Annotated in this window: 213 protein-coding genes, 2 tRNA genes and 1 pseudogene (2 of these 216 only partly in view); 131 read left to right on the top strand and 85 right to left on the bottom strand. The window is 61.3% G+C overall.

The window, feature by feature from the left end:
* Window positions 1-296: the 5' portion of a leucyl aminopeptidase gene (locus QRN70_RS10660; protein ID WP_285417547.1), read on the bottom strand. 1,195 nt of this gene lie to the left of the window's left edge; the window shows 296 of its 1,491 coding nt (coding positions 1-296); its start codon is at window positions 294-296; the stop codon falls past the left edge of the window.
* Between the two features lie 308 nt (window positions 297-604).
* On the opposite strand from QRN70_RS10660, the gene lptF (QRN70_RS10655) reads away from it, so the two are divergent.
* The 8 genes from lptF (QRN70_RS10655) to pdxJ all read left to right on the top strand — a co-directional run bounded on the left by lptF (QRN70_RS10655) (window position 605) and on the right by pdxJ (window position 9,023).
* On the top strand, window positions 605-1,726 hold the full coding sequence (gene lptF, locus QRN70_RS10655; RefSeq protein WP_285417545.1) for an LPS export ABC transporter permease LptF: 1,122 nt from the start codon (window positions 605-607) through the stop codon (window positions 1,724-1,726).
* On the top strand, window positions 1,719-2,780 hold the full coding sequence (lptG, locus tag QRN70_RS10650) for an LPS export ABC transporter permease LptG (protein ID WP_285417543.1): 1,062 nt from the start codon (window positions 1,719-1,721) through the stop codon (window positions 2,778-2,780). Before lptF (QRN70_RS10655) ends, lptG begins: the two co-directional genes overlap by 8 nt.
* 172 nt (window positions 2,781-2,952) lie before the next feature.
* On the top strand, window positions 2,953-4,749 hold the full coding sequence (lepA, locus tag QRN70_RS10645; RefSeq protein WP_085729729.1) for a translation elongation factor 4: 1,797 nt from the start codon (window positions 2,953-2,955) through the stop codon (window positions 4,747-4,749).
* A 9-nt stretch (window positions 4,750-4,758) separates the two neighbouring features.
* Window positions 4,759-5,613 (top strand): signal peptidase I, encoded by an 855-nt coding sequence (gene lepB / locus QRN70_RS10640; protein WP_285417542.1) that lies wholly within the window; start codon window positions 4,759-4,761, stop codon window positions 5,611-5,613.
* Between the two features lie 185 nt (window positions 5,614-5,798).
* A complete protein-coding gene (gene rnc / locus QRN70_RS10635; RefSeq protein WP_285417541.1) occupies window positions 5,799-6,488 on the top strand; it encodes a ribonuclease III in 690 nt (229 codons plus the stop codon).
* Window positions 6,481-7,383 (top strand): GTPase Era, encoded by a 903-nt coding sequence (gene era / locus QRN70_RS10630; RefSeq protein ID WP_285417540.1) that lies wholly within the window; start codon window positions 6,481-6,483, stop codon window positions 7,381-7,383. The genes rnc and era overlap by 8 nt, the downstream gene beginning before the upstream one ends.
* A 165-nt stretch (window positions 7,384-7,548) precedes the next feature.
* Window positions 7,549-8,238 (top strand): DNA repair protein RecO, encoded by a 690-nt coding sequence (gene recO, locus QRN70_RS10625; RefSeq protein WP_285417539.1) that lies wholly within the window; start codon window positions 7,549-7,551, stop codon window positions 8,236-8,238.
* 41 nt (window positions 8,239-8,279) lie between these two features.
* Window positions 8,280-9,023 carry a pyridoxine 5'-phosphate synthase gene (pdxJ, locus tag QRN70_RS10620; RefSeq protein ID WP_285417538.1) on the top strand — a complete coding sequence of 248 codons (744 nt, stop codon included), beginning with the start codon at window positions 8,280-8,282 and terminating at the stop codon, window positions 9,021-9,023.
* Window positions 9,024-9,150: 127 nt separating this feature from the next.
* Here the strand turns inward: pdxJ and mltF are convergent, their stop codons facing one another.
* Window positions 9,151-10,611: a membrane-bound lytic murein transglycosylase MltF gene (mltF, locus tag QRN70_RS10615; protein ID WP_285417537.1), complete on the bottom strand. Its 1,461-nt coding sequence runs from the start codon at window positions 10,609-10,611 to the stop codon at window positions 9,151-9,153.
* Between the two features lie 285 nt (window positions 10,612-10,896).
* Here mltF and purL point away from each other — a divergent pair, with 285 nt between their 5' ends.
* From purL to QRN70_RS10595, 4 genes are all read left to right on the top strand, one after another.
* Entirely contained in the window at window positions 10,897-14,793 is a 3,897-nt protein-coding gene (gene purL / locus QRN70_RS10610; RefSeq protein WP_285417535.1) for a phosphoribosylformylglycinamidine synthase, read from the top strand.
* 5 nt (window positions 14,794-14,798) lie between these two features.
* Complete coding sequence (locus tag QRN70_RS10605; RefSeq protein WP_285417534.1) at window positions 14,799-15,110, top strand: YqfO family protein; 312 nt, start codon at window positions 14,799-14,801, stop codon at window positions 15,108-15,110.
* A 305-nt stretch (window positions 15,111-15,415) separates the two neighbouring features.
* The gene (locus QRN70_RS10600) at window positions 15,416-16,054 is read left to right on the top strand and encodes a DUF6036 family nucleotidyltransferase (RefSeq protein ID WP_285417533.1); all 639 of its coding nucleotides are present in this window, start codon (window positions 15,416-15,418) and stop codon (window positions 16,052-16,054) included.
* Window positions 16,038-16,490, top strand: a complete 453-nt coding sequence (locus QRN70_RS10595; RefSeq protein ID WP_285417531.1) for a hypothetical protein — start codon at window positions 16,038-16,040, stop codon at window positions 16,488-16,490. Before QRN70_RS10600 ends, QRN70_RS10595 begins: the two co-directional genes overlap by 17 nt.
* A 76-nt stretch (window positions 16,491-16,566) precedes the next feature.
* Here QRN70_RS10595 and nagE read toward each other — a convergent pair whose 3' ends face one another.
* From nagE to QRN70_RS10560, 7 genes are all read right to left on the bottom strand, one after another.
* Window positions 16,567-18,288, bottom strand: a complete 1,722-nt coding sequence (nagE, locus tag QRN70_RS10590) for an N-acetylglucosamine-specific PTS transporter subunit IIBC (RefSeq protein ID WP_285417530.1) — start codon at window positions 18,286-18,288, stop codon at window positions 16,567-16,569.
* A gap of 35 nt (window positions 18,289-18,323) precedes the next feature.
* Window positions 18,324-20,837 (bottom strand): phosphoenolpyruvate--protein phosphotransferase, encoded by a 2,514-nt coding sequence (gene ptsP / locus QRN70_RS10585; protein WP_285417529.1) that lies wholly within the window; start codon window positions 20,835-20,837, stop codon window positions 18,324-18,326.
* Between the two features lie 35 nt (window positions 20,838-20,872).
* Window positions 20,873-21,895 (bottom strand): SIS domain-containing protein, encoded by a 1,023-nt coding sequence (locus QRN70_RS10580; RefSeq protein ID WP_285417528.1) that lies wholly within the window; start codon window positions 21,893-21,895, stop codon window positions 20,873-20,875.
* The gene (nagA, locus tag QRN70_RS10575; protein ID WP_285417527.1) at window positions 21,876-22,982 is read right to left on the bottom strand and encodes an N-acetylglucosamine-6-phosphate deacetylase; all 1,107 of its coding nucleotides are present in this window, start codon (window positions 22,980-22,982) and stop codon (window positions 21,876-21,878) included. The genes QRN70_RS10580 and nagA overlap by 20 nt, the downstream gene beginning before the upstream one ends.
* Window positions 22,983-23,012: 30 nt before the next feature.
* Window positions 23,013-23,744 carry a GntR family transcriptional regulator gene (locus QRN70_RS10570; protein ID WP_502941555.1) on the bottom strand — a complete coding sequence of 244 codons (732 nt, stop codon included), beginning with the start codon at window positions 23,742-23,744 and terminating at the stop codon, window positions 23,013-23,015.
* A 284-nt stretch (window positions 23,745-24,028) separates the two neighbouring features.
* Window positions 24,029-24,544 (bottom strand): L,D-transpeptidase family protein, encoded by a 516-nt coding sequence (locus QRN70_RS10565; protein ID WP_285417524.1) that lies wholly within the window; start codon window positions 24,542-24,544, stop codon window positions 24,029-24,031.
* Window positions 24,545-24,656: 112 nt separating this feature from the next.
* The gene (locus tag QRN70_RS10560; protein ID WP_285417522.1) at window positions 24,657-25,208 is read right to left on the bottom strand and encodes an NUDIX hydrolase; all 552 of its coding nucleotides are present in this window, start codon (window positions 25,206-25,208) and stop codon (window positions 24,657-24,659) included.
* A 147-nt stretch (window positions 25,209-25,355) separates the two neighbouring features.
* On the opposite strand from QRN70_RS10560, the gene QRN70_RS10555 reads away from it, so the two are divergent.
* The 5 genes from QRN70_RS10555 to purT all read left to right on the top strand — a co-directional run bounded on the left by QRN70_RS10555 (window position 25,356) and on the right by purT (window position 28,707).
* A complete protein-coding gene (locus QRN70_RS10555; RefSeq protein ID WP_285417520.1) occupies window positions 25,356-25,955 on the top strand; it encodes a CoA pyrophosphatase in 600 nt (199 codons plus the stop codon).
* Between the two features lie 47 nt (window positions 25,956-26,002).
* Window positions 26,003-26,527, top strand: a complete 525-nt coding sequence (locus QRN70_RS10550; RefSeq protein WP_285417518.1) for a gamma carbonic anhydrase family protein — start codon at window positions 26,003-26,005, stop codon at window positions 26,525-26,527.
* On the top strand, window positions 26,524-26,733 hold the full coding sequence (locus QRN70_RS10545; protein ID WP_285417516.1) for a DUF1289 domain-containing protein: 210 nt from the start codon (window positions 26,524-26,526) through the stop codon (window positions 26,731-26,733). The genes QRN70_RS10550 and QRN70_RS10545 overlap by 4 nt, the downstream gene beginning before the upstream one ends.
* 224 nt (window positions 26,734-26,957) lie before the next feature.
* A complete protein-coding gene (locus tag QRN70_RS10540) occupies window positions 26,958-27,425 on the top strand; it encodes a VUT family protein (RefSeq protein ID WP_285417514.1) in 468 nt (155 codons plus the stop codon).
* A gap of 100 nt (window positions 27,426-27,525) precedes the next feature.
* Window positions 27,526-28,707, top strand: a complete 1,182-nt coding sequence (gene purT, locus QRN70_RS10535) for a formate-dependent phosphoribosylglycinamide formyltransferase (protein WP_003221968.1) — start codon at window positions 27,526-27,528, stop codon at window positions 28,705-28,707.
* A 118-nt stretch (window positions 28,708-28,825) separates the two neighbouring features.
* Here purT and QRN70_RS10530 read toward each other — a convergent pair whose 3' ends face one another.
* The 3 genes from QRN70_RS10530 to QRN70_RS10520 all read right to left on the bottom strand — a co-directional run bounded on the left by QRN70_RS10530 (window position 28,826) and on the right by QRN70_RS10520 (window position 32,514).
* The gene (locus QRN70_RS10530) at window positions 28,826-30,142 is read right to left on the bottom strand and encodes an MFS transporter (RefSeq protein ID WP_285417512.1); all 1,317 of its coding nucleotides are present in this window, start codon (window positions 30,140-30,142) and stop codon (window positions 28,826-28,828) included.
* Window positions 30,143-30,444: 302 nt separating this feature from the next.
* Complete coding sequence (locus QRN70_RS10525) at window positions 30,445-31,689, bottom strand: transporter associated domain-containing protein (RefSeq protein ID WP_285417510.1); 1,245 nt, start codon at window positions 31,687-31,689, stop codon at window positions 30,445-30,447.
* A 12-nt stretch (window positions 31,690-31,701) separates the two neighbouring features.
* Window positions 31,702-32,514 carry a cytochrome C assembly family protein gene (locus QRN70_RS10520; protein WP_285417508.1) on the bottom strand — a complete coding sequence of 271 codons (813 nt, stop codon included), beginning with the start codon at window positions 32,512-32,514 and terminating at the stop codon, window positions 31,702-31,704.
* Window positions 32,515-32,709: 195 nt separating this feature from the next.
* On the opposite strand from QRN70_RS10520, the gene ffh reads away from it, so the two are divergent.
* The 13 genes from ffh to QRN70_RS10455 all read left to right on the top strand — a co-directional run bounded on the left by ffh (window position 32,710) and on the right by QRN70_RS10455 (window position 44,266).
* Window positions 32,710-34,086, top strand: a complete 1,377-nt coding sequence (ffh, locus tag QRN70_RS10515; RefSeq protein ID WP_102357592.1) for a signal recognition particle protein — start codon at window positions 32,710-32,712, stop codon at window positions 34,084-34,086.
* Window positions 34,087-34,396: 310 nt separating this feature from the next.
* Window positions 34,397-34,648, top strand: a complete 252-nt coding sequence (gene rpsP, locus QRN70_RS10510) for a 30S ribosomal protein S16 (protein WP_003185073.1) — start codon at window positions 34,397-34,399, stop codon at window positions 34,646-34,648.
* A 5-nt stretch (window positions 34,649-34,653) separates the two neighbouring features.
* Window positions 34,654-35,190 carry a ribosome maturation factor RimM gene (gene rimM / locus QRN70_RS10505; protein ID WP_285417506.1) on the top strand — a complete coding sequence of 179 codons (537 nt, stop codon included), beginning with the start codon at window positions 34,654-34,656 and terminating at the stop codon, window positions 35,188-35,190.
* Window positions 35,191-35,193: 3 nt separating this feature from the next.
* Window positions 35,194-35,946, top strand: a complete 753-nt coding sequence (trmD, locus tag QRN70_RS10500; protein WP_285417504.1) for a tRNA (guanosine(37)-N1)-methyltransferase TrmD — start codon at window positions 35,194-35,196, stop codon at window positions 35,944-35,946.
* Between the two features lie 45 nt (window positions 35,947-35,991).
* Complete coding sequence (rplS, locus tag QRN70_RS10495; protein WP_003175895.1) at window positions 35,992-36,342, top strand: 50S ribosomal protein L19; 351 nt, start codon at window positions 35,992-35,994, stop codon at window positions 36,340-36,342.
* A gap of 146 nt (window positions 36,343-36,488) precedes the next feature.
* A complete protein-coding gene (locus QRN70_RS10490; protein WP_285417503.1) occupies window positions 36,489-36,902 on the top strand; it encodes an acyl-CoA thioesterase in 414 nt (137 codons plus the stop codon).
* Window positions 36,903-36,973: 71 nt separating this feature from the next.
* A complete protein-coding gene (gene xerD / locus QRN70_RS10485; protein WP_285417502.1) occupies window positions 36,974-37,870 on the top strand; it encodes a site-specific tyrosine recombinase XerD in 897 nt (298 codons plus the stop codon).
* A 254-nt stretch (window positions 37,871-38,124) separates the two neighbouring features.
* Entirely contained in the window at window positions 38,125-38,856 is a 732-nt protein-coding gene (gene dsbC, locus QRN70_RS10480) for a bifunctional protein-disulfide isomerase/oxidoreductase DsbC (protein ID WP_236178272.1), read from the top strand.
* 133 nt (window positions 38,857-38,989) lie between these two features.
* Window positions 38,990-40,294 (top strand): homoserine dehydrogenase, encoded by a 1,305-nt coding sequence (locus QRN70_RS10475; RefSeq protein WP_018926703.1) that lies wholly within the window; start codon window positions 38,990-38,992, stop codon window positions 40,292-40,294.
* A 103-nt stretch (window positions 40,295-40,397) separates the two neighbouring features.
* Window positions 40,398-41,807, top strand: coding sequence for a threonine synthase (gene thrC, locus QRN70_RS10470; RefSeq protein ID WP_285417499.1), 1,410 nt, complete (start codon window positions 40,398-40,400; stop codon window positions 41,805-41,807).
* A gap of 120 nt (window positions 41,808-41,927) precedes the next feature.
* Entirely contained in the window at window positions 41,928-43,298 is a 1,371-nt protein-coding gene (locus QRN70_RS10465) for a transporter substrate-binding domain-containing protein (RefSeq protein ID WP_285417497.1), read from the top strand.
* Window positions 43,299-43,414: 116 nt separating this feature from the next.
* Window positions 43,415-43,822: a response regulator gene (locus QRN70_RS10460; protein ID WP_285417496.1), complete on the top strand. Its 408-nt coding sequence runs from the start codon at window positions 43,415-43,417 to the stop codon at window positions 43,820-43,822.
* Window positions 43,823-43,984: 162 nt separating this feature from the next.
* Window positions 43,985-44,266, top strand: a complete 282-nt coding sequence (locus QRN70_RS10455) for a DUF3509 domain-containing protein (RefSeq protein WP_285417495.1) — start codon at window positions 43,985-43,987, stop codon at window positions 44,264-44,266.
* A gap of 174 nt (window positions 44,267-44,440) precedes the next feature.
* On the opposite strand, the gene QRN70_RS10450 is transcribed toward QRN70_RS10455, so the two are convergent.
* Together QRN70_RS10450 and QRN70_RS10445 are read right to left on the bottom strand one after the other, a co-directional pair.
* Window positions 44,441-45,400: a TIGR02285 family protein gene (locus QRN70_RS10450; protein WP_285417494.1), complete on the bottom strand. Its 960-nt coding sequence runs from the start codon at window positions 45,398-45,400 to the stop codon at window positions 44,441-44,443.
* Window positions 45,348-46,547: a CaiB/BaiF CoA transferase family protein gene (locus tag QRN70_RS10445; protein WP_285417492.1), complete on the bottom strand. Its 1,200-nt coding sequence runs from the start codon at window positions 46,545-46,547 to the stop codon at window positions 45,348-45,350. The genes QRN70_RS10450 and QRN70_RS10445 overlap by 53 nt, the downstream gene beginning before the upstream one ends.
* A gap of 146 nt (window positions 46,548-46,693) precedes the next feature.
* Here QRN70_RS10445 and QRN70_RS10440 point away from each other — a divergent pair, with 146 nt between their 5' ends.
* The 4 genes from QRN70_RS10440 (at window position 46,694) to QRN70_RS10425 (ending at window position 50,993) form a co-directional block, all read left to right on the top strand.
* Entirely contained in the window at window positions 46,694-47,236 is a 543-nt protein-coding gene (locus QRN70_RS10440) for a YaeQ family protein (protein ID WP_285417490.1), read from the top strand.
* Between the two features lie 55 nt (window positions 47,237-47,291).
* Window positions 47,292-49,001, top strand: coding sequence for a single-stranded-DNA-specific exonuclease RecJ (gene recJ, locus QRN70_RS10435; protein WP_285417488.1), 1,710 nt, complete (start codon window positions 47,292-47,294; stop codon window positions 48,999-49,001).
* A gap of 267 nt (window positions 49,002-49,268) precedes the next feature.
* Window positions 49,269-50,375, top strand: coding sequence for an NADH:flavin oxidoreductase/NADH oxidase (locus tag QRN70_RS10430; RefSeq protein ID WP_285417486.1), 1,107 nt, complete (start codon window positions 49,269-49,271; stop codon window positions 50,373-50,375).
* An 84-nt stretch (window positions 50,376-50,459) separates the two neighbouring features.
* Window positions 50,460-50,993, top strand: coding sequence for a GNAT family N-acetyltransferase (locus QRN70_RS10425; RefSeq protein ID WP_285417484.1), 534 nt, complete (start codon window positions 50,460-50,462; stop codon window positions 50,991-50,993).
* 124 nt (window positions 50,994-51,117) lie between these two features.
* Here QRN70_RS10425 and QRN70_RS10420 read toward each other — a convergent pair whose 3' ends face one another.
* On the bottom strand, window positions 51,118-52,746 hold the full coding sequence (locus QRN70_RS10420; RefSeq protein ID WP_285417483.1) for a glucan biosynthesis protein D: 1,629 nt from the start codon (window positions 52,744-52,746) through the stop codon (window positions 51,118-51,120).
* A 403-nt stretch (window positions 52,747-53,149) separates the two neighbouring features.
* On the opposite strand from QRN70_RS10420, the gene QRN70_RS10415 reads away from it, so the two are divergent.
* Window positions 53,150-53,335, top strand: coding sequence for a hypothetical protein (locus QRN70_RS10415; RefSeq protein ID WP_285417481.1), 186 nt, complete (start codon window positions 53,150-53,152; stop codon window positions 53,333-53,335).
* Between the two features lie 36 nt (window positions 53,336-53,371).
* Here the strand turns inward: QRN70_RS10415 and QRN70_RS10410 are convergent, their stop codons facing one another.
* The 3 genes from QRN70_RS10410 to QRN70_RS10400 all read right to left on the bottom strand — a co-directional run bounded on the left by QRN70_RS10410 (window position 53,372) and on the right by QRN70_RS10400 (window position 54,599).
* Window positions 53,372-53,662 carry a type II toxin-antitoxin system RelE/ParE family toxin gene (locus QRN70_RS10410; RefSeq protein WP_108559753.1) on the bottom strand — a complete coding sequence of 97 codons (291 nt, stop codon included), beginning with the start codon at window positions 53,660-53,662 and terminating at the stop codon, window positions 53,372-53,374.
* Window positions 53,640-53,888: a CopG family ribbon-helix-helix protein gene (locus tag QRN70_RS10405; RefSeq protein WP_039769579.1), complete on the bottom strand. Its 249-nt coding sequence runs from the start codon at window positions 53,886-53,888 to the stop codon at window positions 53,640-53,642. The genes QRN70_RS10410 and QRN70_RS10405 overlap by 23 nt, the downstream gene beginning before the upstream one ends.
* A 204-nt stretch (window positions 53,889-54,092) precedes the next feature.
* The gene (locus tag QRN70_RS10400) at window positions 54,093-54,599 is read right to left on the bottom strand and encodes a BRO-N domain-containing protein (RefSeq protein ID WP_285418076.1); all 507 of its coding nucleotides are present in this window, start codon (window positions 54,597-54,599) and stop codon (window positions 54,093-54,095) included.
* Window positions 54,600-55,046: 447 nt separating this feature from the next.
* On the opposite strand from QRN70_RS10400, the gene QRN70_RS10395 reads away from it, so the two are divergent.
* Complete coding sequence (locus tag QRN70_RS10395; protein WP_285417480.1) at window positions 55,047-55,226, top strand: hypothetical protein; 180 nt, start codon at window positions 55,047-55,049, stop codon at window positions 55,224-55,226.
* Here the strand turns inward: QRN70_RS10395 and QRN70_RS10390 are convergent.
* The 8 genes from QRN70_RS10390 to QRN70_RS10355 form a co-directional block, all read right to left on the bottom strand.
* A complete protein-coding gene (locus QRN70_RS10390) occupies window positions 55,216-56,700 on the bottom strand; it encodes an APC family permease (protein WP_285417478.1) in 1,485 nt (494 codons plus the stop codon). The two genes, QRN70_RS10395 and QRN70_RS10390, sit on opposite strands and share 11 nt — an antisense overlap.
* Window positions 56,701-56,913: 213 nt before the next feature.
* Window positions 56,914-58,338 (bottom strand): gamma-aminobutyraldehyde dehydrogenase, encoded by a 1,425-nt coding sequence (locus QRN70_RS10385; protein WP_285417477.1) that lies wholly within the window; start codon window positions 58,336-58,338, stop codon window positions 56,914-56,916.
* Between the two features lie 166 nt (window positions 58,339-58,504).
* Complete coding sequence (locus QRN70_RS10380) at window positions 58,505-59,314, bottom strand: ABC transporter permease (RefSeq protein ID WP_285417476.1); 810 nt, start codon at window positions 59,312-59,314, stop codon at window positions 58,505-58,507.
* A complete protein-coding gene (locus QRN70_RS10375; protein ID WP_285417474.1) occupies window positions 59,304-60,251 on the bottom strand; it encodes an ABC transporter permease in 948 nt (315 codons plus the stop codon). Before QRN70_RS10375 ends, QRN70_RS10380 begins: the two co-directional genes overlap by 11 nt.
* Window position 60,252: 1 nt before the next feature.
* Window positions 60,253-61,290: an ABC transporter ATP-binding protein gene (locus QRN70_RS10370; RefSeq protein ID WP_285417472.1), complete on the bottom strand. Its 1,038-nt coding sequence runs from the start codon at window positions 61,288-61,290 to the stop codon at window positions 60,253-60,255.
* A gap of 219 nt (window positions 61,291-61,509) precedes the next feature.
* Entirely contained in the window at window positions 61,510-62,661 is a 1,152-nt protein-coding gene (ydcS, locus tag QRN70_RS10365; RefSeq protein WP_285417471.1) for a putative ABC transporter substrate-binding protein YdcS, read from the bottom strand.
* Window positions 62,662-62,744: 83 nt separating this feature from the next.
* A complete protein-coding gene (locus QRN70_RS10360) occupies window positions 62,745-64,202 on the bottom strand; it encodes a gamma-aminobutyraldehyde dehydrogenase (protein ID WP_285418074.1) in 1,458 nt (485 codons plus the stop codon).
* A gap of 130 nt (window positions 64,203-64,332) precedes the next feature.
* Window positions 64,333-65,247 (bottom strand): LysR family transcriptional regulator, encoded by a 915-nt coding sequence (locus QRN70_RS10355; protein WP_285417469.1) that lies wholly within the window; start codon window positions 65,245-65,247, stop codon window positions 64,333-64,335.
* A gap of 177 nt (window positions 65,248-65,424) precedes the next feature.
* Between QRN70_RS10355 and QRN70_RS10350 the strand changes: the two genes are divergently transcribed.
* Window positions 65,425-66,147 (top strand): tellurite resistance TerB family protein, encoded by a 723-nt coding sequence (locus QRN70_RS10350; RefSeq protein ID WP_285417467.1) that lies wholly within the window; start codon window positions 65,425-65,427, stop codon window positions 66,145-66,147.
* A gap of 225 nt (window positions 66,148-66,372) precedes the next feature.
* Here QRN70_RS10350 and QRN70_RS10345 read toward each other — a convergent pair whose 3' ends face one another.
* From QRN70_RS10345 to QRN70_RS27765, 5 genes and pseudogenes are all read right to left on the bottom strand, one after another.
* Complete coding sequence (locus QRN70_RS10345) at window positions 66,373-66,711, bottom strand: hypothetical protein (RefSeq protein ID WP_285417466.1); 339 nt, start codon at window positions 66,709-66,711, stop codon at window positions 66,373-66,375.
* 157 nt (window positions 66,712-66,868) lie between these two features.
* Window positions 66,869-67,945 (bottom strand): hypothetical protein, encoded by a 1,077-nt coding sequence (locus QRN70_RS10340; RefSeq protein WP_285417465.1) that lies wholly within the window; start codon window positions 67,943-67,945, stop codon window positions 66,869-66,871.
* Window positions 67,946-67,979: 34 nt separating this feature from the next.
* Complete coding sequence (locus QRN70_RS10335) at window positions 67,980-69,017, bottom strand: hypothetical protein (protein WP_285417464.1); 1,038 nt, start codon at window positions 69,015-69,017, stop codon at window positions 67,980-67,982.
* A 251-nt stretch (window positions 69,018-69,268) separates the two neighbouring features.
* Window positions 69,269-70,309, bottom strand: coding sequence for a hypothetical protein (locus QRN70_RS10330; RefSeq protein ID WP_285417463.1), 1,041 nt, complete (start codon window positions 70,307-70,309; stop codon window positions 69,269-69,271).
* 89 nt (window positions 70,310-70,398) lie between these two features.
* Window positions 70,399-70,587, bottom strand: a pseudogene (locus tag QRN70_RS27765) (hypothetical protein); the annotation flags it as partial.
* 115 nt (window positions 70,588-70,702) lie between these two features.
* On the opposite strand from QRN70_RS27765, the gene QRN70_RS10325 reads away from it, so the two are divergent.
* Window positions 70,703-71,695: a formylglycine-generating enzyme family protein gene (locus QRN70_RS10325; RefSeq protein WP_285417462.1), complete on the top strand. Its 993-nt coding sequence runs from the start codon at window positions 70,703-70,705 to the stop codon at window positions 71,693-71,695.
* A gap of 81 nt (window positions 71,696-71,776) precedes the next feature.
* Here QRN70_RS10325 and QRN70_RS10320 read toward each other — a convergent pair whose 3' ends face one another.
* The 4 genes from QRN70_RS10320 to QRN70_RS10305 form a co-directional block, all read right to left on the bottom strand.
* On the bottom strand, window positions 71,777-74,287 hold the full coding sequence (locus QRN70_RS10320; protein WP_285417461.1) for a muramidase family protein: 2,511 nt from the start codon (window positions 74,285-74,287) through the stop codon (window positions 71,777-71,779).
* Between the two features lie 18 nt (window positions 74,288-74,305).
* Window positions 74,306-75,139, bottom strand: a complete 834-nt coding sequence (locus QRN70_RS10315) for a DUF4123 domain-containing protein (protein WP_285417460.1) — start codon at window positions 75,137-75,139, stop codon at window positions 74,306-74,308.
* Window positions 75,136-77,211, bottom strand: coding sequence for a type VI secretion system Vgr family protein (locus QRN70_RS10310; RefSeq protein WP_285417458.1), 2,076 nt, complete (start codon window positions 77,209-77,211; stop codon window positions 75,136-75,138). The genes QRN70_RS10315 and QRN70_RS10310 overlap by 4 nt, the downstream gene beginning before the upstream one ends.
* A 131-nt stretch (window positions 77,212-77,342) precedes the next feature.
* A complete protein-coding gene (locus QRN70_RS10305) occupies window positions 77,343-77,858 on the bottom strand; it encodes an Hcp family type VI secretion system effector (protein ID WP_047601845.1) in 516 nt (171 codons plus the stop codon).
* 525 nt (window positions 77,859-78,383) lie between these two features.
* Between QRN70_RS10305 and QRN70_RS10300 the strand changes: the two genes are divergently transcribed.
* The 14 genes from QRN70_RS10300 (at window position 78,384) to QRN70_RS10235 (ending at window position 94,017) form a co-directional block, all read left to right on the top strand.
* Entirely contained in the window at window positions 78,384-80,006 is a 1,623-nt protein-coding gene (locus tag QRN70_RS10300; protein ID WP_285417457.1) for a methyl-accepting chemotaxis protein, read from the top strand.
* Window positions 80,006-80,542, top strand: coding sequence for a chemotaxis protein CheW (locus tag QRN70_RS10295; protein WP_285417456.1), 537 nt, complete (start codon window positions 80,006-80,008; stop codon window positions 80,540-80,542). Before QRN70_RS10300 ends, QRN70_RS10295 begins: the two co-directional genes overlap by 1 nt.
* Window positions 80,539-81,831 (top strand): CheR family methyltransferase, encoded by a 1,293-nt coding sequence (locus QRN70_RS10290; RefSeq protein ID WP_285417455.1) that lies wholly within the window; start codon window positions 80,539-80,541, stop codon window positions 81,829-81,831. The genes QRN70_RS10295 and QRN70_RS10290 overlap by 4 nt, the downstream gene beginning before the upstream one ends.
* Window positions 81,828-82,511: a chemotaxis protein CheW gene (locus tag QRN70_RS10285; RefSeq protein WP_285417454.1), complete on the top strand. Its 684-nt coding sequence runs from the start codon at window positions 81,828-81,830 to the stop codon at window positions 82,509-82,511. Before QRN70_RS10290 ends, QRN70_RS10285 begins: the two co-directional genes overlap by 4 nt.
* On the top strand, window positions 82,508-84,805 hold the full coding sequence (locus tag QRN70_RS10280; RefSeq protein ID WP_285417453.1) for a hybrid sensor histidine kinase/response regulator: 2,298 nt from the start codon (window positions 82,508-82,510) through the stop codon (window positions 84,803-84,805). Before QRN70_RS10285 ends, QRN70_RS10280 begins: the two co-directional genes overlap by 4 nt.
* The gene (locus QRN70_RS10275) at window positions 84,802-85,812 is read left to right on the top strand and encodes a chemotaxis response regulator protein-glutamate methylesterase (protein ID WP_285417452.1); all 1,011 of its coding nucleotides are present in this window, start codon (window positions 84,802-84,804) and stop codon (window positions 85,810-85,812) included. Before QRN70_RS10280 ends, QRN70_RS10275 begins: the two co-directional genes overlap by 4 nt.
* 48 nt (window positions 85,813-85,860) lie before the next feature.
* On the top strand, window positions 85,861-86,862 hold the full coding sequence (locus QRN70_RS10270) for a response regulator (protein WP_285417451.1): 1,002 nt from the start codon (window positions 85,861-85,863) through the stop codon (window positions 86,860-86,862).
* Between the two features lie 217 nt (window positions 86,863-87,079).
* Window positions 87,080-88,175, top strand: a protein-coding gene (prfB, locus tag QRN70_RS10265; protein WP_285417450.1) for a peptide chain release factor 2 whose coding sequence is annotated in 2 segments (ribosomal slippage) — window positions 87,080-87,151 and window positions 87,153-88,175 — 1,095 coding nt in all. Because the reading frame shifts where the segments join, the coding sequence is not laid out codon by codon here.
* A 110-nt stretch (window positions 88,176-88,285) separates the two neighbouring features.
* Window positions 88,286-89,788: a lysine--tRNA ligase gene (gene lysS / locus QRN70_RS10260; protein ID WP_285417449.1), complete on the top strand. Its 1,503-nt coding sequence runs from the start codon at window positions 88,286-88,288 to the stop codon at window positions 89,786-89,788.
* A gap of 118 nt (window positions 89,789-89,906) precedes the next feature.
* Window positions 89,907-90,611: a TetR/AcrR family transcriptional regulator gene (locus tag QRN70_RS10255; RefSeq protein WP_285417448.1), complete on the top strand. Its 705-nt coding sequence runs from the start codon at window positions 89,907-89,909 to the stop codon at window positions 90,609-90,611.
* Window positions 90,612-90,760: 149 nt separating this feature from the next.
* Window positions 90,761-91,315 (top strand): hypothetical protein, encoded by a 555-nt coding sequence (locus tag QRN70_RS10250; protein ID WP_285417447.1) that lies wholly within the window; start codon window positions 90,761-90,763, stop codon window positions 91,313-91,315.
* A gap of 33 nt (window positions 91,316-91,348) precedes the next feature.
* Entirely contained in the window at window positions 91,349-92,626 is a 1,278-nt protein-coding gene (locus QRN70_RS10245; RefSeq protein WP_285417446.1) for a flavohemoglobin expression-modulating QEGLA motif protein, read from the top strand.
* Between the two features lie 150 nt (window positions 92,627-92,776).
* The gene (locus QRN70_RS10240; RefSeq protein WP_285417444.1) at window positions 92,777-93,691 is read left to right on the top strand and encodes an alpha/beta hydrolase; all 915 of its coding nucleotides are present in this window, start codon (window positions 92,777-92,779) and stop codon (window positions 93,689-93,691) included.
* On the top strand, window positions 93,688-94,017 hold the full coding sequence (locus QRN70_RS10235) for a PA3694 family proteiin (protein ID WP_285417442.1): 330 nt from the start codon (window positions 93,688-93,690) through the stop codon (window positions 94,015-94,017). The genes QRN70_RS10240 and QRN70_RS10235 overlap by 4 nt, the downstream gene beginning before the upstream one ends.
* 245 nt (window positions 94,018-94,262) lie before the next feature.
* Here the strand turns inward: QRN70_RS10235 and lptF (QRN70_RS10230) are convergent, their stop codons facing one another.
* The 3 genes from lptF (QRN70_RS10230) to QRN70_RS10220 all read right to left on the bottom strand — a co-directional run bounded on the left by lptF (QRN70_RS10230) (window position 94,263) and on the right by QRN70_RS10220 (window position 96,218).
* A complete protein-coding gene (gene lptF, locus QRN70_RS10230; protein ID WP_285417441.1) occupies window positions 94,263-95,051 on the bottom strand; it encodes a lipotoxin F family OmpA-related lipoprotein LptF in 789 nt (262 codons plus the stop codon).
* Between the two features lie 55 nt (window positions 95,052-95,106).
* A complete protein-coding gene (locus QRN70_RS10225; protein ID WP_285417440.1) occupies window positions 95,107-95,511 on the bottom strand; it encodes a DUF4398 domain-containing protein in 405 nt (134 codons plus the stop codon).
* Window positions 95,512-95,873: 362 nt separating this feature from the next.
* Window positions 95,874-96,218, bottom strand: a complete 345-nt coding sequence (locus QRN70_RS10220) for a pilin assembly protein (protein WP_103303065.1) — start codon at window positions 96,216-96,218, stop codon at window positions 95,874-95,876.
* Window positions 96,219-96,433: 215 nt separating this feature from the next.
* Between QRN70_RS10220 and ppc the strand changes: the two genes are divergently transcribed.
* The 7 genes from ppc to QRN70_RS10185 all read left to right on the top strand — a co-directional run bounded on the left by ppc (window position 96,434) and on the right by QRN70_RS10185 (window position 103,709).
* Window positions 96,434-99,064 (top strand): phosphoenolpyruvate carboxylase, encoded by a 2,631-nt coding sequence (gene ppc, locus QRN70_RS10215; protein WP_285417439.1) that lies wholly within the window; start codon window positions 96,434-96,436, stop codon window positions 99,062-99,064.
* 299 nt (window positions 99,065-99,363) lie between these two features.
* Complete coding sequence (adk, locus tag QRN70_RS10210; protein ID WP_285417437.1) at window positions 99,364-100,011, top strand: adenylate kinase; 648 nt, start codon at window positions 99,364-99,366, stop codon at window positions 100,009-100,011.
* A gap of 92 nt (window positions 100,012-100,103) precedes the next feature.
* Window positions 100,104-100,778 carry a tRNA (adenosine(37)-N6)-threonylcarbamoyltransferase complex dimerization subunit type 1 TsaB gene (tsaB, locus tag QRN70_RS10205; RefSeq protein WP_285417436.1) on the top strand — a complete coding sequence of 225 codons (675 nt, stop codon included), beginning with the start codon at window positions 100,104-100,106 and terminating at the stop codon, window positions 100,776-100,778.
* Window positions 100,779-100,994: 216 nt separating this feature from the next.
* The gene (locus QRN70_RS10200; protein ID WP_285417435.1) at window positions 100,995-101,303 is read left to right on the top strand and encodes a hypothetical protein; all 309 of its coding nucleotides are present in this window, start codon (window positions 100,995-100,997) and stop codon (window positions 101,301-101,303) included.
* Window positions 101,303-102,163, top strand: a complete 861-nt coding sequence (locus QRN70_RS10195; protein ID WP_285417433.1) for a DUF72 domain-containing protein — start codon at window positions 101,303-101,305, stop codon at window positions 102,161-102,163. The genes QRN70_RS10200 and QRN70_RS10195 overlap by 1 nt, the downstream gene beginning before the upstream one ends.
* Window positions 102,164-102,195: 32 nt before the next feature.
* Window positions 102,196-103,014: an isocitrate lyase/PEP mutase family protein gene (locus tag QRN70_RS10190; RefSeq protein WP_285417431.1), complete on the top strand. Its 819-nt coding sequence runs from the start codon at window positions 102,196-102,198 to the stop codon at window positions 103,012-103,014.
* A complete protein-coding gene (locus tag QRN70_RS10185) occupies window positions 103,011-103,709 on the top strand; it encodes an extensin-like domain-containing protein (protein ID WP_285417430.1) in 699 nt (232 codons plus the stop codon). The genes QRN70_RS10190 and QRN70_RS10185 overlap by 4 nt, the downstream gene beginning before the upstream one ends.
* 4 nt (window positions 103,710-103,713) lie before the next feature.
* Here the strand turns inward: QRN70_RS10185 and QRN70_RS10180 are convergent, their stop codons facing one another.
* A complete protein-coding gene (locus QRN70_RS10180; RefSeq protein WP_285417429.1) occupies window positions 103,714-104,334 on the bottom strand; it encodes an energy transducer TonB in 621 nt (206 codons plus the stop codon).
* Window positions 104,335-104,427: 93 nt separating this feature from the next.
* On the opposite strand from QRN70_RS10180, the gene QRN70_RS10175 reads away from it, so the two are divergent.
* The gene (locus tag QRN70_RS10175) at window positions 104,428-105,210 is read left to right on the top strand and encodes a class I SAM-dependent methyltransferase (protein WP_502941553.1); all 783 of its coding nucleotides are present in this window, start codon (window positions 104,428-104,430) and stop codon (window positions 105,208-105,210) included.
* Between the two features lie 105 nt (window positions 105,211-105,315).
* On the opposite strand, the gene QRN70_RS10170 is transcribed toward QRN70_RS10175, so the two are convergent.
* On the bottom strand, window positions 105,316-105,951 hold the full coding sequence (locus tag QRN70_RS10170) for a TetR/AcrR family transcriptional regulator (protein ID WP_285417428.1): 636 nt from the start codon (window positions 105,949-105,951) through the stop codon (window positions 105,316-105,318).
* A gap of 94 nt (window positions 105,952-106,045) precedes the next feature.
* On the opposite strand from QRN70_RS10170, the gene QRN70_RS10165 reads away from it, so the two are divergent.
* On the top strand, window positions 106,046-107,146 hold the full coding sequence (locus tag QRN70_RS10165) for an efflux RND transporter periplasmic adaptor subunit (RefSeq protein ID WP_285417426.1): 1,101 nt from the start codon (window positions 106,046-106,048) through the stop codon (window positions 107,144-107,146).
* 6 nt (window positions 107,147-107,152) lie between these two features.
* Window positions 107,153-110,224, top strand: coding sequence for an efflux RND transporter permease subunit (locus tag QRN70_RS10160; protein WP_285417424.1), 3,072 nt, complete (start codon window positions 107,153-107,155; stop codon window positions 110,222-110,224).
* A 161-nt stretch (window positions 110,225-110,385) separates the two neighbouring features.
* On the opposite strand, the gene QRN70_RS10155 is transcribed toward QRN70_RS10160, so the two are convergent.
* The 3 genes from QRN70_RS10155 to plsB are packed head-to-tail and all read right to left on the bottom strand — an operon-like array spanning window position 110,386 to window position 114,056.
* Window positions 110,386-111,075 carry a DUF4197 domain-containing protein gene (locus tag QRN70_RS10155; RefSeq protein WP_285417422.1) on the bottom strand — a complete coding sequence of 230 codons (690 nt, stop codon included), beginning with the start codon at window positions 111,073-111,075 and terminating at the stop codon, window positions 110,386-110,388.
* Between the two features lie 26 nt (window positions 111,076-111,101).
* The gene (locus QRN70_RS10150; RefSeq protein WP_285417421.1) at window positions 111,102-111,500 is read right to left on the bottom strand and encodes a YbaY family lipoprotein; all 399 of its coding nucleotides are present in this window, start codon (window positions 111,498-111,500) and stop codon (window positions 111,102-111,104) included.
* 51 nt (window positions 111,501-111,551) lie between these two features.
* Complete coding sequence (plsB, locus tag QRN70_RS10145) at window positions 111,552-114,056, bottom strand: glycerol-3-phosphate 1-O-acyltransferase PlsB (RefSeq protein WP_285417419.1); 2,505 nt, start codon at window positions 114,054-114,056, stop codon at window positions 111,552-111,554.
* A 237-nt stretch (window positions 114,057-114,293) separates the two neighbouring features.
* Between plsB and QRN70_RS10140 the strand changes: the two genes are divergently transcribed.
* Both QRN70_RS10140 and QRN70_RS10135 read left to right on the top strand, forming a co-directional pair.
* Window positions 114,294-114,503 (top strand): cold-shock protein, encoded by a 210-nt coding sequence (locus tag QRN70_RS10140; RefSeq protein ID WP_007964248.1) that lies wholly within the window; start codon window positions 114,294-114,296, stop codon window positions 114,501-114,503.
* Window positions 114,504-114,713: 210 nt separating this feature from the next.
* Entirely contained in the window at window positions 114,714-116,642 is a 1,929-nt protein-coding gene (locus QRN70_RS10135) for a hypothetical protein (protein WP_285417417.1), read from the top strand.
* A 61-nt stretch (window positions 116,643-116,703) separates the two neighbouring features.
* Here the strand turns inward: QRN70_RS10135 and QRN70_RS10130 are convergent, their stop codons facing one another.
* The 4 genes from QRN70_RS10130 to QRN70_RS10115 form a co-directional block, all read right to left on the bottom strand.
* Window positions 116,704-117,081, bottom strand: coding sequence for a hypothetical protein (locus QRN70_RS10130; RefSeq protein WP_285417415.1), 378 nt, complete (start codon window positions 117,079-117,081; stop codon window positions 116,704-116,706).
* Between the two features lie 76 nt (window positions 117,082-117,157).
* Window positions 117,158-117,967, bottom strand: a complete 810-nt coding sequence (locus QRN70_RS10125) for a putative RNA methyltransferase (protein ID WP_285417413.1) — start codon at window positions 117,965-117,967, stop codon at window positions 117,158-117,160.
* Window positions 117,967-119,118, bottom strand: coding sequence for a succinyl-diaminopimelate desuccinylase (gene dapE, locus QRN70_RS10120; RefSeq protein ID WP_285417411.1), 1,152 nt, complete (start codon window positions 119,116-119,118; stop codon window positions 117,967-117,969). The genes QRN70_RS10125 and dapE overlap by 1 nt, the downstream gene beginning before the upstream one ends.
* A gap of 238 nt (window positions 119,119-119,356) precedes the next feature.
* On the bottom strand, window positions 119,357-121,948 hold the full coding sequence (locus QRN70_RS10115; protein WP_285417410.1) for a glycosyltransferase: 2,592 nt from the start codon (window positions 121,946-121,948) through the stop codon (window positions 119,357-119,359).
* A gap of 214 nt (window positions 121,949-122,162) precedes the next feature.
* Between QRN70_RS10115 and tcdA the strand changes: the two genes are divergently transcribed.
* A complete protein-coding gene (tcdA, locus tag QRN70_RS10110) occupies window positions 122,163-122,981 on the top strand; it encodes a tRNA cyclic N6-threonylcarbamoyladenosine(37) synthase TcdA (RefSeq protein ID WP_285417408.1) in 819 nt (272 codons plus the stop codon).
* A gap of 88 nt (window positions 122,982-123,069) precedes the next feature.
* Here tcdA and QRN70_RS10105 read toward each other — a convergent pair whose 3' ends face one another.
* The 4 genes from QRN70_RS10105 to QRN70_RS10090 all read right to left on the bottom strand — a co-directional run bounded on the left by QRN70_RS10105 (window position 123,070) and on the right by QRN70_RS10090 (window position 126,237).
* Window positions 123,070-123,474 (bottom strand): SufE family protein, encoded by a 405-nt coding sequence (locus QRN70_RS10105; RefSeq protein ID WP_285417407.1) that lies wholly within the window; start codon window positions 123,472-123,474, stop codon window positions 123,070-123,072.
* Complete coding sequence (locus QRN70_RS10100; RefSeq protein WP_285417406.1) at window positions 123,471-124,676, bottom strand: aminotransferase class V-fold PLP-dependent enzyme; 1,206 nt, start codon at window positions 124,674-124,676, stop codon at window positions 123,471-123,473. The genes QRN70_RS10105 and QRN70_RS10100 overlap by 4 nt, the downstream gene beginning before the upstream one ends.
* Before the next feature lie 131 nt (window positions 124,677-124,807).
* Window positions 124,808-125,842 (bottom strand): 2,3,4,5-tetrahydropyridine-2,6-dicarboxylate N-succinyltransferase, encoded by a 1,035-nt coding sequence (gene dapD, locus QRN70_RS10095; RefSeq protein WP_285417404.1) that lies wholly within the window; start codon window positions 125,840-125,842, stop codon window positions 124,808-124,810.
* A 32-nt stretch (window positions 125,843-125,874) separates the two neighbouring features.
* On the bottom strand, window positions 125,875-126,237 hold the full coding sequence (locus QRN70_RS10090; protein ID WP_285417402.1) for an ArsC family reductase: 363 nt from the start codon (window positions 126,235-126,237) through the stop codon (window positions 125,875-125,877).
* Between the two features lie 290 nt (window positions 126,238-126,527).
* Here QRN70_RS10090 and QRN70_RS10085 point away from each other — a divergent pair, with 290 nt between their 5' ends.
* Window positions 126,528-128,159, top strand: coding sequence for a Na+/H+ antiporter (locus QRN70_RS10085; protein ID WP_285417400.1), 1,632 nt, complete (start codon window positions 126,528-126,530; stop codon window positions 128,157-128,159).
* 12 nt (window positions 128,160-128,171) lie between these two features.
* On the opposite strand, the gene QRN70_RS10080 is transcribed toward QRN70_RS10085, so the two are convergent.
* From QRN70_RS10080 to map, 5 genes are all read right to left on the bottom strand, one after another.
* Window positions 128,172-128,924, bottom strand: a complete 753-nt coding sequence (locus QRN70_RS10080; RefSeq protein ID WP_285417398.1) for a zinc metalloprotease — start codon at window positions 128,922-128,924, stop codon at window positions 128,172-128,174.
* 168 nt (window positions 128,925-129,092) lie between these two features.
* The gene (locus QRN70_RS10075) at window positions 129,093-129,818 is read right to left on the bottom strand and encodes a M12 family metallopeptidase (protein ID WP_285417397.1); all 726 of its coding nucleotides are present in this window, start codon (window positions 129,816-129,818) and stop codon (window positions 129,093-129,095) included.
* Between the two features lie 168 nt (window positions 129,819-129,986).
* Entirely contained in the window at window positions 129,987-131,186 is a 1,200-nt protein-coding gene (gene dapC / locus QRN70_RS10070; RefSeq protein WP_285417396.1) for a succinyldiaminopimelate transaminase, read from the bottom strand.
* A gap of 61 nt (window positions 131,187-131,247) precedes the next feature.
* Complete coding sequence (locus tag QRN70_RS10065) at window positions 131,248-133,950, bottom strand: [protein-PII] uridylyltransferase (protein WP_285417395.1); 2,703 nt, start codon at window positions 133,948-133,950, stop codon at window positions 131,248-131,250.
* Window positions 133,951-133,996: 46 nt separating this feature from the next.
* Window positions 133,997-134,779: a type I methionyl aminopeptidase gene (map, locus tag QRN70_RS10060; protein ID WP_285417394.1), complete on the bottom strand. Its 783-nt coding sequence runs from the start codon at window positions 134,777-134,779 to the stop codon at window positions 133,997-133,999.
* A 375-nt stretch (window positions 134,780-135,154) separates the two neighbouring features.
* Here map and rpsB point away from each other — a divergent pair, with 375 nt between their 5' ends.
* From rpsB to ispD, 23 genes are all read left to right on the top strand, one after another.
* Window positions 135,155-135,892, top strand: a complete 738-nt coding sequence (gene rpsB, locus QRN70_RS10055; protein WP_008052780.1) for a 30S ribosomal protein S2 — start codon at window positions 135,155-135,157, stop codon at window positions 135,890-135,892.
* A 190-nt stretch (window positions 135,893-136,082) separates the two neighbouring features.
* Window positions 136,083-136,946 carry a translation elongation factor Ts gene (gene tsf / locus QRN70_RS10050; RefSeq protein ID WP_285417392.1) on the top strand — a complete coding sequence of 288 codons (864 nt, stop codon included), beginning with the start codon at window positions 136,083-136,085 and terminating at the stop codon, window positions 136,944-136,946.
* A 210-nt stretch (window positions 136,947-137,156) separates the two neighbouring features.
* Window positions 137,157-137,900, top strand: a complete 744-nt coding sequence (gene pyrH, locus QRN70_RS10045) for a UMP kinase (RefSeq protein ID WP_011332683.1) — start codon at window positions 137,157-137,159, stop codon at window positions 137,898-137,900.
* Entirely contained in the window at window positions 137,897-138,454 is a 558-nt protein-coding gene (gene frr, locus QRN70_RS10040) for a ribosome recycling factor (RefSeq protein ID WP_285417390.1), read from the top strand. Before pyrH ends, frr begins: the two co-directional genes overlap by 4 nt.
* A gap of 14 nt (window positions 138,455-138,468) precedes the next feature.
* Window positions 138,469-139,224, top strand: a complete 756-nt coding sequence (uppS, locus tag QRN70_RS10035) for a polyprenyl diphosphate synthase (protein ID WP_007908854.1) — start codon at window positions 138,469-138,471, stop codon at window positions 139,222-139,224.
* Entirely contained in the window at window positions 139,224-140,030 is an 807-nt protein-coding gene (locus QRN70_RS10030) for a phosphatidate cytidylyltransferase (RefSeq protein WP_285417387.1), read from the top strand. Before uppS ends, QRN70_RS10030 begins: the two co-directional genes overlap by 1 nt.
* Window positions 140,027-141,217, top strand: coding sequence for a 1-deoxy-D-xylulose-5-phosphate reductoisomerase (gene ispC / locus QRN70_RS10025; RefSeq protein ID WP_285417386.1), 1,191 nt, complete (start codon window positions 140,027-140,029; stop codon window positions 141,215-141,217). The genes QRN70_RS10030 and ispC overlap by 4 nt, the downstream gene beginning before the upstream one ends.
* Window positions 141,218-141,271: 54 nt before the next feature.
* Window positions 141,272-142,624, top strand: coding sequence for a sigma E protease regulator RseP (gene rseP, locus QRN70_RS10020; RefSeq protein WP_285417384.1), 1,353 nt, complete (start codon window positions 141,272-141,274; stop codon window positions 142,622-142,624).
* Between the two features lie 74 nt (window positions 142,625-142,698).
* Window positions 142,699-145,089, top strand: coding sequence for an outer membrane protein assembly factor BamA (gene bamA / locus QRN70_RS10015; protein ID WP_285417382.1), 2,391 nt, complete (start codon window positions 142,699-142,701; stop codon window positions 145,087-145,089).
* A gap of 45 nt (window positions 145,090-145,134) precedes the next feature.
* Window positions 145,135-145,638: an OmpH/Skp family outer membrane protein gene (locus tag QRN70_RS10010; RefSeq protein ID WP_003222140.1), complete on the top strand. Its 504-nt coding sequence runs from the start codon at window positions 145,135-145,137 to the stop codon at window positions 145,636-145,638.
* A gap of 3 nt (window positions 145,639-145,641) precedes the next feature.
* Window positions 145,642-146,697: a UDP-3-O-(3-hydroxymyristoyl)glucosamine N-acyltransferase gene (lpxD, locus tag QRN70_RS10005; protein ID WP_285417381.1), complete on the top strand. Its 1,056-nt coding sequence runs from the start codon at window positions 145,642-145,644 to the stop codon at window positions 146,695-146,697.
* Between the two features lie 106 nt (window positions 146,698-146,803).
* Window positions 146,804-147,244, top strand: a complete 441-nt coding sequence (gene fabZ / locus QRN70_RS10000; RefSeq protein ID WP_003222142.1) for a 3-hydroxyacyl-ACP dehydratase FabZ — start codon at window positions 146,804-146,806, stop codon at window positions 147,242-147,244.
* The gene (gene lpxA / locus QRN70_RS09995; RefSeq protein ID WP_285417379.1) at window positions 147,241-148,017 is read left to right on the top strand and encodes an acyl-ACP--UDP-N-acetylglucosamine O-acyltransferase; all 777 of its coding nucleotides are present in this window, start codon (window positions 147,241-147,243) and stop codon (window positions 148,015-148,017) included. The genes fabZ and lpxA overlap by 4 nt, the downstream gene beginning before the upstream one ends.
* A gap of 2 nt (window positions 148,018-148,019) precedes the next feature.
* Window positions 148,020-149,150 carry a lipid-A-disaccharide synthase gene (gene lpxB, locus QRN70_RS09990; RefSeq protein WP_502941552.1) on the top strand — a complete coding sequence of 377 codons (1,131 nt, stop codon included), beginning with the start codon at window positions 148,020-148,022 and terminating at the stop codon, window positions 149,148-149,150.
* 11 nt (window positions 149,151-149,161) lie between these two features.
* A complete protein-coding gene (gene rnhB, locus QRN70_RS09985) occupies window positions 149,162-149,788 on the top strand; it encodes a ribonuclease HII (protein WP_285418069.1) in 627 nt (208 codons plus the stop codon).
* A gap of 76 nt (window positions 149,789-149,864) precedes the next feature.
* Window positions 149,865-153,386 carry a DNA polymerase III subunit alpha gene (dnaE, locus tag QRN70_RS09980; RefSeq protein WP_285417378.1) on the top strand — a complete coding sequence of 1,174 codons (3,522 nt, stop codon included), beginning with the start codon at window positions 149,865-149,867 and terminating at the stop codon, window positions 153,384-153,386.
* A gap of 139 nt (window positions 153,387-153,525) precedes the next feature.
* Complete coding sequence (locus tag QRN70_RS09975) at window positions 153,526-154,473, top strand: acetyl-CoA carboxylase carboxyltransferase subunit alpha (protein WP_285417377.1); 948 nt, start codon at window positions 153,526-153,528, stop codon at window positions 154,471-154,473.
* 146 nt (window positions 154,474-154,619) lie between these two features.
* Window positions 154,620-155,948 (top strand): tRNA lysidine(34) synthetase TilS, encoded by a 1,329-nt coding sequence (gene tilS / locus QRN70_RS09970; protein WP_285417376.1) that lies wholly within the window; start codon window positions 154,620-154,622, stop codon window positions 155,946-155,948.
* A 274-nt stretch (window positions 155,949-156,222) separates the two neighbouring features.
* Window positions 156,223-157,854 (top strand): CTP synthase, encoded by a 1,632-nt coding sequence (gene pyrG / locus QRN70_RS09965; protein ID WP_095138363.1) that lies wholly within the window; start codon window positions 156,223-156,225, stop codon window positions 157,852-157,854.
* Window positions 157,855-157,858: 4 nt separating this feature from the next.
* On the top strand, window positions 157,859-158,704 hold the full coding sequence (gene kdsA, locus QRN70_RS09960; protein ID WP_285417374.1) for a 3-deoxy-8-phosphooctulonate synthase: 846 nt from the start codon (window positions 157,859-157,861) through the stop codon (window positions 158,702-158,704).
* A 156-nt stretch (window positions 158,705-158,860) separates the two neighbouring features.
* Entirely contained in the window at window positions 158,861-160,150 is a 1,290-nt protein-coding gene (gene eno, locus QRN70_RS09955) for a phosphopyruvate hydratase (protein ID WP_007964291.1), read from the top strand.
* 170 nt (window positions 160,151-160,320) lie between these two features.
* A complete protein-coding gene (gene ftsB, locus QRN70_RS09950; protein ID WP_003222158.1) occupies window positions 160,321-160,599 on the top strand; it encodes a cell division protein FtsB in 279 nt (92 codons plus the stop codon).
* Window positions 160,596-161,303 (top strand): 2-C-methyl-D-erythritol 4-phosphate cytidylyltransferase, encoded by a 708-nt coding sequence (gene ispD, locus QRN70_RS09945; RefSeq protein ID WP_285417372.1) that lies wholly within the window; start codon window positions 160,596-160,598, stop codon window positions 161,301-161,303. The genes ftsB and ispD overlap by 4 nt, the downstream gene beginning before the upstream one ends.
* A 143-nt stretch (window positions 161,304-161,446) precedes the next feature.
* Here the strand turns inward: ispD and QRN70_RS09940 are convergent, their stop codons facing one another.
* Complete coding sequence (locus QRN70_RS09940) at window positions 161,447-162,343, bottom strand: LysR family transcriptional regulator (protein ID WP_285417370.1); 897 nt, start codon at window positions 162,341-162,343, stop codon at window positions 161,447-161,449.
* A 106-nt stretch (window positions 162,344-162,449) separates the two neighbouring features.
* Here QRN70_RS09940 and QRN70_RS09935 point away from each other — a divergent pair, with 106 nt between their 5' ends.
* The 8 genes from QRN70_RS09935 to rpoS all read left to right on the top strand — a co-directional run bounded on the left by QRN70_RS09935 (window position 162,450) and on the right by rpoS (window position 169,700).
* Window positions 162,450-163,562 carry an S-(hydroxymethyl)glutathione dehydrogenase/class III alcohol dehydrogenase gene (locus QRN70_RS09935; protein WP_285417369.1) on the top strand — a complete coding sequence of 371 codons (1,113 nt, stop codon included), beginning with the start codon at window positions 162,450-162,452 and terminating at the stop codon, window positions 163,560-163,562.
* Window positions 163,563-163,652: 90 nt separating this feature from the next.
* Complete coding sequence (fghA, locus tag QRN70_RS09930) at window positions 163,653-164,504, top strand: S-formylglutathione hydrolase (RefSeq protein ID WP_285418068.1); 852 nt, start codon at window positions 163,653-163,655, stop codon at window positions 164,502-164,504.
* Between the two features lie 44 nt (window positions 164,505-164,548).
* Entirely contained in the window at window positions 164,549-165,022 is a 474-nt protein-coding gene (ispF, locus tag QRN70_RS09925) for a 2-C-methyl-D-erythritol 2,4-cyclodiphosphate synthase (protein WP_285417367.1), read from the top strand.
* Window positions 165,019-166,077, top strand: coding sequence for a tRNA pseudouridine(13) synthase TruD (gene truD, locus QRN70_RS09920; protein ID WP_285417365.1), 1,059 nt, complete (start codon window positions 165,019-165,021; stop codon window positions 166,075-166,077). The genes ispF and truD overlap by 4 nt, the downstream gene beginning before the upstream one ends.
* Complete coding sequence (gene surE / locus QRN70_RS09915) at window positions 166,065-166,814, top strand: 5'/3'-nucleotidase SurE (protein ID WP_285417363.1); 750 nt, start codon at window positions 166,065-166,067, stop codon at window positions 166,812-166,814. Before truD ends, surE begins: the two co-directional genes overlap by 13 nt.
* A 41-nt stretch (window positions 166,815-166,855) precedes the next feature.
* On the top strand, window positions 166,856-167,491 hold the full coding sequence (locus QRN70_RS09910) for a protein-L-isoaspartate(D-aspartate) O-methyltransferase (protein WP_285418067.1): 636 nt from the start codon (window positions 166,856-166,858) through the stop codon (window positions 167,489-167,491).
* 213 nt (window positions 167,492-167,704) lie between these two features.
* Window positions 167,705-168,586 carry a peptidoglycan DD-metalloendopeptidase family protein gene (locus QRN70_RS09905; RefSeq protein WP_285417362.1) on the top strand — a complete coding sequence of 294 codons (882 nt, stop codon included), beginning with the start codon at window positions 167,705-167,707 and terminating at the stop codon, window positions 168,584-168,586.
* A 106-nt stretch (window positions 168,587-168,692) separates the two neighbouring features.
* A complete protein-coding gene (gene rpoS / locus QRN70_RS09900; RefSeq protein WP_025110864.1) occupies window positions 168,693-169,700 on the top strand; it encodes an RNA polymerase sigma factor RpoS in 1,008 nt (335 codons plus the stop codon).
* Between the two features lie 602 nt (window positions 169,701-170,302).
* Here rpoS and fdxA read toward each other — a convergent pair.
* Entirely contained in the window at window positions 170,303-170,626 is a 324-nt protein-coding gene (fdxA, locus tag QRN70_RS09895; protein ID WP_007908827.1) for a ferredoxin FdxA, read from the bottom strand.
* Between the two features lie 164 nt (window positions 170,627-170,790).
* Window positions 170,791-173,370 (bottom strand): DNA mismatch repair protein MutS, encoded by a 2,580-nt coding sequence (gene mutS, locus QRN70_RS09890; protein WP_285417359.1) that lies wholly within the window; start codon window positions 173,368-173,370, stop codon window positions 170,791-170,793.
* 210 nt (window positions 173,371-173,580) lie between these two features.
* Between mutS and QRN70_RS09885 the strand changes: the two genes are divergently transcribed.
* The 4 genes from QRN70_RS09885 (at window position 173,581) to QRN70_RS09870 (ending at window position 177,237) form a co-directional block, all read left to right on the top strand.
* On the top strand, window positions 173,581-174,315 hold the full coding sequence (locus tag QRN70_RS09885) for a LexA family transcriptional regulator (RefSeq protein WP_285417358.1): 735 nt from the start codon (window positions 173,581-173,583) through the stop codon (window positions 174,313-174,315).
* A 527-nt stretch (window positions 174,316-174,842) separates the two neighbouring features.
* Entirely contained in the window at window positions 174,843-175,268 is a 426-nt protein-coding gene (locus QRN70_RS09880) for a tail fiber assembly protein (RefSeq protein WP_285417356.1), read from the top strand.
* A gap of 272 nt (window positions 175,269-175,540) precedes the next feature.
* On the top strand, window positions 175,541-175,879 hold the full coding sequence (locus QRN70_RS09875; RefSeq protein ID WP_285417355.1) for a phage holin family protein: 339 nt from the start codon (window positions 175,541-175,543) through the stop codon (window positions 175,877-175,879).
* Window positions 175,880-176,097: 218 nt separating this feature from the next.
* Window positions 176,098-177,237, top strand: coding sequence for a colicin-like pore-forming protein (locus QRN70_RS09870; RefSeq protein ID WP_285417354.1), 1,140 nt, complete (start codon window positions 176,098-176,100; stop codon window positions 177,235-177,237).
* On the opposite strand, the gene QRN70_RS27715 is transcribed toward QRN70_RS09870, so the two are convergent.
* Window positions 177,234-177,602, bottom strand: a complete 369-nt coding sequence (locus QRN70_RS27715; protein WP_502941551.1) for a colicin E1 family microcin immunity protein — start codon at window positions 177,600-177,602, stop codon at window positions 177,234-177,236. The genes QRN70_RS09870 and QRN70_RS27715 overlap by 4 nt on opposite strands.
* Before the next feature lie 159 nt (window positions 177,603-177,761).
* Between QRN70_RS27715 and QRN70_RS09865 the strand changes: the two genes are divergently transcribed.
* From QRN70_RS09865 to recX, 19 genes are all read left to right on the top strand, one after another.
* Window positions 177,762-178,346, top strand: coding sequence for a phage tail terminator protein (locus tag QRN70_RS09865; RefSeq protein WP_285417352.1), 585 nt, complete (start codon window positions 177,762-177,764; stop codon window positions 178,344-178,346).
* Window positions 178,343-178,522: a DUF2635 domain-containing protein gene (locus tag QRN70_RS09860; RefSeq protein ID WP_285417351.1), complete on the top strand. Its 180-nt coding sequence runs from the start codon at window positions 178,343-178,345 to the stop codon at window positions 178,520-178,522. The genes QRN70_RS09865 and QRN70_RS09860 overlap by 4 nt, the downstream gene beginning before the upstream one ends.
* The gene (locus QRN70_RS09855; protein WP_285417349.1) at window positions 178,522-180,018 is read left to right on the top strand and encodes a phage tail sheath subtilisin-like domain-containing protein; all 1,497 of its coding nucleotides are present in this window, start codon (window positions 178,522-178,524) and stop codon (window positions 180,016-180,018) included. The genes QRN70_RS09860 and QRN70_RS09855 overlap by 1 nt, the downstream gene beginning before the upstream one ends.
* Before the next feature lie 66 nt (window positions 180,019-180,084).
* Window positions 180,085-180,432 (top strand): phage tail tube protein, encoded by a 348-nt coding sequence (locus tag QRN70_RS09850; protein ID WP_047601245.1) that lies wholly within the window; start codon window positions 180,085-180,087, stop codon window positions 180,430-180,432.
* Window positions 180,429-180,725 (top strand): phage tail assembly protein, encoded by a 297-nt coding sequence (locus QRN70_RS09845; protein ID WP_285417347.1) that lies wholly within the window; start codon window positions 180,429-180,431, stop codon window positions 180,723-180,725. The genes QRN70_RS09850 and QRN70_RS09845 overlap by 4 nt, the downstream gene beginning before the upstream one ends.
* Before the next feature lie 130 nt (window positions 180,726-180,855).
* A complete protein-coding gene (locus tag QRN70_RS09840) occupies window positions 180,856-182,346 on the top strand; it encodes a phage tail tape measure protein (RefSeq protein WP_285417345.1) in 1,491 nt (496 codons plus the stop codon).
* Complete coding sequence (locus QRN70_RS09835) at window positions 182,333-183,568, top strand: DNA circularization protein (RefSeq protein WP_285417343.1); 1,236 nt, start codon at window positions 182,333-182,335, stop codon at window positions 183,566-183,568. The genes QRN70_RS09840 and QRN70_RS09835 overlap by 14 nt, the downstream gene beginning before the upstream one ends.
* Before the next feature lie 3 nt (window positions 183,569-183,571).
* Window positions 183,572-184,615, top strand: coding sequence for a phage baseplate assembly protein (locus QRN70_RS09830; protein ID WP_285417342.1), 1,044 nt, complete (start codon window positions 183,572-183,574; stop codon window positions 184,613-184,615).
* 159 nt (window positions 184,616-184,774) lie between these two features.
* Entirely contained in the window at window positions 184,775-185,284 is a 510-nt protein-coding gene (locus QRN70_RS09825; RefSeq protein ID WP_285417340.1) for a phage baseplate assembly protein V, read from the top strand.
* Window positions 185,284-185,682, top strand: a complete 399-nt coding sequence (locus QRN70_RS09820) for a phage GP46 family protein (protein ID WP_285417339.1) — start codon at window positions 185,284-185,286, stop codon at window positions 185,680-185,682. The genes QRN70_RS09825 and QRN70_RS09820 overlap by 1 nt, the downstream gene beginning before the upstream one ends.
* Complete coding sequence (locus tag QRN70_RS09815) at window positions 185,672-186,715, top strand: baseplate J/gp47 family protein (RefSeq protein WP_285417337.1); 1,044 nt, start codon at window positions 185,672-185,674, stop codon at window positions 186,713-186,715. The genes QRN70_RS09820 and QRN70_RS09815 overlap by 11 nt, the downstream gene beginning before the upstream one ends.
* Complete coding sequence (locus QRN70_RS09810; RefSeq protein WP_285417335.1) at window positions 186,703-187,302, top strand: YmfQ family protein; 600 nt, start codon at window positions 186,703-186,705, stop codon at window positions 187,300-187,302. Before QRN70_RS09815 ends, QRN70_RS09810 begins: the two co-directional genes overlap by 13 nt.
* Window positions 187,303-187,313: 11 nt before the next feature.
* Window positions 187,314-188,393: a hypothetical protein gene (locus QRN70_RS09805; protein WP_285417333.1), complete on the top strand. Its 1,080-nt coding sequence runs from the start codon at window positions 187,314-187,316 to the stop codon at window positions 188,391-188,393.
* A gap of 12 nt (window positions 188,394-188,405) precedes the next feature.
* The gene (locus tag QRN70_RS09800; RefSeq protein WP_285417331.1) at window positions 188,406-188,588 is read left to right on the top strand and encodes a hypothetical protein; all 183 of its coding nucleotides are present in this window, start codon (window positions 188,406-188,408) and stop codon (window positions 188,586-188,588) included.
* Between the two features lie 68 nt (window positions 188,589-188,656).
* Window positions 188,657-189,205 carry a glycoside hydrolase family 19 protein gene (locus tag QRN70_RS09795; protein ID WP_285418065.1) on the top strand — a complete coding sequence of 183 codons (549 nt, stop codon included), beginning with the start codon at window positions 188,657-188,659 and terminating at the stop codon, window positions 189,203-189,205.
* On the top strand, window positions 189,184-189,702 hold the full coding sequence (locus QRN70_RS09790) for a lysis system i-spanin subunit Rz (protein WP_285417330.1): 519 nt from the start codon (window positions 189,184-189,186) through the stop codon (window positions 189,700-189,702). The genes QRN70_RS09795 and QRN70_RS09790 overlap by 22 nt, the downstream gene beginning before the upstream one ends.
* A 68-nt stretch (window positions 189,703-189,770) precedes the next feature.
* Entirely contained in the window at window positions 189,771-190,271 is a 501-nt protein-coding gene (locus QRN70_RS09785) for a CinA family protein (protein WP_285417328.1), read from the top strand.
* A gap of 83 nt (window positions 190,272-190,354) precedes the next feature.
* Complete coding sequence (recA, locus tag QRN70_RS09780) at window positions 190,355-191,413, top strand: recombinase RecA (RefSeq protein ID WP_285417327.1); 1,059 nt, start codon at window positions 190,355-190,357, stop codon at window positions 191,411-191,413.
* An 8-nt stretch (window positions 191,414-191,421) separates the two neighbouring features.
* Window positions 191,422-191,892 carry a recombination regulator RecX gene (gene recX, locus QRN70_RS09775; protein ID WP_285417326.1) on the top strand — a complete coding sequence of 157 codons (471 nt, stop codon included), beginning with the start codon at window positions 191,422-191,424 and terminating at the stop codon, window positions 191,890-191,892.
* 46 nt (window positions 191,893-191,938) lie between these two features.
* On the opposite strand, the gene QRN70_RS09770 is transcribed toward recX, so the two are convergent.
* Entirely contained in the window at window positions 191,939-193,057 is a 1,119-nt protein-coding gene (locus QRN70_RS09770; protein ID WP_285417325.1) for an LOG family protein, read from the bottom strand.
* A 354-nt stretch (window positions 193,058-193,411) separates the two neighbouring features.
* Between QRN70_RS09770 and QRN70_RS09765 the strand changes: the two genes are divergently transcribed.
* Window positions 193,412-193,606, top strand: a complete 195-nt coding sequence (locus tag QRN70_RS09765) for a hypothetical protein (RefSeq protein WP_285417323.1) — start codon at window positions 193,412-193,414, stop codon at window positions 193,604-193,606.
* Here QRN70_RS09765 and QRN70_RS09760 read toward each other — a convergent pair whose 3' ends face one another.
* Complete coding sequence (locus QRN70_RS09760; RefSeq protein ID WP_285417322.1) at window positions 193,607-194,032, bottom strand: PA3611 family quorum-sensing-regulated virulence factor; 426 nt, start codon at window positions 194,030-194,032, stop codon at window positions 193,607-193,609.
* 189 nt (window positions 194,033-194,221) lie between these two features.
* On the opposite strand from QRN70_RS09760, the gene QRN70_RS09755 reads away from it, so the two are divergent.
* The 3 genes from QRN70_RS09755 to QRN70_RS09745 all read left to right on the top strand — a co-directional run bounded on the left by QRN70_RS09755 (window position 194,222) and on the right by QRN70_RS09745 (window position 196,277).
* Window positions 194,222-194,965: a tRNA-uridine aminocarboxypropyltransferase gene (locus QRN70_RS09755; protein WP_285417321.1), complete on the top strand. Its 744-nt coding sequence runs from the start codon at window positions 194,222-194,224 to the stop codon at window positions 194,963-194,965.
* A gap of 223 nt (window positions 194,966-195,188) precedes the next feature.
* Complete coding sequence (gene erdR, locus QRN70_RS09750; protein ID WP_285417320.1) at window positions 195,189-195,839, top strand: response regulator transcription factor ErdR; 651 nt, start codon at window positions 195,189-195,191, stop codon at window positions 195,837-195,839.
* A 75-nt stretch (window positions 195,840-195,914) separates the two neighbouring features.
* Window positions 195,915-196,277, top strand: coding sequence for a diacylglycerol kinase (locus QRN70_RS09745; protein WP_285417319.1), 363 nt, complete (start codon window positions 195,915-195,917; stop codon window positions 196,275-196,277).
* On the opposite strand, the gene QRN70_RS09740 is transcribed toward QRN70_RS09745, so the two are convergent.
* Window positions 196,274-197,200, bottom strand: coding sequence for a LysR family transcriptional regulator (locus QRN70_RS09740; RefSeq protein WP_285417318.1), 927 nt, complete (start codon window positions 197,198-197,200; stop codon window positions 196,274-196,276). The two genes, QRN70_RS09745 and QRN70_RS09740, sit on opposite strands and share 4 nt — an antisense overlap.
* Window positions 197,201-197,333: 133 nt before the next feature.
* Here QRN70_RS09740 and fpr point away from each other — a divergent pair, with 133 nt between their 5' ends.
* The gene (fpr, locus tag QRN70_RS09735) at window positions 197,334-198,113 is read left to right on the top strand and encodes a ferredoxin-NADP reductase (RefSeq protein ID WP_003222277.1); all 780 of its coding nucleotides are present in this window, start codon (window positions 197,334-197,336) and stop codon (window positions 198,111-198,113) included.
* A gap of 171 nt (window positions 198,114-198,284) precedes the next feature.
* On the opposite strand, the gene tsaA is transcribed toward fpr, so the two are convergent.
* The 6 genes from tsaA to rimO all read right to left on the bottom strand — a co-directional run bounded on the left by tsaA (window position 198,285) and on the right by rimO (window position 203,429).
* A complete protein-coding gene (gene tsaA / locus QRN70_RS09730) occupies window positions 198,285-198,983 on the bottom strand; it encodes a tRNA (N6-threonylcarbamoyladenosine(37)-N6)-methyltransferase TrmO (protein ID WP_285417316.1) in 699 nt (232 codons plus the stop codon).
* Between the two features lie 153 nt (window positions 198,984-199,136).
* On the bottom strand, window positions 199,137-199,907 hold the full coding sequence (locus tag QRN70_RS09725) for an SDR family oxidoreductase (RefSeq protein WP_285417315.1): 771 nt from the start codon (window positions 199,905-199,907) through the stop codon (window positions 199,137-199,139).
* 155 nt (window positions 199,908-200,062) lie between these two features.
* Complete coding sequence (locus tag QRN70_RS09720; RefSeq protein WP_285417314.1) at window positions 200,063-200,530, bottom strand: YehS family protein; 468 nt, start codon at window positions 200,528-200,530, stop codon at window positions 200,063-200,065.
* A gap of 72 nt (window positions 200,531-200,602) precedes the next feature.
* Window positions 200,603-201,313, bottom strand: a complete 711-nt coding sequence (locus QRN70_RS09715) for an rRNA pseudouridine synthase (protein ID WP_285417311.1) — start codon at window positions 201,311-201,313, stop codon at window positions 200,603-200,605.
* Window positions 201,314-201,507: 194 nt separating this feature from the next.
* Entirely contained in the window at window positions 201,508-201,981 is a 474-nt protein-coding gene (locus QRN70_RS09710) for a GNAT family N-acetyltransferase (RefSeq protein ID WP_285417309.1), read from the bottom strand.
* Between the two features lie 110 nt (window positions 201,982-202,091).
* A complete protein-coding gene (gene rimO, locus QRN70_RS09705) occupies window positions 202,092-203,429 on the bottom strand; it encodes a 30S ribosomal protein S12 methylthiotransferase RimO (protein WP_102686585.1) in 1,338 nt (445 codons plus the stop codon).
* A gap of 349 nt (window positions 203,430-203,778) precedes the next feature.
* On the opposite strand from rimO, the gene QRN70_RS09700 reads away from it, so the two are divergent.
* The gene (locus QRN70_RS09700) at window positions 203,779-205,620 is read left to right on the top strand and encodes a potassium transporter Kup (protein ID WP_502941571.1); all 1,842 of its coding nucleotides are present in this window, start codon (window positions 203,779-203,781) and stop codon (window positions 205,618-205,620) included.
* A 339-nt stretch (window positions 205,621-205,959) separates the two neighbouring features.
* Here the strand turns inward: QRN70_RS09700 and QRN70_RS09695 are convergent, their stop codons facing one another.
* The 4 genes from QRN70_RS09695 to QRN70_RS09680 form a co-directional block, all read right to left on the bottom strand.
* Window positions 205,960-207,252 carry a virulence factor family protein gene (locus tag QRN70_RS09695; protein ID WP_285417306.1) on the bottom strand — a complete coding sequence of 431 codons (1,293 nt, stop codon included), beginning with the start codon at window positions 207,250-207,252 and terminating at the stop codon, window positions 205,960-205,962.
* The gene (gene mprF, locus QRN70_RS09690) at window positions 207,252-209,891 is read right to left on the bottom strand and encodes a bifunctional lysylphosphatidylglycerol flippase/synthetase MprF (RefSeq protein ID WP_285417304.1); all 2,640 of its coding nucleotides are present in this window, start codon (window positions 209,889-209,891) and stop codon (window positions 207,252-207,254) included. The genes QRN70_RS09695 and mprF overlap by 1 nt, the downstream gene beginning before the upstream one ends.
* A 279-nt stretch (window positions 209,892-210,170) precedes the next feature.
* Window positions 210,171-210,247, bottom strand: a tRNA-Met gene (locus tag QRN70_RS09685).
* 218 nt (window positions 210,248-210,465) lie between these two features.
* Window positions 210,466-210,542: transfer RNA gene (locus QRN70_RS09680), tRNA-Met, on the bottom strand.
* Between the two features lie 281 nt (window positions 210,543-210,823).
* Between QRN70_RS09680 and dinB the strand changes: the two genes are divergently transcribed.
* Window positions 210,824-211,885: a DNA polymerase IV gene (gene dinB / locus QRN70_RS09675; RefSeq protein WP_285417303.1), complete on the top strand. Its 1,062-nt coding sequence runs from the start codon at window positions 210,824-210,826 to the stop codon at window positions 211,883-211,885.
* A gap of 98 nt (window positions 211,886-211,983) precedes the next feature.
* On the opposite strand, the gene QRN70_RS09670 is transcribed toward dinB, so the two are convergent.
* The 4 genes from QRN70_RS09670 to QRN70_RS09655 form a co-directional block, all read right to left on the bottom strand.
* Window positions 211,984-212,937, bottom strand: a complete 954-nt coding sequence (locus tag QRN70_RS09670) for a hypothetical protein (RefSeq protein ID WP_285417302.1) — start codon at window positions 212,935-212,937, stop codon at window positions 211,984-211,986.
* Window positions 212,938-212,954: 17 nt separating this feature from the next.
* On the bottom strand, window positions 212,955-214,670 hold the full coding sequence (locus QRN70_RS09665) for a proline--tRNA ligase (RefSeq protein ID WP_285417301.1): 1,716 nt from the start codon (window positions 214,668-214,670) through the stop codon (window positions 212,955-212,957).
* 129 nt (window positions 214,671-214,799) lie between these two features.
* The gene (locus QRN70_RS09660) at window positions 214,800-216,359 is read right to left on the bottom strand and encodes an AmpG family muropeptide MFS transporter (protein ID WP_285417299.1); all 1,560 of its coding nucleotides are present in this window, start codon (window positions 216,357-216,359) and stop codon (window positions 214,800-214,802) included.
* Window positions 216,360-216,402: 43 nt separating this feature from the next.
* Entirely contained in the window at window positions 216,403-216,783 is a 381-nt protein-coding gene (locus tag QRN70_RS09655; protein WP_502941570.1) for an MGMT family protein, read from the bottom strand.
* A gap of 137 nt (window positions 216,784-216,920) precedes the next feature.
* Between QRN70_RS09655 and QRN70_RS09650 the strand changes: the two genes are divergently transcribed.
* Window positions 216,921-217,928, top strand: coding sequence for a DUF481 domain-containing protein (locus tag QRN70_RS09650; protein WP_285417296.1), 1,008 nt, complete (start codon window positions 216,921-216,923; stop codon window positions 217,926-217,928).
* Window positions 217,929-218,046: 118 nt separating this feature from the next.
* On the opposite strand, the gene QRN70_RS09645 is transcribed toward QRN70_RS09650, so the two are convergent.
* Entirely contained in the window at window positions 218,047-218,256 is a 210-nt protein-coding gene (locus tag QRN70_RS09645) for a cold-shock protein (protein WP_002554837.1), read from the bottom strand.
* 353 nt (window positions 218,257-218,609) lie between these two features.
* Here QRN70_RS09645 and dcd point away from each other — a divergent pair, with 353 nt between their 5' ends.
* A complete protein-coding gene (dcd, locus tag QRN70_RS09640; RefSeq protein ID WP_007940589.1) occupies window positions 218,610-219,176 on the top strand; it encodes a dCTP deaminase in 567 nt (188 codons plus the stop codon).
* A 107-nt stretch (window positions 219,177-219,283) separates the two neighbouring features.
* Window positions 219,284-219,493, top strand: coding sequence for a hypothetical protein (locus QRN70_RS09635; RefSeq protein WP_285417295.1), 210 nt, complete (start codon window positions 219,284-219,286; stop codon window positions 219,491-219,493).
* 44 nt (window positions 219,494-219,537) lie between these two features.
* On the opposite strand, the gene pdeM is transcribed toward QRN70_RS09635, so the two are convergent.
* Complete coding sequence (pdeM, locus tag QRN70_RS09630; RefSeq protein ID WP_285417293.1) at window positions 219,538-220,194, bottom strand: ligase-associated DNA damage response endonuclease PdeM; 657 nt, start codon at window positions 220,192-220,194, stop codon at window positions 219,538-219,540.
* Window positions 220,194-222,680 carry a ligase-associated DNA damage response DEXH box helicase gene (locus QRN70_RS09625; RefSeq protein ID WP_285417292.1) on the bottom strand — a complete coding sequence of 829 codons (2,487 nt, stop codon included), beginning with the start codon at window positions 222,678-222,680 and terminating at the stop codon, window positions 220,194-220,196. Before QRN70_RS09625 ends, pdeM begins: the two co-directional genes overlap by 1 nt.
* 285 nt (window positions 222,681-222,965) lie before the next feature.
* Between QRN70_RS09625 and QRN70_RS09620 the strand changes: the two genes are divergently transcribed.
* Window positions 222,966-223,415 carry a hypothetical protein gene (locus QRN70_RS09620; protein WP_285417291.1) on the top strand — a complete coding sequence of 150 codons (450 nt, stop codon included), beginning with the start codon at window positions 222,966-222,968 and terminating at the stop codon, window positions 223,413-223,415.
* 58 nt (window positions 223,416-223,473) lie between these two features.
* Here the strand turns inward: QRN70_RS09620 and QRN70_RS09615 are convergent, their stop codons facing one another.
* The 5 genes in view from QRN70_RS09615 to QRN70_RS09595 are tightly spaced (at most 57 nt apart) and all read right to left on the bottom strand, a layout consistent with a single transcriptional unit that may run on beyond the window.
* Window positions 223,474-224,238: an ABC transporter ATP-binding protein gene (locus QRN70_RS09615; RefSeq protein ID WP_285417290.1), complete on the bottom strand. Its 765-nt coding sequence runs from the start codon at window positions 224,236-224,238 to the stop codon at window positions 223,474-223,476.
* A gap of 13 nt (window positions 224,239-224,251) precedes the next feature.
* On the bottom strand, window positions 224,252-225,370 hold the full coding sequence (locus tag QRN70_RS09610; RefSeq protein WP_285417289.1) for a succinylglutamate desuccinylase/aspartoacylase family protein: 1,119 nt from the start codon (window positions 225,368-225,370) through the stop codon (window positions 224,252-224,254).
* A gap of 13 nt (window positions 225,371-225,383) precedes the next feature.
* A complete protein-coding gene (locus QRN70_RS09605; protein WP_285417288.1) occupies window positions 225,384-226,094 on the bottom strand; it encodes an ABC transporter permease in 711 nt (236 codons plus the stop codon).
* On the bottom strand, window positions 226,091-226,819 hold the full coding sequence (locus tag QRN70_RS09600; protein WP_003222319.1) for an ABC transporter permease: 729 nt from the start codon (window positions 226,817-226,819) through the stop codon (window positions 226,091-226,093). Before QRN70_RS09600 ends, QRN70_RS09605 begins: the two co-directional genes overlap by 4 nt.
* Before the next feature lie 57 nt (window positions 226,820-226,876).
* Window positions 226,877-227,261 carry the end of a transporter substrate-binding domain-containing protein gene (locus QRN70_RS09595; protein ID WP_285417287.1) on the bottom strand. It continues 398 nt past the right edge of the window, so 385 of the gene's 783 nt are visible here — the last part of the coding sequence; its start codon lies beyond the right edge, outside the window — the gene reads right to left on this strand; its stop codon occupies window positions 226,877-226,879.

The raw sequence follows: 227,261 nt of genomic DNA, 5'->3' as shown, positions 1-227,261 counted from the left end.
GTATTGAGGATGCCGGCGACGATCTTGCGGAACGGGCGGTCGCCCAGTTCTTCGTCCTTGCCCACGCCGACCAGCAGCACGCGCTCGGCTTTCAGGTTCGGCAGGCTGTGCAGCAGCAGGCTCTGGCCGACCTTGCCGGCCAGGTCGCCACGCTTGAGCACGGCGCTGATCGCGCCGCCGCTCAGTTCGTCGACCTGACTGGCGGCGACGCCGAGTTTGCGGCCTTCGCCGACGGCAACCACCAGGGTGGCGGTTTTCAACGTTTCTGGGCTAACGCTTTTTACAACCAGTTCCATGTCCGGATCCCTGAATGAATGGGTCAACACGCAGGCGTCCGACGCTGTGCGCAGGCGCCTGCTTATAAATGGAGAGACGCAGGCCAGCGCCTGCGACAAAGGCGGCAGTTTGAACCTCGCCGGCCGCGCCTGACAACCCTCGGTTGGCCGATCTGCAACCGATTACGCGCCTGGATGAGTGTGCGCAGTGACAGGCGCCCTCAATCACAGGATAATGCCGCATCTTTTTTCGGCGGCTCTGCCTTGCGGGCCGGCTGATACGTTTGCTTGTTTGGCCGCCTTAGCCTGACAACCCTGGAGTGTCTGGTTTGATCGTCTTCCGTTATCTGTCCCGCGAAGTCCTGTTGACCCTGAGTGCCGTGAGTGCGGTGCTGCTGGTCATCATCATGAGCGGTCGCTTCATCAAATACCTTGCCCAGGCCGCTGCCGGCCAGCTCGATCCGGGATCGCTGTTCCTGATCATGGGCTTCCGTCTGCCGGGCTTCCTGCAACTGATCCTGCCGCTGGGCCTGTTCCTCGGGATCCTGCTGGCGTATGGCCGGTTGTACCTGGAAAGCGAAATGACCGTGCTGTCGGCCACCGGCATGAGCCAGCAGCGTCTGTTTCGCATGACCCTGTTCCCGGCGACCCTGGTGGCGCTGGTGGTGGCCTGGCTGAGCCTGAGCCTGGCCCCGCAGGGTGCCAATCAGTTCCAGCTGCTGCTGAACAAGCAGGACGCCCTGACCGAATTCGACACCCTCGAGCCCGGCCGCTTCCAGGCTTTGCGCGACGGCACGCGGGTGACCTACACCGAGACCCTGAGCGACGACCGGGTCAATCTCGGCAGTGTGTTCATTTCGCAGAAGAACCTCGGCGCCAACCAGAAGGACCGCGGGATTTCCGTGCTGGTGGCGGAAAAGGGCCGTCAGGAAATCCACCCCGATGGCAACCGCTACCTGATTCTCGCCAATGGCTATCGCTATGACGGCAGCCCGGGCCAGGCCGACTATCGCGCGATCCACTACGAAACCTACGGCGTACTGCTGCCCAAGCCCGACGTCAGCGACGAAGTGACCGATCGCGACGCCGTGCCGACTTCAACCCTGCTCGCCAGTGACGACATTCGTTCGCGGGCCGAGCTGCAATGGCGCCTGTCGCTGCCGTTGCTGGTGTTCATCGTGACCTTGATGGCGGTGCCGCTGTCGCGGGTCAATCCGCGTCAGGGGCGTTTCCTCAAGCTGCTGCCGGCGATTCTTCTTTATATGGCTTACCTGACCATCCTGATTGCGTCCCGCGGCGCCCTTGAAAAAGGCAAGATTCCTGCGGCCCTCGGCTTGTGGTGGGTGCACGCGATCTTCCTGGTCATCGGCCTCGCCCTGCTGTATTGGGAGCCGCTGCGCCTGAAGCTGGCCAGCCGTCGCAGCGCTGCGCCGGAGGTGGCTCGTGGTTAAACTCGACCGCTACATCGGCAGCAGCGTGTTCATCGCGATCATCGCGGTGCTGGCGATCATTCTGGGTCTGGCGACACTGTTTGCCTTCATCGATGAGATGGGCGACGTCAGCGACACCTACACCCTGGCCGACGTGCTCAGCTTTGTATTGCTCACCGCGCCGCGGCGGCTCTACGAAATGCTGCCGATGGCAGCGCTGATCGGCTGCCTGATCGGCCTCGGCAGCCTGGCCAGCAGCAGTGAGCTGACCGTGATGCGGGCAGCGGGTGTGTCGATCGGACGTATCGTCTGGGCGGTCATGAAGCCGATGCTGGTGCTGATGCTGGCCGGTGTGCTGATCGGCGAATACGTCGCCCCGGCCACCGAAAGCATGGCCCAGGCCAACCGCTCGCTGGCCCAGGGCAGCGGCGATGCGCAAAGTGCCAAGCACGGCATGTGGCACCGTCAGGGCGATGAATTCATCCATATCAACGCCGTTCAGCCCAATGGCCTGCTGTATGGCGTGACCCGCTACCACTTCGACAAGGAACGCCACCTGCTGAGCTCCAGCTTCGCCAAGCGTGCCGAATTCAGTGTCGACCACTGGCAGCTGACGGACGTCACCACCACCGTGTTCCATGAGCGCAGCACGCAAGTGGTCAACACGCCGGAAGAGCGCTGGGATGTATCCCTTAGCCCGCAACTGCTGAGCACCGTGGTGATGGCGCCGGAATCGCTGTCGATCAGCGGCCTGTGGGGCTACATCCACTATCTGGCCGATCAGGGCCTGAGCAACGGCCGCTACTGGCTGGCGTTTTGGGTCAAGGTGTTGCAGCCACTGGTCACGGCAGCGCTGGTGTTGATGGCGATCTCCTTCATCTTCGGGCCACTGCGTTCGGTGACCCTCGGTCAGCGCGTGTTCACCGGTGTGCTGGTGGGCTTCACCTTCCGCATCGTCCAGGATCTGCTGGGGCCGTCGAGCCTGGTGTTCGGTTTCTCGCCGCTGTTCGCGGTGCTGGTGCCGGCCGGGGTGTGCGCCTTGCTGGGTGTCTGGCTGCTGCGTCGAGCCGGTTGATGAACAAGCTTTCACCCGTGCTTTAACCGCGAAAACGCCCCGGTCGACAGATCGGGGCGTTTTTGCATGCAATCCGGGTGACAGGCGAACGTGACGCTTGCGCCGTGTATCAGGTACAATTCCCGGCTATTTTTCGGCGGGCCAAGCCTGCAGCCTTTTTGAGTGTTGATCCGTGAGTGATTTGAGTCATATCCGCAATTTCTCCATCATCGCCCACATTGACCATGGCAAGTCGACGCTGGCCGACCGTTTCATCCAGATGTGCGGCGGCCTGGCCGAGCGTGAAATGGAAGCCCAGGTACTGGACTCCATGGAGCTGGAGCGTGAACGCGGGATCACCATCAAGGCCCACAGCGTCACTCTTTACTACAAGGCCAAAGACGGCGTTACCTACCAGCTGAACTTCATTGATACCCCGGGTCACGTTGACTTCACCTATGAAGTCAGCCGTTCCCTGGCGGCCTGTGAAGGTGCCTTGCTGGTGGTCGATGCCGGCCAGGGCGTTGAAGCGCAGTCCGTTGCCAACTGCTACACCGCCATCGAGCAGGGCCTCGAGGTCATGCCGGTGCTGAACAAGATCGACCTGCCGCAGGCCGAGCCTGATCGCGTCAAGGACGAGATCGAGAAGATCATCGGCATCGACGCCACCGACGCGGTCACCTGCAGCGCCAAGACCGGCCTGGGTGTCGACGAAGTGCTCGAGCGCCTGGTCGCGACCATTCCCGCGCCGACCGGCAACATCGAGGATCCGCTGCAAGCGTTGATCATCGACTCCTGGTTCGACAACTACCTGGGCGTTGTCTCCCTGGTGCGCGTGCGTCACGGTCGCGTGAAGAAGGGCGACAAGATCCTGGTGAAATCCACCGGCAAGGTGCACCTGGTCGACAGCGTCGGCGTGTTCAACCCGAAACACACCGCCACCGCCGACCTGAAGGCCGGCGAAGTGGGCTTCATCATCGCCAGCATCAAGGACATTCACGGTGCGCCGGTCGGTGACACCCTGACCCTCAGCTCGACCCCGGATGTACCGGTATTGCCGGGTTTCAAACGCATCCAGCCACAGGTTTACGCCGGTCTGTTCCCGGTCAGCTCCGACGACTTCGAGGATTTCCGCGAGGCGCTGCAGAAACTGACCCTCAACGACTCGTCGCTGCAGTACACCCCGGAAAGCTCCGACGCCCTGGGCTTCGGCTTCCGTTGCGGCTTCCTCGGCATGCTGCACATGGAAATCATCCAGGAGCGCCTGGAGCGCGAGTACGACCTGGACCTGATCACCACCGCGCCAACGGTAATTTTCGAGCTGGTGCTGAAAACCGGTGAAACGATTTACGTCGACAACCCGTCGAAGTTGCCGGACGTGTCGTCGATCGAAGACATGCGCGAGCCGATCGTGCGGGCCAACATCCTGGTCCCGCAGGAGCACCTGGGCAACGTCATCACCCTGTGCATCGAAAAGCGCGGCGTTCAGGTCGACATGCTGTTCCTCGGCAATCAGGTCCAGGTGACCTACGACCTGCCGATGAACGAAGTGGTCCTCGACTTCTTCGATCGTCTGAAATCCACCAGCCGCGGCTATGCTTCGCTGGACTACCATTTCGATCGCTACCAATCGGCTAATCTGGTGAAACTGGACGTGCTGATCAACGGTGACAAGGTCGACGCTCTGGCGCTGATCGTGCACCGCGACAACTCGCACTTCAAAGGTCGCCAGTTGACCGAGAAGATGAAGGAACTGATCCCGCGGCAGATGTTCGACGTGGCGATCCAGGCGGCCATTGGCGGTCAGATCGTTGCCCGGACAACCGTCAAGGCGCTCAGAAAGAACGTATTGGCCAAGTGCTACGGCGGCGACGTCAGCCGTAAGAAAAAGCTGCTTGAAAAGCAGAAGGCCGGTAAGAAACGCATGAAACAGGTCGGCAACGTGGAAATCCCGCAAGAAGCCTTCCTCGCCGTGCTCAGGTTGGAATAGTCAGGTCCTATGTCACTAAATTTCCCGCTGTTGCTGGTTATCGCCGTGTTCGTCTGCGGCCTGTTGGCGTTGCTCGATCTGTTGATCCTGGCACCGCGTCGGCGTGCCGCCATCGCTTCCTATCAGGGCAGCGTCAGCCAGCCGGATGTGCTGGTGGTGGAAAAGCTCAACAAGGAGCCGCTGCTGGTCGAGTACGGCAAGTCGTTCTTCCCGGTGCTGTTCATCGTGCTGGTGCTGCGTTCGTTTCTGGTCGAGCCGTTCCAGATTCCGTCCGGCTCGATGAAACCGACCCTGGACGTCGGCGACTTCATTCTGGTGAACAAGTTTTCCTACGGGATCCGCCTGCCGGTGATCGACAGGAAAGTCATCGAAGTCGGTGACCCGCAACGCGGCGATGTCATGGTGTTCCGCTACCCGAGCGACCCGAACGTCAACTACATCAAGCGTGTGGTCGGCCTGCCGGGTGACACGGTGCGCTACACCGCCGACAAGCGCCTGTTCGTCAACGGCGAATCGATTGCCGAGCAACTGGTTGGCTCCGAGCCGGGCACGCTGGGCAGTGCGGAGCTGTACAAGGAAAAACTCGGCGCCGCCGAGCACCTGATCCGCAAGGAAATGAGCCGTTATCGCGCCACCCCGGACCATACCTGGACCGTGCCGGCCGGGCACTACTTCATGATGGGCGACAACCGCGACAACTCGAACGACAGTCGCTACTGGGATGACCCGAACATTCCCAAGGATCTGCTGGGCATGGTTCCCGACCAGAATATCGTCGGCAAGGCCTTCGCGGTCTGGATGAGCTGGCCGGAACCGAAACTCAGCCACCTGCCGAACTTCTCGCGGGTCGGCCTGATCAAGTAATCAAACACGGCGCTGTTACCACAGCGCCGAATGCATTTCTGGAGCCGGCACAACCGGCGGCCCCGGGGCTTGAAGCCAACGATATTCAGGATGTTATTTTTGAACACAGCGTTAATTGTCCCAGGCCTGCGCCGTACCCCGGCGATGGCAGTGGAATCCAGCCACGAACTCAGCGTGGGTAAACCGTGAGCGTTTCTCTAAGCCGTCTCGAGCGTCAGCTCGGCTACACCTTCAAGGACCAGGAACTGATGGTCCTGGCCCTCACGCATCGCAGCTTTGCCGGGCGCAACAACGAGCGTCTGGAATTCCTCGGCGATGCGATCCTCAATTTCGTCGCCGGCGAGGCGCTCTTCGACCGTTTCCCGCTGGCCCGCGAAGGCCAGTTGTCGCGTTTGCGCGCACGCCTGGTCAAAGGTGAGACGCTGGCGGTACTGGCTCGTGGTTTCGACCTCGGCGACTACCTGCGCCTGGGCTCGGGCGAGCTGAAAAGCGGCGGTTTCCGTCGCGAGTCGATCCTGGCCGATGCCCTCGAAGCGCTGATCGGCGCGATCTACCTCGACGCCGGCATGGAAATGGCCCGCGAGCGGGTACTGGCCTGGCTGGCCGGCGAGTTCGAAGGCCTGACGCTGGTCGACACCAACAAGGATCCGAAGACCCGCCTGCAGGAATTCCTGCAATCGCGCAGCTGCGAACTGCCGCGCTACGAGGTCGTGGACATCCAGGGCGAGCCGCACTGCCGAACCTTCTTCGTCGAGTGCGAAGTTGTCTTACTGAATGAAAAAAGCCGGGGTCAGGGTGTGAGTCGTCGTATTGCCGAACAGGTAGCGGCCGCCGCAGCACTGATTGCCCTGGGCGTGGAGAATGGCAATGACTGATACAAACGCAACTCGCTGTGGCTACGTTGCCATCGTCGGCCGTCCCAACGTCGGTAAGTCGACGCTGCTCAACCACATCCTCGGGCAGAAGCTGGCGATCACCTCGCGCAAGCCGCAGACCACCCGCCACAACATGCTCGGGATCAAGACCGAGGGTGACGTGCAGGCCATCTACGTCGATACCCCGGGCATGCACAAGGGCGGCGAAAAGGCCCTGAACCGCTACATGAACAAGACCGCTTCGGCGGCGTTGAAAGACGTCGACGTGGTGATCTTCGTGGTCGACCGCACCAAGTGGACCGAAGAAGACCAGATGGTCCTGGAGCGTGTGCAGTACGTCACCGGCCCGTTGATCGTCGCGCTGAACAAGACCGACCGCATCGAAGACAAGGCCGAGCTGATGCCGCACCTGTCGTGGTTGCAGGAACAGCTGCCGAATGCGCAGATCATCCCGATCTCTGCGCAGCACGGGCACAACCTCGATGCGCTGGAAAAAGTCATCGCCGAGCATCTGCCGGAGAACGATCACTTCTTCCCGGAAGACCAGATTACCGACCGTAGCAGCCGTTTCCTCGCCGCCGAACTGGTGCGCGAGAAAATCATGCGCCAGATGGGCGCCGAGCTGCCGTACCAGATCACCGTGGAAATCGAAGAGTTCAAGCAGCAGGGCAAGACCCTGCATATCCACGCGCTGATCCTGGTCGAACGTGACGGCCAGAAGAAAATCATCATTGGCGACAAGGGCGAGCGCATCAAGCGCATCGGCACCGAGGCGCGCAAGGACATGGAGCTGCTGTTCGACTCCAAGATCATGCTCAACCTGTGGGTCAAGGTGAAGGGCGGCTGGTCCGACGACGAGCGTGCTTTGCGTTCGCTGGGTTACGGCGACCTGTAATCACCGCGCCAGAAACACCGATACCCACTGTGGGAGCGAGCCTGCTCGCGAAGAGGATGTAACATTCAGCCTTGCGGTTGACTGTCACTCCGCCTTCGCGAGCAGGCTCGCTCCCACAGTGGTTTTGGGTGGTGTGTAAAACTGCGTTTCTTCATCGAGAACTCAATGTCGCAAAACCCGCCTCCCGCTCAGGCCGCCTACGTCCTGCACAGTCGTGCCTACCGCGAAACCAGCGCCTTGGTGGATTTCCTCACGCCGCAGGGCCGGCTGCGCGCGGTGCTGCGCAGTGCGCGGGGCAAGGCCGGAACGCTGGCGCGACCGTTCGTGCCGCTGGAAGTGGAGTTCCGCGGCAAGGGCGAGCTGAAGAATGTCGGGCGCATGGAGAGTGCCGGTAACGCGACCTGGATGGTTGGAGAGGCACTGTTCAGTGGCCTCTACCTCAATGAATTGCTGATTCGTCTTTTGCCCGCCGAAGACCCGCACCCGGCGGTGTTCGATCATTACGCCGCCACCTTGCTTGCCCTGGCTGAGGGCCGGCCGCTGGAGCCGCTTTTACGCTCTTTCGAATGGCGCCTGCTGGATGATCTGGGCTACGGCTTTGCCATGAACACCGATATCCATGGCGAACCGGTCGCGCCGGACGGTCTCTATCGTCTGCAAGTCGATGCAGGCCTCGAGCGGGTCTACCTGTTGCAGCCGGGGTTGTTCAACGGCGTCGAATTGCTGGCCATGGCCGACGCCGACTGGTCGGCGCCCGGGGCGCTGGCGGCGGCCAAGCGCTTGATGCGCCAGGCGCTGGCCGTCCATCTGGGTGGGCGGCCTCTGGTCAGTCGCGAGCTGTTTCGCAAACCCTAAGGTATGCTGTGCGCCGAATCTTTCCCTTCAGGAGCGCATCCGTGACCACCAGCAATCGCATTCTTCTTGGCGTGAACATCGACCACGTCGCCACCCTGCGTCAGGCCCGCGGTACGCGCTACCCGGATCCGGTCAAGGCTGCGCTGGACGCGGAAGAGGCGGGCGCCGATGGCATCACCGTGCACCTGCGCGAAGACCGCCGGCACATCCAGGAGCGCGATGTGCTGCTGCTCAAGGACGTGCTGCAAACCCGCATGAACTTCGAGATGGGTGTCACCGAAGAGATGATGGCGTTCGCCGAGCGCATCCGTCCGGCGCACATCTGCCTGGTGCCGGAAACCCGTCAGGAGCTGACCACCGAGGGTGGCCTCGATGTGGCGGGGCAGGAAGCGCGGATCAAGGCTGCGGTGGAGCGCCTGTCGAAGATCGGCAGCGAAGTGTCGCTGTTCATCGATGCGGACGAGCGCCAGATTGCAGCGTCGAAGCGTGTCGGGGCGCCGGCCATCGAGCTGCACACCGGGCGTTATGCCGATGCCGAAACGCCGACGGATGTCGCCGAAGAGCTCAAGCGCGTCGCCGATGGCGTGGCATTCGGTCTGGCCCAGGGCCTGATCGTCAATGCCGGCCATGGCCTGCATTACCACAACGTCGAGGCCGTGGCGGCGATCAAGGGCATCAATGAGCTGAACATCGGCCACGCGCTGGTCGCTCACGCGCTGTTCGTGGGCTTCAAGTCGGCGGTGTCGGAAATGAAGGCGTTGATCCTGGCTGCCGCCAAGCACTAAGCAACACCCCAAAACCAAATGTGGGAGCGAGCTTGCTCGCGAAGGCGCTGTATCAGTCAAAGAATATGTCGACTGACACACCGCCTTCGCGAGCAAGCCCGCTCCCACATTGGATTTATGCTGTTGGTTAGAGCGGGGCAGGCTCCTGCGCCGGCTTGGACTTGTCGATCCCCGGCACATGCAGGTTGCCTTCGGCCACCTGGTCGCCTTCAAGCTGCGGCTGGGTCACCCAGGTCAGGATGTCGTAGTAGCGGCGGATGTTCGCCACGAAGTGCACCGGCTCGCCGCCTCGGGCGTAGCCGTAGCGGGTCTTGCTGTACCACTGCTTCTGCGACAGGCGCGGCAGCATCTTCTTCACGTCCAGCCACTTGTCGGGATTCAGGCCTTCGCGCGAGGCCAGTTTGCGCGCGTCATCAAGGTGGCCGCTGCCGACGTTATAGGCGGCCAGGGCGAACCAGGTGCGATCCGGCTCCTGGATCGAGTCGTCGAGCTGATCCTTCATGTAGGCCAGGTACTTGGCGCCGCCCATGATGCTCTGCTTCGGATCGAGGCGGTTGGACACGCCCATGGCCTGGGCGGTGTTCTGGGTCAGCATCATCAGGCCGCGCACGCCGGTCTTGGAGGTGACGGCCGGTTGCCACAGGGATTCCTGGTAACCGATGGCGGCGAGCAGGCGCCAGTCGACTTTTTCTTTCTTGGCGTAGGTCTTGAAGTGCTGCTCGTACTTGGGCAGGCGCTGCTGCAAGTGCTGGGCGAAGGTGGTTGCCCCCATGTAGCCGAGGACGTCGACGTGACCGTAATAGCGGTCCTTCAGGCGTTGCAGGGTGCCGTTCTTCTGCACCTTGTCCAGGTAGCTGTTGATCTCGTTGAGCAGGCTGTTGTCTTCGCCGGCGGCCACCGCCCAGCTCTGGCTGCGGGCGTCACCGAGGTCGAAGGCGACGCGGATGTTGCTGAAGTACACCTGGTTCATCGCCACTTCGTTGGAGTCGACCAGGGTCAGGTCGATCTGGCCTTCGTCGACCATGCGCAACAGGTCGACCACTTCCACCGCGTCGGACTCTTCGTATTCGATACCCGGAAATTTCTGTTTCAGTTCCGCCAGTTGTTCGGCGTGGGTGCTGCCCTTGAGCACCATGATCTTCTTGCCGACCAGGTCACCGGCGTCGGTCGGCCGCGACTGGCCGTTGCGATAGATGATCTGCGGGGTGACTTCGAGGTAGGAGTGGGAGAACCGCACCTGCTTCTTGCGTTGCTCGCTGCTGACCAGGCCGGCAGCCGCCAGGACCGGGCCGTTCGGTTTGCCGATCTGGTTGAACAGGTCGTCGAGGTTGTCGGCCGTCTCGATTTTCAGCTCGACCCCCAAATCGTCGGCGAAGCGCTTCACCAGCTCGTATTCGAAGCCGGTTTCACCGCTGCGATCCTGGAAGTAGGTGGCGGGGCTGTTACGGGTAACCACCCGCAGCACACCATCCTCCTTTACGCGCTCGAGTGTGTTGGGTTTGTCAACACAGCCACTGAGCATCAGGAAGAGTCCGGTAGCGAACAGCCATTTGGCATATCGCGGACGCAAAGCCGTTGGGGAAAACATGTGCGCAGTATACGCAAAGGACCGTGAGCGCCATATCTCGACAGTTGCAGGGTTGTCTGCTAGAGATCACAAAACCGCGCGAAACCCCGCAGGAATGGGCGCCAAAGGCATTTTGTGACAGAAAAAATATGCGCTGGTCCGACACCCGTGGAATTTGACCCTCGAGGCAGGAACACAGGGCGACGTCCGGGTGCAACCGTGCGTAGCGTTTCGGGTGATGTTGAGGGCGGTTTAGGCTAGAATGCACGGCCTCAAAGCACACCCCTTCCCGAGGCTGTCCCGAAGATGTTGATCCTGCGCGGCGCTCCTGCCCTTTCTGCCTTTCGCCACAGCAAACTCCTTGAGCAACTGAGCCAGAAGGTTCCAGCTGTCAGTGGCCTGTATGCTGAATTCGCTCACTTCGCCGAAGTCACCGGCGTCCTGACCGGCGACGAACAGCAGGTGCTCGCGCGCCTTCTGAAGTACGGTCCAAGCGTTCCGGTTCAAGAGCCGACCGGCCGTCTGTTCCTGGTGTTGCCGCGTTTCGGCACCATCTCGCCGTGGTCGAGCAAGGCCAGCGACATCGCCCGCAACTGCGGCCTGAGCAAGATCCAGCGCCTGGAACGCGGTATTGCGTTCTACGTGGCCGGCCAGTTCAGCGATGCCCAGGCGCAGCAGATCGCCGACGTCCTGCATGACCGCATGACCCAGATCGTTCTCGGCAACCTGGAAGAGGCCGCCGGCCTGTTCAGCCACGCCGAACCGAAGCCGCTGACCGCGATCGACATCCTCGGTGGCGGCCGCGCCGCGCTGGAAAAAGCCAACACCGAGCTGGGCCTGGCCCTGGCCGAAGACGAGATCGACTACCTGGTCAACGCCTTCAACGGTCTCAAGCGCAACCCGCACGACATCGAACTGATGATGTTCGCCCAGGCCAACTCCGAGCACTGCCGCCACAAGATCTTCAACGCCAGTTGGGATATCGATGGCCAGAGCCAGGAAAAAAGCCTGTTCGGCATGATCAAGAACACCTATCAGATGCACAGCGAAGGCGTGCTGTCCGCTTACAAGGACAACGCCTCGGTGATCGTCGGCAACGTTGCCGGGCGCTTCTTCCCGGATCCGCAAACCCGCCAGTACGGCGCGGTGCAGGAGCCGGTGCACATCCTGATGAAGGTCGAGACCCACAACCACCCGACCGCGATTGCACCGTTCCCGGGCGCGTCCACCGGTTCCGGTGGCGAGATCCGCGACGAAGGTGCAACCGGCCGTGGCGCCAAGCCGAAGGCCGGCCTGACCGGTTTCACCGTATCCAACCTGCAGATCCCGGGCTTCGAACAGCCGTGGGAAGTGCCGTACGGCAAGCCTGAGCGCATCGTCAACGCCCTGGACATCATGATCGAAGGCCCGCTCGGCGGCGCCGCGTTCAACAACGAATTCGGCCGTCCGGCCCTGACCGGTTATTTCCGTACCTTCGAACAATCGATCAGCACCCCGCACGGCGACGAAGTGCGCGGTTACCACAAGCCGATCATGCTCGCCGGCGGCATGGGCAACATCCGTGAAGAACACGTCAAGAAGGGCGAGATCGTCGTCGGCTCCAAGCTGATCGTGCTCGGTGGCCCGGCGATGCTGATCGGTCTGGGCGGCGGTGCCGCTTCCTCGATGGCCACCGGCACCAGCTCGGCGGACCTCGACTTCGCTTCCGTGCAGCGGGAAAACCCGGAAATGGAGCGTCGTTGCCAGGAAGTCATCGACCGTTGCTGGCAGCTGGGCGACAAGAACCCGATCAGCTTCATCCACGACGTGGGTGCCGGTGGTCTGTCCAACGCCTTCCCGGAACTGGTCAACGACGGCGACCGCGGTGGCCGTTTCGAACTGCGCAACATTCCCAACGACGAGCCGGGCATGGCCCCGCACGAAATCTGGTCCAACGAATCCCAGGAGCGTTACGTCCTGGCGGTCGGCCCGGCCGATTTCGAGCGTTTCCAGGGGATCTGCGAGCGTGAGCGTTGCCCGTTCGCCGTGGTCGGCGAAGCCACTGCCGAGCCGCAACTGACCGTGACCGACAGCCACTTCGGCAACAACCCGGTGGACATGCCACTGGAAGTGTTGCTGGGCAAGGCGCCGCGAATGCACCGTTCGGTGGTGCGCGAAGCCGAGCTGGGCGACGATTTCGATCCGTCCAACCTCGACATCGGCGAAAGCATCGAGCGCGTCCTGCATCACCCGGCCGTGGCCAGCAAGAGCTTCCTGATCACCATCGGCGACCGCACCATCACCGGCCTCGTGGCCCGTGACCAGATGGTCGGCCCGTGGCAGGTGCCGGTGGCCGACGTGGCCGTGACCGCCACCAGTTTCGACGTCTACACCGGTGAAGCGATGGCCATGGGCGAGCGCACGCCGCTGGCGCTGCTGGACGCTCCGGCGTCGGGCCGCATGGCCATTGGCGAAACCCTGACCAACATCGCCGCTTCGCGCATCAACAAGATCTCCGACATCAAGCTGTCGGCGAACTGGATGTCCGCGGCCGGCCACCCGGGCGAAGACGCACGTCTGTACGACACCGTGAAAGCGGTCGGCATGGAGTTGTGCCCGGAGCTGGGCATCACCATTCCGGTCGGCAAGGACTCGATGTCCATGGCCACCCGCTGGAACGACAACGGCGAAGAAAAAACCGTGACCTCGCCGATGTCGCTGATCGTGACCGGTTTCGCGCCAGTGGCTGACATCCGTCAGACCCTGACCCCGGAACTGCGCATGGACAAGGGCACCACCGACCTGATCCTGATCGACCTCGGCCGCGGCCAGAACCGCATGGGCGCCTCGATCCTCGCCCAGGTGCACGGCAAGCTCGGCAAACAGGCGCCGGACGTCGACGACGCGGAAGACCTCAAAGCCTTCTTCGCCGTGATCCAGGGCCTCAACGCCGACGGTCACCTGCTGGCCTACCACGACCGTTCCGACGGTGGTCTGCTGACCTCCGTGGTGGAAATGGCCTTCGCCGGCCACTGTGGCCTGAGCCTGAACCTTGACAGCGTTGCCGAGTCCTCGGCGGAAATCGCCGCGATCCTGTTCAACGAAGAACTCGGTGCGGTGATCCAGGTACGCCAGGACGCGACCCCGGACATCCTCGCGCAATTCAGCGCCGCCGGTCTGGGCGACTGCGTGTCGGTGATCGGTCAGCCGATCAACAACGGCCAGATCAACATCACCTTCAACGGTGACACCGTGTTCGAAGGCCAGCGTCGTCTGCTGCAGCGTCAGTGGGCCGAAACCAGCTACCAGATCCAGCGTCTGCGCGACAACGCCGACTGCGCCGAGCAGGAATTCGACGCGCTGCTGGAAGAAGACAACCCGGGCCTGAGCGTCAAGCTCAGCTACGACGTCAACCAGGACATCGCCGCGCCTTACATCAAGAAAGGCATCCGCCCACAGGTGGCCGTGCTGCGTGAGCAGGGCGTCAACGGTCAGGTGGAAATGGCTGCCGCGTTCGACCGCGCCGGTTTCAACGCGATCGACGTGCACATGAGCGACATTCTCGCTGGCCGCGTCGACCTGAACGAGTTCAAGGGGCTGGTGGCGTGCGGTGGTTTCTCCTACGGCGACGTCCTCGGCGCCGGTGAAGGCTGGGCCAAGTCGGCACTGTTCAACAGCCGCGCCCGCGATGCGTTCCAGGGCTTCTTCGAGCGTAACGACAGCTTCACCCTCGGCGTGTGCAACGGTTGCCAGATGATGTCCAACCTGCACGAGCTGATCCCGGGCAGCGAGTTCTGGCCGCACTTCGTACGCAACCGCTCCGAGCAGTTCGAAGCACGTGTGGCGATGGTGCAGATTCAGGAATCGAACTCGATCTTCCTGCAGGGCATGGCCGGTTCGCGCATGCCGATCGCCATCGCTCACGGTGAAGGCCATGCCGAATTCGAAAGCGAAGAGGCGTTGCTGGAAGCCGATCTGTCCGGTTGCGTGGCGATGCGTTTCGTCGACAACCACGGCAAGGTCACCGAAGCCTACCCGGCCAACCCGAACGGCTCGCCGCGCGGGATCACCGGCCTCACCAGCCGTGACGGTCGCGTAACGATCATGATGCCGCACCCGGAGCGGGTATTCCGCGCGGTGCAGAACTCGTGGCGTTCGGAAGACTGGAACGAAGACGCGCCGTGGATGCGTATGTTCCGCAACGCCCGCGTCTGGGTTAACTAAGCGCCGTGTACAAGCTCTGCTTTTTTGTCCCCGACAGTCATGTCGAGTTGGTCAAAAACGCCGTGTTCGCCGCCGGTGGCGGACGCATCGGCGCCTATGACCACTGCGCGTGGCAAGTGCCTGGCACTGGCCAGTTCCGGCCTTTGGACGGCAGTCAGCCGTTCATTGGAAAGACGGGGCAGGTCGAGCGGGTCGAGGAGTGGAAGGTTGAGCTGGTGGTGGCGGATGAGTTGATTGGCGCTGTGGTGGCGGCTCTCAAGTTGAGCCATCCCTACGAGACACCGGCGTATGAGGTGTGGCGGCTGGAAGATTTCTGATCTTCTGATCGCTGACATGAAAAGCCCGCTGAGCGTGAGTTCAGCGGGTTTTTTGTTGCCTGCGATTTATCGGCGGTACGCCTCGACTCTGTGGGCTCGAGCTCGCTCTCCATGACGCTGTGATGTAGTAAGACAGTGCCCCGAATACCAGAAAATAAGCGGATTTTCCTACCCGCTTTTCAGGTTGTCCCTCGGAAGTCACCTCCCTAACTTGAGCGCTTCGCTGGCCATTCAGCGATAGAGGTCAGTCGCCATGGCTGACTTGGCCGCTCATGGCGGGATAGGACATGACTCAGAGGTTCAGAATGAAGTTGCCTGACGCGATCACGCCTCGCATCAATACGAATACCGCATTGGGGCAGGCGCTGATTTCCATGTTCAAATCGGTGGAAGCGGAATTGATCCAGGAAAAGGCTGGGCCAGGTGCAGTCAAAATCATTGTCTTCGGTGGCTGCGCCGTTCATCTCTATACCCATCACCGAATTTCCCTGGATGTTGATGCCGAGATCTACCAGGCTTGCGTGCCGCTTGGACTCGACCTTCAAAGTCTGCTCGCGCAGGTCCCGGAACTGTTCGTTGATGAACGCTCCGCGCGGATGATGGAGTTGAACTACGACCTGCAATACAACACGAGTCTTGGTCCGATTCACGAGGATTACTGGACACGCAGTATTGCGCTAAAAGAGTTTCCCGAGACGTCGCCGCTGCATATCCATATTGCAGCACCGGTGGATATTGCCATTACCAAACTGGGCAGAGCCACTGACCACGATATTGGCGATATCAACGCGCTGCTACGATCCGGTTTTATTCTGACGGAGGATTTTCGGCGTCTGGCATTACAGGCAATTGATGTATATGTTGGCAACAAAGAGCCGCCCACCTCGGTGCTGTCCAATATTTTGCACGATTACCTGGAGGAATCAGATGTCGAAGTCTTTTGACAACCACGTCCTTTCATCCGCATTGGACACCTTGGTCAGAAGTCCTCTGGATCAAGCCGATGGTGTTGCGCTGGTGAATGCTGCCAAAGAGGTCTGGTATACAGAGTCGAATCTTGAGAATGAGGTCAAAGCATTTCTTGCTTGTCACCAAGATGAAACCGAACGCCGTCGCGCAGCTTATCTACTGGAGCGATTCACTCGTTTTGCCTGCGTATCGGATAACCGCGTATCGGAAACGCTTCATGCGCTTGAGCTTTTCATTCCGACAACGCCCAAGCAAAACGTCATGCCTCAGCAGTCGGTTTCCTTACGCAATCGCTGGGATGAATTGGCCGTTGCGTGGGGGTTGAAGGAAAGTCTGGGTTTGAAGATTCAGGCGCTCATGCCTTTCCAGACACGGCACTACGAGGCTGAACTGCGCTCAAGCATTTCTTGAGTTGCAGAGGCTTACGAAAGAGAAACCCGGCCAAGGCCGGGTTGCTTTTTTTCGGTTCAAACCATTCAGTCGACAGTCAAACCTTCGCCCCCACCTCGCGGCGATCGACCAACAATTCCAACGCCGCACTCAAGCTCTGCGCTCGCTCGCCCACCAGCAAGTGCCACACACCATCCTCCAGTGCGCTCACACCCAGGCATCCCAGCTGCTTCAAGCGTGGTTCCGACAGCGCCTTGCCGTCGGCCAGTTGCAGGCGGATGCGGGTCATGGCGATGCAGTCGAGTTGCCGGACATTGGCGCTGCCGCCCAGGGCGGTCAGCCATTGCTGTGCGTCGGCACCGGCAACCACAACCCCAGGCGCTTTCGGTTCATCGGCGACCGCAGCGGTTTCAACCAGAACGGCACGTCCGAGTGAAGGCATCGCCAGGCGAATCTCATCGGCAATGCTGTCGGCCATCGGCCCGACCACCACTTGCAGACTGCCACCCTTGCCCGGACGCACCACCGCCATCGCACCCAGTGCTTTGAGATCCGCATCAGACGCCTTGTTGCGGTCGACCATCTCCAGGCGCAACCGAGTGGTGCAGGCGCCGACCGTCAGCAGATTTTCCGCGCCACCGAGTGCCTTGATGTAGGCACTGGCGCGCTCGTTCTCAGTCAACACGGCTTTCTCACTGACCGCGACGTCCTCACGCCCCGGCGTCTTCAGGTTGAAGCGACGAATGCAGAAATCAAACACCGCGTAATACACCACGGCATAGGCCAGCCCGACCGGAATCACCAGCCAGCCATTGGTCGAGCGCCCCCAGCCCAGCACCATATCGATGAAGCCGCCGGAGAAGGTGAAACCCAGGTGGATGTTCAAAGCGTTGGTAATCGCCATCGACAACCCGGTCAACAGCGCATGCACCAGATACAGCAAGGGTGCGAGGAACATGAAGGCGAATTCGATCGGTTCGGTCACGCCGGTGAGGAACGACGTCAGCGCCATCGACAGGAAGATCCCGCCCATGACCTTGCGCCGCTCCGGCAGGGCATTGCGGTACATCGCCAGGCACGCGGCAGGCAGGCCGAAGATCATCATCGGGAACATGCCGGTCATGAACTGGCCGCCCTTCGGATCGCCGGCGAAGTAGCGTGAAAGATCACCCGTGACCAGGGCGCCGGTAGTCGGGTCGGTGAAATTGCCGAACACGAACCACGCCATGTTGTTGAGGATGTGGTGCAGGCCGGTGACGATCAGCAGGCGGTTGAACACGCCGAAGACGAAGGCGCCGATGCTGCCGCTTTCCATCATCAGGCTGCCGAAGGCATTGATGCCGTGCTGGATCGGCGGCCAGATATAACCGAACACCACGCCCAGGCCGACCGCCGCGAACCCGGTGACAATCGGTACAAACCGTCGGCCACCGAAGAACGCCAGGTACTCCGGCAGCTTGATGTCCTTGAAGCGGTTGTACAGCGCGCCGGCCATCAGGCCGCTGACGATCCCGGCGAGCATGCCCATGTTGATGCTCGAATCGAGCACCTTCAGCGTCGAGATCATCACCAGGTAACCGATCACCCCGGCAAGACCGGCGGTGCCGTTGTTGTCCTTGGCGAAACCGACTGCAATGCCGATGGCGAAGATCATCGCCAGGTTGGCGAAGATCACCTGACCGGCGTCGTGGATGATCGCGATGTTCAAAAGGTCGGTGTCACCCAGGCGCAGCAGCAGACCGGCAATCGGCAGGATCGCGATCGGCAGCATCAGCGCGCGGCCGAGGCGTTGCAGGCCTTCGATGAAGAGTTGGTACATGGTGTTTCTCCCTGCTCTTTATAGAGAGCTTGTTGTTAGTGCAGAGGCCAATGCTGGTGGCAGGCGTGACGCACCGCCGCGGCGCTGTGCAGTTTCAGCAGCTCGAGGCTCAGGCGTTGGCATTCGGCCCCGTGCAACTGGCGCACGCGATCCTTGATTTCACCGATCTGCACCGGGCTCACCGACAGTTCGGTCACGCCCAGGCCGATCAGCACTGGCGTCGCCAGCGGGTCGGAGGCGAGGGCGCCGCAGACGCCGACCCAGCGCTTGTGCACGGCCGCGCCGGCGCAGGTCATGGCGATCAGGCGCAACAGCGCCGGGTGCAGCGCGTCGACCCGCGCCGCGAGGCCGGCGTGATCGCGGTCCATGGCCAGGGTGTATTGCGACAGGTCGTTGGTGCCGATGGAGAGGAAATCGGCATGCTCGGCCAGTTGTTCGGCCTGCAGAGCGGCGGCCGGTACTTCGATCATCACGCCGATTTCCGGGCGCTGGCTGATGTTCAGTTCAAGGCACAGCGCGTCGACGCGTTGGCGGATGTGCAGCAGTTCGTCGACCTCGGTGACCATCGGCAAGAGGATCCGGCAACGCTGCAACGGACGCAATTGCAGCAGGGCGCGCAATTGCTGGTCGAGGATTTCCGGACGGGCCTGGGCCAGGCGAATACCGCGCAGGCCGAGCACCGGGTTGGCTTCGGCGGGCAGCGGCAGGTAGTCGAGTTGCTTGTCGCCACCGACGTCGATGGTTCGGATGATCACCGGGTGCTCACCCATGGCATCGAGCACGGCTTGATAGGCCGCACGCTGTTCTTCGACGTCCGGCGCGGTTTGCCGGTCGACGAACAGAAACTCGGTGCGCAGCAGGCCGACACCGTCGGCGCCGTTGGCAAAGGCGTCCGCCGCTTCATGGCTGGATGCAACGTTGGCGACCACTTCGATGGCCACGCCGTTGCGGGTTTCGGCAGGCAGATGCGCCTTGGCGTGTTGCGCATCGCGGCGTTGCCGGCGGTCGATTTGCGCCTGCTGCACGTCGGCCAGGCGTGCAGCGCTCGGCGTCAGTTCGAGGCGGCCGCCATCGGCATCCAGCACCACCGATTGACCTTGCGGCTGATCGAGCAAAGCTGCGCCTAACGCCACCAGGCACGGCAGACCTTTGCCACGCGCCAGAATCGCCACGTGCGAGGTCGCGCCGCCTTCGGCCATGCACAGCCCGGCGACGCCCTGTGCGCTCAGTTGCAGCAGATCCGATGGCGTCAGTTCATGCGCAGCGACGATGGCGCCGGCCGGTACATCGTACTGCCAGGCTTCACCGAGCAACGCGCGCAGGACGCGCTGCTTGAGGTCGCGCAGGTCGTTGGCGCGTTCGGCCAGCAGCGCGCTGCCGGTCTGTTGCAGCACTTCGCATTGCACCTCGATCGACTGGCTCCAGGCATGCGTCGCCGCCGAGCCTTGCGTGATGGAGTGCTGTGCGGCGTCGAGCAGGGCCGGGTCTTCGAGCAGCGCCAGGTGCGCGGCGAAGATCGCTTCTTCGTCGGCGTTGCGCTGTTTTTTCGCTTGCGCAAGGGTGGCGTGGATGTCACGGCGAACCTGATTCAGCGCCGACTCCAAAGTCTGCTGTTGCACCCGCGGATCATGATTGCCCGCGTCTGCCGGCAGGCTGATCGCATTCAGGCGAAACAGCGGCCCGCCCACCAGGCCCGGTGCGGCGCACACACCGGGCAGCACGCCGGCCTCGGTCGGGCGATTGCGTGGCGGGGCGGCCACCGGTGCGGCGGCATGATGATCTTCGGGCAGGGCGGTGGCCAGTGCGGTGAGCAAGGCTTGCAGCGCCGCTTCGGCGTCGGGTCCCTGACAGCTGACTTGCACCTCGTCCTGCTCGCCGATAGCCAGGCCCATCAAACCGATGAGACTGTTGCACGGCGCCGATTTGCCGGCGAAGTGCAGCTGCGCCTGGCTCTGGAATCCTTGCGCCGTCTGACGGATCAACGCCGCCGGGCGTGCATGCAGACCGCCGCGATGGGCGACCCGCACGTGACCGTGAACTTCAGGGCCGCCGAGCGCTTCTGTAGTCGCCGCCGCACCGTGGCGAGCGACGATGTGCAACAACGGCTCGCCGACCTTGACCGTTTTCAGGGTAATCGGCCGCGCCTGGAAGTCCGCGCTGTTGGTCAGAATCAGCAGGCTGACCAGGCTTTTGCACTGGCGCCCGACCTTGTCCAGGTCATAGCGCAACAAGGGCTGGCCATTGCTGACCCGCGCGCCTTCCTTGACCAGCATGGAAAACCCTTCGCCCTGCAGCTCGACCGTGTCGAGGCCCAGGTGCAGGAGGATTTCCGCGCCGTTGTCGGCCCGCACGGTCAGCGCATGGCCGGTGCGGGCGACATGGATCACTACCCCGGCGCAGGGCGAATACAGGGTGTCGTTCAATGGATCGATGGCAATGCCATCGCCCATCGCGCCGCTGGCGAACACCGCGTCCGGGACTTTGGCGAGCGTGAGCACCGGGCCGCTGAGCGGGGCGCTTAAAGTCAGCTCTTTATTGTTGTTGTGCATGGCTCGGTCTCATCAGGAAAACGTTCGGTTCGGACTCAGTGCGTGCGGGTGACTTTGCTCAGGTGACGCGGCTGATCCGGGTCCATGCCACGGGCGACGGCCAGACCGGCCGCCATCACATAGAAACTCTGGATCGCCAGGATCGGGTCCAGCGCCGGGTGATCGGCGCGGCTGAGGGTCAGGTCGCGCTCGAGGACGTCGTCCGGCGCGGCCAGCAGCACGCGGGCACCGCGCTGGCGCATTTCCGCCGCCAGGCTCAGCAGACCGGCCTGCTCGGCACCGCGCGGGGCGAACACCAGCAGCGGGTAATGCTCGTCGATCAGCGCCATCGGGCCGTGCCGGACTTCGGCACTGCTGAAGGCCTCGGCCTGGATCGCCGAGGTCTCCTTGAATTTCAGCGCCGCTTCCTGAGCGATGGCGAACCCGGCGCCACGGCCGATGACCATCAACCGTTCGCAGTCGCGCAGGGCAGCGATGGCCACGCTCCAGTCCTGCTGTGCGGCTTCGCGCAAACCGTCGGGCAAGGCGTTGTGCGCCTCGAGCAGTTCAGCGTCTTCTTTCCAGTGGCCGATCAGACGGGCGCTGGCGCTGAGGGTGGCGATGAAACTCTTGGTCGCGGCGACGCTGCTTTCGGTGCCGGCCAGCAATGGCAGGCTGAATTCACAGGCGGCTTCCAGCGGCGAATCGGCAGCGTTGACCAGCGACACGCTGAGCGCGCCGCGCTTGCGCAGCAGACGCAGGCTGTTGACCAGATCCGGGCTCTGCCCCGACTGCGAAAACGCGAACGCGACCTGGCCGCTGACCTTCAGCGGCGCCTGCTGCATGGTCACCACCGACATCGGCAGCGACGCCACGGGAATCCCCAGTTGCTGCATGGTCAGGTAGGCGAAGTAGCTCGCCGCGTGGTCGGAACTGCCGCGCGCGACCGTCATCGCCACTTGCGGCGGCTGACGGCGCAGGCGCCCGGCGATCTCGCTCAGTTGCGGGTCGAGCTGTTGCAGTTGCGCCTGCACGGCCTCGAACGAGGACAGCGCCTCTTCAAGCATTTTTGAAGTCAATGTCTTCTCCTTCGACCATGACGGCGGTCAGTGTGAGTGAGCGATCCAGCCGCACGCAGTCGGCCCAGGCACCCGGTTCGAGGCGCCCGCGTTCGGTGATGCCGAGGTAGTCGGCGGGAAACTGCGACAGACGCTGCGAGGCCTCGGCGATCGGCAGGCCGATCTTCACCAGGTTGCGCAGGGCCTGATCCATGGTCAGGGTGCTGCCGGCCAGCGTGCCGTCGGGCAGGCGCACGCCGCCCAGGCACTTGGTCACGGTGTGGCTGCCGAGCTTGTATTCACCGTCGGGCATGCCGGCGGCGGCCGTGGAATCGGTCACGCAATACAGGCACGGGATCGAGCGCAGCGCGACGCGAATGGCACCGGGATGCACGTGCAGCAAGTCGGGAATCAGCTCGGCGTATGTGGCGTGGGCCAGGGCCGCGCCGACGATCCCCGGTTCGCGGTGATGCAGCGGGCTCATGGCGTTGTACAGGTGAGTGAAACTGCTGGCGCCGGCCTCCAGCGCGGCGACGCCTTCCTCGTAGCTGCCCAGGGTGTGGCCGATCTGCATGCGGATGCCGCGGCGGCTGAGCTCACGGATCAGTCCGTCGTGACCGGCAATTTCCGGAGCGATGGTGATGACCCGGATCGGCGCCAGCGCCAGGTAGTCTTCGACTTCGGCCATCAGCGCGGTGTGGGCGAAGTTCGGCTGTGCACCGAGTTTGCCGGGGTTGATGTACGGGCCTTCGAGGTGCACGCCGAGGACCCGGGCGCTGTTGGCCGGGCGCTGTTCGCAGAACGCGCCGATGTCCTTGAGCACGCTGGTGATCTCGGCGCTCGGCGCGGTCATGGTCGTGGCCAGCAGCGAGGTGGTGCCGAAGCGCACGTGGGTCCTGGTAATCGTCGCGAAGGCGCTGGCGCCCTCCATGATGTCCTTGCCGCCGCCGCCGTGAACGTGCAGGTCGATGAAACCCGGCAGCAGGTAGGGCAGGTCATTGCTGGCCGGATCGCAGGGCACGCCTTCGATGGACACGACTTTGCCGTGGGCGTGGATCAGCCGGCCGCGAACCCAGCCGTGGGCGGTGAGGATGTTGTCTTCGGACATTTCGCTTCTCTCGTTTGGCGGCGCGCCTGTTCAGCGGCGCAGCTCGGCAACAAAGTCGTAGTAGTCGTTGCGGCAATAGGTGTCGGTGACTTCAATCGGCGTGTTGTCTTCCAGATAGCCGACGCGGGTCATCAGCAACATGGCGGTGCCGGGGGCGATGCCGACCAGTGCGGCGAATTCGTCCGAGGCGTTGATCGCCTGGATGTGCTGCAAGGCGCGGACGATCGGTTTGCCGATGCCGTCGAGGTATTCATAAAGTGAATCGCCCACCGCTTGCGGCTTGGGCATGATCGAGGCGGGCAGGGTACTCATCTCGATGGCCATCACGGTGTCGTCGGCCTTGCGCAGACGTTTCATGCGCGCGACCTTGTCGTTCGGTGACAGGCACAGGCGAATCAGTTCTTCGTGGGTCGGCAGGGTGATTTCCCGTTCCAGCCATTGCGAGCTGGGCACGAAACCCTTGAGGCGGAGCATTTCGCTGAAGCCCGACAGGCGCGACAGCGGTTGTTCCAGGCGCGGCGTGATAAAGGTGCCGGAGCCTTGCAGTCGGCGGATCAGCCCTTGATCGAGCAGCACTTCCAGGGCCTTGCGCGCGGTGACGCGGGAGATGCCGAGCATTTCGCTGAGGTTGCGCTCGGACGGCATCGCCTGTTCGGACTTCCACTGGCCGGCATGGATCGCCGCTTCCAGATTGCGCGCCAGTTGCAGGTACAGCGGCGTCGGCTGGGAGTCATCTGGGCGTAGGGCGTGGAGGTCGTTCATGTGGGTCATTTCCGACGCGAGTATAGGATTGTTGTTGCTCGCTTGTGCGGCGGAAATTAATACCACTTCAATACCATGTCAACGCGTCAAATCGGGCTGTGGCCCAATGAAATGGCGGGTTACAGGGGGTGTGGTTTCAAGTGGTATTAGGTGTTGGCTCTGAAAAGCAAAAGATCGCGGTCTGCGGCAGCCCCTACAAGTCAGAGTGGTATCACCCGAGTAGGCGCCGGCGCAGGCTGCGATCTGTTGATTTATTTTTTTCGAAGGTGACCAGTGGTCAGTCGTTACGGGCGAATCTCGATCATCGTGCCATCCGGTACCAGGCCCCAGACTTCGCGCATGTCCATGTTGCGCATGGCGATGCAGCCGTCGGTCCAGTCCAGGGTATGGAACAGGTCTTCGGGGGTTTCTTCGGTATCCGGTGTGCCGTGGATCATGATCATCCCGCCGGGTTCGACGCCTTCGCGACGGGCTCGGGCCGAATCGCTGATGTTCGGGTAGGAGATATGCATCGCCAGGTTGAATTTTTCACTGACCTTGCGCCAGTCGATCCAGTAGAAACCTTCCGGTGTGCGTTTGTCGCCTTCAATCAGCTTCGGACCTTTTTTCGCGCCCTTGCCCAGGGAAATGCGATAGGTCTTGATCGGCTTGCCATCAGCGATCAGCTGCAGTTGATGCGCCGACTTGAGCACCAGGACCTTTTCGATCATCGGCGTATTCGACGGCGTCACGGTGGTCACGAAGGACGCTTGGGAGACTGAGACGAACGACAGGCAAAACAGAGCAAGCAACCAGCGCATTGAAACAATTCCCCAGGAATGAAGCAGATAGCTATTGTTTAGTTTAGGAGCTGCCGAAGGTTCGGGCCGCTTGCGGACGATCTGTTTGTCGGCCGTCACGCCATTCTCTTGATCAGACGATGACCGCCTGCGCCAACGGCGGAATCGATTCGGAGCGAACCGGGTAGGTTTCGGCGCGCCGGTCAGCGAAGAAGCATTCTAAGGTACGCCCCACCGTGCGGAAAGCCAGCTCGTCCCACGGGATCTGGGCTTCGTCGAACAGCTGCACTTCGAGGCTCTCGGGCCCGGCGGCGAAATCCAGGTCGGCCAGTTCGGCGCGGAAGAACACGTGAACCTGACTGATGTGCGGCACATCGATCAAGGTATAGATGCTCAGGTTGCGCACGCGCGCGCAGGCTTCTTCGGCGGTTTCGCGAATCGCCGCCTGTTCGATGGTTTCACCGTTCTCCATGAACCCGGCCGGCAGGGTCCAGTAGCCGAGGCGCGGTTCGATGGCGCGGCGGCAGAGCAACACCTGGCGGCCCCACGTCGCCACGCAGCCGGCGACGATATTGGGATTCTGGTAGTGAATGGTCTGACAGCTGTCGCAGACGAATCGCAGCCGCGAATCGCCTTCGGGAATACGCTGGGACACCGGGTTGCCGCACTGGCTGCAAAATTTCATGCTGGGGTTCCTGAATGCTGCGCCTATCTTGGCGTGCGGCGGTGGCAGTCGGCAAGTTGTCGTTTCGCGACATGGCGTCCGTGCGGGGCTTGGGCGGTCGCCATGATTGGTGCATGATGCAGGGTAAGGCACAGATCGAGAACACTTATGCTGGATGAGCTACTGCACCGGGTAAGCAATCACACGCCGCGCACGCTGGAGACCGACAAGCGTTTCCCCGAGGCCGCTGTCCTGGTGCCGATTACTCGCAGCGACGAACCGGAGCTTGTCCTGACCCTGCGCGCCAGCGGGCTCTCGACCCACGGCGGCGAAGTCGCCTTTCCCGGCGGGCGCCGCGATCCCGAGGACCCGGACCTGGTGTTCACCGCATTGCGCGAAGCCGAAGAGGAAATCGGTCTGCCGCCGGGGCTGGTCGAAGTGATCGGGCCGCTCAGTCCGCTGATCTCCCTGCATGGCATCAAGGTCACGCCGTATGTCGGAGTGATTCCGGACTTCGTCGAATATCAGGCCAACGATGCCGAGATCGCCGCAGTGTTCAGTGTGCCGCTGGAATTCTTCCGCAAGGACCCGCGTGAGCACACCCACCGCATCGACTATCAGGGCCGCAGTTGGTATGTGCCAAGCTACCGCTTCGGCGAATACAAGATCTGGGGGCTGACGGCGATCATGATCGTCGAGTTGATCAATCTGCTCTATGACGCAAAAATCAGCCTGCACCAGCCGCCGAAAAGCTTTATCAACACCTGAAGCCATCGTTCGAATGGCCATTCACCGTCAGCCCTGAGGAAAACTTGATGAAATACCGCCTGGGCGACGCCCGTGTCGAAACCCACCCCCACAGCTGGGTCGCCCCCAATGCCGTGCTGGTGGGCAAGGTCAGACTGGAAGAGGGCGCCAACGTCTGGTTCAACGCCGTGCTGCGCGGTGACAACGAACTGATCCTGATCGGCAAGAACAGCAACGTCCAGGATGGCACGGTGATGCACACCGACATGGGTTATCCGCTGACCATCGGCACGGGTGTGACCATCGGCCATAACGCCATGCTGCATGGCTGCACCGTCGGCGATTACAGCCTGATCGGCATCAACGCGGTGATTCTCAACGGCGCGAAGATCGGCAAGAACTGCATCATCGGCGCCAATTCGCTGATCGGCGAGGGCAAGGAAATCCCTGATGGCTCGCTGGTGATGGGCTCGCCGGGCAAGGTCGTGCGTGAGCTGACCGAGCCGCAGAAGAAAATGCTCGAAGCCAGCGCCGCGCACTATGTGCATAACTCGCAGCGCTATGCGCGTGATCTGGTAGAGCAAGAGTCATGAACACGCCTGAAAGACCCGTCGCCTCGCCGTGCGTGAATATCTGCGCGCTGGATGAGGACGACATCTGTACTGGCTGCCAGCGCACGGTGGCGGAAATCACCCGCTGGGGGCGCATGACCAATGACGAGCGCCGCGTGGTGCTGGGGCTGTGCCATGAGCGGGCCAAAGCCAGTGGCCTGGTGTGGATGATCCCTGCGAAACCGTGATCGACTTCGGAATGCCCTCACCCTAACCCGCTGCCAGTGGCAGAGGGGAGCTGACGGTATTGTTTGTTCGAGCTGCGCCGACCTGAGCTGGCGGGGCGAACTCAAGTTTGAAAAGTCGCCGATCTGCGCCCTTTCGCCCTCTCTCTCAGAGAGAGGCTGGGGTGAGGGGTAGCCCTTGACCTATCGCTCCAGTAACCTGTGCGCCAAATTCAAAGGCCGCCTCCATGCTCTTCCTCATCGCCTACATCAGCAGCGTCGTGCTGATCAACTTCGCGTTCTCCACCGCACCGCACCTGGACATCATCTGGTCGGCGTGGGGCGGGCTGGTGTTCGTGTTGCGCGACATGGTGCAAACCCGCTTCGGTCATGGTGCGCTGGTGGCGATGCTGGCGGCGCTGGTGCTGTCGTATGTCACCTCCGATCCGTCCATCGCGCTGGCCAGCGCCACGGCGTTCGCGGTGTCCGAGATCATCGACTGGCTGGTGTTCAGCGTCACCAAACGGCCCTTGCGTGATCGTTTGTGGATCAGCTCGGCGCTGAGCATTCCGCTCGATACTTTCATCTTCTTCGGCATGATCGACTTGCTCACCCCGCCGGTGATCATCACCGCGCTGGCGTCGAAATTCGCCGGTGTCACCGCCGTCTGGCTGATCATGGCCTGGCGCGAGCGCAAACAGGCCGTCGCCGGCTGAAGCCAAAGCCTCAGGTTCATGTAAAATGCCGCGCTTTCTCCCCATGGAAAGCGCGTCCGGCGTTGCTTTCCTCGATGATCCGCTTCTTTGAGGACCTGAGATGACCCGTATCGGAACTCCATTGTCGCCGACCGCGACCCGCGTATTGCTGTGTGGCTGTGGTGAGTTGGGCAAGGAAGTGGTGATCGAGCTGCAACGCCTGGGCGTTGAAGTGATCGCTGTTGACCGTTACGCCAACGCGCCGGCCATGCAGGTCGCCCATCGCAGCCACGTGATCAACATGCTCGACGGCGCTGCGTTGCGCGCAGTGATCGAAGCCGAGAAGCCGCACTTCATCGTGCCGGAAATCGAAGCCATCGCCACCGCCACCCTGGTCGAGCTGGAAGCCGAAGGCTTTACCGTGATCCCGACCGCGCGTGCCGCGCAACTGACCATGAACCGTGAAGGCATTCGGCGCCTGGCGGCGGAAGAACTGGATCTGCCGACCTCGCCGTATCACTTTGCCGATACCTTCGAGGACTACAGCAAGGCTGTCCAGGACCTGGGCTTCCCATGCGTGGTCAAGCCGGTGATGAGTTCTTCGGGCAAGGGCCAGAGCCTGCTGCGCAGCGCCGATGATGTGCAGAAAGCCTGGGATTACGCGCAGGAGGGCGGTCGCGCCGGCAAGGGTCGGGTGATCATCGAAGGTTTCATCGATTTCGATTACGAAATCACCCTGCTGACCGTACGTCACATTGGTGGCACCACGTTCTGCGCGCCGGTCGGTCACCGTCAGGAGAAGGGCGATTACCAGGAATCCTGGCAGCCACAGGCCATGAGCCCGATTGCTCTGGCGGAATCCGAGCGCGTGGCCAAAGCGGTCACCGAAGCACTGGGCGGCCGCGGTCTGTTCGGCGTCGAGCTGTTCATCAAGGGCGATCAGGTGTGGTTCAGCGAAGTGTCGCCGCGCCCGCATGATACTGGCCTGGTGACGCTGATTTCCCAGGATCTGTCGCAGTTCGCCCTGCACGCCCGGGCGATCCTCGGTCTGCCGGTGCCGCTGATCCGTCAGTTCGGCCCATCGGCTTCGGCAGTGATCCTGGTGGAGGGTCAGTCGACCCAGACCGCTTTCGCCAACCTCGGCGCAGCGTTGAGCGAACCGGACACGGCACTGCGTCTGTTCGGCAAGCCGGAAGTCAACGGCCAGCGCCGGATGGGCGTGGCCCTGGCGCGGGATGAGTCGATTGAAGCTGCGCGTGCCAAGGCGACCCGGGCTGCTCAGGCTGTTGTTGTAGAGCTGTAAACCGCGGCGCGGCATTCGCGAGCAGGCTCGCTCCCACAGGTTCGGCGGTGTTCACAAATTTTGTGTACTGCACGGACACTGTGGGAGCGAGCCTGCTCGCGAAGCTTTTGATCTTCTGTCAGGCAATCTGATTCAGGTCGTTATTGCGCGTTTCCTTCAGGCACAGCACAGCGATCAGGCTGAGCACCGCTGCCGCCGACACATACCCGCCGACATAACTCAAACCGCCCATCGCCACCAGTTTCTGCGCGAAGAACGGCGCCGCCGAGGCTCCGACAATGCCGCCGAGGTTGTAGGCCGCCGATGCGCCGGTGTAGCGCACATGCGTGGGAAACAATTCCGGCAGCAGCGCTCCCATCGGGGCGAAGGTCACGCCCATCAGGAACAGCTCGATACACAGAAACAGCGCCACGCCCCAGGTCGAGCCCTGCGTCAGTAACGGTTCCATGAGAAAGCCGGACAGAGTCGCCAGCACGCCGCCAACGATCAGTACCGGTTTGCGCCCGTAACGGTCGCTGGCCCAGGCTGACAGCGGTGTTGCCGCGGCCATGAACAGCACGGCAAAACACAGCAGGCCGAGGAAGGTCTCGCGACTGTAGCCCAGAGTGGAAACGCCATAGCTCAGGGAAAACACCGTGGAGATATAGAACAGCGCATAGCACACCACCATTGCCGCCGCGCCCAGCAAAGTCGGCGCCCAATACTGGCTGAACAGCTCGACCAGCGGCACCTTGACTCGCGCCTGGCGTGCGATGGCGTTGGCGAACACCGGGGTTTCGTGGAGCTTGAGGCGCACATACAGGCCGACCATCACCAGCACCGCGCTGAGCAGGAATGGAATCCGCCAGCCCCAGCTGCGGAATTGCTCGTCATCGAGGGTCATGGCCAGGCTGAGGAACAGGCCGTTGGCCGCCAGGAAGCCGATCGACGGGCCGAGTTGCGGGAACATGCCGAACCACGCCCGCTTGCCTTTCGGTGCGTTCTCCGTGGCCAGCAACGCCGCGCCACCCCATTCCCCGCCAAGGCCCAGGCCTTGGCCGAAGCGCAGCACGCAAAGCAGAATGGGCGCCCATGCACCGATGCTGGCGTAACCCGGGAGCACGCCGATCAGCGTGGTGCAGACCCCCATCAGCAGCAGCGAGGCAACCAGGGTCGACTTGCGTCCGATGCGATCGCCGAAGTGGCCGAACAGCGCCGAGCCCAGCGGCCGGGCGAGGAAGGCGATGCCGAAGGTGAGGAACGCCGAGAGCATCTGCGCAGTGCCGGACGTCTGTGGAAAGAACACCGGCCCGATCACCAGCGCGGCGGCGGTGGCGTACACGTAGAAGTCGTAGAACTCGATGGCCGTGCCGATGAAACTCGCCGTGGCCACGCGGGTGGCGGAGTTGGCCGGTTGGGCAGGCGCGGTGGCGCTGTAGGCAGTACTGGTCGTCATGCGGTGATCCCTGACAGTCATGAGCTCCATTGGAGCGAATTATTATGGTCGAGCACCCAGGGATGTGGGATGAGACGCGAGCGCTGTTTCGAGTAGGAACAGTCGTCGGGGTCGTGCGGAAAATTGCCGAAACCGTTGGCGTGCGGGGTAAGCACAGGGCTCGGCGGCGCTTGGGTAAGCGCCTCGATTATAGGAAGGAGGCTAACCATCAAACAAGAGCAAAAACTCGCCGCCTGCAGCCGCTCCTGCAGAGAAAGCGCATAGCCTGCAGAGGCGGGTGCAGGCGGCGATCTTATGACTTTCTAACGGGCGGGAACGACGGCGGGCACCGAAGAGGTGTGCCAGATCAACACCTTGCTCACCCGGTTTTCCTCGGTCTCGAGAATCTCCAGGCGATAGCGACCGATCTTCAGGCAGACCGCGCTTTCCGGAATGGTTTCCAGCGCTTCGGTCACCAGGCCGTTGAGGGTTTTCGGGCCGTCGCTGGGCAGGTGCCAGCCCAGGCATTTGTTCAGCTCGCGGATCGACGCGGCGCCGTCGATCACCATGCGCCCGTCGGCCTGCGGGTGGATGTGTGGGTTGTCGAGGCTGTGTTCGCTTTCGAATTCGCCGACGATCTCTTCGAGAATGTCTTCCAGGGTCACGATCCCCAGCACTTCACCGTACTCGTCCACCACCATGCCCAGCCGCCGCTGCTGCTTGTGAAAGTTGAGCAGCTGCAGTTGCAGCGGGGTGCTTTCCGGGACGAAGTACGGCTCGTAGCTGGCGGCCAGCAGCGCCTCGCGTGTCAGGCCGCCGTTGTTCAGCAAGTGGCGGATCTGCCGGGTGTTGAGTACGGCTTCGACCTGATTGATATCGCTGTGGAACACCGGCAGGCGCGTGCGCTTGTTATGGCGCAGTTGCTCGATGATGTCCTCGATCGGATCGTCGAGATTGATGCCGTCGACTTCGCTGCGCGGCACCAGAATGTCGTTGACCGTGATGTTGTCCAGCGCATGGATCCCCGACACCGGGTGCTGGCGACTGACCGGGTGCTCGGCATCGTCATGCCGCTCGGCGGGTATTTCATCCTCGCTCTGTTGCACCACCAGCGCCTTGCGCGCGAACGGGCGCAGCAACGAGCGGCTGAGACTGCTGAGCAGCCACGCGGCGGGGTAGACGAGTTTCAGCGGTATGGCCAGCAGGGTGTTGCCGAACGACAGCACGGCATCGGGGTAGCGCTGGGCGAGGCTGCGCGGGAAGTAGTCGGCGAACACCAGCAGGATTGCGCCGGCCCCGAGGCAGGCGGCCCATGGCCCGTTCTCTTCGCACAGGAAGATCGCCAGCAGCGTGGCCAGGATCACCGCGAGGGCGCGGCACAGGGTGTTGCACAGGATCAGGCTGTCGAGCGGGAAGCTCAACTGCGCCAGCGGTTTGTCACTGGCGCGCGACGCGGTGCGTTGCGCCAGCAGGTGCTGCTGCGCGACTTCGACGGCGGTGAACAGCCCCGACCATAAAATCAGCAGGACAAATACCGCGAGCATCGGCCCTATGGGCAAACCGTCCATTTATGCCGCCCGTCAGATGTGCAGGATGTATTCGCGGACCAGTTTGCTGCCGAAGTACGCCAACATCAGCAGGCAGAAACCGGCGAGGGTCCAGCGAATCGCTTTGTGGCCGCGCCAGCCGAGGCGGTTGCGACCCCACAACAGCACGCTGAACACCACCCAGGCCAGGCAGGCCAGCAGGGTTTTGTGCACCAGGTGCTGGGCAAACAGGTTCTCGACGAACAGCCAGCCGGAAATCAGCGACAGCGACAGCAGTGTCCAGCCGGCCCAGAGGAAACCGAACAGCAGGCTTTCCATGGTTTGCAGCGGCGGGAAGTTCTTGATCAGTCCTGACGGATGCTTGTGCTTGAGCTGGTGATCCTGGACGAGCAGCAGCAAGGCCTGGAACACGGCGATGGTGAACATGCCGTAGGCCAGGATCGACAGCAGGATGTGGGCGAGGATACCCGGCTCTTCATCGATGATCTGCACGGTGCCGGTCGGGGCGAATTGCGCCAGCAGCACCGTGGCGGCGCCGAGCGGGAACAGCAGCACCAGCAGGTTTTCCACCGGGATCCGCGAGCAGGCCAGCAACGTCAGGGCGATGACGGCGGCGGCGATCAGGCTGGCGGCACTGAAGAAGTCCAGGCCGAGGCCGATCGGGGTCAGCAGATGGGTGAGCAGGCTGGCGCTGTGGGCCAGCACGGCGAGGATGCCGAGCGTGACCAGCAGGCGCTTGTTCGCCTTGGCGCCAGTGGCCAGACGGGTGCCTTGATAAAGGGTCGCAGCGGCATAGAGAAGGGCGGCGGCGAGGGTGGTCAGCAAACTGGGTGACAAGGGGAGCATAAATCCTGTTAGGCAAGCCCGAAAGGCGCTGAGTTTGGCATAGAACGGCCACCGCACGAAAGTGCGAGGTGTCCGCCAGACGCAGTCTTCGCTATAATCCGCGACCTGCCCACGCCACAGGCTCGCCGAGCACCTGTTGATTGCGGTCTGGGCCGCCATTATCCCGGTCTACACAGGGCCTGAAAGGATTGCGCAATGTTTGAAAACTTAACCGACCGTCTCTCGCAGACGCTGCGCCATGTCACCGGCAAGGCGAAGCTGACCGAAGACAATATCAAAGACACCCTGCGCGAAGTGCGCATGGCGTTGCTCGAAGCCGACGTCGCCCTGCCGGTGGTCAAGGACTTCGTCAATTCGGTCAAGGAACGCGCTGTCGGCACCGAGGTGTCGCGCAGCCTGACGCCGGGCCAGGCGTTCGTGAAGATCGTCCAGGCCGAACTTGAAAGCCTGATGGGCGCGGCCAACGAAGACTTGAACCTGAGCGCCGTGCCGCCAGCGGTCATTCTGATGGCCGGTCTGCAGGGTGCGGGTAAGACCACCACCGCCGGCAAACTGGCGCGTTTCCTCAAAGAGCGCAAGAAGAAGTCGGTGATGGTCGTGTCGGCGGACATCTACCGTCCCGCTGCGATCAAACAGCTGGAAACCCTGGCCAACGACATCGGCGTGACGTTCTTCCCGTCCGACCTGAGCCAGAAGCCGGTCGACATCGCCAATGCGGCTATTAAAGAAGCGAAACTGAAATTCATCGACGTGGTCATCGTCGATACCGCCGGTCGCCTGCACATCGACGAAGAGATGATGGGTGAGATCAAGGCGCTGCACGCCGCGATCAACCCGGTCGAGACCCTGTTCGTGGTTGACGCCATGACCGGTCAGGACGCCGCCAACACGGCCAAGGCCTTCGGCGATGCGCTGCCGCTGACCGGTGTGATCCTGACCAAGGTCGACGGCGACGCCCGTGGCGGTGCCGCCCTGTCGGTACGCGCCATCACCGGCAAGCCGATCAAGTTCATCGGTATGGGCGAGAAGAGCGAAGCGCTCGATCCGTTCCACCCGGAGCGTATCGCCTCGCGCATCCTCGGCATGGGCGACGTGCTCAGCCTGATAGAACAGGCCGAAGCGACCCTCGACAAGGACAAGGCCGACAAACTGGCCAAGAAGCTGAAGAAGGGCAAGGGCTTCGACCTCGAAGACTTCCGCGATCAGCTGCAACAAATGAAGAACATGGGCGGCCTCGGTGGCCTCATGGACAAGCTGCCGAGCATCGGCGGCGTCAACCTGTCGCAGATGGGCAATGCCCAGAACGCGGCGGAGAAGCAGTTCAAACAGATGGAAGCCATCATCAACTCCATGACGCCGGCCGAGCGCCGCGACCCTGAGCTGATCAGCGGTTCGCGCAAGCGTCGGATCGCCATGGGCTCCGGCACCCAGGTGCAGGACATCGGTCGCTTGATCAAGCAGCACAAGCAGATGCAGAAGATGATGAAGAAGTTCTCCGCCAAGGGCGGGATGGCGAAAATGATGCGCGGCATGGGCGGTATGTTGCCCGGCGGCGGCATGCCAAAGATGTAAGGTGTCCCGTCTGACCCATTCCGCTCCCTTTATGGCGAGTGAAATGGATGAGACGGAACGCTGGAACTTCGCCGGTCGTCGCACCGGCGCAGTCCCGCAAGGAAGCGGGATTACCAGCAAACCCGCATTCGGCGGGAGCTGACTGGCCGTTTTCATCGACGGCTCTCGCGCAAATCTGCACGGCATGCCATAGGCGCCGGAAAAAGTCATTTGCAAAAGTCCGGATATTCCTTAGAATATGCGGCCTTTCGGGCACCCATGCCCGCTGTGCATTTAGATTTGCAGCACCGACTACAGGAACGATGTTCACATGCTAACAATCCGTCTTGCCCTTGGCGGCTCCAAAAAGCGCCCGTTTTACCACCTGACCGTAACCGACTCGCGCAACCCGCGTGACGGCTCCCACAAAGAACAGGTTGGCTTCTTCAACCCTGTTGCCCGTGGTCAGGAAATCCGTCTGTCCGTGAACCAAGAGCGCGTAGCCTACTGGCTGAGCGTTGGTGCACAGCCATCTGAGCGTGTTGCTCAGTTGCTGAAGGAATCTGCCAAGGCTGCAGCCTGAGCAGTATGAGCGCGACGCCAGAAAAAGCTGATGACCTGATCGTCGTCGGCAAGATTTTTTCGGTTCACGGCGTTCGCGGCGAGGTGAAGGTCTTTTCCTTTACCGATCCGATTGAAAACCTGTTGGACTACCGCAACTGGACGCTTCGGCGCGAAGGCGTGGTGAAACAGGTCGAGCTGGTCAGCGGCCGATCCACTCAAAAGGATCTGGTTGCCAAGCTCAAAGGCCTCGACGATCGCGATGAAGCGCGTCTTCTGAGCGGTTACGAGATTTGCATCTCGCGAAGCCTTTTGCCCAACCTGACTGACGACGAGTACTACTGGTACCAGTTGCAGGGTCTGAGCGTCATCAACCAGGACGAACAATTGTTCGGCAAGGTTGATCACCTGTTGGAGACCGGCGCGAACGATGTGTTGGTGGTCAAGCCCTGCGCGGGTAGCCTGGATGATCGCGAGCGGTTGTTGCCCTATACGGAGCAATGCGTGCTGGCAATCGACCTGGATGCAGGCGTGATGAGGGTGGAATGGGACGCGGACTTCTAAGCAATGGCCAGCCTGCGCGTAGACGTCATTACGCTGTTCCCCGAGATGTTCTCGGCCATCAGTGAGTACGGCATTACCAGTCGTGCGGTCAAACAGGGGCTGTTGCAGCTGACCTGTTGGAATCCGCGGGATTACACGACGGATCGGCATCACACTGTGGACGATCGCCCGTTTGGCGGTGGTCCGGGCATGGTGATGAAGATCAAGCCCCTGGAAGATGCTCTGGTTCAGGCCAAGGCAGCAGCCGGGGAGGCGGCGAAGGTGATTTACCTGTCCCCCCAAGGCCGTCAACTGACTCAGTCGGCGGTACGCGAACTGGCGAAAGAGGATGCATTGATCCTGATTGCCGGTCGTTATGAAGGCATTGACGAGCGTTTCATTGAAGCTCATGTCGATGAAGAGTGGTCGATTGGTGACTATGTGTTGTCTGGCGGCGAGCTGCCGGCCATGGTCATGATCGATGCGGTTACACGACTGCTGCCCGGAGCTTTAGGGCATGCGGATTCCGCTGAGGAAGATTCCTTTACGGATGGTCTGCTGGATTGCCCGCACTACACCCGACCTGAGGTGTATGCGGATCAGCGTGTTCCCGACGTGTTGCTGAGTGGCAATCACGCGCATATCCGGCGTTGGCGTTTACAGCAGTCCCTTGGTCGGACCTATGAACGACGCGCCGATCTTCTGGAAAGCCGCTCGCTTTCTGGAGAAGAGAAGAAGCTGCTCGAGGAATACATCCGCGAGCGGGACGATAGTTAACAACGTATCGATGGTAGATCCGACGATTTACCTTAGGAGCACAGCATGACCAACAAAATCATCCTTGCACTCGAAGCAGAGCAGATGACCAAAGAAATCCCTACCTTTGCCCCGGGCGACACCATTGTCGTTCAGGTGAAAGTGAAGGAAGGCGATCGTTCCCGTCTGCAAGCGTTCGAAGGCGTTGTCATCGCCAAGCGTAACCGCGGCGTGAACAGTGCGTTCACCGTTCGTAAAATCTCCAACGGTGTTGGCGTAGAACGTACTTTCCAGACCTACTCCCCGCAGATCGACAGCATGGCTGTTAAACGTCGCGGTGACGTACGTAAAGCCAAGCTGTACTACCTGCGCGACCTGTCGGGTAAAGCAGCTCGCATCAAGGAAAAACTGGCTTAAGTCCAGCTTCCGATGCAGAAAAAAGCAGCCTACGGGCTGCTTTTTTGTTGTCCGCCATTTACTGCCTTCACCCTGCAGGCGCTGCCGAGGCTGCGATCTTGTGATCTTGCCTGCAGGTCGGCAGCCAGCAACCAGAGCCATTTTTCATGACCACCCGTGACCAGGAAATCCAGCGCCGCACCGAACTCTCGGTGACCCGCGTAACCAAAGCCGTATTCCCGCCGACCACCAACCACCACAACACCCTGTTCGGTGGTACCGCCCTGGCGTGGATGGACGAAGTGTCGTTCATCACGGCCACGCGCTTCTGCCGCTTGCCGCTGGTGACCGTGTCCACCGATCGCATCGACTTCAACCACGCGATCCCGGCCGGTTCCATCGTTGAACTGGTGGGGCGTGTCGTCAAGGTCGGCAACACCAGCCTCAAGGTCGAAGTGCAGGTATTCGTTGAAAGCATGAGCTGCGATGGTCGCGAGCAAGCGATCCACGGCCAGTTCAGCTTCGTCGCCATCGATGACGACAAGCGCCCGGTGCCGGTGCTGCCGGGGTTTGCCGCCTGAGTGTTCCGTGAGCGCGCGGGCTGTGAAAGACTGTTCACCCTTTCGTTGTAATGCGCACTGCCTGAGCCTCTATGCCTGCCATTGACCATCCGCTGATTGACCAGTTTCTCGACGCTTTGTGGCTGGAGAAAGGCCTGTCCGACAACACCCGCGACGCCTATCGCAGCGACCTTGCGCTGTTCAACGGCTGGTTGCAGGAGCAGCACCTGGAGCTGATCAACGCCGGTCGCGAGTTGATCCTCGATCACCTGGCCTGGCGCCTGGAGCAGAACTACAAGCCACGCTCCACGGCGCGATTTCTCTCCGGTGTGCGTGGCTTTTATCGCTATCTGCTGCGGGAAAAACTGATTGCCGTTGACCCGACCTTGCGCATCGACATGCCGCAACTGGGTAGGCCGTTGCCCAAATCCTTGTCGGAAGCTGACGTCGAAGCGCTGCTCAAAGCACCGGATCTGAGCGAGGCCATCGGCCAGCGTGACCGCGCGATGCTCGAAGTCCTGTACGCCTGCGGCTTGCGCGTCACCGAGCTGATCAGCCTGACGCTGGAGCAGGTCAACCTGCGGCAGGGCGTATTGCGGGTGATGGGCAAGGGCAGCAAGGAGCGGCTGGTGCCGATGGGGGAGGAGGCGATTGTCTGGGTCGAGCGCTACCTGCGCGACGGTCGCGGCGAACTGCTCGGTGGCCGCCCCAGCGATGTGCTGTTCCCCAGTCAGCGCGGTGAGCAGATGACGCGCCAGACGTTCTGGCACCGCATCAAGCACCAGGCCAAAGTGGCCGGGATCGGCAAGTCGCTGTCGCCGCATACCTTGCGTCACGCGTTTGCCACACACCTGCTCAACCACGGCGCTGACCTGCGTGTGGTACAGATGCTGCTGGGCCACAGCGACCTGTCGACCACGCAGATCTATACCCACGTGGCCAGGGCTCGCCTGCAAGACCTGCACGCCAAACACCACCCGCGCGGCTGAAAAAGGTCCGTGTGGGAGCGAGCCTGCTCGCGAAGAGGGAGTGTCAGTCTGCGTTCATTCAGCTGACACACCGCTTTCGCGAGCAGGCTCGCTCCCACAAGGATCTGCGCAGTCCTGAAAGTGTGGCGACAGGCGCATTCGGCCACGCCGGCCTTATGTGGTAGGCTTTGCCGGTTTGCACGATGGGCGGTTATGACCCGGTGTTCCGCCACGGGCGTTCTGATCGTTCCATTTGTCCGCCTTCAGGAGTTCTCATGCGTCTGACCCAGATTTTCGCCGCCGCAGCCATTGCGTTGGTCAGCACCTTTGCCGTCGCCGATGACGCGGCCGACAAAGCCATCCGCCAGAGCCTGGAAAACCTCCAGCTCGACGTGCCGGTGGACACCATCACCGCCAGTCCGCTGCCGGGCCTGTACGAAGTCAAGCTCAAGGGCAGCCGCGTGCTCTACGCCAGCGCCGACGGCCAGTACATCGTTCAGGGCTACATGTTCCAGCTCAAGGACGGCAAACCGGTCAACCTGACCGAGAAGACCGAGCGCCTGGGCATTTCCAAACTGATCAATGCCATTCCGGTGGCCGAGACCGTGGTCTATCCGGCCGTGGGTGAAACCAAGTCGCACATCACCGTCTTCACCGACACCACCTGCCCGTACTGCCACAAGCTGCACGCCGAAGTCCCAGAGCTGAACAAGCGCGGCATCGAAGTGCGCTACGTGGCGTTCCCGCGTCAGGGCCTGGGCTCGCCGGGTGACGAGCAACTGCAAGCCGTGTGGTGCTCGAAAGACAAGAAAGCCGCCATGGACAAAATGGTCGATGGCAAGGAAATCAAGGCCGCCAAGTGCGATAACCCGGTTTCCAAACAGTTCGCCCTCGGTCAGTCGATCGGCGTGAACGGTACACCGGCCATCGTTTTGGCTGACGGTCAGGTCATTCCGGGCTACCAGCCTGCGCCACAAGTCGCCAAACTGGCGTTGGGCGCGAAGTAAATTCGCATCGTCACGCTCAGGCGTTGACGAGCGTGGTCCGGCGGCAGGATTGCCGGGCCATCAACAGAGAGCCGCGAACCTGCGGTTGTTTTCACGGCCGGCCTCGCGTCGGCCGTTTTATGGGGAGTTCACAGTGAAACCGGTCAAAGTAGGCATCTGTGGGTTAGGGACCGTCGGTGGCGGAACCTTCAACGTACTTCAGCGCAACGCCGAGGAAATTGCTCGTCGTGCCGGGCGTGGAATCGAAGTGGCACAAATTGCCATGCGCACGCCAAAGCCTCAGTTCCAGACGACCGGTATTGCGATTACCAACGATGTCTTCGAAGTGGCCACGAACCCTGAGATCGACATCGTCATAGAGCTGATGGGCGGCTATACCGTTGCCCGCGAGCTGGTACTCAAGGCCATCGAGAATGGCAAGCATGTGGTCACCGCGAACAAGGCACTGATTGCCGTTCACGGTAATGAAATTTTCGCCAAGGCACGCGAGAAAGGCGTGATCGTGGCGTTCGAAGCGGCGGTGGCCGGCGGCATTCCGGTGATCAAGGCGATCCGTGAAGGCCTCTCTGCCAACCGCATCAACTGGGTGGCCGGGATCATCAACGGCACCGGCAATTTCATCCTCACCGAAATGCGCGAGAAGGGTCGCACCTTCGAAGACGTGCTGGCCGAGGCGCAGGCGCTGGGTTATGCCGAAGCCGATCCGACCTTCGACGTCGAAGGCATCGATGCGGCGCACAAGCTGACGATTCTGGCTTCGATCGCGTTCGGCATTCCGCTGCAATTCGACAAGGCTTACACCGAAGGCATCACCAAGCTGACCACCGCCGACGTCAACTACGCCGAAGCGCTGGGCTACCGCATCAAGCACCTTGGCGTGGCCCGCAGCACCGCTGCCGGTATCGAGCTGCGCGTGCACCCGACGCTGATCCCGGCCGATCGTCTGATCGCCAACGTCAACGGCGTGATGAACGCGGTGATGGTCAACGGTGATGCGGCCGGTTCGACGCTGTTCTACGGCGCTGGCGCCGGCATGGAGCCGACCGCGTCGTCGGTGATCGCCGACCTGGTGGACGTGGTGCGCGCCATGACCTCCGATCCGGAGAACCGCGTTCCGCACCTGGCCTTCCAGCCGGACTCGCTGTCGGCCCATCCGATCCTGCCGATCGAAGCCTGCGAAAGCGCCTACTACCTGCGCATCCAGGCCAAGGACCATCCGGGCGTACTGGCCCAGGTGGCGAGCATCCTGTCGGAGCGTGGGATCAACATCGAGTCGATCATGCAGAAGGAAGTCGAGGAACATGACGGCCTGGTGCCAATGATCCTGCTGACCCATCGTGTGCTGGAACAGCACATCAACGATGCGATCGCCGCCCTCGAAGCGCTGGCGGGTGTGGTCGGACCGGTTGTGCGAATCCGCGTCGAGCACCTTAACTAAGCAGCGGCAAGCCACCAGCGGCAAGCTGCAAGCCAGAGGCCAGTGACACTCTGCTTGCAGCTTGAAGCTCGAGGCTCGCAGCTCAAACGGAAGGTTTGAAAATATGCGTTATATCAGTACTCGCGGCCAGGCCCCGGCCCTGAATTTCGAAGACGTCCTGCTCGCCGGTCTGGCGACCGACGGCGGTCTGTATGTCCCGGAAAACCTGCCACGTTTCACCCAGGAAGAAATCGCTTCCTGGGCCGGCCTGCCGTATCACGAGCTGGCTTTCCGGGTGATGCGCCCGTTCGTCACCGGCAGCATTCCGGATGCCGACTTCAAGAAAATCCTCGAAGAAACCTACGGCGTGTTCGCGCACAGCGCGGTGGCGCCGCTGCGTCAGCTCAACGGCAACGAATGGGTGCTGGAGCTGTTCCACGGCCCGACCCTGGCGTTCAAGGACTTCGCCCTGCAACTGCTCGGCCGCCTGCTCGACTACGTGTTGGAAAAGCGCGGCGAGCGCGTGGTCATCGTCGGCGCCACTTCCGGTGACACCGGTTCGGCTGCCATCGAAGGCTGCAAGCATTGCGAAAACGTCGACATCTTCATCCTGCACCCGCACAACCGCGTATCGGAAGTGCAGCGCCGGCAGATGACCACGATCCTCGGCGAGAACATCCACAACATCGCCATCGAAGGCAACTTCGATGACTGCCAGGAAATGGTCAAGGCCAGCTTCGCCGACCAGAGCTTCCTCAAGGGCACGCGCCTGGTGGCGGTGAACTCGATCAACTGGGCGCGGATCATGGCCCAGATCGTTTACTACTTCCACGCGGCGCTGCAATTGGGCGGCCCGGCGCGTTCGGTGGCGTTCTCGGTGCCGACCGGCAACTTCGGCGACATCTTCGCCGGTTACCTGGCCCGCAACATGGGCCTGCCGATCAACCAGTTGATCGTCGCCACCAACCGCAACGACATCCTGCACCGCTTCATGAGCGGCAACCAGTACGTCAAGGAAACCCTGCACGCCACGCTGTCGCCGTCGATGGACATCATGGTCTCGTCGAACTTCGAACGCCTGCTGTTCGACCTGCACGGTCGCAACGGGGCGGCCATCGCCGGGCTGATGGACTCGTTCCGCCAGGGCGGCGGTTTCAGTGTCGAGCAGGAGCGCTGGACCGAAGCACGCAAGCTGTTCGACTCGCTGGCCGTGGATGATGCGCAAACCTGCGAAACCATCGCCGACGTCTACGCGCAGACCGGTGAAGTGCTGGATCCGCACACTGCCATCGGCGTCAAGGCCGCGCGCGAATGCCGGCGCAGCCTGGACATTCCGATGGTGATCCTGGGTACGGCTCATCCGGTCAAATTCCCCGACGCAGTGGAACAGGCCGGTGTAGGAAAAGCTCTCGAGCTGCCTGCACATCTTTCTGATTTGTTTGCCAGAGATGAGCGCTGCACCGTGCTGCCGAACGAGCTGAAAGCCGTGCAGGCCTTTGTCAGCCAGCATGGCAATCGCGGCAAGCCGCTGTAAGCCGGCAGAAGCTGTCACATTTTGAAGCCCGTCTCCTGACGGGCTTTTTTGTTTCTGCTGCCACACTGCTCGGGTTTTCACCCTTGAAGGACGGGTGAGTCGATCACGAAGGAAGTGGCAATGCTGTTTGAAAGAGCAATGAAGGCGGCCCTCGGCCGGATGTTTTGGCTGGTGGCGCTGTTGGTCATCGGGCGCAGCGAGGCGGCGCAACTGGCGCTGCATGACCCGGCCCCGCCGAACGTCGCGCCCATCGAACTGGACGCGGCGGAGCGACAGTGGATCCGTGACCATCCCGAGGTCACCGTCGCGTCGGTGCAGTACCCGTTATACCTGTTCCAGGACGAACACGGTCACTGGAGCGGCCTGAACAACGATGTGCTGCGGCGCATCAGCGCGATGACCGGTCTGCAGTTCGTCTATCAGGAATCGTTTTCCACCGATCAGATGCTCGAACGCCTGGAAAGCGGCGCGGCGGACATCAGCACGACGCTGGCGATGAATGACGAGCGCAAGGCGTTCCTCGATTTCAGCCATGCCTTCGGCGGTGCCGGTTGGGTGTTTGTCGGCCGCGAGAGCGCGCCGCAGGTGCAGTCGCTCGAGCAACTGGCCCGGCGGGTGCTGGTCCTGCCGGCGCGGCATGCCCTGGAAGACACCATTCGCCGCGATTACCCGTCAATCGAACTGCGTTCGGTGAAGACCTACGCCGAGGCACGGGCGCTGGTCGAAAGCGGCGAGGCCGATGCGACCATTGAAAACGAGACCGGTGCCCAGCTCTATCCCTCGGGTCGGCTCAAGGTCGGGGCGCTGGTGGAGGGCAAGTGGGAGGCCGATCATCTGGCGGTGCGCAAGGGCCAGCCCGAGCTGCTGAGCATCCTCAACAAGGCCCTCGAAGCGTTTCCCGCCCGCGAGCTGCGCGCCATCCGCCTGAAGTGGCTGAGCGGGGTAGTGCCGGTGGCGGTGCCGACGTTCTGGCAGCGGCTCGCCCACTGGGGCTGCTGGGGCGTGTTGCTGCTCAGTGCATTCGGCCTGCTCTCGTTGCTGTGGAATCGCCGTCTGACCGCCGAGGTCAGACAGCGCTGCGCGGTCGAGCGACATCTGAGCGATCAGCTGGCGTTCCAGCGGGCGCTGGTCGATGCGATGCCCGATCCGTTGTTCGTTCGCGATCTGCAAGGGCGCCTGATCCTCTGCAACCGAAGCTACGAAGATGCCTTGTCGGTGCGTTTCGATCAGGTCCAGGGGCGTCTGCTGATCGAGGTCGACGCGTTGCCGGAGGCCACTGCGCGGTTGATCCACGGTGAGTTCATGAGCCAGTTGCGCACGCGCAAGACGCGTTTCACCAAGCGGCAGTTGCTGTTCAAGAGCGGGCCGCGCGAGGTGTATCAGTGGACGGTGCCGTTCTTCAGTGCCGACGGCGAGTTGCGCGGCCTGCTGGGTGGCTGGACGGATATCACCCAGCGCCGGACGGAAAGCGGCTGCCAATGTTCGCTCTGAAGTTCGGAAATATCCTATGCGCAGCGAGTCCTTTTCCGATGGGAGCCTAGGGCGGGCTGCCCTACAGTGGTCGGCAACTGCGGTGAGAGACCGCGATTGTCGCTGCAGAGGTCGCCATGCGCTCGCTCAAAGTCCTGATTCTTGAACCCAACCCCTTCCAGCTGATGGCCCTGCATCAGATGCTCAATGCGATCGGCATCTACGACGTGCTGACGGCGCCGTCGCTGCACGCGGCGCTGGCCTCGCTGGCGCGCCGCGGCACGATCGACATCGTGATCTGCGATCCGCAGGCCAGGGACGGCGAGGGCAGGGCGCTGATCCGCCATCTGGCGCTCGAGCAGCAGGCACAGGCGCTGATATTGCTGGGCAACGTGGCGGCGTGCCTGCCGGAGGAGCTGCGCGTATTGCTGCAGGATCACCCGCTGCGCCTGCTCGGGTGGCTGCACACGCCGGTCTCGGCGGTGCTGATGCGCGGATTGCTGGACGCGTACCTGCAGCAGCGCGATCAGCGCGTCGATGCCTGAACGCGTGGTGCTTTTTCTGTCATCTTTACCCGGCATGCTCTGAAAGACCGGTGACACTTCAGGGAGAAGCCCGAGGCGCAGAACTTTCTTCTCGGGCCGGTGGTCATTTACTGTGGACACGCCCCAGGCACTTCGTTTTCGGACTAATGAGTGGAGATCGAGATGGAAAGTATCAGTCTATTGCTCGGTGAGGCTCTAAGCCCGTATCAGGTGACGTTGACCCCTTGCGGTGCCCACGGCGAATGCCTGGTCACGCTGAAGAACAGCAACGGCGCCATTGTGGTGGAACGTGAATTCAACCAGACGCAGTTGACCGACAAACGCCAGCTGACCGATGTGGTCGATGGCTTGCATCGTGACGTGCTGATCGCCGAAGGCCGGCTTGAGCCTTGTGTGATCGCGGCATTGCGCAACGCGGCGGCTGACAAACTGCTGTCCGTCTGAACCTGATTTGTTTTTTGTGGGAACCTTCCTGCATCCCTGTCAGTCAGACCCCATAACAGCAGGATCAAGCATTGTGCTCCGGTGCTTGTCGCTTGCTGCTACGGGTCTTTGATATAGGCCACGTTTAACCCCGAGTCGTCTCCCCACTTCTCGGGGTTTCTTTTTGCCCGGCGTTCAGTGCGTGGCTTGCTGCTCGAAGAAGATTCGCGACTGTTCCAGGTAGTCGGCGCGCATCGGCGGGTCGAGCCAGTCGGCATACAGCTGATCCAGGTGTTGATGGGGCAAGGTACGCAGCACCTGGTTGATTTCGCTGATCGCCTGTCGCCCCTGTGGGGTATCGGAACAGCCGATGTAGCCGGACAGGTATTTGCCGGTGCCACGAATCGGCAGGAACGCCAACTCGTCTTCGCCGATCTGCGCCTGCTGTGCCTGGTAGCGGATTTCCGGCCAGTAACCCAACACCACCTGGAGTCGGCCCAGGCGCTGCATCTGCAACAGGCTGGCCAGGGCGTCGTTGCCATAGTGCGGGGTCAGCGCGTCGTCTGGGGCGTCCCGGAGCAACTGGTCGAGGTATTCGCCGTAACTGCGCTCGGCCACCACGCCGATCCTGTGGTCGCCGTGGGCCAGCAGCGCCGCCAGGTCGACCTCACCGTCGACCAGGAACGGCGCCAGCACCTCACGATCTTTCTGACGTATCACCAGGCCGTTACTGACCGCGCGAAAGGCCGGGGTGGAAAACGCGATCCATTGCGTGCGCTCCTTGCTCCAGATCAGCGAGGGGTCGCAGGTGAAAGAGCTTTCGTGAAGCATCTGCATGCCACGGGCGCGGTTGACGCGCATCAGGCTGTGTTCGTACTGGGGCATGCCGGCAATCAGCAGGGGCAGCATCTGGTCGATGACGCCCTGGCCTTTCTTCGGGCCTTCGAAAATCGTCAGGGGCGGCAGGTCGCGCAGCAGCCAGATCAGCGTCGGTTTTGCATCGACCCAGGCCGGCAGGACAAGCAGAAACAGCAGGCCGAACAGCCGCCACGTCCACCAGTGGTGGGCGCGGTTGCTGGCCGATGTCGGGTGCTGCTTCAGCTTAGATGGCTCCGTCTTCGCGCAACCGGGCGATCTGCTGTTCGTCGTAGCCAAGATCGTGGAGTACCTGCGCGTTGTGCTCACCCAGCTGCGGTCCGACCCATTCGGACGTGCCCGGTGTCTCAGAGAGTTTCGGCACGATGCCCGGCATCTTGAAGGGCTTGCCGTCCGGCAGTCTGGCGTGCAGGAACATTTCCCGCGCCAGGTACTGCGGGTCGTTGAACATGTCTTCGGCGCTGAAGATCCGGCTGGCCGGCACGTCAGCCTGATTGAGCCGTTCGAGCAGCGTTTGCAGCGGCAGCGAATTGACCCAGCGATCGATCACGCCGTACAGCTCGTCGCGGCGCGCGTCACGCCCGTCGTTGCTGGCCAGGCTCGGGTCGTTGGCCAGATCCTCGCGGCCGATGATCAGCATGAAACGCTTGAAGATCGCATCGCCATTGGCGCCGATCTGCACATGCTTGCCGTCGGCGCTGGTGTGGATCGATGACGGCGTGATGCCGGGCATGATGTTGCCGGTGCGCTCGCGGACAAAACCGAACACGTCGAATTCCGGCACCATGCTTTCCATCATGGCGAAGATCGCCTCATACAGCGCCACATCGACCACCTGGCCGAGACCGCCGTTGACCTCGCGATGCCGCAGCGCCATCAAGGCACCGATCACGCCCCACAGCGCGGCAATCGAATCGCCGATGGAGATTCCGGTGCGGACCGGCGGGCGATCCTCGAAACCGGTGATGTAGCGCAGGCCGCCCATGGATTCGCCGACCGCGCCAAAGCCCGGTTGATCCTTCATCGGCCCGGTCTGGCCGAAGCCCGACAGCCGCACCATGACCAGTTTCGGATTCAGGGCGTGCAGGGTTTCCCAACCCAGGCCGAGTTTTTCCAGCACACCGGGACGGAAGTTTTCGATCAGGATGTCCGCTTCGCCGAGCAGTTTTTTCAGGATGGCCAGGCCGTCGGGATGCTTGAGGTTGAGCGTCAGCGACTTTTTGTTGCGCGCCTGGACGAACCACCACAGCGAAGTGCCTTCATACAATTTGCGCCACTTGCGCAGCGGATCGCCGCCATCCGGCGATTCGACCTTGATCACGTCGGCCCCGAACTCGCCGCAGATGCGCGAGGCGAACGGCCCGGCGATCAAAGTACCCAATTCAATGACTTTCACACCGCTGAGCGGTTTGTTGGCGAACGGCATGCGGAATCCTGTAGGACAAGGCTGAGCGGATAGTGCGTTTTAACATAGCCGGCTGTCAGTCGCGCAAGGTTGATCGCCATCAATTCGTGGATTGCCTACGGCATCGGTTAGACTTGCCGACTTTCCCCGTATCAAGAAGCCCGTTCATGGCCCAGCCGTCCACTACCTATAAATTCGAACTGAACCTCACTGACCTCGATCGCAGCATCTACGAGAACGTGAAACAGACCATCGCCCGCCACCCTTCGGAAACCGAAGAGCGCATGACCGTGCGGTTGCTGGCCTACGCCTTCTGGTACAACGAGCAGCTGTCGTTCGGTCGTGGTCTGTCGGACGTGGATGAACCTGCGCTGTGGGAAAAGAGCCTGGATGACCGTGTCCTGCACTGGATCGAAGTCGGCCAGCCGGACGCCGAACGCCTGACCTGGTGCTCGCGCCGCACCGAGCGGACCAGCCTGCTGGCCTACGGCAGCCTGCGTGTCTGGGAAGGCAAGGTGATTCCGGCGATCAAGACCCTGAAAAACGTCAACATCGCGGCTGTTCCGCAGGAAGTCCTGGAAACCCTGGCCAAAGACATGCCGCGGGTTATCAAATGGGACGTGATGATCAGCGAAGGCACGATCTTCGTCACCGACGACCGTGGCCAGCACGAAGTGCAATTGACCTGGCTGCAGGGCGATCGCGGCTGAGTCCACGACGTTTTCCGAACATTCCCACGTATTCAAGAGAAGTCCCTGTCACCCCATGCGTATCGAACCTCGCCAGTTGCCCGCCACCCTGCCGTTTCTCGGTGACCTGCCACCGCTGCTGACCCGTTTGTACGCGGCGCGGGGCGTGCAGTCCGAGGCGGAACTGGACAAAAGCCTGGCGCGGCTGATCCCGTTCCAGCAGCTCAAAGGCATCGACGCTGCGGTGGATCTGCTGGTGACGGCGCTGGAGCAGCGTCAGCGCATCCTGATTGTCGGCGACTTCGATGCCGACGGCGCCACCGCCAGTACCGTCGGTGTGCTCGGCTTGCGCCTGCTCGGTGCCGCGCATGTCGATTACCTGGTGCCGAACCGGTTCGAATACGGCTACGGCCTGACTCCGGAAATCGTCGAAGTCGCACTGACCCGCGAGCCGCAGTTGCTGATCACCGTCGACAACGGCATCTCCAGTGTCGAAGGCGTGGCGGCAGCGAAACGCGCGGGGCTCAAGGTGCTGATTACCGACCACCACTTGCCCGGCGACGAACTGCCGCTGGCCGATGCGCTGGTCAACCCGAACCAGCCCGGCTGCGAATTCCCGAGCAAGGCGCTGGCCGGGGTCGGGGTGATTTTCTATGTCTTGATGGCCCTGCGCGCGCGCCTGCGCAGCCTCGGCTGGTACGAGCGCCAGCCGCAGCCGAACATCGGCGAACTGCTGGATCTGGTGGCGCTCGGCAGCGTCGCCGACGTAGTGCCGCTGGACGCCAACAACCGCATTCTGGTGCACCAGGGGCTGGAGCGGATTCGTGCCGGGCGCGCGCGGCCGGGGATCAAGGCGATTCTCGAAGTGGCCAAGCGCGAGGCTTCGCGCATCACCTCCACCGACCTCGGATTCATTGTCGGCCCGCGCTTGAACGCGGCGGGACGCCTGGATGACATGAGCCTGGGCATCGAATGCCTGCTGACCCAGGACGCGGCTCTGGCGCGGGAGATGGCCGCGCAACTGGACGGCATGAACCAGGACCGCAAATCCATCGAGCAGGGCATGCAGCGCGAAGCGCTGGCCCAGCTCAAGGACTTGCCGGTCGAGTCGATGCCGTTCGGCCTGTGCCTGTTCGATCCGGAATGGCACCAGGGGGTGATCGGCATCCTCGCCTCGCGGATGAAAGAGCGTTACTTCCGCCCGACCATCGCGTTCGCCGATGCCGGCGACGGCTTGCTCAAGGGCTCGGGGCGTTCGGTGCAGGGTTTCCACATTCGCGATGCGCTGAGTGTGGTGGCGGCGCAACACCCGAATCTGATCACCAAGTACGGCGGCCACGCGATGGCGGCCGGTCTGACCTTGCCGCAGGAGAATTTTCCGCTGTTCGCCGAGGCATTCGATGCGGAAGTGCGTAGGCAGCTTCGCGAAGAAGACCTCACCGGGCGGCTGTTGTCGGACGGCACGCTGGCGGTCGAGGAGTTCCATCTGGAACTGGCCCGCGCGCTGCGTCACGCCGGCCCGTGGGGCCAGCATTTCCCGGAGCCGTTGTTCCATGGCGTGTTCCAGTTGGTCGAGCAACGGGTGGTCGGCGAGCGACACCTCAAAGTGGTGCTGAAAAGCGAATGCGGTTCGGTGAAACTCGACGGTATCGCTTTCGGTATCGACCGTGATGTCTGGCCCAATCCGACCATTCAGTGGGTCGAGCTGGCCTACAAACTCGACGTCAACGAATTCCGCGGCAATGAAACCGTGCAGTTGATGATTGCCCACATCGAACCGCGCTGACCCCTTCGCGCGCAGGCTTGCTCCCACAGGCACGGTGTTGTCTTTGTGGGAGCGAGCCTGCTCGCGAAAGCACCCTTTCACACACTGAATCACTCTGAACCCTCCCTCATCCCCTGTTGTCGACTAGGCTCTAAGCACTGCTTGATTGGCCTTGTGACGTCTTGTCGAATTTTTTGCCCGCGGGGGCGGGTGCTGTACCTTTTCCTGTCACTCGTCGACTTTTCAAACAGAACCCTGGAGCCTGCCCACTGATTCGAGAGGTGCCCCATGAGTCTGCTGCTTGAACCTTTTACCCTGCGCCAACTGACCCTGCCCAACCGCATTGCCGTCTCACCGATGTGCCAGTACTCGAGCGTCGACGGCCTGGCCAACGACTGGCATCTGGTGCACCTGGGCAGCCGCGCCGTGGGCGGCGCCGGCCTGGTATTTACCGAAGCCACGGCGGTCACGGCTGACGGGCGGATCACCGCCGAAGACCTCGGCCTGTGGAATGACGAACAGATCGCGCCGTTGCAACGCATTACCCGTTTCATCACTGCCCAGGGTGCGGTCGCCGGCATCCAGTTGGCGCACGCCGGACGCAAGGCCAGTACCCATCGCCCGTGGATCGGCAAACATGGCAGCGTCAAACCGGACGATGGCGGGTGGACGCCGGTCGGGCCTTCGCCGATTGCTTTCGATCCACAACACACACAACCGAAACAGCTGGATGAGGGGCAGATCGCCGAGGTCATCCAGGCATTCGTCGATGCCGCCAAACGTGCACTGACCGCGGGGTTCAGTGTGGTCGAAGTGCATGCCGCTCACGGTTATCTGTTGCACCAGTTTCTGTCGCCACTGAGTAATCAGCGTCGTGACCAGTACGGTGGTTCATTCGAAAACCGCGTCCGCCTGGTGCTCCAGGTGACCGAAGCTGTGCGCGCTGTGTGGCCGCAGGAGTTGCCGGTGTTCGTCCGCGTATCGGCCACCGATTGGGTCGAGGACGGCTGGAACCCGGATGAAACCGTGGAGCTGGCCCGGCGCCTGAAGGCCCTGGGGGCCGATCTGATCGACGTGTCGTCCGGTGGCACGGCCGCCAACGCCGAGATCCCGGTCGGCCCGGGTTATCAGACTCGGTTCGCCGAACGGGTGCGCAAGGAGTCGGGCATCGCCACTGGCACCGTCGGCATGATTACCGAGCCGGCGCAGGCCGAGCACATCCTGCGCACCTGCCAAGCCGACATCATCTTCCTCGCCCGCGAGCTGCTGCGTGATCCGTACTGGCCGTTGCACGCTGACGATGACCTGGGTGGGCGCAAAGCGGTTTGGCCGGCGCAGTATCAGCGTGCGACCCATCGTGATCAGCCGATCCATGAATCTGACCTGCGCGATTGATTTCAAACCGGCGCAACGTCTATAAAACCCGCCATTGAACCGGCGGGTTTTTTCTTGTCTGCCGTGATGACAGGGACGTGAAGCATGTTGATCGAACGAGAACTGACCGAACACGATTTGCCGCTGCTGGCGCAGATTGACCGCAGCGAGCTGGTCGAAGAATGTTACCGGTTGGAAAACGGTGAGCTGATTCTGTATCCGGTGCATTTCGACATGCGTGGTTGGCCGGAAGGGGAGGCCGAGGAAAATGCGTTGGCGCTGGCGAAGTGTCTACGGCGAGGTGGTTGGCTGTATGGGGCTTTCGCTGGGCAGGCGTTGGTCGCAGCGGTGGTTGTGGATAACCGGGTTATTCACAATCAGGGGCTGAGCATGCGTCAGCTGAAGTTCCTGCACATCAGCCGCGACTACCGGGGACAGGGGCTGGGGGCGAAGTTGTTGGCGCTGGCTTGTGCGCAGGGGCGGCGGTTCGGTGCCGAGGCTTTGTATGTTTCGGCCACCGAGTCGCGCAATACCGTGGATTTCTATCAGCGTCAGGGCTGTCGGTTGGTTGAACAAGCGGATCCTGAGCTGTTCGATCTGGAGCCCTGCGATATCCATCTATTTTTGCCGCTGACCTGACTGACGCCATCGCCGGCAAGCCAGCTCCCACAGGTTCGGTGCCGGACACAGGTTTTGTGATCGACATCTACCACTGTGGAGCTGGCTTGCCAGCGATGAGGCCTGAGCAGACGCTAGATAGCCTTCAAGGATACTTGCGCTTGTCCGGTGCCGGCGGGAAGTACTGGTACAACCAGGTCTCGCTCAACGTGCGGTCATTGGTGCGGATGAACAGGCGCAGTTCGACGGGCTCGACGCTGTCGTTGGTCGGGTACCAGTCGAACAGGATCCGGTAACCCTTGATGTCGTCCAGCACCAGCACGCTGAAGTCCTGCACCTTGCCGTTCGAGCAGGTCACCACCGGTTCGATGCCGGTGCCCTGCGGCAGGCGCTCCAGGCCGCCACCCGTGAAGTCCACGGCAAAGCGGCGGGCCCAGACCGGCGGGTAATGCTCGCCCGGTGCCCAGCCTTCGGTGAAGCCGCCCATGCCCGAGCGGGTGGCGTGCACCCGCGCCAGCGGCGTGCCGACCGGCGGCAGGGCGCTCCAGTAGAGCTTGTAGCCATAGTTCAGCGAGTCGCCGGCGGCCACCGGTTTTTTCGGTGTCCAGAACGCGACGATGTTATCGAGGGTTTCGCCGGTGGTGGGAATTTCCAGCAGATCGATAGAGCCTTCGCCCCACGCGGTTGTCGGTTCTACCCACAGGCTCGGGCGCTTGCTGTACCAGTCGACGGTGTCCTGGTAATTGGCGAATTCGTGGTCGGTCTGCACCAGGCCGAAACCTTTCGGGTCGGTGTCGGCGAAGGCGTTGAATTGCAACGTTGCCGGGTTGTTCAGCGGGCGACAGATCCATTCGCCGTTGCCGCGCCACATGGCCAGGCGATCCGAATCGTGGATCTGCGGGTGGATGGTGTCGCACATGCGGCGTTCGTGGGTGCCGCAGCTGAACATGCTGGTCATCGGCGCGATGCCCAGCTGTTCGATGGCGGTGCGCGCATTGATGTGGGCGTCTATTTCCATCACCACGCGTTCGGCCTGGCAATCGATGTCGAAGCGATAGGCACCCGTGGCGCTGGGCGAGTCGAGCAGGGCGTAGACGACGAAGCGGGTCGCATTCTGATCCGGGGTCTCGAACCAGAACTTGGTGAAATCCGGAAACTCCTCGCGCTTCTTGGCGTAGGTGTCGACGGCCAGGCCGCGCGCCGACAGGCCATATTGGCCAGTGGCGTCCACCGCGCGGAAGTAGCTGGCACCGAGGAATGACACGACGTCATGGCGATCCAGCTCCGGCGCCTTGAACAGCTTGAAGCCGGCAAAGCCGAGGTCGCCCTTGAGTTGCTGGGTATCGACCGAGGTGTTCTCGTAATTGAACAGTGTCGGGCGGAAATGCACCTCGCGCGCCGTGCGACTTTTCGGGTCGACGCTGTACATGCGCACCGGTTGGCGGAAGCCCATGCCGACGTGGAAGAACTGCACGTCGAGCTGGCCCTTGTTCTCTTTCCACAGCGAATGATCGCCGTCGTAGCGGATCGCGTTGAAATTCTGCGGGGTCATCGTCGCCAGGGTCGGCGGCAGCACCTGTTTGCTGTCCTGATAGGCCGTTCCGGCCAGTTGCTTGGCCTGGCGCTTGAGCGTTTCGAAATCGAAGGCCTGGGCTTCACCGTCGGCGGCACCGCCGGAGGCGGCCCAGGCGCGGGCGGCCAACAGGCCGGAGGCGGAAAGACCGGTGTAAGCCGCAATGGCCATAGACGCTTTGAGCAAATTCCTGCGGTGCATAAGTACAACCTGTCGTGGACAATCCCGCGCCGTTCCTGGCACGTACTGGATCAGAAATTACGGTTCGGACAAGCCTTCGGCCAAACGCTACGGACTATTAACAGATGCCGGCTAGCTTAAACGGTTCGCCGACTTTGCAAAATTCGTAGATCACACGGCGACAGCGTCTCAATGAAACAAGACGTTACGGTTAATTCTCCGACAGGACTTTCTGATTTAGAGGGCATTTCTGCTTTTTTCGACTAATTACTCTAAAAATCGCTTTCCAGCGCCGATTAAATTTCTATCCTATGGACATCACCGGTTCGACTTTCAGGCCGGTACAGCTCAAATCGCTGCTGAAGGGAGCAGGGCGATGCGGTTTTCCAGAAATTCTTTGACGTATTAGAGAAGGACATCGTCCATGGCAAAAGTACAAGGCATCACAGAAATGTTGGGCATTTTCCCCTGCCTTTCCAACGCCCGGCGAAGGCGCCGGCTCAGTCCCGATGAACTGAAACTGGTGGAGCGTTATCGGGAATTGTCGGAAAGCGACCGGATAGCGATGCGCTACCTGGTGGATGCGATGAGGAGTGTTTCGCGGTTCTAGGGAGGTGAACAGCCAGCCGTACTTGCTACGGCTGGTTTACCAATTTTCTGGTTGTTCTGCGCGCTGGTGCAGAATTCTCAAGACCTGGATCTGGCCATCCTCCAGGCGATATGGCGCAATGAATGGATAACGGGTCAGCACCAGTTCGCGTGTATCCGGCACGACTGAAGGCCGGCCTGAACCCGGAAATTGCTTCAATTGGTCAAACGCTCCAAGAATGGAGTTCACGACACCAAACGCTGGATTGGCACCCAAGATGCCTTGGTAATACTCAAAAATTGTTTCGAGATCGTTTTCAGCTCGTTCAGTCAGTACTACGTTCGGCACGTTTTGCCCACTTAGCCTTCACGGCATCCAGATCGGTAAGATTTCCAGCATCGGCATCAGCAATCCCCTCGCTGATGGCTTGCAGATGCCAAGACTCCGCTTCCACATATCTAACCAACGCACGCTTGAGATGGTACTGGCGGTCCCGGTCAGTGGCCGCGGCCAATTGATCCAATTGTTGAGCGAGCAATTCTTCGACGCGGAAGGATAAAACGGGCGAGGCCATGGAAGATCTCCTGCGTGTGTATACGCTGTAAACGACGTAGACACCCTAGGCCGCAATAACATCGGCGTCAACCAGTCAGAGTGCGAGGTTGAGGAAAACTCTAGTGGACTTGAACGCCGCTGGAAGACGGGATGTGTTGCGAAATGCTTGGTTAATACCCCGGTGACCTAATCGCCGCCGGGGCAAAGCCACTGACTTTCAGAGTCAGCCGCAAGAGCGCGGCGCTGGATACGGCTGCTGTACTTGCACCAATTCCGGCATATCACGCCATTTCACCCAAGCCTGTTGTTGCCAGTGCAGCAGCGGCACGGTGACGCCGGCCCAATGCACTGAACTCAGGCTCGGGCAGTTTTCTGCTGTCGCTGAGCTGGTCTCCCGCAGGATGGGAATGACTTCATTACTCAGCCATTGGCGCAGGTTGCGGTTTTCCGGGATGAAATGATGAACCAGCAGCGCATACATGCCGGATTCGCTGACCATTGGTGTCTCGACAACTTTGCCGTACTTGCGCAGGCGGACGATGCGGCGTTGGTCGGGGTCGAGTTTCAGGGTGACGCGTGGGTTCAAAGGATGGCCCGTCATGTGGCCCAGATCCTGAGTGCAGAACCAGGCTTGGTGATCGAGTAGGAGGGCGTGGAGGAAGCGGTTGTGCCGGGTGAAGACGGTGGGAGTGAAATATTCAGTATTTGGAATGTGAGTAGGTGCTGGAATGAGATGACTTCCGTTTCGAGTCGGAAAGTCGCCACCAACTCTTCGAAAAGTTGGGTGGCGAACCGAGTGGCGTTCGAAGTCGGGTTACTTCCTGTCGAAACGGAAAAGGCGGAAGGCCCGCGCCACACGGCCCGCCATAACGCAGAACTGAAGTTGCAAAGCAGCCGCAGTTCAATGGGGGCACGCAAGCACCGTTTTGACAGATTTCCGGCTTCGACCCCGGGCCGCTGATTGGGCAGCGACGGGATAAAGCCTATCGGTCAGGCGCTAGCGGCGCCAAGTCTACTCTGCCGACGGATGTTGTAGGAATTGCAGCTATTTCAAGAAGGGCGGATCTGTAGGAGTTTCCTGTATTTGCCGTGAGCTTACGAAAGCTCCACTTCTCCCCGTGAATTTCCTATATCTATCCAACTGAAAGCGATTACTGCGGTGACCTGGAGCAGACCATTGAACAAACACAGCAAGGACAGCCGTCCGAAAGCTCCTGAAGATTGTTTCGACAAGGTGCGCGGAAAAGCGGATATCAAATGGGGTACCGACGATTTGATGGTTTTGCTTCGCGGAGACGATGCCGATCAAGCCCCGGAATCAAACAACGATGCCGGGGCTATTCGTATCAGCGACTAACTTTCCAGGCATCCCCAGCCGGCGCCTTCCCATGGTCATATGGCTTGCCGATCCACATATAAACCAGCCCCAGACCAATAACGATCGCCGTGCTCAGCACCATCGCGTAGTTGATGTACCACGCGGCATCCGGGGTACGTGGCCAAGCCATGTTGATGATTGCGCCGACGCCGTACACCAGCGCGCCGATGTTCACCGGCCAGCCCCAGGCGCCGAGGGTGAATTTTCCGCTCGGTTTCCAGCCTTTGCTGCGGGCGTACAGCGCAGCGAGGACGATCATCTGGAACGCCAGGTAGATGCCGATGGCGGCGAAGCTGACGATGGTGGCGACGGCGTCTTGCAGGAAGAAGCCGAGGGCGATGATCAGCGCGGGCAGGACGCCGGAGACGAATAGTGCGGCCACAGGCACTTGGGTCGTAGGAGAAATCTTTTTCAGCAGTCGGCTGCCGATGACCATTTCATCGCGAGCGTAGGAATACAGCAGACGACTCGCCGCCGCTTGCAGGCTGATGACGCAGGAGATGAAGGAAATCATCACCACGCCCATCACCACTTTCGAGCCGATCGGGCCGAAGGCGTTGTTGAGGATGGTGGTGACCGGGTCCTTGTCGGTGCCGTTGATCACCGCTTGCATGTCCGGCACGGCGAGGATCAGCGCCAGGCAGGCGAACATCGCCGCGATGCCGCCGATGTAGATGGTCATGCGCATGGCCACGGGGATTTTTGCGCTGGGATTCGGGGTTTCTTCGGCCACATCGCCGCAGGCTTCGAAGCCGTAGTAGAGGAACATCCCCGCCAGTGACGCGGTGAGGAATGCCGGCAGGTACGAGCCGTCGACGCGGATGTCGAAGGTGTTGAACAGCACGCCGAGCGGCTGATGGCGTTCGAAGATCAGCAGGTAGACGCCGACGATCACCGCGCCGACCAGCTCGCAGAGAAAGCCGAACATGGCAATGCGCGCCAGCACTTTGGTGCCGCTCAGATTGACCAGGGTCGCGAACAGCGTCAGCACCAGGGCGATGACGATATTGGTGTTGTTGCTCGGCTCAAACCCGAGCATCGCCGCCAGGTACGGACCGGCGCCGACGGCCACCGCCGCGATGGTCACGCAGAGGGCGATGGAGTAGATCCAGCCGACCATCCACGCCCATTTCTTGCCGACCAGACGGCGTGCCCATGGGTACACGCCGCCGGAGATCGGGAACTGCGAGACCACTTCGCCGAAGATCAGGCACACCAGCAATTGGCCGCAACCGACCAGCAGGTAGGCCCAGAACATCGGTGGTCCGCCGGCCGCCAGGCACAGGCCGAACAGGGTATAAACGCCTACGACTGGTGACAGATAAGTGAAGCCCAGGGCGAAGTTTTCCCACAGGCTCATGCTGCGGTTGAAGTTGGAGGTGTAGCCGAGTTGGCGCAGTTGTTCGGCATCGCTGTCGGCAACGGCGGCTGAGAGTTCGGGTGAGGCACTCATGGGTATTTGCTCCGTGAAATCGGCAGATTTCGGATGGCCGAGGCCGTGGCGGGGCTTTGCGGGCGCCGCCCGGGTCGGTTGTTATTGTTGTGGAATCCTGGTGGTGCGTAGTGCCGGTTTCCTTCCTGAAACCGAGGTAACGCCTTCGCTGGCAAGCCAGCTCCCACAAGAGCTGCACTGAGCTGAGTGGGAGCTGGCTTGCCAGCGATGCTTTTAGTGTTTGAACATCACATGCCGCACCGTGGTGTAGTCCTCCAGCCCGTACATGGACATGTCCTTGCCATAGCCGGACAATTTCTGACCACCGTGGGGCATTTCGCTGACCAGCATGAAGTGCGTGTTGACCCAGGTGCAGCCGTACTGCAACCGCGCGGACAGGCGATGGGCGCGGCCGACATCCGCCGTCCACACCGAGGAGGCGAGGCCGTAGTCGGAATCGTTGGCCCACTCCAGCGCCTGCGCTTCATCGGTGAACTTGGTCACCGACACCACCGGCCCGAACACTTCGCGGCGGACGATTTCGTCGTCCTGCTGGGCATCGGCCAGCACCGTCGGTTCAAAGAAGAAGCCATTGCCCTCGACGGCCTTGCCGCCCGTGATCAGGCGGATGTGCGGCTGGGCCACGGCACGCTCGACGAAGCCGGCCACACGGTCACGGTGCTGCGCGGTGATCAGCGGCCCCAGTTCGGTGGCCGGATCGTCCTGCACGCCATACTTGATGCTGCCGACCGCCGCGCCGAGTTTCTCGACAAACTTGTCGTAAATGCCCTGCTGCGCGTAGATCCGGCACGCGGCGGTGCAGTCCTGGCCGGCGTTGTAGAAACCGAAGGTGCGGATACCTTCGACGGCGGCATCGATATCGGCATCATCGAAGATGATCACCGGTGCCTTGCCACCCAGCTCCATGTGCATGCGTTTGACACTGTCGGCGGTGCTGGAAATGATGTTCGAACCGGTGGCGATGGAGCCGGTCAGCGACACCATGCCCACTTTCGGGTGGGTGACCAACGGGCTACCCACGCTAGGCCCACGACCGAACACCAGGTTGAGTACACCGGCCGGGAAAATTTCCGACGCCAGTTCGGCCAGGCGCAACGCGGTCAGCGGGGTTTGTTCCGACGGTTTGAGCACCACGGTATTACCTGCCGCCAGCGCCGGAGCGATTTTCCAGGCGACCATCATCAACGGGTAGTTCCACGGCGCGATGGACGCGATCACGCCCACCGGGTCGCGGCGAATCATCGAAGTGTGGCCCGGCAAGTATTCACCGCCCGCCGAACCGCTCATGCAGCGGCTGGCGCCGGCGAAGAAACGGAACACGTCGGCGATTGCCGGAATCTCGTCGTTCAGCGCGGCGCTGTAGGGCTTGCCGCAGTTGTCCGACTCCAGTTTGGCCAGTTCTTCGCCGTGGGCTTCGATGGCGTCGGCGAGCTTGAGCAGCAGCAGCGAACGGTCTTTCGGCGCGGTCTGCGACCACTCGGCGAACGCCGCGTCGGCGGCGCGCACGGCGGCATCGACCTGGGCCTCGCTGGCCTCGTTGATTTCCACCAGCACGGCGCCGAGCGCCGGGTTGAGCACCGGTTGCGCCGGGCCTTCGCCATTGACCAGATGGCCGTTGATCAAGAGTTTGGTTTGCATGTCTGTCGTCCTCTCTAACGCTTTTATTGTTCTGGCCGAATCGAGAACCCTGTGGGAGCGAGCCCGCTCGCGAAAGCGCTGTGTCAGTCGCCATCAATGTCGGATGTGACGGCCGCTTCGCGAGCAGGCTCGCTGCCAATGGGAAATTTTGCTGTCTGTCAGATATTCATTTTCCGCCACTGCCGGCGACACTCTCGCCACCCCGGGTCAGGTAATACGCGCCGAGAATCGGCAGCATGGTGACCAGCATCACCAGCATCGCTACGACGTTGGTCACCGGCACATCCCGTGGGCGACTCAGTTGATTGAGCAGCCACAGCGGCAAGGTGCGCTCATGCCCGGCAGTGAAGGTGGTGACGATGATTTCATCGAACGACAGCGCAAACGCCAGCATGCCGCCGGCCAGCAGCGCCGAGCCGAGGTTGGGCAGGATGATGTAGCGGAAGGTCTGCCAACCGTCGGCACCGAGGTCCATCGAGGCCTCGATCAGACTGTGCGAGGTGCGGCGCAGGCGGGCGATGACGTTGTTGTAGACGATCACCACGCAGAAGGTCGCGTGGCCGACGATGATGGTGAACATCCCGGGTTCGATTCCCAGCGTCTTGAACGTCGCCAGCAGCGCGATGCCGGTGATGATCCCGGGCAGGGCGATCGGCAGGATCAGCATCAGCGAAATGCCCTGTTTGCCGAAGAAGTCGCGGCGATACAACGCGGCTGAAGCCAACGTGCCGAGCACCATCGCGATCAGCGTGGCGATCGCGGCAATCTGCAGCGACAGCTTGATCGCTTCCAGCACGTCCGGCCGGGAAAACGCCACGCTGAACCAGTGCAGGGTCAAGCCTTTCGGCGGAAAGCTGAAGGCGGCTTCCTCGGTGTTGAAGGCGTAGAGGAAGATGATCAGGATCGGGAAGTGCAGAAACACCAACCCGCCCCAGGCTGCGATCTTCAAGCCAATGGAGGCTTTCTCAGAGTGCATCGAAGGCCCCCAGACGTTTGACGATGGACAGGTAAACCGCGATCAGCACGATCGGCACCAGCGTGAACGCGGCGGCCATCGGCATGTTGCCGATTGCACCTTGCTGCGCGTAGACCATGCTGCCGACGAAGTAGCCCGGCGGGCCGACCAGTTGCGGCACGATGAAGTCGCCGAGGGTCAGCGAGAAGGTGAAGATCGAACCGGCAGCAATCCCCGGCACCGACAGCGGCAGGATCACCTGCATGAAGGTCTGGCGCGGCTTGGCGCCGAGGTCGGCGGAAGCCTGCAGCAGCGACGGTGGCAAACGCTCCAGCGAGGCCTGGATCGGCAGGATCATGAACGGCAGCCAGATGTAGACGAACACCAGAAAGCGCCCCAGGTGCGAGGTCGACAAGGTGCTGCCGCCCACGCCGGGAAGCCCCAGGATGAACTGCAGCAGCGGCTCCAGCCCCAGGTGCTGGACGAACCATTGCGCCACACCGCCCTTGGCCAGCAGCAATGTCCAGGCATAGGCCTTGACGATGTAGCTGGCCCACATCGGCAGCATCACCGCGATGTAGAAAAACGCCTTGGTCTTGCCCGTGGTGTAGCGCGCCATGTAGTAGGCAATCGGGAACGCGACGATGGCGCTGGCGATCGACACGACAATCGCCATGCTCAGCGTGCGCAGGATGATGTCGAAGTTCGACGGCTGGAACAGCGCGGCGAAGTTGGCCAGGGTCAGGTCAGGCGTGACCGCCATGGTGAAGTCGTCGAAGGTGTAGAAACCCTGCCACAGCAGCACCAGCAGCGAGCCGAGATAGATCGCGCCGAACCACAGCAGCGGCGGCACCAGCAACAGCGACAGGTACAGGTTCGGCTTGCGGTAGAGCAGGTTGGAAAAGCGCCGCAGCGGCGAGCGGCCGGCCGGCGTCCGGGTCATGGCGAGCGTGCTCATGTCACACCCCGCTCGCCACGGTGTCGTGCAGCGGGATCATCGCTTCCCGTGCCCAGCGTGCGCTCAGGCGCTGACCGGTCTGGTGCTGCGCGCTGCTGTCGAGCCACTGGTTATTGGCCTGGCTGATGCTCAGGGTCTGGCCGTTTTCCAGGGTCAGCTCGTAGCGAGTGGCGCTGCCCTGATACTGGATGTCGTGGAGCAGGCCGCTGACCTCGATTTCATGGCTGGCCAAGGGGCCATCAGCAAACCGCACATGCTCCGGACGAATCGAAAACGGCTGCGGATGGCCGCTGAGCTGACGGGCCAGATCGCCACGGATCACGTTCGACGTGCCGACGAATTCGGCGACGAAGGTGGTGTTCGGCCGCATGTAAAGGTTGCGTGGTGTGTCGACCTGTTCGATGCGGCCCTTGTTGAACACGGCCACACGGTCGGACATCGACAGCGCCTCGGTCTGGTCGTGGGTGACGAAGATGAAGGTGATGCCGAGCTGGCGTTGCAGCTTCTTCAATTCGCTCTGCATCTGCTCGCGCAGTTTCAGGTCGAGCGCGCCCAGCGGCTCGTCGAGCAACAGCACCCGCGGGCGGTTGACCAAGGCGCGCGCGAGGGCGACGCGCTGGCGCTGGCCACCGGACAGCTGCACCGGTTTGCGCGCGCCGTAACCGCCGAGCGCGACCATGGCCAACGCCTCTTCGGCGCGCTGGTGGCGCTCACTTTTGTTCACGCCTTTGACCTTCAGGCCATAGGCAACGTTGTCCAGCACGTTCATGTGCGGGAACAGCGCGTAATCCTGAAACACGGTGTTGACGTCACGTTGATACGGCGGCAGGCCGGCCGCTTCGGCGCCGTGGATACGGATCGAGCCGGCGCTCGGTTGTTCGAACCCGGCGATCAGGCGCAGGCACGTGGTCTTGCCCGAGCCGGAAGGACCGAGCATGGAAAAGAACTCGCCGTCCTGGATATCGATGGAAACCCGGTCAACGGCCTTCACCTCGCCGAACTGCCGGGAAACGTTGCTGAACTGGACTGCAAGCGTCATGGTGCGGTGCTCCGAAAAGGCGAAGGCCGGCGCAGCGGCCCTGCCTGGACTTCTGAAAAACAGTGTTCGAGTTGATCGTTCCCACGCCGAACCGTCTGCGTGGGAATGCAGTCCGTGACGCCCTGCGTCAGCTCAGGCGCATGGACGCGGAGCGTCCGGTGATGCATTCCCACGCAGACGGTTCGACGCCTCGACGTGGGAACGATCGCTGTGTGATGACTACCTGCCGCCCATGATCGCGATGTAGTCCTGGGTCCAGCGGCTGTACGGCACGAATTTGCCGCCTTCGGCCTGCGGGGTTTTCCAGAAGGCGATCTTGTCGAACTGATCGAACCCGTTGGTCTTGCAGCCCTCGGCGCCGAGCAGTTCGCTCTCCTTGCACGCCGCTGGCACCGCCGGTAATGAACCGAACCACGCCGCCACGTCACCCTGGACTTTCGGCTGCAGCGACCAGTCCATCCACTTGTAGGCGCAGTTCGGGTGCTTGGCCTCGGCGTGCAGCATGGTGGTGTCGGCCCAACCGGTAGCGCCTTCTTTCGGGATGGTCGAGGCGATCGGCTGTTTCTCGTTGATCAGGCCGTTGACCTGATACGGCCACGCGCTCGACGCCACCACGCCTTCGTTCTTGAAGTCGCTCATCTGTACCGTGGTGTCGTGCCAATAGCGGTGGATCAACGGCTGCTGCTGGCGCAACAGCGCAAGTACCGCCTTGTACTGATCTTCGGTCAGTTGGTAGGGATCCTTGATCCCCAGCTCAGGTTTGGCGGTCTTCAGGTACAGCGCCGCGTCGGCGATGTAGATCGGGCCGTCGTAGGCCTGCACGCGGCCCTTGTTCGGCTTGCCGTCGGGGAGGTTCTGCGCGTCGAACAGCACGTTCCAGCTGGTCGGCGGCGTCTTGAACACGTTGGTGTTGTACATCAGCACGTTCGGGCCCCACTGATACGGGGTGCCGTAGGTCTGATTGTTGACCTCGTACCACGGCGCATCTTTCAGCCGTGGATCGAGGGTTTTCCAGTTCGGGATCAAAGCGGTGTTGATCGCTTGCACGCGCTTGCCGACGATCAGGCGCAACGAGGCATCGCCCGAAGCGGTGACCAGATCGTAACCACCCTTGGCCATCAGGCTGACCATCTCGTCAGAGGTCGCGGCGGTCTTGACGTTGACCTTGCAGCCGGTTTCCTTCTCGAAACCGCTCACCCAGTCGTAGGCCTTGTCGCTCTCGCCACGTTCGATGTAGCCCGGCCAGGCCACGATATCCAGCTGACCCTCGCCGGCGCCGACCGCCTTCAGCGGCTCGGCAGCTTGCAGGCTGGCGCTGGCCAGCAACGCCGTGGTGATTGCACTGAGCAGTGCGGTCTTGTGCACGAACATGGTTGAACCCTCTTCTTTAAATTATGGTCGGGGCAGTTGTGAACGCGGTGCAGCATGCCGTTGGCGGCTTGTTATTAGCGTAGTCAGAGATGCTGGCCATGCCGGGCCATGATGTGCCGCACCACGCTGTAGTCCTGCAGCGAGTCACTGGATAAGTCTTTGCCGTATCCGGAACGTTTCAGCCCGCCGTGGGGCATTTCGCTGACCAGCATGAAATGGCTGTTGATCCAGGTGCAGCCGTACTGAAAGCGGGCGGCGACCTGCATTGCCTTGTCCAGATTCTGCGTCCACACCGACGAGGCGAGGCCGTATTCGGAGTCGTTGGCCCAGTCCACCGCTTGCGCCAGTTCGTCGAAGCGTGTCACGGTGACCACCGGGCCGAACACTTCGCGCTGGACGATTTCATCGCTCTGCTTGCAACCGGCCAGCAACGTCGGCTGGTAGAAGAACCCGGCGCCGGAGTGCACTGCCGCGCCGGTCACGCGTTCGATGTGCGGCTGGCCGAGGGCGCGTTCGACGAAACTGGCGACGCGGTCGCGTTGGCGGGTGCTGATGAGCGGGCCGATCTCGTTGTCGGCATCGCGCTTGCCAGCGAAGCGCAGGCTGCTGACCGCCGCGCCGAGTTCGGCGACCAATTTGTCGTGAATGCCTGCCTGGGCGTAGATCCGGCAAGCAGCGGTGCAGTCCTGCCCGGCGTTGTAGTAACCGTAGGTACGCACGCCGTCGACCACCGCTTGAATATCCGCGTCGTTGCAAACAATCACTGGGGCTTTGCCGCCGAGTTCCAGGTGCGTGCGTTTGAGGGTTTTCGCTGCGGCCTGGAGGATCTTCTGCCCGGTGACGATATCGCCGGTCAGCGAGACCATGCGCACTTTGGCGTGGCCGACCAGATGGCTGCCGACGCCTTCACCGCCACCGCAGATGATGTTGATCACCCCACGCGGCAGGATCTCGGCGAGTGCTGGCGCCAGGGCGAGGATCGACAGCGGCGTATGTTCAGAGGGCTTGAATACCAGCGTGTTGCCGGCGGCGAGGGCCGGGGCGATCTTCCACGCGGCCATCATGATCGGGTAGTTCCACGGCGCAATCGACGCCACCACGCCAATCGGATCGCGGCGCACCATGCTGGTGTAGCCCGGCAGGTATTCGCCGCTGAGCTGGCCGGTCTGGCAGCGCACGGCGCCGGCAAAGAAGCGGAACACGTCGACCGTCGCGCTGAGGTCATCCTGGCGGGCCAGGTGCAGCGGCTTGCCGCAGTTCAGCGCTTCGAGGCGAGCGAGGTAATCGGCGTGTTTCTCGACGGCGTTGGCGATGTCGAGCAACAGGTTGGCGCGTTGTTGCGGCGTGGTGCGCGACCATTCGGCGAAGGCGTGGTGGGCAGCGAGAATGGCGGCTTCGACTTGCTCGGTGCTGGCCTCGGCGATGTGGGTGAGGACCTCACCGGTGGCCGGGTTGAGGATCGGTTCGACGAAACCTTGCCCGGCGACCAGTTCGCCGTCGATCAACAACGCGGTACACATCGGGGTCTGCACGCCAGCCATTTTCCTCGATCTCTTTTCTTGTGTGGTCATTGTCGCTCCCGTGACCGGGAGCCGACCGTCTTATAGATGCAGCAAGACTAGTGTGCGGCTCCGAGGTCGACAAATTCTAAATACTGAAGGTGGCATTCGATTAAATAGATGGCTTGCGTCCGCCGTGCGGCTGCTCGCGTGCGACGGTCAGGAAGGGGTCGACCAGCGCCGGTCGCGCCGTGCCTCGCCGCCACGCTAGGCCGACATCCAGGGTCTGGCTGAGGTCGGCAATCGGCCGCGCTTCGATGATGTCGCCTTCGAGCGACCATGGGCGGTAAGTCATGTCCGGCTGGATTGATACACCCAGACCTGCTGCGACGAGGCTTCGCACCGCTTCGGTAGAGGCGGTGCGCAGGGTGATTTTCGGTTGCAGCCCGGCGCCGCGCCAAAGTCTTTGGGCGTTGCGATCCATTTCGTCGACGTTCAGTTGAATCAGCGGCTCGCGAGCGACGTCGGCGAGGTTGATGCTGTCGTGTTCCAGCAGCGGATGCTGGGCCGGCAGCCACAGACGATGCGGTGAATGGGTCAGCACTTCGGTTTGCAAGGCGTGGCGATCTTCGAGGTTGGACAGGATCAGCACGCCGACATCGATCTCGCCGCTGACCAGCAGATGCTCGATGTAGGGCCGCTCGTCCTCCATTACCCGGATCTCGACATTGGGGTAGGCGCGTTGAAAACGCGTGAGCAGATCCGCCAGGTAATAACCGGCCACCAGGCTGGTCACGCCGACGATCAGTTGCCCGGCGACCTGATCGGTGCTCTGTTGCAGGCTGCGCTTGGCGTTATCCACGGTGGCGAGAATCAGGTGCGCCTGGCGCAGGAACTGATGGCCCTGATGGGTCAGGGTCATGCCCTTGGCGTGGCGGCTGAACAGGCTGACGCCGATTTCCTCTTCCAGTTGCTGAATGGCGAGGGTCAGGGTCGATTGGGAAATAAACGCGGTTTGCGCGGCGGCGGAAATCGAGCCGGTCTCGGCCACCGCGATGAAGTGGCGGATCTGACGCAGGGTCATCATGAGGAGGGTACCCGGTGGGCGGTTTTTATAGATTGGCCTGAGTGTATATCTATTTTCACGAAGGGCTGCTGCAGGCGGAGCAACATCTGGAAGCACACTCGCAAGCAGAGGCGGGGCACTTTCGAACTAGGCTGAGGGCCTTACTGATCCGGATAACCCCTGTTTTGGAGGCGGAACATGAACACCCGTGGATTGCTCGATCAACTGCTCAAGTCCGGCCAGGAAATGCTGCAAAACAAGGCTGGCGGGGCGCAAAACAAACCGGCTGGCGGTGGGCTCGGCGGTTTGCTGGGCGGCGCTTCCGGCGCCAACGGCCTCGGCAGCCTGCTCTCCGGTGCCGGCGGCGGTGCCCTGGCGGCCGGCGCCATGGGTCTGCTGCTGGGTAACAAGAAGGTCCGCAAGGTGGGCGGTAAAGTCGCCCTCTATGGCGGCCTCGCCGCACTGGGCGTGATCGCCTACAAAGCCTACGGCAACTGGAACGCCCAGAAAGGCACCGCCCCGCAGAGCGAACCGCAAACCCTGGATCGCCTGCCGCCGGCGCAAGTCGAACAACACAGCCAGGCCATCCTCAAAGCCCTGGTCGCCGCCGCCAAGGCTGACGGTCATATCGACGACCGCGAACGCCAACTGATCGAAGGTGAATTCACCAAGCTCGACAACGATCAGGAACTCAATCACTGGCTTCACGCCGAGCTCAACAAGCCCCTGGACCCCACCGACGTCGCCCGCGCGGCCAGCACGCCGGAGATGGCCGCGGAGATGTACGTCGCGAGCGTGATGATGGTCGATGAGGAGAACTTCATGGAGAAGAGCTATCTGGATGAACTGGCGCGGCAGTTGAAGCTGGAGCCGGGGTTGAAGATGGAGTTGGAGAGGCAGGTGAGGGTGGCGTTGGTGTAGAAGTGTTATTTATGATTCTGTGGTGGGAGAGGCTTGCTCCCACCATCTTTCTCAAATTGTATTGAGTTAATCTTTCATGGCTGACTTGAAGAAAGTCATGAAATCTTGTCCCAGAGAAAAATCTTTTAAATTTTGGAGGTTTTATCATTTAATTCGGAGCTTGGGTGCGCCCATTGACGTTCTTGTATAGGTTGGACCACTCATTATTTGTCTCGCGCATGGCTTTCATGCTGTGTCGATTATCCAGATAACGTCGTACGGGTTTCCCCAAGCCGTTGTGCCAGCTATGAAAGGAGTAAAAACAAAGAAGAATAAAATAACTAACATGATGTTGGTGATCATTACCTGTGCTGGGAATATTTTCCCTGAGTTTGTAGTTCCAAGGTCTAAGTAAGTTTCATTTTTTTCCAAAATGCTTCCATTGAAATCAAGTGGAGGCTGCCCGGTGGGGAACGGTAGTGGAGAAAGAAATAATACTTTCCCTGTCGGAAACGCAACCGTACTTCCAGCGGCCGCTCGCTCACCGGTAATGTCAAAATTTTGGTTTTTCTTTTTGTTGGTCATCAAGTTCTATCTTTATTGGTAGATGGTCCCGGAGTGTGTTAGTGGTGTCACTCGATATTGCCACCAAAGAGGAATCTGATTTTTAAATTCGAAAAGTATTGGGGAAAGGGTGGCTGGAGAAAGGGGAAAAGGTGACCATTTCTATATCTGTTCTCTATTATAGGTACTCAATATGACTCAAACGATCCAAGCTATCCCCAAGATAGAATGAAAACGGTCGCCCGAGCGCTTCGCCTTTTTTCGAACAAAGCATTTCCATTGTGCTGTGATCCGTACGACCAATTTGTCCAGGATGTATCGTTCGCTCTCCTATAGAGCCAAACTCAAGTGCTATTTGATCGACTTCCAGCCACGTTGTGCGTTTTTCACGATTGGTGCTAGACGTCGACGGTAGAATATTGACCCAACCGCTATGAACCGCTTTTGTCAAAGCCGGATCCTGAAAGCGCCATTGAATGTTCACCTTTGCGGGGCGTCCAGTGTCAGTCAACAGTGTCGCTGATGCGCTTTCAGAGGGTGTTGAGCTCGGTTCATAGGCTGTGATTCGCAAGGCAGGGTTGGGTACAAGATCTGCCGACAGCTGGCATTTAACCTCATCCGCGATACCGTATTTGAAAGCGCTAGCCATGTGATCAAACCCGTCTCCCCATAGGCCAGCTAATCTGCTGGTAAATTCGATTTTTGGGTGCACATCAATGGCGAGATCAATGGTTCTGGCTTGCTCTCGGTCAGGTGAGTCACCTTTTTCCTCTTCAAAATCAAGGCTGAGTCTCAGAGAACTCTTCTCGCGAGACTGAATGACTTCATCAAATAGCGAGCGAAGCGTCAATCGCTGGTCATCACTGAGCGAACTATCAGTCAGGCGCAGGAGGATCAACTTGTCCTGGTCTTTAACTCGCTCCAGTACTATCGCGTCTGGATCGATTCCCTTTGCTGAAACCGCATCGGCTATCAATTTTTTGTATTTCTCATGCACCAGTGTATCCGTGTACTGGGGCCCAGAGGCTGGATCCGATTTAACACTTTCTGGGAAATGTAATGTGGCGAAATCTTCTTTGCACCCGGTTAGTAGCAGTGCCAATGCAAGAAGATATTTTATTGGCGATAACATAGTCGATCCAAAAGTTGGCGGAAATGGTGATGTGGGGGGTAAAGGTCGGGAAAGGGACAAGAAATATCTTTGTAGAAAATAAATATGCCACCTTTTTCGTTGCAATGAGAGAGGATTGATCATTGAGTAATCTGTCCCCTCCCTCTTTGCTTGTGTTTTATGATTGTTCTGGTTGAGGGGATTTAACTTTAAAATAGTCTAGAATGTTTTGACCCTTTGCAAAGCACTTGCGAATCTCCAGGCTTTCCTCAATCAACTCTTGACTGGGCTTTCTATGCTCGGTAGCTGGTATAGGCTTTGACCAATCTAGAACTTCTTTTGGAAAACCCGCTTTTGGTCGCTTATTGACCCAACCAGAAATGTAGCAGGGCAACGTCCATCCACTGAAAAACTGGATTGTTACAAAGCCCCAGAGGTAGCGTAGATAGGAGTGTTCTTTTCGGTAAGTTCGGCGACATAAGTGAAAAAATGCAACGCTACCTTCTTCGAGCTCATCCGTATGTTGCGGTGGTAAAACAGATGGGCCTTCTTCCATATATGCACGTATGGCTTCCCATTCAGAGATGGCCGAACCTAAGTTGCCGCTCGAGACGGATGACCAAAGTATGTCGCCCGTGTTGTCGTCGAATAGACCGATCATAAGCTTGAATTCCGGCATCACCGCATATTGAGTGATTAACTGCCCGGAGGTAACGCATGCGATGGTTTTTTCCCATGCCACATATCTTGGCGCACTTCCCCTACTCGGCACAAAGGCTACTTCCCTGCGCTCACGGTTAAAGCGGATGGGGGGGTGGACGATGATCTGGCGAACTGATAGGTAGAAAACTATGCTGTATAACGCCGACAGAGATAAAACAATCGTCCAAACTACTGGGCCTGTGAAGAACTCCCACCAGCTTGAAAGGAAAGGCTCAAAGTTCCTTCTAAGCCAAGACAAGTATCCGGTAGCAAGAAAGAGAAATGTGATAAAAAACATCACAACTCCGATTCCAACTCTCGACATGAATTCGAAGTTGCCACGACCTATTGCGAAATCCAGATATGTGTCATTGGCCTCTCGATGTAGCTGGCGAGTGCTGAACGGAGGTAGACCGGTAGGGACAGGTCGTGGAGATAGATAAATGAAATCGACACCGTCTTTTCTTTCAAAGTCTCCGGCTTGCGGTAGTCTGTTGTACTTGTCTTCAGACATATAGGTTCTCCGGCATGGTCTCCGCCAACTTTAGTGGGGAACGAAGTTTTATTGAAGAGTCACCTTTGATAGGCTGTTTGTTACCGGAAATTTGAAATTATATAGCATAAAAGAGGTATTTGTTGTTGGCTTTTAATGACAAGTTGGCAATGTCCGGTTGTACCCATATACGGCGCCTCCAAAAAAAAGGAGAAAAAGGTGAATAGAAAAAGGAAGTAAATCTATTTTTATCAATTAAATCTGTCACCTTGTCACCTTGTCACCTTTCCTTCAGAAGACTTTTCCGAAAAATAATCAAAAATGGTTTGTCCTCTTGCGAAGTATTCGTGAATCTCTTCACTTTCGGCGATTAGTTCGGTGCTTGATTTTATGTGGTCGTCTGCGGGAATGGGTTTCGACCACTCTAATACATCTCTCGGGAAAATTGCTTTAGGTCGGTTGTTGATCCATTCGGATATGTAGCATGGTAAGGTCCAGCCACTAAAGAATTGGATTGTGAGGAAGCCCCAGATGTAACCGATTAGTGAATGTTCTTCGCGATAATTCTCGCGACATAAGTGGAAGAATTCAACAGTCCCTTCTTCAAGTTCGTTATCATGGTTGATTGGAAGGCCGGTTATGCCGTGCTCCATGTATGCTCTAATACTCTCCCATTCTGATATTGCCAAACTTGAGCTGCCACATGGTATGACATTCCATAGGATTTCTCCGTTAGATGAGTCGCGCAAACCTATCATGAGTTTGTGCTCCGGAGTGACGGCGTATTGAGTTATTAATTTTCCCGTGGATACGCAAGCTATGACACTTTCCCATGGGATATAAATGGGTTTTTTTCCCTTCTTAGCAACGTAAACAACTTCGCGCCGCTCTCGGTTAAAGCGGAGAGGTGGAATTGAGGAAATTTCATTAGCTAGCTTTGTGAAGTGATAAAGATAAAGTGCGGCTATCGAAAGAATGATGAGCCATATAACAGGGTTGAAAAAAAAGCTTGCCCAGGCACTAAGGAACGGTTCTGAGTGCCTTCTGATCCAAGATGCAAAAGCCGAGAATAGTAATAGGGTAGTAATTATTAATATTATCGAACCAATGCCGATTCGTGCCATGAACTCGAAATTCCCTTGTCCTATCGAATAGTCCATGAAGGTAGTGTTGGCGTTGCGATGTAGTTGCCGAGAGCTAATCGCCGGTAGGCCCGTTGGTATCGGTTTTGGAGATAGATACACTATTTCCATGCCATTTTCTTTTTCAAAGTCGCCCGCATGAGGTAGACGTTGGTATTTTTTATTAGGCACTTAAAGTCTCCATTTTAATATAAGTCCATTTTAACGGGGTTTTACTAGGTTTGACTGAGAGCTTGCCCTTAAGCGGTTTGTTGTAGAAAAGGTGACAGATTTATTGGGCGGTTGGGCACGTCCCACGGGGTCGCCCGGAAGCGGTTGCGATAGCTTTGGTGGAAATCGTCTTTCAACGCCGTGGTGTCTCTGGTCACCGGATCTTCCATCATTTGTGGCTGTTTGCATCCATGCAGGACTTAGGTGAGTAGCCACAGTTCCTTCCATTTAGGCTTGGGGGCTCGGTCAGTGCGACGAAGCTGGAAGTCGCTGCTGTGGAGGGTGATGCATTTTGTAGTCTGGCCATGGGATGCTAAGGTTTGCCCTTTGATGCACTTTATAAGGATATTGCTCGTGTTACGTCAGACTGTTCTTGCCCTTCCTTTCATCGCGCTGCTGCTAGGTTGTGAGGCTCAGTCGGGCTCATTGCCTAGCAGCAAGAGCCTGTCCGCGGAAAAAGTCGCCTCGATTGCAGCGACGATCAAAGCGAAATACCCCGATCTTTCAAATGAGATGCGCGACAAGGTGCTCAACACGGTTGTGACATCGATCGACAATATGGTGTTTGTCGAAGGTGGCCAATTTGATATGGGTGACTTCGGCTGGATTTGTGAATATGACGAGAAAGATGTTTGCACTTGGCCTTGTGGGCAGGAGCCCGAACAACTTTGTAATATAAGTCGTAATAGTGATGATGATTTTGTTCATACTGTAACGCTAGCTTCTTACTATCTCTCAAAGTTCCAAGTTGCACTGGGTGAATTTGATTTGTTTTTTTCTGTAAAAGGTATACCTCCTTTTGACGCTGAAAAACGCAAGCGTGAAGACTTGAAGTTTCGCTATCAACCAGACTTGCCAGCGCCGACTCAGAGTTGGCAGCAGGCAAAAGACTATTGTGATTGGCTCGCTGATTTAAGCGGATATCCTGTTGAATTACCTTCAGAGGCACAGTGGGAGTACGCGGCTCGAAATAGAGGACAGCATATACTTTTTCCAACTGATAGCGGCAGTCTTAATTATGGGAAAAATTTTCCACTTGATGATGAGGGGAATAATTTTCCAATGAATAGATTTGCTCCGAATCCGCTAGGTATTTACGGGCTAGCTGGGAATTCGACTGACTGGGTGAACGACTGGTACAGCGAGCACTATTATGAAAACTCCCCTTCAGAAAACCCCAAAGGGCCAACTACTGGTATTAAAAAAATTAGACGAGGTTCAACAGTTTTGGATGCGCCATTATCTTCCGCACCGCTTGTCCGTCGATGGGCGGTAGAGCCTTCAAGCGATCGATTCTCGGGGGGGACAAGTTTTCGTTGTTCTATCCAGTCAGATCGAAAGTTATAGATCTGAGAATTGACGTTTTTATTTACCCATCTCTAAGTCAGTTTGTCATTCGGATGTTATAAGGCGCCCATGGCGCCTTGCTTAAACAAGGCCTGTGAAGTGATCACTGCGTTTTGCCGCGAGAAGCGTTCTTTCTTTTCGCCAAGAAGGACCGGGGTTCCATGCAAGAGTTCCGTAATGACGCGCCATTGCATCGGTGTTCACGGCTAAAGTTTTAATAAAGCTATTAAATTGCTGTTGCTCCGCTCCGTCAAGAAGCATGTTTAAACGGTTTAGGCTATTTATAGAGTTTACCTTGCTGCCATCCTTTGAGCAGTGTTCTAAAACCTCGATGAAATGCCGCCAGCTACGTAGATGTGACAATAACAGAACGACTGCTTTTTCCTGATCTTCCGCCCAGCTTTCTACAAAGCTTTCCGTTAATAAATATACCATGGGGCCAATCGTTTCTGGCGGTAGTTTGTCGAGTGTGATTTTCTTTTTGTTTATTATAACTGATTGATTTGTAATTAAATATGTCGCCAACTTTTTTGCTTCCTGCTTAGTTCCTTCTCTGTCGGCCCACCAAACTCTCATACTTTCTGCTCCCTTCGAAAAGACTTCTTGCGCCATTTGTCCAGGCTGCGTCGTGATCTTGAAAAGTCCTTGTGCCATATAATTAAAAGCGTCTTTGGTTACCGCTAACTGGTAATGAAAGTCTGCTTTAGACAGTGCATTGCAAAACACATAGATCAGATCACCGATCTTCTCAAGGTCCACCGACGTACCGAAACCACCACCCGCTCCAGGTCCAAAAACCAGACTGGCTTTACAGTTAATCGCCAAACGGTCCGCGCTGACCTCTATACCAAAATCAAATCCCGCCCCGATACCCAGAGCCGCGTTTCCTTCAGCTTTGACTTCAACCAAGCTAGACCAGTCCGTACTGCCGCTGTCGTTTGCCTGCCCTGCGACGATCTTCCCGACGCCTTGTTTGGTCGAATCAAGCCATTTCAACGTTCCGGTTACGGTGCCGCCGCCTTGTACACCGGCGAAAGCGTTACCCTTCACGCCCAGGCTACCGCCCCGTCGTTTGTCGACAGCAATGTCTGGCGTGCTCAGGAGCGCGGTCGCGCCGGAGGCTTCCGCTTCCTTTGGTTTGTACTGGGCCTTGACACCGGCCTGACCTTGCGCTGTTGCTCCGAGGAAACACGACAGCTCCACCTTGCCTTCGAGTCGGAAGACACCGATATCGCTGACGACTTCCTTGCCCTCGGCATTGCGATAAGGCATGCGCACCACATAACCACCTTGATCAGGGAAAAAACCCTTGAGCGCCACGGAGCCTTCGGCCAATGAGATCGCGGCGCTGCCCTTGACTCCAAGTTCGATATTGCCTTTGCCCGGTTCCCAACTGTTGATCCCGGCGCTGGCTGTTGCGGCAAAACGGAATGCGTGGGCTTCGGCGGATACCGCGTATTGCGCCGAGTCCGCTTCGTTAGAGGACCAGGAGCATTCTTTGTGCAGTGCATTGAGCAGGTTGTCGTCCTTGCTCGTCCACGAGGTGAGCTTGGCTTCGAGGCTGCCGAGAGGGCTGGTTTTGCGGCCATCGGAGACCGCCGTCCTGATGTCTTTGATCAGATCTTTGGCGAGGTTTTTATCGAACGGTTTGCCCTGCATTACTGTAGTAGGAACTTTGACGCTCCAGGTGAACTGCTGGCGAGTACGAATCGGGATGTAGTGACGTCGAGTCGGGTCGCGAAAGGAAATGTATTCGACCGTTGTGATGCCGGTTTTTACCTGTTTTCCCTTCTGTGTATCAGTGGCTTTTCCCTTGCCATGCTTGATGTCTGGTGCGGCACCGTTGGCACTGGTGGAACTATCGCCGGCTTCAGCCTTTCCTTGCGCGGCGATGCGGGTCCGTAGGGATTGAATTTCGGCATTCAGTTCGGCGACTTTTTGATCTCGCAGGCCTCGCCAGTTCGTCTCCAGATAGTTGCCCTCGAAGGCCGGCATCGGGGTATAGCGTTGATACCAGTCCCGAGCCTTTTGCACGGTCGCCAGTTGGCCTTGCAGATCTTCCTTACGCTCAATGATTGTTTTAGGTTTTTCCACGGGAGGAGGGGAACGCTGCAACAGGCCGGCTTCTTCAGCCTTGGCGTTCCATTTATCTTTGACGCAACTCGTGCAAGAACAAGAGGCTTGGGGATCCTTGTTCTTGGTGCATTTGCTGGCCTCGGTCGCGCTGGCGAGATTTTGATGCAGTTCATCCATCAACTTTTTGACGAGGTCGGACTGCTTCTTGAGCTCGTTCGATTCCTTTTCCGTCAGTATGTAGAAGTGCTCCTCACCGGTGATATGGATAACTTCGACAAGTTCATCCTTGCACTCAACGGCGCCCTTGACGGCAGTGGTGCTCTGGTTTTCTGCGTGCTTGGGAGGCGGCAGGGCTTTGGTCGACGCGGCCGGCAGCTTCAATGTCCAGCCGGTCTTGATATGGTTGGGGTCAGTAATGATCGGGTTCAGTGCCCGCAGATCTGCCACGGAGCATTTGTTCGCGGCTGCAATGCTGCCAAGAGTGTCGCCGCTCTTAACGGTGTAGGTGTTGCTCATTGCTCGTCGTCCTTGTGATTACAGACTTTCCAGTTGGGTCAGCTTGTCGCCCAGCGCGATATCGTCACGGGCCAGCAGTTCTGCGTCGGGCGAGCGTGCCCAGAAGGTGTCTCCACGCGTAATGGCCAGGCGTAGCCAGCGTTCCTGATCGGCCATTTGCGCGTACCCCAAATCCTGGCCAGCCAGCAGTTGTCGGTGGACGAATTCAACGGTGTCCTCTGGCGGTAACGCGTCGCGATAGTCGTCGGCAAATCGGGCGGCAATGACTTTCAACCGACCCTGCTCTATCAACGTCTGACGTTGCGAGCTCAAATATAGCCATGCTGGTTGCTGAACCACTGCTTCCGGACTGTGCGGCGCCTTCGCGTAATATCGCCAGCCGATTTCGTTGCGCCAGGCCAGGCTGTTGAACGGCCCGAGAAATTGCACTCGTTCGGCTTCGTCGAGGCTCAACAGCAAGGGTTCCAGCCAGCGCGGGTCGAAGAAGCGCATCATCTGTTGCGGTTCATCATCGGTACGCACCGTGAGCAAACTGCGCCAATGCTCCACGCCCTGGTCCAGAGACTCCGGGTTGCTTAGCCAAGCAATACATCCACCGTCTGCCTGTTCCAGCAAGGCACCGATGAAGTCCGCGGCTGCACATTTATCCGGGCACAGGACTGCGTAGGGACCGGCAGGCTGAAGATCTGCGTAAGGCGTTCCTGTGAACAGCGGTATGCAACTGGGCCGGGATTGCTCCTCACCCTGATACAAGTGGCTCAACAGGTCCGGATCACAACTTCGATCGAGGATCAGGCACATGACGCCCTTTGATGCAGGCTGTTTGAAGGGTGATTCAATGGAAATGATCATGCTGAAGCACCCGGTTGGTGAATGGGGCAGCAACCTTTTGCATCCAGATGACACGATGGCGTCGGTAGCAACACACCAGCTTTTGACTGTGCCTTGAATGAAGCCAATGAAGGTTTGACGACCTGGCCCGCCTTGTCGGCGTCGGCCTGTTTCAACACGCCGGGCAGCAGCGGGGCGGCACCCGTGCCGCTGCCGGGACTGCCGCCTGAGTTGATGTTGATCACCGGGCCGCTCATGGTCACGCCGCCGGCGTCGATCTTGATGAAGCTGCCACCACCGACCAACGTCAGTTCGGCGCCAGCCTCCAGCACCACTTTCATCCCGCTGCTCAGGTGGATTTCCTGGCCGGCGTCGATGAACTGGCCGGTGCCGATCTTGATGTGCTGGTTGACGCCCACGGTCAGGTGGTCGTTGGCGCGGGTTTCGACTTTGCGGTCGGCGTAGACGGTGTGGTGCTCTTCGGCCTTGAATTCGGTGTAGCTGTTCTTTTCGACGGTGTCGTGGCGTTCGTTGCCGACGCGGATCTTCTGGTCGTGCTCGACGTTTTCGTCCCAGTCGCGCTGGGCGTGCAGGTAGATCTGCTCCTGACCTTTCTTGTCCTCGATGCGCAGCTCGTTGTAACCGCCACCCCCCATCGAGCTCAGGGTCTTGAAGGTGCTGCGGGTCTTGTTTGCCGGCAGCTCATACGGGACGGTGTTTTCCTTGTGGTACAGGCAGCCGCTGATCAGCGGCTGATCGGGATCGCCCTCAAGGAAGGTGACCAGCACTTCCATGCCAATCCGCGGAATGGCGATGCCGCCGTACTGGGCGCCGGCCCAGGCGGATGACACGCGCAGCCAGCAACTGGTCTTGTCGTCGGCCTGGCCTTCGCGGTCCCAGTGGAATTGCACCTTGACCCGGCCGTACTCGTCGCAGTGGATTTCTTCGCCTTTGGGGCCGGTGACCACGGCGCTCTGGCTGCCGAGGATGCGCGGTTTCGGGTGGCGCAGGGGCGGGCGGTTGGGCACGTCCCACGGGGTCGCCTGGAAGCGGTTGCGATAGCCCTGGTGGAAATCGTCTTTCAACGCCGTGGTGTCGCTGGTCACCGACTCTTCCAGCACTTGCGGCTGCTTGCCTTCGTGGAGGACTTCGGTGAGCAGCCACAGGTCATTCCACTTGGCTTTCGGGTGCTCGGTCAGGGCGAGGAAATGGCCGCTGACCAGCAGCGGCTGATCGCTCTTGCCCTCGGCGAGCTGGAAGTCGCTGCGGTGCCGTTCGAGGGCCCGTTTGGCCAGGTGCTTGCCGCGCTCGCGGTCGATGAAGCGGCCCGGATAGTCGTAGTCTTCGAGGTCGGGCAGGGCGTCGCCACGGTTTTCGCTTTCGAGGGTGATGCGTGGTTTTTCGAAGTCGTAGTCACGGCGGGTGGTGCGGCTGGTGCGGGTTTCCAGGCGCAGGTCGAAACGCTTGATCACCGGGTTGCTGGCGACCATGCCGGAGTCTTGCTGATAGGCCACCGGGGCCAGTTTCGGGAACACGGTCTGGTCGTCGCCGAACACCAGTTTGTGCGCCGTGGCGCTGTGCTGGAAGTGGAAGTGAATCCCTTCTTCCTCGCACAGGCGCTGGATGAAATGCAGGTCCGACTCGTCGTATTGCACGCAGTAGATGCGCTCGGGATAGATCGAACCTGTCTTGAATTCGTAGGCATTGCCTTGGATGCCGTGCTCTTCCAGGACCTGGCCGATGATCTTCGGCACGTTGAGGTTCTGGAAGATGCGTTGGTTGACGCGGTGCGCCAGGTACGACAATTGCGGGCGCAGGGTCACGGCGTAGCGGGTCAGACGCTTGCCGGAATCGCCTTGCGCGGCGCGGTAGATCAGGCCGTGGATGCCTTTGCCATCGGGCGAAAGCTGGAGGAAGGCCGGTTTGTGCAGCAGGGTTTCGAGATCCAGCGACGGCTGCTCACTGACCAGCTCCACCTCGAAGACAAAAGGCTGGCTGATGGCTTCCCGGCCTTGCAGGTATAACACCTGGAAGTCGCTGGAAAGGCCCTCGATAGTCAGGGCAAAGTGGGTTTCATTGGCCGGCGCGAACATCCCTTGTTCCTCGTGCTGTGCAGCGGCGAACGCCTACACCCGGGCGGGAGCTTGCGGACGCGAAAATTCTGGAAGGGCTCAAACGACATCGACCAGCAGGGCTGGTCGATGCTTGAAACGATCAGCCGTAATTAAACGACTGGAGCACGCCAGTCATCGGAACCCGAAGTACCGGATACTTCGTGGGTCCAGGTGATCTTGCGGTAGGTGAACTGCACTTCTTCCAGGTGGGTGAAGTGCGAGTTGCCTGGATCCTGGCAGTTGTGCATCTTGTTGTTGATGGCGACGATGATCGCGTCTTCCAGTTTGGTGGTGTAGTAGTGCTCTTGAGTACCTTGAGCCGAAGTACGGTACCACTGGATAACGATTTCGCTCATGCGCTCGCCGGAGGTCAGAGCAGCTTGCAGCAGAGGCGAAGCCTTGTCGTAGACCTTGGTGATCACAACTGGCTTGTGTACACGCTGACCGGTTGGCTGACCGGATTGCGGGTCACGCGGGATGATCACGTCGTGGCTGAACGCCTGAACCATGACCTGGTCTTCGTGACCTTCCTGGTAGGTGTTGCCAACGGAGTCGGCGGTGAAGGCGCCGGCAGTGATCAGGCCTTGTTTTTCGCCGGTAACCGACATGTACGCTGGTGTTGCCATGGGGTGCTCTCCTTGCGGATAAATTTAGGGTGCCCGGGAGGCGATATCGCCCGGTGGGTGCCTGACTGTTATCAAGGAGCGTGCCAGCTTTTGGCACATGCCCGGAAGCTGGGGATTTCACCGCTCTGGCTAGCGGGTTCGAGCGTTTTTTTTCAGCGATGAAAGTAAAAGTGCGCAACTTCTAGCGCAGTACTGCGCAAAAAGTTGCGCACTCGGCTACAGGCGACGGTAATTGGGGGCTGTAGCGAAATCAGGCGACGATTTTGCGAAACCAGTGCGCAAGAAGTTGCGCACAATGGCACATGGCTACCGTGTCGCCAGATCATTTAAAACCGAAATGACCAATCCCTCGCCCCTTTTTACCATTGCGTCACTGGCACGCCGACCGCCGATTACCGGAAAGTCCCTGTCCAGAGCCCTTCGGGGTTTATTTCCGGAAGTCCCGAGCGCGGCAAAGCGTCTTATAAATGAAACACCGCCCTCGGCTATACTCCCCGCATTTCGACCTGTGCCCGAGGAATGACTGTGAAGAACTGGACGTTGCGCCAACGCATTTTGGCGAGCTTTGCGGTAATTATCGCCATCATGCTGCTGATGGTGGTCGTCTCGTATTCGCGGTTGCTGAAGATCGAGGCCAGTGAAAGCAGCGTGCGTGACGATGCCATTCCCGGGGTCTACTACAGCTCGATGATCCGTGGCGCCTGGGTCGACAGTTACCTGCAGACGCAGGAGCTGCTCGGACTCAAGGAAGGGCAGGGCATCAGCAACGAGGATGCTGCCGACTACAAAGCCTTTGAAGCCCGCTTGCAGGAACAGATGGCCAATTATCGCGGCACCGTGACCACGGACGAGGACCGCGTCGAGTTCGCTGCCTTCGAAAAAGACCACGACACTTATATGCAGATCCAGGACGCGGTGCTCGATCTGCACAAGCGCAATCTGGAGGCCGATGCGGTCAAGCTGTTCAACGAGAAGCTGACCCCGGCGTGGTACGCCGGGCGCATGAAGCTCAACGACATCATTGGCGAGAACAAGCGGGTCGCCGACCAGGCCATGGCCAACATCGACGACGCCGTCGCGGCGGCCAAGGTCAGCATGTTCGTTTCGCTGCTGGTGGCCGTGCTGGCCGCCGGTCTGTGTGGCTTGCTGCTGATGCGCGCGATCATGGCGCCGATGAACCGTATCGTCAGCATCCTCGAAATCATGCGCACCGGCGACTTGAGTTCGCGCCTGAACCTGGAGCGCAAGGACGAGTTCGGCGCCGTGGAAACCGGCTTCAACGACATGATGACCGAGCTGACCGCGCTGGTGTCCCAGGCCCAGCGCTCGTCGGTGCAGGTGACCACGTCGGTCACCGAAATCGCCGCCACGTCCAAGCAGCAACAGGCCACCGCCACCGAAACCGCCGCCACCACCACCGAAATCGGCGCGACCTCCCGGGAAATCGCGGCGACCTCGCGGGATCTGGTGCGCACCATGACCGAAGTCTCCACCGCCGCCGATCAGGCCTCGGTGCTGGCCGGCTCCGGGCAGCAAGGGCTGGCGCGCATGGAAGACACCATGCATTCGGTGATGGGCGCGGCGGATCTGGTCAACGCCAAACTGGCGATCCTCAACGAGAAGGCCGGCAACATCAATCAGGTGGTGGTGACCATCGTCAAGGTCGCCGACCAGACCAACCTGCTGTCGCTGAACGCCGCGATCGAAGCGGAAAAGGCTGGCGAGTACGGGCGCGGTTTCGCCGTGGTCGCCACCGAAGTGCGGCGCCTGGCCGACCAGACGGCCGTGGCCACCTACGACATCGAGCAGATGGTCCGCGAGATCCAGTCGGCGGTGTCCGCCGGCGTGATGGGCATGGACAAGTTTTCCGAAGAAGTGCGCCGGGGCATGGCCGAGGTGCAGCAGGTCGGCGAACAGCTGTCGCAGATCATCCACCAGGTGCAGGCGCTGGCGCCGCGGGTGTTGATGGTCAACGAAGGCATGCAGGCCCAGGCCACCGGTGCCGAACAGATCAACCATGCGCTGGTGCAGCTGGGCGACGCCAGCAGCCAGACCGTCGAGTCGTTGCGTCAGGCCAGTTTCGCCATCGACGAACTGAGCCAGGTGGCCGTCGGCCTGCGCAGCGGCGTTTCGCGATTCAAAGTCTGATGAGCGAGATCACCGCCAAACGCAACGTCGCCCCGCTGGCGAAGCAGGCCTTGTTCCTGCTGTTTCGCATCGGCAGCGAGCGCTATGCACTGCGCGCCACGGAGGTGGCGGAAGTGCTGCCGCGCCTGCCGCTCAAACCGATTGCCCAGGCGCCGGCGTGGGTCGCCGGGGTGTTTGCCTATCGCGGCACGGTGGTGCCGGTGATCGACCTCAGTGCGCTGACGTTCGGTCAACCCGCCGAGGCGCGCACCAGCACGCGCCTGGTGCTGGTGCATTACCGCCCGGACGAATCCGTGCCCGGGCAAAGGCTCGGCCTGATCCTCGAACAGGCCACCGACACCTTGCGCTGCAACCCGCAGGAATTTCAGCCGTACGGCCTGGATAACCGCCAGGCGCCGTATCTCGGGCCGGTGCGTGAGGACGCCCAGGGCCTGGTGCAGTGGGTGCGGGTCAACGACTTGCTGGACGACGCGGTGCGCACGCTGCTGTTCCCTACGCCGCCGCTGGATCCTGCGCAGCTTGAGGCCCGGCCATGAGCGGCGATCAGCGCTTTTTCGCCTTCCTCAAGGAGCGCATCGGCCTCGACGTCACGTCGGTGGGGCCGGCCATCATCGAGCGCGCGGTGCGCCAGCGCATCACGCTCTCGCAGAGCGCCAGTGCCGATGAATACTGGCAGACGCTGCAAGGTTCGCGTGACGAACAGCAGGCCCTGATCGAAGCGGTGATCGTCCCGGAAACCTGGTTTTTCCGCTACCCGGAATCCTTTGCCACCCTGGGCAAACTGGCGCGCAAACGCCTCGCCGAGCTGAACAACATGCGCGCCCTGCGCATCCTCAGCCTGCCGTGTTCCACTGGCGAGGAACCCTATTCGATTGCCATGGCGCTGCTCGATGCCGGGCTCAAGCCCCACCAGTTCAAGGTCGAAGGCATGGACGTCAGTCCGCTGTCGGTGGACAAGGCGCGACGGGCGCTGTACGGCAAGAACTCGTTCCGCGGCCAGGACCTGGAGTACCGCGAGCGTCACTTCACGGCGCAGGACGACGGTTATCGGGTCAATGACATCGTGCGCGAGCAGGTGCGCTGGCAGGTCGGCAATGTGCTCGATCCGGCGCTGCTGGCCGAGGATCCGCCGTTCGATTTCGTGTTCTGCCGCAACCTGCTGATCTACTTCGACCAGCCGACCCAGCAACAGGTGTTTGCGCTGCTCAAGCGGCTGACCCATGTCGACGGCGTGCTGTTTATCGGGCCGGCCGAGGGCAGCCTGCTCGGACGTCTGGGCATGCGTTCGATCGGCATCCCGCAGTCTTTCGCCTTCAGTCGTCACAGCGAGCCGCTGCCGGCGCCAGCGACGTTGGCGCCGTCGATCATGCCGCCGTCCACGTCCACGATCCTGCCCGTGCGCCAGCCGCCGCGCAGTACGCCGCCGCCCGCCGTGCGCAATCGACCGTTTGCCAGCGCGACGCCGCTGCCGGCCAGTGCTAAAGCCGCCAATCCGGATGCCGCGACCCTGCTGGCCAACATCGCCGCCCTCGCCAACGAAGGCAAAAGCACCGAGGCGCGCGCCGCGTGTGAGCAATACCTGCGCAGCCACGAACCGGTGGCTCAGGTGTTCTACTGGCTCGGCCTGCTCAGCGACGTGGCCGGCAGCGCCCTCGAAGCCCAGGGTTACTACCGCAAGGCGTTGTACCTCGAACCGCAACACCCCGAAGCGTTGATGCACCTGGCTGCGCTGCTGCAAGCCCAGGGCGACACGGCGGGTGCCAGACGATTGCAGGAGCGCGCCGCGCGTAGCAGCCGCACCGCCGACAATGAGCGTAAACGATGATCCCGTCCGACACCTTGAACGTCACCCACGAAGACGCCCGGGCCATCGACGATTGCTGGAACCGCATCGGCATTCATGGTGACAAGTCCTGTCCGCTGCTGGCCGAGCACATCCATTGCCGCAACTGCCCGGTGTATTCCGCCGCCGCCACGCGCCTGCTCGACCGTTACGCGTTGCAGCAGGACGAGCGCGACCCGGTGGCGACCCAGGTTGAAACTGAACGCAAGACCCGTTCCGTGCTGATGTTCCGCCTCGGCGAAGAATGGCTGGGGCTGGCCACCCGCAGCCTGGTGGAGGTTGCGCCGCTGCAGGCGATTCACTCGCTGCCGCACCAGCGCTCGCGCGCGCTGCTCGGTGTGGCGAATGTGCGCGGCGCGCTGGTGGCGTGCCTGTCGCTGGTCGAGCTGCTCGGCCTCGATGCCAGCACCGCGCCGGCCACGGGCGCGCGGATCATGCCGCGCATGCTGATCATCGCTGCGCAGGGTGGGCCGGTGGTGGTGCCGGTGGACGAGGTTGACGGCATCCACGCCATCGACGAGCGCCTTCTCGAGGCAGCCTCGCGTTCGGGCGCGCAGGCCAGTGCCAAATACACCCGCGGCGTGCTGGCCTTCCGGGGCCGCAGCCTGCGCTGGCTGGATGAAGAACAGTTGCTGTCTGCCGTGTCCCGGAGCCTCACATGACCCCCGAGCAAATGCGCGACGCCTCCCTGCTCGAGCTGTTCAGCCTCGAAGCCGAAGCCCAGACCCAGGTGCTCAGCGCCGGCCTGTTGGCGCTGGAGCGCAATCCGACCCAGGCCGATCAACTCGAGTCGTGCATGCGTGCGGCGCACTCGCTCAAGGGCGCGGCGCGGATCGTCGGCATCGACAGCGGCGTCAGCGTCGCCCATGTCATGGAAGATTGCCTGGTCAGCGCCCAGGAAGGGCGGCTGTTCCTGCGCCCGGAGCACATTGACGCGTTGCTGCAGGGCACCGACCTGCTGATGCGCATCGCCACCCCGGCCAACGGCCCGCAACCGGCGGACATCGAGGCGTACGTGGCGCTGATGGGCCGCCTGCTCGATCCGGCCGGGCCGGCGGTGGTGATCGCGCCAGCACCGAGCCTGGCGCCGCTGGCGGAACCGCAGGTGCAGGCGCCAGCGCCCGCAACCGAGCCGTTGCCGCCGGTTGAAGCGCCAACCGAGGCGTCTGAGCCTGCCCCGCGCAAAAGCAAACGCACCGCCGAAGGCGGCGAGCGGGTGCTGCGGGTCACCGCCGAGCGGTTGAACAGCCTGCTCGATCTGTCGAGCAAATCCCTGGTCGAAACCCAGCGCCTCAAGCCGCACCTGGCGACCATGCAGCGCCTCAAGCGCATGCAGAACAATGGCCTGCGCGCGCTGGAAAGCCTCAACGTCCACCTCAAGGAGCACGCCCTGAGCCTCGAGGCCCAGGAAGCGCTGGAGGATGCGCGGCGCCTGCTCACCGAGTCGCAGCAACTGCTGGCGGAGAAGAACGCCGAGCTGGACGAATTCGCCTGGCAGGCCAGCCAACGGGCGCAAGTGCTGTATGACACCGCGCTGGCCTGCCGCATGCGGCCGTTCGCCGATGTGCTCAGCGGGCAGGCGCGCATGGTCCGCGATCTCGGGCGCAGCCTCGGCAAACAGGTGCGCCTGGAGATCGAAGGCGAGAAAACCCAGGTCGACCGCGATGTCCTGGAAAAACTCGAAGCGCCGCTCACGCACTTGCTGCGCAACGCGGTCGATCACGGCATCGAATCGCCGGAGCAGCGCCTGCTCAAGGGCAAGCCCGAAGAGGGCCTGATTCGCCTGCGCGCCTCGCACCAGGCCGGTTTGCTGGTGCTCGAGTTGAGCGATGACGGCAACGGCGTGGACCTGGAAAAGGTCCGCCGCAGCATCGTCGAGCGCCAGTTGTCGCCGGCCGAAACCGCTGCGCAACTGAGCGAAGAGGAGCTGCTGACGTTCCTGTTCCTGCCGGGTTTCAGCCTGCGCGACAAGGTCACCGAAGTCTCCGGGCGCGGTGTCGGCCTCGACGCGGTGCAACACATGGTGCGTCAGCTGCGTGGCGCGGTGGTGCTGGAGCAGACAGCGGGCGAGGGCAGCCGCTTTCACCTGGAAGTGCCGCTGACCCTGTCGGTGGTGCGCAGCCTGGTGGTGGAGGTCGGCGGCGAGGCCTATGCCTTCCCGCTGGCGCACATCGAGCGTATGTGCGACCTGGCGCCGCAAGACATTGTTCAGCTCGAAGGGCGTCAGCATTTCTGGCACGAGGGCCGGCACGTCGGGCTGGTCGCCGCCAGTCAGTTATTGCAGCGCCCAGCCAGCCAGAACAGCGGTGAGACCCTCAAAGTCGTGGTGATTCGCGAGCGCGATGCGATCTACGGCGTGGCAGTCGAGCGCTTCATCGGCGAACGCACGCTGGTGGTGCTGCCACTCGACGAGCGCCTGGGCAAGGTGCAGGACATTTCCGCCGGGGCCTTGCTCGACGACGGCTCGGTGGTGCTGATCGTCGATGTCGAGGACATGCTGCGCTCGGTGGACAAACTGCTCGATACCGGACGCCTGGAGCGCATCGCCCGGCATGGCAATCAGGCCGCGGAGGCTGCGCGCAAGCGGATTCTGGTGGTCGACGACTCGCTCACCGTGCGCGAGCTGCAACGCAAGCTGCTGCTCAATCGCGGCTACGACGTGGCGGTGGCGGTAGATGGCATGGACGGCTGGAACGCCTTGCGTTCCGAGGATTTCGACCTGCTGATCACCGACATCGACATGCCGCGCATGGACGGTATCGAACTGGTCTCGCTGCTGCGTCGCGACAACCGCCTGCAGTCGCTGCCGGTGATGGTGGTGTCGTACAAGGACCGCGAGGAAGACCGCCGTCGTGGACTCGACGCCGGAGCCGACTATTATCTAGCCAAGGCCAGTTTTCATGACGACGCCCTGCTCGACGCGGTGGTTGAGCTCATCGGAGGAGCGCGGGCATGAAAATCGCAATCGTCAACGACATGCCCCTGGCGGTGGAGGCGCTGCGCCGGGCGCTGGCCTTCGAGCCGGCGCATCAGGTGCTGTGGGTCGCCAGCAATGGCGCCGAAGCGGTGCGCCTGTGCGCGGAAAACACCCCGGACCTGATCCTGATGGACCTGATCATGCCGGTGATGGACGGTGTCGAGGCCACCCGGCGGATCATGGCCGAGAGCCCGTGCGCGATTGTCATCGTCACGGTCGACCGCCAGCAGAACGTGCACCGCGTGTTCGAGGCCATGGGCCACGGTGCGCTGGACGTGGTCGATACGCCGGCGATCGGCGCCGGCAATGCCCAGGAAGCGGCGGCACCGCTGTTGCGCAAGATCCTCAACATCGGCTGGCTGATCGGCGAGAAGACCGCGCGTTCACGCCCGGTGATCACGCCGCCGCGCAGCTCGGCTTCGCGCCAGCGGCTGGTGGCGATCGGTTCGTCAGCCGGCGGCCCGGCCGCGCTGGAGGTGCTGCTCAAGGGCCTGCCGCGCAATTTCTCCGCGGCGATTGTGCTGGTGCAGCACGTCGACCAGGTGTTCGCCGCGGGCATGGCCGAGTGGCTGGCCAGCGCCAGCGGCCTCGACGTGCGTCTGGCCTGCGAAGGCGAGCCGCCGCAGAGTGGCGCGGTGCTGCTGGCCGGCACCAACCACCATATCCGATTATTGAAGAACGGCACGCTGGCCTATACCGCCGAACCGGTCAATGAGATCTACCGACCCTCCATCGACGTGTTTTTCGAAAGCGTCGCCAATTACTGGAACGGTGATGCGATCGGGGTTTTATTGACCGGGATGGGGCGCGACGGGGCGCAAGGGCTTAAGCTCATGCGCCAGCAGGGCTACCTGACCATCGCGCAGGATCAGCACAGCAGTGCGGTGTACGGCATGCCCAAGGCCGCCGCAGCGATTGATGCGGCCGTGGAAATCCGTCCGCTGGAAAAGATAGCGCCACGATTGTTGGAGATTTTCCCCAAATGACCAAAGACCTCCGCAATCCCGGCCCATGCAGCACTCAGGTGACCGCCCATGAATGACTTACAGATCGATGACATCAAGACTGACGAGAACGCCGCCATGGTGTTGCTGGTGGACGATCAGGCGATGATCGGCGAGGCCGTGCGTCGTGGGCTGTCGAATGAAGAAAACATCGACTTCCACTTTTGCTCCGACCCGCACCAGGCCATCGCCCACGCCGTGCGGATCAAACCGACCGTGATCCTGCAGGACCTGGTGATGCCCGGCCTCGACGGCCTGAGCCTGGTGCGCGAATACCGCAATCACCCGGCGACCAAGGACATTCCGATCATTGTCCTGTCGACCAAGGAAGACCCGCTGATCAAGAGCGCGGCGTTCTCTGCCGGCGCCAACGATTACCTGGTGAAACTGCCGGACAACATCGAGCTGGTGGCGCGGATCCGCTATCACTCGCGCTCCTACATGACCCTGCTGCAACGGGACGCGGCCTATCGCGCGCTGCGCGTCAGCCAGCAGCAGCTGCTCGACACCAACCTGGTACTGCAGCGGCTGATGAACTCCGACGGCCTGACCGGGCTGTCCAATCGCCGGCATTTCGACGAATACCTGGAGCTGGAGTGGCGCCGTTCGCTGCGTGACCAGAGCCAGTTGTCGTTGCTGATGATCGACGTCGATTATTTCAAGTCCTACAACGACACCTTCGGCCATGTGGAAGGCGACGAGGCCCTGCGCAAGGTTGCCACCGCGATCCGCGACGCCAGCGCCCGGCCGTCGGACCTGCCGGCGCGTTACGGCGGTGAGGAATTTGCCTTGGTCCTGCCCAATACGTCCAAGGGCGGTGCCCGGCTGGTGGCGGAAAAACTGCGCCAGACCGTGGCGGCGCTGAAGATTCCGCACAATGCCCCGAGCGAAGGCGCGAGCCTGACCATCAGCATCGGCCTGGCGACGATGGTGCCGGAAGCGGGCAGCGATTGCCGGTTGCTGATTTCGGCGGCGGATCGCGGCTTGTACCTGGCCAAGAACAACGGGCGTAATCAGGTGGGCATCGAATAATCCACGCCCCCTTCGGGAGTGAGCCTGCTCGCGAAAGCGGCCGCACAGTCGACATTGGTGTTGTCTGAGGCACCGTCTTCGCGAGCAGGCTCGCAGCCAAAGTGGATCGGCGTCATGTCAAGTGAATCGTCTCAGGAGCCGCCAGACGGGCTGCCGCGCCAGCCTGATTACGTTATACTCGCCGGCTTTCAAAAGTTCGCCAACGAGTGCTGCCGTCATGGAAATCAACCCGATCCTGAACACCATCAAGGACCTGTCCGAGCGCTCCGAATCTATTCGGGGGTATCTTTGACTACGATCAAAAGCATGAGCGTCTGATCGAAGTCAATCGCGAGCTTGAAGATCCTGCTGTCTGGAACAAACCCGAATACGCCCAGGAGCTGGGCCGCGAGCGCGCTGCGCTGGCGCAGATCGTCGATACCCTGGATGAGCTGTCCAGCGGTCTGGCCGATTCCCGCGAGCTGCTCGACATGGCCGTGGAAGAAAACGACGAGAGTGCGGTAAACGACGTCGCCGAAAGCCTGCAAGGTCTCGAAGAGTCGCTGTCCAAGCTCGAATTCCGCCGCATGTTCAGCCACGAGATGGACCCGAACAACGCCTACCTGGACATCCAGGCCGGTTCCGGCGGCACCGAAGCCCAGGACTGGGCCAACATCCTGCTGCGCATGTACCTGCGCTGGGCCGACAAACGCGGTTTCGACGCGACCATCATGGAGCTGTCGGCCGGTGAAGTCGCCGGGATCAAGGGCGCCACCGTGCACATCAAGGGCGAATACGCCTTTGGCTGGCTGCGTACCGAAATCGGCGTTCACCGTCTGGTGCGCAAGAGCCCGTTCGACTCCGGCAACCGTCGCCACACCTCGTTCTCCGCCGTTTTCGTCTCGCCAGAGATCGATGACAAGGTGGAAATCGAAATCAACCCGGCAGACCTGCGGATCGACACCTATCGTTCCTCCGGTGCCGGTGGTCAGCACGTAAACACCACCGACTCGGCCGTACGTATTACCCACGTGCCGACCAACACCGTGGTCAGCTGCCAGAACGAACGTTCCCAGCACGCCAACAAGGACACCGCCATGAAAATGCTGCGGGCCAAGTTGTACGAGCAGGAAATGCAGAAGCGCAACGCCGCGTCCCAGGCGCTGGAAGACACCAAGTCGGATATCGGCTGGGGGCACCAGATCCGTTCCTACGTGCTCGACGCGTCGCGGATCAAGGACCTGCGCACCAATATCGAACGCAGCGACTGCGACAAGGTGCTCGACGGCGACATCGACGAATACCTTGAAGCGAGCCTGAAGTCCGGCCTGTAAGACACGCATACAGGGTCGGGCGCTTCAACCCGATCCTGTAGGAGCCGGCTCGCCGGCGATCCCCAGCCTGCGGCTGGGGGCAACGAACCTGTGATGGAAAATTTAAAGACATGAGCGACCAACAACTCGATACGCAAGCCCTGCAACAGGAAGAAAACTCGCTGATCGCCCTGCGCAAGGAAAAGCTTGCTGCCGAGCGCGCCAAGGGCAATGCCTTCCCCAACGACTTCCGCCGCGAAAACTACTGCGATGCACTGCAGAAACAGTACGCGGACAAGACCAAGGAAGAGCTGGCAGAGGCGGCGATCCCGGTCAAGGTTGCGGGTCGCATCATGCTCAACCGTGGCTCGTTCATGGTGATCCAGGACATGACCGGTCGCATTCAGGTCTACGTCAACCGCAAGACCCTGTCGGAAGAAACCCTGGCCGCGGTGAAAACCTGGGACATGGGCGACATCATCGCTGCCGAAGGTACCCTGGCGCGTTCCGGCAAGGGCGACCTGTACGTCGAGATGACCAACGTCCGCCTGCTGACCAAGTCCCTGCGCCCGCTGCCGGACAAGCACCACGGTCTGACCGACACCGAACAGCGCTATCGCCAGCGCTACGTCGACCTGATCGTCAACGAAGACGTGCGCCAGACCTTCCGCGTGCGTTCGCAAGTCATCGCGCACATACGCAGCTTCCTGATGAAGCGCGACTTCCTCGAAGTCGAGACGCCGATGCTGCAGACCATTCCTGGCGGTGCCGCGGCCAAGCCGTTCGAAACCCACCACAACGCGCTGGACATGGAAATGTTCCTGCGTATCGCGCCGGAGCTGTACCTCAAGCGCCTGGTCGTGGGTGGCTTCGAGAAAGTCTTCGAGATCAACCGCAACTTCCGCAACGAAGGCGTCTCGACCCGCCACAACCCTGAATTCACCATGTTGGAGTTCTACCAGGCTTACGCCGACTACGAAGACAACATGGACCTGACCGAAGAACTGTTCCGTGAACTGGCGCAGCTGGTGCTGGGCAGCACCGACGTGCCATACGGCGACAAGGTGTTCCACTTCGGCGAGCCGTTCGCGCGCCTGTCGGTGTTCGACTCGATCCTCAAGTACAACCCTGAGCTGACCGCCGATGACCTCAACGACATCGACAAGGCCCGTGCCATCGCCAAGAAGGCCGGCGCCAAGGTGCTCGGCTTCGAAGGCCTGGGCAAGCTGCAGGTGATGATTTTCGAAGAGCTGGTCGAGCACAAGCTGGAGCAGCCGCACTTCATTACCCAGTACCCGTTCGAAGTGTCGCCGCTGGCCCGTCGCAACGATGACAACCCGAACGTCACCGACCGCTTCGAACTGTTCATCGGCGGCCGTGAAATCGCCAACGCCTACTCCGAGTTGAACGACGCGGAAGACCAGGCCGAACGCTTCATGGCGCAGGTGGCCGACAAGGACGCCGGCGACGACGAAGCCATGCACTACGACGCCGACTTCGTGCGCGCGCTGGAGTACGGCATGCCGCCAACGGCGGGTGAAGGTATCGGTATCGACCGTCTGGTGATGCTGCTGACCAACTCCCCGTCGATCCGCGACGTGATCCTGTTCCCGCACATGCGGCCACAAGCGTAAGTGTTTCATTAAAAAAGCCGCCTGAAATGGGCGGCTTTTTATTGCCTGTCTGGTACAAACGTATCAAATGGTTACTTTTGAAATGAACAACAGAGGAATGCCTGTCGTGATCGGTGCAATGGCTCAAGAGGGTGCAGCGGGAATCGCCACTGCGGTCGCTGAAAGTGTTCAGTACCAGGGCCGCAAGGCCAGCCGACAGGGCAGTGAGCAGCGTCGACAGGACATTCTCGACGCCGCGATGCGCATTGTCGTGCGTGATGGCGTACGCGCCGTGCGCCACCGCGCGGTGGCCGCCGAGGCCGGTGTGCCGTTGTCGGCCACCACCTATTACTTCAAGGACATCGATGACCTGCTCACCGATACCTTTGCCCAGTACGTCGAGCGCAGCGCGGCGTACATGGCCAAGCTGTGGATCAACAATGAAGGCCTGCTGCGCGACATGGTGGTCAGCGGCGATGGCAGCCCTGAATCGCGCTCGCAACTGGCCGACGATATTGCCCGGCTGATGGCCGACTACGTGCACCGGCAACTGGTCAACCGCCGCGAGCACCTGATGGCCGAGCAGGCATTCCGTCAGGAAGCGCTGCTCAACCCGCGCCTGGCGGAACTGGTGCGTTCGCACCAGCAGATTCTGCTGCAGGGCACCTGCCAGTTGTTTCAGGTGCTAGGCTCGCGGGAACCGCAGCAGGATGCCAAAGTGTTGACGGCGATTATCGGACGGATGGAATATCAGGGCCTGCTCAACGACGCCGAGCCTTTGGCCGAAGAGGACATGCTCGGCATTCTGACGCGGTACATGCACCTGGTCCTGGCCTCGGTCTGACGCCAATCACTGTGGGAGCGAGCCTGCTCGCGAATGCGGTCTGACATTCAACATCTTTGTTGCCTGACACACCGCTTTCGCGAGCAGGCTCGCTGCCACAGGTGAAAGTGGTGATCGTCAGGGCGGGATATGTTCATAGGGAGTATTGGATGAGAGCCTGGCGTGGCGTAATGATCGCCTTGTCGTTCCTGCTGCTCAGTGGTTGCCTGGTGACGTTCAAGGAGCCGCTGGCGGCCAGTGACCCGGCGCCCAAGGGCCTGCTCGGCAAATGGTCGAGCACCAATGCCTGGGGCCAGCCGATGAACCTTGAGCTGTACCGGCTGGGTAACGACCGCTATCAGGCCGTCACCTACTTCCGGGCCAAACCCCGCGAGCGGGAAGCCTATCCGTTCACGGTGTCGCGCCACGGCAACCGCTGGTACCTGTCGGCCAAGGTGCCGGCACGCTACGGTGGGCACTTCACCATCGCCGGTTTCGAACTGACCGACAAACACGAGCTGGTGCTCTATAACCTCGACCTCGAGCAGATCAACCAGGCCATCGCGCAGAAAGCCCTCGACGGCCAGGCGTTCCAGACCGACGACGGCGCCGGGGTGCAGGTCGACAGCAGCCTCGACAAGGTCTTTGCTTACCTCGACGATCCGGCCAACTCCGATGTGTTCGTCGAGGCGGCGCGCTATCAGCGCCAGGCCAGCAGTCAATAATTCAGTACGTCACGTTTTCTACAGGAGTTTCGGGTGGACGATTACCAGCAGACGATACGCACGCTGTCCGATCGCATTGTCCTGGCACAGACGCCGATCCGCGTCCTCGATGCGGTCAAGTGGGACGAGAACATCCGCAAGGGCTTTCTCAAGGCCAAGGGCAAGGAAATGCCGGCGGTGGATCGCGACTACTACCTCAATCGGCCGCTGTCCTTCGATTCGAGCAAGGTCAAACTGGAATTCCAGAACATCGAGCGCGACATCACCCGCCAGCTCGGCCAGTTCAACCCGGTCGGGCAGATCATGCGCCGCATGTGCAAGGAATACCGCATGGTGGTGCGCATGCTCGAAGCGCGCGGCACCGAGGACTTCGGCCTGATCTCGCAAGAGCTGTACGGCGCCGCCTCCGATGCGTTCCACGCCGGTGACCCGACCCTGGCCGACCTCGGCCTGATGATGTCCGACTACCTGAACAACATCGACGGCCGGGGCGACCTCAAGGACGAGCCGAAGATCCTCACTGCCAAGGATGCCGTGCATCTGCTGCAGACCCGTCTGAACAAGGTGTTCGGCGAGGCGGAAGAAACCATCCGCGTGTTCGAGTCCGACGGCATCGTCGCCGACGCGGCGGCGGGTGCCGACTACATCAAGATCCGCACCGACGCACTGTTCAACGACCGTGACGTGCGGGCGCTGGAGGTCCACGAAGGCCTGGTGCACGTCGGTACTACCCTCAATGGCCTGAACCAGCCGATCTGCACCTTCCTGTCCAAGGGCCCGCCCTCGTCGACGGTGACCCAGGAAGGCCTGGCGATCCTGATGGAAATCATCACCTTCGCCTCCTACCCGAGCCGCCTGCGCAAACTGACCAACCGCACCCGCGCCATTCATATGGTCGAGGAGGGCGCGGACTTCCTGCAGATCTTCGAGTTCTTCCGCGAGCAGGGCTTCGAAATGGCGGAAAGCTATGGCAATGCCAGTCGGGTTTTCCGTGGCTCGACGCCGACCGGTCTGCCATTCACCAAAGACTTGTCCTACCTCAAGGGCTTCATCATGGTTTACAACTACATTCAGTTGGCCGTGCGCAAGGGCAAGCTCGAGCAGATTCCGCTGTTGTTCTGTGGCAAGACCACGCTGGAGGACATGCGTACCTTGCGTCAGCTGGTGGATGAAGGCCTGGTGGTGCCGCCGAAGTACCTGCCGGAGCAGTTCCGCGACATGAACGCGCTGTCGGCGTGGATGTGCTTCTCGAACTTCCTCAACCATCTGAGCCTGGATCGGATCGAGGCGGATTACTCCAATATCCTTTGAGCAACCAATATCCCCTGTGGGAGCGAGCCTGCTCGCGAAGGCGAGTTCATATCCAACATCAGTGTTGGCTGACACACCGCTTTCGCGAGCAGGCTCGCTCCCACAGTTTCGATTTGTGTTTGGCCCACTATCTTCGCGAGGTTTCACCGGATGAGAATCCTCGGCATCCTTTGCCTGCTTCTGACCCTCGGCGGTTGCAGTTCGCTGTTGTTCTACCCCGAGCCCGGCCAGATCTTCACCCCGGAAAAGGCCAAGCTCGAATTTCGCACCGTGACCCTGACCACCGCCGACGGCCTCAGGCTGAACGCCTGGTGGCTGCCGGCCAAGCCCGGAGTCGAGGTCAAGGGCACCGTCCTGCATCTGCACGGCAACGGCGGCAATCTGCCGATGCACCTGGGCGGCAGCTGGTGGTTGCCGAAAAACGGCTACCAGGTGTTGCTGGTGGACTATCGCGGCTACGGTCTGTCCGAGGGCGAGCCGTCGCTGCCGGCGATCTATCAGGACATCGATGCTGCGTTCGCCTGGCTGGACAAGGCCCCCGAAGTCAAAGGCAAGCCGCTGATCCTCCTCGGCCAGAGCCTCGGCGGCTCGATGGCCGTGCATTGGCTGGTGCAACACCCCGAACGTCAGAAACAACTCAAAGCCCTGGTGCTCGACGGCGTGCCGGCGAGTTACCGCAGCGTCGGCCAGTACGCCCTCAGCACTTCGTGGCTGACCTGGCCGTTGCAAGTGCCGCTGTCGTGGCTGGTGCCGGACGGCGACAGCGCGATCAACTCGATGGCGCAGCTCAACGGCGTACCGAAGCTGATCTTCCACAGCATCGACGATCCACTGGTACCGGTTTCCAATGGCCTGCGCCTTTATCAGGCAGCGCCGCCGCCGCGCGTGCTGCAACTGACCCGCGGTGGCCATGTGCAGACCTTCGGTGACCCGGTGTGGCGCCAGGTGATGCTGCGCTACCTCGACGATCCCGAGCATTTCAACGGCCTGCGCCGTCTCGGCGAAATCCCCAATTATCCGCAACCCGCGAATTCTGAAGACGAACCCCCAGAGAGCCCGCAATGAGTGAAGAACGTAACGCCATCCCGCTGATCATCACCGGTATCTGCAGCATCCTCGGCACCGTCGGTGCCCTGTGGTACTACGGCTACCTGCACTTCGCCAAACCCGAGGATGCGTTGCTGCTCAACGAATTCACCATGCTCAAGACCGTGCCTGGCGAAGACTACAAAGTCTCCCTCGACCCGGCGCCGCAAGTGGCGCAGTGCATCGATGGCGTGCTGGTACTGTTCGACACCGAACAGAAAGGCCTCACGGGCGTGCTGATCAATGCGCAGAAAAAAGCCGTGCGCTGCATGGGCCAGGAAACCCCGCAGAAGCTGCAAGAGTGATCCAGCAGGCCCTGCCTTCACCCTAATCCTCTCCCGGAGAGAGGGGACTGACCGAGGTGTCTGCCGCTATCCATCGACCTGAAAGAAGTGCGCCGATTATGGATTCGGCGACGCACGTTCAGGTCGTCGAACCTGCCTGGCATCCCCCAATCGGCGCCCTCTCCCTCGGGGGGAGCGCGTTTTACGGGCAAAAAAAAGCCCCGCCTGAGCGAATCAGGCGGGGCTTTTGCGTTACTGCGTGAAGCTTAGTTCGAGCTGACTGCCGAACGTGGCATCACTGGCTGGTTGTCGTTGGAAATGGTCACTTCCACACGACGGTTCATCGCACGACCGGAAACGCTGCCGTTGTCGGCAACCGGGTATTCCTTACCGTAACCCTGAACCACGATGCGCGAAGGATCTACGCCCATCTTGATCAGAGCGACCTGGACCGACGTCGCGCGACGCTCGGACAGCGACTGGTTGTACGAAGCCGAACCGGTGCTGTCGGTGTAACCCTCGACGATCACTTTGCGATCTGGGTTTTCCTGAAGGAACTGCGCCAGTTTGTTGATGTTGACCAGGCCGCTGGATTTCAGGTCGGCCTTGTTGGTCGCAAACAGCACGTCACCGAAAGTCACCAGCGTACCGCGATCGGTCTGCTTGGCGTTGAGGCTGTCCTGCAGCTGCTTGATCTGCTGGTCGCGAGCGTCCAGACGGGCCTGGGCACGTTGGGCGGCGGCGTTCTTCAGGTTGTTCTCAGCGGTACGCAGAGCGATGGTCTGCTTGGCCACTTCGACGCGTTGGTTGGTCAGGTAGGCCAGTTGGTCAACCTTGGCAGCGTCCTGTTTATCCAGGTAAGCCTTGTCGGCCTTGTCCAGGTAATCGCTGGCGTCCTTGGTTTCCAAGGCAGCGACTTTGCTGGCCTGTGGGTTGGCCTGCAGGCCGGCGTAGTTGGTGCGCGCCTGTTCCAGGTTCGGGTTAGGCGGGGTGGAGCACGCAGCCAGGGCAACACTTGCGGCCAGCAGAGCGGGGATCATCAATTGTTTACGCATGTTCGTTCGTCCTTTCTATCGATAAGAGTTTCAGCCTTGCGGTCGGGATGCGCGCTTACTGCACGGTGCGCTGACTTTCCTGACGCAGTTCCTGAACACCTTTCTGGGAATCCTTCACAGCCTGTTCGGCTTTCATGGCCTGAGCCTTGCGTTCGGCGACGCGAGCGTCCCATTCGGCTTGCTCGGCCAGAGTGCGGGCCTCTTCATACTTCTTGTCGTGCATGGCGATTTCCGCTTGTTTGAGCTTGTCCTGCGCCTGCTTCATTTCCACCGCAGCGAATTCGGTACCGCCGGCGCTGACGGCGCTGTTGACCGCCGACTGGGTCACGGCGTATTGCTCGGTCGGTGGGTTACCGGCGCAACCGGCCAGCACGAAGCTGGTGCCGATGGCCAGGGCAGCCAGTTTCAGACCGCGCAGGTGTGAGAACGAGGATTGGGTCTTCATGGTCTTCAACTCCATTGTTTAACTCCTGATAAAACCGAAAATCCATCCTGGTCGAGGAGCCGCAAGCGTCATGTGAAAGCGCGTTTTTGAAACGCTCGTTCCAGGCGTGGTTACCTGTTCCGACCAAAGGCATTTTTCAAAAGTTCAGAAAAGATGGCCCATCGCCCAAATTTTTTTTGACCAGACAGACAAGGCTCTAAACCGGGAACTTTGGAGGCGGGGAGAGGTACGCGCGAGGGAAAAATCGACGATTTTTGAAGTTCTACGCAGTCAATATGTGAGCGAGCCTGCTCGCGAAAGCAGTCTGTCAGACACTGTGGAAGTGACTGTTCTGACGCTATCGCGAGCAGGCTCGCTCCCACCTTTGATGGGGTGTATCAGTGTTTTTGCTTGCCGTCGGCGGCCGATAGGTCATGCAGATGACGCCGCGACAGGGCGAGGAAGCGCGGCGTTGGGCCGACGTCTTCGTAGAGCGGATCGCCTTCTTCGTCGGTGGCCACCACGGTCGAGCCTTTGACATACGGCAGGCTCGCCTCGAACTCTTCGAGGGCGGCGCCGATCAGTTCGCCGAGCAGTTCTTCGGGGTGGCGCTTGGGGTACATCTCGGCAATCGCTGCCAGGCGAGCGGCAGCCTCCACATCCAGATGAATCGTGTAGCCGGTGTCGGTCAGGCGACCTTTGGCGTTTTCTTCCCAATGCTGGGCGAGTTCACGGATTTTCATAAAAACCTCATGGCACACCTGCTCATGGCAGGTACGGGTGAGTGTCCGGCGGGGCCGGCGGCAAGCCGTCGTGCGGCTTACTGTTGAGACTAGCTCCAAGCCACAAGGTTTAAAGTCACTTCGTCGTTTGCTTGTAAGAAGCGCTGCACAGCGGCACTCTCTTGCTTCGAAGCGCTACTTTCCATGCAACCGGGATAACTGCTGGAGCACTGCTGATGACCGATATTGATGCACGCTTGCGCGAGGACGTTCACCTGCTCGGCGAGCTGTTGGGCAACACCATCCGTGACCAGTACGGCGAGGGGTTTCTCGACAAGATCGAGCAGATCCGCAAGGGCGCCAAGGCCGACCGTCGAGGTTCGATGGATGCCGAACTCAGCGCCAGCCTCAATCAATTGAGCGAGGACGAGTTGCTCCCGGTGGCGCGGGCGTTCAACCAGTTTCTCAACCTGGCGAACATCGCCGAGCAGTACCAGTTGATTCATCGCCGCGAGGAAAGCCAGCCCGCGCCGTTCGAGTCTCGGGTACTGCCGGAACTGCTCGCCCGCCTGCGTGCCGAAGGCCACAGCGCCGACTCCCTGGCCCGGCAGCTGGCGCGGCTGGAGATCGAACTGGTACTGACCGCGCACCCCACCGAAGTGGCGCGGCGCACGCTGATCCAGAAATACGACGCGATTGCCGCGCAACTGGCGGCGCAGGATCACCGCGACCTGACCGGCGCCGAGCGGGCGCAGATCCACACCACCCTGCAACGTTTGATCGCCGAGGCCTGGCACACCGAGGAGATCCGCCGCACCCGGCCGACCCCGGTGGACGAAGCCAAGTGGGGCTTTGCGGTGATCGAGCATTCGCTGTGGCAGGCGATTCCCAACCACATGCGCAAGGCCGATCAGGCCCTGTACGCCGCCACGGGCCTGCATCTGCCGCTGGAGGCTGCGCCGATCCGCTTCGCTTCATGGATGGGCGGCGACCGCGACGGCAACCCCAATGTCACCGCCGCCGTGACGCGCGAGGTGCTGCTGCTGGCGCGCTGGATGGCGGCCGACCTGTACCTGCGTGACGTCGATCACCTGGCGGCCGAACTGTCCATGCAGCAGGCCAGCGCCGCCCTCAAGGCTCAGGCCGGTGACAGCGCCGAACCCTATCGTGCGGTGCTCAAGCAACTGCGCGAACGCCTGCGCGCCACGCGCAACTGGGCACATGCCTCGTTGACGGCGACCACCCCGGCACCGGCCGACGTGCTGCACAACAACCGCGACCTGCTCGACCCGCTGGAGCTGTGCTATCACTCGCTGCACGAGTGCGGCATGGGCGTGATCGCTGACGGGCCGCTGCTCGACTGCTTGCGCCGGGCGGTGACGTTCGGCCTGTTCCTGGTGCGCCTCGACGTGCGCCAGGATGCCTCGCGCCACAGCGCCGCGATGAGCGAAATCACCGATTACCTCGGCCTTGGCCGTTACGAAGACTGGGACGAAGAACAACGCATCAGTTTCCTCACCCGCGAACTGAGCAACCGCCGGCCGCTGCTGCCGGCGCATTTCAAGCCTTCGCAGGACACCGCCGAAGTGCTCGCCACCTGTAAGGAAATCGCTGCTGCACCGGGCGCTTCGCTGGGCTCGTACGTGATCTCCATGGCCGGTGCGGCTTCCGATGTGCTGGCGGTGCAACTGCTGCTCAAGGAGTGCGGGGTACTGCGGCCGATGCGCGTGGTACCGCTGTTCGAAACCCTCGCCGACCTCGACAACGCCGGCCCGGTGATCGAGCGCCTGTTGCTGCTGCCGGGCTACCGCGCGCGGCTGCAAGGCCCGCAGGAAGTGATGATCGGTTACTCCGATTCGGCCAAGGATGCTGGCACCACGGCAGCGGCGTGGGCGCAATACCGCGCGCAGGAACGTCTGGTGGAAATCTGTCGCGAGCAGCAGGTCGAACTGCTGCTGTTCCACGGTCGCGGCGGCACCGTCGGCCGTGGCGGTGGCCCGGCGCATGCGGCGATTCTGTCCCAGCCGCCGGGGTCGGTAGCGGGGCGTTTCCGCACCACCGAGCAGGGGGAAATGATCCGTTTCAAATTCGGCCTGCCGGACATCGCCGAACAGAACCTCAATCTGTACCTCGCGGCAGTGCTTGAAGCGACGCTGCTGCCACCGCCGCCACCGACGGCCGAGTGGCGTCACCTGATGGACGAACTGGCGGCTGATGGCGTCAGTGCCTACCGCGCCGTGGTGCGGGAAAATCCGCAGTTCGTCGAGTACTTCCGCCAGTCCACGCCGGAGCAGGAACTCGGTCGCCTGCCGCTGGGCAGCCGCCCGGCCAAGCGCCGTGCCGGGGGCATCGAGAGCCTGCGGGCGATTCCGTGGATTTTCGGCTGGACCCAGACGCGCCTGATGCTGCCCGCCTGGCTCGGCTGGGAAACCGCGCTGAGCAACGCCCTGGCGCGTGGCGAAGGTGAATTGCTGGGGCAGATGCGCGAGCAGTGGCCGTTCTTCCGCACCCGCATCGACATGCTGGAAATGGTCCTGGCCAAGGCCGACGCCGACATTGCGTTGTCCTACGACGAGCGACTGGTCGAGTCGGACTTGTTACCTTTGGGTGTGCATTTACGCGACCTATTGTCGCAGGCTTGTTCCGTAGTCCTTGGCCTGACCGGTCAGTCGCAGCTGCTGGCACATAGCCCTGACACCCTCGAATTCATCCGTCTGCGCAACACTTATCTGGACCCGCTACATCTATTGCAGGCCGAGTTGCTCGCCCGTTCGCGGCAGCAGAATGTCGAGCAGGGCAGCCCGGTGGAGCAGGCGCTGCTGGTGTCTGTGGCGGGGATTGCCGCCGGTTTGCGAAATACCGGCTAAGGTTTGCCGGCAGGGGCGAGGCACCCGCCAGACGTGGTGGGCGCTGTTTGCGGCGGGTCGTAAAAGTACGGTCAGGCGACAGTTAATGATGGGGTTGCGACTTGGCCAACCCTGTCGCAGGGTCGCCGCAGGCGGCGGTTTCTCCGACTTTTGGCGTCTTGTGTGGGCGCAGCCTGCTGTGTATCTTGATCAGCCTTTGGCCGTTTGGGCGGCCACGACCCGTTTTTTCAGGATTCGCCCCCGATGGCGAATCCTTTGTTTTGCAAAGCTTTCTATAAAAAAATTGAGGAGCACATCTAATGCGCGTCATTCTGCTGGGAGCTCCCGGGGCCGGTAAAGGTACTCAGGCTAAGTTCATCACCGAAAAATTCGGCATTCCGCAAATCTCCACCGGCGACATGCTGCGTGCCGCGGTCAAGGCCGGCACCGAACTGGGCCTCAAGGCCAAGAGCATCATGGACGCCGGCGGCCTGGTGTCGGATGACCTGATCATCGCCCTGGTCAAGGACCGCATCGCCCAGGCTGACTGCGCCAACGGTTTCCTGTTCGACGGCTTCCCGCGCACCATTCCGCAGGCTGAAGCCCTGGTAACGGCCGGTGTCGAACTGGACGCCGTGGTCGAGATCGCGGTCGAGGACGAAGAGATCGTTCAGCGTATCGCCGGTCGTCGCGTTCACGAGGCCAGCGGCCGCGTTTATCACGTCGTCTACAACCCGCCGAAAATCGCCGGCAAGGACGACATCACCGGTGAAGAACTGGTCCAGCGCAAGGACGACACCGAAGAAACCGTGCGTCATCGCCTGTCGGTCTACCATTCGCAGACCAAGCCGCTGGTGGACTTCTACCAGAAGCTGTCGGCCGCCAACGGCAAGCCCAAGTACAGCCACATCGAAGGTGTCGGTTCGGTTGAAGCGATCACCGCCAAGGTGCTTGCGGCCCTGAGCTGAAAAACCTGAGTTGCAGCATCATCCACGGCCCGCTTGCGGGCCGTAGTTGTTTATACTGGCGCACTTTTCCCACCTGATTTACGGACACATCGATGAGCACCTTGCTGGCCCTGGACACCGCGACTGAAGCTTGCTCCGTTGCCTTGCTGCATGACGGCAAGGTCACGAGCCATTACGAGGTGATCCCGCGCCTGCACGCGCAGAAACTGCTGCCGATGATCCAGCAATTGCTGGCCGACGCCGGCACCACGCTGCAGGCCGTCGACGCCATCGCTTTCGGCCGGGGCCCCGGCGCCTTCACTGGCGTGCGCATCGCCATCGGTGTGGTGCAGGGGCTGGCATTTGCCCTTGATCGGCCGGTGCTGCCGGTGTCGAACCTGGCAGTGCTGGCGCAGCGCGCCTTGCGCGAGCACGGCGTGAGCCAGGTCGCCGCCGCCATCGATGCGCGCATGGACGAAGTGTATTGGGGCTGCTATCGCGAGACGGCGGGGGAGATGCGTCTGCTCGGTGCCGAGGCGGTACTGCCACCGGAGGTCGCCGCGCTGCCGGCCGATGCCAGTGGCGAATGGTTCGGTGCGGGCACCGGTTGGGGCTACGGCGAGCGCATCGCGGTCAGTCTGAGCGGCTCCGACGCCGGCATGCTGCCCCACGCCGAAGACCTGCTGACCCTGGCACGCTTTGCCTGGGAGCGCGGCGAGGCGATTGTGGCGGACGATGCACAGCCGGTTTACCTGCGCGACAAAGTCGCCACGCCCAAGGCTCGCTGAGCCTTTAAACGAACACCGCCAGCGCCTACCGGGATCGCACGCTTGCCCAGGCGCTGCCGCGAGCTGGGCGCTTGTGCTTTTGCCAGAAGCCAATCGTCAGTTTCTAACCCCGCGCTTTAAACCTTTTGTCTTTTATGTGTTCTAGTTATCACTCGGCGGTTTGCTAAGTTGGTCAGGTGCCGCTAAATTGCCATCATCGATACCGAGCATGACTTTATGCGTATAGACGGCGTTTCCACTCATTCGTACCCCATCAAGCGCAAGCCTCGCAAAGGCAACGCAGCGCTGGATGAGCCTGTCGACGATATCGACGGCGAGCTGGAATTTCCCACCGAAGAGCAATTGGCTGCGCGTGCCGCCAAGGCCACTGCGCAACGCCTGAGCAATCTGCCTGCCCGTCAACAAGACATGATTTATCACCGCGCGATGAAGAAGAGCGTGGCCATGGCATTGGCCAGCTACTTGAGCACCGCCGGGTTTGTCGATTGGGACGCTGACGTGCTGGGCCTCGATCTGTACATCTGATGGATCTGCCTTACTACCTCGGCTGCCCGTCCTGGAGTGAAAGCGCCTGGCGCGAGTACCTGTATCCCGCAGACGCCAGGACCAGCGATTTCCTCGGGCTGTACTGCCAGGTATTCAACGCCGTGGAGGGCAACACGACCTTCTACGCCAGCCCTTCGCCGGCCACGGTGCAACGTTGGGCCGAGGTCATGCCCGAGCATTTCCGTTTTACCGCCAAGTTTCCCGGTGACATCAGTCACGGCGGCGACCTGCGCGAGCACCTGAGCGCCGCCGAAACCTTCATCCAGTTGCTCAGCCCTCTGGGCGAGCGGGTTTCGCCGTTGTGGCTGCAATTGTCGAAGAGTTTCACCCCGCAGCGTCTGCCGGAACTCGCGGCGTTCATCGATGCGCTCGACCAGCCGCTGGCGGTGGAAGTCCGGCACGAGCAGTTCTTCGCCAAAGGTGAGAGCGAGCGCCTGCTCAATCGACTGTTGCTCGATCGCGGTGTCGAGCGCATTTGCCTTGATCCACGCGCGTTGTTCAGCTGCCTGTCGACCGAATCCTCGGTGATTCACGCGCAGTCGAAAAAGCCCCGGGTGCCGACCCGTCCGGCGGCGTTTACCCAGCATCCGCAGGTGCGCTTCATCGGCCATCCCGAACTCGAGGCGAACGATCCGTTCCTAGTGCCATGGGTAGCAAAAATCGCCGAGTGGATCGAAGAGGGGCGCACGCCGTACATCTTCCTGCACACCGCCGACAACCTGCTGGCGGCAAAACTGGCGCAACGTTTTCACGCACAATTGATGCAACGTTTGCCTGGTCTGCCGTCCCTGCCTGAGCTATACAGAGAGCCCGCCGCCGAGCAACTTGGCTTGCTCTGAAGCGCACCGTTCCCCCGCTCAGGAGCCTGCCAATGGACGCGCAAACCCGTAAAGCCGAAGCCTTCAAAGCCCTGCATGAGCGCAATGAGATTTTCGTCATTCCCAATCCGTGGGATGCGGGCTCGGCGAAGATGCTCGCCAGCCTTGGCTATCAGGCGCTGGCGAGCACCAGTGCCGGCTATGCGTTCTCCCAGGGCAAAGCGGATGGCGCCCTAAGCCTCGACGAAACCCTGGCCAATGTCCGCGCGCTGGTCGCGGCCAGCGATCTGCCGGTGGCGGTGGACCTGGAAAACGGTTTCGCCGACGCCCCGGCCGAATCGGCGCAGAGCCTCATTCGTGCGGCCGAGGCCGGTGCGGTGGGCGGCTCGATCGAAGACGCCACTGGCCGCGCGGATGCGCCGATCTATTGCTTCGAACACGCCGTGGCGCGCATTGAAGCCGCTGTCGCCGCCGTGCGCACACTGGCGTTTCCCTTCATCCTGACCGCCCGCGCGGAAAACTACCTGCACGGCAAGCCGGATCTCGACGACACCATCCGCCGCTTGCAGGCTTTCGCCGAGGCAGGTGCCGATGTGCTCTATGCACCGGGCCTGCGCAGTGCCGAAGAAGTCCTCGCCGTGGTGCGCGCGGTGGCGCCGAAACCGGTCAATGTGCTGATGTCCGGCGGCCTGAAGCTGACCGTGCAGCAATTGGCGGCAATGGGCGTGCGCCGGGTCAGCACCGGCTCGGCGCTGGCACTGGCGGCGTACGGTGAGTTCTTCCGCGCAGCGGAGGAAATCCAGCAGTCCGGCACCTTCGGGTTTACCGCACAGTCCATGCCGTACGCCCAGGCCAATCAGTTCTTCGGGTGAGCAGGGGGCGCTGGCTGGCGCTGTCAGCGCTGCTGCTGATCGGCGGCGCGCTGCTTGGCGTCTGGCGTGGTTGGATCGAGGTGGCGCCCGAGTGGAATCCCTGGGCGCCGCTGGACGTCAAGGCGCCGCCCAACTGGCTGACCGGCTACAAGCTCACGCGCCTGCGCGGTGATGCGGCTTTATGCGAGCAAGCCTTGCGCAGCTCGAGCCTGCGGGTTACGCCGCAGGCCGACAGCCCCGATGCCAAGTGCCCATTGATCGCCGCTGTGCGCGTGCAGGGTGGCGAGGTGGCGCTGAGCAGCAGCTTTCTTGCCAGCTGTCCGCTGGCGGTGGCTTACGCGATGTTCGAGCGCCACACGCTGCAACCGGCGGCGCGCGAGGTTTACGGGCAACCGGTGACGCGGCTCGAGCACCTCGGCAGTTTCGCCTGTCGCAATGTTTATAACCGTGAGAGCGGGGCGCTCAGTCGGCATGCCAGTGCCGATGCGCTGGACATCAGCGGTTTTCGGCTGGCGGACGGGCGCAGCATCAGCGTGCTCAAGGACTGGCCGAAACAGAATCAGGATGCGCAGTTTCTGCGTCAGGTGCGCGATGGCGCCTGCGAGGCGTTCAGTGTGGTGTTGAGTCCGGACTACAACGCCGCCCACCGCAATCACTTTCATGTCGATGTCGGGCGCTGGAGCGTGTGTCGCTGAGGGATCAGGCGGCGAGGCGCAGGTTCTGCAGCACGATCGGGCGCGCCCAGCCGTTATCGAAGTCCAGTGCCTTCTGCTGCTCGACGATTTCTTCCGGCGGGAACGGTGGATAAGGTTTTTGCAGCAAGTCGAGGTCGAATTCGGCAATCGGCAAGTACAGCGGCTTCTTCTGCGGCGCCGGGCCAGGCTCTGGCACAGGCTGACCGCTGTTGATCACGATCGGGCGAACCCAGCTGCTGTCGAAGTCCTGCTGCTCTTGCTGAGCCTTGAGTTCTTCTGGCGGGAACGGTGGGAACGGCTTGTCCAGCAGATCGGTTTCGAACTCGGCGATTGGCAGGAACAGCGGCTCCGGCGGACGCACTTCGGTCTCGACCACGTCGCACTGACGCTGCTCGATGATGTGCGCGTGCAGCTCGCTGCCCAGGGTCGGTTCTTCCGGGCTGTTCAGGTCAACCGGTGGAAAGGTGCCACAGGCCGGCACCACATCGCTCGATTGTTCGGCCAGGGCCTGGGCAAAGAAATCCTGCCACAGGTGACTGACGCCGCCCAATGCTTGAGTGTTATGACGGCTGAAGTCGCCCTTGGGCGAAATGTAGCCAATCGATGTGGGAAGAATGCCTGACATTTTTTTCGGTTGACGCTCAGCTCTGGCAAAATGCGCGTTGATTGGTTTATCGGCCACTTTTTGCCGATCCTTAACTTTTTTGAGCGTGTTTTCATGATTGAGCAACCCGCGGCCTGCCGCATCCATGTCCAGGCCCTCGGCCCGACGTTTGAAGCGCAAGCCGAGCAATGGGCCGAGCGCCTGGGCCTGCCGCTGCAGGTGGACGACGGCGAGTTCGCCTTGCAGGTGGGCGAGCAGGGTTTGCAGCTGCAGCAGCTCGGCTCGGATGCGCCGGGACCGGTGCGGGTGGACTTTGTCGAGGGCGGTGCGGCGCATCGGCGTCTGTACGGCGGCGGCAGCGGGCAGATGATCGCCAAGGCGGTCGGCATCGCTCAAGGCGTGCGCCCACGGGTGCTGGACGCCACGGCGGGGTTGGGCAAGGACGCGTTCGTTCTGGCCAGTCTGGGCTGTGAAATGAGCCTGATCGAGCGTCAGCCGCTGATCGGGGCGCTGCTGGAGGATGGTCTGGCGCGGGCCGCGGAAGATTTCGACGTGGCGCCGATCGTGGCGCGGATGAAGCTGCTCAAGGGTAACTCGATCGAGGTCATGCGCAACTGGGAGGGCGAGCCGCCGCAGGTGATCTACCTCGACCCGATGTTCCCGCATCGCGAGAAAACCGCGCTGGTGAAAAAGGAAATGCGCCTGTTCCGGCCGCTGGTCGGGGATGACCCGGATGCGCCGGCACTGCTGGAGGCGGCGCTGGCATTGGCGACGCACCGGGTGGTGGTCAAGCGCCCGCGCAAGGCGCCGTGCATAGAGGGGCCGAAGCCGAGCCATGCGCTGGATGGCAAATCCAGTCGGTATGACATCTACCCGAAGAAGGCACTCAAGGGCTGAGACCGGGTCGCCGCCTTCGCGAGCAGGCTCGCTCCCACATTGGAATGCATTTCAAATGTGGGAGCGAGCCTGCTCGCGAAGGGGGGTAGACCAATCACCAGGTCTCTAGGGTCTGTAAGCCCGCATGAACAACCCCACTACCTCCTGCACATGACTCTCTGCAGCCTCTTCGCTCAGCGGCTCGCCGCAGCAATACAGCAAACGAAAATTCCCCGCGCCCTTGAGCAGGCAGAAGAAATGCTCGGCCGCATTACGTGGCTGGTCGATGCTCAGCGCACCGGTCTCGTCGATGCGTTTGAGCAGCCGTTCCATGCCTTGCACCATGCGCTCTGGGCCGGCCTCGAAGAAAATCTGCGACAGCTTCGGATCTTGCGTGCCCAGCGCCATCATCAAGCGGTGCAGATTCACCGACTCGTCGCTGTTGATCAGGTGGTGGAAGCCCCTGGCAATGTTCAGCAACACATTTTCCACGGGGATGCCGTCGGGCAATTCGAAGAACAGCGGCGGTAACTGCTCCTCGCATTTGGCCATCACGGCGGAGGAGAACAGCGTTTCCTTGTCGTTGAAATGGCTGTAGACCGTCAGCTTTGAAACGCCGGCAGCCGTAGCCACCGCGTCCATGCTGGTGTTGGCATAGCCATGACTGAGAAACAGGACTTTCGCCGCATCGAGAATGGCCTGGCGCTTGGCCAGATCCTTCGGGCGACCCGGGCCGTTTGGAGCTGCAAGATTGTTCGACATTCTTCGCTTTTAATACTGGACTGGTGAGTTTGCTATTAATAACATACCGGCCAGTATAATTATTCCAAGCACCATTAGCGAAAGGTCCGTCACCATGTTCCGCCATGCGTTGTCCTTTACGTTGCCAGTCAGTCTGGCTTTTTTATTGTCCGCATGCGGTCAGGAAGAGGCGACGCAGGTTGCCATACGCCCGGCCATGGTGGTGCAGCCAGAGCCTTCGGCGCAGGCGCTGGAAAGTTATCCGGGCGAGGTGCGCGCCCGTTACGAGCCGGACCTGGCGTTCCGTATCGGCGGCAAGGTCAGCCGACGACTGGTCGAGGAAGGTCAGCGGGTGAAGGCCGACCAGCCGTTGGCCGAGCTCGACCCGCAGGACGTGCGCCTGCAACTGGAAGCCACGCGCGCCCAGGTCACCGCCGCCGAAGCCAACCTCAATCTGGTGCGCGCCGAGCGCGACCGCTACAAGACCCTGATGGAGCGGCAGATGGTCAGCCGCTCGGCCTACGACAACGCAGAAAACCTCTATCGCTCCGGCGAAGCCCGCCTCAAACAGATCAAGGCCGAATTCAACGTCTCCAACAACCAGGCCAGCTACGCCGTGCTGCGTGCGCCGCAGGACGGCGTAGTGGCCAAGCGTTCGGTGGAAGTCGGGCAAGTGGTCGCTGCCGGCCAGACCGTGTTCACCCTGGCTACCGACGGCGAACGCGAAGTGCTGATCAGCCTGCCGGAGCAGAGCTTCGGACGCTTCAAGGTCGGCCAGCCTGTCACGGTGGAACTGTGGACCCAGCCCAACCAACGCTTTGCCGGGCAGATCCGCGAACTGTCGCCGGCCGCCGATCCGAAATCGCGCACCTTCGCCGCCCGCATTGCCTTCACTGCCGGCAAGGTTCCCGCCGAACTCGGTCAGAGCGCCCGGGTGTTCGTGCAGAGCACTGAAAGCGTGCCGCTGTCGGTGCCGCTGTCGGCACTCAGCGCCGAAAACGGCGCGACTTACGTCTGGGTGGTCAAGGCCGACAACACGCTGAAAAAGACCCCGGTGCGCATTGGCCCGTTCGGCGAGAAAAGCGTGCCGGTGCTCGAAGGTCTGAACGCCAGCGACTGGGTGGTGGCCGCCGGCGTCCATGTCTTGCTCGAAGGGCAGCAGGTGCGTCCGGTGGACCGCGCCAACCGCGTGGTCAATCTGGCGGACAAGGAGTAAGTCCCGATGGGTTTCAATCTTTCCGCCTGGGCGCTGCGCAATCGCCAGATCGTACTGTTCCTGATGCTTTTGCTGGCGATCGTCGGCGCCTTGTCCTACACCAAGCTGGGGCAGAGCGAAGACCCGCCGTTCACCTTCAAAGCCATGGTGATCCAGACCCGCTGGCCGGGCGCCACGGCCCAGGAAGTCTCGCGCCAGGTCACCGAACGCATCGAAAAGAAGCTGATGGAAACCGGCGAGTACGAGCGCATTGTCTCGTTCTCCCGCCCCGGTGAATCGCAGGTCACGTTCATTGCCCGCGACTCGATGCACTCGGTGCAGATTCCGGAGCTCTGGTATCAGGTGCGCAAGAAGGTCAGCGACATTCGCCAGACCCTGCCGCCGGGTATTCAGGGCCCGTTTTTCAATGACGAATTCGGCACCACGTTCGGCAATATCTATGCGCTGACCGGCGACGGTTTTGACTATGCGGTGCTCAAGGATTACGCCGATCGCATCCAGATCCAGCTGCAACGGGTCAGGGACGTGGGCAAGGTCGAACTGCTCGGGCTGCAGGACGAGAAGATCTGGGTCGAGCTGTCCAACGTCAAACTCGCCACCCTCGGCTTGCCGCTGGCGGCGGTGCAGCAGGCGCTGGAAGAGCAGAACGCGGTGTCCACCGCGGGCTTCTTCGAAACCGGCAGCGAGCGTTTGCAGCTACGGGTTTCGGGGAATTTTCAGACGGTCGACGAGATCAGGAACTTCCCGATCCGCGTCGGCGACCGGACGTTCCGCATCGCCGATGTCGCCGACGTGCGCCGCGGTTTCAACGATCCACCGGCACCGCGCATGCGCTTCATGGGCGAGGACGCCATCGGCCTTGCGGTGGCGATGAAGGACGGCGGCGACATTCTGGTGCTGGGCAAGGCGCTGGAAATCGAATTCGCCCGCATTCAGAAAAACCTTCCGGCCGGCATGCAGCTGCGCAAAGTCTCGGATCAGCCGGCGGCGGTGAAATCCGGGGTCGGCGAGTTCGTCCAGGTGTTGGTCGAGGCCCTGGCCATCGTCTTGCTGGTGAGCTTCTTCTCTCTCGGCGTGCGCACCGGCATGGTGGTGGCGCTGACCATTCCCCTGGTGCTGGCGATGACGTTCGCCTGCATGTATTACCTGGGCATCGGCCTGCACAAGATTTCCCTCGGCGCACTGGTACTGGCGCTGGGGCTGCTGGTGGACGATGCGATCATCGCCGTGGAAATGATGGCGATCAAAATGGAGCAGGGCTTCGACCGGATCAAGGCCGCCAGTTACGCCTGGACCAGCACCGCGTTCCCGATGCTCACCGGTACGCTGATCACCGCCGCCGGGTTCCTGCCGATTGCCACCGCGCAGTCCGGCACCGGCGAATACACCCGCTCGATCTTCCAGGTGGTGACCATCGCCTTGCTCGCTTCGTGGGTGGCGGCGGTGGTGTTTGTGCCATACCTGGGGGAAAGACTCCTGCCGGATCTGGCGAAAATTCATGCGGCCAAACACGGCAGCGGTGACGGCCAGCCCGACCCTTACGCCACGCCGTTCTACCAGCGGGTGCGCCGTGTGGTGGAGTGGTGCGTGCGCCGCCGCAAAACCGTGATCGTGCTGACCGTGGGGTTGTTTATCGCGTCGGTGATGCTGTTCCGTTTCGTACCGCAGCAGTTTTTCCCGGCCTCCAACCGCCTGGAGCTGATGGTTGACCTGAAACTCGCCGAAGGCGCGTCCCTGAGCAATACCGCCGCCGAGGTCAAGCGCCTGGAGGCGCTGCTCAAGGACCATGCCGGCATCGACAACTATGTGGCCTACGTCGGCACCGGTTCGCCGCGCTTCTACCTGCCGCTGGACCAGCAATTGCCGGCGGCGAGTTTTGCCCAGTTTGTCGTGCTGGCAAAAACCATCGAGGAACGCGAAGCGCTGCGCACCTGGCTGATCGACACGCTCAACGAGCAATTCCCGGCGCTGCGCTCGCGGGTCACGCGCCTGGAGAATGGCCCGCCGGTCGGCTATCCGGTGCAGTTCCGCGTCACCGGCGAGCACATCGATGAAGTCCGTGCGCTGGCGCGCAAGGTCGCCGCCAAAGTCCGCGAGAACCCGCACGTGGTCAATGTCCACCTCGACTGGGAAGAGCCGAGCAAGGTGGTGTACCTGAACGTCGATCAGGATCGCGCCCGTGCCCTGGGCGTGAGCACGGCGAACCTGGCGAAATTCCTCCAGAGTTCGCTGACCGGCTCCAGCGTCAGCCAGTACCGCGAGGACAACGAACTGATCGAAATCCTCCTGCGCGGCACCGTGCATGAGCGCACCGAGCTGTCGCTGCTGCCGAGCCTGGCGGTGCCGACCGACAACGGTCGCAGTGTCGCGCTGTCGCAGATCGCTACCCTGGAATACGGTTTCGAAGAAGGCATCATCTGGCACCGCAACCGCCTGCCGAACGTTACGGTGCGCGCCGATATCTACGGCAAGGAGCAACCGGCGACGCTGGTCAAACAGATTCTGCCGACGCTCGATCCGATCCGCGCCGAGCTGCCGGATGGCTATCTGCTCGATGTCGGCGGCACCGTGGAAGATTCCGAGCGCGGGCAGAAATCGGTCAACGCCGGGGTGCCGATGTTCATCGTCGTGGTGCTGACCTTGCTGATGGTGCAGCTGCGCAGTTTCTCGCGCACGGCGATGGTATTTCTGACCGCGCCGCTGGGGCTGATCGGGGTCACGCTGTTCCTGATGGTGTTCCGTCAGCCGTTCGGTTTTGTGGCCATGCTGGGGACGATTGCGCTGTCGGGGATGATCATGCGCAACTCGGTCATCCTGGTCGATCAGATCGAGCAGGATATCGCGGCCGGGCTCAAGCCCTGGCAGGCGATCATCGAGGCGACCGTGCGCCGGTTCCGGCCGATTGTGCTGACGGCGCTGGCGGCGGTGCTGGCGATGATTCCGCTGTCGCGCAGCGTGTTTTTCGGGCCGATGGCGGTGGCGATCATGGGCGGCCTGATCGTGGCGACGGCGCTGACGCTGCTGTTTCTGCCGGCGTTGTATGCAGCCTGGTTCAGGGTTCGCAAGGACGCCGGTTGATCCTGCGCGGCCTTGGGGTCGGGTAGCCTGGCCTGGCTTGCGCGGCGTTCTTGCCCCTCGCCCTCTGGGAGAGGGCGAGGGCGGAGCGACCATCCAAGCCGCCTGCCACAAAAAAGCCCGCTGGACCTGTGAGGTGCAGCGGGCTTTTCCTGGTGCGGCCGTTACAGCGTGCCGAACACTTTCTTCGCCAGACTGGTCGCCGCAGCGGCCGGGTTCTTGCGCAGGGTTTCTTCCTGTTTGCCGATCATCTCGAACAGGCCGTTGAGTGCCTGTTCGGTCACGTAGCTTTCGATGTTGGCGCTCTTGGCATCGACCACGCCGAGGGTCGCCGCCTGGCCGGCGAAGCTGTTGTATTTCTGCGCCACGCCGACTTTATCGGTGGCTTGCTTGACGATCGGCAGGAACTTGGCGCGGATCTGCTCGCGGCTGGACTTGTCCAGGTACTGGGTGGCCGAATCGCTGCCGCCGCTGAGGATACCCTTGGCGTCGGCCACGCTCATTTTCTTCACGGCGTCGACGAGGATCGGCTGGGCCTGGGTCACGGCGCTTTCCGCGGCCTTGTTCATGGCGGTTTCCAGTTCATCGACCTGGGCGCCCATGCCGAAGGCTTTCATCTTGCCGGCGACTTTGCCGAGTTTGCCCGGCAGTTCGATCTTCACCTCGGGGTTGTTACTGAAACCGCCCGGGGTACCGAGTTGCTTGACTGCCAGTTGTGCACCCTGGGTCAGGGCGTCCTTGAGGCCGCCAGTAGCGTCCTGTTGCGACAGGTCGCTGAGGGACAGGGCCAGGGCGCTGGCGGAAATCATCAGGCCTGCGCACAGGCCGGCGAAGCGAAGGGTAGGGCGGAGCATGGCAGCTTCCTTGTTGAAAAAGAGCATTAGCGGGCGGCGTCGACGCGGATCTTCAGCGGCTGCGGATCCTTGCCATCGAGTTGCACGGCATGATGTTCGGTGGTGATGAACAGCAGCTCGCCGTTGACTTCGATGCGCGCGCTGACCGAGTAACGGTGGCCCGGTTTGACCTGGGCCGGATCGTAGCGCAAGTGGAACGGCAACGGCACCTGGCCTTTGACCGGGCCTTTTTGTTCATCGAGCACGACCGCTGGCGCATCGGCCAGGGACACGTCCTGCAGGCTCACGCTCAGGGTCGCGCTCGGTGGCAGGGCGATGCGTTGCAGGTAGAACACTTCGCCGTCGAGGCTCGCCTGGCCGCTCGGTGAAGTCGATTGGCAGGCGCTCAGCAGCGTGGCTGCAGCCAGAAGGGTGAGTTTTTTCATCGCAAGTCTCCGTATCGACGGCGCCAGACACAGCCTGGCGCCTGTAGGCATTTATTCGCTTGGCGCGGGCGCGGTGACCTGCTCGGCCGCATCTTCACTGCGATGCAGCGCCACCTGACGGATCGACAGGCGAATTTCGGCCGGCAACACGCGCTTGGCTGCACCTTCGGCCAGTTCGCCGAGCAGTTCGTGATAGCTCAGCTTGCCGGCCTCGTCACGGCGCAGCACGTCGAGATCGAGCAGGGTCTGGATGAAGTGGCGGAACAGGCTCTTGTCGAAGAACTCCGGGGCATTGAGGCCATGCAGGATCGACAGGCGCTGGGCCATGACCGTGCACAGGTCTTCCAGTTCTTCGGCGCTGATGCTGTTCTGCCCGGCGTTGAGCAGCAGCGAGACGGTCATGTAGAAACGCTGCAGGGTCTGCGCGATGCTCTTCGACAGCAGGGTCAGCAGGACGAAATGCCGCGAACTCGGCGCCGGGCGCAGGTACACGTCCTTTTCGAAGCGCAGCAGGCCTTGCTCGACGAACGCCTCCAGCCACTGGTCGATCACCGCGTCGAGTTCGTCCAGGCGCCAGCGGATGAACAGCTCTGCCTGCAGGTACGGATACAGCGCACGGGTGTAGCGCAGGATCTGTTCGCGACTCATGCGCGAGGTGCTCTGGAAGAAGCTCGCCAGCAGCGCCGGCAGAGCGAAGATGTGCAGCACGTTGTTGCGGTAGTAGGTCATCAGGACGGCGTTCTGCTCGTCCAGATAGAGAATCTTGCCCAGCGCGTCGTTCTGCTCGGACAGCAGATCCATGTCCTTCACGTGCTCGATCAGCGCGCGGCCATCGCCCTGCGGCAAGGTGGTGTGCGGCGAGTACGGGACTTTGCGCAGCAGCGCCAGGTACAGGTCCAGCACCCGCGCCATGGCGCGGTCATCCAGTGCCAGGCGGGTGGTCGACAGCAGCGCCAGCGCCACCAGGTTGACCGGGTTGATCGCCGCGGCCTCGTTCAGGTGCTGCGCGACTTTGTCGCCGAGGCGGTTGGTGGTTTCGTTGAGCCAGGCCGGCTTGAACTGCGGGCCGAGGTCCTGCTGGCGCCAGTCCGGCTGTTCGCTGTCGAGGAATTCCGCCAGCTTGATCGGCTCGCCGAAGTTCACCGCGACCTGACCGAAGCGCTGCTTGAGCGCGCCGATGACTTTGAAGATGTCGAAGATCGACTCTTTCTTTTTGCTCGCGCCGCGCAGCTCACCGAGGTAGGTGCGGCCTTCCAGCACGCGTTCATAGCCGATGTACACCGGCACGAACACGATCGGCATGCGCGACGAACGCAGGAAGCTGCGCAGCGTGATCGCCAGCATGCCGGTTTTCGGCTGCAGCATGCGCCCGGTACGCGAGCGGCCGCCCTCGACGAAGTACTCGACCGGGAAGCCTTTGGTGAACAGGGTGTGCAGGTATTCGTTGAACACCGAGGTGTACAGCGGGTTGCCCTTGAAGGTGCGGCGCATGAAGAAAGCGCCGCCACGGCGCAGCAGGCTGCCGATCACCGGCATGTTCAGGTTGATCCCGGCGGCGATGTGCGGAGGGGTCAGGCCGTTGCGAAACAGCAGGTAGGAGAGCAGCAGGTAATCGATGTGGCTGCGGTGGCATGGCACGTAGATCACTTCGTGCCCCTGGGCGACCTTTTGCACGCCTTCGATGTGGTTGACCTTGATGCCGTCGTAGATCTTGTTCCAGAACCAGCTCAGCACCACTTCGAGGAAACGGATCGCGGTGTAGGTGTAGTCCGAGGCGATCTCGTTGCCGTAGCGCAGGGCCTGGGCCTTGGCCTTTTCCGGGGAGATGTTCTCGCGCTCGGCTTCCTCGAGGATGGCCTGTTTGACCAGCGGTTGGTTGAGCAGGCCCTTGACCAGGTTGCGCCGGTGGGAAATGTCCGGGCCGATCACGGCCGCTTTCAGGTTGCGGAAGTGCACGCGCAGGATGCGCTGGGCCATGCGCACGGTGCGTTCGTGGCCCTTGTTGTGCTCGATCAGTTCACGCAGGTGGATCGGTGCGGAGAATTGCACGCGGGTCTTGCGCCCCAGCACGATGATGCTCAGCAACCGGCGCAGGCGTCCGGTGACGGCCCAGCTGTCGGCGAACAGCAGCTTCCACGGACTGTTTTCGCTGTCCGGCGACTGCCCCCAGAACACGCTGACCGGGATGATCTGTGCGTCTTCGGCGGCGTTCTGCGTCAGGGCGCTGACCAGGCGGGTCAGGGTCGGTGGCGCACCGCGCTTGTCCTGGCGGCCGAGCCAGTCCGGGTCCGGGGTCAGGTAGAAGAACGCCGCCGGTTCGATCAGCGATCCCACCGATACCGGCAGCACCGGGCGCGGCAGGCCGGCCTTGGTGCACTCGGTATCGACCACCGCCAGGTCGGTGAGCGAAGGGTTTTGCAGGACGTAGAACACCGGGCGACTGCGGTCGAGGTTGAGGGTGAACGACGACTGGTTGATCGTCTCCGAGCGAACCCAGAGGTACAACAATCGGCGCAAGGTGCCAAACACAAGACGGCGGAACGGGGAACGGGTCATACGGCTTCTGCGTGAGTGGATAAACCGAGCGTTTGCTCGGGCGGTCGACAGTTTGCCGTATTCACTGAAAATCGGCAAAAAAGCGGCGAAGTAAACTCCTGTTGAGAGTTTTTGCGCCTGTCATATACTCGGCGGTCTGTCGCCGGGGCCCTTTTATGGACGTCGGACGCAGGCTGACGTTCCGCAAAGGCTTTCCTGCGAAAAGCCTGTTCAATAATAAAAATGGAGTATGAACAGATGGCAACACGTGAAACCGGCAATGTGAAGTGGTTCAACGACGCCAAAGGCTACGGCTTCATCCAGCGCGAAGACGGCGTGGACGTGTTCGTGCACTACCGCGCGATCCGCGGTGAAGGGCATCGCTCGCTGACCGAAGGCCAGCAAGTCGAATACGCGGTGGTGACGGGGGAAAAGGGTTTGCAGGCTGAAGACGTGGTCGGCCTGTAACGTTCAGGATCAGAAGATCGCAGCCTACGCCAGCTTCTACAGGGCAAATGCATTGCAAACTGTGGGAGCTGGCGCAGGCTGCGATCTTTTTTTCGGCGCCTGATCAGGCGCTGGATGAATGAACACCTGTCAGTTCTGACAGTAGACGGATGTTTAGCCCGGATCTAGTTTCTGCGAAAACGCGGCGCGTTCATCGCAGAGGGCACGGTTATGCCGAGAGCATTCGCAGTTGTTGTGATGGTGTTTCTAGCCGGATGCACGACGCCGGCTTCCCCTCCAGACCAGCCTGCCAGCCGTGCCTTGGCCACGCCGCCGCAGGCAGATGCCCAAGGCGTCGCGGCCGCACCGCCGGCATTATTCAACTTGGTTGAAGCTCCGCAGCGCGTACTGAATCTGGATGCATTCGGCGCCGAGGCCCACGCGCAGGTGAGTTATCCGAGCATGGCGCCTGGTGACCAGGTCCTGACGTATGTGGTGGTCGGCTCGAAAGAGTACGACACACCGATTCAGAAGGTCGCCACGCCGGGAATACTGACGTTCTCGTTTCCGAAGGCCTGGGTGGCTGATCGCATCGGCGGCAATTTTATCCTCGGCTATGCGGTCGACGGCCCTAACCAGCAATTCATTCACCGACCACCACTTGTCATCGATGTAACGCACGGCCCGGAAAACCCGGAAGAGCAGATTGTGTTCAAGGTGCTTGAGGCGCCGGCCGGCGAGTTGAACGCCGACACGCTGGGTGCCGACGCCACCGTGCAGGTCAGTTACCCGAGACTGGCGCGCAAGGACACCGTCGGCGTGCGCCTGACGGGGGTGGCGTTGCGTGACACGCCCATTCAGACCGTGTCCAGCGTGGGCGTGCAGACGTTCAAGCTGCCCAAGGCCTGGATCACCGAGAACAAGGGGCGCACGGTCAGCCTGACGTACACCTACAAGTACGGTGGGGCTGGAGGCCTGATCACTTCGGATCCCTTGAGCATCCGAGTGGTGAGTGCCCAGGGGCAAAATGTGTTCAAGGTCGTCGAGGCGCCGGCCGGTGAGTTGAACGCCGACACGCTGGGCGCGGAAGCCACCGTGCAGGTCAGTTACCCGAGCCTGGCGCGCAATGACACCGTCGGCGTGCGCCTGACAGGGGTGGCGCTGCGTGACACGCCCATTCAGACCGTGTCCACCGTAGGCACTCAGACGTTCAAGCTGCCCAAGGCCTGGATCACCGAGAACAAGGGGCGCGCGGTCAGCCTGACGTACACCTACAAGGTCGGTGGGTCAGGTAATTTGATTACGTCGCCAGCGCTGGCTATCCGCGTTACAGGTGGGGCGCCTGTCGGAGACGGTCAACGGGTGGCTGATGAGCTGAATGCACAATATGCCGATACACGACAAAATTGCGGCAGTGCTTCGCTGCCGGCGGCATTGTGCTCGGGGGTGATATTGCGCGCGACGATCAACGGTACCGGCTATCGTGCCTGGAATCCCAGCCCGCTCTCGCAGAAGAACGGTGGCGTGTCGTTTTTCTATCTGCGTAAGGACGCAGCCTTCAAGGCGTTTCCAGCCAGTTATCCGAATACCAGTGGCATCGTCTTTTTCCCTGCACAGCAGCGTCCCGCAGGCACGGTAGAGATTCCGGTTCTCTGCATTTTTCCCGTGGACGGCGGCAGTGACATCCGCGCAGACCAGGGGTGCGGGGTGTCGTCCAATTATCCAACCGTCAGTCGCTCTTGTGAGCAGCAGGGTATTACGACGGCGGCGGGCTGGCTCAGCCACTATAACCAGGGGCCCAGCGGATGGAAGTATCAGCGCCAGTGTGGTTTCAACGTCCGACCCAGCCAGGGAGCACTGGCTGCTGATGCGTTTTATCAGGGGATTGTGGCCATGAAGTTGCTGGGAGCCGAGGGGTTCAATGGCTGGAATGAGATCCGACTGGCCACGTGGGCACAGGACATCCACACGAGCATTCCTATCAAGGCTTTCTTTTATACGGCCAATGGCTTGGCGGATGCCAGGTTCAATCAGCAGGATTTTTACAAGTATTCCGGCAAGGTCGTACCGATCATCAAGCTGACGTTGCCCAGAACGACAACCGAATCAGCCCGGTTTGAATTCATCAAGGCTGATCAGTCCGTCGGCAACTGGAACTGATGGACACCGAGCGCCTCGCCGCCCTCTTTGTTCATCTGGGGCGGTGGAGCGTTCAGGTGGCTCAGGCGGTTTTCCAGGTGATCTCTTCTTCACCATCGGCGCTGATGCGGATCCAGCGATCCGCCGTTTCCTCGCCTTCTTCCTCGACCCACGTGCCCGGTGCGCAACGCACTTCGACGTTAAGCGCGGCGAATGCGGCGCGGGCGCAGGCGATGTCGTCTTCCCAGGGGGTCTGGTCGCTTTCCAGGTACAGGCTGTTCCATTTGCCCACGGCTTTCGGCAGCCAGGTCACCGGAATGTTGCCGGCCTTGCACTTGTAGGTCTGGCCTTTCTGTACCCAGTCGCTGCACGGGCCCAGTGCGGCGCCGAGCCAGGCGGCAATCGCCTTGTGGTCGACGTCGGCGTCTTTCAGGTAAATCTCGATATCCGGTTGGCGCATGGATGTCCTCACTGCGGGTCTGAAAAATCCATTCGCGGATTTAGCCGGCCACGGGCACTCGCCCGCAGCCAAAAAGTTATTGAAGAACGAAATAATCGTAGCGCATCGACACCGTGGTCACGAAAGGCTCGGCCTGCTCGATCACCGCCGCGCGACGCTCGGCACTGGCGCGCCAGCCGTGGGGCGTCATCGCCAGCAGGTTGGCGCGATCCTCGGGCTTGTCCAGCGTCAGAGTGAATTCCAGGGTTTCGCTGTGCGCCAGCGCCATGCCTTGCGGCACCAGGGCCAGGTGCTTGTCGTCGGTGTACTCGCGCACTTCGTCGTACAGGCGTTCACGCAATTCCATCAGGTGACCGCTGGTCGGACCGACCTTCATCAGGCCGCCGCCGACGCTGAGCAGGCGCTTGGCTTCTGCCCAGTCCAGCGGACTGAAGACGCTGGCGAGGAACTGGCAACTGCCCGACGCCAAGGGCACGCGGGCCATGCTGGCAATCAACCAGCTAATCGCCGGATTACGCTTGCAGGCGCGTTTGACCGCTTCCTTCGAAATGTCCAGCGCATAGCCATCGGCGTCCGGCAGGGCCTCGGCGATCTGCGCGGTGTAGTAACCCTCGCCACAGCCGATGTCGACCCAGCGTGCCGGCGCATAACCCGCCGCCAGCTCGGCCAGACGCTTGGCCACCGGCGCGTAATGCCCGGCGTTGAGGAAGTCGCGGCGGGCCTCGACCATCGCCTGGTTGTCGCCAGGGTCGCGACTGTTCTTGTGCTGCACCGGCAACAGGTTCAGGTAGCCCTGACGCGCGCGGTCGAAACGGTGGCCCGCCGGGCACACCACACCGTTGTCCACCGCGTTCAGCGGCTCACTGCAGATCGGGCACGCGAGCATCAGGCGAGCAACTTGATCAGGGTCTGGTAGTAGATCTCGGTCAGCACGTCGAGATCGGCCGCCAGCACGCGTTCGTTGACCTGGTGGATGGTCGCGTTGACCGGGCCGAGCTCAACCACCTGGGTGCCCATGGTCGCGATGAAACGACCATCGGAGGTGCCGCCGCTGGTCGACGCCTTGGTCTCGCGGCCGGTGATGTCCTTGATGCTCGACGACACCGCGTCGAGCAGCGCGCCCGGCTCGGTGAGGAATGGCAGGCCGGACAGCGCCCAGTCGATGTGCCAGTCCAGGCCGTGCTTGTCGAGGATGTCGGCCACGCGTTTCTGCAGGCCTTCGACTGTCGATTCGGTGGAGAAGCGGAAGTTGAACAACGCCACCAGGTCGCCCGGGATCACGTTGGTCGCGCCAGTGCCGGAGTTGACGTTGGAGATCTGGAAACTGGTCGGCGGGAAGAAATCGTTGCCGTGGTCCCAGTGCTCGGCGGCCAGTTCGGCCAGGGCCGGGGCCGCGAGGTGGATCGGGTTCTTCGCCAGGTGCGGATAGGCCACGTGGCCCTGCACGCCGCGCACCGTCAGTTTGGCGCCGAGCGAGCCGCGACGGCCGTTCTTCACCACGTCACCGACCAGGGTGGTGCTCGACGGTTCGCCGACGATGCACCAGTCCAGGCGCTCGTTGCGCGCTGCCAGGCGCTCGACCACTGCCTTGGTGCCGTGGTGCGCCGGGCCTTCTTCGTCGCTGGTGATGAGGAACGCGACCTTGCCCTTGTGGTTCGGGTAGTCGGCGACGAAGCGTTCGGCGGCCACGGTCATCGACGCCAGGCTGCCCTTCATGTCCGCAGCGCCACGGCCGCAGAGCATGCCGTGCTCGTCGATCACGGCGTTGAACGGGTCGATCTGCCATGCGGTCACCGGGCCGGTCGGCACCACGTCGGTGTGGCCGGCGAAGCACAGCACCGGACCGTCGTGGCTACCGTGGGTGGCCCAAAAGTTATCCACATCTTCGATGCGCATCGGCTCGAGGGTGAAACCGGCATCGCCCAGGCGCTGCATCATCTGCTTCTGGCAATCGGCGTCGACCGGCGTCACCGACGGACGGCGGATCAGGTCGATGGCGAGTTGAAGGGTCGGCGAAAGGTCGGCGTGGGCCGTCATGGAAAACTCCGGGGTCATGAATTTGAGCGAGGGCCAATGTGGGAGCGAGCCTGCTCGCGAATGCGCTGTGTCAGTCAACATAAAGGTTGAATGTTACAAAGCCTTCGCGAGCAGGCTCGCTCCCACAGGGGATAGGGGGCGGTCAGTCAGACCGGTATCCCGCCAAGCCCCGCAAAATGGCGGTTATCTTAAAGCAAAACGGCGACCATTGGCCGCCGTTTAGTGCTTCGCGCAGGATTTAGACCGCCGGTGCCGCTTCCGGCGCAGTGGCCGGTTTCGGCAGCGACGAGAGGAACGCCATGATCAGCGCCGCCACGTAGGGCAGCGACTGCACCAGCAGCATGGCCACCCAGAAGCGCATGTCGTTGCTTGGAATGCCCTGCACCAGGAAGATCCCCAGCGCCGCGCCCCACAGCAGCAGCATGATGAACAGCTCTTCGCGGGCCTCGGAAATTGCCACCCAGAAACCGTGGTTATCGGCGTTTTTCGGCGTGCGGAAGAACGGAATGCTGCTGGTGAAGAAGCCGTACAGCACCGCTTTGGCGATGGTGTGCGACAACGCCAGCCCGGCCAGTGCCGCGCAGAACGCATCCTTGAGATTCACGCCCACGGCGCGACGGTAGAGGAAGATGATCTTGCCGACCTTGAACACGAACAGCGCCAGCGGTGGAATCGCAAAAATCAGCAGCGGCGGGTCGACCCGTTGCGGCACGATGATCATCGCCGCCGACCACAGCAACGCGCCAACGGTAAAGAAGATGTTCATGCCATCCGCCACCCACGGCAGCCAGCCGGCGAGGAAGTGGTAACGCTGGCCGCGAGTCAGCTCGGTGTCCTTGCCGCGCAGCAGGCTGCGGGTGTGGCGCTTGATGATCTGGATCGCTCCGTAGGCCCAGCGGAAACGCTGTTTCTTGAAGTCGATGAAGGTATCCGGCATCAGACCCTTGCCGTAGCTGTCGTGGTAGTACGCCGCCGACAGGCCTTTTTCGAACACGCGCAGGCCGAGCTCGGCGTCTTCGCAGATACACCAGTCGGCCCAGCCCAGTTCTTCCAGAACCGAACGCCGGGTCATGGTCATGGTGCCGTGCTGAATGATCGCGTCGCGGTCGTTGCGCGTGACCATGCCGATGTGGAAGAAGCCTTTGTATTCGGCGTAGCAGAGCTTTTTGAACGTGCTTTCGTTCTGGTCGCGGTAATCCTGCGGCGACTGCACCACGGCGATTTTCGGATCGGCGAAGTGCGGCACCATGTGCTTGAGCCAGTTCGGGTGCACGCAGTAGTCGGAGTCGATCACCGCGATCACTTCGGCGTCCTTGGCGGTGTGCGGAATCAGGTAGTTCAGCGCGCCGCCCTTGAACCCGGCCAGGGGCGAGACGTGGAAGAACTTGAAGCGCGGGCCGAGGGTTGCGCAGTAATCGCGCACCGGCTCCCACACTGCCGGGTCCTTGGTGTTGTTGTCGATGATCAGGACTTCGAAATCCGGATAGTCGAGGTTGGCCAGGGCGTTGAGGGTCTGTTTGACCATCTCCGGCGGCTCGTTGTAGCAGGGCACATGGATCGACACTTTCGGCCGGTAGTCGGAGTCGCCGATCACCGGCAGGAATTCACGCCGGCGCTTGTGGATCCACACCGCTTCGGCCAGTTCGTGAGCCTCGGTCAGCAGGACGATGAACACGCCCAGCGCACCGAGCGCGAGCAGGAAGCCCACGGTCAGACTGAACCAGGTGCTGTATTGCTGGCTGTAGTCGTAACCGATCCACACCAGCACCGAACCGCAGAGGAACGCGATAAAGGTCAGGAAGGTCCGCCCGCGCTGGCGCAGGGCCGAGCCGTCGATCATCAGCAGGGTCAGCGAAAGCAGCGCCAGCACCACCGAGCCGATCGCCAGCACCCGCCATTGCGGAATCGCCACTACCGGGCCTTCGAAATTGAATTTCTGCTGGCGCGCGGCGTTGAACACGCCCCAGTACGCGCCGACCGAACCTTCATCGCTGGCCTTCCACGGCTGGTCGAACGCTTCGATGACGAAGTAGTTGAAGCCCTGGCGGTTGAGTTTGTTGACCAGCGTGCGCAAATAGATTGCCTGATCCGCTGGCGACGCATCGGCGCCACCGCGCATGCGGCCGTTGCTCGGCCAGCCCACTTCGGAAAGCAGCAGCGGTTTTTTCGGGAACAGTTTTTTCAGGTCACGGGCGCGGTCGAAGACGAACTGCCCGGCCTTGTCCACCGGAATGAATTCCCAGTAGGGCAGGACGTGCGCGGCGATCAGGTCGACGTGCTTGGCCAGTTCCGGGTGTTCTTCCCAGACGTGCCACTGTTCGGAGGTCGTCACCGGCACCTTGACCGCTGCGCGGACGCGATCGAGCAGGACGCTGAGTTGTTCGGCGGTGATTTCCTTGCGGAAGATCGCTTCGTTGCCGACGACCACGCGAACGACGCTGCGCGAGGTGTTGGCCAGTTCGATGGCGCGCTGGATTTCCCGCTCGTTGCGTTCCTGGTCGGGGCTGATCCAGATCCCCAGGGTCACGCGCAGGCCGAATTCCTCGGCCAGTTTCGGGATGTCTTGCAGCGTGCCGTCGACCGAGTAGATGCGGATGTTGTCCGTCAGCTTGCTCATGATTTCCAGGTCGCGGCGCATTTCCTCGTCGGAGGGATACTGATCCCTCTGTGGGAATTGGCCCTGCTGGAACGGCGAGTAGGAGAAGCCGGAGATCTGCTCCGGCCAGTTCGGCGCAGAAACCGGGCGGTTGATCAGCGCCCAGAAGCCGGTGAACAGGGCGGCGATTGCCAGAACCACCACCAGGTTGAGTCCAAATTTACGCGATGACATAGCTGTTTCGGGTTCCAAAGGCTGTGGAACGAAGGAACGGATCGGCTTACGCCAAAAGGGCGCGAATCCTACACCGGCACTCCACTAGTCGTACACAAGACAGGGAAATGCCCGATATTGGGCAACCCGCTTTGACTTAAGTTCTTACACTTTTAGCGCGAAGCTTAAAACTTGTCGCGGCGTGGCCCTATAATGCGCGCCGGTTTTTGGGGTAATGGTCATGAGTACAGAAGATCCGCGGTTTGCAGGCATCGCCCGTTTGTATGGCATCGAGGGCCTGGAGCGCCTGCGCGCCGCCCATGTGGCGATCGTCGGCGTCGGTGGTGTCGGCTCCTGGGCGGCGGAAGCCATGGCCCGTTGCGGCGTCGGCGAGATTTCGCTGTTCGACCTCGACGACGTCTGCGTCAGCAATGCCAACCGCCAGTTGCATGCGCTGGACAGCACCGTCGGCAAACCCAAGGTCGAGGTGATGGCCGAGCGCCTGCGCGGGATCAACCCGGACTGCACCGTGCACGCCGTGGCGGATTTCGTCACCCGCGACACCATGGCTGAGTACATCACGCCGCACATCGACTGCGTGATCGACTGCATCGACAGCGTCAACGCCAAGGCCGCGCTGATTGCCTGGTGCAAGCGGCGCAAGATCCAGATCATCACCACGGGCGGCGCCGGCGGGCAGATCGATCCGACGCTGATCCAGGTCTGCGATCTGAACCGCACCTTCAACGATCCGCTGGCCTCGAAAGTGCGTTCGACCCTGCGCCGCGACTACGGCTTCTCGCGCACCGTCACCCGCCATTACAGCGTGCCGTGCGTGTTCTCCACCGAACAACTGCGCTACCCGAAACCGGATGGCAGCATTTGCCTGCAGAAGAGTTTTGTCGGCGACGGGGTCAAGCTGGACTGCGCGGGCGGCTTTGGCGCGGTGATGATGGTCACGGCGACGTTCGGCATGGTCGCGGCGACCAAGGCGGTGGACAAGATTGTCGCGGGTGTGCGGCGCCCGGCGGATCGGGCCAAGCCGCAGGCTTGATTCTGCGGCTTAGGACCTCTTCGCGAGCAGGCTCGCTCCCACATTGAAATGCATTCCCCTGTGGGAGCGAGCCTGCTCGCGAAAGCGATTAATCGGCCAACTCATTCATCCGCTTGAGCACGGCATTCAAGCCATTGCTGCGCGATGGCGAGAGTTGCCGCGAAAGACCTAGCTGATTGAACCAGTCCGGCAGATCAACCTGCTGCAATTCAGCGGCCGACAAGCCGTTGACCCGCACCAGCAGCAACGCCACCAATCCGCGAATCAGCCGCGCATCGCTGCTCGCTGCGAATTGCCAGTGACCGTCGCGCAACTCGCCCACCAGCCACACCTGGCTCTCACAGCCGTGCACCCGATTGGCGTCGCATTGGTCGGCATCGCTCAACGGCGGCAGACGATCGCCGAACTGCATCAACAGCCGCGCCCGTTGTTCCCAACCGGCGGCGTTGTGAAACGTTTGCAGCGCTTCGGCGGCTTCGACCGGCAGGCTCATCGCAACAGCTCCAGGGCCTGATCCAGCGCTTCAAAGAAGCGCTCCAGATCTTCGGAATCGTTGTACAGCGCCAGCGACACACGAATCGCTCCGGCCAGTTCGAAGCTTTTCAGCAACGGCATGGCGCAGTGGTGCCCGGCGCGTACGGCGATGCCTTGCTCGGTCAGCAGGTGCGCGAGATCGGCGTTGTGCACGCCTTCGACGACAAAACTGGCCAGCGCCAGTTGCGGCTTGCCGAGCAGGCGAATGCCGTTGCGCGCGGCGAGGCCGCGCAGCAGGTAGTCGTGCAGCGCCGCTTCGTGGGCGGCTACCGCGTCCGCATCCAGCCCGGCGAGGTAATCGAGGGTCGCGCCGAGGCCGATCACGCTGGCGATCGGTGGTGTGCCCGCTTCGAAACCCAGCGGTGCCGGACGAAAGCGTGCGTCGTGGTAATGGGCTTCCATCACCATTTCGCCGCCGAACTGCCACGGTTTCAGTTGTGCAAGCGCACGATGGCGCCCGAACAGCACGCCGAGACCGTCGGGGCCGTACAGCTTGTGGCTGGAGAACACATAAAAGTCGCAGCCCAGGGCCTGCACGTCATGCCGTCCGTGCACCACGCCCTGCGCGCCATCGACCACGGTCAGAGCGTTCTGCGCCTTGGCCATCGCCAGCAGCGCCGGCAGCGGTTGCCAGGCACCGAGCACGTTGGACAACTGGCTGACCGCCAGCAAGCGCGTGCGCGGACCGATCAGGCGCAGGGCGGCGCCGAGGTCGATCAGACCGTCGGCGTCCAGCGGCAGAATGACCAGTTTCAGTTCGCGACGTTGCGCCAGTTGCTGCCACGGCAGCAGGTTGGCGTGATGCTCCAGGGCGCTGATGACAATTTCATCGCCCGGCTGGAAGAGATGCTCGAGGCCATAAGCCAGGAGGTTCAGCGCACTGGTGGCGCCGTGGGTGAAGACGATGTGCCCGCTGTCTGCGGCATTCAGCCATTGGGCAACCTTGAGCCGGCTGTCTTCGAACGCCTGCGTCGCATGGGCGCCGGGCAGATGCTGCGCGCGATGCACGTTGGCGGCACCGTTGGCGTAGTAATGCGCCAGCGCATCGAGCAGGGCCTGGGGTTTTTGCGTGGTGGCGGCGTTGTCCAGGTAGGTCTGGTCTTGCCGTTGCAGGGCGGCGATGGCTGGAAAATCGGCGCGCCAGAGGGAGGGAATCATCATCTTTTCAGCCCTGTGAACTTGGGCGGGGGTACACAAGACACTGTGGGAGCGAGCTGGCTCGCGAAGGCGTCCTCGAGGACGCCAAAAAGCTTCGCGAGCCAGCTCGCTCCCACAGATTATCAATGTGCTGCTTAGTTGTGAGCGTGCAGCGCTTCGTTCAGTTCGATGGCCGATTTGTGGGTCTTGCACTCCACGGCACCGGTTTCTGAATTGCGACGGAACAGCAGGTCGGTCTGCCCGGCCAGCTCACGCGCCTTCACCACCTTGACCAGATTGTTGTGCTCGTCCAGCAGCGCGACCTTGGTGCCGGCGGTCACGTACAGGCCCGACTCGACGGTGTTGCGGTCGCCCAGCGGGATACCGATACCGGCGTTGGCGCCGATCAGGCAGCCTTCGCCGACCTTGATCACGATGTTGCCGCCACCCGACAGGGTGCCCATGGTCGAGCAGCCGCCGCCCAGGTCCGAACCCTTGCCGACGAATACGCCAGCGGAAACGCGGCCTTCGATCATGCCCGGGCCTTCGGTGCCGGCGTTGAAGTTGATGAAGCCTTCGTGCATCACGGTGGTGCCTTCGCCCACGTACGCACCCAGGCGCAGACGCGCGGCGTCAGCGATACGCACGCCGGCCGGGACCACGTAGTCGGTCATTTTCGGGAACTTGTCCACCGAGAACACTTCCAGCAGCTCGCCACGCAGACGGGCTTCGAGTTGCAGCTCGGCCAGTTCGCTCAGGTCGATCGCGCCCTGGCTGGTCCAGGCCACGTTCGGCAGCAGCGGGAAGATCCCGGCCAGGCTCACGCCATGCGGCTTGACCAGACGGTGCGACAGCAGGTGCAGCTTGAGGTACGCCTCAGGCGTCGAGGTCAGCTGCGCGTCTTCGGCCAGCAGGGTGGCGACCAGCGGCTTGTGGCTCTCGGCCAGACGGGTCAGCAGCTTGCCTTGCACGGCGTCGATGCCTTTGACCGCTTCTGCCAGTTGTGCGGCCTGCGCGGTGGTGAAGGTGATGGCCTGGTTGCCTTCGCTGTAACCGAGGATCGGCGCCACGGCGGCGACCAGCTCGGCGGACGGGTTGAGCAGCGGCTGCGCGTAGAACACTTCCAGCCACGCGCCTTGACGATTTTGCGTGCCGACACCAAAGGCGATGCTGAACAGGGACTTGGACATGTGAATACCTCTAGCAATAAATGACGGGCTGCTTACTTGAGCGCGGCCGCGTAGATGTCTGGCTTGAAGCCAATCAGGGTTCGGTCACCGAGATCGAGCACCGGGCGCTTGATCATCGAGGGTTGGGCGAGCATCAGGTCGATGGCTTTCGACTGGTCGAGATCGGCTTTGCGTTCGTCGTCGAGCTTGCGAAAGGTCGTGCCGGCGCGGTTCAACACCGTTTGCCAGCCGTGTTCGTCACACCATTGGGTCAGGTGCTCACGGTCGATGCCGGCGGTCTTGTAATCGTGGAAGTCGTAGCTGACAGCGTGTTCATCGAGCCAGGTGCGCGCCTTTTTCATGGTGTCGCAGGCTTTGATGCCGAAAAGGTGCAACGTTTTACTTGAAACGGTCAAGGAATTGCCCCCTTTACAGGTGCTGGAAAAAAATGGTGTGGGATTATGCCATGACCAACGCGTTTCGTCGGCCACGGTTGTCGTAACGCTGCAAAACCGGTGGGAGCGAGCCTGCTCGCGAAGGGGTCATGTCAGGCAATATCTCTGTTGCATGAGACAGCGCATTCGCGAGCAAGCCCGCTCCCACAAGGGATTTGCGACAGGGCTGCGACATAGGTGCAACGGTCAGCGCCATGCTAAGCGGCTAATATGGCAGTTCAACGCTGTCGATTGTCTGAGATTTCCGCTTTATGCAAACCGCTTATACCGTCCTCATCCTGCTGATGCTGGTCAGCGTTTCGCGACTGGTCGGACGGGTCATCCCGTTGCCGCTGCCCCTGGTGCAGATTGCCGCCGGCGCCTTGCTGGCGTGGCCGACCCTCGGCCTGCACGTCGCCCTCGATCCCGAATTGTTCCTGTTTCTGTTCCTGCCGCCGCTGTTGTTCTCCGACGGCTGGCGCATGCCCAAGCGCGAATTGTGGCGCCTGCGCGGGCCGGTGCTGACCCTGGCCGTGGGCCTGGTGCTGTTCACGGTGGTCGGCGCCGGATACTTCATTCACTGGCTGCTGCCGACCATTCCACTGCCCGTCGCGTTTGCGCTGGCGGCGGTGCTGTCGCCGACCGACGCCGTGGCGGTGTCGGCGATTGCCCAGAACCGCTTGCCCACGCCGCTGATGCACATGTTGCAGGGCGAGGCGCTGATGAATGACGCGTCGGGCTTGGTGACGTTCAAGTTTGCCCTCGCCGCCGCGGTGACCGGGGCGTTTTCCCTGGCCAATGCCAGCCTGACCTTCGTCCTGGTGGCGCTCGGCGGGCTGGCGGTCGGCGTGGCGCTGAGCTGGCTGGTCGGGCGCTTGCGCGCGTGGATGATCGCCCGTGGCTGGGATGATCCGGCGACTCACGTGGTGTTCATGTTGCTCCTGCCGTTCGCCGCGTATGTGCTGGCGGAACGGCTGGGGGCCTCGGGCATCCTCTCGGCGGTCGCGGCGGGGATGATGCAGAGCTGGCTCGATCTGTTGCCTCGGCAGACCAGCACCCGTCTGCTCAATCGCAGCGTCTGGTCGTTGCTGGAGTTCGCTTTCAACGGGCTGATCTTCCTCCTGCTCGGCCTGCAATTGCCGGACATCATCAAAGCGGTGGTCAGCCACGAACCGTCGTTGTGGCCGACGCTGTTCTACCGCTGCCTCGACGTCCTGGCGATTTTCCTCGCCCTGGTGCTGTTGCGGTTTGTCTGGGTACAGAGCATCTGGCGTTTGTCGGTGCTGTTGCGGCGGTTGCGCGGCAAGGGCGATCTGACCCAGGTGCCTACCGCACGCTCCTGCTGGCTGCTGACGGTCGGTGGTGTGCGCGGGGCGGTGACGCTGGCCGGTGTGATGTCGGTGCCGATGCTGATGGGCACCGAGGCATTCCCCGAGCGTGACCTGCTGATCTTCATCGCCGCCGGGGTGATCCTACTGTCGCTGGTGGCGGCGTGCATTGCCTTGCCGCTGTTGTTGCGCGGCATCGAAAAAAGCCCGGACGACAAACGGCGCCAGGAAGTCCGTGACGCCTGGCGCAAGACCGCCGAAGCGGCCATCCATGCGCTGGAAACCGAGGAGGTCATCCCGCAGGACGCCGCGCAGGCGGCACTCTCGGCAGAACTGAAAGCGCGGATCATGTCCGAATATCGCCATCAGCTCGAGGTGTTCAACGACTCGGCCGAAGCCCAGGCGCTGGCCTTCCAGATGGATCTGCTGGAGCGCCGCCTGCGGCTCAAGGCCCTGCGCGCGCAGCGTCTGGAACTGTACAGCCTCAGCCGTCAGCACCAGATCGGTGATGACGTGCTGCGTGAGGTGCTTGGCGAACTGGACTTGAGCGAGGCCAATCTCGGTCAGGTCAAATAGACGCAGGCGGGATCAGGCGCTCTGGGCAACGGGGTGCGGATAGGCCTTGGCCATGGACGCCTTGTCCTTTTCGCTGAGCACCCGGTTGAGGTCAATCCGGAAGTCGCCCAGGGTCCAGTCCTGGCGCACCGGGTAGTGCATGATCGACTGCGGGTCGTACGGCGAATAGTCGAATTGGCTGGCATCGAGCAGGTTGAAGTAGCGCTCGTCGACCGCGCGGCGGGCGTAATCATCCTCGTCGGCGTCCGCCGCCACCCCATGTGCCGCGTAGACCGCCGCTTTGTTCCACGGAATGTTCGATTCGGGGTGCAGATGCTCATGCTCGGCGCCCAGGGCATGGCCGAATTCATGCAGCACACTGGCGGCGAAAATCGCTGGTGCGTGCAGATCCGGCGACAGGTGCATTGTCGGGCCTTCCTCGATCAGCAGGGCATTGGTGCCGATGGCCGACCAGTACACCCCGGGCGTGCTGCTGATGCGGATTTCGCCTGCCGAGCCCTCGACGAACTCCAGCAACAGATTGATGTGTGGCTGCCAGGCGCTGGCTGCTGCGATGACGGCGTCCTTGAACGCCTGGTCGCCGCTGACGAAGGCAATGCGCAGCGTGCGCCCCGGCGCCCAGAAGTGTGCGTGGTTGCCGGCCGCGCGTTTTTTGCGCGCGGCTGCAGTGGATCTCTGGTTGGCCGGGTTTTCGTTTATGGCCACTTGATAGGAAGCCTGCAGATTGATTGAAGTATCGGTAAGGCAGGGCATTGCGAAGTTCATGATTAAGTGTCCGTACTTGTAGTTGACTGCATGTCGGTGTCCGGAAGAGTTGTTCCGGTGGTTCAAGTTAACGGCGCACGCGGCTTGATTAAAGTCAGTGGTTGGTCAGTTGTTTTACTTGATATTGAAAGTTTGCCGGGCATTGCGCCCGGCACACGTGTATGCAGTTTATTTCGGATAGAGCAGGCGCATCAGGCGCTTGTCTTTCTTGCTGATGCGGCGATTGATCGGGACTTCCCAGTCGCCCAGCGTCAGGCTGTTCGGCACCGGATGATGCATGACCGACTTGCGGTCGTAGGCGGTATGCACCGCGCTCAATGTGTCGAACGTGGCGAACAGGTTTCGGTCGACCTGAGTCTTGCTCAGCGGGTTCATTTCACGATTTTGATAGAACGCGTAGACCTTGGGTTTATCCCACGGGATGTTCGCCTGTGGATGCTGGTGCTCGTGCATGGCACCGAGGGCGTGGCCGAATTCGTGGATGACGATCACGTCGAAATCGGCATGGTCCGGCGGCACGCCGAGGTTCATCGTGGGGTGGTCGGGGTGGATCAGCAGGGCGTCCGTGCCAAGCATCGAACTGTTGTCGTTATTGCCGGTAGCAATGCGGATGTCGCCCTCATCATCGACGAAGACAAACTTCAAGTTGATGTAGGGCAGCCATTGGCTGGCGGCGGCGATGATTTTCTGTTTGTGTGCGGCGGGCGGATTATCCAGAAAGGCAATCTTCAACGTACGACCATTGGCCCACAGTTTTGAATAGTTGAACAACGAGCGTTTTCGCCGGGTTCGGCCCGTTGTGCCGGCATTGGCCGGATTCTCATTGATGGCGCTGGTGTAAGCCGCTTGATCGTCTGGCGACTGGATAAGTTGGCAGTCTGTCAGTTGATGCATTGTCGACTTCTTCCTTGAAGTGGGTGGTAAGGGCGTTGTTTACGCGCAGCAAGCGGCGCGGCCCGAGACTAAGCCTTGGCTGGGAGGAAGGAGGGGTACAGGAATGCTGCAACTGTAACGCGATATTTGCATTGCCCGTGCCGGATTGCCCGGCACGGGCCCCGGGTATTACTGGCGACGCAGGACGAAGTCGCGGATGCGCTCGGCCGCTTCCACGCATTCGGCCAGCGGGGCGACCAGCGCCATGCGCACCCGGCCGGCGCCCGGGTTGGTGTCGTCGACGTCGCGCGACAGGTACGAACCCGGCACCACGGTCACGTGTTCCTCGGCGAACAGGTCACGGCAGAACGCCGCGTCATCGCCTTGCACGTTCGGCCACAGGTAGAAGCTGCCGTCCGGGCGCTGCACGTCCATTACCGGGGCGAGGATCGCCAGGACCGCGTCGAACTTCTCGCGATACAGCGCACGGTTGGCGCGCACGTGCACTTCGTCGTTCCACGCGGCAACGCTGGCCAGTTGTGTCTGCACCGGCATCGCGCAGCCATGGTAGGTGCGATAGAGCAGGAAGCCCTTGAGGATGTCGGCATCGCCGGCGACGAAGCCGGAACGCAGGCCCGGCAGGTTGGAACGCTTGGACAGGCTGTGGAACACCACGCAGCGCTTGAAATCCTGGCGACCCAGTTCGGCGCAGGCACTGAGCAGGCCCGGCGGTGGCGTCTGTTCGTCGAAGTACAGCTCGCTGTAGCACTCGTCGGCGGCGATCACGAAGTCGTATTCGTCGGCCAGGGCGATGAGCTTTTTCAGGGTCTCGACTGGAATCAGCGCACCGGTCGGGTTGCCGGGCGAGCACAGGAACAGGATCTGGCAACGCTTCCAGATGTCCGCCGACACGGCGTCGAAGTCCGGGTTGAAGCCGTTTTCATCCAGGCACGGCAGGTAGTGCGGCTTGGCCCCGGCGAGAAATGCCGCGCCTTCGTAGATCTGATAGAACGGGTTCGGGCTGACCACCAGCGCGTCGTCGCCACGGTTGACCACGGTCTGGGTGAAAGCGAACAGCGCCTCGCGGGTGCCGTTGACCGGCAGCACGTTGCGCGCCGGATCGATCCAGCCCGCTGGCACATGGAAACGACGCTCGCACCAGGCCGCGATGGCTTCGCGCAGGGCCGGAATGCCGAGGGTGGTCGGGTAGACCGCCATCTGATCCAGGTTGCTCGCCAGGGCCTCGGCGACAAAGCTTGGCGAGCGGTGTTTCGGCTCGCCGATGGACAGCGCGATCGGGCGCTTGTCCGGGTTCGGCGTGACGCTGCCGAGCAGGGCACGGAGCTTTTCGAACGGGTAGGGCTGCAACTGGTTCAGAGCGTTATTCATGAGGGCCTCGTTCAATGTGGGCGGCGCCTGCCGGCACGGCCCACAGGGGAAAATGGTTGGATCAGATACTGATGCGCGACAGCTTGATATCAGGTTCCTGAGTAACGCTCAGTTGCTCGACGATTGCGTCCTGCAAACGGCTGCACAGCAACGGATCGGACAACGGCTGGTTGTGCGCGTCGGTGATGAAGAACACGTCTTCCACCCGTTCGCCCAGCGTGGCGATCTTGGCGTTCTGCAGCGACAGATCGAACTCGAGGAAAATCCCGCCGACCCGCGCCAGCAGGCCCGGACGATCCGGTGCCGTCAGCTCCAGCACCGTCACCGGTCGCTGGGCATCGTTGTGGATGGTCACCTGTGGCGCGAACGCGAAGTGCTTGAGCTGGCGCGGCACCCGGCGCTGGATGATCGTCGGGTAATCGTCGGGGTTGCGCAGGGCTTCGGTCAGGCCGTCGCGAATCTGCTTGACCCGCGCCGGGTTGTCGCCGATCGAGTCGCCATCGGTGTCGAGCACGATGTAGGTGTCGAGGGTGAACTGGCTGCTCGAGGTGATGACCCGGGCATCGTGAATGTTCAGGTTGAGCTGGTCCATCGCGGCCACGGTCACGGCGAAGAAGTCGTGCTGGTCCGGGGCATAGATGAAGATTTGCGTACCGCCCTCGAATTCGCGCTGGGTGGTTTCCTTGATCAGCACCAGCGGCCCGCCATCGGCCGGCTGCTGGAGGATGGCGTCGCTGTGCCAGGCGACGTCGCCGGCGGTGTGACGCAGGAAGTAGTCGTCGCCCAGTTGCGCCCACAGCTGCTCGACGTCGTCCGGGTCGGTGCCGCCGCGCACCAGGATGTCCAGCGCCGCGCTCTGGGTCTGGCGGATCTGCTCTTCGCGATCCACCGGGTTTTCCAGGCCGCGGCGCAGGGCGCGCTTGGTCTCGGTGTAGAGCTGGCGCAGCAGGCTGGCGCGCCACGAATTCCACAGGGTCGGGTTGGTGGCGTTGATGTCGGCGACGGTCAGCACGTACAGGTAGTCGAGGCGGGTTTCATCGCCGACAGCCTGGGCGAAGTCGTGGATCACCTGCGGGTCGGACAGATCCTTGCGCTGGGCGGTGGTCGACATCACCAGGTGGTTCTGCACCAGCCAGACGATCAGCCGGCTGTCCCACACAGGTAGTTGATGGCGCTGGCAGAACGCCTCGGCATCGACCGCGCCGATTTCCGAGTGATCGCCGTGCCGGCCCTTGCCGATATCGTGATACAGGCCCGCCATATAAATGAGTTCGGGCTTGGGCAGCTTGGCCATGAGCTTGGCCGCCAGCGGGAATTTCTCCGACACCTGGGTGTACTGCAGCTTGCGCAGGTGCTTGATCAGATTCAGCGTGTGCGCATCGACCGTATAGATGTGGAACAGGTCGTGCTGCATCTGCCCGACGATGAAGCCGAACTCCGGCAGGTAACGGCCGAGGATGCCGTAGCGGTTCATCCGCCGCAGGTTGCGGTGGATGCCGATCTTGCACTTGAACAGCTCGATGAACAGGCTGGTGTTGCGAATGTCGTTACGGAAGTTGTCGTCGATCAGGTGGCGGTTTTCCCGCAGCAGACGAATGGTGTCGGCGCGTACGCCTTTGATTTCCGGCTGCTGGGCCATCAGCACGAAGATCTCGAGCATGGCGAACGGCGTACGACGGAACACGTTGTCGTTGCGTGCCTCGATGTAGCCGTCGTGCAGCTGGAACCGCGCGTTGATCGGCTGGGGCGGCGCCTCGTCTTCCGGGGCGAGGATGACTTCCTCGAAGTGCTGGATGATCAGGTCGCTGAGCTGGGCGATGCTCATCACCACGCGGAAATACTGTTGCATGAAGTTTTCGACGGCCTGTTTCGCGTCGTCGCCTTCAAACCCCAGCAGCCCGGCGATGGTGCGCTGGTGATCGAACAGCAGGCGGTCCTCGGCGCGGCCGGCAAGCATGTGCAGGGCATAGCGCACCTTCCAGAGAAATTCCTGGGAGGAGGCAAGCAGGGCATTTTCGCTCTCGACCAGGAAACCTTCGCCGGCCAGGGCGCGCAGGTTCAGGGTGCCGTACTGGCGCCGGGCAACCCAGAGGATCGTCTGGATATCGCGCAGGCCGCCGGGCGAGCCTTTGACGTTGGGTTCCAGGTTGTATTCGGTGTCGTTGTATTTGTGGTGGCGGGCCTTCTGCTCGGCGCGCTTGGCCAGGAAGAACTCCTTGCTCGGCCACATGTGGGCGGTGCTGGTGACGTCGAGCATGCGCTGGCGCAGACGCTCGGGGCCGCAGATGGTGCGGCTTTCGATCAGGTTGGTGACCACCGTCAGGTCGGCGCGGGCCTCTTCGGCGCATTCGTCGACCGAGCGTACGCTTTGCCCGACTTCCAGGCCGATGTCCCACAGCAGCGTCAGAAAACGCTCGATGGAGTCGCGGAAAACTTCGTGATCGGCGCTGTCGAGCAGGATCAGTAGGTCAATGTCGGAATACGGGTGCAGCTCGCCGCGCCCGTAACCGCCGACCGCGACCAGCGCGATATCGGCGTCTTCGCTCCAGTTGAACTGCTCCCAGGCCTTTTGCAGGATGTTGTCGACGAACCAGGCGCGGTCCTCGATCAGCCGTCGAATGTCGCGCCCGCTGCGAAAACGCGCGTCGAGCACTTCACGGGCCTGGCGGATCGCCTTCTTGAATGCGGCGATGGGGCTCGCTTTCAGGGCCAGTTCAGCCTGGAACTGGCCGCGGTCGAAGAGTTCGGGATCCACCTGCGGCATCGATTGGCTTTCCTTTCTGTCTATGGGCTGGGAGCGTTTTCCGGGATCAGGCCGATACGCGCGGGATCGTGTCGTCGCTGCGCAGGGTGAAGATCTCGTAGCCGGTGTCGGTGACCAGCAGGGTATGTTCCCACTGGGCCGAGAGCTTGCGGTCCTTGGTGATCGCGGTCCAGCCGTCACCCAGGACCTTGGTGTCCGCCTTGCCCTGGTTGATCATCGGCTCGATGGTGAAGGTCATGCCGGCCTTCAGTTCCATGCCGGTGCCGGCACGACCGTAGTGGAGGATCTGCGGTTCTTCGTGGAACACCTTGCCGATGCCATGGCCGCAGAACTCGCGCACCACCGAGAAGCCGTTCTTTTCCGCATGCTTCTGGATGATTTCACCGATGTCGCCGAGACGGCAGCCGGGTTTGACGATCTCGATCGCCTTGTACATGCATTCCTGGGTGACTTGCGACAGGCGCTCGGCCCATACCGGCACGGTGCCGACGTGGAACATGCGGCTGGTGTCGCCGTGGTAGCCGTCCTTGATCACGGTGACGTCGATGTTCAGCGTGTCGCCGTTCTTCAGCGGCTTGTCGTTCGGGATGCCGTGGCAGACCACGTGGTTGATCGAGGTGCAGATCGACTTCGGGTAGCCCTTGTAGTTGAGCGGGGCAGGGATGGCCTGTTGCACGTTGACGATGTAGTCGTGGCAGATCTGGTTCAGCTCATCGGTGGTCACGCCCGGCTTGACGTGTTCGGCAATCATTTCCAGCACGTCGGCGGCCAGTTTGCCGGCGACACGCATGGCGGCGATGTCCTCGGGGGTTTTGAGGGTGACGGTCATACAGGCTCTCTCTGCGCTCGGCGGCGCTTGTTGATACGGGTGGGGCCGCAGGTGTTCGTTTTGCGACCCGAGAAAAACGCGATTCTAACAGACCAAAGGCGCAAAACCGCGCCTGCGTGCAGCGCTTGTGTCTATACAATGGCAGGCGATACCGCGATTCCATGGCGCCGGCGCGCAGGTCCCTGAAGCGATTACAGATTCCGGGTTCCGTTTGTGCCCTTGCTGTGGTATAAAATGCGCCGCTTTCCGGGGATAGCTCCGGGAGCACTAACCCACACACGTGTCGACACGATGGCCTGGGTGCCTTTGATCCTCGGATCAGGGGTTGGTCATTGGGATACGTGGAGGCCCAACCCGACTTATCAAGGAACTATCATGTCCCAAGTCAACATGCGCGATATGCTGAAGGCCGGTGTGCACTTCGGTCACCAAACCCGTTACTGGAATCCGAAAATGGGCAAGTACATTTTCGGCGCGCGTAACAAGATTCACATTATCAACCTTGAAAAAACCCTGCCAATGTTCAACGAAGCTCTGACTTTCGTAGAGCGTCTGGCCCAGGGCAAAAACAAGATTCTGTTCGTCGGCACCAAGCGTTCCGCTGGCAAGATCGTTGCTGAAGAAGCAGCACGTTGCGGTTCGCCGTACGTCGATCACCGCTGGTTGGGCGGCATGCTGACCAACTTCAAGACCATCCGTGCTTCCATCAAGCGTCTGCGTGACCTTGAAGTACAAGCCGAAGACGGTACTTTCGCCAAGCTGACCAAGAAAGAAGCGCTGATGCGCACTCGCGATCTTGAGAAGCTGGATCGCTCCCTGGGCGGCATCAAGGACATGGGCGGTCTGCCAGACGCACTGTTCGTGATCGACGTTGACCACGAGCGCATCGCGATCACCGAAGCCAACAAGCTGGGCATCCCGGTCATCGGCGTTGTCGATACCAACAGCAGCCCGGAAGGCGTTGACTACATCATCCCAGGCAACGATGACGCCATCCGCGCCATCCAGCTGTACATGGGTTCGATGGCTGACGCAGTGATCCGTGGTCGCAACAACGTTGCTGGCGGCACTGTAGAATTCGCAGCTGAAGAAACTCAGGCTGCAGCTGAGTAATTGACGCCCTGGCGTTGACTCAGTAAGCAAAAAGGGGGCTTGGCCCCCTTTTTGCCACCTCGAAAACCATTTGTCGGCGGCGCAGTTACAGCATCTGTAACGTGCAGCGGCTACAAGGTGATTCGGGACGAATTGAACGCCCGTTCGATCGGGTGGAATGGTTGAAAACCTATCCAAGAGGAATTTGAAAATGGCAGCAATTACTGCAGCGTTGGTCAAAGAACTGCGCGAGCGTACCGGCGAAGGCATGATGGATTGCAAGAAAGCCCTGGAAAAGGCTGACGGCGACATCGAAAAAGCCATTGATGACATGCGTGCTTCGGGCGCCATCAAAGCTGCGAAAAAGGCTGGCAACGTTGCCGCTGAAGGCGCAATCGCAATCAAGGACGACGGTAAGGCTGCCGTTATCCTGGAAGTGAACTCGCAGACCGACTTCCTGGCTCTGCAAGACGACTTCAAGAACTTCGTTGCTGCCAGCGTTGAAAAAGCCTTCGCTGACAAGCTGACCGAAGCGGCTCCGCTGATCGCTGCTCAAGAAGCTGCTCGCGAAGCACTGGTTGCCAAAGTAGGCGAGAACGTCAACATCCGTCGCCTGGCTCGCATCGAAGGTGACGTGGTTGGTAGCTACCTGCACGGCAACAAGATCGGCGTGGTCGTGGCCCTGAAAGGCGGCGACGTCGAGCTGGCCAAGGACATCGCGATGCACGTAGCGGCAAGCAACCCTGAGTTCCTGCTGCCTTCGCAAGTTTCGGCTGAAGCGATCGAGCGTGAAAAAGCTGTGTTCCTGCAGCTGAACGAAGAAAAAATCAAAGGCAAGCCAGAAAACATTGTTGAGAACATGGTCAAAGGCCGTATCAGCAAGTTCCTGGCAGAAGCGAGCCTGGTTGAGCAGGCGTTCGTCAAGAACCCTGAAATCAAGGTTGGCGAGCTGGCCAAGAAAGGCGGCGCAGAAATCGTTTCCTTCACTTACTTCAAAGTAGGCGAAGGCATCGAGAAGCCGGTCGACAACTTCGCTGAAGAAGTTGCTGCCCAGCTGGCTGCCGCCAAGCAATAAGACGGTTTTTTCAACTGTCGCCCGAAAGAGGCTGCCCGCTCACGCGCGCAGCCTCTTTTCAGATAGGGTTACCAATTTTTAATTGGTTTCCCCTTGGAACTGACTTACAAAGCCATGTTCCGATGGCGCTGAAGCAGTGCCACGCTAGAGTGAACGCAGCTGAAAACAGCTCGCAAAGAATTTTTAAATACGCCGCAGGAGAGATTCGCAATGGCTCAGCAGGGCAGTGGTTATCAGGCTCGCTATAAACGCATTCTACTCAAGCTTAGCGGCGAGGCCCTGATGGGCTCGGAAGAGTTCGGGATCGATCCCAAGGTGCTCGATCGCATGGCGCTGGAAGTCGGTCAACTGGTTGGCATCGGTGTCCAGGTCGGTCTGGTCATCGGCGGCGGCAACCTGTTCCGCGGCGAAGCCCTGAGCAAGGCCGGCATGGACCGTGTCACCGGCGACCACATGGGCATGCTGGCCACTGTGATGAACGCCCTGGCCATGCGCGATGCGCTGGAACGTGCGAATATCTCCGCCATCGTGATGTCGGCGATTTCCATGGTGGGTGTGACCGATCACTACGATCGTCGCAAGGCCATGCGCCACCTGAACTCCAAGGACGTGGTCATTTTCGCGGCCGGTACCGGCAACCCGTTCTTCACCACGGATTCGGCGGCGTGCCTGCGTGCCATCGAAATCGACGCCGATGTCGTGCTCAAGGCGACCAAGGTCGATGGCGTCTACACCGCTGACCCGTTCAAAGACCCGCATGCCGAGAAGTTCGATCATCTGACCTACGATGAAGTACTGGATCGCAAGCTGGGCGTGATGGATCTGACGGCCATTTGCCTGTGCCGCGACCACAAGATGCCGCTGCGCGTATTTAACATGAACAAGCCCGGCGCCCTGCTGAACATCGTGCATGGCGGCGCTGAAGGCACCCTGATCGAGGAAGTCCAGCAATGATCAACGAAATCAAGAAAGACGCTCAAGAGCGCATGAAGAAGTCGATCGAATCGCTCAGCCACGCTTTTGGCCAGATTCGTACCGGCAAGGCCCACCCAAGCATCCTGGGCAGCGTAATGGTGCCTTACTACGGCGCCGATACCCCGCTCAGTGGTGTTGCCAACGTCACCGTGAAGGATTCCCGCACCCTGCAGGTCGTGCCGTTCGAGCGCAACATGCTGACCGCCGTCGACAAGGCGATCATGAATGCCGGTCTGAACCTGAACCCGACCAACCTTGGCGAGCTGCTGCTGGTATCGATGCCGGCACTGACCGAAGAAACCCGCAAGGGCTTCACCAAGCAGGCGCGTGCCGCCGCTGAAGATGCGCGTGTGGCTGTGCGTAACATTCGTCGCGATGCGCTGGGCGAGCTGAAGAAACTGGTCAAGGACAAAGAGATCAGTGAAGACGAAGAGCGCCGTGCGGCAGCTGATATCCAGAAACTGACCGACAAGGCTGAAGCTGATATCGATGCGGCGACCAAGGAAAAAGAAGCGGATCTGATGGCCGTATAAGGGTCGAGCTTTTAATGGACAAGACCAAGCAGACTGCGCCGTCCGCGGTGCCGCGCCATGTCGCGATCATCATGGATGGTAACAATCGCTGGGCGAAGAAACGCTTCATGCCGGGTGTCGCCGGGCATAAGGCGGGCGTGGATGCTGTGCGGGCGGTGATCGAGGTGTGCGCCGAGGCCAAGGTCGAGGTGCTGACCCTGTTCGCCTTTTCCAGTGAAAACTGGCAGCGTCCGGCCGATGAAGTCAGTGCCTTGATGGATCTGTTCTTCAAGGCATTGCGTCGTGAGGCCAAGCGCCTCAACGACAACAACATCAGCCTGCGCATCATCGGCGATCGCTCGCGGTTCCATCCCGAGCTGCAAGCGGCGATGCGCGAGGCCGAGGCGATGACCGCGGGTGCCAATCGCTTCATCCTGCAGATCGCCGCCAACTACGGCGGTCAGTGGGACATTGCCCAGGCCGCGCAGCGTCTGGCGCGCGAGGTTCAGGCCGGGCACCTGCGTCCGGAGGACATCACCCCGGATCTGCTGCAAACCTGCCTGGCCACCGGCGACCTGCCGCTGCCTGACCTGTGCATCCGCACCGGTGGCGAGCACCGCATCAGCAACTTCCTGCTGTGGCAGCTGGCCTACGCCGAGCTGTACTTCTCCGACCTGTTCTGGCCGGACTTCAAACACGATGCCATGCGTAATGCACTGGCCGATTTCGCTTCGCGCCAGCGCCGCTTCGGTAAAACGAGCGAGCAGGTCGAAGCTGGAGCCCGGGTTTAATGCTTAAACAACGAATCATCACCGCGCTGATCCTGCTGCCGATTGCCTTGTGCGGGTTTTTCCTGCTCGAAGGCTCCGGTTTTGCGTTGTTCATCGGGCTGGTCGTGACCCTCGGCGCCTGGGAATGGGCGCGCCTGGCCGGGTTTACCGCACAAGCGTTCCGCGTCGGCTATGCCGCCGTGGCCGCCCTGATGCTGTTCATCATGTACATCCTGCCCGGCCTGGCGCCTTGGGTGCTGGGCGCGGCGGTGTTGTGGTGGGCGGTGGCAACCTATCTGGTGCTGACTTACCCGCGCTCCAGCGCGCATTGGTCCAGCGCTGCCTGCAAGCTGCTCATCGGCTTGCTGATCCTGCTGCCGGCCTGGCAAGGCCTGGTGCAGATCAAGCAGTACCCGTTGGGTAACTGGCTGATCATGGCGGTGATGGTGCTGGTCTGGGGTGCCGACATCGGCGCCTATTTCTCCGGCAAGGCGTTCGGCAAGCGCAAACTGGCGCCACAGGTCAGTCCTGGCAAGAGCTGGGAAGGCGTGTATGGCGGCCTGGCGCTGAGCCTGGTGATCACCACCCTGGTCGCGCTGTTCCGTGACTGGACCGTGGCCCAGCTGTTCAAGGGATTGCTCGGCGCGGCAGTGATTGTGTTCATCTCGGTGGTGGGCGACCTCACCGAAAGCATGTTCAAGCGTCAATCCGGGATCAAGGACAGCAGCAATCTGCTGCCAGGTCACGGTGGCGTGCTCGACCGTATCGACAGCCTGACAGCGGCGGTTCCGGTGTTTGCCGTGCTGCTGTGGATGGCTGCGCCGTGAGCCGCCCACAGCAGATTACCGTGCTGGGGGCGACCGGTTCGATTGGCCTGAGCACCCTCGACGTCATTGCGCGTCATCCTGAGCGCTATCAGGTGTTCGCCTTGAGCGGCTTCACGCGCCTGAGCGAGCTGTTCGCCCTGTGTGTGCGCCATGTGCCGCAATTCGCCGTGGTGCCGCAAGTCGCCGCAGCTCGCACGCTGCAGGACGACCTGCGCGCAGCCGGCCTGTCGACGCGGGTTCTCGTCGGCGAGGAGGGGCTGTGCCAGGTGGCCTCCGCGCCTGAAGTCGATGCCGTGATGGCCGCGATTGTCGGGGCGGCGGGTCTGCGTCCGACGCTCGCCGCGGTCGAGGCCGGGAAGAAAATCCTCCTGGCCAATAAAGAAGCGCTGGTGATGTCCGGCGCGTTGTTCATGCAGGCAGTGCGCAAGAGCGGTTCGGTGTTGCTGCCGATCGACAGCGAGCACAATGCGATTTTCCAGTGCATGCCGCAGGACTTTGCCCGAGGCCTCGGAGCTGTCGGGGTGCGGCGGATTTTGCTGACCGCCTCTGGCGGCCCTTTCCGGCAGACGCCACTGGCGCAACTGGCGGATGTTTCTCCTGACCAGGCGTGTGCGCACCCGAACTGGTCCATGGGGCGCAAGATTTCCGTCGATTCGGCCAGCATGATGAACAAGGGGCTCGAGTTGATCGAAGCCTGCTGGCTGTTCGACGCCAGGCCGTCCCAGGTCGAGGTGGTGATCCACCCGCAGAGCGTGATCCACTCGCTGGTCGACTATGTGGACGGTTCGGTGCTGGCGCAGTTGGGCAATCCCGACATGCGTACGCCGATCGCCAACGCCCTGGCCTGGCCGGAGCGTATCGATTCGGGCGTGGCGCCGCTGGATCTGTTCGCCGTCGCGCGCCTGGACTTCGAGGCGCCCGATGAAGAGCGCTTCCCGTGCCTGCGTCTGGCACGGCAGGCTGCGGAGGCGGGCGACAGCGCGCCGGCGATGCTCAATGCGGCCAATGAAGTGGCTGTGGCGGCGTTTCTCGACGGACGGGTTCGCTACCTGGAAATCGCGAGTATCATCGAGGAAGTGTTGAATCTCGAGCCGGTGGTTGCGCTGGACGATCTCGATGCGGTGTTTACCGCCGATGCGGCAGCACGAGCATTGGCCGAGCGCTGGTTGCAGCGCCACGATCGCTAGATTTTGCAATTCATGGGCTCCATGCGGTACTGAACAGGTTTGCGGAGAAAGTAGATGAGCGCGCTCTATATGATTGCCGGCACCCTGATCGCCCTGGGTGTGTTGGTCACCTTTCACGAATTCGGCCACTTCTGGGTCGCACGTCGTTGTGGGGTCAAGGTTCTGCGCTTCTCCGTAGGCTTCGGCATGCCGTTGCTGCGTTGGCACGACAAGCAGGGCACCGAGTTCGTCGTGGCAGCGATTCCGCTGGGTGGCTACGTCAAGATGCTCGATGAGCGTGAGGGCGAAGTCCCGGCCGACCAGCTGCATCTGTCGTTCAATCGCAAATCCGTGCGCCAGCGCATCGCCATTGTCGCTGCCGGCCCCGTCGCCAACTTCCTGCTGGCCCTGGTGTTCTTCTGGGTCCTGGCCATGCTCGGCAGCGAGCAGGTGCGGCCGGTCATCGGTGCAGTGGAATCGGGCAGCATCGCGGCCAAGGCGGGCCTGGGTGCAGGCCAGGAAATCATTGCCATCGACGGTGAGCCGACCACCGGTTGGGCGGCGGTCAATCTGCAACTGGTGCGACGTCTGGGCGAAAGCGGTGCCCTGCAGTTGCTGGTGCGCGAGCAGGGTTCCACTGCCGACTCGCCACGGGAACTGGTGCTGGATCACTGGCTCAAGGGCGCCGACGAGCCGGATCCGATTCGCTCCCTGGGTATCCGCCCGTGGCGCCCGGCGTTGCCGCCGGTGCTTGCCGAACTCGATCCGAAAGGTCCGGCCCAGGCGGCGGGGCTGAAGACCGGCGACCGTCTGCTGAGCCTTGACGGGCAGGCCTTGAATGACTGGCAGCAAGTGGTCGACACCGTTCGTACGCGTCCTGATACCAAAATCCTGCTGCGCATCGAGCGCGACGGTGCTCAAATCGACATCCCGGTGACCCTGGCGGCGCGCGGCGAGAGCAAGTCGCCCAGTGGTTACCTGGGGGCGGGCGTGAAAGCGGTCGACTGGCCGCCGGAGATGATCCGCGAGGTCAGCTACGGGCCTTTGGCGGCGATTGGCGAGGGTGCCCGGCGCACCTGGACCATGAGCGTGCTGACGCTGGATTCACTGAAGAAAATGCTGTTCGGCGAGCTCTCGGTAAAAAACTTGAGTGGACCGATAACCATTGCTAAAGTGGCGGGCGCTTCTGCCCAGTCGGGCGTCGCTGATTTCCTGAATTTCCTTGCTTATCTGAGTATTAGCCTGGGGGTTCTGAATTTGCTGCCCATTCCTGTACTGGATGGGGGGCATTTGTTGTTTTATCTGATCGAGTGGGCGCGTGGTCGTCCCTTGTCGGATCGGGTGCAAGGTTGGGGGATACAGATCGGTATCAGTTTGGTGGTCGGGGTGATGTTGCTTGCTCTGGTCAACGATCTGGGTCGACTGTAACGCTTCGCTGAATTGCGAATCTGCCGCATTTTGCGGCAGTTTGTTTATTGCCAGTTGGAATAAGAAAGGACTTCATGAAACGTCTGCTGCTAACTGCGGTTCTCACCGTATTGATGATCGCCGAAGTTCACGCCGAGTCCTTCACTATCTCTGATATTCGCGTCAATGGCCTCCAGCGGGTCTCCGCGGGTAGTGTCTTTGGTGCCTTGCCGTTGAACGTCGGCGAGCAGGCGGATGATCGTCGCCTGGTGGAATCCACTCGTGCGTTGTTCAAAACCGGTTTCTTTCAAGATATCCAGCTGGGCCGCGAAGGCAACGTTCTGGTGATCACGGTCGTCGAGCGTCCGTCGGTCGCCAGTATCGAGATCGAAGGCAACAAGGCGATCTCCACTGAAGATCTGATGAAAGGTCTCAAGCAATCCGGTCTGGCCGAAGGCGAGATCTTCCAGCGCGCCACCCTCGAAGGTGTGCGTAACGAACTGCAGCGCCAGTACGTCGCGCAAGGTCGTTACTCGGCCACCGTCGATACCGAAGTGGTGTCGCAGCCGCGCAACCGTGTCGGCCTGAAAGTGAAGATCAACGAAGGCACCGTCGCTGCCATTCAGCACATCAACGTGGTGGGCAACACGGTTTTCCCGGAGGACGACCTGGTCGACCTGTTCGAGCTGAAAACCACCAACTGGCTGTCGTTCTTCAAGAACGATGACAAGTACGCCCGTGAAAAGCTTTCCGGTGACCTGGAGCGTCTGCGTTCCTACTACCTGGACCGCGGCTATATCAACATGGATATCGCTTCGACCCAGGTGTCCATCACCCCGGACAAGAAACACGTCTACATCACCGTCAACGTCAACGAAGGCGAGAAGTACACCGTTCGTGACGTCAAGCTCAGCGGTGACCTGAAGGTGCCTGAAGACCAGGTCAAGTCCCTGCTGCTGGTGCAGAAAGGCCAGGTGTTCTCGCGCAAGCTGATGACCACCACTTCCGAGCTGATCACCCGTCGTCTGGGTAACGAGGGCTACACCTTCGCCAACGTCAACGGCGTGCCGCAGCCGCACGATGACGATCACACCGTCGACATCCTGTTCGCCGTCGATCCGGGCAAGCGTGCCTACGTCAACCGCATCAACTTCCGTGGCAACACCAAGTCCGAAGACGAAGTGCTGCGTCGCGAAATGCGTCAGATGGAAGGTGGCTGGGCTTCGACCTACCTGATCGACCAGTCCAAGACCCGTCTTGAGCGTCTGGGCTTCTTCAAGGAAGTCAACGTTGAAACCCCGGCGGTTCCGGGTGTCGACGACCAGGTGGACGTGAACTACGCCGTTGAAGAGCAAGCTTCCGGTTCGATCACCGCCAGTGTCGGTTTTGCCCAGAGCGCCGGCCTGATCCTCGGTGGTTCGATCACCCAGAACAACTTCCTCGGTACCGGTAACCGCGTCAGCGTGGGTCTGACCCGCAGCGAATACCAGAGCCGCTACAACTTCGGCTACGTTGACCCGTACTGGACTGCCGATGGCGTCAGCCTGGGTTACAACGCCTTCTATCGCACCACCGACTACAAAGACCTTGATGTCGACGTAGCCAGCTATGCGGTAGATAGCCTGGGTGCCGGCGTGAACGTTGGCTACCCGATCAGCGAGACTTCGCGTCTGACCTTCGGTCTGTCCGCTCAGCAGGACAAGATCAAGACCGGTCAGTACACCGTCGACGAAATTTTCGACTTCGTGAACCGCGAAGGCGATCAGTATTTGAACTTCAAGGCCTCGGCCGGCTGGTCCGAGTCGACTCTGAACAAAGGCGTATTGCCGACCCGTGGTCGTTCCCAGAGCCTGACGCTGGAAACCACCATTCCAGGCAGCGACCTGTCGTTCTACAAACTCGACTACCGTGGTCAGCTGTTCGCGCCGATTACCGAAAACTACACCCTGCGTCTGCACACCGAGCTGGGTTATGGTGACGGCTACGGTTCGACCGACGGCTTGCCGTTCTATGAAAACTACTATGCTGGTGGTTTCAACTCGGTTCGCGGCTTCAAGGACAGCACGCTGGGTCCGCGCAGTACGCCTAGCCGTGGTCAGCTCGCTACCGGTAACGTCGGTACGATCAATGACCCGGACCAGGATGCACTGCCGTTCGGTGGTAACGTCCTGATCCAGGGTGGTGTGGAAGTTCTGTTCCCGCTGCCGTTCGTCAAGGATCAGCGTTCGCTGCGCACTTCCGTGTTCTGGGATGTGGGTAACGTATTCGACTCCAAGTGCGAGCAGACTCTTAATACCGACGGTATTACCAAGTCCAAAACGCAGTGCAACGATGTCAGCCTGAGCAACATGGCCAGCTCCGTCGGTGTCGGCGTGACCTGGGTCACCGCGCTGGGTCCTTTGAGCTTCGCGTTGGCGACACCGATCAAGAAACCGGATAACGCTGAAACCCAAGTGTTCCAATTCTCCCTCGGCCAGACGTTCTAAGCGTCTGACCCAAGATAACGACAATGGATTTTGTAGGAGTGCATCGTGCGTAAGTTGACTCAATTGGTTCTCCTGGCCTCCGTACTGGTGGCAGGCCCGGCATTTGCCGACATGAAAATTGCCGTTCTGAACTATCAGATGGCGCTGCTGGAGTCCGACGCTGCGAAGAAGTACGCCGTGGATGCCGAGAAAAAGTTCGGCCCGCAGCTGACCAAGCTCAAGACCCTGGAAAGCAGTGCCAAGGGCATTCAGGATCGCCTGATGGCTGGCGGCGACAAGATGCAGCAGGGCGAGCGTGAGCGTCTGGAGCTGGAATTCAAGCAGAAGGCCCGTGACTTCCAGTTCCAATCCAAGGAACTGAACGAAGCCAAAGCCGTTGCCGACCGCGAGATGCTCAAGCAGCTGAAGCCGAAACTGGATAGCGCCGTGGAAGAAGTCATCAAGAAAGGTGGTTTTGACCTGGTGTTCGAGCGTGGCGCAGTCATCGATGTCAAGCCTCAGTACGACATCACGCGCCAGGTTATCGAGCGCATGAATCAGCTGAAGTAACCCATGACCGTGACTATCAAGCTCGGCCAGTTGGCCGAGTTCCTCGGCGCCACCCTGAGTGGCGACCCCGAGCAGCAAATCACTGGGCTAGCCACCTTGCAGGAGGCTGGCCCAGCTCAGTTGAGCTTTCTGGCAAATCCCCAATATCGCAAATACCTGGCGGGCTCGCAGGCCGCGGCCCTGTTGCTCAAGGCTGCCGATGCCGAAGGCTACGCCGGTAATGCGTTGGTGGTGCCTGATCCTTATCTGGCTTACGCACGCATCTCCCACCTGTTCGATCCCAAGCCGAAATCCGCTGCCGGTATCCATCCGACGGCGGTGATCGCTGCGGATGCAGTGGTTGATCCGACGGCCAGCATCGGTCCCTTCGTGGTGATCGAGGCGGGTGCCCGCATCGGTGCCGGCGTGACGCTCGGTGCGCACTGCGTCATCGGCGCCCGCAGCGAGATCGGCGAGGGTGGCTGGCTGGCTCCCCGGGTCACGCTGTATCACGACGTGCGCGTCGGCAAGCGTGTGGTGATCCAGTCCGGTGCGGTGCTCGGCGGCGAGGGCTTCGGCTTCGCCAACGAGAAAGGCATCTGGCAGAAGATCGCCCAGATTGGCGGCGTGACCATCGGTGACGATGTCGAGATCGGCGTGAACACCGCCATCGACCGCGGCGCCCTGGCGGACACCGTGATCGGCAACGGCGTGAAGCTCGACAACCAGATTCAGATCGCGCACAACGTCCAGGTCGGCGATCACACCGCCATGGCGGCGTGCGTGGGGATTTCCGGCAGTACCAAGATCGGCAAGCACTGCATGCTCGCCGGCGGTGTCGGCCTGGTCGGTCACATCGACATTTGTGACAACGTTTTCCTGACCGGGATGACCATGGTGACCCACTCGATTACCGAGCCGGGTGCCTATTCTTCCGGCACAGCCATGCAACCGGCGGCCGAATGGCGCAAAAGCGCGGCACGCATCCGTCAGCTCGATGACCTCGCGCGACGGTTGAAACAGCTGGAAAAGCGCGTAGGGGAAGTGACCCCTGACGGCAATGCTTCATCTGATGGCTGATACCATTTCCATATCAAGTGTGCACAGCCTCTGGACTGCCTCCTTGATTTGCTAGAGGAGTGCGCGTCAGTCGCGCTCCCAATCTTTACATAGGCTTCCCCCCGAAATGATGGACATCAACGAGATTCGCGAATACCTGCCTCACCGTTACCCGTTCCTGCTGGTGGACCGGGTAGTGGAGCTGGACACGGAAGGTAAGCGCATTCGTGCGTACAAAAATGTCAGCATCAACGAACCGTTCTTCAATGGGCACTTCCCTGCGCATCCAATCATGCCGGGCGTGCTGATCATCGAAGCGATGGCGCAGGCTGCCGGGATCCTCGGTTTCAAGATGCTCGACGTGAAGCCGGCCGATGGCACCCTGTACTACTTCGTCGGCTCCGACAAACTGCGCTTCCGTCAGCCGGTGTTGCCGGGCGATCAGTTGATCCTCGAAGCCAAGTTCATCAGTTGCAAGCGCCAGATCTGGAAGTTCGAGTGCCAGGCTTCGGTCGACGGCAAGCCGGTCTGCTCGGCTGAAATCATCTGTGCGGAACGCAAACTATGAGTTTGATTGACCCTCGCGCAATCATCGATCCATCGGCCGTGCTGGCCGAGGGTGTCGAGGTCGGCCCGTGGTCGATCGTCGGCGCAGGTGTGGAAATCGGCGAGGGAACCGTGATCGGGCCGCATGTGGTCCTCAAGGGGCCGACCCGCATCGGCAAGCACAATCGCATCTACCAGTTTTCCTCGGTAGGCGAAGACACCCCCGATCTCAAATACAAGGGCGAGGAGACGCGCCTGGTCATCGGCGATCACAACGTGATCCGCGAAGGCGTGACGATTCACCGTGGCACGATTCAGGACCGCGCGGAAACCACGCTGGGCGATCACAACCTGATCATGGCCTATGCCCACATCGGTCACGACAGCGTGATTGGCAACCACTGCATCCTGGTCAACAACACCGCGTTGGCGGGCCATGTGCACGTGGATGACTGGGCGATCCTGTCCGGCTTCACCCTGGTGCACCAGTATTGCCACATCGGCGCCCACAGCTTCTCCGGCATGGGTACCGCGATCGGCAAGGACGTTCCGGCGTTCGTCACCGTGTTCGGCAACCCGGCGGAAGCGCGCAGCATGAACTTCGAAGGCATGCGCCGTCGCGGTTTCAGCGAAGACGCCATTCACGCCCTGCGCCGTGCCTACAAGACCGTCTACCGTCAGGGTCTGACCGTGGAACAGGCCTTGGCGGAACTGGCCGAGCCGGCCGCGCAGTTCCCGGAAGTCGCGGTCTTCCGTGACTCCATCCAGTCGTCGACTCGCGGCATCACCCGCTGATCATGGCCAGTCTGCGTATTGCACTGGTAGCGGGCGAAGCTTCCGGTGACATTCTCGGTGCCGGCCTTATGCGCGCCCTCAAGGCTCAGCATCCGGCGGTCGAGTTCATCGGCGTCGGCGGGCCGTTGATGCAGGCCGAAGGCCTGGCGTCCTACTTCCCCATGGAGCGCCTGTCGGTCATGGGCCTGGTGGAAGTGCTCGGGCGGCTGCGCGAATTGCTCAAGCGCCGCAAGGACCTGATCGCCACGTTGATTGCCGAGAAACCGGATGTGTTCATCGGCATCGATGCTCCGGATTTCAACCTCAATATCGAACTCAAGCTGCGTCAGGCCGGGATCAAGACGGTGCACTACGTCAGCCCGTCGGTGTGGGCGTGGCGGCAGAAGCGGGTGCTGAAGATTCGCGAAGGTTGCGACCTGATGCTGACGCTGTTGCCGTTCGAAGCAAAATTCTACGAAGAGAAGGGCGTACCGGTGCGGTTCGTCGGTCACACGCTGGCCGATGCCATCCCGCTGGAGGCCGATCGCGCTGCGGCGCGTGCCGAGCTGGGCTTGCCCGACGGGCCGCTGGTGGCGTTGATGCCCGGCAGTCGCGGCGGCGAAGTTTCCCGCCTGGGCGGGCTGTTCCTCGATACCGCCGAACGTCTGCGCGCGATGCGCCCGGGTGTGCGCTTTGTCCTGCCGTGCGCCAACGCGGAACGTCGCGCGCAACTTGAGGAGCTGCTTGCCGGGCGTGATGTGCCAGTGACGTTGCTCGACGGCAAGTCCCATCTGGCCCTGGCGGCGTGCAATGCGGTGTTGATCGCTTCCGGCACCGCCACCCTTGAAGCGCTGCTGTACAAGCGGCCGATGGTCGTCGCATATCGCCTGGCGCCGCTGACGTTCTGGATTCTCAAGCGTATGGTCAAGAGTCCGTACGTGTCCTTGCCCAACCTGCTGGCCCAGCGCCTGTTGGTGCCGGAGTTGTTGCAGGATGATGCGACGGTCGAGGCCCTGGCGCAGACGCTGTCGCCGCTGATCGACGGCGGGGAAGAGCAGACCCGTGGCTTCGACCAGATTCACCGCACGTTGCGGCTGGATGCTTCCAATCAGGCGGCGGACGCCGTCCTCAACCTGATCGGTCAATCACGATGAGCAAGCAAGTCATGCAGATGGGCCTGGATTTCACCCTGGTCGCCGAAGTCGAAGAACTGGTGGCCGGCGTTGACGAAGTCGGTCGTGGCCCGTTGTGCGGTGCGGTGGTCACCGCGGCGGTGATCCTCGATCCGAACCGGCCGATCCTCGGGCTCAACGACTCGAAGAAACTCACCGAAGCCAGGCGCGAAAAGCTCTACGACGAAATCTGCGAGAAGGCGCTGAGCTGGTGCATCGCCCGCGCCGAAGTCGAAGAAATCGACGAACTGAACATTCTCCACGCGACCATGCTAGCCATGCAGCGCGCGGTGGCCGGGCTGCACATCCAGCCGAAACTGGCGATGATCGACGGCAACCGCTGCCCACCACTACCGATGCGCGCCGAGGCGGTGGTGCAGGGCGACGGCAAGGTACCGGCCATCGCCGCGGCGTCGATTCTGGCCAAGGTCAGCCGAGACCGCGAGATGGCGGCGTTCGAATTGATCTACCCGGGCTATGGCATCGGCGGCCACAAAGGCTATCCGACGCCCGTTCATCTGGAAGCCCTGGCGCGGCTTGGCCCGACGCCGATTCACCGGCGCTCGTTCGCCCCGGTGCGCCTGGCCTATGAGGCGCTGGAAGGCCTGACGCAGGTTTAGGCGCAAGGCTGATGTTTTGTTCGAGGCCCGGTACAATCCGGGCCTTGTTGTCTCTATGTAACTGGACAGGATCACTATGCCGGCTTCATTCGTTCATCTACGCCTGCACACTGAATACTCCCTGGTCGACGGGCTGGTGCGGATCAAGCCGCTGGTCAAGGCCCTGACCGCCATGAACATGCCGGCGGTTGCGGTCACCGACCAGAACAACATGTGTTCCCTGGTCAAATTCTATAAAACCACCATGGGTGCGGGGATCAAGCCGATCTGCGGCGCCGACCTGTGGCTGTCGAACAAGGATCCGGATGCGCCACTGAGCCGGATCAGCCTGCTGGCCATGAACGCCGTGGGTTATCGCAACCTCACCGAGCTGATTTCCCGTGGCTTCATCGAGGGTCAGCGCAACGGCATGATCATCATCGAGCGCGAGTGGGTGGCCGAGGCCAGCGACGGTCTGATCATGTTGTCCGCGGCCAAGGAAGGCGAGATCGGCATGGCGCTGATCGGCGGCAATCCGGCGGAAGCCGAGGCGCTGGCGCGCGAGTGGATGGCGGTGTTCCCGGATCGCTTCTACCTGGAAATCCAGCGCACCAACCGCCCGAATGACGAAGAGCAGTTGCACGGCGCCGTGGCCCTGGCCGACAAGCTCGGCGCGCCGCTGGTGGCGACCAACGACGTGCGCTTCATCAAGCAGGAAGATTTCGAGGCCCACGAAACCCGCGTCTGCATTGGTGAGGGCCGCGCCCTCGACGATCCGCGCCGCTCCAAGAACTACAGCGACCAGCAGTACCTGAAAAGCGCCGAGGAAATGGCCGAGCTGTTCAGTGACATTCCCGACGCCATTGAAAACACCGTCGAGATTGCCAAGCGCTGCAACATCGAGGTCAAGCTGGGCAAGCACTTCCTGCCGGACTACCCGATTCCCGATGGCATGACCATCGACGAGTATTTCCGCAAGGTGTCGTTCGACGGTCTCGAAGAGCGCCTGTCGGTGCTGCTGCCCAAGGACACCACCGAAGACTACGAAGCCAAGCGTCAGGTGTACGTCGACCGGCTGAATTTCGAGCTGGATATCATCATCCAGATGGGTTTCCCCGGTTACTTCCTGATCGTGATGGACTTTATCCAGTGGGCCAAGAACAACGGCGTGCCGGTCGGCCCTGGCCGGGGGTCGGGTGCCGGGTCGCTGGTGGCCTACGTGCAGAAGATCACCGACCTCGATCCGTTGGAATACGACCTGCTGTTCGAACGTTTCCTCAACCCGGAACGGGTTTCCATGCCCGACTTCGACGTCGACTTCTGCATGGACGGCCGCGACCGGGTGATCGACTATGTGGCCGAGAAATACGGCCGCAACGCCGTGAGCCAGATCATTACCTTCGGTTCCATGGCGGCCAAGGCCGTGGTGCGCGACGTGGCACGGGTGCAGGGCAAGTCCTATGGCCTGGCCGACCGCCTGTCGAAGATGATCCCGTTCGAAGTCGGCATGACCCTGGAGAAAGCCTACGAGCAGGAAGAAATCCTGCGCGACTTCATCAAGGTCGATGAAGAGGCGGCGGAAATCTGGGAGATGGCACGCAAACTCGAGGGCGTGGTGCGTAACGTTGGCAAGCACGCCGGTGGCGTGGTCATCGCGCCGACCAAGCTGACCGACTTCTCGCCGATCTATTGCGACGAGGCCGGTGACGGCCTGGTGACGCAGTTCGACAAGGACGACGTGGAGGCGGCCGGTCTGGTGAAGTTCGACTTCCTCGGCCTGCGAACCCTGACGATCATCGACTGGGCGCTGAAAACCATCAATCGCGACCGCGCCAAGGTCAACGAGCCGCCGCTGGACATCGCGTTCATCCCGCTCGATGACAAGCCGACCTACAGCCTGCTGCAAAAGGCTGAAACCACGGCGGTGTTCCAGCTCGAATCGCGCGGCATGAAAGAGCTGATCAAAAAGCTCAAGCCCGACTGCCTCGAAGACCTGATCGCCCTGGTGGCCCTGTTCCGTCCGGGCCCGCTGCAGTCCGGCATGGTGGATGACTTCATCAACCGTAAGCACGGTCGCGCCGAACTGGCGTATCCGCACCCGGATTACCAGTACGAGGGCTTGAAACCGGTACTGGCACCGACCTACGGCATCATCCTGTACCAGGAACAGGTGATGCAGATCGCCCAGGTCATGGCCGGTTACACCCTCGGCGGTGCGGACATGCTGCGCCGGGCGATGGGTAAGAAGAAACCCGAGGAAATGGCCAAGCAGCGCGGCGGTTTCATCGAAGGTTGTGCGGCGAACAATATCGATGCCGACCTGGCCGGTAACATCTTCGACCTGGTAGAAAAATTCGCCGGTTACGGCTTCAACAAATCCCACTCCGCCGCCTACGGCCTGGTGTCGTACCAGACCGCCTGGCTGAAGGCTCACTACCCGGCGCCGTTCATGGCTGCGGTGCTGTCGGCGGATATGCACAACACCGACAAGGTCGTGACCTTGATCGAGGAAGTGCGCACCATGAAACTGCGCCTCGACGCGCCGGACGTGAACACTTCGGAGTTCAAGTTCACGGTGAACGACGATGGCCGCATCGTTTATGGCCTGGGCGCGATCAAGGGCGTCGGCGAAGGCCCGGTGGAGGCGATCACCGAGGCGCGTCAGGAGGGCCCGTTCAAGGACCTGTTCGATTTCTGCGCCCGGGTCGACCTCAAGCGCATCAACAAGCGTACGCTTGACGGTCTGATCCGCAGCGGCGCACTGGATCGTCTCGGCCCGTACTTCCACGACGAGCAGAAGGCCTACCAGGCCAACATCGACCGTAACCGCGCCGTGCTGCTGGCGGCGATGGAAGAGGCGATCAAGGCGGCCGAACAGACGGCGCGCACCCACGACAGCGGCCATGCCGACCTGTTTGGCGGTTTGTTCGTCGAGGAAGACGCGGACGTCTACGCCAGCCATCGCAAGGCCAAGGAGCTGACCCTCAAGGAACGCCTCAAGGGTGAAAAAGACACCCTCGGCCTGTACCTGACCGGTCACCCGATCGACGAATACGAAGGCGAGATCCGCCGTTTCGCCCGTCAGCGCATCATCGACCTGAAACCGGCCCGGGACACCCAGACCGTGGCGGGGATGATCATCGCCCTGCGGGTGATGAAGAACAAAAAGGGCGACAAGATGGGGTTCATTACCCTCGACGACCGCTCCGGGCGGATCGAGGCGTCGCTGTTCGCCGATGCGTTCCACTCCGCGCAGTCGCTGTTGCAGACCGATGCGATGGTGGTGGTCGAGGGCGAGGTCAGCAACGACGACTTCTCCGGTGGCCTGCGCCTGCGGGTCAAGCGGGTGATGAGCATGGAAGATGCGCGCACCAACCTGGCCGAGAGCCTGCGCCTGAAGTTGCAGACCCAGGACCTCAAAGGCGATCAGCTACGCTGGTTGGGTGAATTGCTCAAGCGTCATCGCGGGGCGTGCCCGATTACCATGGAGTACACCAGTCCCGACGCCAAGACCCTGCTGCAGTTTGGCGAGACCTGGCGGATCGACCCGGCGGATGCCTTGATTCAAGCCCTGCGTGACCAGTTCGGGCGAGACAACGTCTTCCTCCAATACCGTTGACCGGCAGGTGCGATCAATCCGCCTGCCCGCAACCTGAATTTTTAATCTCGACCTCAGCGCGCCTCTCCCTTAAGGTAGGGCGCGAATAGACAACCGGCCGGCCCAAGCTCACTTTGGACTCGACCCAAGACGGACGCCTATGAACCCGAATTTTCTAGATTTCGAACAGCCGATCGCCGACCTGCAAGCCAAGATCGAAGAGTTGCGCTTGGTCGGTAATGACAATTCGCTGAATATCGGCGATGAGATTTCCCGCCTGCAGGACAAGAGCAAGACGCTGACCGAAGATATCTTCGGCAAGTTGACCAGCTGGCAGATCGCTCGTCTGGCACGTCACCCGAAACGTCCATACACCCTGGACTACATCGACCACATCTTTACCGAGTTCGACGAGCTGCACGGTGATCGTCACTTCTCCGACGACGCTGCCATTGTCGGTGGTGTGGCGCGTCTGGAAGACCAGCCAGTCATGGTCATCGGTCACCAGAAGGGCCGGGAAGTGCGCGAGAAGGTGCGCCGCAACTTCGGCATGCCGCGTCCGGAAGGCTACCGCAAGGCCTGCCGCCTGATGGAAATGGCCGAGCGCTTCAAGATGCCGATCCTGACCTTCATCGACACCCCGGGCGCCTACCCGGGTATCGACGCCGAAGAGCGCAACCAGAGCGAAGCGATCGCCTGGAACCTGCGCGTGATGGCGCGCCTGAAGACCCCGATCATCGCCACCGTGATCGGTGAAGGTGGTTCTGGCGGTGCGCTGGCGATCGGTGTGTGCGATCAGTTGAACATGCTGCAGTATTCGACCTACGCGGTGATCTCGCCGGAAGGTTGCGCGTCGATTCTGTGGAAAACCGCCGAAAAGGCCCCGGATGCCGCTGAAGCCATGGGCATCACCGCCGAGCGCCTGAAAGGCTTGGGCATCGTCGACAAAGTGATCGACGAGCCGCTGGGTGGCGCGCACCGCGATCCGGCGGCCGCTGCCGCGCTGATCCGCGCCGAGCTGAGTTCGCAACTGGCGATGCTGAAGAAGTTCGACAACGACGCGCTGCTGGCCCGTCGTTACGAGCGTCTGATGAGCTACGGTCTCTGATCGAACGCCGCTGCGGCCAACGTTAGAAACCCTGTGGGAGCGGGCTTGCCCGCGAAAGCGATGTAACATCCAACCATCGAGTGGGCTGTTGCGCTGTTTTCGCGAGCAGGCCCGCTCCCACATTTGTATGGCGCCAAGTGAGCGAAATGAAACCGTCCCTGGCTGATCTGCCCGCCCGAGTCCTGCGCAACCTGACCCCCTGGCGCACCGCCACGCACTGGCGCATTGCTTTTTCCGGCGGTCTCGATTCCACCGTGCTCCTGCATCTGCTGGTTCGCCTCGGACACTCCCAGGCCCTGCCGGCGCTGAGTGCCATCCATGTACATCACGGTCTCCAGACGGTGGCCGAGGCGTGGCCGGCGCATTGCCAGGCGATTTGCGACGGCTGGGGCGTGCCCTTGCAGGTCGTGCAGGTGCAGGTGCAGCCGGGCGCGAGCCTGGAGCGGGCCGCGCGGGAGGCGCGTTATGCGGCGTTCAGCGCGGCGATGCACGGCAACGATGCACTGCTGACCGGGCAGCATCGCGACGATCAGGCCGAAACCCTGCTGTTCCGTCTGCTGCGCGGCGCCGGCGTGCGCGGTTTGTCCGGCATGCCGGCCGAGCGACGGCTGGGGGCAGGCAGCCTGGTGCGGCCGTTGCTTGACGTCAGTCGCGCCGAACTCCAAGCCTATGCGTGCGAGCACCAACTGCACTGGGTCGAGGATCCGTCGAACCAGGATCGGCAGTTTTCGCGCAATTACCTGCGTCATCAGGTGCTGCCGGCGATCACCCGGCGCTGGCCGCAGGCGTTGGCCAGCATGGCGCGCAGCGCGGCGCATCTGCGCGAGGCCGAGAGCTTGCTGGAAGACCTGGCGCACATCGACCTGGCGCCGTGCATCACGCCCTGCGCGTTCGACTGGCTGGGGGTGCCTTCGCTGGCGCTGGCGCCACTGGCCGGGTTATCTGCCGCCCGTCAGCGCAACGCTGTCAGCCATTGGCTGGCCGGACTGACGCGCTTGCCGGACACCGACCATTGGTCGGGTTGGGCGAATCTCGCCGAGGCCACTGCCGATGCTTCACCGGTGTGGCGCCTGGCCGAGGGTGAGCTGCATCGTGGTGCTGGCCGCGTCTGGTTTCTCCGCGACCAGTGGCTGCGTACTCCGCTGAGCGACGCGCCGTGGCGCGAGCCGGCGCAGGCACTGCACCTGGTCGATAACGGGCGTGTCATGTTCAGCGGTCAGACTCCCGCAGGGCCGCTGCACATCCGCTATCGCCAGGGCGGTGAAGTGCTGCATCTGCCAGGGCGCGGTCATCGCGACCTCAAGCGCCTGCTCAATGAGCGCGCAGTTCCGGGGTTTGTGCGTGGCAGATTGCCGCTGCTGTTTCGCGGCGAAGAATTGCTCGCCGTGGCGAACCTGCCGGGACTCGACGGTGACCCGCAGCAAGGCTGGCGATTGCATTGGCAGCCATTTGGCGAAGATCAAGGTTTGAGATGAAGGGTGCATTCCGGTAGACTACGCTCCCTTCTTGATACAACTTCTGTGGATTCGCCTGAATCGCAGGAGTTGCCGATTACCAAGCAGTCTTTGCTGGGCGATTCCAAAAAATGTGTAGCGAGCAACGTACCGGTGTTTTCACTTCCGGTCTGTCCCAACGCGGCGGTTTTTTTGAAAGGTGCACTGTGATTAATGCAGGTGATCGGGGGCTTCGGCCTTCCTTCGCTTTCCCCGGCGGCTCGGACCGCTTTAACGCAGACTTCTAGGGTTTTTCATGACGCGCTACATATTCGTCACGGGCGGTGTTGTTTCTTCATTGGGGAAAGGCATTGCCTCGGCTTCATTGGCGGCCATCCTGGAGGCGCGGGGGCTTAAGGTCACCATGCTCAAGCTGGATCCGTACATCAACGTCGACCCGGGCACCATGAGCCCGTTCCAGCACGGTGAAGTGTTCGTCACCCACGACGGCGCCGAGACCGACCTGGACCTGGGCCACTACGAGCGGTTCATCCGCACGACCATGACCCAGAACAACAACTTCACCACCGGCCGTGTCTACGAGCACGTGCTGCGCAAAGAGCGCCGTGGTGACTACCTGGGTGCAACCATCCAGGTGATTCCGCACATCACCGACGAAATCAAGCGTCGCATCATCAAGGGCGCCGGCGATGCCGACGTGGCCATGGTCGAGATCGGTGGCACCGTGGGTGACATCGAGTCGCAACCGTTCCTTGAGGCCATCCGCCAGCTGCGTTTCGAAGTCGGCGCCAAGCGCGCGATGCTGATGCACCTGACCCTGGTGCCGTACATCGCCACTGCCGGCGAAACCAAAACCAAGCCCACCCAGCACTCGGTAAAAGAGCTGCGTTCGATTGGTCTGCAGCCAGACGTACTGGTGTGCCGCTCCGATCACCCGATCGACGTTTCGTCGCGTCGCAAGATCGCGCAATTCACCAACGTTGAAGAGCGTGCGGTGATCGCGCTGGAAGACGCCGATACCATCTACAAGATCCCGGGCATTCTGCATTCCCAGGGCCTGGATGATTTCGTTGTCGAGCGTTTTGGCCTGCAATGCGGCAGCGCTGACCTGTCCGAGTGGGACGCAGTGGTTGACGCCAAGCTGAACCCGGAACACGAAGTCACCATCGCGATGGTCGGCAAGTACATGGAGCTGCTGGACGCTTACAAGTCGCTGATCGAAGCGATGAGCCACGCCGGCATCAGCAACCGTACCAAGGTCAACCTGCGCTACATCGATTCCGAAGACATCGAGAATCAGGGCACCGCGCTGCTCGAAGGCGTCGACGCGATCCTCGTCCCGGGCGGCTTCGGTCTGCGCGGCGTGGAAGGCAAGATCACTGCCGTTCAGTACGCTCGTGAAAACAAGGTGCCGTACCTGGGTATCTGCCTGGGCATGCAAGTGGCGGTCATCGAATTCGCCCGTAACGTGCTGGGCTGGAAAGACGCCAACTCCACCGAGTTCGATCGCGCCAGTGGCCACCCGGTCGTGGGTCTGATCACCGAGTGGGAAGACGCCACCGGCGCCGTTGAAGTGCGTACCGAAGCGTCCGACCTGGGCGGCACCATGCGCCTCGGCGCTCAGGAATGCCTGCTCGAAGCCGGTTCCAAGGTGCACGATTGCTACGGCAAGGATGTGATTGTCGAGCGTCACCGTCACCGTTACGAAGTGAACAACAACCTGCTGCCACAAATCATCGAAGCCGGCCTGAAGATCTCCGGTCGCTCCGCTGACGCTGCGCTGGTCGAAGTGGTCGAAGCCCCGGATCATCCATGGTTCGTCGCTTGCCAGTTCCACCCTGAGTTCACCTCGACGCCACGTGATGGCCATCCGCTGTTCAGCGGCTTCGTCAAAGCGGCATTGGCTCAACACCAGAAGAAGGCGTAACCCGATGGCACAGAAGATCATCCGCGTCGGCGACATCGAGATTGCCAACGACAAACCCATGGTGCTGTTCGGCGGCATGAACGTGCTGGAAAGCCGTGACATGGCCATGCAGGTTTGCGAAGAGTACGTCAAGGTCACCGAAAAGCTCGGTATGCCTTACGTGTTCAAGGCCAGCTTCGACAAGGCCAACCGTTCTTCTGTGACCTCCTATCGCGGTCCTGGCCTGGAAGAGGGCATGCGCATCTTCCAGGGCATCAAGCAAGCCTTCGGCGTGCCGATCATCACCGACGTCCACGAGCCCGACCAGGCCGCGGTCGTCGCTGAAGTCTGCGACATCATCCAGCTGCCGGCCTTCCTGTCGCGTCAGACCGATCTGGTCGTGGCGATGGCCAAGACCGGCGCGGTGATCAACATCAAGAAAGCCCAGTTCCTCGCGCCTCAGGAAATGAAACACATCCTGAACAAGTGCGTGGAAGCGGGTAACGATCAATTGATCCTCTGCGAGCGTGGTTCGAGCTTCGGCTACAACAACCTCGTGGTCGACATGCTCGGCTTCGGCATCATGAAGCAGTTCGAGTACCCGGTATTCTTCGACGTGACCCATTCGCTGCAAATGCCGGGCGGTCGTTCCGACTCCGCCGGCGGTCGCCGCGCCCAGGTCACCGATCTGGCCAAGGCGGGCATGAGCCAGTCGCTGGCCGGTCTGTTCCTCGAAGCGCATCCGGATCCGGACAACGCCAAATGCGACGGCCCCTGCGCCTTGCGTCTGGACAAACTGGAGCCATTCCTGGCCCAGCTCAAAGCCCTGGACGAACTGGTGAAGAGTTTTCCGACGGTAGAAACCGCGTAAGGCTCATTTCTCCGGTAAAGTACCGCACGATTTGTCGCTCATGCCCTCGGGCATGAGCGTTGTCGTCTGCAAGCTGCCCGCTGCACACCACTTGCCGACGGTCAAAAGATTTCCTCTAGCTGCGTCGTTTTCGTCAACTTTGGAGTGTTTACAACAATGGCAAAAATCGTCGACATCAAAGGTCGTGAAGTTCTCGACTCCCGTGGCAATCCCACCGTGGAAGCGGACGTGCTTCTCGACAACGGCATCATCGGCAGCGCCTGCGCGCCGTCCGGTGCATCCACTGGCTCGCGTGAAGCGCTCGAGCTGCGTGATGGCGACAAGAGCCGTTACCTGGGCAAGGGTGTGCTCAAGGCGGTAGCCAACATCAACGGTCCGATTCGCGATCTGCTGCTGGGTACCGACCCAAGCGACCAGAAAGCCCTGGACCACGCGATGATCAAGCTCGACGGTACCGAAAACAAGGCAACCCTGGGCGCCAACGCCATCCTCGCCGTGTCCCTGGCTGCGGCCAAGGCCGCTGCACAGGACCAGGACCTGCCGCTGTACGCACACATCGCCAACCTGAACGGCACCCCGGGTGTCTACTCGATGCCGGTGCCGATGATGAACATCATCAACGGTGGCGAGCACGCCGATAACAACGTCGACATCCAGGAATTCATGGTGCAGCCGGTTGGCGCCAAGACGTTCTCGGAAGGTCTGCGCATGGGCACCGAGATTTTCCATCACCTCAAGGCTGTGCTGAAGGCCCGTGGTCTGAGCACCGCCGTTGGCGACGAGGGCGGTTTCGCACCGAACCTGGCGTCCAACGAAGATGCGCTGAAAGTGATCTCCGAAGCGGTGGCCAACGCCGGCTACAAGCTGGGCACCGACGTGACCCTGGCCCTGGACTGCGCTGCGAGCGAGTTCTTCGAAGACGGCAAGTACAACCTGTCCGGCGAAGGCCAGGTATTCACTGCCGAAGGTTTTGCCGATTACCTGAAAGGCCTGACCGAACGTTATCCGATCATCTCGATCGAAGACGGTCTGGACGAGTCCGACTGGGCTGGCTGGAAGATCCTCACCGACAAGATCGGCGAGAAGACCCAGCTGGTGGGCGACGACCTGTTCGTGACCAACACCAAGATCCTGAAAGAAGGCATCGACAAGAAGATCGCCAACTCGATCCTGATCAAGTTCAACCAGATCGGCACCCTGACCGAAACCCTGGAAGCCATCCAGATGGCCAAGGCTGCCGGTTACACCGCGGTGATCTCGCACCGTTCCGGCGAAACCGAAGATTCGACCATCGCCGACCTGGCCGTGGGCACCTCGGCTGGCCAGATCAAGACCGGTTCGCTGTGCCGTTCCGACCGCGTTTCCAAGTACAACCAACTGCTGCGTATCGAAGAGCAGTTGAATGGCAAAGCCAAGTACAACGGTCGTAGCGAGTTCCGCGGTTAAGCGCGAACTGATAAAAGGACACCGGATTGTGTCGGAAAAGTCGTGACAGCGATGGATTTGCCACTAATCTGATGCCTTAACAGCACAAGCCTGGATCTTCCAGGCTTCGTGCTATCAGATGTTTCAAGTTTTGGCGTGGCTGTCTTTTTTCACTGGATACCTGATATTCGATGCGCAGTCCTTACTGGTTGTTTCTCGTCTTGCTCTTGCTGCTGGCCGGTCTGCAGTACCGCCTGTGGGTGGGCAATGGCAGTCTGGCGCAGGTTGCCGAGCTGAATCAGCAGATCGCCGATCAGCACGCCGAGAACGAAGCTCTGCTGGAGCGCAACCGAGTGATGGACGCTGAAGTCAGCGAGTTGAAGAAAGGCATGGAGACCGTTGAAGAGCGGGCTCGCCATGAGCTGGGCATGGTCAAGGACGGTGAAACCCTTTACCAGTTGGCCCAATGATCGATTCCCTACCGGCCTTCTGGGCCGTGATTCCTGCCGCGGGCGTCGGTGCCCGAATGGCCGCGGACCGTCCCAAGCAATATCTGCAACTGGGCGGGCGCACAATTCTCGAACACAGCCTCGGCTGTTTCCTCGATCACCCGAGCCTCAAGGGCCTGGTGGTCAGTCTTGCTGTCGATGATCCTTACTGGCCGAACCTGGCGTGCGTCAGCGATCCGCGCATTCAGCGGGTTGACGGCGGTGCCGAGCGTTCCGGCTCGGTGCTCAATGCTTTGCTGCATCTGCATGCCCAAGGTGCCGGCGACGACGATTGGGTGCTGGTGCACGATGCGGCCCGGCCCAACCTGAGCCGCGACGATCTGGACAAACTGCTCGCCGAGCTGGCGCACGACCCGGTCGGCGGCCTGCTGGCGGTTCCGGCGCGTGACACGCTGAAACGGGTCGACAAGCACGGCCGGGTGGTCGAAACCGTTGATCGCAGTGTGATCTGGCAGGCCTACACGCCGCAGATGTTCCGCCTCGGTGCGTTACACCGGGCGCTGGCCGACAGTCTGGTGGCGGATGCGCTCATTACCGATGAAGCTTCGGCGATGGAGTGGGCCGGTCTGGCGCCGCGCCTGATCGAAGGGCGGGCGGATAACCTCAAAGTCACCCGGCCGGAAGACCTGGAGTGGCTGCGTCAGCGCTGGGCGAATCGCCGCTGATTGCTGTGGCGCCTGTCTGATTGCCTTCGCGAGCAGGCTCGCTCCCATATTTGATTTGCGCCTGACGCCGAATTTGCATGCACCGCCGATCCCTTGTGGGAGCGAGCCTGCTCGCGAAGACGGCCGCACAAACAACGCCAGACTCAGCTGCGATACTCCGGCCGCTCGGCCAAGCCTTCCTTGAGAAAATCCACCAGCTTGCGCACTTTCGGAGACAGGTGCCGCTGTTGCGGATACAACGCCCACACCGCCGTATTCGGCGGTTGGTGAGCCTCCAGCAGGGAAATCAATGCACCGCTGTGCAGATGCTCGAGCACGTAATAGTCCGGCAACTGGCACAAGCCGACCCCTTGCAGCGCCGCATCCAGTACCGCCTGCCCGCTGTTGCAGCGCCAGTTGCCCTGCACACGCTGGGAAAATTCCCGCCCGTTCTGTTCCAGTTGCCACACGTCCGAACTGCCGATCAGGCAGTTGTGCCGAGACAATTCCGACAAGCTGTGTGGCCGGCCGTACCGTTCGATATAGGACGGCGACGCGCAGAGAAACATCCGTCGAGGTGCCAGGCGGGTCGCCACCAGTCGAGAATCCTGTAGCCGGCCCAGACGGATCGCCAGATCCAGGCCTTCATGCACCAGGTCGAGTTGGCGGTTGGACAATTCGATGTCGATGCGCAGCTGCGGATAGAGGCCCATGAAGCGCGTCACCAGCGGCACGATGAAGCGCTCGCCATAGGCCACGGCACACGTCATGCGCAGCATGCCTTTGGGCTCGCTGGTCAGGTCGCCGACCGCGCGCAGGGCTTCTTCGCGACCGTCCTGCAGGCGTTGGCAATGTTGCAGAAAGGTCTGTCCGGCTTCGGTCAGGGTTACTCGGCGGGTGCTGCGGTAGAGCAGGCGAGTCTGCAAGCGCTCTTCCAGCCGTGCGACTTGCCGACTGATGTGCGACGACGAAACGCCCAGGCGTTCGGCGGCGCCAGTGAATTGGCTGCATTCGGCGACGGCGACGAATTCGTCGATGCCTTCCCAGCGGTTTTCCAGCATCGGGATTATCCCTGTATGGCAATAATGTTTTGCTTTTGTCCCGATTATTCATCAAGCAGCGCTGGACTACACTCCCTGTCTCGTTTTAATTCACTGGAGAGTCAGCATGATCAAGTCGCGCGCCGCCGTTGCCTTCGAGGCCAAGAAGCCGCTGGAAATCGTAGAAGTCGATGTCGCCATGCCCAAGGCCGGGGAAGTGTTGCTGCGCGTGGTGGCCTCCGGGGTTTGCCACACCGATGCCTACACCCTGTCCGGCGCTGACCCGGAAGGTATCTTTCCGGCGATCCTCGGTCACGAGGGTGGGGCCATCGTCGAGGCCATCGGCGAAGGCGTCACCTCGGTTGCCGTCGGCGACCACGTGATTCCGCTGTACACCCCGGAATGCGGTCAGTGCAAATTCTGCAAGTCGGGCAAGACCAACCTCTGCCAGGCGATTCGCGCCACCCAGGGCAAGGGTCTGATGCCGGACGGCACTTCGCGTTTTTCCTACAAGGGCGAAACGATTTTCCACTACATGGGCACCTCGACGTTCTCCGAGTACACCGTGCTGCCGGAAATCTCCGTGGCGAAGATCGCCAAGGACGCACCGCTGGAAAAGGTCTGCCTGCTCGGTTGCGGCGTGACCACCGGTATCGGCGCGGTGCTCAACACCGCCAAGGTCAAGCCGGGTGACACCGTGGCGATCTTCGGTCTGGGCGGCATCGGCCTGTCGGCGGTCATCGGTGCGGTGAAGGCCAAGGCCTCGCGCATCATTGCCATCGACATCAACCCGGCCAAGTTCGAAATCGCCAAGCAGCTGGGTGCCACCGATTGCGTCAACCCGAAAGACTTCGATCGGCCGATCCAGGAAGTGATCGTCGACATGACCGATGGCGGCGTCGACTTTTCCTTCGAGTGCATCGGCAACGTGCAACTGATGCGCGCTGCACTGGAATGCTGCCACAAGGGCTGGGGCGAGTCGGTGATCATCGGTGTCGCTGGTGCCGGCCAGGAAATCGCTACCCGTCCGTTCCAGCTGGTCACCGGTCGCGTCTGGCGCGGCTCGGCGTTCGGTGGCGTGCGTGGCCGTAGCGAGCTGCCAAGCTACGTCGACATGGCGCAGAGCGGCGAAATTCCGCTGGATACCTTCATCACCCACACCATGGGCCTGGAAGACATCAACAAGGCATTCGATCTGATGCACGAAGGCAAGAGCATCCGTACCGTCATTCATTTCTAAAAGCAGTGGCAGGTGACAAGCTCCAAGCTGCAAGTCAGTGCGCTTTTGCCTTTTCTTGAAGCTCGGAGCTGGCCGCTTGCAGCTGGGAGAATCCCTATGAGTCTGGAAAACATCTCCTGTCAGAAAAGTTTCGGCGGCTGGCACAAGCGCTATCGCCACCGCTCCGACGTGCTTGGCTGCGACATGGTGTTTGCCGTGTACCTGCCACCGCAGGCGGAACAGGGCGGCAAGCTGCCGGTGCTGTACTGGCTGTCAGGGCTGACCTGCACGGATGAGAATTTCATGCAGAAGGCCGGGGCGATGCGCATGGCCGCCGAGCTTGGCCTGATCATCGTGGCGCCGGACACCAGTCCGCGCGGTCCCGATGTACCGGGTGATCCGGATGGCGCGTGGGATTTCGGCCTCGGTGCCGGCTTTTATCTGAATGCCACGCAGGAACCGTGGTCGCGGCACTATCGGATGCATGACTACGTGGTGCAGGAATTGCCTGCACTGGTCGAGGCGCATTTTCCCGCGTCGGACAAACGCGGTATCAGCGGCCACTCCATGGGCGGTCACGGTGCTCTGGTCTGCGCCTTGCGCAACCCGGGTCGTTATCTGTCGGTGTCGGCGTTTTCGCCAATCAACAACCCGATGGATTGCCCGTGGGGGCAGAAGGCGTTTTCCCGCTACCTGGGCGAAGATCGCTCGAAGTGGAAAGAGTGGGATGCCTGCGCGTTGATCGCCGAGGCCGACGAAAAGCTGCCGCTGCTGGTCGATCAGGGTGATCGCGATGACTTCCTGGCGACCCAGCTCAAACCCGAAGCCCTGCAACAGGCGAGCAGACAGGCGGGCCATCCGCTGACCCTGCGTCTGCAACCAGGCTACGACCACAGCTATTTCTTCATCGCCAGCTTCATTGACGACCACTTGCAGCATCACGCGCGCGCTCTGCGCGGTTAATGCAGGTAGAATCACGCCCTGACAAAAATCGGGGCGTTTTTTTTATGCGTATTGGCCACGGCTATGATGTGCACCGTTTCGCTGAAGGCGATTTCATTACTCTGGGTGGTGTGCGCATCGCACACGGCTTCGGGCTGCTCGCTCACTCCGACGGTGACGTCCTGCTGCACGCCTTGAGCGATGCCTTGCTCGGCGCGGCGGCGCTGGGTGATATCGGCAAGCATTTCCCGGATACCGACCCGCAGTTCAAGGGCGCCGACAGCCGCGTGCTGTTGCGTCATGTCGTCGGGCTGATCCATGCCAAGGGCTGGAAGGTTGGCAACGTCGACAACACCATCGTTGCCCAGGCGCCCAAAATGGCCCCGCATATCGAAGCGATGCGCGCGCTGATTGCCGCGGATCTGCAAGTGGAACTGGATCAAGTCAACGTCAAGGCCACCACCACCGAGAAGCTTGGCTTCGTCGGTCGTGAGGAAGGCATCGCCGTTCACTCCGTCGCCTTGTTGCTCCGCGCATGAATGAACTGCAATTGCTCGGCCCGCGCGCCTATGGCGAGCCGCTCGGTACGGCGGTACTGAAAGCCATCGCCGAGGATTTCCAGGTCGATGAGGTTCTCGATATTCCGTTCAGCGGTGACGGCGAACACCTGTGGATCTGGGTGGAAAAGCGCGGCTTGAATACCGAAGAGGCCGCACGGCGCATTGCCAAGGCTGCCGGGGTGCCGTTGCGCACGGTCAGTTATGCCGGCCTCAAGGATCGCCAGGCGTTGACCCGGCAGTGGTTCAGCGTGCAATTGCCGGGCAAGGCCGATCCGGACCTGTCGGCGGCGGAAAACGATACGCTGAAAATCCTCAAGACCACCCGCCACAAGCGCAAGCTGCAGCGCGGTGCGCACTCGGCCAATGGCTTCACCTTGCGCCTGACTCAGTTCAACGGTGACCGGGAGGCCATCGACGAGCGCCTGCAACTGATCGCCAGACAGGGCATTCCGAATTACTTCGGTGCCCAGCGCTTCGGCCATGATGGCGGCAACGTCGTCGATGCCCGAGCCTGGGCGGCACGCAAGGCGTTGCCGGAGCAGCGCAATGTGCGCTCGCGGCTGCTGTCGACGGCGCGCAGCTTCCTCTTCAATCAGGTGCTGGCGGCGCGAGTTGCCGATGGCTCCTGGCAGCGCGCGCAGGTCGGCGACCTGCTGGCCTTCACCGACAGCCGCAGTTTTTTTCCGGCCGGCGAAGCCGAGTGCAGCGACCCGCGCCTGGCGATTCTCGACCTGCATCCGACCGGCCCGCAGTGGGGCGCAGGTGACTCGCCGGCGGCCGGGGTTGTCCATGATCTGGAGCAGGCAATTGCCGCACGCGAGGCGGATCTGCGCGATTGGTTGATTAACGCCGGTATGAGCCACGAACGTCGCATCCTGCGGCTGCCCATTGGCGGGTTGACGTGGCATTATCCCGAGCCTGACATTCTGCAACTGGAATTCGTCCTCCCGGCTGGATGCTTCGCCACCGTACTGGTGCGCGAACTCGTTGATCTGGTGCCGGTGGGGCAGACGGACAGCCCATGCGTATTCTGATTTCAAACGACGATGGGGTAACCGCACCCGGTCTTGCCGCGCTTTATGCTGCGCTGGCGGATTACACCGAATGCGTGGTTATCGCCCCGGAACAGGACAAGAGCGGCGCCAGCAGTTCGCTGACGCTCGACCGTCCGTTGCACCCGCAATACCTGGCCAACGGCTTCATCAGCCTGAATGGCACGCCGACCGATTGCGTGCACCTGGGCCTCAATGGCCTGCTTGAGCGCGAGCCGGACATGGTCGTCTCGGGGATCAACCTGGGGGCCAACCTGGGCGATGACGTGCTGTATTCCGGCACCGTCGCGGCCGCCCTCGAAGGCCGTTTTCTCGAGCGTCCGTCGTTCGCTTTCTCGCTGGTCTCGCGGCAGGTGGACAACCTGGCCACCGCCGCACACTTTGCGCGCAAGCTGGTCGAGGCCCATGCCGGGCTCGATCTGCCGCCGCGCACGGTATTGAACGTCAACATTCCGAATCTGCCGATCGATCATATTCGCGGCATTCAGTTGACCCGCCTCGGCCACCGTGCCCGCGCGGCAGCGCCGATGAAGGTGGTCGATCCGCGCGGCAAGGCCGGTTACTGGATCGCTGCTGCCGGCGATGCCGAAGACGGCGGCCCGGGGACCGATTTCCATGCGGTGATGCAGGGTTACGTGTCCATCACTCCGTTGCAGCTTGATCGCACCTTCAACGATGCGTTCAGAAGTCTCGACGGCTGGCTGGAGGGCCTCAATTAATGGCTCGCGAACACGACGACAGGCTGCGCAGCGGGATCGGCATGACCTCCCAGCGTACGCGTGAGCGGCTGATCCAGCGTCTGTATGAAGAAGGGTTGTCCAACGCCAGCGTGCTGGAGGTGATCCGCCGTACGCCGCGTCACCTGTTCGTCGATGAAGCGCTGGCGCACCGCGCCTACGAAGACACGGCGTTGCCGATCGGCCATAACCAGACCATCTCCCAGCCTTATATGGTCGCGCGCATGAGCGAGCTGCTGCTCGAGGCGGGGCCACTGGACAAGGTGCTGGAGATCGGTACCGGTTCCGGCTACCAGACGGCGGTGTTGTCGCAGCTGGTCGAGCGAGTGTTCTCGGTCGAGCGGATCAAGGTGCTGCAGGATCGCGCCAAGGAGCGTCTGGTCGAGCTCAACCTGCGCAACGTGGTGTTCCGTTGGGGCGATGGCTGGGAGGGCTGGCCGGCGCTGGCACCGTACAACGGCATCATCGTCACGGCAGTGGCCACCGATGTGCCGCAGGCCCTGCTCGATCAACTGGCCCCGGGTGGACGCCTGGTCATCCCGGTAGGCTCCGGCGAAGTCCAGCAATTGATGTTGATCGTGCGCGAAGAACACGGCTTCTCGCGACACGTTCTGGGTGCGGTGCGCTTCGTTCCGTTGCTCAACGGGCCGCTGGCCTGAGCATTTATTCAAGGGCGCTGAATTCCTTGCGAGCGCCTTGGTCTTACAGCGGCGGCCAGTGCTTAAACAGGATTTATCGTCGGTCAGCAAACGTGTGCGGCGCACGATAACGCTTCATTAAAGGTAAGGCCGGTATGGCCGGTTATACTTGCTACGTTTCATGCCCGATTGCGGCATTCCACTTTTCTTCAGCCACCACAAAGGGAGCGGCGGGTGAGTCTCACAGTCATTGCGCAGCGTATGGGTAACACGAGCTTTCAGCGCCTGGTGACTGGCCTTGTCTTGAGCACCTTGCTGGTCGGTTGCTCCAGCACCAAATCGAGCAGCGTGCGAGTGGTCGATCGCAACAGTGCGGCGGCGCAACGTCCTGCGGTAACGACCGGGCAATATGTAGTCCGTCCGGGCGATACGCTGTTTTCCATCGCGTTTCGCTACGGCTGGGACTACAAAGCCCTCGCTGCCCGGAACAATATTCCTACGCCGTATACGATCCATCCGGGTCAGACGATTCGCTTCGACGGACGTACCGGTTCAACGTCGACGGCGGTGGTTGGCAACAGCGGTTCCACACCGTCTTCGTCGAGTAAAACCACGGTAATCCGGCGCCAGGCGAATGGCACGACGACCACCACGACCACCGGTTCCGGGGCGGCTGCGACGACGGTTGTACCGTCCGTCGCCAACAAGCAAACCCCGGCGCCATTGCCGCCTCCGGGCCCAGCCCCGACCGGCTGGGGATGGCCATCTAATGGCATTCTCATTGGTAAATTCTCTTCAAACGGTAGTTTGAATAAAGGAATTGATATCGCCGGAGATTTGGGACAGCCTGTTTTAGCTGCGTCTGATGGGACGGTGGTTTACGCCGGGAGTGGCTTAAGGGGCTACGGCGAATTAGTCATCATCAAACACAGCGAAACCTACGTCAGTGCTTACGGACACAACCGTCGGCTGTTGGTACGGGAGGGGCAGCAGGTCAAGGTCGGACAGACAATTGCCGAAATGGGGTCAACGGGTACAGACCGGGTGAAACTGCATTTTGAGATTCGCCGACAAGGTAAACCTGTAGATCCGCTGCAGTTCCTGCCAAGACGTTGATTTGAAGGCCAGCCTGTTCCGTCGCGTAGAGGGGACAGGCTCCAGCGTTGCCAAGGATAAAGGCGTCGCTTGAGCTTGGGGTCGAACTCACCAAAGGACTATAACAATGGCTCTCAGTAAAGAAGTGCCGGAGTTTGACATCGACGATGAGGTTCTCCTTATGGAGGCCGGCATCGATTCGGATTCGATGTCGAATGATGAAGGGGCTGCTCCACCTTCCGTTCGTTCCAAATCCAAACACTCCGCTTCACTTAAACAACACAAGTACATCGACTACACGCGGGCACTCGATGCCACGCAGCTGTATCTCAACGAAATCGGCTTTTCCCCATTGCTCTCCCCGGAGGAAGAAGTTCATTTTGCGCGTCTGTCGCAAAGTGGCGACCCGGCAGGGCGCAAGCGCATGATTGAAAGTAACCTGCGGCTGGTGGTGAAAATCGCCCGGCGTTACGTCAATCGGGGGCTGTCGCTGCTGGATCTGATCGAAGAGGGCAACCTCGGACTGATCCGCGCGGTGGAAAAGTTCGACCCCGAGCGCGGCTTCCGCTTCTCGACCTACGCAACCTGGTGGATTCGGCAGACCATCGAGCGCGCGATCATGAATCAGACCCGGACCATCCGGCTGCCGATCCATGTGGTCAAGGAGCTCAACGTGTACCTGCGGGCGGCACGGGAGCTGACGCAAAAGCTCGATCACGAACCTTCACCCGAAGAAATCGCCAATCTGCTGGAAAAACCGGTGGGCGAGGTCAAGCGCATGCTCGGCCTGAACGAGCGGGTTTCTTCGGTCGACGTCTCGCTGGGTCCGGATTCGGATAAAACCCTGCTCGACACCCTGACGGATGATCGTCCTACCGATCCATGCGAACTGCTGCAGGACGATGACCTGTCGCAGAGCATCGATCAATGGCTCTCGGAGCTGACCGACAAGCAACGCGAGGTGGTGGTACGCCGCTTCGGCCTGCGCGGCCACGAGAGCAGCACGCTGGAGGATGTGGGCCTGGAGATCGGTCTGACCCGGGAACGGGTAAGACAGATCCAGGTGGAGGGCCTCAAGCGTCTGCGCGAGATCCTCGAGAAGAATGGCCTGTCGAGCGAGTCACTGTTCCAGTAAGCGCCGTACCGACCGCCCACGGAAAGCCCCGACTGGTTCGGGGCTTTTTGTTGCCTGAAGAACATCGCAGGGGCGTTGGTGTGCTCTTGCAGGGTGGCAGGATTCACTGCGCTGCATGAGCGCGGCGTCCTCCAGCGTGAGCAGGCGTCCTCACCCGACTGTTCGCTGTCGGACATACGGTTGGCAATTCAATCGTTTGTAGTCTTGCGGTGTAAGCCTTGGCTTACTCTTTCGTAGGTGTTCCCTATTTTTACAGTACGGTAGACGTCGATTGCCATCGACGCTGTTGTTTAAAGTATTGATTTATAAGCTTATTTTTTAATGTGATGGGCTTATTACAGCGCTTTTCGGCTGTTGGGGGCGATTGCTCTTGGCCGGGAACGCTTTAGTATCTGGGTTGTGTCGACGGACAGACACGCCCTTCAAGGATGAGGGGAATGGACATCGCAGGACGCGATTCATCAGGACGATGAAAAGGAACACAGGGAATAGGGAAAAAATGTGGGCGGGTCAAACCGCCCCTTTTTTTTGCCTGCAGAAAAGCTCGGCCGCTGAAATGCAAAAAGGCCCGCAAGGGGCCTTTTTATCGAGCGCGCAGCTGATCAGCGTTCGAGATCCTTGATCTTGCCTTTGACGCCATCCCACTCTTCGGCATCCGGCAGCGATTCTTTTTTCTCGGTGATGTTCGGCCAGATTTCCGCCAGCTCGACGTTCAGCTGAATGAACTCTTGCATCTCTTCCGGAACTTCGTCCTCGGAGAAAATGGCTACGGCCGGGCATTCTGGTTCGCACAGGGCGCAGTCGATGCACTCATCCGGGTGAATCACCAGGAAGTTCGGGCCTTCGTAAAAGCAGTCCACCGGACAGACTTCTACGCAGTCGGTGTACTTGCACTTGATGCAGTTGTCGGTGACGACGAAGGTCATTTCTAATTTTCTCCTCAGGCGGCGGCAGCGGAGCCCCTTCACGGTTGGGGTCGCCAGGTTCGGGAGCGATGCCTGCTGGCCAGGCTAATGAGCCAGCAGCATCCCAAACCGCGCGAGATTCTAACAGCTTGCCGCCGATTGCGTTATATCCGCTTTCTCAGTGCTTATATCCGGTTCTTCAGTGCATAGAGCATTTCGAGCGCACGACGCGGGGTGACGTCATCCAGATCCAGCTTGGCCAACTCGTCGAGTACCGGGTGCGGCAGGCTGGCGAACATGTCGCTCTGCTGTGGCACCGCCGGTTTGCCCTTCACCGGTTTCGGCGCTTCATGCGGCAGCGCGGTGTCCTCAAGGCGGCTCAGATGCTCGCGCGCGCGCACGATCACGTCGCTCGGCACGCCGGCCAGTTGCGCCACCGCCAGACCGTAGCTCTGGCTCGCCGGCCCCGGGAGCACGTGGTGCAGGAACACGATGCGCTCGTTGTGCTCGGTAGCGTTGAGGTGCACGTTGGCCACCAATGGTTCGGCTTCCGGCAGCACCGTCAGTTCGAAGTAGTGCGTGGCAAACAGAGTATAGGCGCGCAGTTGGGCCAGGCGCTCGGCCGCCGCCCAGGCCAGCGACAGGCCGTCGAAGGTGCTGGTGCCGCGGCCGACTTCGTCCATCAGCACCAGGCTGCGTTCGGTGGCGTTGTGCAGGATGTTGGCGGTTTCGCTCATCTCGACCATGAAGGTCGAACGGCCGCCGGCGAGATCGTCGCTGGAACCGATCCGGGTGAAGATGCGATCCACCAGCGACAACTCGCAACTGGCCGCCGGCACGAAGCTGCCGATATGCGCCAGCAGCACGATCAACGCGGTCTGGCGCATGTAGGTGGATTTACCGCCCATGTTCGGCCCGGTGATCACCAGCATCCGCGTGTTGTCGTCGAGGCTCAGGTCGTTGGCTACGAACGGCGTGGTCAGCACTTGCTCGACCACCGGGTGACGACCCTGGGTAATGCGCATGCACGGTTCGCTGACGAAGCGCGGGCAGTTCAGATCAAGGTTCAGCGCACGCTCGGCGAGGTTGCTCAGCACATCCAGTTCGGCCAGCGCCGAGGCGGTGTCCTGCAGCGGTGGCAGCTGGCTGATCAGATCTTCCAGCAACGCCTCGTAGAGCATTTTCTCGCGGGCCAGGGCCCGGCTCTTGGCCGACAGCGCCTTGTCTTCGAAGGCTTTCAGTTCCGGAGTGATGAAGCGCTCGGCGCCCTTGAGCGTCTGGCGACGGATGTAATCGGCCGGGGCGGATTCCGCCTGTTTGCTCGGCAATTCGATGAAATAGCCGTGAATGCGGTTGTAGCCGACTTTCAGGTGAGTCAGGCCGGTGCGGGCCTTCTCCCGGGCTTCCAGGTCGATCAGGAACTGGCCGGCGTTTTCGCTCAGCGATTGCAGTTCGTCGAGTTCGCTGTCGTAACCGGTCTTCAGCACACCGCCGTCGCGGATCACCGCGGGCGGGTTGTCGATAATGGCTTTTTCCAGCAGCGCCGCCAGTTCCGGGTAGGTGCTGGTGGTGGCGGCCAGGCGGGTCAGGTGCGGCGCTTCCAGGTCGGCCATCGCCACCTGCAATTGCGGCAGCGCACCGAGGGCGTCACGCAGGCGAGCGAGGTCGCGCGGGCGCGCGTTGCGCAGGCCGATCCGCGCAAGGATGCGCTCGATGTCGCCGATCTCCTTGAGTTGCGGCTGGAGCTTTTCGAAGCGATAGCCGTCGAGCAGGCAACTGATCGACGTCTGGCGCGCCAGCAGCACGTTCAGATCGCGCAGTGGGCGGTTCAGCCAACGGGTCAGCAGACGGCTGCCCATCGCGGTCTGGCAGCGGTCGACCACCGATTGCAGGGTGTTGTCGCGGCCGCCGGCCAGGTTGGTGTCGAGTTCCAGGTTGCGACGGCTCGCGCCGTCCAGCACCACGGTGTCGTCGAGGCGCTCGTGGCGCAGGCTGCGCAGGTGGGGCAGGGCAGTGCGCTGGGTTTCCTTGGCATAGGCCAGCAGGCAACCGGCGGCGCCGATGGCCAGGGTCAGGGTTTCGCAGCCGAAGCCTTTCAGGTCCTGGGTGGAGAACTGCTGGCAGAGACTTTTCAGCGCCGAGTCGCGCTCGAAATCCCACGGCGCCCGACGCCGCACGCCACGGCGTTTTTCCGCCGGCAGATCCTTTGGCCAGTCATCGGGGATCAGCAGTTCCACTGGGTTGACCCGCTCCAGCTCCGCCAACAGGTTCTCCCAGCCCTTGATCTCGAGCACGGTGAAGTTGCCGCTGGTGATGTCCAGCACGGCCAGGCCGAACAGACGCTCATCGCCCAGCACCGCGGCGATCAGGTTGTCGCGGCGCTCATCCAGCAAGGCCTCGTCGCTGACCGTGCCCGGGGTGATGATCCGCACCACTTGACGCTCTACCGGGCCCTTACTGGTGGCTGGGTCGCCGACCTGCTCGCAGATCACCACCGATTCACCGAGCTTGACCAGCTTGGCCAGGTAGCCTTCCGCCGCGTGATAAGGAATGCCGCACATCGGAATCGCCTGCCCCGCCGACTGCCCGCGCGCGGTCAGCGTGATGTCCAGCAACTTGGCGGCTTTCTTCGCGTCTTCGTAGAAGATCTCGTAGAAGTCACCCATGCGGTAGAACATCAGCTGGTCCGGGTGCTGATTCTTCAGGCGCCAGTACTGCTGCATCATCGGGGTGTGGGAGGACAGGTCGGAGACGGCTTTATTCATCGGATTGTCAGGCAACTCGTTCAAAGGTGTGGGGCAAAAGCGTGGCATTGGCCGGGCTTTTCCGCGATGGGCGCAAGGTTAACATGGGCGGTCTGTTGGACGCAGGCATCGCCGGCCGGATGACCGCTGTCTACCGCAAAAGCGCTGATATGCACGAATTATGCAAATCAGCATTTGTCTTCGCGAAAAACTTCAAGCACTATGCGCGTTATGCAAAAACGCAACGTATCCTCCGTCCTAAGAGCACTGCTCGACCAGCACGGGATCTCCCCCACGGAGCTCCACCGTCGCACCGGCGTGCCACAATCCACTCTCTCGCGGATTCTCAGCGGGAAAATCGTCGATCCTTCGGATAAGCACATTTCCAGGATCGCCGAGTATTTCAATGTCAGCACCGATCAGTTGCGCGGCCGCGCGGATGTCACTCAGACGGCCGGCGCTGCGCGGGATGACGTGCATGCAGAACTCAAGGACATCATGCTGTGGGACGATGACACGCCCGTCGAGGATGACGAAGTGTCGGTGCCCTTTCTTCGCGAGGTTGAATTGGCAGCTGGATCAGGAAGATTCGTCATTGAAGAGAGCGAGCGCTCCAGTCTGCGCTTCGGCAAGCGCAGCCTGCGGCATAACGGCGTGCAGTTCGATCAGGCCAAGTGCGTGACCGTGCGTGGCAACAGCATGTTGCCGGTCCTGCGCGATGGCGCCACCGTTGGCGTCAACGCCGGCAAGTGCGGGATCGGCGACATCGTCGATGGCGACCTCTACGCGATCAATCACAACGGCCAGCTGCGCGTTAAGCAGCTCTATCGCCTGCCGACCGGCATTCGCCTGCGCAGCTTCAACCGCGACGAACATCCGGACGAGGACTACAGCTTCCAGGAGATGCAGGAAGAACAGATCGTCATCCTCGGTCATGTCTTCTGGTGGGGCATGTACGCCCGCTAACGCCAACACGTTCAGACGAAACCCGCCCACAGGCGGGTTTTTTTTCGCCTGGAGAAAACCCTCAACGCCTTGATTGCCGGGCCTTTCATGCGCTAGTGCATTTTTTTATGCGTAAATAAATGCATTTGTGCATTGACTGTATATGCATACATGCATATTCTTGCCATCAAGCCGCTCGACAAAGCGGCTGGCAACGACAGCTCTTTAGTTCCACAGGAACAGGCAGCGATGAACCGGCCTTGACGGTTCAGAGGGTTGGCAACTGACCCGGGTGTGCAGCGTAAAGCACCAAAAGCAGTTATCCGGCGGGCAGGGACCGCGGTCGGAAAAACAATTTGAATGGACTCGTACCGCGCCAGTAGCGCCGAAAAGTCAGCTTCCTTCACGCATACAGGATTTGAAGGAAGGCGAAGGAGCGCATTACTGAAAAGCCTGGCGGGTGACTGCCGGGCTTTTTGGAATGCCTACCTGATGCAGGCAGAGAACCCCATTGGCCGAACAATCGGCAATCAATAAGGACATTATGAATGAGCATGAAAAAATACGCCCGTGTAGTGAATGGCAGAGTCGACAACATTTTCGAAACGGTAAACCCGATTAGCGAAGAGTTCGCACCGCAACAAGTCTGGGTTGATATCACCGGCCGTGACGTTTATCAGGTCGACTACGACTACATCGCTACCAACTACAACGGCGTATGGACGTTCAACTCCGAGTTCCCTTGGTCGCAGTCGGAGCTGGGTAAAAAACTGCGGGAGGAAAAAGCCAAGCGTTTCGACAGTGTGGTGGCGAATCTGGCCGCCACGGATCTGCAAGCCAAGGTCGACCTGGGCATCGCTACGGCGGCCGAAACAGCCTATCTGACGGCTTTGAACGAATATTTCGTCGCGTTCATGCAAGTCAATAAACAGCCTGGTTATCCACACACAATCACTTGGCCGCAGTTGCCGTGAGGCATCCGCTACACACGTCAACAAAAGCGCATATTGCTTTGAAGCCCGGCCTTGCGTCGGGCATTTTCGAAGTGACTGTTGGCCGTCATGGCCTTGCTTCCATCGACTGGCAGGTAGCGCCTTTCCCCTTTAACTAAACCAGCCGAGACGTTCCTGGAGCGCATTACTGAAAAGCCCGGCGGGTGACTGCCGGGCTTTTTGGAATGCCTGCCTCAAGAGAAACCGTTTGATCCCAACACACACCACTCATCCATCACCCCAGGAGGCGTGACATGACAAACGAGCAACAAGCGTTGGCGGACATGCCAATCTGGCTGGTCATCCTGCTCGCCCTGGTCGGCGGCGTTTCCGGGGAAATGTGGCGCGCCGACAAGGAGGGCGCGCGGGGCTGGGCGCTGATGCGGCGCCTGGCTTTACGTTCCGGGGCCTGCGTCATCTGCGGTGTGTCGGCAATCATGCTGCTGTATGCCGCCGGCATGTCGATCTGGGCGGCTTGCGCGATTGGCTGCCTGACGGCAATGGCCGGCGCCGACGTCGCCATCGGCCTCTACGAACGCTGGGCCGCCAAGCGCATCGGCGTCTGCGAAGTGCCGCCGCGCGATCCGCAGTAATCGCGCACTTATCTGATTTACCGAATCGCACTGACACAGGTTGATCCAATCATTGAGCGGTGGGCTTAGTTCGAAGGCAACGCACCAAGGGCGATTAATGAGAGTGACGTTTATCGATGTAAATCCGCATTTCATATCTCCCCTGGGTGTAGTAAAAATTCGATTAATACAATGGTGGGTAAATGATTTGCTCGCTTCGAAAAAAAAGGAAAGTAAGAGTGACAATTGAACTGGCTACAACAGTTATTTATGCCGACGGGACACACGAGTTCATTGGCAGCACCACCTCAACACGAGGCAGTATTCTCGGGAATTACCCGTTGGGTAATCCGATGCAGGGATTTGTCATTGCAATCGAGGCTGATTATAACGAGCGAAAGCTGAATATGGAGCCGAGGCTCCAGGCGGAGCTGGATCAGTTTTCGGCGACCTATCCAGCATTGGTTAATCCTACGCCGGATGCCTGGCTTGAAAGAGCCTTGACAGTTGTCAGTGCCATGCTGAATCAGAAAAATATTTTGCTCAAACAGGAAGTGCTTTTAACTAAGGGGGCTCCTTCGCTCGGCACTTTGCAAGCAATGTATAACGCCAATATCCTCAATGATCAGATAGGTAGTCTTCAGACTCGGTTGAATACGTTGAATGCTGAGATCGCGCGACGTCAGGCCGAGGCCGAGAGACAGCGCCAAGCTGAGGAGGCTCGACAAGCTGAAGCTCGTAGGCAAGCAGAAGAACTAGCCAGACAACAAGCGGAAGCCCAACGTAAGGCTGAAGAGGAGGCCAAGCGACTTGCCGAGCAAAAGGCTGCCGAAATCGATTATCAGGGAGCCTTGAAGTTCACAGTCGATTTTTATGAAAAGCTATCCGAAAATTTTGGTGCCAGGTTCTCGGCGTCAGCTCAGGAACTGGCGGTTGAGGCGCAAGGAAAGACCATTCGTAGCGCTGAACAGGGGATTGCTGCCTTTGACAAATACAAAGATGGTTTGAACAAGAAGTTCAGCATTCAGGACCGAGCGGCAATAGCGTCAGCTCTGGACTCTTTGAATCATGCTGAACTGGGCAAAAACCTCAGCCAGTTCGCCAAAGGCTTTGGATACACCGGGAAGCTGCTTGATGCAAAAGACCTTATTGTCGAAATCAAACAAGGTTATCAAACAGGCGAATGGAGCGCGGTTTTCTTAAAGGTCGAGACACTTGCTCTGGGTGCTGCGGCGACCGCACTGCTTACGTTTGTCTTTGCGCTGACGGCTACCAGCGGAATGACCATTTTGGGCTTTTCGATGTTGGTTGCGATTAGCGGTGCCCTGATTAATGACGCGCAGGTAAAAAAGCTGAATGAGGCGATAATGGCGCTTTAATCATCTTTTCTTCCGGTTTTCGACAGGGCGGGAGATTTATATATAGTCAGGTAAATCAGGTACGCACCACCCAACGGAATGGCGGAGGCAATGCACAATATCCAGAATATTGCGTACATGCCATTTTTTCCTGGATTCTCTATAAATAAACCCCGTGTCCAGAATGCTGGAGATGTAAACGATAAGAAGAACCGCTCAATCAGTCTTTTCGAAAAAGGAAAGAGAACAGTGCTTGTTATCATGATGAGTAAGAAATAAAGATTTTCCTGCCTGGAACTGGTGTTGTTGTGAAACCAGGTAAATATGGATATCGCCAGTAACGCCAGGGAGATCAATAAGTTTTTAAAGTAGTAAGTCCGGTCCATGGCGATATTTCTAATTGCAGAGATTGGCGTGAAATATAACTGCTCCGGCCTGTTGATTCAAGGTTTGTGCGGACATCGGTTTTTGCGAAGTTTAGATCCAATAAATACCTTTTGAACCCGCTCTCTCAACGCGGGTTTTTTATTGCCCGGTGAAATGCCATGAAAATTTCGTCTGTGATCACGCAGTTGCGTAATCAATGCCCAACCTTGGGCAATCGAATCACCGCAGGTTTCGACCTTGTAGCGCTACAGGCCAGCGGTCCCGTTGCGATGCCCGCTGCCTACACGATGCAAGTGACCGATCTGGCCAGCAACAGCACCGCACAAAACCTCACCGCCCAACCGATCCGCGACCGCTTCGAAATCGTCCTCGCGCTTGACGCAACCGACGCTACAAAAGCGCTGGATCTGTTGCACGACCTGCGCGCCGAACTGTGGCGCGCGCTGGTGGGGTTCAAGCCGGGCAGCGACTACAGCGCCATCGTCTATGACGGCGGCGAGATGGTCGAGATCAACAACAGCCGGGCCTTCTACCGGCTGCGCTTTTTTGCCGAGTTCCAGCTCGGCCGCAATCTGCCAAGTCAGCCTGCGGAGAGTTGGCACGAACGCGAACTGGACGGTTTGGCGTCCTTTACCGGGGCCACCGTGCGGGTCGATGCGATCGACCCGGCCGACCCCAACCTGAAACACCCGGGCCCCGACGGGCGCGTGGAACTGACTTTCTCTGGAGACGTAACCCCATGAGCAATCGCATCACCGTATTGCCGGCCGCTGGCCGCGCCGTGCCGGACCCGGAAGCGGGCGACCTGCTGCCCCTCGAAGGCCGCGAAGTGCTGGACAGCGCCTGGTGGCGCCGGCGTCTGGCCGACGGCGACATCACCCTCAAAACCGCAAAAGCCAAAGCACAGGGAGCCAAATAATGGCGATCGGATTCAGCAACATCCCCGCGGACATTCGTGTACCGCTGTTCTATGCCGAAATGGACAACTCGGCCGCCAATAGCGCGACTTCGGCCATGCGCCGTCTGATCGTCGCTCAGGTCAACGACAACATCGCCCCGAGCGAAGTCGGCAAACTGGTGCTGGTCTCCAGCGTCGCGCTGGCGAAAAGCATCGGTGGCCAAGGCTCGATGCTCGCTTCGATGTACGAGACCTTCCGCAAGGCTGACCCGATCGGCGAGATCTGGTGCCTGCCGCTGCACAACAGCGAGGGCGCCATCGCCAAAGGCGTGCTGACCCTGACCGGCACTGCGACTCAGGCTGGCGTGCTCAACCTGTACGTCGGCGGTGTGCGGGTGCAGGCCTCCGTGGTCAACGGTGCCACCGCTGCTCAGGCCGCCACCGCGCTGGCACAGAAAATCAACGCCACGGCCGATCTGCCGGTGAGCGCGGCGGCTGCCGAAGGTGTGGTCACCCTGAACGCCAAATGGACCGGCGACAGCGGCAACGACATCAGCCTGCAGTTCAATCGCCTGGGCAAGAGCAACGGCGAAGAAACCCCGGCCGGCCTGACCACCGCGATCACCGCCATGACCGGCGGCGCCGGTGTGCCGGACCAGGTGGCAGCCGTGGCTGCACTGGGTGACGAGCCGTTCGAGTTCATCGCGCTGCCGTGGTCGGATCTGTCGACCCTCAACACCTGGCAAGCGGTGATGGATGACAGCAGCGGTCGCTGGTCGTGGGCCACGCAACTGTTCGGTCACGTCTACAGCGCCAAGCGCGGCACCGTCGGCACCCTGGTTGCTGCTGGCCAGGCACGCAACGACCAGCACATGACCATTCAGGCGCTGGAGCCGGGCGTACCGCAACCGGTCTGGGTACAGGCCGCCGCACTCACGGCACGCACCGCGGTGTTCATCTCCGCCGATGCCAGCCGTCCGACCCAGAGCGGCAGCCTGCCGGGCGTTGATCCGGCGCCGGCCAGTGAGCGTTTCACCCTGACCGAGCGTCAGTCGCTGCTCAACTACGGCATCGCTACCGCGTACTACGAAGGCGGTTACGTGCGCATCCAGCGCTCGATCACCACCTACCAGAAGAACGCTTACGGTCAGGCCGACAACTCCTACCTGGACAGCGAAACCATGCACCAGTCGGCGTTCATCGTGCGTCGTCTGCAAAGCGTGATCACCAGCAAATACGGGCGCCACAAACTGGCCTCCGACGGCACTCGTTTCGGCGCCGGCCAGCCGATCGTCACCCCGGCGACCATTCGCGGCGAGCTGATCGCCCAGTACGCCAAGCTGGAACTGGAAGGCCACGTAGAAAACGCCGAGCTGTTCGCCGAGCACCTGATCGTCGAGCGCGACGTGCAGGACCCGAGCCGTGTGAACGTGCTGTTCCCGCCGGATTACATCAACGGTCTGCGCGTGTTCGCACTGCTCAACCAATTCCGTCTGCAATACGACGACGCGGCCTGATCACCGCGGTGGCCGCAAGCATTCAGCCCACCTCGGTGGGCTTTTTTATTTGAAGGGAGTAACACCATGGGTCAAGTGATTGCAGGCACCTGCTACGTCAAGGTCGACGGCGCGCAACTGACTATCAACGGCGGCTGCGAAGCCCCGCTGATGGCCGTCAAACGCGAAACCGTCGTACCCGGTTTCTACAAGGAAACCGATATCGCGCCGTCGTTCAAAGTGACCGCGCTGCACACCGCCGACTTTCCGCTGAAGAAGCTGATCGAAGGCACCGACATCACCGTCACCTGCGAATTCAGCAACGGCAAGGTCTACGTACTGGCCGGTGCCTACCTGGTCGAAGAGCCGGTTTCCAAGGGCGATGACGCCACCATCGAACTGAAATTCGAAGGCATCAAGGGGACCTGGCAATGAGCGGCGCCGTGAAGCTTCAGGTTGCGATCGAAGCTCACGGCGAGCCCCTGAGCGAACTCGTCCTGCGCCGTCCGACGGTGCAGGAAGTGCGAGCGATCAAGGCGCTGCCGTACAAGATCGACAAGAGCGAAGAAGTCAGCCTCGACATGGATGTGGCGGCCAAATACATCGCTGTGTGCGCCGGTATTCCACCGTCGTCGGTCAACCAGCTCGATCTGGCTGACCTCAATGCGCTGAGCTGGGCCGTTGCGAGTTTTTTCATGAGTGCGGCGTCGGAGCCATCACCGACCTGATCGCAGTCGCCTATGACCTGGCCTGGTTCTGGAAGGTTGACCCCGAACAGATGATGGCCAGGCCACTGGATGTGCTCCGCGAATCGCTGGAGCACGCGCAACGGATCAATGCGATGCAGCAGGTGCAGTGATGGCAGACGAAGAAAAGCAAGTGAAGACGCCGGTGCTGATCACGGGCGTCGATGAACTGTCGCCCAAACTCGGCGCCCTTCGGGCAACCGTCGAGCGCTTCAAGAAAAATCTCGAACAGACCGGCCTGGGCAAACTCGACATCAGTGGTCTGTTCAAGGGCGGCAGCGTGATCACGCCGTTCGTGGACGGGATCAAATCGGCGGCGGCGTTCCAGGGCAAATTGACCGAAGTCAGCGCGACGGCGAAAACCGTCGACCTGCCCGCCGCGCCGACAGTCGCCGCGCAAAACCTCAACGTGTTCAGCGCGTCGATGGAAAAGGTTTCCACGGCGGTCAATGCCGCGTTGGTGCCCGCCGTCGGCGCTGTGGTCGTCGGCCTTGAGCCCTTGATGACCGGGGTGGGCAGTCTGCTCAATGACAACCCGCAGCTGGTCCAGGGGCTGGCGGCGGGGGCCATTGCCTTTTCGGCGATGCAAACCGCCGTGGCCGGGGCGACGCAGGTGCTGGGTGTGATGAGCCTGGTGCTCAAGACCAACCCGATCATGCTGATCGCCACGGGCATCGCTGTTGCCGCGGGGCTGATCATTGCCAACTGGGCGCCGATATCGACGTTTTTTGCCGGACTCTGGCAAAAGGTTGTCGCGTCTTGGGCACCCGTCAGCGAACTGTTCTCGACGATGTTCGCGCGGGTCAGAGCGGTGGTCAGTGCCGGTTTCGAATTCCTTCAGGCGTGGTTTGCCTGGACGCCCTACGGAATGATCCTGAATAACTGGGGTGCGATTACCGGCCTGTTCGCGGCGATCTGGGACCTGCTCATGGCGCTGACCGTGCCGGTGAAGGCGACATTGCGCGAGATGTTCGATTGGGTGCCGATGGACGCCATTGCGGCGGGTTGGGCGCTGATACCGGAGGTCTTTTCCGACTTGTGGGAAGACATCACGCAAGGCGTTGGCGATTTTTTCAGCGGTCTCGGTGAGTGGTTCACCTGGTCGCCGCTGCAGACCCTGAGGGAAACCTGGGACGCGGTGAGCGGTTACTTCAGCGGCAAAGTGGCAGAAATCAGCGCCATCATGGCGCCGATCCAGGCGCTGCTGGGTGGCAGCGTCGGTGGCTTCATCGCCAAGATCACCGGCAGGGTCGAAAGCTACACCGAGGCGCAAAACCGCGCCAATGCCGAAGGCAAAGGTGAGTTCGCGCCATTTTTCGCGGGTGCTCGCGACGCGGCGACCCCTGCGTTGTCGGCCAGCGGCAGTCTGCCGCAGGTGTCGGCGCAGCACTCCGCTTCGCTGACCCAGACCTCCAGCGCGCTGATCCAGCAAAGCGCGGCCAACAACCGCACGCAACTCGAAGGCGGCCTGACCGTGCGCTTCGAAAATGCACCGGCGGGCCTGCGCACCGATCAACCGCAAACCAATCAACCTGGCCTGGCGCTGTCTTCGCGCATCGGCTACCGCTCGCTGTCGGCAGGAGGTTCCAATGAACTGGCGTGACCGTTTGTTGCCGGCATCGTTTCGCGGTGTCGGGTTCTGGATCGATCAGGCGAAAACCCCGGTCGGCCGCAAAGGTCAGTTGCACGAGTATCCGCAACGCGACCTGCCGTATTTCGAGGATCTCGGCCAACAGGCCAAGATCCACGACATCACGGCGTTCATCATCGGCGCCGATTGCCTGGAGCAGCGCGACAAGCTGCTCAAGGCCTTGGAGGCGGGCAGTGGTGAACTGGTGCATCCGTGGCTCGGACGCCTGCAAGTCAAGGTCGGCGAGTGCGACATGAGCCACACCCGCCAGGACGGCGGGCTGGTGACCTTCACGCTGAAGTTCTACCCCGACCTGCCGCTGCCGTTTCCGACCGCCACAGTGAGTACGCAGAAAGTCCTCCTGGCCAAGGCGGATACGTTGCTCGGTTCGGCGGTGGCGCGTTTCGAACAGGCGATGACCCTGATCAAGGCGGCGCGGATCGGCATCACCAATCTGCGCAACAGCCTCACCGGCGTGTACGACGTGATCAAGGAGCAACTCAAGCCGCTGATCGCCCAGTACAAGCAGATCACCGAGCTGGTCCGCGCGGTGAAGGAGTTGCCCAGGGAAGTGGCGGCGGAGTTCAAGGGCCTGCTTGGCGATATCCAGGAGCTCAAGGCGTTTGCGAAGGAGGGTTACCGTGGCGTGATTGCCGACGTTTCCCAGCAACTCGAAGCCATTCGCAAAGCCGATGCGCCGAAGATCACCACCGGCAAGGACACCAACGCGGCGGCGCAGGCCCTGGCCGATCTGGTGCAGGACACGCTGATCGTCAAGGTGGCGCAATGGGTCGCCTCGATGCCGGTGGCGTCGACGCCGGTGAAACTGGCCGCGACGCCTTCGCTGGACCAGCAGGCGAAGCAGCCGGTCAGCCGCCAGCAAGTGCCGGTCACCGATGATCTGCAGGCGCTGCAGAAAGACTTGAGCGACGCCCTGCAACGAGCTCAGGACAAGGCCGATCCTGCGCACTACCAGGCCATCAGCGATGTCAAGGAAGCGCTGATCGCGCACCTCAAGGCTGTGGCTTCGTCCGGCGTGCGCCTGGTCAGCAAAACCTTTCAGGAAAGCTTTCCCGCCGTGGTCGTGGCCTATCGGCAGTTTGCCGATGCCACCCGGGTCACTGAAGTCGTTCAGCGTAACGATCTGACGCATCCGGGATTCGCCCCCAACGATGTCAAAGTCTCCAGGGAGTGAGTCATGAGTGAAATGGACAATCGCGTCACGCTGACCGTTGGCGACATGGAATACGGCGGCTGGAAAAGTGTGCAGATCAGCGCGGACCTGGAGCGCCAGTTCCGCACTTTCAAACTCGACATCACCTGGCAATGGCCGGGGCAGACGGTAGACAAACCGATCAAGCCTGGCGACCCGTGCGAAGTGAAGATCGGTCAGGACCTGGTGCTCACCGGCTATGTGTTCAAAGCCCCGATCAGCTACGACGGACGCCAGATCAGCCTGAGCATCGAGGGCAGTTCCTGTACCCAGGACCTGGTGGACTGTGCTGCGATCAACCGTCCGAACCAGTGGAAGGACCAACCGATGCTGAGCATCGTCGAGGCCTTGGCGTCGTCCTACAAGGTCAAGGTGGTCAGCGAGATTGCTGAAACCACACGATTGGGCAGTTACACCCTCGTGCCGGGGGAAACGGTTTTTCAATCGATCGATCGTCTGCTTTCGCTGTTTCGGGTGTTCTCCACCGACGATGCAGCAGGACGGCTGGTACTGGCCAGACCTGGCAGCGCTGGTCGGGCCAGTGATGCGCTGGAGCTGGGCAAGAACATCCTCTCGGCCAACGCGCCGATGGATTACAGCCAGGTGTTCTCTGAGTACCGGGTCATAGGCCAGCAGAAAGGCAACGATCAGAAAAGTGGCGCGGCGGTCAGCGAGATTGAATCGATTGCCACGGATCTGGGCTACAAGCGTCGCCGCGTCACCGTGATCAACGAGGGCCTGCAGATCAATCCTGATCTGTCGCTCAAACGGGCGCTCTGGGAAAGCGCCACGCGCGTTGGCCGGGCGCAGACCACCACCTATCAGGTGCAGGGCTGGCGCCAGTCCAATGGCGATCTGTGGCGCCACAACACGCTGGTGAAGGTCAAGGATCCGGTACTCGGCTTTGACGGCGACATGCTGATCTCCAAAGTCACCTATTCACTGTCGGCGCAAGGCTCGGTGACCACGCTGCAAGTGGCGCCAGCGCATACCTTCGATCCTGATCCAACGCCCCTGAAAAAAACCTGAGCCTGACACCGAAACCGACTGGCATCACCTGATCCTGTGGGAGCGGGCTTGCCCGCGATAGCGGTGGTTACCGCAAACACTTCTTTGCCTGACACACCGCCATCGCGGGCAAGCCCGCTCCCACAGGTTTTGTGTTGGCAAAGTATCGAGGATCAATTCATGAGCCTACTGACACGCCTGCTGGCGCGCGGCACCGTCGTGCTCGCCCACTCGGCATCCAAGCTGCAATCGCTGCAGATGCGCCTCACCGCCGGTGAAGTGAACGACGACCTGGAGCACTTCGAACCCTACGGTTTCACCAGCAACCCGCTGGCCGGCGCCGAAGGCATCGTCACGTTTCTCGGTGGCGATCGTTCCCATGCCATCGCCCTGGTGGTCGCCGACCGCCGTTATCGCCTGCAGTCACTGGCCTCGGGCGAAGTGGCGATCTACACCGACGAGGGCGACAAAATTCACTTCAAGCGCGGACGGATCATCGACATCGAAACCGCCACCCTGAACATCCGCGCCAGCGGCGCGGTGAATTTCGACACGCCGGTGATCAACCAGACCGGCAGGATCGTTTCCAGCGGTGATCAACTCGCCGCTGGCATCAGTCAGATCAAACACGTGCACGTTGGCGTGCAGGCCGGCAGCGGCCAGACCGGTGCGCCGGCAGGAGGCCAATGATGTTCGTCAGCCCCAACCTCCACGCCGCACTGACCCGCGCCGTGCTCATCAGTCTGTTCACCTGGCGCCGCGCCGCCGATGACGACGCCCTCGATGACGAGGAGCGCTTCGGCTGGTGGGGCGACAGCTTTCCCACCGTCGCCGACGATCGCATCGGTTCGCGGCTGTGGCTTTTGCGTCGGGTCAAGCTGACCCGACAGACGCAGATGGACGCCGAGTTCTATGCCCGCGAAGCCTTGCAATGGCTGATCGACGACGGCCACTGCAGCGCCATCGACATCATCAGCGAACGCCTCGACGCCCAGCGCCTGAACCTGCGCACGGTCCTGACCCTGGCCGACGGCGAACGCCTGGACATCAATCCCGATAACAGTTGGCAGGTGATCTATGCCGTTTGAAACCCCTTCGCTGCCGGTGCTGATCAAACGCACCCAAAGCGACCTGGCCGGCGATGCGCTGCGCCAGTCCGATGCGCAAGTCTTGGCCCGCACACTTGGCGGCGCCGCCTATGGTCTGTACGGCTACCTCGACTGGATTGCCAAACAGATCCTGCCCGACAGCGCCGACGAGTCGACCGTGGAACGGATCGCCGCGCTGCGTCTGAACCAGCCGCGTAAAGCGGCACAAGTCGCTACCGGCAGTGTCAGGTTCAGCGCCACGGCCGGGGCGCTGCTCGACGTCGATACGCTGCTGCAGGCCAGCGATGGCCGGACCTTCCGCGTCACCGCTGCACGCACCACAGTCAGTGGCGTCAACAGCACCACGATCGCTGCGCTCGAGGCCGGCAGCCTGGGCAATGCCGATGCGGGACTGGCGCTGACCCCGGTGCAACCGATTGCCGGCATCGTCGGCAGCAGCTTCGTGGTGGCGCCGCCGGGCCTCAGTGGCGGGGTGGCGCGAGAAAGTCTGGAGTCGCTGCGCGCACGGGTGATCCGCTCCTATCGGCTGATTCCCCACGGCGGTTCGGCCAGCGACTACGAGACCTGGGCGCTGGAAGTGCCGGGCGTGACCCGCGCCTGGTGCCGGGGCGGTTTTCTCGGGCCGGGCACGGTCGGCGTGTACATCATGCGCGACGACGATCCGCAACCGGTGCCGAACGCCGAACAACTCGCCGAGGTTCAGGCGTACATCGAACCGCTGCGCCCGGTGACGGCCGAAGTGCATGTGCGGCCACCGATTCAGGTGCCGGTCACCTATCGCCTGACGCTGACCCCCGACACCAGTGCCGTGCGCGCTGCGGTCGAAACGCAATTGCGCGACCTGCACAACCGCGAGGCCGACCTTGGCCAGGATCTGCTGATCAGCCATATCCGCGAAGCCATCAGCAGCGCCGCCGGTGAAACCGACCACGTGCTGACGGCACCCGTGGCGAACGTCACCGCCAACGACAGCGAGCTGCTGACCTTCGGAGGCTGCGTATGGGGGGCATAAGAACCGCCGCACAGTACCAGGCGCAGCTGCGGGCGCTGCTGCCTGCCGGCCCGGCGTGGGACGCGGAGCGCGTGCCCGAGCTCGAGGACGTGTTGCGCGGCGTCGCCGTCGAACTGGCGCGCCTCGACACCCGTGCCGCCGACCTGCTCAACGAGATGGACCCGGCCGGCGTCAGCGAACTGGTGCCGGACTGGGAGCGGGTGATGGCCTTGCCTGATCCGTGCCTGGGCCCCAAACCGCTCTTCGGCGATCGCCGGATCGCGGTGCGCGAGCGGCTTACCGCCGTGGGCGCACAGAACGCTGCGTACTTCATCGAAATCGCCCGCAGCCAAGGCTATCCCAACGCGTCGGTCACCGAGTTCGAAGTATCCCGAATGGGGCGCTCGCGCTTTGGCAGAGCGCGTTTTGGCAGCTGGCGTGCGCAATACATCTGGGTGCTCAACACCGGCGGGCGCCAGAGCCTGGGCCGGCGGTTCGGGGTGAGCTACTGGGGTGAGCGCTTCGGCGTCAATCCAGGCAGCGCACTGGAGTGCCTCATCCACCGCAGTGCACCGGCGCACACATTGGTGTTCATCAATTACAACTGAAGGATCGAATCATGGATTTTCCAAAAAGCGTACCCGGTATCGGCCTGGTCAATGGCAAGTTTGCCGATGAAAACATCGTCACCGGTACGCCCGGATCGTTGATCCCGGCTGCGTGGGGCAACAACGTGACCAGCGAAATACTCGGTGTCATCACCGAAGCCGGCAATACCCCGGACGAAGCGGACAGCGCTCAGCTGAAAAAATCGATCGTCAGCCTGATCGCCAACCAGACCAGGCAGGCCACCGAGGCGACGCAGGGATCGGTGAAGATCGCCACCCAGCAGAAAGTCGCTGCGGCGACTGACGATGAAAGTGCGGTGACGCCCCTCAAACTCGAGCAGCGCCTGTTGACGGCGCTGCCATTGGCGGGCGCTGCCACCAACCTGAAGATGTTTATTCCGGCCGACTCCAAGATCGCCACCATGACCGCCGATGAAATCATCGTCAGTACGGTCCTGGGGCGCTCCTATCGCCTGAGCAACTTCAACCGGACGATCAACCTGGCCGCCGCCGGTGCCGGTGGTACGGATAACGGTGCTGTCGTGGCCAACGGTTATGTCGCCCTGTACGCCATCTACAACCCGAGCACGGCGACGTCGGCCCTGATGGCGGTCAATTCGACCGGTGTCGTCGCTCCGCGAATCTACAGCAGCACCTCCATGCCTGCCGGTTATACCGCCTCGGCGCTGGTCAGTGTGCTGGCGACCAACGCGGCAGGGCAGATGCGCGTGGCGTATCAGATGGGGCGGCAGATCACCATCGAGAACCGCGTGCTCTACAACACAACGGTCGGCAGTACGGTCATGACGGGGGTCAATATCGCCGGCTATGTACCGCCCAATGCGACCCACGTCGGGCTGTACATGTCCGCGATGCAAACCCAGGCCGGGATTGGTGTCGGCATGTCCGTAGCGCCGCTGGCCAGTGGCGCTTTCCAGGTCGCCACCGCATCGGCTGCAGTGTCGAATCAGTTTTCCACGACCAGTACCTCGGTGATGATGCCGCTGCTGGTTCAGCAAACCATCTACGTCACGTTCGCCAATACCAACGCCGGGGGCTTCAACATTGTCACCGGCAGTTACTACATCTGAGAGGTCAGCCCCATGTCTATCATCTACGTGCAATTTACCGATGAGCAGCAAACCGCTATCCAGTCGACGTTCTCCTGCCCGCAGGATCCTGTCACCTGGCTCCGGCAAGGGCAGGTCGCCGACACCGATTCCCGATATCTTGCGTTCCTCGAGCGCTGCCCCGGGATTGGTGCTCTGCCTGTAGCCGAACAATGAGCGGCGCGGACAACCCGGCCTCGGCGGCGGGTCCCGCAGCGGCCACGCCCCGGCCGCTCACGACGTCGATGCTGCAGGCCATCCTGCCCAACGCCCGCTCCCAAGCGGGCGTTTTTGTTGCTGCGCTGAACAACGCCATGGCCCGCCATCGCATCGATACGGCCAAACGCATCGCGGCGTTTGTGGCGCAGGTCGGTCACGAGTCGGGCCAGTTGCAATACGTGCGCGAGCTGGGCAACAACCAGTACCTGAGCAAGTACGACACCGGCACGCTGGCGCTGCGCCTGGGCAACACGCCGCAGGCTGATGGCGACGGGCAGAAGTACCGCGGCCGCGGGCTGATCCAGATCACCGGGCGCAACAATTACTGGCAGTGCAGCCTCGGCCTGTTCGGCGACGAGCGTCTGCTGGCGTTGCCGGAATTGCTCGAGCAGCCGCAATGGGCGGCTGAGTCCGCCGCGTGGTTCTGGGCGCAGAACGGCCTCAATGAGCTGGCCGACCGCGACCAGTTCAACAGCATCACCCGGCGCATCAACGGCGGGTTGAACGGTCTGCAGGATCGCCTGGAGATCTGGGCGCGGGCGAGGGCGGTGTTATGCCAATCCCCTGGAGACTGATCGGCATCGGGTTGTCCGGCGTATGTTCGGCGGCGCTGGCCTGGCAGTTTCAGGACTGGCGCTATGGCCGGCAACTGGCCGAGCAGGCCCGTTTACACGCCGCCACCCTCAATCAACTGACTCTGACGGCTGCCACCGCGCAACAGGCCGAGCAGGACAAGCGTCTGGCCCTCGAGCAACGGCTCGCGGCCAGTGAACAAACCCACTATCGAGCCATGAGCGATGCCCAACGTGATCAAGATCGCCTGCGCGATCGTCTTGCCACTGCTGATCTGCGCCTGTCAGTCCTCATCGACGCCGGCGATGCTGCCCAAGGCTGCGGGGTGCCGGCCACCGCCGGCGCCGGCGGCGTGGATCATGCAGCCGTACGCGCCCGACTTGACCCGGCGCATGCTCAACGAATTATCGCCATCACCGCCACCGGCGACCGCGGACTGATTGCCTTGCAGGCCTGTCAGGCCTATGTCAGAGCGCTGGCGCCCGAACATTTTGAATGAGTCTGTGTATTGAAAGCGCAACCGGCTCGTGTACGGTGGTAGCCATTCCACCCGATCCGGAGAGCGTCGTGAAAGAGATCACCCAACTGGCTGCCGAACTGGGCCGACGTCTGCAAGTGCTCAACGCCCACGTCACCACGGCCGAGTCGTGTACCGGTGGGGGGATTGCCGAAGCGATCACCCGCATTCCGGGCAGTTCGGCATGGTTCGAGGCCGGTTATGTGACCTACTCCAACCGGCAGAAAACCCAGCAACTGAACGTCCCCGCCGAGCTGTTCGGCACGGTGGGTGCGGTTAGTCGCGAGGTCGTCGAGGCCATGGTGCGCGGCGCCCAGGACAAAAGCCTGGCGCGGTTTGCCGTGGCGGTCAGCGGCGTGGCCGGGCCGGACGGCGGTTCGCCGAACAAACCGGTGGGCACGGTGTGGCTGGCCTGGGGTGTCGGTGATGCGGTTTCCAGCGAGGTGCAGCACTTCCCCGGCAACCGTGACGAGGTGCGCCGACAAACGGTGAAGGCCGCGCTAGAGGGGCTCCTGCGACTAGCGGCACGAGAAATCGAAAATCAGGGGTAGGCGATCCGCGAACGCTGTGGAATAATACTGGCTACTTATACAGGTGTTGGCCGTCAGGCCTTATTGATTACGTGAGGACTTTAATGGACGACAACAAGAAGAAAGCCTTGGCTGCGGCCCTGGGTCAGATCGAACGTCAATTCGGCAAGGGTGCCGTAATGCGTATGGGCGATCAGGACCGTCAGGCGATCCCGGCCATTTCCACCGGCTCTCTGGGGCTGGACATCGCACTCGGCATCGGCGGCCTGCCAAAAGGTCGTATCGTTGAAATCTACGGTCCTGAATCCTCCGGTAAAACCACGCTGACGCTGTCGGTGATCGCCCAGGCGCAAAAAGCCGGCGCGACCTGCGCATTCGTCGACGCCGAACACGCCCTCGACCCCGAGTACGCCGGCAAGCTGGGCGTCAACGTCGACGACCTGCTGGTGTCCCAGCCGGACACCGGCGAACAGGCCCTGGAAATCACCGACATGCTGGTGCGCTCCAACGCCGTTGACGTGATCATCGTCGACTCCGTGGCCGCCCTGGTGCCGAAGGCTGAAATCGAAGGCGAAATGGGTGACATGCACGTGGGCCTGCAAGCCCGTCTGATGTCCCAGGCGCTGCGTAAGATCACCGGTAACATCAAGAACGCCAACTGCCTGGTGATCTTCATCAACCAGATCCGCATGAAGATCGGCGTGATGTTCGGCAGCCCGGAAACCACCACCGGTGGTAACGCGCTGAAGTTCTACGCCTCGGTTCGCCTCGACATCCGCCGTACCGGCGCGGTGAAGGAAGGCGACGAAGTGGTCGGCAGCGAAACCCGCGTCAAGGTTGTGAAGAACAAGGTCGCTTCGCCGTTCCGTCAGGCCGAGTTCCAGATTCTTTACGGCAAGGGCATCTACCTGAACGGCGAGATGATCGACCTGGGCGTGCTGCACGGTTTCGTCGAGAAGTCCGGCGCCTGGTATGCCTATGAAGGCACCAAGATCGGTCAGGGCAAGGCCAACTCGGCCAAGTTCCTGGCGGACAACCCGGAAGTCGCGGCACGTCTTGAGAAGCAACTGCGTGACAAGCTGCTGTCGCCAGCCGTAATCGCTGACTCCAAGGCTTCTGCGGTCAAAGAGACCGAAGACGACCTGGCTGACGCTGACATCTGATTGCACCGATGACGACCGCCGTACTCGATACCCTCGTCGCGGTGCGGCGAACCGCCATGGACCTGCTCGCGCGTCGCGAGCACGGTCGAGTCGAGCTGACGCGTAAACTGCGTCAGCGCGGCGCTCCCCCCGAGATGATCGAAACAGCCCTCGACCGCTTGACGGAAGAAGGTCTGCTTTCCGAAGCCCGTTACCTTGAAAGCTTTGTCTCCTACCGTGCCCGCTCTGGCTACGGTCCTTTGCGGATTCGTGAAGAGTTGAGCCAACGCGGTTTGCAACGTGCCGATATCGAACTCGCCCTGCGTGAAAGCGGTATCAGCTGGCAGGAGCAGCTTGAAGACACCTGGCGTCGCAAGTTCTCCGGGCAACTTCCCGGCGATGCCAAGGAGCGAGCCAGGCAAGGCCGGTTCCTCGCATACAGGGGCTTCTCCATGGAGATGATCAACCGCTTGTTCAGCGGCAGAGGGATGGACGATTAAATGAAAACGGCCCGCTATTTCGATAGCGGGCCGTTTTTTTTTGCCGTCAGGTAACCTTCGACGGGGCGCGAGTGCGTTGCGCGGTCTGCGGGCTGGTATGGGCCCAGTTTTCCGGCAGGTTGAGGTAATCCACCAGTTCACGCAGGCGTCCGTGATTTCGGCCGTTGAAGGCAAAGGCCAGGCGCGCCAGATGGCTGTATTGGGCCTCGTCGTGATCTTCGCCGTCGTAGGCGTGTTGGTGGAACCGGTCACTCAGGCACAGATCGGCGAAAGCCTCCTGCATGTGCTCAAGGGCCTGGTCACTGAGCTTGTGGTGCATGCGGATCACGAACTGGCGCTTGAGCCAGCGGCTGGAATGGAAGTTGCCATAGAACTGATTGATTTGCTGCACCGCTTCTTCAGTGCTGTAGACCAGACGCATCAACTTCAGGTCGGTGGGCAGGATGTAACGGTTTTCCTCCAGTTGCTGACGGATGAAGTCCAGTGCGCCCTGCCAGAATGTACCGCCTGGCGCGTCCAGCAACACCACCGGTACCAGCGGGCTCTTGCCGGTCTGGATCAGGGTCAGCACTTCCAGCGCTTCGTCGAGCGTGCCGAAACCGCCCGGGCACAGTACCAGCGCATCGGCTTCCTTGACGAAGAACAGCTTGCGCGTGAAGAAAAAGTGGAAGGGCAGCAGATTGCCAGTGCCATCCACTGTCGGGTTGGCATGCTGCTCGAAGGGCAGGGTGATGTTGAATCCCAGGCTGTGGTCGCGCCCCGCGCCCTCGTGGGCGGCGGCCATGATCCCGCCACCGGCTCCGGTAATGACCATCATGTCCGAGCGGGCGAGTTCGCTGCCCAGTTGCCGGGCCATGGCATACAACGGATGTTCCACCGGCGTGCGCGCCGAGCCGAATACCGTGACTTTGCGCCGGCCCTTGAAGTTTTCCAGCGTGCGAAACGCCTGCTCCAGCTCACGCAGCGCCTGCAGGGTGATCTTGGCGTTCCAACGGTTGTGATCTTCCTGGGCCATGCGCAGCACGGTCAGGATCATGTCGCGATAGATGGGCAGGTTCGGACTGTTGGGGGAAACCAGGCTGAGTTGTTCTTCGACCTTGCTGATCAGGTCGTGGCCGCTTTCCTGAAAATGCCGGCTGAGCAGGTCATTCGGTTGGTAAGGCATGCAACATTCTCCTTCTGCACAGGACTCTCTGGTCCTGTCGTGCGGCGTCAGTGCCGCGCTGCAAAAAATACGCTGGCCGGCAGCTCCTTTACTGCCGTGAACCTGGGATCGGGAATACTTTGAATTTAGACCCTGGGCAGGTTTTTCGCTGACTAAATCGCCCCGCCAACGCACTTTCATTACAACGTTTCGAAGTTACGTGGGGGCGCGCATTCACCGCTCGTCCGAAGCTGCGCCGAGCGTCAGCCCCTCTGATTTACTAACGTACAGGCGCCGTACGACAGCTTTGCGTCAATGACTGTACGCAAGGTGCACGCTATTCAAGGATTTGCGGGTGGCAAGGAGGCGGGATATATGACCAGAGTTACTCTGGACATCGATACGCAGTTGTATCGGTTATTGAAGGCATCGGCCGAAACCAACCATGTGAGTTTCGAGGAAGAGTGCTGCCGACGTCTGGCGGGAGGAGAGCGCCGCTCGCGCTACTTGCAGGCTTTGCTGGCCGAACTGCGCGCCGAGGATGAACAGCGGCGCGCCAATTCGCGATGATTACTTCTTTTTCGCCGGCGCAGCTTTCGGGCAATCCGATTCCTGATAGCTGGCGGAGCCGATGGCGCGGTTGGTCTTCACCTCGCTGAAGTCGTAACGCATGATTGCGCCCTTGGCCATCAGCTTGCGGTACGACGGGTTGTTGCAAACCGACGCGCCCAGCTGGAAGTACACAGCCTTCGGATCGGCACGCATTTTTTCGGCATGGCTGGCTTGCACGCTCAGGTGGTTGACCAGCGTGGTGCCTTCAACGGTGTAGCCCTGATCAAGAATGTCTTCGTTGATCGCCCGTGGCGTGCCAGCACTGCTTTGTGCAGCGACGTTGCGCAGCTCTCGGTTGAGATTCTGCTCACTCAGGGAGGCGGCCTGAGCGCTGAAGGACGAAGCCAGCAGAATGGCAGCGGTGGGAACGATAAGGCGCAGCATGAAACTCTCCTGGTTCAGTGACTGGTGGTTCGACCAGCCACGTGGCTGTGCGTTCAGTGGCGGCGAATTATAGGGGAGCCGGTCGGGAGGGTACAGGCTTGTGCTCGTCGCTCTGGTAAACTGCCGGCCTTTATTGCCCCGCCGAGTGCTGTTCGTGTCGAGTTTTCTTCTCTGCAGGCGTTGCCTGCGATGAATCATGCCCCCAACGCCGTGGCCCGCCTGCGCGATCAGCGCGAGGATGCAGGCATCAAGCCGATTCAGGCCCGTGGTTTCCGCTCTGCGCGCTGCCGCGATTGCCGGGTGATTGTCAGTCATTGCCTGTGCGCCTGGCGTCCGACCGTCGAGTCCCGCAGCGGCGTGTGTCTGATCATGACCGGCAAGGAAGTGTTCAAACCGAGCAATACCGGCTGGCTGATCGCCGACGTGGTGCGCGATAACCACGCTTTCATCTGGTCGCGCACCGACATCGACCCGCATTTGCTGGCGCTGCTCAATGATCCGCAGTGGCAACCGTACCTGGTGTTTCCCGGTGAATACGTCGAGCCCTCGCGGGTGACCAACACCGTGGCCATGGATACCGGCAAGCGCCCGCTGTTCATTCTGCTGGACGCGACCTGGACCGAAGCGCGGAAGATTTTCCGCAAGAGTCCGTACTTCGATCGCTTGCCGATCCTCAGCCTGCTGCCCGACCGATTGTCGCGGTACCGCCTGCGGCGTTCGACTCGCAGCGAACATCTGTGCACCGCCGAAGTCGCCGCGTTGTGCCTGGAACTGGCTGGCGACAGCGAGGCAGCGTCGGCCCTGGATGCCTACTTCGATGTGTTCAGCCAGCATTATCTGGGGGCCAAACAGCAACTGGGCGTCAACCTGACGACCCCGGCGCATGCCGAATTGCTGCCCTTCGTGCAAAACACGGAAGCAGTGCAGGCCTGATACTGGCCCATACTGCTAAAGCAGTGGCCGTGCTGCTTGACCACCCCGGCTTCGCTGGGCATGCTTGGCGCCGATTGGGGTGCGGCCGGATTTGATACGCCGTGATTAGCGGGTGATTGGCGTTGAACGTGCCCCTGTGATGCCGCTGCCTGGCGGCGTCTTGAGTTGCCTTGGCGTGGCCCGAATGCGCGGGCCAGCCATCAAAAACAGGATCATTTGAAAAATGGCCACATACGACATCCTGATTGCCGATGATCACCCACTCTTTCGTAGCGCACTGCACCAGGCGGTGACGATGGGCCTCGGCCCGGATGTGCGGCTGGTGGAAGTGGCGAGCATCGCCGAGCTGGAAGCGCGCCTGACCGAAAAAGCCGATTGGGATCTGGTGCTGCTGGACCTCAACATGCCCGGCGCTTTCGGTTTTTCCGGGCTGGTCATGCTGCGCGGGCAATATCCGCAGATTCCGGTGGTGATGGTCTCGGCGCAGGAAGAGGCCTCGGTGATGGTCAAGTCCCGGGAATTCGGTGCCAGTGGCTTCATTCCCAAGTCCAGCGACCTCAATGTGATCCAGCAAGCCGTGCGCAAAGTGCTCGATGGCGATGTGTTCTGGCCAGCGCAGGCGTTCGAAGCGGTCAGCGTCTCCGACGAAGCCAAGGCCGCCAGCGATGGCCTGGCCAGCCTGACGCCACAGCAGTTCCGCGTGCTGACCATGGTCTGTGAGGGCTTGCTGAACAAGCAGATTGCCTATGAGCTGAATGTCTCCGAAGCGACCATCAAGGCCCATGTCACAGCGATTTTTCGCAAGTTGAATGTGCGCACCCGCACCCAGGCGGCTTTACTGCTGCAACAACTTGAGTCAATTCCAAGCCAATAATGCCTGGCGTCTTCACGCTTTTTTGACTTTCTTTGCTCTAGCTTTCCCACTCCTTTTTGGTCGGTTATCTACTTTATGTCACCTTTCAAGGGCCAGACGGGCCTGAAACGCATCCTCAACGCTTCCGGTTACTCGCTGGACGGCCTGCGCGCGGCCTTCACCGGCGAAGCGGCGTTTCGTCAGTTGGTACTGCTTAATGTGGTGCTGATTCCGCTGTCGTTCTTTCTCGATGTCAGCCGCGTCGAGCAAGCGTTGCTGATCGCCGTGTGCCTGCTGGCGCTGATTGTGGAACTGCTGAACTCGGCAGTGGAGGCGGCCATCGACCGCATCTCCCTGGAACTGCATCCGCTGTCGAAGAATGCCAAGGACATGGGCAGCGCCGCGCAATTCGTGGCCCTGAGCATGATTGCCCTGGTGTGGGCGGTGATTCTGCTCTAAGCGATACTCGGCAACACGATCTCGTCGCTGCGCTGCACCCCGGCGGTGAAAGCGCGGCACAGCTCGAGGAATTCGCGCATGGCCGAGGTCTGATATTTCTGTTTGTGCCAGATGAAATAGAACTGCCGCGCCAGATCCAGATCCGGCGTTTCCACCGGCACCAGGCTGCCGCGTCGGAAGGCATCGCGTAGCGCCAGGCGCGAGATGCAGCCAATCCCCAGTCCCGACTCCACCGCGCGCTTGATCGCTTCGGTGTGTTCCAGCTCCAGACGGATATTCAGCGCACTGCGATGATGGCGCATGGCTTGATCGAACGTCAGGCGCGTGCCGGAGCCTTGCTCGCGCAGGATCCACGCTTCATGAGTCAGCTCTTCCATGCTCGCGCTGCCGCGCTTGGCCAATGGATGCTGGGGCGCGCAGAACACCACCAGTTCATCCTCGACCCAGCTCTGCACTTCGATGTCCGGGTGGCTGCAGTCGCCTTCGATTAGACCCAGATCAATTTCGTAGTGGGCGACCTGTTGCACGATATTGGCGGTGTTCTGCACATGCAGCTTCACCTGGCTTTCCGGGTGACGCTGCATGAAGCTGCCGATCAACAGGGTCGCCAGGTAATTGCCGATGGTCAGCGTTGCGCCCACCGACAGCGAGCCGAAACCGGATTTGCCATTGAGCAGGTCTTCGATTTCCTTGGCCTGGTCGAGCAGCGCCACCGCTTGCGGCAACAGTTGTTTGCCGAGGGCGTTGAGGCTCAGGCGTTTACCGGCGCGGTCAAACAGCTGGCAGCTGGATTGGCGCTCCAGTTCGGTGATGGATGTGCTGGCCGCCGACTGCGACAGGTTGAGCAGGCCCGCAGCACGGGATACGCTTTCCTGCTGGGCGACGGCGACGAAGACTTGCAGTTGACGAAGAGTAAATCGCATATCGATATAACCGATAACCCTTATCTTAATAATCCAGTTAACAGATATTGTCGTCGCTATTAGAATGCGATGCAATTGCGCACCGTTGGTCCCGAAGACAGGCGCAGACCCAATATCCAGGAGTCCCACGTACATGAGCAACATGAACCACGAGCGTGTCCTCAGTGTTCATCACTGGAACGACACTCTGTTCAGCTTCAAGTGCACCCGCGATCCGGGCCTGCGCTTCGAGAACGGTCAGTTCGTGATGATCGGCCTGCAACAGCCCAACGGCCGCCCGCTTATGCGCGCTTACTCGATTGCCAGCCCGAACTGGGAAGAGCATCTCGAGTTCTTCAGCATCAAGGTGCCTGATGGCCCGCTGACTTCCCAGCTGCAGCACCTGAAGGAAGGCGACGAGATCATCATCTCGAAGAAGCCTACCGGCACTCTGGTACTGGACGACCTGAACCCGGGCAAGCATCTGTACCTGCTCAGCACCGGCACCGGTTTGGCGCCGTTCATGAGCGTGATCCAGGACCCGGAAACCTACGAGCGTTTCGAAAAAGTGATCCTGGTGCACGGCGTGCGCTACGTCAACGAAGTCGCTTACCGCGAATTCATCACCGAGCACCTGCCGCAGAACGAATTCTTCGGCGAGGCGCTGCGTGACAAGCTGATCTACTACCCGACCGTCACCCGCGAGCCATTCGAGAACCAGGGCCGTCTGACCGACCTGATGCGCAGCGGCAAGCTGTTCAGCGACATCGGCCTGCCACCGATCAACCCGCAGGACGACCGCGCGATGATCTGCGGCAGCCCGAGCATGCTCGACGAAACCAGCGAAGTGCTCGACAGCTTCGGCCTGAAGATTTCGGCGCGCATGCGCGAGCCGGGTGACTACCTGATCGAGCGTGCATTCGTCGAGAAGTAAGCACTGATCCCTGTGGGAGCGAGCCGGCTGGCGCAAGCGCTCTGTCATCAACGTTGATGTTGGCTGACACGACGCCTTCGAGCAGGCTCGCTCCCACAGTCGGTTTTGTGGATTGACAGCAAAAGCCCGCGTTGCCTGGGAAGGCAGCGCGGGCTTTTTCGTTTGCGGGATTCATGCCGAGGCCGGGATGACCTCAAGGACGCGGATCTGCTCCGGTGTCGGGTAGTGCCAGCGCACATCCAGATCCCAGAATTGCGCGCCATACTCGCGGGCTGGCGCTGGGGTCTGATAGGCCGGACGCGGATCCTGCGCCAGACACTGTTCAATCAGTTCAACCAATGGCTCGCCAAGGCGCTGAGCGTGCGTGTGCGCCTGCTGCAGGGCAGCGTCCGTCCACTGCACGTCGATCAGCGATGGTGCGGCGCTGGCGATGCTGTTGGAGGCTTCGGGGATGATGTCGGCGTAGGGCACGTAGGGCTTGATGTCGAGAATCGGCGTGCCGTCGAGCAAATCGATGCCGGAGATGAACAGGCGATTGGCCTCGACCTTGTCCAGTTTCACCACCGACTGACCGATGCCGTTCGGCCGATGGGTGGCGCGGGTGGCGAACACGCCCATGGATTTGTTGCCACCCAGGCGCGGTGGGCGCACTTTCAGCCGCGGCTTGTCTTCCAGTGCCTGATGGAACAGAAACAGCAGCCAGACATGGCTGACCTGCTCCAGCCCTTGCACCGCGTCGCCCTGGTCGAACGGCGCCAGCAGTTCCAGCACGCCGCGGGCGGCGGGGGCCAGTTGCGGCTGGCGGGGGATGGCGAATTTCTCCTTGAAGCAGGAGCGCACGAAGCCGATAGGGGAGACGCTGTAAGTCATGGTGTGTATTCGAAGCGAAGCAGGGTGGGCATGATAACCCGGCAGCCCTCCGGTCTGTTGCTGGCCGGATCGGCCTCTTCGCGAGCAGGGTTTTGTCCACGACATCGATCCACTGTGGGAGCCAGCCTGCTCGCGAAGGCCGCACCGCCGACCTCAGAGGCTGAAGCCACCGTCCAGCGGAATGACATTGCCGGTCATGTACGCCCCGGCCGTACTGGCCAGGCTGATCGCCAGCGCTGCCATCTCTTCTTCGCGTCCCCAGCGCTTCATCGGGATCAACGCGGTGTCCTCGGCCAACGCCTGCTGATCGTTGCCGATGTGCTGGGTCATCTTGCTCGGAAAACGTCCCGGGGCGATCACGTTGACGTTGATGTGCTGGCTCACCAGCTCGCGGGCAAGAATCCGCGACAACTGGTGCAGGGCGGCTTTGCTCGGCCCGTAGGCGTAAGCCTGCTCGCCGAAGGAGGAAATCCCCGCCACCGAACCAATGTTGATGATCCGCGCCGGATTGGCCGCCGAACCCGCCTTGCGCAACAACGGCAGGAATTGCTGGATGCAGGTGAACACCGAGGTGACGTTGAGCTGCATGACCTTTTCCCAGCCCTTGACTGGGTAGCTCTCCAGCGGCGCGCCCCAGGTGGTGCCGGCGTTGTTGACCAGAATATCCAGGTGAGTGAGCTGCTCGCCCAACCGGGCTGCCAATTCCTTTACGCCTTCCTCGGTCGCCAGATTCGCCGCCACGCCCTGACAAGTGCCCAGGGCACTGAGTTCTTCAGCGGTCTGATGACAGGCTTCAGCGTCACGGGAGCAGACGTATACGCGGGCGCCGGCCTCGGCAAACGCCTTGGCGATCATTTTGCCGATACCACGGGTGCCGCCGGTTACCAGAGCGGTGCGGCCTTGCAGGGAGAAGTACGGGTGCATGGCGAATCCTGAGGTCTAGGGTTCAGTACACCCTAGTCGTCAGCCGCGCAAAGCGGAGCCACTATTTTTCGAGGGAATGGCAGGCCATACGGCCAGCTTCAAGTTGCGAGCTTCGAGCTACAAGTCAACGCTTGCCGCTCGAAGCTTGCCGCTGCTTAGGCTCTCACGCGCAGCGTGAGCCCTTTGAGGAAGTTGCGCAGCAACTGGTCGCCGCAAGGGCGGTAGTTGGTGTGGCCGACCTTGCGGAACAGTGCGCTCAGCTCTGGCTTGGACACCGGGAAATCGGCAGCCTTGAGGATCGCGTGCATGTCGTCTTCCTTCAATTCGAAGGCCACGCGCAGTTTTTTCAGGATGATGTTGTTGGTCACCGGCAGTTCGATCGGCTGCGGCGGACGGCTTTCATCCTTGCCGCGCTTGAAGATCACCAGACCGTCGAGGAAGTGCGCCATGACGTCGTCCGGGCAGCGTACGAAGCCTTCTTCGTCTTCTTCTTTTTTGTCCAGGTACGCGACCACGTCCTTGAGTTCTACGTCGAGGCCGCCGAGCTTGGTGATCTCGACGACCTTCTTGTCGCTGATGTCGAGCATGTAGCGCACGCTGCGCAGTACGTCGTTATGAATCATGTGGGCAATCCTGATAATCGTTGTGGGCAACGCGCTGGCGCATTGCCGGAATGGAGGGCGGCAAGTGAGGCCTTAGAACTTTTCTTTGCCGGACAGGTAACGCCATTGGCCGACCGGCACCTTGCCGATGGACACGCCGCCGATGCGGATGCGGCGGATACCGACGACCTTCAGCCCGACCGCCTCGCAGAACTGGGCGATGATCCCCGGCTGCGGGTTTTTCATGGCGAAGCGCAGGCGGTTTTCGTTCTGCCAGCTGGCCTTGACCGGCGGCAGTTCCCTGCCTTTGTGGGTCAGGCCGTGCTGCAGGCGATTGAGGCCGTGGGCGACCATGTCGCCTTCGACTTCGACCACGTATTCCTGCTCGATCTTGGCCGCGTCGGCGGTGAGCTTGCGCAGCACCTTCCAGTCCTGGGTGAACACCAGCAGGCCGCTGGCGTTGGGTTGCAGGTCGGCGCTGGCGGTCAGGCGCAGGAAGTGCCCGCGCAATGGGCGTTTGCCGTAGCGGTGTTCTTCGCTGAGGGTTTCGGCGCTGAGCGACTGCATGGCCGTCTCGGCATCGACTCCGGCGGGGACGTTGAGCAGGAGGGTGACCGGCTCCGGCGCGGTGGCCTTGGCGTCTTTATCCAGCTCGACTTTCTGCTCGCCGACCTTGAACTGCGGTTCGTCGATGACTTCACCGTCCACGGTGACCCAGCCGCCCTCGATGAACAGCTCGGCCTCGCGGCGGGAACAGCCCACCAGTTCGATGAGGCGTTTGGAGAGGCGAATCGGGTCAGTCATGACAGGGCCGTAACAAAAAAGGGGTGGCCATTGTACCTGCCTGGGGCCGGTTAAGCCCGATTGCATTTACAGGGTGTTCGCAATTCCTGTGGGAACTGGCTTGCCAGCGATGGCATCACCTCGGTGCGTCTGCCAGACCGAGTCGCCGGCATCGCTGGCAAGCCAGCTCCCACAGGGTTTTATTTTATGCTGTGTCAGGCATGGTTCGAGCGCTGCTGATTCTGGCGCAAACGCATGTGCAACAACGGATACGGCTGGCCCATGCCATCGACTTCCGAGCGGCCGATCACCTCGAACCCCTGCTTGAAGTAGAAACCCAGGGCCTGCGGGTTCTGTTCGTTGACGTCCAGTTCATCGGCGTTCAAGTGCTGCATCGCATAGTTGAGCAATTTTTTGCCCAGACCCTGGCCGCGATGCTCGGGGTCGATGAACAGCATTTCGATCTTGCCCGCCGCCACACCGGCAAACCCGGTGATGCGCTGGTGGCTGTCCTTGGTGCAGATCAGCATCACCGCATCGAGGTAACGGGTCAGTACCAGATTGCGCAGCAGCTCGATGTAGCTGTCCGGCAGAAAATCATGAGTCGCGCGAACCGAGGCCTCCCAGACCCGGGTCAGTTCCTGGTAATCGCTGAGTTTCGGCGTGTGGATGACCGAATGGTGGCGCATGCCCGATAGCCTCTTGTCATGGATGAGGGAGTCCTTCCCACCCCAAACGATAGCCGTAAAAAAGCCCCGCATCTGGTAAAAGAGAGCAGGGCTTTTTGTATTTTTTGCGTTTAGATCTGTTCGGCCCAGAGGTCGTATTCGTCGGCGTCGGTCACCTTGCACCAGACCTTGTCGCCCGGCTTGAGGTTGCTGCCGTTGTCGATGAACACGTTGCCGTCGATTTCCGGTGCATCGAAGAAGCAGCGGCCGACCGCGCCTTGCTCGTCGACTTCATCCACCAGCACTTCGATCTCGCGGCCGATGCGCATTTGCAGGCGTGCCGAGCTGATCGCCTGCTGGTGCGCCATGAAGCGCTCCCAACGATCCTGCTTGACGTCGTCCGGCACCACTTCCAGGTCCAGGTCGTTGGCCGGTGCGCCTTCGACCGGCGAATACTGGAAGCAGCCGACGCGGTCGAGCTGGGCTTCGGTCAGCCAGTTGAGCAGGTACTGGAAGTCTTCCTCGGTTTCGCCCGGGAAGCCGACGATGAAGGTCGAGCGGATGATCAGGTCCGGGCAGATTTCGCGCCAGTTCTTGATCCGTGCCAGGGTCTTGTCTTCGAACGCCGGGCGTTTCATCGACTTGAGCACTTTCGGGCTGGCGTGCTGGAACGGGATGTCCAGGTACGGCAGGATCTTGCCGGCGGCCATCAGCGGGATCAGCTCGTCGACGTGCGGGTACGGGTAGACGTAGTGCAGGCGGACCCAGACGCCGAGGGTGCTCAGCGCTTCGCAGAGTTCGGTCATGCGGGTTTTCACCGGCGCGCCGTTCCAGAAACCGGTGCGGTACTTGACGTCGACGCCGTAGGCGCTGGTGTCCTGGGAGATCACCAGCAGCTCCTTGACGCCGGACTTGACCAGGCGCTGGGCTTCGTCGAGCACGTCGCCGACCGGACGGCTGACCAGTTTGCCGCGCATCGACGGGATGATGCAGAAGCTGCAGCTGTGGTTGCAGCCTTCGGAAATCTTCAGGTACGCGTAGTGACGCGGGGTCAGCTTGATGCCTTGCGGCGGCACCAGGTCGATCAGCGGGTTGTGGTCCTGCTTCGGCGGCACCACTTCGTGCACGGCGTTGACCACTTGCTCGTACTGCTGCGGGCCGGTCACGGCCAGCACGCTCGGGTGTACGTCGCGGATGTTGCCTTCTTCCACGCCCATGCAGCCGGTGACGATGACCTTGCCGTTTTCCTTGATCGCTTCGCCGATCACTTCCAGCGATTCAGCCTTGGCCGAGTCGATGAAGCCGCAGGTGTTGACCACCACGACGTCGGCGTCCTGATAGGTGGACACCACGTCATAGCCTTCCATGCGCAGCTGGGTCAGGATGCGCTCGGAGTCGACCAGTGCTTTCGGGCAACCCAGAGATACGAAGCCAACCTTGGGATTGGCCGGCGCAGGAGTGGTGGACATGTCTAACCTCGGTGTTTTGTGACATCGCTTGCCAGTTCGGCAGCCGACGGACGGGCGCTTGACATGCGCCTCTGATCAAAAAGTGCGCAATTCTAGCGATGAGCAACGCACTTGACCAGCTTTATGCAGGGAAATGCGACGAGTGCTGCGCTATGCTTCGCGCCGTTGAGCTTTACCAATTTTTTACAGTCAACAAAACGTCTGTAACAACAGGTAAAACAGCGCATGCTGCACCACAAAGCATAGTGCTTCATTTCAAGAAGCCGGTTCTGAGAAGTAGGAGTGTTGGATGGGTCAGGCAAGTAGTCAGGCGGCGGGCGCCGAGCATTCGGCTGCAAAACCGCTGAGCATGCTGGTCGCGGCAGTCGGGGTGGTTTACGGCGACATCGGCACGAGCCCGTTGTACACCCTCAAAGAAGTGTTTTCCGGCGCTTATGGCGTTCCCGTCAATCACGATGGTGTGCTGGGCATTCTGTCTTTGATCTTCTGGTCACTGATCTGGGTCGTGTCGATCAAATACATGATGTTTGTCCTGCGCGCCGACAACCAGGGCGAGGGCGGCATCATGGCGCTCACCGCACTGGCGCGGCGTGCGGCGGGGGAGCGGAGGAAATTGCGTTCGCTGCTGGTCGTCTGCGGCCTGATCGGCGCGGCGCTGTTTTACGGCGACAGCATGATCACCCCGGCGATTTCCGTGTTGTCGGCGATCGAAGGCCTGGGTCTGGCGTTCGACGGCATCGACCACTGGGTGGTGCCGTTGTCGCTGGTGGTGCTGGTCGGCTTGTTCCTGATCCAGAGCCACGGTACGGCGCGGATCGGCATTCTGTTCGGGCCGATCATGGTCACCTGGTTCCTGGTGCTCGGCGCCCTGGGTATCTACGGCATCAGCCATTACCCGGAAGTGCTGCATGCGATGAACCCGATCTGGGCCGTGCGCTTCTTCATGGTCCACACCGGCATGGGCGTGGCGATTCTCGGTGCGGTGGTGCTGGCGCTGACCGGCGCTGAAGCGCTGTACGCCGACATGGGCCACTTCGGTCGCAAGCCGATTGCCCGTGCGTGGTTCCTGCTGGTACTGCCGGCGCTGGTCCTCAACTACTTCGGCCAGGGCGCTCTGCTGCTGGAAAATCCGGAAGCGGCGCGCAACCCGTTCTACCTGCTGGCACCGAGCTGGGCGTTGATCCCGCTGGTGGGCCTCTCGACCCTGGCCACGGTGATCGCCTCGCAGGCGGTGATTTCCGGCGCGTTCTCCCTGACCCGTCAGGCGATCCAGCTCGGCTACATTCCGCGCATGTACATCCAGCACACGTCCAGCGACGAGCAGGGCCAGATCTACATTGGCGCGGTGAACTGGTCGCTGATGGTCGGCGTGGTGCTGCTGGTGCTCGGTTTCGAATCCTCCGGCGCCCTGGCCTCGGCCTACGGTGTGGCGGTGACCGGGACCATGCTGATGACCACCATCCTGGTCTCGGCCGTGATGCTGCTGCTGTGGAAGTGGCCGCCAATTCTCGCGGTGCCGGTGCTGATCGGTTTCCTGCTGGTGGACGGCCTGTACTTCGCCGCCAACGTGCCGAAAATCGTCCAGGGCGGTGCTTTCCCGGTGATCGCCGGTATTGCCCTGTTCGTGCTGATGACCACCTGGAAGCGCGGCAAGCAGTTGCTGGTCGAACGCCTCGATGAAGGCGCGCTGCCGTTGCCGATCTTCATCAGCAGCATCCGCGTGCAGCCGCCGCACCGCGTGCAGGGCACCGCGGTGTTCCTCACCGCGCGCTCCGACGCCGTGCCCCACGCGCTGTTGCACAACCTGCTGCACAACCAGGTGTTGCACGAGCAAGTGGTGCTGTTGACCGTGGTCTACGAAGACATCCCGCGCGTACCGCCATCGCGGCGTTTCGAAGTCGAAGCCCACGGCGAAGGCTTCTTCCGGGTGATCCTGCATTTCGGCTTCACCGACGAACCGGACGTGCCGCAGGCGCTGAAACTGTGCCATCTCGATGACCTCGACTTCAGCCCGATGCGCACCACCTACTTCCTCAGCCGCGAAACGGTGATCGCCTCGAAACTCGAAGGCATGGCCCGTTGGCGCGAGGCGCTGTTCGCGTTCATGTTGAAGAACGCCAACGGCAACCTGCGCTTCTTCAATCTGCCGTTGAACCGGGTGATTGAGCTGGGGACGCAGGTCGAGATGTAGCCGCGCCCTAACTGGAAAGCCCCCGTCAGCTTCAAGGCTGGCGGGGGCTTTTTTGTGCCCGCACATAAACCTCAAGTCCACCACAAATCCCCTGTGGGAGCTGGCTTGCCAGCGATGAGTCCGGCACATCAAGAATTAATGTCGACTGACTCACCGCCATCGCTGGCAAGCCAGCTCCCACAAGGTTATGAGGTGCATTCAGACAGATCGGCTTCGGCCGTCAGCTGACACGCCGCCTTCGCGAGCAGGCTCGCTCCCACAGGGGACTGGCGGCTGCTGGAATGTAAAAAGCCCCCGCAACCTCAAGGCTGCGGGGGCTTTTTGTTTGGCCGGCTCAGATCACTCTGCCGGCTGATCCTTGCTCTGACGCTTCTCGATCAGATCCACCAGGCGCTTGGCCAGCGCCGGGTAGTTCTCGTCGAAGTGGTGGCCGCCGGGCAGTTTCACCGCTTCGCCCACTGCGGTCTTGTCGGTGCAGCCGCTTTCGTCGGTTTCTTCTTCACCATAGATGCACACCACCTTGGCGGCGGGCAGCTTGGCCATTTCCGGGCCGGTGGCGGCTTCTTTGCCGGCGTTGCCGAGCCAGCCTTCGACTTCGATTTCGAAGCTGCCGGTGCGGGCGAAGGCTAGCAGGATGATGGCGTCGACGCGCTGTTGCTCGGTGTCTGGCAGGCGGTTGTAGATCGCCGGCAGGACGTCGGCACCGAACGAGTAACCGGTGAGGATGAAGCGTTTGGTGCCCCATTTCTGCCGGTAGTGCTGCATCAGCTCGGTCAGGTCCAGGGCGCTCTGCTCAGGGCTCTTGTGCTGCCAGTAGTAGCGCAGGGTGTCGATGCCGACCACCGGGTAGCCGATCTTGGCCATTTCGCCGGCCACGTCGCGGTCCAGATCGCGCCAGCCGCCGTCGCCGGAAAGGAACAGGGTCACGGTGTCCTTGGCCTGGCCGGCCGGCACTTCAACCACCGGGATCGCCAGACCGCCGTTGGCCTTGTCGCCGCCGACGAGGATCTTGCGCAGTTCGTTGTTCAGCACTTGCGGCAGGTTGATGTCGTAGTCGCTGATGCTGGTTTCGGCATTCGGTTGATCACGGACGAAACCGGCGCTGGTGTCGTCCGGGTTATCGTTCCACGCCACCAGCCAGTGGCCTTGGGCCGCGGATTTCGGCAGCAGATGGGTGCAGCCGGGCTTTTCCAGGGCGAGGTCGACCGAGATGGCCTGGGCCTTGTCGTCCTTCTGCTCGGCCAGCCAGCGCCAGGCGAGCACGGCGCCCGGGCCGATACCGCTGACCAGAGTCGCCGGGCCATTCAGTTCGCGCAGGCCGGTCTGCAGGGCGCGGCTCTGTTGCAGGCAGTCCTTGGGCAGGATTACCTGGACGATCTGCGCCGAAGCGCTGCGGCTCAAGGTGCTCAGTTGGTTGTCGGTCAGCTTCTGCTCGTCATTGACCGCCACCAGCACCTGGGCCTTGGGCTTGGTGCCGGGGATGACGCGGGTCATGCTGGTGCCGTCCGCTGCGGTCAGCGGTTCGAGGGTCGGTTGCGGGGCCGGACGTTTGAGGTACCAGTAACCGCCGCCGGCAATCACGGCCAGCACCAGCAGTGCGGCCAGGATGTACTTCAGGGAGCGTTGAATCATCAGCGTTTCACCAATCCAGTCAAGCCACCCGCGATCAGGGCAGCAGTATCGGCCAGCGCCACCAGCGGATCGAGTCCGGCGGGCACGGCCATATAACGGGGTTCCCAGTCAGGCTGGAACTTGTCTTTGAAGCGGCGCAAGCCTTGGAAGTTGTACAGCTGCTCACCACGGCGGAAGACCATCGAGCCCAGACGCTGGGTCAGCGGTGCCCCGCGCCGGGGTTGCAACCCCGACAGCGGCACCATGCCCAGGCTGAAGCGCGCGTATCCGTGACTCTTATAGTGTTGAATCAGGCCGACCATCATGAACTCCATGGTCAGCTTGGGGGCGTCCGGGTGCGCGCGCATCAGGTCGAGACTGGCCAGATCATGGCTGAAGGTCTCGAGCAGGTTGGCGAACGCCACCGGGCGGCCTTCGAAGCGAATCACCGCGATGCGGAAATGCTTCAGGTAATCGTCGCTGAAACGGCCCAGGGAAAAGCCTTTCTCGCGCACGTTCTTACCGGTCAGCCAGGCATCGGAAATCACCTTGAGCTCGGCCATCGGCGCCTGACCCGGTTCATGGATTTCCAGCGACAGGCCGTCCCGGCTGCCACGGTTCCAGGTGTAGCGCAGGTCCTTCATCTCCTTGCCCTTGGCTTCCAGGTCAAAGCGCTGCAGATCGACCCGGGCTTCCTCGCCGAGCTTGATCGCGGTCAGACCGATGTCCATGTAGTACGGCAGGTTCTCGGCGCGCACCTGATAGAACACCGGCCGCGCGTGATGGATGTCGCACAGGTCGCGGAACTGCCAGATCATTTCCGCGCGTTGCTGGCCGGGGCCGATCGGGTCGTACAGCGCCACCAGACTGCGGCCACGGCGGGCGTACATCAGGAAGGCTTCGTCGTTGGGGTGGAACAGCAGCGCCTTGTCGCCGGTCAGTGCCAGGCCACCGTCCGGTTGCGAGGAGGCCATGAGGATCTTCGAGGCGCGCTCCAGCTCATCCGGCGTCGGCAGGTGGATCACCGGGCGGGCCGTGCGCAGCAGCCAGGTCAGGGCGATCACCAGCAGCAGCACGGCGGCCCCGAGCAACGAGCGCAGACCGCGCGGCGCGTCAGCGTCGAGGGTGAACTGCCACCACAGCTGATGGCTGTACGGCACGTCCTGATAGGCGAACAGCAGCAGCCAGGTCGAGGCGCCAAGCACGCACAGGCTGGCGACCAGATACAGCGGCGAGAAGGGCAGTTCGGTCAAGCGGCTCGGGCGATAGAACGAGCGGCGAAACACCCCCAGCAGCGCGGCGGTGAGGGTCATCAGCGTGGCTTCTTCCCAGTCGAAGCCCTTGAGCAGCGAGAGCAGGGCGCCCACCAGCAGCAGAATGGTGGTCAGCATCCACGCCGCCGACAGGCGCCGGCGCAGGCCCTGGGCGAGCATCAGGCAGAGCACGCCGATCAGGCTGGCGCCGAAGTGCGAGGCGTCGACCAGGCGATGCGGAATGAGGAAGCCGATGTGTTCCAGGCGCGTGTCGATTTCCGGCGTCGCACCGGAAAACAGCAGTACCACGCCAGAGAGGAACACCAGCACCGCGAGGATCGGCGCGGCCAGCCCGGAGGCGGCGCGCATGGTCTGCGATTGAAACAGGCGCTGGCCTTCATTGATCAGCAGCAGCACGCAGGCCACCAGCAGCGGCAGCACCACGTAGATCAGGCGGTAGAGCAGCAGGGCGGCGGCCAGCGGCGCGGCCCCGAGTTTGTCGGCGAAGGCGGCCAGCAGAATCGCTTCGAACACGCCGACCCCGCCCGGCACATGGCTGAGCACGCCAGCGGCGAGGGCCAGTAGATATACCAGCAGGAACGCACCGAAGGGCGGCGCTTCCGGCAGCAGCAGGTAAAGCACGGTGGCGGCTGCGGCGACGTCGAGGGCGGTGATGACCAGTTGCAGGAAGGTCAGTCGGCGGCCCGGCAGGCGCAAGGTGCGGCGGCCGGCCTTGACCAGCAGATTGTCGCGGTAAGGCTGCTCCGGCAGGCGCCGCCGATAGATGCCGATCGCCAGGACGGCGCCGAGCAGGAGCACTGCGCCGGCGACGGTGCCGAGCAATCCTTCGGAAAGCCCCAGGGCCTGGGAAGCGGCGGGCAGGTCGCTGAGGGTCGCCAGGGCGGCCAGCGGCGGCAGGGCACAGCCCAGCGACAGGCTGGCGAACAGGGTCATGTGCGCGACTTCCGAGGCGCCCAGACCGTGCCGTGCATAAAGACGGTAGCGCACCGAGCCACCCGAGAGCAGCGACAGGCCGATGGCGTTGCCGATGGCGAACGCGGTGAAGCCGCCGAGGGCAAGGGTGCGCGGTGGCAGTGTCACGCCGGCGTAGCGGCTGGCGGACCACTCGTAGCCCAGCAGAATAATGAAGCCGGCTACGGTCGCGGCCACCGCACCGAGCAGGGCGGGTTTCGGCACGTCGAGAATCGAGTCGTGCAGCGCATCGAGATCGAGTTCGCTGAGCAGATGGCGGCAGGCAATCAAGGCGATGGCGAACAGCAGCAATGTCACCGCCAGACCAAGCGGCTGGCGGTATTTGCTGATTCGATCCAGCAAGCGCAGGCGCTCGACTTTGATCGGTTGGTTCGCTGTGACGGTGTCTTGTGGATCAGACGAGTTGGCGCGCATCAATCACCTCTTGGATTGTGCGCGACAGGATGGAGGTATCCAGCCAAGTTACCAATCCCTGTAGAAAAAAATAATCACGAAATACTACGCCTCTCGTCGGGCATCGGCGAGGGCCGTTCCTGGATTGCAGACCTCTTGCCTGCGACACAAGCATAGTCGCAACCAGGTGGATCCGAAGATCTTCAACGGTTCACTGCACAGTGACAGATCATTGTTGCGAAAGGACTTTTTCCACAGATACAAAAAAGGCCACTCTTTCGAGTAGCCTTTTTTGATGTTTGGTTGCGGGAGCCGGATTTGAACCGACGACCTTCGGGTTATGAGCCCGACGAGCTACCAGACTGCTCCATCCCGCGTCTGTGTGGCGGCATTCTACAGGCGAACGGCGGGGTGTCAACCGATAATCCCGAGAAGGGTCAAATAAGTGTGAATTCGCGGCAAACGGTCGCAGGGCGCAGGTTAAGTTTCGGAAATGCAAAGAATTCCCGTCCGGGCACCGCTTCGGTTCGCAAGCCGGGTGAAAAACTCACGCGCACAAAAAAGGCCACTCTTTCGAGTAGCCTTTTCTGATGTTTGGTTGCGGGAGCCGGATTTGAACCGACGACCTTCGGGTTATGAGCCCGACGAGCTACCAGACTGCTCCATCCCGCGTCTGTGTGGCGGCATTCTACAGAGGATCGCCGCGGTGTCAAGCCAATGTCCGGATAAAACCTGTTCCGCTTCAATCGCTTAGCGCTTTTCCGGGGTAGGGTGGCAGGGCCGCAGGGCAGGTGGCGCAAGGGTTTCGGCTCTATTGGCGGTTGATTTTCGATTGAGAAAATAAATTCATAAGCCTTTTCCTACAGGTGCAAAAGAACCTTCACACCACTGGTGCTATATACAGGTGTCAGTGAGATACTGCCGGTCCGGCTTGCCATGTTTCCTTTTCTGTCATGACTCAGCGAAAAATCATCCACGTCGACTGTGACTGTTTCTACGCCGCCATCGAGATGCGGGATGACCCGAGCCTGGCGGGCAAGCCGTTGGCCGTGGGTGGTTCGGCGGATCGGCGCGGGGTGATCGCCACCTGCAACTATGAAGCGCGCGCCTACGGGGTGCGTTCGGCGATGTCGTCCGGGCACGCCCTCAAGCTGTGCCCCGACCTGACCATCGTCAAGCCGCGCATGGACGCCTATCGCGAGGCATCGAAAGAAATTCACACGATCTTCAGCGATTACACCGACCTGATCGAGCCGTTGTCGCTGGACGAAGCCTACCTCGACGTTTCCGACAGCGCCCACTTCGGCGGCAGCGCCACGCGAATCGCCCAGGACATCCGCCGCCGCGTCTCCAATCAACTGCACATCACGGTGTCCGCCGGGGTCGCGCCGAACAAGTTTCTGGCGAAGATCGCCAGTGACTGGAAAAAGCCCAACGGCCTGTTCGTGATTACCCCGGATCAGGTCGAGGATTTCGTCAGTGGTCTGCCCGTGAGCAAGTTGCACGGGGTGGGCAAGGTCACCGCCGACAAACTGGCCAGGCTCGGCATCAACGATTGCCGGCAACTGCGCGACTGGAACAAGCTGGCGCTGGTGCGCGAATTCGGCAGTTTCGGCGAGCGTCTGTGGAGCCTGGCCCGGGGAATCGATGAGCGCCTGGTACATAACGACAGTCGGCGGCAGTCGATCAGTGTGGAAAATACCTACGATGTCGATCTGCCGGATCTGCGCAGTTGCCTGGACAAGCTTCCGGAACTGCTGGAAACCCTCAAGACCCGCATGGCGCGAATCGACAGCAGCTATCGGCCGGGCAAGCCGTTCGTCAAAGTCAAATTCCACGATTTCACTCAGACCACCCTGGAGCAGGCCGGGGCGGGGCGCGATCTGGGCAGTTATCAACTGATGCTGACTCAGGCGTTCAATCGCGGCGGGAAACCGGTGCGGTTGCTGGGTGTGGGGGTCAGGCTGGAGGATTTGCGCGGTGGGTTTGAGCAGATGGAGCTGTTTGAACGTTAGATTTGCGGTGTCTGTCAGGACCTCTTCGCGAGCAGGCTCGCTCCCACATTAGATTGCATTCCAATGTGGGAGCGAGCCTGCTCGCGAAGCTTTTGCTGTTAATTCGGTCCCGGATCGGCGACAAGGCGCCCCGCATCCTTGGTCAGCGACTTGAGGAACTCGGCCTGCAACTCAGGATCGTTGCGGGTCAGCTCGATCAGGCTCTGTTCCAGCTCGCTGGCTTCTTCTTCCAGGCCCAGTTCCGACAGGCGTTTGACCCGGTGAACCCACTGGCTCACTTCGTCATCTTCCAGGTCGTCATAGATCAGGCCGTGAGCTTCCAGCAACTTGCCGCGCAAGTGACTGCTGATCGCCAGGGACGAGTCGGTGTGTACGTCATCCTTGGCGTCTTCGACGCTGATCTGCAGTTTGCCGATGTGATTGAGGTCATTTTCGGCGAACGGGCTGTCCAGCAGGTTCAGGCGCAGTACGCCGTTGCGGTCGGTGGTCATGTCGAAGGTCTGTTTGCCAGCCTTGACCTGTACCGGACGCTCGCTCCACGGCAGGCTCGAATACTCCATGCGCTTGTCGCGCTGGACTTCATCGATACCGGCAAGGTTCTGCTGGGCGCGACCGTGGGACTGTACGTTCATGAACGGGTTGAGCCCGGCAAAGCCGTAGCTCAGCCAGTCCTTGGTCACGCTGTCCGGCAGGTTGCCGAGGGCAAAGACGTTGACCACGTTGGCGCCGACACCGGCCACCACGGCCACCGCCCCCAGCGGAATCTCGTAGACTTCGCGCCAGGGCTGGTAAGGCGTGTAGCGGTCGTAACGGCGGGTGACCTCGAACTCGGTGACTTCGAAAGTCTTCTGCTCGTTGATCTTCACCCGACGTTGCGGCAACTCGAGCACCTTGGGCTCGCCGACATCGATCTGCAGGCTGTGATCGAGCAGTTTGCGCTCGACCCGCTCCTCGTGCTCGCTGCGTTGTGACATGTGATTGGCACAGCCGCTGACCAGCAGGGTGCCGCACAGGGCGGCACCACCGAGGCCTAAGGTGTTTCGCTTGAACATGACGTCTCTATCTGGTTTCAGCGGCGGATACGGGCCTGAAGGAAGGACAGCACGTCGGCAACCGGCAGCGCTTGCGCCTCGGCCTCGGAGCGGTTCTTGTATTCCAGGTTGCCTTCGGCGAGGCCGCGGTCGCTGACCACGATCCGGTGTGGAATGCCGATCAGCTCCATGTCCGCGAACTTGATGCCCGGGCTGGTTTTCTTGTCGCGATCGTCCAGCAGCACTTCGAAACCGGCCGCGGTGAGTTCCGCGTACAGCTTGTCGGTGGCTTCGCGCACCTGCTCGGTTTCATAGCGCAGCGGTACCAGGGCGATCTGGAACGGCGCCAGGGTGTCGCTCCAGATGATGCCGTTCTCGTCGTTGTTCTGCTCGATGGCGGCAGCCACCACGCGGGATACGCCGATGCCGTAGCAACCCATTTCCAGGGTCACCGGCTTGCCGTTCTCGCCCAGCACTTCGCACTTCATCGCCTTGCTGTACTTGTTGCCCAGCTGGAAGATGTGCCCGACTTCGATGCCGCGTTTGATTTCCAGGGTGCCCTTGCCGTCCGGGCTCGGGTCGCCGGCGACGACGTTGCGCAGGTCGGCCACGGTCGGAACCGGCAGATCGCGCTCCCAGTTCACGCCGAAGTAGTGCTTGTCGTCGATGTTGGCGCCGATGGCGAAGTCGCTCATCAGTTCGACCGAGCGGTCGATGATGATTGGCAGCGGTAGGTTCAGCGGGCCGAGGGAGCCGGCACCGGCGCCGATGGCGTCACGCAGTTCGGCATCGCTGGCCATGACCAGCGGGCTGGCAACGCCTGGCTGGTTGGCGGCCTTGATTTCGTTGAGCTCGTGGTCGCCACGGATGATCAGGGCAATCAGCTTGCCTTCTTCTTCGGCGTGGACGATCAGGGTCTTGATGGTCTTTTCGATCGGCAGGTTGAAGCCTTCGACCAGTTGCGCAATGGTCTTGGCATTCGGGGTGTCGACCAGGCGCAGTTCTTCGCTCGGTGCGGCGCGCGAGGTTTCGCGTGGCACGGCTTCGGCCTTCTCGATGTTCGCGGCGTAGTCGGAGCCGTTGCTGAAGACGATGTCGTCTTCGCCGGACTCGGCCAGCACGTGGAACTCGTGGGAGCCAGCGCCGCCGATCGAGCCGTTGTCGGCTTCAACCGGACGGAATTTCAGGCCCAGACGGGTGAATACATTGCAGTACGCCTGATGCATGCGGTCATAGGTGACCTGCAGCGAAGCCTGATCGGCGTGGAACGAGTAGGCATCCTTCATGATGAATTCGCGACCGCGCATCAAACCGAAGCGTGGGCGGATTTCGTCACGGAATTTGGTCTGGATCTGGTACAGGTTGATGGGCAGCTGCTTGTAGCTGCTCAACTCGTTGCGCATCAGATCGGTGATCACTTCTTCGTGGGTCGGGCCCGCGCAGAAGTCGCGACCGTGGCGGTCTTTGATGCGCAGCAGCTCAGGGCCGTATTCTTCCCAGCGCCCCGATTCCTGCCACAGTTCGGCCGGTTGGGTGCTCGGCATCAACACTTCCAGAGAGCCGGCGGCGTCCATTTCTTCGCGAACGATGGCTTCCACCTTGCGCATCACTCGCAAGCCCATCGGCAGCCAGGTGTACAGGCCCGAGGCAAGTTTGCGGATCATGCCGGCGCGCAACATCAGCTGGTGGCTGACGACGACCGCGTCGGAAGGCGTTTCTTTCTGTGTGGCGAGCAAAAATTGACTGGTGCGCATGATTGGCCGTTGTCGGTTGCTGAGACTGGAAATGACGGAGCAGTGTACCGGCGAGATTTGCTGACGTACAGAAGTGCGGCCGGCGGTCAGGCTGGACGGCGGGAATCGTCCCGCCGTTTGCGAAATATCCTACGACTCTTCCGCGACCGAAGTCGGGAGCGGCTCGGGCGTCGGCGTCGGGCCTTCGCGACGGCTCTCCTGGAACCAGTGCAGGGCGATCAGCACCAGCGTCGGCACGCCGAGCAGGGCGGTGATCAGGAAGAAATTGTGATAACCGAACTTCTCCACCATCACCCCGGAGTAACCGCCGATCAGGCGCGGCAGCAGGAGCATGATCGAGCTGAGCAAGGCGTACTGGGTGGCGGAGAACTTCAGGTTGGTCAGGCTCGACAGGTAGGCGACGAAGGCCGACGTGGCCAGGCCCGAGCTGAAGTTGTCGAGGGAGATCGTCGCCACCAGCATCTGCAGGTTCGGGCCCATGTCGGCGAGCATCAGGAACAGCAGGTTGGTGGCGGCCGAGGCCGCACCGCCGATGAACAGAATCGGCAGGATGCCGAAGCGCACGATCAGCAGGCCGCCCATGCCAGCACCGACCAGCGTCATGATCAGGCCGAAGATCTTGCTGACACTGGCGATCTGATCCTTGGTGAAACCCTGGTCGATGTAGAACACGTTGGCCATCACGCCCATCACGGTGTCCGACATCCGGTAGGTGGCGATCAGCCCGAGCAGCAACAGCGCCTGCCAGCGGTAGCGCAGGATGAAGTCGTTGACCGGGGTCAGCACGGGCGCCAGGCCACGGCGGCCCATGCTCGACAGGCAGAGGAAGGTCAGCGTCGTGTAGAGGATGGCGCGCAGGAACGCGCGGTCTTCCAGCAGCAGGTCGAGCGGGCTCACGCCTTCGAACAGCACGCTGGCGAAGTCAGTGTTGTACAGCTGAGTGAACATGGCCGGCACGGACACCAGCAGGATGATCAGCACGAACACCGACATCAGTTGATGCATGAAGGTGTAGCGCCCGGCCTGCAGCTGCGTGCGCAACGGGACGGGCGGCTCGCGCATCAGCAGCGTGGTGAGCAGGGCAGGCACCATCAGCACGCCAAACAGCGCGTAGGTGCCGGTCCAGGCCGCGTGTTGATAGTTGAAACCGGTGGAGCCGAAGCCCTCGGCGAAGAACAGCGCGCCCGCCGTGGCCAGCAGGGCCGCCACGCGATAGCCGGACATGTAACTGGCAGCCAGAGCGGCCTGACGGCTGTCGTCGGCGATCTCCAGGCGATAGGCGTCGACCGCGATGTCCTGGGTGGCAGAGGCAAAGGCAACGATCACGGCGATGGCGATCAGCCAGGACAGATGTTTCTGCGGATCGCAGAAACCCATGCCGATCAGACCGAGGATCACCAGCGTCTGCGACAGCACCAGCCATGAGCGGCGTCGACCGAGTTTGCCCAGCAATGGCAGGCGCCATTGGTCGAGCAGCGGCGACCATACCCACTTGAAGGCATAGGCCAGGCCGATCAGGCTGGCATAGCCGATCGTCTCGCGGGCTACACCGGCTTCACGCAGCCAGACCGAAAGCGTGGAAAACACCAGCATGTACGGCAGGCCGGCGGCGAAACCCAGCAACAACAGCACGAGCGTCGAAGGACTGGCATAGGCGGCGAGCGCGGCGCGCCAGGTTTTACGGGGCATGGGCTGAAGTCTGCCTCAAGATTGCGAAAACAAAGCGCGCACTCTAACCGCTGTGCTCTACCGGACGCCAGCCATGGCGCTGAATATCCACACGATTGTTCAGGATGGAGATGCCTTCCATGCGCAAACGTGCCCGTTGTTCATCCCCCGATGGACTGCCTGCCGGCAGGCTGATACGCCCGCCAGCGGCCAGGACCCGGTGCCAGGGCAGCCTGGTGTCGCTGGGCAGCTGGCTGAGGGTTCGACCGACCCAGCGGGCGGCGCGCCCCAACCCGGCGAGCTCGGCCAGTTGACCATAGCTGACGACCTTGCCTGGCGGGACTTGGGCGAGGGTCGAGTAGAGTGCCGTGCGTCGGATTTGCGCTGCGCTGTCGCGGTCATGGTTGGGGTCTGTCACGTACGCGGTTCCTGAACAAGGGCGGATCTGTGCCTCAAGCGTAATCCGTGACCGGGCAGATGAGAAATGAACTCAATAGAAATACTTGGGTCAGTCCTTGTCAGGGTCTTATTCCTACGGATAATGCCGACCTTTTTTCGCAAACCTGAGCCCTCGATCCGCTTATGTTGTCCAGAACCTTGCTGTGCCTTGCTGTTTTCAGTGCGTCCACACCCCTGCTTGCCGATACCGTCTGGTTGAAGAACGGAGACAAGCTGAGCGGCAAAATCACCCTGTTCGATGGGGGCAAGCTGCTGGTGCAGACCCAGTACGCGGGGGCTGTGACCATTGACTGGAAGCAGGTCAAGACGCTCGAAAGCGACCAGGAGTTGTTGGTCAAGCAGGATGCCTACAACGGTGAGAAAGCCAAGTCGCTGACCGCTGCCGATGACGGCAAAGTCACCCTGGCCAATGGCGAGGCGCCAAAGACCGTCGAGCTGGCGAGCATCCAGCAGATTCTCAAGCCCAAACCGGTGGTCGAGGATCTGGTGTGGAAGGGCAACGTCGACCTGGCGCTGGACTACCAGCGTGCGGAGAAGGACACCGACGACTATGACGTCGGTTTCAAGACCACGGCGCGCCACGGTCGCTGGCGGCACATCGCCGAAGGCGAGTACAACCGCGAGGTTCAGGATGACGTGGTGACGACCAACAACTGGCGCGCCGAGTATTCCCTCGACCGCTTCCTGACCGACAAGTGGTTCTGGCAGGGTCGGCTGAACTACAAGCGTGACTACGTCGAAGAGCTGTCCCGTCAGCGCGTGGTCGGTACCGGTCCGGGTTACCAGTTCTGGGATGACGAGCTGGGCGCCTTCTCCCTTGGCTCGCTGCTCAACCGCACGGATTACGAGTACAGCGACGGTGGCAAGGACAATTTCTATTCGGTCGCCATGAAGTGGGATTACAACCGCTATCTGATCGGCAAGAAAGTCGAGTTCTTCACCAATGGCGAACTCGGCAAGCCACTGTCTGGCGTGGCCGACTATGCGCTCGATGCCGAACTCGGCCTGCGCTACAAGGTGACCGACTGGGCTTCGCTGAACCTCAAGGCCGAGCGCGACATCATCAGCGGCACCAGCGACGCGGATCTGAACAAGACCCGCTACACCGCAGGTTTCGGCGTGGCCTGGTAAGGTCGACAGGAAAAATCGCAGCCCTGACCGGCTGCGATTTTTTTTGCCCGTGAAAAACACTCGCCCACAAAAAAGCCCCGCTTTTGAGGGCGGGGCTCTTTTCTAAAGAAGCTACAAGTTAGATAACTTGTACTTCTTCAGCTTGCATGCCTTTCTGACCGCGGGTAGCGATGAAAGAAACCTGTTGGCCTTCTTTCAGGCTTTTGAAGCCGTCGGATTGGATAGCTTTGAAGTGAACGAACAGATCGTCACCGGATTGTGGGGTGATGAAGCCGAAGCCTTTTTCATCGTTGAACCACTTAACGGTACCGGTTTGGCGATTAGACATGGTGTAACTCCTTGAACAAAGATAACTGCGACTCAGGAAGAACCCTGGCCGAGACTGAGTGCAAAGAGCAGGAAAAATTCTTGTAGATGGTTGGATCGAAATTCAACATATCGTGTAGAGATTCTCAGTGACACAAGCAGCACAGTGACGCCACCTTAACCCTTTTTCCGGAACGTGCCAATGCTTCTTGCGAAGGTTTCTCTGATTTAAGGATCGGCGGTGTGCCGGTTCGTCGCGCAGCCGCGCAAATCCAGCAAGATCGCCGAGAATTGCGCCGCGGACTTTGAACGCGGCGGCGCGCCCGGTAAGATGCCGGACAGATTTTTTCCACCTCGCTATTCAGGACACCCGCCATGAGCATCAAATCGGACAAGTGGATTCGCCGCATGGCGCAGGAACACGGCATGATCGAGCCTTTCGTCGAGCGCCAGATGCGCGGCAGCGACGACAGCCGGGTGATTTCCTATGGTGTGTCGAGCTATGGCTACGATGTGCGCTGCACCAATCATTTCAAGGTGTTCACCAACATCAACTCGGCCATCGTCGACCCGAAGAACTTCGACGCCGGCAGCTTCGTCGACATCCACAGCGACGTCTGCATCATTCCGCCGAACTCCTTCGCCCTGGCCAGCACCGTCGAGTACTTCCGCATTCCGCGCAACGTGCTGACCATCTGCCTGGGCAAGAGCACCTACGCCCGTTGCGGCATCATCGTCAACGTCACGCCGCTGGAGCCTGAATGGGAAGGGCACGTGACCCTGGAATTCTCCAACACCACCAACCTGCCGGCGAAAATCTACGCCAACGAAGGCGTGGCGCAGATGTTGTTCCTCGAGTCCGACGAGGAATGCGAAGTTTCCTACAAGGATCGCGGCGGCAAGTACCAGGGCCAACGTGGCGTGACCCTGCCGCGCACCTGAGGCGTCCATCCGGCGGATCTCGGGAATTCTTTGGCGGGCAGACACTCTATGGGGGTGTACTGCCCGTTTTTGTTTCCGCAAAACGGGCCTTCGCCGAGGAGTGTCCTATGAAGATCGATCCGCAAATCTCTGCCGAACTGGCAAGGCTCGAGCCCAATCAGGTTGGCGTATTGGCCTGGTCCTTGTTGGCACACCCAGCCCTGAGCATGGCCGGTGGTATCCCGGGCCAGCCTGATCCTGATACCCCCAACGAACAGCCTGTCGAGCCCGGTGATCCAGTCCTGCCGGACGAGCCGCCACCCGCGCCTGTCGCCTGAGCCTGGTTTCTGCATGGCCGGTCAGTTGATGCCTGAACAGGACTTCAGCTGACCGGCCATATTTCATCGTCGCCGATGACAAAAATCCTGCAGCTGTCGTCGCGTTCCACCGCATACCCCCCGGTAAACGCGCCGAAGGCCGGCAGCAGGCTGAGCCGTTCGCCGAGGCGGAAACAGGCCAGGCGCAGACTTTGCCGGCCACGGCCATTCAGGCGATAGACCGGATGCACATGGCCGGCCAGCACATGCCGCTGCGGGTGTGGATGCGGCTCGTGCTGCAAGGCGAATGGCCCGAGCAGCAACGGTTCCGGCACCACGCGGATGTTCAGCGACGCCGGCGGATCACCCGCACGCTTGTCGTGATTGCCGCGAATCAGCGTCATTGGCAGATCGGCGTGGCGCGCGCGCCACTCGGCCAGCAACTTCAAGGTGCCAGCGGCATGCGAGCCGGGCCCGTGGAGAAAATCGCCGAGGAAAATCAGTTGCCGGCACGGCAGCTTCGCCAACAGTTGCTCGATCACCGCGATATTGCTCGCCGTGGTGCCTTGCGGCACTGGCTGCCCGAGGCTGCGGTAGGCGGCGGCCTTGCCGAAATGGACGTCGGCAATCAACAACGCCTGCTGCGCCGGCCAGTACAGGGCTTTTTCCGGCAGCAGCCAGAGCTCTTCACCCGCGAGGCGTACCGGGTAAGGCGCACTCATCAGGATTTGCCCGAGTCGGCACGTTGCTCGAGATCACCGACCATGCGCCGGATGCGGTCAGCGAGTTTTTCCGAACTCATGCTTTCGCGCATGCGCTCCACCAGCAATGGAAAGCCCAGTGGTGTCGGACGTTTAATCAGATGCAGATCCAGTTTCATCCGGTTGATTCGCTCCAAAGTCTGTTCCAGTCGACGAATATCCAATTCTTCCCGTAGGACTTCTTCCCCGGCCTGGGCCAGCAGCAGGTTGTCGGCGTCATATTGCTTGAACACTTCGAAGAACAGACCGCTGGACGCCTGCACCTGACGGGTGCTTTTCGGCGCGCCGGGGTAGCCGGCGAATACCAGGCCGGCAATCCGCGCGATTTCGCGAAAGCGCCGCAGGGCCAACTCGCCAGCGTTGAGGCTGGCCAGTACATCCCTCAGCAAGTGCGCGGGACTGAGCAGGGCCGGGTCGAACTGCTGTGCCCAGTCGACGGGGGTGGCGCTGAGCAATTCCAGGCCGTAATCGTTGACCGCGATGGAGAATGTCAGCGGCTGCCGCTGACTGACGCGCCAGGCGAGCAGGCTGGCCAGTCCCAGGTGCACCTGGCGTCCGGCAAAGGGGTAGAGGAAAAGGTGCCAGCCTTCGCGGGATTTCAACACCTCGGCCAGTAGGCTGTCGGTGGTGGGCAGGCCCGACCAGCGTGCCTGGGTGTCCAGCAGCGGGCGCAGGGCGTGCATTTCCGGCCCGGCGAACTGCCCTTGTGCCGCGGCACTGAAACGAGTGACCACGGCCTCGGCCAACTCGCTGGACAGCGGCATGCGCCCGCCATTCCAGCGTGGCACCGCGGCTTTCTTCGCCGTGCTGCGTTTGACATAGGCGGTCATGTTTTCCACGCGGACCAGTTCCAGCAGGCGCCCGGCGAACAGAAATCCGTCGCCGGGTTTGAGCCGGGCGATGAAGCCTTCCTCGACGCTGCCCAACTGCTTGCCGCCGCCACCCTTGCTCCAGAACTTCAATTGAATGCTGGCATCGCTGACGATGGTGCCGACGCTCATCCGATGACGGCGCGCCAGGCGGGCGTCGGGCACACGCCAGACGCCATCCTCGTCCGGCTCGACGCGCCGGTAATCCGGATAGGCCGTCAGCGATGTCCCGCCATGGCGTACGAAAGCCAATGCCCAGGCCCAGTCAGCCAGCGTCAGTTCTCGATAGGCCCAGGCACCTCGGACTTCTTCGTACAGCTCCTGGGGAATAAAGCCACCACCGAGGGCCATGCTGACCAGGTGCTGCACCAGGACATCCAACGGTTTGTGCGGCGACAGGCGTGGCTCGATGCGGCGTTGCTCGACGGCATCGCGGGCGGCAGCCGCCTCGATCAACTCCAGGCTGTGGGTCGGCACCAGCGTGACCCGCGAGGTGCGGCCGGGGGCATGACCGGAACGCCCGGCCCGCTGCATCAGACGTGCGACGCCCTTGGCCGAACCGATCTGCAGCACCCGTTCCACCGGCAGGAAGTCCACGCCCAGGTCCAGGCTCGAGGTGCACACCACCGCTTTCAGATGACCCTCCTTCAAGGCCTGCTCGACCCAGTCGCGGGTGTCGCGCGACAGCGAACTGTGGTGCAGGGCGATCAACCCGGCCCAGTCCGGTCGCGCTTCGAGCAGCGCCTGATACCAGATTTCCGATTGGGCGCGGGTGTTGGTGAACACCAGGCTGCTGGCGCAGGCATCCAGTTCGGCGACCACTTGCGGCAACATCTTCAGACCGATGTGCCCGGCCCAGGGAAAACGCTCAATGGCGGGTGGGAGCAGGGTGTCGACCTTCAGGGATTTTTCGCTCTGGCCCTGGATGCTTACACCGCCGCCTTGTGGGATCAGTACCTGTTCGGCGTGGGACTGATTGCCAAGCGTGGCCGACACGCCCCAGACGATCAGTTGCGGGTGCCAGCGTCGCAGTCGTGCCAGGGCCAGTTGCAATTGCACGCCACGTTTGTTGCCGAGCAATTCGTGCCACTCGTCCACCACCACCATGCGCAGCGTCGACAGCGCGGTCTGCGCATCGGCGCGGGCGAGCATCAGGGTCAGGCTTTCCGGGGTAGTGATCAGCGTTGTCGGCAGGCGTCGGTTCTGCCGGGCACGTTCGCTGCTGCCGGTGTCGCCGGTGCGCAGGCCGACGCTCCACGGAAGGCCCAGGTCATCCAGCGGTGCCTGCAGCGCCCGGGCGGTATCCGCCGCCAGCGCACGCATCGGCGTGATCCACAGCACGGTCAGCGGTTCGGCCGGGGGCTGGCGTTTGCGCCGGGTTTCAACGACTGGTCGCCTGCGGGCGAAGCGATTGAGGGCCGCAAACCACACCGCATAGGTTTTCCCGGCGCCGGTGCTGGCGTGGAGTAACCCGGACTCTCCGCGCTTGACTGCCGCCCAGACCTGTTTCTGGAACGGAAAAGGTTTCCAGCCCCGTTCGGCAAACCAGACTTTTGCGCAGTTGATGAGGGGTTCCATGCGTCCTCGGTGCTCCGGGGGTGATTAACCAGAGACAGTCGAGCTGACCAAGAAGTTTAGTGGCGCAGGCGGTTTGAGCAATGAACCATGCGGTAGGGCAATAGCGCTCAACTCAATTCACTTTTCAGTCGGTTTGTTTGCCGTTTTTGATAAACGGCGTTCACGGAAAACTACTTTTATCAACTGTCAATGTTGTCAGTTGTTGAGCGCTATATCAGATGGTGTGATGCGAACGCAGACTGAACTTGAAATTTTCCTCCATGGGTAATTTTGCAAGGTGCCGACATGAACAGTATTTCACGCGATAAATTGCAGGCTGAGTTCGCTCCTAAAACAGGTTGTGAGTGGTACCCAGGCGACTTCAAGGCGACTGTCAGAACCGCGGATGCGACGTTTCATTTCAACAGTGAGGGGCAGACGTGTTATCGCGAAATCGCGGACTCCGGAAGACGCCATCTGGACAACCGCACGGTGGACCAGTCCTTCAGGGGCGCCGGGCTGTTTCTGGGGGTAGGCAGGGAGACGCTGCCTGGCAAATATCCAATGGACATCAATACGCTGGACAGAGCAGCGGTGGTGTTCGAGAAAGGCCTTTATCTGGTGGCAGTGGTGGGCACGATTAATGTCATTAAAAATGACGAGTCGGGCATGTCAGGCTTGTTTGAAGGAACGGCAGTATCCGATGGCGTAAGTTATAAGTTCGAAGGTGGCGAGTTTTCGCTGAAACTAAAATAATGAGCGGGCAGGTTCCGCCATTACGGGCCGCGAAGTGCGGCCCGTAAACGTTGCTGAGTTACTTTAGATTTCCACTTAAAAACTGCTTGAGCCGCTCGCTCTTCGGATTGCCCAACACCTCTTCCGGAGCGCCTTCTTCCTCCACCAGCCCTTGATGCAGAAACAGCACCTGGCTGGACACCTTGCGCGCAAAACTCATCTCGTGGGTCACCATGATCATGGTCCGGCCTTCTTCGGCCAGGCCCTGAATCACCTTGAGCACTTCGCCTACCAGTTCCGGGTCGAGCGCCGAGGTCGGTTCGTCGAACAGCATCACTTCCGGCTCCATCGCCAGCGCGCGGGCAATGGCCACGCGCTGTTGCTGGCCGCCGGACAGGAACGCCGGGTATTGCTCGGCGACCCGTGCCGGCAGCCCGACCTTGTCCAGGTAACGCCGCGCACGGTCTTCGGCTTCCTGCTTGCTGCAACCCAACACCCGGCGCGGGGCCATGGTGATGTTTTCCAGCACGGTCATGTGGCTCCACAGGTTGAAGTGCTGGAACACCATCGCCAGCCGTGTGCGCAGACGCTGCAGCTCGGCGGCGTCGGCGACGTGCATGCCGTGGCGGTCGGTGACCATGCGGATCGCCTGGCCATCGAGGCTCATGGCGCCGTCGTTGGGTTGCTCGAGAAAGTTGATGCAACGCAGAAAGGTGCTCTTGCCCGAGCCGCTGGCGCCGATCAGGCTGATCACGTCGCCGGTTCTGGCCTTGAGCGACACGCCTTTGAGCACCTGATGGTCGCCATAGCTTTTGTGCAGGCCTTCAACGGTCAATTTGTACATGGGACAGGCATCCTCAAGGCGAAAGTAGATAGCCGCTGCGATAGGCTTCGGCGCCCGCGACGTGGGCGATGACCATGCCGGCAGTGGCCATGCGCCGCAGGGAGCGGGCATACATAAGACCGGCAGCGGTGCAATGAATGGGGGTAACCCGGTCGGTGATCGGGTCGATGATTTCGGCAATTTTTTCACCTGCGTGCAGGTATTGCCCGGCGCTTGCGCTGTACACCAGCAGCCCGCCAACCGGCGTGACCACCGGTTCCACCCCGGCCAGCGGCGTGGCGGGGAACGGCATTGCCGGCAGCGGTGCCGCTTCGCCGACGATTGCACCGAAGCGGATCAGATAATCGATCAGCGCCTGGCAGTCGCGACTGGCCAGCGGGTGATTGACGTCGGCCTGGCCGCGCAACTCGACGGTCACCGAGAAACTGCCCAGCGGAATCTCGAAGTGTTCGCCGAAGCGTTCCTGCAATTGCCACCACAGCAGCGTGAAGCATTCGTCGAACGACTGGCCGCCGGAGTCGGTGGCCAGCAGGCTGGCCTGCGATTCCATATAGCGTGCCAGCGGTTCGACCTGCGGCCACGCTTCGGGCGTGGTGTAGAGGTGCACCACCGATTCGAAATCGCAGTGCAGGTCGAGCACCATGTCGGCATCGCAGGCCAGCCGTTGCAGGGTCAGGCGCTGCGATTGCAACTGGGTGGTGGCCGTGTGGCGGGCGAGGGCGGTGCGCAGGCTGGCGCGGATCAGTTCGAGGTTGCGCTGTGGGTCGTCGCCCAGCTGCGCCTCGACGGCGTTGCCGATTTCTTCGCTGAGGTCGATGAACCAGCGGTTGAAATTCTGCCCGCTCTCCAGCTCGTAGCGGCCTAGCGGCACGTCCATCAGCACCTGTTCCAGGCCGACCGGATTGGCCGCCGGTACCAGGACGATTTCGCTGCGCAGGCGCCCGGCGGCTTCCAGCTCCGCCAGGCGTTGCTTGAGGTGCCAGGCCACGAGCATGCCGGGCAGTTCGTCGGCATGCAGCGAGGACTGGATGTAGATCTTGCCCTTGGCCTGCTCCGGGCCGAAATGGAAGCTGTGGATCTGGCGTGCAGTCCCCGGTACGGGGGCCAGCAGGTCATGTATCTGGTGGCGCATGTTCGTCTGAGTCCTAGTGGGTCGGCCCGAGGAAGGCCAGCCAGCGGCGTTCGGCGAGGCGGAACAGGCCGACCAGCGCAAAGGTGATGGTCAGGTAGATCAGCGCGGCGATGCCGAACGACTGAAAGGTCAGGTAGGTCGCCGAGTTGGCGTCCCGCGCGACTTTCAGGATGTCGGGGATGGTGGCGGTGAAGGCCACGGTGGTCGAGTGCAGCATCAGGATCACTTCGTTGCTGTAATACGGCAACGAACGGCGCAGCGCCGACGGCATGATCACGTAGGCATACAGCTTCCAGCCGGTGAGGCCGTAGGCCTTGGCGGCTTCGACTTCGCCATGGTTCATGCTGCGGATCGCCCCGGCAAAGATCTCCGTGGTGTAGGCGCAGGTGTTCAGGGCAAAGGCGAGGATCGTGCAGTTCATCGCATCGCGGAAGAAACTGTCGAGCAACGGTTGCGCACGTACGGCGGCCAGGCTGTAGATCCCGGTGTAGCAGATCAGCAGCTGGATATACAGCGGCGTGCCGCGGAACAGGTAGGTGTAGAACTGTACCGGCCAGCGCACATAGAAGTGCGCGGACACCCGCGCGATCGACAGCGGAATCGACGCCAGGAAGCCGATGAAGATCGACGCACTGAGCAGCCACATGGTCATCGCCAGGCCGGTGATATTGTTGCCGTCGCTGTAGAGGAAGGGTTTCCAGTATTCCTGCAGGAGTTCGATCATCGTACGGCCTCCCGGGCACCGGCGGCGTAACGACGCTCGAGCCAGCGCAGGATGACGTTCGACGCACTGGTGATCAGCAGATAGATCAAGGCGGCGAGTACCAGGAAGTAGAACAGTTGATAAGTGCTTTTGCCGGCATCCTGCGCGGCCTTGACCAGGTCGGCCAGGCCGATGATCGACACCAGCGCCGTGGCCTTGAGCATCACCATCCAGTTGTTGCCGATACCCGGCAGGGCGAAGCGCATCATTTGCGGGAACACCACGAAGCGAAAGCGCTGGCCGCGCTTGAGGCCGTAGGCGGTGGCCGCTTCAACCTGTCCGCGTGGCACGGCGAGAATCGCGCCACGGAAGGTTTCCGTGAAATACGCGCCATAGATGAAGCCCAGGGTGATGACCCCGGCGGTGAAGGAGTCGATTTCGATGTAGTCCCACTCCATGACATCGGTCAGCGCCGTCAGCCAGGTTTGCAGGCTGTAGAAGATCAACAGCATCAGCACCAGGTCCGGCACGCCGCGAATCAGCGTGGTGTAGAGCTGGGCGGGCAGGCGCAGCAGTTTCGATTTCGACAGTTTGGCACTGGCGCCCAAGAGGCCGAGCAACACGGCCACCAGCAGCGACAACGCCGACAATTTGATGGTCATCCAGGTGCCTTCCAACAGCAACGGGCCGAAGCCTTTGAGGCTGAAGGCGGAGAGCCCCAGATTTTGTAAGAGGTTTTCGAACATAAATCAGCAACCTGAGCGGACGGAAAAGGCGCCCATCGCGGGATGGGCGCCAGGGCATTATTTACCGCTGTACAGATTCAGATCGCCAAAGTGTTTCTTTTGAATCTCGGCGTATTTGCCGTCGTCGTGTAACGCTTTGATACCTTTATCTAAAAGCGCCTTGAGGTCTTTGTTACCTTTCTTAATACCGACAGCGGTTTTCGCCGGCAGCAATTCGCTGTCGACCGGCTTGCTGACTTCGTAGCCGGCGCCGTCAGGCGACTTCAAAAAGCCCAGTTCGGCTTGCAGCATGTCCTGGATCGAGGCGTCGAGACGGCCGTTTTTCAGGTCGGCGTAGACCTGGTCCTGGTTGGCGTAGGCCTGGATTTTCACGCCGGCCTTTTCCAGCACGGCCTTGGCGTAGGCTTCCTGAATGGTGCCTTGCTCGTAACCGACAGCCTTG

The sequence above is a fragment of the Pseudomonas sp. efr-133-TYG-5 genome (assembly GCF_030209175.1).
GTDB lineage: Bacteria > Pseudomonadota > Gammaproteobacteria > Pseudomonadales > Pseudomonadaceae > Aquipseudomonas.
The sequence above is the reverse complement of the archived record's forward strand: the minus strand, read 5'-3'. Positions and strand labels throughout refer to the sequence as shown.

Coding starts and splice junctions, on each gene's coding strand:
- lepB (WP_285417542.1), top strand. CDS start 4,759: ATGTCACTAAATTTCCCGCTGTTGCTGGTTATCGCCGTGTTCGTCTGC.
- era (WP_285417540.1), top strand. CDS start 6,481: ATGACTGATACAAACGCAACTCGCTGTGGCTACGTTGCCATCGTCGGC.
- recO (WP_285417539.1), top strand. CDS start 7,549: ATGTCGCAAAACCCGCCTCCCGCTCAGGCCGCCTACGTCCTGCACAGT.
- mltF (WP_285417537.1), bottom strand. CDS start 10,611: ATGTTTTCCCCAACGGCTTTGCGTCCGCGATATGCCAAATGGCTGTTC.
- purL (WP_285417535.1), top strand. CDS start 10,897: ATGTTGATCCTGCGCGGCGCTCCTGCCCTTTCTGCCTTTCGCCACAGC.
- QRN70_RS10600 (WP_285417533.1), top strand. CDS start 15,416: ATGAAGTTGCCTGACGCGATCACGCCTCGCATCAATACGAATACCGCA.
- QRN70_RS10595 (WP_285417531.1), top strand. CDS start 16,038: ATGTCGAAGTCTTTTGACAACCACGTCCTTTCATCCGCATTGGACACC.
- nagE (WP_285417530.1), bottom strand. CDS start 18,288: ATGTACCAACTCTTCATCGAAGGCCTGCAACGCCTCGGCCGCGCGCTG.
- ptsP (WP_285417529.1), bottom strand. CDS start 20,837: ATGCACAACAACAATAAAGAGCTGACTTTAAGCGCCCCGCTCAGCGGC.
- nagA (WP_285417527.1), bottom strand. CDS start 22,982: ATGTCCGAAGACAACATCCTCACCGCCCACGGCTGGGTTCGCGGCCGG.
- QRN70_RS10570 (WP_502941555.1), bottom strand. CDS start 23,744: ATGAACGACCTCCACGCCCTACGCCCAGATGACTCCCAGCCGACGCCG.
- QRN70_RS10565 (WP_285417524.1), bottom strand. CDS start 24,544: ATGCGCTGGTTGCTTGCTCTGTTTTGCCTGTCGTTCGTCTCAGTCTCC.
- QRN70_RS10560 (WP_285417522.1), bottom strand. CDS start 25,208: ATGAAATTTTGCAGCCAGTGCGGCAACCCGGTGTCCCAGCGTATTCCC.
- QRN70_RS10555 (WP_285417520.1), top strand. CDS start 25,356: ATGCTGGATGAGCTACTGCACCGGGTAAGCAATCACACGCCGCGCACG.
- QRN70_RS10550 (WP_285417518.1), top strand. CDS start 26,003: ATGAAATACCGCCTGGGCGACGCCCGTGTCGAAACCCACCCCCACAGC.
- QRN70_RS10545 (WP_285417516.1), top strand. CDS start 26,524: ATGAACACGCCTGAAAGACCCGTCGCCTCGCCGTGCGTGAATATCTGC.
- QRN70_RS10540 (WP_285417514.1), top strand. CDS start 26,958: ATGCTCTTCCTCATCGCCTACATCAGCAGCGTCGTGCTGATCAACTTC.
- purT (WP_003221968.1), top strand. CDS start 27,526: ATGACCCGTATCGGAACTCCATTGTCGCCGACCGCGACCCGCGTATTG.
- QRN70_RS10530 (WP_285417512.1), bottom strand. CDS start 30,142: ATGACGACCAGTACTGCCTACAGCGCCACCGCGCCTGCCCAACCGGCC.
- QRN70_RS10525 (WP_285417510.1), bottom strand. CDS start 31,689: ATGGACGGTTTGCCCATAGGGCCGATGCTCGCGGTATTTGTCCTGCTG.
- QRN70_RS10520 (WP_285417508.1), bottom strand. CDS start 32,514: ATGCTCCCCTTGTCACCCAGTTTGCTGACCACCCTCGCCGCCGCCCTT.
- ffh (WP_102357592.1), top strand. CDS start 32,710: ATGTTTGAAAACTTAACCGACCGTCTCTCGCAGACGCTGCGCCATGTC.
- rpsP (WP_003185073.1), top strand. CDS start 34,397: ATGCTAACAATCCGTCTTGCCCTTGGCGGCTCCAAAAAGCGCCCGTTT.
- rimM (WP_285417506.1), top strand. CDS start 34,654: ATGAGCGCGACGCCAGAAAAAGCTGATGACCTGATCGTCGTCGGCAAG.
- trmD (WP_285417504.1), top strand. CDS start 35,194: ATGGCCAGCCTGCGCGTAGACGTCATTACGCTGTTCCCCGAGATGTTC.
- rplS (WP_003175895.1), top strand. CDS start 35,992: ATGACCAACAAAATCATCCTTGCACTCGAAGCAGAGCAGATGACCAAA.
- QRN70_RS10490 (WP_285417503.1), top strand. CDS start 36,489: ATGACCACCCGTGACCAGGAAATCCAGCGCCGCACCGAACTCTCGGTG.
- xerD (WP_285417502.1), top strand. CDS start 36,974: ATGCCTGCCATTGACCATCCGCTGATTGACCAGTTTCTCGACGCTTTG.
- dsbC (WP_236178272.1), top strand. CDS start 38,125: ATGCGTCTGACCCAGATTTTCGCCGCCGCAGCCATTGCGTTGGTCAGC.
- thrC (WP_285417499.1), top strand. CDS start 40,398: ATGCGTTATATCAGTACTCGCGGCCAGGCCCCGGCCCTGAATTTCGAA.
- QRN70_RS10465 (WP_285417497.1), top strand. CDS start 41,928: ATGCTGTTTGAAAGAGCAATGAAGGCGGCCCTCGGCCGGATGTTTTGG.
- QRN70_RS10460 (WP_285417496.1), top strand. CDS start 43,415: ATGCGCTCGCTCAAAGTCCTGATTCTTGAACCCAACCCCTTCCAGCTG.
- QRN70_RS10455 (WP_285417495.1), top strand. CDS start 43,985: ATGGAAAGTATCAGTCTATTGCTCGGTGAGGCTCTAAGCCCGTATCAG.
- QRN70_RS10445 (WP_285417492.1), bottom strand. CDS start 46,547: ATGCCGTTCGCCAACAAACCGCTCAGCGGTGTGAAAGTCATTGAATTG.
- QRN70_RS10440 (WP_285417490.1), top strand. CDS start 46,694: ATGGCCCAGCCGTCCACTACCTATAAATTCGAACTGAACCTCACTGAC.
- recJ (WP_285417488.1), top strand. CDS start 47,292: ATGCGTATCGAACCTCGCCAGTTGCCCGCCACCCTGCCGTTTCTCGGT.
- QRN70_RS10430 (WP_285417486.1), top strand. CDS start 49,269: ATGAGTCTGCTGCTTGAACCTTTTACCCTGCGCCAACTGACCCTGCCC.
- QRN70_RS10425 (WP_285417484.1), top strand. CDS start 50,460: ATGTTGATCGAACGAGAACTGACCGAACACGATTTGCCGCTGCTGGCG.
- QRN70_RS10420 (WP_285417483.1), bottom strand. CDS start 52,746: ATGCACCGCAGGAATTTGCTCAAAGCGTCTATGGCCATTGCGGCTTAC.
- QRN70_RS10415 (WP_285417481.1), top strand. CDS start 53,150: ATGGCAAAAGTACAAGGCATCACAGAAATGTTGGGCATTTTCCCCTGC.
- QRN70_RS10405 (WP_039769579.1), bottom strand. CDS start 53,888: ATGGCCTCGCCCGTTTTATCCTTCCGCGTCGAAGAATTGCTCGCTCAA.
- QRN70_RS10390 (WP_285417478.1), bottom strand. CDS start 56,700: ATGAGTGCCTCACCCGAACTCTCAGCCGCCGTTGCCGACAGCGATGCC.
- QRN70_RS10385 (WP_285417477.1), bottom strand. CDS start 58,338: ATGCAAACCAAACTCTTGATCAACGGCCATCTGGTCAATGGCGAAGGC.
- QRN70_RS10380 (WP_285417476.1), bottom strand. CDS start 59,314: ATGCACTCTGAGAAAGCCTCCATTGGCTTGAAGATCGCAGCCTGGGGC.
- QRN70_RS10375 (WP_285417474.1), bottom strand. CDS start 60,251: ATGAGCACGCTCGCCATGACCCGGACGCCGGCCGGCCGCTCGCCGCTG.
- QRN70_RS10370 (WP_285417472.1), bottom strand. CDS start 61,290: ATGACGCTTGCAGTCCAGTTCAGCAACGTTTCCCGGCAGTTCGGCGAG.
- ydcS (WP_285417471.1), bottom strand. CDS start 62,661: ATGTTCGTGCACAAGACCGCACTGCTCAGTGCAATCACCACGGCGTTG.
- QRN70_RS10360 (WP_285418074.1), bottom strand. CDS start 64,202: ATGGCTGGCGTGCAGACCCCGATGTGTACCGCGTTGTTGATCGACGGC.
- QRN70_RS10355 (WP_285417469.1), bottom strand. CDS start 65,247: ATGATGACCCTGCGTCAGATCCGCCACTTCATCGCGGTGGCCGAGACC.
- QRN70_RS10350 (WP_285417467.1), top strand. CDS start 65,425: ATGAACACCCGTGGATTGCTCGATCAACTGCTCAAGTCCGGCCAGGAA.
- QRN70_RS10345 (WP_285417466.1), bottom strand. CDS start 66,711: ATGACCAACAAAAAGAAAAACCAAAATTTTGACATTACCGGTGAGCGA.
- QRN70_RS10340 (WP_285417465.1), bottom strand. CDS start 67,945: ATGATCAATCCTCTCTCATTGCAACGAAAAAGGTGGCATATTTATTTT.
- QRN70_RS10335 (WP_285417464.1), bottom strand. CDS start 69,017: ATGTCTGAAGACAAGTACAACAGACTACCGCAAGCCGGAGACTTTGAA.
- QRN70_RS10320 (WP_285417461.1), bottom strand. CDS start 74,287: ATGAGCAACACCTACACCGTTAAGAGCGGCGACACTCTTGGCAGCATT.
- QRN70_RS10315 (WP_285417460.1), bottom strand. CDS start 75,139: ATGATCATTTCCATTGAATCACCCTTCAAACAGCCTGCATCAAAGGGC.
- QRN70_RS10310 (WP_285417458.1), bottom strand. CDS start 77,211: ATGTTCGCGCCGGCCAATGAAACCCACTTTGCCCTGACTATCGAGGGC.
- QRN70_RS10305 (WP_047601845.1), bottom strand. CDS start 77,858: ATGGCAACACCAGCGTACATGTCGGTTACCGGCGAAAAACAAGGCCTG.
- QRN70_RS10295 (WP_285417456.1), top strand. CDS start 80,006: ATGAGCGAGATCACCGCCAAACGCAACGTCGCCCCGCTGGCGAAGCAG.
- QRN70_RS10290 (WP_285417455.1), top strand. CDS start 80,539: ATGAGCGGCGATCAGCGCTTTTTCGCCTTCCTCAAGGAGCGCATCGGC.
- QRN70_RS10285 (WP_285417454.1), top strand. CDS start 81,828: ATGATCCCGTCCGACACCTTGAACGTCACCCACGAAGACGCCCGGGCC.
- QRN70_RS10280 (WP_285417453.1), top strand. CDS start 82,508: ATGACCCCCGAGCAAATGCGCGACGCCTCCCTGCTCGAGCTGTTCAGC.
- QRN70_RS10275 (WP_285417452.1), top strand. CDS start 84,802: ATGAAAATCGCAATCGTCAACGACATGCCCCTGGCGGTGGAGGCGCTG.
- QRN70_RS10270 (WP_285417451.1), top strand. CDS start 85,861: ATGAATGACTTACAGATCGATGACATCAAGACTGACGAGAACGCCGCC.
- lysS (WP_285417449.1), top strand. CDS start 88,286: ATGAGCGACCAACAACTCGATACGCAAGCCCTGCAACAGGAAGAAAAC.
- QRN70_RS10255 (WP_285417448.1), top strand. CDS start 89,907: ATGGCTCAAGAGGGTGCAGCGGGAATCGCCACTGCGGTCGCTGAAAGT.
- QRN70_RS10250 (WP_285417447.1), top strand. CDS start 90,761: ATGAGAGCCTGGCGTGGCGTAATGATCGCCTTGTCGTTCCTGCTGCTC.
- QRN70_RS10240 (WP_285417444.1), top strand. CDS start 92,777: ATGAGAATCCTCGGCATCCTTTGCCTGCTTCTGACCCTCGGCGGTTGC.
- QRN70_RS10235 (WP_285417442.1), top strand. CDS start 93,688: ATGAGTGAAGAACGTAACGCCATCCCGCTGATCATCACCGGTATCTGC.
- lptF (WP_285417441.1), bottom strand. CDS start 95,051: ATGCGTAAACAATTGATGATCCCCGCTCTGCTGGCCGCAAGTGTTGCC.
- QRN70_RS10225 (WP_285417440.1), bottom strand. CDS start 95,511: ATGGAGTTGAAGACCATGAAGACCCAATCCTCGTTCTCACACCTGCGC.
- QRN70_RS10220 (WP_103303065.1), bottom strand. CDS start 96,218: ATGAAAATCCGTGAACTCGCCCAGCATTGGGAAGAAAACGCCAAAGGT.
- ppc (WP_285417439.1), top strand. CDS start 96,434: ATGACCGATATTGATGCACGCTTGCGCGAGGACGTTCACCTGCTCGGC.
- adk (WP_285417437.1), top strand. CDS start 99,364: ATGCGCGTCATTCTGCTGGGAGCTCCCGGGGCCGGTAAAGGTACTCAG.
- tsaB (WP_285417436.1), top strand. CDS start 100,104: ATGAGCACCTTGCTGGCCCTGGACACCGCGACTGAAGCTTGCTCCGTT.
- QRN70_RS10200 (WP_285417435.1), top strand. CDS start 100,995: ATGCGTATAGACGGCGTTTCCACTCATTCGTACCCCATCAAGCGCAAG.
- QRN70_RS10195 (WP_285417433.1), top strand. CDS start 101,303: ATGGATCTGCCTTACTACCTCGGCTGCCCGTCCTGGAGTGAAAGCGCC.
- QRN70_RS10190 (WP_285417431.1), top strand. CDS start 102,196: ATGGACGCGCAAACCCGTAAAGCCGAAGCCTTCAAAGCCCTGCATGAG.
- QRN70_RS10180 (WP_285417429.1), bottom strand. CDS start 104,334: ATGTCAGGCATTCTTCCCACATCGATTGGCTACATTTCGCCCAAGGGC.
- QRN70_RS10175 (WP_502941553.1), top strand. CDS start 104,428: ATGATTGAGCAACCCGCGGCCTGCCGCATCCATGTCCAGGCCCTCGGC.
- QRN70_RS10170 (WP_285417428.1), bottom strand. CDS start 105,951: ATGTCGAACAATCTTGCAGCTCCAAACGGCCCGGGTCGCCCGAAGGAT.
- QRN70_RS10165 (WP_285417426.1), top strand. CDS start 106,046: ATGTTCCGCCATGCGTTGTCCTTTACGTTGCCAGTCAGTCTGGCTTTT.
- QRN70_RS10160 (WP_285417424.1), top strand. CDS start 107,153: ATGGGTTTCAATCTTTCCGCCTGGGCGCTGCGCAATCGCCAGATCGTA.
- QRN70_RS10155 (WP_285417422.1), bottom strand. CDS start 111,075: ATGCTCCGCCCTACCCTTCGCTTCGCCGGCCTGTGCGCAGGCCTGATG.
- QRN70_RS10150 (WP_285417421.1), bottom strand. CDS start 111,500: ATGAAAAAACTCACCCTTCTGGCTGCAGCCACGCTGCTGAGCGCCTGC.
- plsB (WP_285417419.1), bottom strand. CDS start 114,056: ATGACCCGTTCCCCGTTCCGCCGTCTTGTGTTTGGCACCTTGCGCCGA.
- QRN70_RS10140 (WP_007964248.1), top strand. CDS start 114,294: ATGGCAACACGTGAAACCGGCAATGTGAAGTGGTTCAACGACGCCAAA.
- QRN70_RS10135 (WP_285417417.1), top strand. CDS start 114,714: ATGCCGAGAGCATTCGCAGTTGTTGTGATGGTGTTTCTAGCCGGATGC.
- QRN70_RS10130 (WP_285417415.1), bottom strand. CDS start 117,081: ATGCGCCAACCGGATATCGAGATTTACCTGAAAGACGCCGACGTCGAC.
- QRN70_RS10125 (WP_285417413.1), bottom strand. CDS start 117,967: ATGCTCGCGTGCCCGATCTGCAGTGAGCCGCTGAACGCGGTGGACAAC.
- dapE (WP_285417411.1), bottom strand. CDS start 119,118: ATGACGGCCCACGCCGACCTTTCGCCGACCCTTCAACTCGCCATCGAC.
- QRN70_RS10115 (WP_285417410.1), bottom strand. CDS start 121,948: ATGTCATCGCGTAAATTTGGACTCAACCTGGTGGTGGTTCTGGCAATC.
- tcdA (WP_285417408.1), top strand. CDS start 122,163: ATGGTCATGAGTACAGAAGATCCGCGGTTTGCAGGCATCGCCCGTTTG.
- QRN70_RS10105 (WP_285417407.1), bottom strand. CDS start 123,474: ATGAGCCTGCCGGTCGAAGCCGCCGAAGCGCTGCAAACGTTTCACAAC.
- QRN70_RS10100 (WP_285417406.1), bottom strand. CDS start 124,676: ATGATGATTCCCTCCCTCTGGCGCGCCGATTTTCCAGCCATCGCCGCC.
- dapD (WP_285417404.1), bottom strand. CDS start 125,842: ATGTCCAAGTCCCTGTTCAGCATCGCCTTTGGTGTCGGCACGCAAAAT.
- QRN70_RS10085 (WP_285417400.1), top strand. CDS start 126,528: ATGCAAACCGCTTATACCGTCCTCATCCTGCTGATGCTGGTCAGCGTT.
- QRN70_RS10080 (WP_285417398.1), bottom strand. CDS start 128,924: ATGAACTTCGCAATGCCCTGCCTTACCGATACTTCAATCAATCTGCAG.
- QRN70_RS10075 (WP_285417397.1), bottom strand. CDS start 129,818: ATGCATCAACTGACAGACTGCCAACTTATCCAGTCGCCAGACGATCAA.
- dapC (WP_285417396.1), bottom strand. CDS start 131,186: ATGAATAACGCTCTGAACCAGTTGCAGCCCTACCCGTTCGAAAAGCTC.
- QRN70_RS10065 (WP_285417395.1), bottom strand. CDS start 133,950: ATGCCGCAGGTGGATCCCGAACTCTTCGACCGCGGCCAGTTCCAGGCT.
- map (WP_285417394.1), bottom strand. CDS start 134,779: ATGACCGTCACCCTCAAAACCCCCGAGGACATCGCCGCCATGCGTGTC.
- rpsB (WP_008052780.1), top strand. CDS start 135,155: ATGTCCCAAGTCAACATGCGCGATATGCTGAAGGCCGGTGTGCACTTC.
- tsf (WP_285417392.1), top strand. CDS start 136,083: ATGGCAGCAATTACTGCAGCGTTGGTCAAAGAACTGCGCGAGCGTACC.
- pyrH (WP_011332683.1), top strand. CDS start 137,157: ATGGCTCAGCAGGGCAGTGGTTATCAGGCTCGCTATAAACGCATTCTA.
- frr (WP_285417390.1), top strand. CDS start 137,897: ATGATCAACGAAATCAAGAAAGACGCTCAAGAGCGCATGAAGAAGTCG.
- uppS (WP_007908854.1), top strand. CDS start 138,469: ATGGACAAGACCAAGCAGACTGCGCCGTCCGCGGTGCCGCGCCATGTC.
- QRN70_RS10030 (WP_285417387.1), top strand. CDS start 139,224: ATGCTTAAACAACGAATCATCACCGCGCTGATCCTGCTGCCGATTGCC.
- rseP (WP_285417384.1), top strand. CDS start 141,272: ATGAGCGCGCTCTATATGATTGCCGGCACCCTGATCGCCCTGGGTGTG.
- bamA (WP_285417382.1), top strand. CDS start 142,699: ATGAAACGTCTGCTGCTAACTGCGGTTCTCACCGTATTGATGATCGCC.
- lpxD (WP_285417381.1), top strand. CDS start 145,642: ATGACCGTGACTATCAAGCTCGGCCAGTTGGCCGAGTTCCTCGGCGCC.
- fabZ (WP_003222142.1), top strand. CDS start 146,804: ATGATGGACATCAACGAGATTCGCGAATACCTGCCTCACCGTTACCCG.
- lpxA (WP_285417379.1), top strand. CDS start 147,241: ATGAGTTTGATTGACCCTCGCGCAATCATCGATCCATCGGCCGTGCTG.
- lpxB (WP_502941552.1), top strand. CDS start 148,020: ATGGCCAGTCTGCGTATTGCACTGGTAGCGGGCGAAGCTTCCGGTGAC.
- rnhB (WP_285418069.1), top strand. CDS start 149,162: ATGCAGATGGGCCTGGATTTCACCCTGGTCGCCGAAGTCGAAGAACTG.
- dnaE (WP_285417378.1), top strand. CDS start 149,865: ATGCCGGCTTCATTCGTTCATCTACGCCTGCACACTGAATACTCCCTG.
- QRN70_RS09975 (WP_285417377.1), top strand. CDS start 153,526: ATGAACCCGAATTTTCTAGATTTCGAACAGCCGATCGCCGACCTGCAA.
- tilS (WP_285417376.1), top strand. CDS start 154,620: ATGAAACCGTCCCTGGCTGATCTGCCCGCCCGAGTCCTGCGCAACCTG.
- pyrG (WP_095138363.1), top strand. CDS start 156,223: ATGACGCGCTACATATTCGTCACGGGCGGTGTTGTTTCTTCATTGGGG.
- kdsA (WP_285417374.1), top strand. CDS start 157,859: ATGGCACAGAAGATCATCCGCGTCGGCGACATCGAGATTGCCAACGAC.
- eno (WP_007964291.1), top strand. CDS start 158,861: ATGGCAAAAATCGTCGACATCAAAGGTCGTGAAGTTCTCGACTCCCGT.
- ftsB (WP_003222158.1), top strand. CDS start 160,321: ATGCGCAGTCCTTACTGGTTGTTTCTCGTCTTGCTCTTGCTGCTGGCC.
- ispD (WP_285417372.1), top strand. CDS start 160,596: ATGATCGATTCCCTACCGGCCTTCTGGGCCGTGATTCCTGCCGCGGGC.
- QRN70_RS09940 (WP_285417370.1), bottom strand. CDS start 162,343: ATGCTGGAAAACCGCTGGGAAGGCATCGACGAATTCGTCGCCGTCGCC.
- QRN70_RS09935 (WP_285417369.1), top strand. CDS start 162,450: ATGATCAAGTCGCGCGCCGCCGTTGCCTTCGAGGCCAAGAAGCCGCTG.
- ispF (WP_285417367.1), top strand. CDS start 164,549: ATGCGTATTGGCCACGGCTATGATGTGCACCGTTTCGCTGAAGGCGAT.
- truD (WP_285417365.1), top strand. CDS start 165,019: ATGAATGAACTGCAATTGCTCGGCCCGCGCGCCTATGGCGAGCCGCTC.
- surE (WP_285417363.1), top strand. CDS start 166,065: ATGCGTATTCTGATTTCAAACGACGATGGGGTAACCGCACCCGGTCTT.
- QRN70_RS09910 (WP_285418067.1), top strand. CDS start 166,856: ATGACCTCCCAGCGTACGCGTGAGCGGCTGATCCAGCGTCTGTATGAA.
- rpoS (WP_025110864.1), top strand. CDS start 168,693: ATGGCTCTCAGTAAAGAAGTGCCGGAGTTTGACATCGACGATGAGGTT.
- fdxA (WP_007908827.1), bottom strand. CDS start 170,626: ATGACCTTCGTCGTCACCGACAACTGCATCAAGTGCAAGTACACCGAC.
- mutS (WP_285417359.1), bottom strand. CDS start 173,370: ATGAATAAAGCCGTCTCCGACCTGTCCTCCCACACCCCGATGATGCAG.
- QRN70_RS09885 (WP_285417358.1), top strand. CDS start 173,581: ATGCAAAAACGCAACGTATCCTCCGTCCTAAGAGCACTGCTCGACCAG.
- QRN70_RS09880 (WP_285417356.1), top strand. CDS start 174,843: ATGAGCATGAAAAAATACGCCCGTGTAGTGAATGGCAGAGTCGACAAC.
- QRN70_RS09875 (WP_285417355.1), top strand. CDS start 175,541: ATGACAAACGAGCAACAAGCGTTGGCGGACATGCCAATCTGGCTGGTC.
- QRN70_RS27715 (WP_502941551.1), bottom strand. CDS start 177,602: ATGGACCGGACTTACTACTTTAAAAACTTATTGATCTCCCTGGCGTTA.
- QRN70_RS09865 (WP_285417352.1), top strand. CDS start 177,762: ATGAAAATTTCGTCTGTGATCACGCAGTTGCGTAATCAATGCCCAACC.
- QRN70_RS09860 (WP_285417351.1), top strand. CDS start 178,343: ATGAGCAATCGCATCACCGTATTGCCGGCCGCTGGCCGCGCCGTGCCG.
- QRN70_RS09855 (WP_285417349.1), top strand. CDS start 178,522: ATGGCGATCGGATTCAGCAACATCCCCGCGGACATTCGTGTACCGCTG.
- QRN70_RS09850 (WP_047601245.1), top strand. CDS start 180,085: ATGGGTCAAGTGATTGCAGGCACCTGCTACGTCAAGGTCGACGGCGCG.
- QRN70_RS09845 (WP_285417347.1), top strand. CDS start 180,429: ATGAGCGGCGCCGTGAAGCTTCAGGTTGCGATCGAAGCTCACGGCGAG.
- QRN70_RS09840 (WP_285417345.1), top strand. CDS start 180,856: ATGGCAGACGAAGAAAAGCAAGTGAAGACGCCGGTGCTGATCACGGGC.
- QRN70_RS09835 (WP_285417343.1), top strand. CDS start 182,333: ATGAACTGGCGTGACCGTTTGTTGCCGGCATCGTTTCGCGGTGTCGGG.
- QRN70_RS09830 (WP_285417342.1), top strand. CDS start 183,572: ATGAGTGAAATGGACAATCGCGTCACGCTGACCGTTGGCGACATGGAA.
- QRN70_RS09825 (WP_285417340.1), top strand. CDS start 184,775: ATGAGCCTACTGACACGCCTGCTGGCGCGCGGCACCGTCGTGCTCGCC.
- QRN70_RS09820 (WP_285417339.1), top strand. CDS start 185,284: ATGTTCGTCAGCCCCAACCTCCACGCCGCACTGACCCGCGCCGTGCTC.
- QRN70_RS09815 (WP_285417337.1), top strand. CDS start 185,672: ATGCCGTTTGAAACCCCTTCGCTGCCGGTGCTGATCAAACGCACCCAA.
- QRN70_RS09810 (WP_285417335.1), top strand. CDS start 186,703: ATGGGGGGCATAAGAACCGCCGCACAGTACCAGGCGCAGCTGCGGGCG.
- QRN70_RS09805 (WP_285417333.1), top strand. CDS start 187,314: ATGGATTTTCCAAAAAGCGTACCCGGTATCGGCCTGGTCAATGGCAAG.
- QRN70_RS09800 (WP_285417331.1), top strand. CDS start 188,406: ATGTCTATCATCTACGTGCAATTTACCGATGAGCAGCAAACCGCTATC.
- QRN70_RS09795 (WP_285418065.1), top strand. CDS start 188,657: ATGCTGCAGGCCATCCTGCCCAACGCCCGCTCCCAAGCGGGCGTTTTT.
- QRN70_RS09790 (WP_285417330.1), top strand. CDS start 189,184: ATGCCAATCCCCTGGAGACTGATCGGCATCGGGTTGTCCGGCGTATGT.
- recA (WP_285417327.1), top strand. CDS start 190,355: ATGGACGACAACAAGAAGAAAGCCTTGGCTGCGGCCCTGGGTCAGATC.
- recX (WP_285417326.1), top strand. CDS start 191,422: ATGACGACCGCCGTACTCGATACCCTCGTCGCGGTGCGGCGAACCGCC.
- QRN70_RS09770 (WP_285417325.1), bottom strand. CDS start 193,057: ATGCCTTACCAACCGAATGACCTGCTCAGCCGGCATTTTCAGGAAAGC.
- QRN70_RS09765 (WP_285417323.1), top strand. CDS start 193,412: ATGACCAGAGTTACTCTGGACATCGATACGCAGTTGTATCGGTTATTG.
- QRN70_RS09760 (WP_285417322.1), bottom strand. CDS start 194,032: ATGCTGCGCCTTATCGTTCCCACCGCTGCCATTCTGCTGGCTTCGTCC.
- QRN70_RS09755 (WP_285417321.1), top strand. CDS start 194,222: ATGAATCATGCCCCCAACGCCGTGGCCCGCCTGCGCGATCAGCGCGAG.
- erdR (WP_285417320.1), top strand. CDS start 195,189: ATGGCCACATACGACATCCTGATTGCCGATGATCACCCACTCTTTCGT.
- QRN70_RS09745 (WP_285417319.1), top strand. CDS start 195,915: ATGTCACCTTTCAAGGGCCAGACGGGCCTGAAACGCATCCTCAACGCT.
- QRN70_RS09740 (WP_285417318.1), bottom strand. CDS start 197,200: ATGCGATTTACTCTTCGTCAACTGCAAGTCTTCGTCGCCGTCGCCCAG.
- fpr (WP_003222277.1), top strand. CDS start 197,334: ATGAGCAACATGAACCACGAGCGTGTCCTCAGTGTTCATCACTGGAAC.
- tsaA (WP_285417316.1), bottom strand. CDS start 198,983: ATGACTTACAGCGTCTCCCCTATCGGCTTCGTGCGCTCCTGCTTCAAG.
- QRN70_RS09725 (WP_285417315.1), bottom strand. CDS start 199,907: ATGCACCCGTACTTCTCCCTGCAAGGCCGCACCGCTCTGGTAACCGGC.
- QRN70_RS09720 (WP_285417314.1), bottom strand. CDS start 200,530: ATGATTCATAACGACGTACTGCGCAGCGTGCGCTACATGCTCGACATC.
- QRN70_RS09715 (WP_285417311.1), bottom strand. CDS start 201,313: ATGACTGACCCGATTCGCCTCTCCAAACGCCTCATCGAACTGGTGGGC.
- QRN70_RS09710 (WP_285417309.1), bottom strand. CDS start 201,981: ATGCGCCACCATTCGGTCATCCACACGCCGAAACTCAGCGATTACCAG.
- rimO (WP_102686585.1), bottom strand. CDS start 203,429: ATGTCCACCACTCCTGCGCCGGCCAATCCCAAGGTTGGCTTCGTATCT.
- QRN70_RS09700 (WP_502941571.1), top strand. CDS start 203,779: ATGCTGGTCGCGGCAGTCGGGGTGGTTTACGGCGACATCGGCACGAGC.
- QRN70_RS09695 (WP_285417306.1), bottom strand. CDS start 207,252: ATGATTCAACGCTCCCTGAAGTACATCCTGGCCGCACTGCTGGTGCTG.
- mprF (WP_285417304.1), bottom strand. CDS start 209,891: ATGCGCGCCAACTCGTCTGATCCACAAGACACCGTCACAGCGAACCAA.
- dinB (WP_285417303.1), top strand. CDS start 210,824: ATGACTCAGCGAAAAATCATCCACGTCGACTGTGACTGTTTCTACGCC.
- QRN70_RS09670 (WP_285417302.1), bottom strand. CDS start 212,937: ATGTTCAAGCGAAACACCTTAGGCCTCGGTGGTGCCGCCCTGTGCGGC.
- QRN70_RS09665 (WP_285417301.1), bottom strand. CDS start 214,670: ATGCGCACCAGTCAATTTTTGCTCGCCACACAGAAAGAAACGCCTTCC.
- QRN70_RS09660 (WP_285417299.1), bottom strand. CDS start 216,359: ATGCCCCGTAAAACCTGGCGCGCCGCGCTCGCCGCCTATGCCAGTCCT.
- QRN70_RS09650 (WP_285417296.1), top strand. CDS start 216,921: ATGTTGTCCAGAACCTTGCTGTGCCTTGCTGTTTTCAGTGCGTCCACA.
- QRN70_RS09645 (WP_002554837.1), bottom strand. CDS start 218,256: ATGTCTAATCGCCAAACCGGTACCGTTAAGTGGTTCAACGATGAAAAA.
- dcd (WP_007940589.1), top strand. CDS start 218,610: ATGAGCATCAAATCGGACAAGTGGATTCGCCGCATGGCGCAGGAACAC.
- QRN70_RS09635 (WP_285417295.1), top strand. CDS start 219,284: ATGAAGATCGATCCGCAAATCTCTGCCGAACTGGCAAGGCTCGAGCCC.
- pdeM (WP_285417293.1), bottom strand. CDS start 220,194: ATGAGTGCGCCTTACCCGGTACGCCTCGCGGGTGAAGAGCTCTGGCTG.
- QRN70_RS09625 (WP_285417292.1), bottom strand. CDS start 222,680: ATGGAACCCCTCATCAACTGCGCAAAAGTCTGGTTTGCCGAACGGGGC.
- QRN70_RS09620 (WP_285417291.1), top strand. CDS start 222,966: ATGAACAGTATTTCACGCGATAAATTGCAGGCTGAGTTCGCTCCTAAA.
- QRN70_RS09615 (WP_285417290.1), bottom strand. CDS start 224,238: ATGTACAAATTGACCGTTGAAGGCCTGCACAAAAGCTATGGCGACCAT.
- QRN70_RS09610 (WP_285417289.1), bottom strand. CDS start 225,370: ATGCGCCACCAGATACATGACCTGCTGGCCCCCGTACCGGGGACTGCA.
- QRN70_RS09605 (WP_285417288.1), bottom strand. CDS start 226,094: ATGATCGAACTCCTGCAGGAATACTGGAAACCCTTCCTCTACAGCGAC.
- QRN70_RS09600 (WP_003222319.1), bottom strand. CDS start 226,819: ATGTTCGAAAACCTCTTACAAAATCTGGGGCTCTCCGCCTTCAGCCTC.